This window comes from Nocardia sp. NBC_00403 (assembly GCF_036046055.1).
In the GTDB taxonomy this organism is placed as follows: domain Bacteria; phylum Actinomycetota; class Actinomycetes; order Mycobacteriales; family Mycobacteriaceae; genus Nocardia.
Window position 1 is genome coordinate 6,022,737 of record NZ_CP107939.1, and the last position, 230,686, is coordinate 6,253,422.

Annotated in this window: 183 protein-coding genes, 1 tRNA gene and 6 pseudogenes (2 of these 190 only partly in view); 96 read left to right on the forward strand and 94 right to left on the reverse strand. The window is 65.8% G+C overall.

The features are described 5' to 3' along the window. The 4 genes in view from OHQ90_RS26835 to OHQ90_RS26850 are tightly spaced (each overlapping or abutting the next) and all read right to left on the reverse strand, a layout consistent with a single transcriptional unit that may run on beyond the window. A protein-coding gene (locus tag OHQ90_RS26835; protein ID WP_328402035.1) for a serine/threonine-protein kinase crosses the window boundary here: on the reverse strand, positions 1-191 show its start. The gene continues 2,173 nt to the left of window position 1, outside the view; the window shows 191 of its 2,364 coding nt (coding positions 1-191); its start codon is at positions 189-191; the stop codon falls past the left edge of the window. Then, entirely contained in the window at positions 188-1,375 is a 1,188-nt protein-coding gene (locus OHQ90_RS26840; protein WP_328402036.1) for a hypothetical protein, read from the reverse strand. The genes OHQ90_RS26835 and OHQ90_RS26840 overlap by 4 nt, the downstream gene beginning before the upstream one ends. After that, positions 1,372-2,343, reverse strand: coding sequence for a glutamate ABC transporter substrate-binding protein (locus OHQ90_RS26845; RefSeq protein WP_328402037.1), 972 nt, complete (start codon positions 2,341-2,343; stop codon positions 1,372-1,374). Before OHQ90_RS26845 ends, OHQ90_RS26840 begins: the two co-directional genes overlap by 4 nt. Continuing rightward, positions 2,340-3,611 (reverse strand): hypothetical protein, encoded by a 1,272-nt coding sequence (locus OHQ90_RS26850; protein ID WP_328402039.1) that lies wholly within the window; start codon positions 3,609-3,611, stop codon positions 2,340-2,342. The genes OHQ90_RS26845 and OHQ90_RS26850 overlap by 4 nt, the downstream gene beginning before the upstream one ends. Positions 3,612-4,054: 443 nt before the next feature. On the opposite strand from OHQ90_RS26850, the gene OHQ90_RS26855 reads away from it, so the two are divergent. The 3 genes from OHQ90_RS26855 to OHQ90_RS26865 all read left to right on the forward strand — a co-directional run bounded on the left by OHQ90_RS26855 (position 4,055) and on the right by OHQ90_RS26865 (position 6,641). Further along, entirely contained in the window at positions 4,055-4,582 is a 528-nt protein-coding gene (locus OHQ90_RS26855; RefSeq protein WP_328402041.1) for a hypothetical protein, read from the forward strand. Beyond that, entirely contained in the window at positions 4,579-6,156 is a 1,578-nt protein-coding gene (locus OHQ90_RS26860; RefSeq protein WP_328402043.1) for a hypothetical protein, read from the forward strand. Before OHQ90_RS26855 ends, OHQ90_RS26860 begins: the two co-directional genes overlap by 4 nt. A 74-nt stretch (positions 6,157-6,230) precedes the next feature. Beyond that, on the forward strand, positions 6,231-6,641 hold the full coding sequence (locus tag OHQ90_RS26865) for a nitroreductase family deazaflavin-dependent oxidoreductase (RefSeq protein ID WP_328402045.1): 411 nt from the start codon (positions 6,231-6,233) through the stop codon (positions 6,639-6,641). Between the two features lie 4 nt (positions 6,642-6,645). Here the strand turns inward: OHQ90_RS26865 and OHQ90_RS26870 are convergent, their stop codons facing one another. Further along, entirely contained in the window at positions 6,646-8,019 is a 1,374-nt protein-coding gene (locus OHQ90_RS26870) for an FAD-dependent oxidoreductase (protein WP_328402047.1), read from the reverse strand. A gap of 34 nt (positions 8,020-8,053) precedes the next feature. Continuing rightward, complete coding sequence (locus OHQ90_RS26875; protein ID WP_328413462.1) at positions 8,054-8,323, reverse strand: hypothetical protein; 270 nt, start codon at positions 8,321-8,323, stop codon at positions 8,054-8,056. Between the two features lie 197 nt (positions 8,324-8,520). Between OHQ90_RS26875 and OHQ90_RS26880 the strand changes: the two genes are divergently transcribed. Both OHQ90_RS26880 and OHQ90_RS26885 read left to right on the forward strand, forming a co-directional pair. After that, positions 8,521-10,680 carry an MMPL family transporter gene (locus tag OHQ90_RS26880; RefSeq protein WP_328402049.1) on the forward strand — a complete coding sequence of 720 codons (2,160 nt, stop codon included), beginning with the start codon at positions 8,521-8,523 and terminating at the stop codon, positions 10,678-10,680. Between the two features lie 85 nt (positions 10,681-10,765). Continuing rightward, complete coding sequence (locus tag OHQ90_RS26885) at positions 10,766-11,035, forward strand: metal-sensitive transcriptional regulator (RefSeq protein WP_328402051.1); 270 nt, start codon at positions 10,766-10,768, stop codon at positions 11,033-11,035. A 175-nt stretch (positions 11,036-11,210) separates the two neighbouring features. On the opposite strand, the gene OHQ90_RS26890 is transcribed toward OHQ90_RS26885, so the two are convergent. Then, entirely contained in the window at positions 11,211-12,071 is an 861-nt protein-coding gene (locus tag OHQ90_RS26890; RefSeq protein ID WP_328402053.1) for an SDR family oxidoreductase, read from the reverse strand. A 400-nt stretch (positions 12,072-12,471) separates the two neighbouring features. Between OHQ90_RS26890 and OHQ90_RS26895 the strand changes: the two genes are divergently transcribed. After that, positions 12,472-13,857, forward strand: a complete 1,386-nt coding sequence (locus tag OHQ90_RS26895; RefSeq protein WP_328402055.1) for a bifunctional lysylphosphatidylglycerol flippase/synthetase MprF — start codon at positions 12,472-12,474, stop codon at positions 13,855-13,857. A 13-nt stretch (positions 13,858-13,870) separates the two neighbouring features. Here the strand turns inward: OHQ90_RS26895 and OHQ90_RS26900 are convergent, their stop codons facing one another. Further along, on the reverse strand, positions 13,871-14,305 hold the full coding sequence (locus OHQ90_RS26900) for a MarR family winged helix-turn-helix transcriptional regulator (protein ID WP_328402057.1): 435 nt from the start codon (positions 14,303-14,305) through the stop codon (positions 13,871-13,873). Positions 14,306-14,420: 115 nt separating this feature from the next. On the opposite strand from OHQ90_RS26900, the gene OHQ90_RS26905 reads away from it, so the two are divergent. Next, positions 14,421-15,287, forward strand: coding sequence for an NAD(P)H-binding protein (locus tag OHQ90_RS26905; protein ID WP_328402059.1), 867 nt, complete (start codon positions 14,421-14,423; stop codon positions 15,285-15,287). A 104-nt stretch (positions 15,288-15,391) separates the two neighbouring features. Here the strand turns inward: OHQ90_RS26905 and OHQ90_RS26910 are convergent, their stop codons facing one another. After that, positions 15,392-16,039 carry a pentapeptide repeat-containing protein gene (locus OHQ90_RS26910; protein ID WP_328402061.1) on the reverse strand — a complete coding sequence of 216 codons (648 nt, stop codon included), beginning with the start codon at positions 16,037-16,039 and terminating at the stop codon, positions 15,392-15,394. Positions 16,040-16,215: 176 nt separating this feature from the next. Then, positions 16,216-17,475: a phthiocerol/phthiodiolone dimycocerosyl transferase family protein gene (locus OHQ90_RS26915; protein ID WP_328402064.1), complete on the reverse strand. Its 1,260-nt coding sequence runs from the start codon at positions 17,473-17,475 to the stop codon at positions 16,216-16,218. 383 nt (positions 17,476-17,858) lie between these two features. On the opposite strand from OHQ90_RS26915, the gene OHQ90_RS26920 reads away from it, so the two are divergent. Both OHQ90_RS26920 and OHQ90_RS26925 read left to right on the forward strand, forming a co-directional pair. Continuing rightward, positions 17,859-19,691, forward strand: a complete 1,833-nt coding sequence (locus OHQ90_RS26920; RefSeq protein ID WP_328402066.1) for an AMP-dependent synthetase/ligase — start codon at positions 17,859-17,861, stop codon at positions 19,689-19,691. Positions 19,692-19,783: 92 nt separating this feature from the next. Then, a complete protein-coding gene (locus tag OHQ90_RS26925; protein WP_328402068.1) occupies positions 19,784-20,641 on the forward strand; it encodes an SDR family oxidoreductase in 858 nt (285 codons plus the stop codon). Here OHQ90_RS26925 and OHQ90_RS26930 read toward each other — a convergent pair whose 3' ends face one another. Next, the gene (locus OHQ90_RS26930; protein WP_328402070.1) at positions 20,642-21,142 is read right to left on the reverse strand and encodes a GtrA family protein; all 501 of its coding nucleotides are present in this window, start codon (positions 21,140-21,142) and stop codon (positions 20,642-20,644) included. It abuts the gene before it with no gap. 115 nt (positions 21,143-21,257) lie between these two features. Between OHQ90_RS26930 and OHQ90_RS26935 the strand changes: the two genes are divergently transcribed. Beyond that, positions 21,258-23,630, forward strand: a complete 2,373-nt coding sequence (locus tag OHQ90_RS26935) for a type I polyketide synthase (RefSeq protein WP_328402072.1) — start codon at positions 21,258-21,260, stop codon at positions 23,628-23,630. 12 nt (positions 23,631-23,642) lie between these two features. Here OHQ90_RS26935 and OHQ90_RS26940 read toward each other — a convergent pair whose 3' ends face one another. The 8 genes from OHQ90_RS26940 to gmd are packed head-to-tail and all read right to left on the reverse strand — an operon-like array spanning position 23,643 to position 33,582. Beyond that, positions 23,643-24,992 carry a cytochrome P450 gene (locus OHQ90_RS26940; protein ID WP_328402074.1) on the reverse strand — a complete coding sequence of 450 codons (1,350 nt, stop codon included), beginning with the start codon at positions 24,990-24,992 and terminating at the stop codon, positions 23,643-23,645. A gap of 11 nt (positions 24,993-25,003) precedes the next feature. Continuing rightward, positions 25,004-26,293: a flavin-containing monooxygenase gene (locus tag OHQ90_RS26945; RefSeq protein WP_328402076.1), complete on the reverse strand. Its 1,290-nt coding sequence runs from the start codon at positions 26,291-26,293 to the stop codon at positions 25,004-25,006. Further along, positions 26,290-27,855, reverse strand: coding sequence for a glycosyltransferase family 87 protein (locus tag OHQ90_RS26950; RefSeq protein ID WP_328402078.1), 1,566 nt, complete (start codon positions 27,853-27,855; stop codon positions 26,290-26,292). Before OHQ90_RS26950 ends, OHQ90_RS26945 begins: the two co-directional genes overlap by 4 nt. 57 nt (positions 27,856-27,912) lie before the next feature. Next, positions 27,913-29,091: a nucleotide disphospho-sugar-binding domain-containing protein gene (locus OHQ90_RS26955; protein WP_328402080.1), complete on the reverse strand. Its 1,179-nt coding sequence runs from the start codon at positions 29,089-29,091 to the stop codon at positions 27,913-27,915. 4 nt (positions 29,092-29,095) lie between these two features. Then, positions 29,096-30,289, reverse strand: a complete 1,194-nt coding sequence (locus OHQ90_RS26960) for a class I SAM-dependent methyltransferase (RefSeq protein ID WP_328402082.1) — start codon at positions 30,287-30,289, stop codon at positions 29,096-29,098. Continuing rightward, the gene (locus OHQ90_RS26965) at positions 30,282-31,235 is read right to left on the reverse strand and encodes a GDP-mannose 4,6-dehydratase (RefSeq protein WP_328402084.1); all 954 of its coding nucleotides are present in this window, start codon (positions 31,233-31,235) and stop codon (positions 30,282-30,284) included. Before OHQ90_RS26965 ends, OHQ90_RS26960 begins: the two co-directional genes overlap by 8 nt. Before the next feature lies 1 nt (position 31,236). Beyond that, on the reverse strand, positions 31,237-32,505 hold the full coding sequence (locus OHQ90_RS26970; RefSeq protein ID WP_328402086.1) for a class I SAM-dependent methyltransferase: 1,269 nt from the start codon (positions 32,503-32,505) through the stop codon (positions 31,237-31,239). A 54-nt stretch (positions 32,506-32,559) separates the two neighbouring features. Then, the gene (gmd, locus tag OHQ90_RS26975) at positions 32,560-33,582 is read right to left on the reverse strand and encodes a GDP-mannose 4,6-dehydratase (RefSeq protein ID WP_328402088.1); all 1,023 of its coding nucleotides are present in this window, start codon (positions 33,580-33,582) and stop codon (positions 32,560-32,562) included. 85 nt (positions 33,583-33,667) lie between these two features. Between gmd and OHQ90_RS26980 the strand changes: the two genes are divergently transcribed. Further along, positions 33,668-34,426 (forward strand): polyprenol monophosphomannose synthase, encoded by a 759-nt coding sequence (locus OHQ90_RS26980; RefSeq protein ID WP_328402090.1) that lies wholly within the window; start codon positions 33,668-33,670, stop codon positions 34,424-34,426. Here OHQ90_RS26980 and OHQ90_RS26985 read toward each other — a convergent pair. The 7 genes from OHQ90_RS26985 to OHQ90_RS27015 all read right to left on the reverse strand — a co-directional run bounded on the left by OHQ90_RS26985 (position 34,404) and on the right by OHQ90_RS27015 (position 73,213). After that, positions 34,404-35,129 (reverse strand): hypothetical protein, encoded by a 726-nt coding sequence (locus OHQ90_RS26985; RefSeq protein ID WP_328402092.1) that lies wholly within the window; start codon positions 35,127-35,129, stop codon positions 34,404-34,406. The two genes, OHQ90_RS26980 and OHQ90_RS26985, sit on opposite strands and share 23 nt — an antisense overlap. Next, positions 35,129-35,542 (reverse strand): cupin domain-containing protein, encoded by a 414-nt coding sequence (locus OHQ90_RS26990; RefSeq protein ID WP_328402094.1) that lies wholly within the window; start codon positions 35,540-35,542, stop codon positions 35,129-35,131. Before OHQ90_RS26990 ends, OHQ90_RS26985 begins: the two co-directional genes overlap by 1 nt. 15 nt (positions 35,543-35,557) lie before the next feature. Next, on the reverse strand, positions 35,558-37,405 hold the full coding sequence (locus OHQ90_RS26995) for a thioesterase domain-containing protein (RefSeq protein WP_328402096.1): 1,848 nt from the start codon (positions 37,403-37,405) through the stop codon (positions 35,558-35,560). A 148-nt stretch (positions 37,406-37,553) separates the two neighbouring features. After that, positions 37,554-49,409: an SDR family NAD(P)-dependent oxidoreductase gene (locus OHQ90_RS27000; RefSeq protein WP_328402098.1), complete on the reverse strand. Its 11,856-nt coding sequence runs from the start codon at positions 49,407-49,409 to the stop codon at positions 37,554-37,556. Positions 49,410-49,482: 73 nt separating this feature from the next. Beyond that, positions 49,483-71,415 carry an SDR family NAD(P)-dependent oxidoreductase gene (locus OHQ90_RS27005; RefSeq protein WP_328402100.1) on the reverse strand — a complete coding sequence of 7,311 codons (21,933 nt, stop codon included), beginning with the start codon at positions 71,413-71,415 and terminating at the stop codon, positions 49,483-49,485. 411 nt (positions 71,416-71,826) lie between these two features. Beyond that, entirely contained in the window at positions 71,827-72,648 is an 822-nt protein-coding gene (locus tag OHQ90_RS27010; RefSeq protein WP_328402102.1) for a helix-turn-helix domain-containing protein, read from the reverse strand. A 46-nt stretch (positions 72,649-72,694) separates the two neighbouring features. Then, the gene (locus OHQ90_RS27015) at positions 72,695-73,213 is read right to left on the reverse strand and encodes a DUF6879 family protein (RefSeq protein ID WP_328402104.1); all 519 of its coding nucleotides are present in this window, start codon (positions 73,211-73,213) and stop codon (positions 72,695-72,697) included. A 465-nt stretch (positions 73,214-73,678) separates the two neighbouring features. On the opposite strand from OHQ90_RS27015, the gene OHQ90_RS27020 reads away from it, so the two are divergent. After that, positions 73,679-73,975, forward strand: a complete 297-nt coding sequence (locus tag OHQ90_RS27020; RefSeq protein ID WP_328402106.1) for a hypothetical protein — start codon at positions 73,679-73,681, stop codon at positions 73,973-73,975. Here OHQ90_RS27020 and OHQ90_RS27025 read toward each other — a convergent pair. Both OHQ90_RS27025 and OHQ90_RS27030 read right to left on the reverse strand, forming a co-directional pair. Beyond that, the gene (locus OHQ90_RS27025; RefSeq protein ID WP_328402108.1) at positions 73,972-74,607 is read right to left on the reverse strand and encodes a LysE family translocator; all 636 of its coding nucleotides are present in this window, start codon (positions 74,605-74,607) and stop codon (positions 73,972-73,974) included. The two genes, OHQ90_RS27020 and OHQ90_RS27025, sit on opposite strands and share 4 nt — an antisense overlap. A 69-nt stretch (positions 74,608-74,676) precedes the next feature. Next, the gene (locus tag OHQ90_RS27030) at positions 74,677-77,910 is read right to left on the reverse strand and encodes an acetyl-CoA carboxylase family protein (RefSeq protein WP_328413128.1); all 3,234 of its coding nucleotides are present in this window, start codon (positions 77,908-77,910) and stop codon (positions 74,677-74,679) included. A 49-nt stretch (positions 77,911-77,959) separates the two neighbouring features. Here OHQ90_RS27030 and OHQ90_RS27035 point away from each other — a divergent pair, with 49 nt between their 5' ends. Then, positions 77,960-78,580: a TetR/AcrR family transcriptional regulator gene (locus OHQ90_RS27035; protein WP_328402110.1), complete on the forward strand. Its 621-nt coding sequence runs from the start codon at positions 77,960-77,962 to the stop codon at positions 78,578-78,580. Positions 78,581-78,733: 153 nt separating this feature from the next. Here the strand turns inward: OHQ90_RS27035 and OHQ90_RS27040 are convergent, their stop codons facing one another. Further along, positions 78,734-80,245 carry a flavin-containing monooxygenase gene (locus OHQ90_RS27040; protein ID WP_328402112.1) on the reverse strand — a complete coding sequence of 504 codons (1,512 nt, stop codon included), beginning with the start codon at positions 80,243-80,245 and terminating at the stop codon, positions 78,734-78,736. Between the two features lie 445 nt (positions 80,246-80,690). On the opposite strand from OHQ90_RS27040, the gene OHQ90_RS27045 reads away from it, so the two are divergent. The 4 genes from OHQ90_RS27045 to OHQ90_RS27060 all read left to right on the forward strand — a co-directional run bounded on the left by OHQ90_RS27045 (position 80,691) and on the right by OHQ90_RS27060 (position 86,149). Next, the gene (locus OHQ90_RS27045; protein WP_328402114.1) at positions 80,691-81,836 is read left to right on the forward strand and encodes an LLM class flavin-dependent oxidoreductase; all 1,146 of its coding nucleotides are present in this window, start codon (positions 80,691-80,693) and stop codon (positions 81,834-81,836) included. Positions 81,837-82,064: 228 nt separating this feature from the next. Beyond that, positions 82,065-83,495, forward strand: a complete 1,431-nt coding sequence (locus OHQ90_RS27050) for an APC family permease (protein ID WP_328402116.1) — start codon at positions 82,065-82,067, stop codon at positions 83,493-83,495. A gap of 147 nt (positions 83,496-83,642) precedes the next feature. Then, entirely contained in the window at positions 83,643-84,059 is a 417-nt protein-coding gene (locus OHQ90_RS27055; RefSeq protein WP_328402118.1) for a YybH family protein, read from the forward strand. 503 nt (positions 84,060-84,562) lie between these two features. Then, positions 84,563-86,149, forward strand: coding sequence for an alpha/beta hydrolase (locus tag OHQ90_RS27060; protein ID WP_328402121.1), 1,587 nt, complete (start codon positions 84,563-84,565; stop codon positions 86,147-86,149). 9 nt (positions 86,150-86,158) lie between these two features. Here OHQ90_RS27060 and OHQ90_RS27065 read toward each other — a convergent pair. Beyond that, positions 86,159-86,530 (reverse strand): annotated as a pseudogene (locus OHQ90_RS27065) (cation transporter); the annotation flags it as partial. A gap of 385 nt (positions 86,531-86,915) precedes the next feature. Between OHQ90_RS27065 and OHQ90_RS27070 the strand changes: the two are divergent. The 3 genes and pseudogenes from OHQ90_RS27070 to OHQ90_RS27080 all read left to right on the forward strand — a co-directional run. Next, positions 86,916-87,632: pseudogene (locus OHQ90_RS27070) on the forward strand (TetR/AcrR family transcriptional regulator); the annotation flags it as partial. Between the two features lie 266 nt (positions 87,633-87,898). Continuing rightward, the gene (locus tag OHQ90_RS27075) at positions 87,899-88,348 is read left to right on the forward strand and encodes a DUF5994 family protein (RefSeq protein WP_328402123.1); all 450 of its coding nucleotides are present in this window, start codon (positions 87,899-87,901) and stop codon (positions 88,346-88,348) included. Next, positions 88,345-88,848 (forward strand): DUF5994 family protein, encoded by a 504-nt coding sequence (locus OHQ90_RS27080; RefSeq protein ID WP_328402125.1) that lies wholly within the window; start codon positions 88,345-88,347, stop codon positions 88,846-88,848. The genes OHQ90_RS27075 and OHQ90_RS27080 overlap by 4 nt, the downstream gene beginning before the upstream one ends. Before the next feature lie 180 nt (positions 88,849-89,028). On the opposite strand, the gene OHQ90_RS27085 is transcribed toward OHQ90_RS27080, so the two are convergent. Further along, positions 89,029-89,889 (reverse strand): 3-hydroxyacyl-CoA dehydrogenase, encoded by an 861-nt coding sequence (locus OHQ90_RS27085; RefSeq protein ID WP_328402127.1) that lies wholly within the window; start codon positions 89,887-89,889, stop codon positions 89,029-89,031. A gap of 43 nt (positions 89,890-89,932) precedes the next feature. Further along, on the reverse strand, positions 89,933-90,604 hold the full coding sequence (locus OHQ90_RS27090; protein ID WP_328402129.1) for a TetR/AcrR family transcriptional regulator: 672 nt from the start codon (positions 90,602-90,604) through the stop codon (positions 89,933-89,935). A gap of 294 nt (positions 90,605-90,898) precedes the next feature. On the opposite strand from OHQ90_RS27090, the gene OHQ90_RS27095 reads away from it, so the two are divergent. After that, entirely contained in the window at positions 90,899-92,704 is a 1,806-nt protein-coding gene (locus OHQ90_RS27095) for a hypothetical protein (protein WP_328402131.1), read from the forward strand. A 50-nt stretch (positions 92,705-92,754) separates the two neighbouring features. Further along, entirely contained in the window at positions 92,755-93,429 is a 675-nt protein-coding gene (locus OHQ90_RS27100; RefSeq protein WP_328402133.1) for an HAD family hydrolase, read from the forward strand. Here the strand turns inward: OHQ90_RS27100 and OHQ90_RS27105 are convergent. Next, on the reverse strand, positions 93,383-94,030 hold the full coding sequence (locus OHQ90_RS27105; protein WP_328402135.1) for a TetR/AcrR family transcriptional regulator: 648 nt from the start codon (positions 94,028-94,030) through the stop codon (positions 93,383-93,385). The genes OHQ90_RS27100 and OHQ90_RS27105 overlap by 47 nt on opposite strands. A gap of 116 nt (positions 94,031-94,146) precedes the next feature. On the opposite strand from OHQ90_RS27105, the gene OHQ90_RS27110 reads away from it, so the two are divergent. Both OHQ90_RS27110 and fabG read left to right on the forward strand, forming a co-directional pair. Beyond that, positions 94,147-95,295 (forward strand): acyl-CoA dehydrogenase family protein, encoded by a 1,149-nt coding sequence (locus tag OHQ90_RS27110; protein ID WP_328402137.1) that lies wholly within the window; start codon positions 94,147-94,149, stop codon positions 95,293-95,295. Positions 95,296-95,338: 43 nt separating this feature from the next. Continuing rightward, positions 95,339-96,091 carry a 3-oxoacyl-ACP reductase FabG gene (fabG, locus tag OHQ90_RS27115; RefSeq protein ID WP_328402139.1) on the forward strand — a complete coding sequence of 251 codons (753 nt, stop codon included), beginning with the start codon at positions 95,339-95,341 and terminating at the stop codon, positions 96,089-96,091. A gap of 338 nt (positions 96,092-96,429) precedes the next feature. On the opposite strand, the gene OHQ90_RS27120 is transcribed toward fabG, so the two are convergent. Continuing rightward, a complete protein-coding gene (locus OHQ90_RS27120) occupies positions 96,430-96,852 on the reverse strand; it encodes a winged helix-turn-helix transcriptional regulator (protein ID WP_328402141.1) in 423 nt (140 codons plus the stop codon). A gap of 80 nt (positions 96,853-96,932) precedes the next feature. On the opposite strand from OHQ90_RS27120, the gene OHQ90_RS27125 reads away from it, so the two are divergent. Next, positions 96,933-97,841 (forward strand): NmrA family NAD(P)-binding protein, encoded by a 909-nt coding sequence (locus OHQ90_RS27125; protein WP_328402143.1) that lies wholly within the window; start codon positions 96,933-96,935, stop codon positions 97,839-97,841. A gap of 79 nt (positions 97,842-97,920) precedes the next feature. Here OHQ90_RS27125 and OHQ90_RS27130 read toward each other — a convergent pair whose 3' ends face one another. Beyond that, positions 97,921-98,652 carry an SDR family oxidoreductase gene (locus OHQ90_RS27130; RefSeq protein WP_328402145.1) on the reverse strand — a complete coding sequence of 244 codons (732 nt, stop codon included), beginning with the start codon at positions 98,650-98,652 and terminating at the stop codon, positions 97,921-97,923. A gap of 102 nt (positions 98,653-98,754) precedes the next feature. Between OHQ90_RS27130 and OHQ90_RS27135 the strand changes: the two genes are divergently transcribed. Then, positions 98,755-99,603: a helix-turn-helix transcriptional regulator gene (locus tag OHQ90_RS27135; protein ID WP_328402147.1), complete on the forward strand. Its 849-nt coding sequence runs from the start codon at positions 98,755-98,757 to the stop codon at positions 99,601-99,603. Between the two features lie 60 nt (positions 99,604-99,663). Here OHQ90_RS27135 and OHQ90_RS27140 read toward each other — a convergent pair whose 3' ends face one another. After that, positions 99,664-101,946 (reverse strand): excinuclease ABC subunit UvrA, encoded by a 2,283-nt coding sequence (locus tag OHQ90_RS27140; RefSeq protein WP_328402149.1) that lies wholly within the window; start codon positions 101,944-101,946, stop codon positions 99,664-99,666. A 513-nt stretch (positions 101,947-102,459) separates the two neighbouring features. Between OHQ90_RS27140 and OHQ90_RS27145 the strand changes: the two genes are divergently transcribed. The 3 genes and pseudogenes from OHQ90_RS27145 to OHQ90_RS27155 all read left to right on the forward strand — a co-directional run bounded on the left by OHQ90_RS27145 (position 102,460) and on the right by OHQ90_RS27155 (position 105,665). After that, positions 102,460-103,950: a WS/DGAT/MGAT family O-acyltransferase gene (locus OHQ90_RS27145; protein ID WP_328402151.1), complete on the forward strand. Its 1,491-nt coding sequence runs from the start codon at positions 102,460-102,462 to the stop codon at positions 103,948-103,950. A gap of 448 nt (positions 103,951-104,398) precedes the next feature. Further along, complete coding sequence (locus tag OHQ90_RS27150; protein WP_328402153.1) at positions 104,399-104,587, forward strand: hypothetical protein; 189 nt, start codon at positions 104,399-104,401, stop codon at positions 104,585-104,587. Positions 104,588-104,751: 164 nt separating this feature from the next. Beyond that, a pseudogene (locus OHQ90_RS27155) lies at positions 104,752-105,665 on the forward strand (IS982 family transposase). 53 nt (positions 105,666-105,718) lie between these two features. Here the strand turns inward: OHQ90_RS27155 and OHQ90_RS27160 are convergent. Together OHQ90_RS27160 and OHQ90_RS27165 are read right to left on the reverse strand one after the other, a co-directional pair. Next, positions 105,719-106,054, reverse strand: coding sequence for a hypothetical protein (locus OHQ90_RS27160; RefSeq protein ID WP_328402155.1), 336 nt, complete (start codon positions 106,052-106,054; stop codon positions 105,719-105,721). A gap of 343 nt (positions 106,055-106,397) precedes the next feature. After that, positions 106,398-107,282, reverse strand: coding sequence for an LLM class F420-dependent oxidoreductase (locus OHQ90_RS27165; RefSeq protein WP_328402157.1), 885 nt, complete (start codon positions 107,280-107,282; stop codon positions 106,398-106,400). A gap of 113 nt (positions 107,283-107,395) precedes the next feature. Here OHQ90_RS27165 and OHQ90_RS27170 point away from each other — a divergent pair, with 113 nt between their 5' ends. From OHQ90_RS27170 to OHQ90_RS27195, 6 genes are all read left to right on the forward strand, one after another. After that, entirely contained in the window at positions 107,396-107,986 is a 591-nt protein-coding gene (locus tag OHQ90_RS27170) for a hypothetical protein (protein WP_328402159.1), read from the forward strand. Between the two features lie 224 nt (positions 107,987-108,210). Beyond that, on the forward strand, positions 108,211-108,702 hold the full coding sequence (locus tag OHQ90_RS27175) for a TetR-like C-terminal domain-containing protein (protein WP_328402161.1): 492 nt from the start codon (positions 108,211-108,213) through the stop codon (positions 108,700-108,702). 107 nt (positions 108,703-108,809) lie between these two features. Further along, positions 108,810-109,124, forward strand: coding sequence for a nuclear transport factor 2 family protein (locus tag OHQ90_RS27180; protein ID WP_328402163.1), 315 nt, complete (start codon positions 108,810-108,812; stop codon positions 109,122-109,124). Positions 109,125-109,166: 42 nt separating this feature from the next. Continuing rightward, positions 109,167-110,306 (forward strand): alkaline phosphatase family protein, encoded by a 1,140-nt coding sequence (locus tag OHQ90_RS27185; protein ID WP_328402164.1) that lies wholly within the window; start codon positions 109,167-109,169, stop codon positions 110,304-110,306. A 127-nt stretch (positions 110,307-110,433) separates the two neighbouring features. Further along, the gene (locus OHQ90_RS27190) at positions 110,434-110,757 is read left to right on the forward strand and encodes a hypothetical protein (RefSeq protein ID WP_328402165.1); all 324 of its coding nucleotides are present in this window, start codon (positions 110,434-110,436) and stop codon (positions 110,755-110,757) included. A 159-nt stretch (positions 110,758-110,916) separates the two neighbouring features. Continuing rightward, the gene (locus OHQ90_RS27195; RefSeq protein WP_328402167.1) at positions 110,917-111,360 is read left to right on the forward strand and encodes a GNAT family N-acetyltransferase; all 444 of its coding nucleotides are present in this window, start codon (positions 110,917-110,919) and stop codon (positions 111,358-111,360) included. Between the two features lie 693 nt (positions 111,361-112,053). Here the strand turns inward: OHQ90_RS27195 and OHQ90_RS27200 are convergent. Continuing rightward, positions 112,054-112,938, reverse strand: coding sequence for a hypothetical protein (locus OHQ90_RS27200; protein ID WP_328402169.1), 885 nt, complete (start codon positions 112,936-112,938; stop codon positions 112,054-112,056). On the opposite strand from OHQ90_RS27200, the gene OHQ90_RS39570 reads away from it, so the two are divergent. Next, entirely contained in the window at positions 112,885-113,079 is a 195-nt protein-coding gene (locus tag OHQ90_RS39570; protein WP_442941499.1) for a hypothetical protein, read from the forward strand. The two genes, OHQ90_RS27200 and OHQ90_RS39570, sit on opposite strands and share 54 nt — an antisense overlap. Before the next feature lie 355 nt (positions 113,080-113,434). Here the strand turns inward: OHQ90_RS39570 and OHQ90_RS27205 are convergent, their stop codons facing one another. Both OHQ90_RS27205 and OHQ90_RS27210 read right to left on the reverse strand, forming a co-directional pair. Beyond that, positions 113,435-114,271, reverse strand: coding sequence for a peptidoglycan-binding domain-containing protein (locus tag OHQ90_RS27205; protein WP_328402171.1), 837 nt, complete (start codon positions 114,269-114,271; stop codon positions 113,435-113,437). A gap of 349 nt (positions 114,272-114,620) precedes the next feature. Continuing rightward, on the reverse strand, positions 114,621-114,749 hold the full coding sequence (locus OHQ90_RS27210; protein ID WP_328402173.1) for a hypothetical protein: 129 nt from the start codon (positions 114,747-114,749) through the stop codon (positions 114,621-114,623). A 163-nt stretch (positions 114,750-114,912) separates the two neighbouring features. On the opposite strand from OHQ90_RS27210, the gene OHQ90_RS27215 reads away from it, so the two are divergent. Then, positions 114,913-115,851 carry an undecaprenyl-diphosphate phosphatase gene (locus tag OHQ90_RS27215; RefSeq protein ID WP_328402175.1) on the forward strand — a complete coding sequence of 313 codons (939 nt, stop codon included), beginning with the start codon at positions 114,913-114,915 and terminating at the stop codon, positions 115,849-115,851. A 140-nt stretch (positions 115,852-115,991) separates the two neighbouring features. Here the strand turns inward: OHQ90_RS27215 and OHQ90_RS27220 are convergent, their stop codons facing one another. The 4 genes and pseudogenes from OHQ90_RS27220 to OHQ90_RS27235 form a co-directional block, all read right to left on the reverse strand. Next, positions 115,992-116,840 carry a response regulator transcription factor gene (locus OHQ90_RS27220; RefSeq protein ID WP_328402177.1) on the reverse strand — a complete coding sequence of 283 codons (849 nt, stop codon included), beginning with the start codon at positions 116,838-116,840 and terminating at the stop codon, positions 115,992-115,994. Then, positions 116,794-117,465, reverse strand: a pseudogene (locus OHQ90_RS27225) (preprotein translocase subunit SecY); the annotation flags it as partial. The gene OHQ90_RS27220 and the pseudogene OHQ90_RS27225, both read right to left, overlap by 47 nt. 547 nt (positions 117,466-118,012) lie before the next feature. Next, entirely contained in the window at positions 118,013-118,228 is a 216-nt protein-coding gene (locus OHQ90_RS27230; RefSeq protein WP_328402179.1) for a hypothetical protein, read from the reverse strand. 238 nt (positions 118,229-118,466) lie between these two features. After that, on the reverse strand, positions 118,467-120,146 hold the full coding sequence (locus OHQ90_RS27235; protein WP_328402181.1) for a bifunctional 3'-5' exonuclease/DNA polymerase: 1,680 nt from the start codon (positions 120,144-120,146) through the stop codon (positions 118,467-118,469). A gap of 387 nt (positions 120,147-120,533) precedes the next feature. Here OHQ90_RS27235 and OHQ90_RS27240 point away from each other — a divergent pair, with 387 nt between their 5' ends. Beyond that, a complete protein-coding gene (locus tag OHQ90_RS27240; protein ID WP_328402182.1) occupies positions 120,534-121,055 on the forward strand; it encodes a hypothetical protein in 522 nt (173 codons plus the stop codon). 115 nt (positions 121,056-121,170) lie between these two features. Here OHQ90_RS27240 and OHQ90_RS27245 read toward each other — a convergent pair whose 3' ends face one another. Beyond that, the gene (locus tag OHQ90_RS27245) at positions 121,171-121,797 is read right to left on the reverse strand and encodes a TetR/AcrR family transcriptional regulator (RefSeq protein ID WP_328402183.1); all 627 of its coding nucleotides are present in this window, start codon (positions 121,795-121,797) and stop codon (positions 121,171-121,173) included. Positions 121,798-121,924: 127 nt separating this feature from the next. Between OHQ90_RS27245 and OHQ90_RS27250 the strand changes: the two genes are divergently transcribed. Together OHQ90_RS27250 and OHQ90_RS27255 are read left to right on the forward strand one after the other, a co-directional pair. After that, entirely contained in the window at positions 121,925-122,320 is a 396-nt protein-coding gene (locus OHQ90_RS27250) for a nuclear transport factor 2 family protein (protein WP_328402185.1), read from the forward strand. A gap of 572 nt (positions 122,321-122,892) precedes the next feature. Further along, complete coding sequence (locus OHQ90_RS27255) at positions 122,893-123,249, forward strand: hypothetical protein (RefSeq protein WP_328402187.1); 357 nt, start codon at positions 122,893-122,895, stop codon at positions 123,247-123,249. A 274-nt stretch (positions 123,250-123,523) separates the two neighbouring features. On the opposite strand, the gene OHQ90_RS27260 is transcribed toward OHQ90_RS27255, so the two are convergent. From OHQ90_RS27260 to OHQ90_RS27270, 3 genes are all read right to left on the reverse strand, one after another. After that, complete coding sequence (locus tag OHQ90_RS27260) at positions 123,524-125,071, reverse strand: AMP-binding protein (protein WP_328402189.1); 1,548 nt, start codon at positions 125,069-125,071, stop codon at positions 123,524-123,526. Between the two features lie 82 nt (positions 125,072-125,153). Beyond that, a complete protein-coding gene (locus OHQ90_RS27265) occupies positions 125,154-126,281 on the reverse strand; it encodes a DUF5938 domain-containing protein (protein WP_328402191.1) in 1,128 nt (375 codons plus the stop codon). 35 nt (positions 126,282-126,316) lie between these two features. Beyond that, complete coding sequence (locus tag OHQ90_RS27270; protein WP_328402193.1) at positions 126,317-127,120, reverse strand: SDR family NAD(P)-dependent oxidoreductase; 804 nt, start codon at positions 127,118-127,120, stop codon at positions 126,317-126,319. Positions 127,121-127,362: 242 nt separating this feature from the next. Here OHQ90_RS27270 and OHQ90_RS27275 point away from each other — a divergent pair, with 242 nt between their 5' ends. Both OHQ90_RS27275 and tsaA read left to right on the forward strand, forming a co-directional pair. Next, complete coding sequence (locus OHQ90_RS27275; protein WP_328402195.1) at positions 127,363-127,998, forward strand: TetR/AcrR family transcriptional regulator; 636 nt, start codon at positions 127,363-127,365, stop codon at positions 127,996-127,998. A 235-nt stretch (positions 127,999-128,233) separates the two neighbouring features. Then, the gene (gene tsaA, locus OHQ90_RS27280; protein WP_328402197.1) at positions 128,234-128,665 is read left to right on the forward strand and encodes a tRNA (N6-threonylcarbamoyladenosine(37)-N6)-methyltransferase TrmO; all 432 of its coding nucleotides are present in this window, start codon (positions 128,234-128,236) and stop codon (positions 128,663-128,665) included. 210 nt (positions 128,666-128,875) lie between these two features. Here the strand turns inward: tsaA and OHQ90_RS27285 are convergent, their stop codons facing one another. Next, on the reverse strand, positions 128,876-129,661 hold the full coding sequence (locus OHQ90_RS27285; protein WP_328402200.1) for an SDR family NAD(P)-dependent oxidoreductase: 786 nt from the start codon (positions 129,659-129,661) through the stop codon (positions 128,876-128,878). A 315-nt stretch (positions 129,662-129,976) separates the two neighbouring features. On the opposite strand from OHQ90_RS27285, the gene OHQ90_RS27290 reads away from it, so the two are divergent. Further along, positions 129,977-130,918 (forward strand): class I adenylate-forming enzyme family protein, encoded by a 942-nt coding sequence (locus tag OHQ90_RS27290; protein ID WP_328402202.1) that lies wholly within the window; start codon positions 129,977-129,979, stop codon positions 130,916-130,918. Here the strand turns inward: OHQ90_RS27290 and OHQ90_RS27295 are convergent. From OHQ90_RS27295 to menE, 7 genes are all read right to left on the reverse strand, one after another. Continuing rightward, entirely contained in the window at positions 130,865-131,497 is a 633-nt protein-coding gene (locus tag OHQ90_RS27295; RefSeq protein ID WP_328402204.1) for a hypothetical protein, read from the reverse strand. The two genes, OHQ90_RS27290 and OHQ90_RS27295, sit on opposite strands and share 54 nt — an antisense overlap. Before the next feature lie 40 nt (positions 131,498-131,537). Continuing rightward, positions 131,538-131,846 carry a hypothetical protein gene (locus OHQ90_RS27300; RefSeq protein WP_328402206.1) on the reverse strand — a complete coding sequence of 103 codons (309 nt, stop codon included), beginning with the start codon at positions 131,844-131,846 and terminating at the stop codon, positions 131,538-131,540. Between the two features lie 78 nt (positions 131,847-131,924). Further along, on the reverse strand, positions 131,925-132,134 hold the full coding sequence (locus tag OHQ90_RS27305) for a hypothetical protein (protein WP_328402208.1): 210 nt from the start codon (positions 132,132-132,134) through the stop codon (positions 131,925-131,927). Then, entirely contained in the window at positions 132,134-132,967 is an 834-nt protein-coding gene (locus OHQ90_RS27310) for a 3-oxoacyl-ACP reductase family protein (RefSeq protein ID WP_328402210.1), read from the reverse strand. Before OHQ90_RS27310 ends, OHQ90_RS27305 begins: the two co-directional genes overlap by 1 nt. A gap of 55 nt (positions 132,968-133,022) precedes the next feature. Further along, positions 133,023-134,444: a phytoene desaturase family protein gene (locus tag OHQ90_RS27315; RefSeq protein WP_328402212.1), complete on the reverse strand. Its 1,422-nt coding sequence runs from the start codon at positions 134,442-134,444 to the stop codon at positions 133,023-133,025. Continuing rightward, the gene (locus OHQ90_RS27320; protein WP_328402214.1) at positions 134,441-136,252 is read right to left on the reverse strand and encodes a DUF3556 domain-containing protein; all 1,812 of its coding nucleotides are present in this window, start codon (positions 136,250-136,252) and stop codon (positions 134,441-134,443) included. Before OHQ90_RS27320 ends, OHQ90_RS27315 begins: the two co-directional genes overlap by 4 nt. A gap of 33 nt (positions 136,253-136,285) precedes the next feature. Beyond that, a complete protein-coding gene (menE, locus tag OHQ90_RS27325) occupies positions 136,286-137,752 on the reverse strand; it encodes an o-succinylbenzoate--CoA ligase (RefSeq protein WP_328402216.1) in 1,467 nt (488 codons plus the stop codon). A 162-nt stretch (positions 137,753-137,914) separates the two neighbouring features. Here menE and OHQ90_RS27330 point away from each other — a divergent pair, with 162 nt between their 5' ends. The 6 genes from OHQ90_RS27330 (at position 137,915) to OHQ90_RS27355 (ending at position 145,641) form a co-directional block, all read left to right on the forward strand. Further along, positions 137,915-139,198: a PucR family transcriptional regulator gene (locus OHQ90_RS27330; protein ID WP_328402218.1), complete on the forward strand. Its 1,284-nt coding sequence runs from the start codon at positions 137,915-137,917 to the stop codon at positions 139,196-139,198. Between the two features lie 243 nt (positions 139,199-139,441). After that, positions 139,442-141,133, forward strand: coding sequence for a PHA/PHB synthase family protein (locus OHQ90_RS27335; protein ID WP_328402220.1), 1,692 nt, complete (start codon positions 139,442-139,444; stop codon positions 141,131-141,133). 38 nt (positions 141,134-141,171) lie between these two features. Next, on the forward strand, positions 141,172-141,993 hold the full coding sequence (locus OHQ90_RS27340) for an alpha/beta fold hydrolase (RefSeq protein WP_328402222.1): 822 nt from the start codon (positions 141,172-141,174) through the stop codon (positions 141,991-141,993). A 361-nt stretch (positions 141,994-142,354) separates the two neighbouring features. Next, on the forward strand, positions 142,355-142,924 hold the full coding sequence (locus OHQ90_RS27345; RefSeq protein WP_328402224.1) for a TetR/AcrR family transcriptional regulator: 570 nt from the start codon (positions 142,355-142,357) through the stop codon (positions 142,922-142,924). A gap of 78 nt (positions 142,925-143,002) precedes the next feature. Then, complete coding sequence (locus OHQ90_RS27350) at positions 143,003-144,037, forward strand: medium chain dehydrogenase/reductase family protein (protein WP_328402226.1); 1,035 nt, start codon at positions 143,003-143,005, stop codon at positions 144,035-144,037. A gap of 254 nt (positions 144,038-144,291) precedes the next feature. After that, entirely contained in the window at positions 144,292-145,641 is a 1,350-nt protein-coding gene (locus OHQ90_RS27355) for a carotenoid oxygenase family protein (protein ID WP_328402228.1), read from the forward strand. 153 nt (positions 145,642-145,794) lie between these two features. Here OHQ90_RS27355 and OHQ90_RS27360 read toward each other — a convergent pair whose 3' ends face one another. Next, positions 145,795-147,147, reverse strand: coding sequence for an amidase family protein (locus OHQ90_RS27360; protein ID WP_328402230.1), 1,353 nt, complete (start codon positions 147,145-147,147; stop codon positions 145,795-145,797). Positions 147,148-147,300: 153 nt separating this feature from the next. Between OHQ90_RS27360 and OHQ90_RS27365 the strand changes: the two genes are divergently transcribed. Genes OHQ90_RS27365 through OHQ90_RS27375 form a run of 3 tightly spaced genes read left to right on the forward strand, consistent with a single transcriptional unit; the run spans position 147,301 to position 149,922 of the window. Then, positions 147,301-147,942, forward strand: coding sequence for an urea carboxylase-associated family protein (locus OHQ90_RS27365; protein ID WP_328402232.1), 642 nt, complete (start codon positions 147,301-147,303; stop codon positions 147,940-147,942). After that, positions 147,929-149,056 carry an NADH:flavin oxidoreductase gene (locus OHQ90_RS27370; protein ID WP_328402234.1) on the forward strand — a complete coding sequence of 376 codons (1,128 nt, stop codon included), beginning with the start codon at positions 147,929-147,931 and terminating at the stop codon, positions 149,054-149,056. Before OHQ90_RS27365 ends, OHQ90_RS27370 begins: the two co-directional genes overlap by 14 nt. Next, complete coding sequence (locus tag OHQ90_RS27375) at positions 149,053-149,922, forward strand: polysaccharide deacetylase family protein (protein ID WP_328402236.1); 870 nt, start codon at positions 149,053-149,055, stop codon at positions 149,920-149,922. The genes OHQ90_RS27370 and OHQ90_RS27375 overlap by 4 nt, the downstream gene beginning before the upstream one ends. A gap of 19 nt (positions 149,923-149,941) precedes the next feature. Here the strand turns inward: OHQ90_RS27375 and OHQ90_RS27380 are convergent, their stop codons facing one another. Continuing rightward, complete coding sequence (locus OHQ90_RS27380) at positions 149,942-151,537, reverse strand: PucR family transcriptional regulator (protein ID WP_328402238.1); 1,596 nt, start codon at positions 151,535-151,537, stop codon at positions 149,942-149,944. 106 nt (positions 151,538-151,643) lie between these two features. Between OHQ90_RS27380 and OHQ90_RS27385 the strand changes: the two genes are divergently transcribed. The 3 genes from OHQ90_RS27385 to OHQ90_RS27395 all read left to right on the forward strand — a co-directional run bounded on the left by OHQ90_RS27385 (position 151,644) and on the right by OHQ90_RS27395 (position 155,559). Further along, entirely contained in the window at positions 151,644-153,089 is a 1,446-nt protein-coding gene (locus OHQ90_RS27385; protein ID WP_328402240.1) for a purine-cytosine permease family protein, read from the forward strand. Positions 153,090-153,390: 301 nt separating this feature from the next. Continuing rightward, complete coding sequence (locus tag OHQ90_RS27390) at positions 153,391-154,959, forward strand: alpha/beta hydrolase (RefSeq protein ID WP_328402242.1); 1,569 nt, start codon at positions 153,391-153,393, stop codon at positions 154,957-154,959. Between the two features lie 159 nt (positions 154,960-155,118). Beyond that, a complete protein-coding gene (locus tag OHQ90_RS27395) occupies positions 155,119-155,559 on the forward strand; it encodes a recombinase family protein (RefSeq protein WP_328402244.1) in 441 nt (146 codons plus the stop codon). A gap of 199 nt (positions 155,560-155,758) precedes the next feature. Here OHQ90_RS27395 and OHQ90_RS27400 read toward each other — a convergent pair whose 3' ends face one another. From OHQ90_RS27400 to OHQ90_RS27415, 4 genes are all read right to left on the reverse strand, one after another. Further along, positions 155,759-156,007, reverse strand: coding sequence for a hypothetical protein (locus OHQ90_RS27400; RefSeq protein WP_328402246.1), 249 nt, complete (start codon positions 156,005-156,007; stop codon positions 155,759-155,761). 862 nt (positions 156,008-156,869) lie between these two features. After that, positions 156,870-157,541: an NAD(P)-dependent oxidoreductase gene (locus tag OHQ90_RS27405; protein WP_328402248.1), complete on the reverse strand. Its 672-nt coding sequence runs from the start codon at positions 157,539-157,541 to the stop codon at positions 156,870-156,872. Between the two features lie 117 nt (positions 157,542-157,658). Further along, the gene (locus OHQ90_RS27410; protein ID WP_328402250.1) at positions 157,659-158,366 is read right to left on the reverse strand and encodes an SDR family NAD(P)-dependent oxidoreductase; all 708 of its coding nucleotides are present in this window, start codon (positions 158,364-158,366) and stop codon (positions 157,659-157,661) included. An 8-nt stretch (positions 158,367-158,374) separates the two neighbouring features. Further along, complete coding sequence (locus OHQ90_RS27415; RefSeq protein WP_328402252.1) at positions 158,375-159,016, reverse strand: SgcJ/EcaC family oxidoreductase; 642 nt, start codon at positions 159,014-159,016, stop codon at positions 158,375-158,377. A 157-nt stretch (positions 159,017-159,173) separates the two neighbouring features. On the opposite strand from OHQ90_RS27415, the gene OHQ90_RS27420 reads away from it, so the two are divergent. Continuing rightward, complete coding sequence (locus tag OHQ90_RS27420; RefSeq protein WP_328402254.1) at positions 159,174-159,425, forward strand: MarR family transcriptional regulator; 252 nt, start codon at positions 159,174-159,176, stop codon at positions 159,423-159,425. Positions 159,426-159,452: 27 nt separating this feature from the next. On the opposite strand, the gene OHQ90_RS27425 is transcribed toward OHQ90_RS27420, so the two are convergent. Then, the gene (locus OHQ90_RS27425; RefSeq protein WP_328402256.1) at positions 159,453-159,596 is read right to left on the reverse strand and encodes a hypothetical protein; all 144 of its coding nucleotides are present in this window, start codon (positions 159,594-159,596) and stop codon (positions 159,453-159,455) included. A gap of 190 nt (positions 159,597-159,786) precedes the next feature. Between OHQ90_RS27425 and OHQ90_RS27430 the strand changes: the two genes are divergently transcribed. From OHQ90_RS27430 to OHQ90_RS27475, 11 genes are all read left to right on the forward strand, one after another. Then, positions 159,787-161,034 carry a hypothetical protein gene (locus tag OHQ90_RS27430; protein ID WP_328402258.1) on the forward strand — a complete coding sequence of 416 codons (1,248 nt, stop codon included), beginning with the start codon at positions 159,787-159,789 and terminating at the stop codon, positions 161,032-161,034. Between the two features lie 198 nt (positions 161,035-161,232). Next, positions 161,233-161,315 (forward strand) — tRNA-Pro (locus OHQ90_RS27435). Positions 161,316-161,487: 172 nt separating this feature from the next. Further along, positions 161,488-161,919: a hypothetical protein gene (locus OHQ90_RS27440; protein ID WP_328402260.1), complete on the forward strand. Its 432-nt coding sequence runs from the start codon at positions 161,488-161,490 to the stop codon at positions 161,917-161,919. Further along, complete coding sequence (locus OHQ90_RS27445; RefSeq protein WP_328402262.1) at positions 161,916-162,590, forward strand: hypothetical protein; 675 nt, start codon at positions 161,916-161,918, stop codon at positions 162,588-162,590. The genes OHQ90_RS27440 and OHQ90_RS27445 overlap by 4 nt, the downstream gene beginning before the upstream one ends. A 183-nt stretch (positions 162,591-162,773) precedes the next feature. Continuing rightward, entirely contained in the window at positions 162,774-163,202 is a 429-nt protein-coding gene (gene arfB, locus OHQ90_RS27450) for an alternative ribosome rescue aminoacyl-tRNA hydrolase ArfB (protein WP_328402264.1), read from the forward strand. 235 nt (positions 163,203-163,437) lie between these two features. Continuing rightward, positions 163,438-163,749: a hypothetical protein gene (locus OHQ90_RS39575; RefSeq protein ID WP_442941500.1), complete on the forward strand. Its 312-nt coding sequence runs from the start codon at positions 163,438-163,440 to the stop codon at positions 163,747-163,749. Positions 163,750-164,119: 370 nt separating this feature from the next. Continuing rightward, positions 164,120-164,668: an EF-hand domain-containing protein gene (locus OHQ90_RS27455; protein WP_328402266.1), complete on the forward strand. Its 549-nt coding sequence runs from the start codon at positions 164,120-164,122 to the stop codon at positions 164,666-164,668. Positions 164,669-164,685: 17 nt separating this feature from the next. Continuing rightward, complete coding sequence (locus OHQ90_RS27460) at positions 164,686-166,275, forward strand: PfaD family polyunsaturated fatty acid/polyketide biosynthesis protein (RefSeq protein ID WP_328402268.1); 1,590 nt, start codon at positions 164,686-164,688, stop codon at positions 166,273-166,275. A gap of 14 nt (positions 166,276-166,289) precedes the next feature. Beyond that, positions 166,290-171,239: a type I polyketide synthase gene (locus OHQ90_RS27465; protein WP_328402270.1), complete on the forward strand. Its 4,950-nt coding sequence runs from the start codon at positions 166,290-166,292 to the stop codon at positions 171,237-171,239. Further along, complete coding sequence (locus tag OHQ90_RS27470) at positions 171,236-172,234, forward strand: hypothetical protein (protein WP_328402272.1); 999 nt, start codon at positions 171,236-171,238, stop codon at positions 172,232-172,234. The genes OHQ90_RS27465 and OHQ90_RS27470 overlap by 4 nt, the downstream gene beginning before the upstream one ends. Further along, positions 172,231-173,268: an SDR family oxidoreductase gene (locus tag OHQ90_RS27475; RefSeq protein ID WP_328402274.1), complete on the forward strand. Its 1,038-nt coding sequence runs from the start codon at positions 172,231-172,233 to the stop codon at positions 173,266-173,268. The genes OHQ90_RS27470 and OHQ90_RS27475 overlap by 4 nt, the downstream gene beginning before the upstream one ends. A gap of 298 nt (positions 173,269-173,566) precedes the next feature. Here OHQ90_RS27475 and OHQ90_RS27480 read toward each other — a convergent pair whose 3' ends face one another. The 4 genes from OHQ90_RS27480 to OHQ90_RS27495 form a co-directional block, all read right to left on the reverse strand. After that, positions 173,567-173,812: a TolB family protein gene (locus OHQ90_RS27480; RefSeq protein WP_328402276.1), complete on the reverse strand. Its 246-nt coding sequence runs from the start codon at positions 173,810-173,812 to the stop codon at positions 173,567-173,569. A gap of 3 nt (positions 173,813-173,815) precedes the next feature. Continuing rightward, positions 173,816-174,688, reverse strand: coding sequence for a TolB family protein (locus tag OHQ90_RS27485; protein ID WP_328402278.1), 873 nt, complete (start codon positions 174,686-174,688; stop codon positions 173,816-173,818). 627 nt (positions 174,689-175,315) lie between these two features. After that, complete coding sequence (locus tag OHQ90_RS27490; protein ID WP_328399578.1) at positions 175,316-176,305, reverse strand: IS481 family transposase; 990 nt, start codon at positions 176,303-176,305, stop codon at positions 175,316-175,318. Positions 176,306-176,434: 129 nt separating this feature from the next. Continuing rightward, on the reverse strand, positions 176,435-177,403 hold the full coding sequence (locus tag OHQ90_RS27495) for a serine/threonine-protein kinase (protein ID WP_328402280.1): 969 nt from the start codon (positions 177,401-177,403) through the stop codon (positions 176,435-176,437). Positions 177,404-177,908: 505 nt separating this feature from the next. On the opposite strand from OHQ90_RS27495, the gene OHQ90_RS27500 reads away from it, so the two are divergent. The 3 genes from OHQ90_RS27500 to OHQ90_RS27510 all read left to right on the forward strand — a co-directional run bounded on the left by OHQ90_RS27500 (position 177,909) and on the right by OHQ90_RS27510 (position 181,141). Next, positions 177,909-179,132 (forward strand): transcriptional regulator, encoded by a 1,224-nt coding sequence (locus OHQ90_RS27500; protein ID WP_328402282.1) that lies wholly within the window; start codon positions 177,909-177,911, stop codon positions 179,130-179,132. 87 nt (positions 179,133-179,219) lie between these two features. Then, positions 179,220-180,737 (forward strand): acetaldehyde dehydrogenase ExaC, encoded by a 1,518-nt coding sequence (gene exaC / locus OHQ90_RS27505; protein WP_328402284.1) that lies wholly within the window; start codon positions 179,220-179,222, stop codon positions 180,735-180,737. After that, a complete protein-coding gene (locus tag OHQ90_RS27510; RefSeq protein ID WP_328402286.1) occupies positions 180,737-181,141 on the forward strand; it encodes a DUF779 domain-containing protein in 405 nt (134 codons plus the stop codon). The genes exaC and OHQ90_RS27510 overlap by 1 nt, the downstream gene beginning before the upstream one ends. A gap of 111 nt (positions 181,142-181,252) precedes the next feature. Here the strand turns inward: OHQ90_RS27510 and OHQ90_RS27515 are convergent, their stop codons facing one another. Further along, positions 181,253-182,806 (reverse strand): succinic semialdehyde dehydrogenase, encoded by a 1,554-nt coding sequence (locus OHQ90_RS27515; RefSeq protein WP_328402288.1) that lies wholly within the window; start codon positions 182,804-182,806, stop codon positions 181,253-181,255. A gap of 315 nt (positions 182,807-183,121) precedes the next feature. Here OHQ90_RS27515 and OHQ90_RS27520 point away from each other — a divergent pair, with 315 nt between their 5' ends. From OHQ90_RS27520 to OHQ90_RS27535, 4 genes are read left to right on the forward strand one after another with little or no spacing between them, the layout of a single operon-like run. Beyond that, positions 183,122-185,614, forward strand: a complete 2,493-nt coding sequence (locus OHQ90_RS27520) for a sensor histidine kinase (RefSeq protein ID WP_328402290.1) — start codon at positions 183,122-183,124, stop codon at positions 185,612-185,614. Further along, a complete protein-coding gene (locus OHQ90_RS27525; RefSeq protein WP_378674425.1) occupies positions 185,589-185,987 on the forward strand; it encodes a roadblock/LC7 domain-containing protein in 399 nt (132 codons plus the stop codon). Before OHQ90_RS27520 ends, OHQ90_RS27525 begins: the two co-directional genes overlap by 26 nt. After that, positions 185,984-186,358, forward strand: coding sequence for a DUF742 domain-containing protein (locus OHQ90_RS27530; protein WP_328402293.1), 375 nt, complete (start codon positions 185,984-185,986; stop codon positions 186,356-186,358). Before OHQ90_RS27525 ends, OHQ90_RS27530 begins: the two co-directional genes overlap by 4 nt. Then, the gene (locus tag OHQ90_RS27535) at positions 186,339-186,926 is read left to right on the forward strand and encodes a GTP-binding protein (RefSeq protein ID WP_328402295.1); all 588 of its coding nucleotides are present in this window, start codon (positions 186,339-186,341) and stop codon (positions 186,924-186,926) included. The genes OHQ90_RS27530 and OHQ90_RS27535 overlap by 20 nt, the downstream gene beginning before the upstream one ends. Positions 186,927-186,950: 24 nt before the next feature. On the opposite strand, the gene OHQ90_RS27540 is transcribed toward OHQ90_RS27535, so the two are convergent. The 3 genes from OHQ90_RS27540 to OHQ90_RS27550 all read right to left on the reverse strand — a co-directional run bounded on the left by OHQ90_RS27540 (position 186,951) and on the right by OHQ90_RS27550 (position 188,462). After that, on the reverse strand, positions 186,951-187,448 hold the full coding sequence (locus OHQ90_RS27540; protein WP_328402297.1) for a hypothetical protein: 498 nt from the start codon (positions 187,446-187,448) through the stop codon (positions 186,951-186,953). 82 nt (positions 187,449-187,530) lie between these two features. After that, on the reverse strand, positions 187,531-187,947 hold the full coding sequence (locus OHQ90_RS27545; RefSeq protein WP_328402299.1) for an NUDIX hydrolase: 417 nt from the start codon (positions 187,945-187,947) through the stop codon (positions 187,531-187,533). 38 nt (positions 187,948-187,985) lie between these two features. Continuing rightward, entirely contained in the window at positions 187,986-188,462 is a 477-nt protein-coding gene (locus OHQ90_RS27550) for a winged helix-turn-helix transcriptional regulator (RefSeq protein WP_328402301.1), read from the reverse strand. A gap of 53 nt (positions 188,463-188,515) precedes the next feature. Here OHQ90_RS27550 and OHQ90_RS27555 point away from each other — a divergent pair, with 53 nt between their 5' ends. Both OHQ90_RS27555 and OHQ90_RS27560 read left to right on the forward strand, forming a co-directional pair. Continuing rightward, positions 188,516-189,319: an acyl-CoA thioesterase gene (locus OHQ90_RS27555; protein ID WP_328402303.1), complete on the forward strand. Its 804-nt coding sequence runs from the start codon at positions 188,516-188,518 to the stop codon at positions 189,317-189,319. A 15-nt stretch (positions 189,320-189,334) separates the two neighbouring features. Next, positions 189,335-190,765 (forward strand): MFS transporter, encoded by a 1,431-nt coding sequence (locus OHQ90_RS27560; RefSeq protein ID WP_328402305.1) that lies wholly within the window; start codon positions 189,335-189,337, stop codon positions 190,763-190,765. A 58-nt stretch (positions 190,766-190,823) separates the two neighbouring features. On the opposite strand, the gene OHQ90_RS27565 is transcribed toward OHQ90_RS27560, so the two are convergent. Both OHQ90_RS27565 and OHQ90_RS27570 read right to left on the reverse strand, forming a co-directional pair. Next, positions 190,824-191,642, reverse strand: coding sequence for an ABC transporter permease (locus tag OHQ90_RS27565; RefSeq protein ID WP_328402307.1), 819 nt, complete (start codon positions 191,640-191,642; stop codon positions 190,824-190,826). Beyond that, entirely contained in the window at positions 191,642-192,604 is a 963-nt protein-coding gene (locus tag OHQ90_RS27570; protein WP_328402309.1) for an ATP-binding cassette domain-containing protein, read from the reverse strand. Before OHQ90_RS27570 ends, OHQ90_RS27565 begins: the two co-directional genes overlap by 1 nt. Positions 192,605-192,705: 101 nt before the next feature. Between OHQ90_RS27570 and OHQ90_RS27575 the strand changes: the two genes are divergently transcribed. After that, positions 192,706-193,455 (forward strand): TetR/AcrR family transcriptional regulator, encoded by a 750-nt coding sequence (locus tag OHQ90_RS27575; RefSeq protein WP_328402311.1) that lies wholly within the window; start codon positions 192,706-192,708, stop codon positions 193,453-193,455. A 342-nt stretch (positions 193,456-193,797) separates the two neighbouring features. On the opposite strand, the gene OHQ90_RS27580 is transcribed toward OHQ90_RS27575, so the two are convergent. The 3 genes from OHQ90_RS27580 to OHQ90_RS27590 form a co-directional block, all read right to left on the reverse strand. Continuing rightward, a complete protein-coding gene (locus OHQ90_RS27580; RefSeq protein WP_328402313.1) occupies positions 193,798-194,745 on the reverse strand; it encodes a M56 family metallopeptidase in 948 nt (315 codons plus the stop codon). After that, the gene (locus tag OHQ90_RS27585) at positions 194,742-195,089 is read right to left on the reverse strand and encodes a BlaI/MecI/CopY family transcriptional regulator (RefSeq protein ID WP_328413132.1); all 348 of its coding nucleotides are present in this window, start codon (positions 195,087-195,089) and stop codon (positions 194,742-194,744) included. Before OHQ90_RS27585 ends, OHQ90_RS27580 begins: the two co-directional genes overlap by 4 nt. A 121-nt stretch (positions 195,090-195,210) precedes the next feature. Continuing rightward, positions 195,211-196,461, reverse strand: a complete 1,251-nt coding sequence (locus tag OHQ90_RS27590) for an epoxide hydrolase family protein (RefSeq protein WP_328402315.1) — start codon at positions 196,459-196,461, stop codon at positions 195,211-195,213. 152 nt (positions 196,462-196,613) lie between these two features. Between OHQ90_RS27590 and dinB the strand changes: the two genes are divergently transcribed. Continuing rightward, positions 196,614-197,858 carry a DNA polymerase IV gene (gene dinB / locus OHQ90_RS27595; protein WP_328402317.1) on the forward strand — a complete coding sequence of 415 codons (1,245 nt, stop codon included), beginning with the start codon at positions 196,614-196,616 and terminating at the stop codon, positions 197,856-197,858. Positions 197,859-197,927: 69 nt separating this feature from the next. Here the strand turns inward: dinB and OHQ90_RS27600 are convergent, their stop codons facing one another. The 9 genes from OHQ90_RS27600 to OHQ90_RS27640 all read right to left on the reverse strand — a co-directional run bounded on the left by OHQ90_RS27600 (position 197,928) and on the right by OHQ90_RS27640 (position 208,094). Continuing rightward, a complete protein-coding gene (locus tag OHQ90_RS27600) occupies positions 197,928-199,094 on the reverse strand; it encodes a thiolase family protein (protein WP_328402319.1) in 1,167 nt (388 codons plus the stop codon). A 503-nt stretch (positions 199,095-199,597) separates the two neighbouring features. Next, positions 199,598-200,254, reverse strand: coding sequence for a response regulator (locus tag OHQ90_RS27605; RefSeq protein WP_442941189.1), 657 nt, complete (start codon positions 200,252-200,254; stop codon positions 199,598-199,600). After that, complete coding sequence (locus OHQ90_RS27610) at positions 200,233-201,450, reverse strand: sensor histidine kinase (protein ID WP_328402321.1); 1,218 nt, start codon at positions 201,448-201,450, stop codon at positions 200,233-200,235. Before OHQ90_RS27610 ends, OHQ90_RS27605 begins: the two co-directional genes overlap by 22 nt. A gap of 59 nt (positions 201,451-201,509) precedes the next feature. Then, positions 201,510-203,003, reverse strand: coding sequence for a nitrilase-related carbon-nitrogen hydrolase (locus OHQ90_RS27615; RefSeq protein WP_328402323.1), 1,494 nt, complete (start codon positions 203,001-203,003; stop codon positions 201,510-201,512). 100 nt (positions 203,004-203,103) lie between these two features. Next, positions 203,104-203,982: a phosphoribulokinase gene (locus tag OHQ90_RS27620; protein WP_328402325.1), complete on the reverse strand. Its 879-nt coding sequence runs from the start codon at positions 203,980-203,982 to the stop codon at positions 203,104-203,106. A 16-nt stretch (positions 203,983-203,998) separates the two neighbouring features. Beyond that, positions 203,999-205,093 (reverse strand): class 1 fructose-bisphosphatase, encoded by a 1,095-nt coding sequence (locus tag OHQ90_RS27625; protein WP_328402327.1) that lies wholly within the window; start codon positions 205,091-205,093, stop codon positions 203,999-204,001. Positions 205,094-205,108: 15 nt separating this feature from the next. After that, the gene (locus tag OHQ90_RS27630; RefSeq protein ID WP_328402329.1) at positions 205,109-206,212 is read right to left on the reverse strand and encodes an AAA family ATPase; all 1,104 of its coding nucleotides are present in this window, start codon (positions 206,210-206,212) and stop codon (positions 205,109-205,111) included. Continuing rightward, entirely contained in the window at positions 206,202-206,624 is a 423-nt protein-coding gene (locus OHQ90_RS27635; protein ID WP_328402332.1) for a ribulose bisphosphate carboxylase small subunit, read from the reverse strand. The genes OHQ90_RS27630 and OHQ90_RS27635 overlap by 11 nt, the downstream gene beginning before the upstream one ends. A gap of 24 nt (positions 206,625-206,648) precedes the next feature. Next, entirely contained in the window at positions 206,649-208,094 is a 1,446-nt protein-coding gene (locus OHQ90_RS27640) for a form I ribulose bisphosphate carboxylase large subunit (RefSeq protein WP_328402334.1), read from the reverse strand. Positions 208,095-208,220: 126 nt separating this feature from the next. On the opposite strand from OHQ90_RS27640, the gene OHQ90_RS27645 reads away from it, so the two are divergent. From OHQ90_RS27645 to OHQ90_RS27665, 6 genes and pseudogenes are all read left to right on the forward strand, one after another. Then, positions 208,221-209,090, forward strand: a complete 870-nt coding sequence (locus OHQ90_RS27645; protein WP_328402336.1) for a LysR family transcriptional regulator — start codon at positions 208,221-208,223, stop codon at positions 209,088-209,090. A 143-nt stretch (positions 209,091-209,233) separates the two neighbouring features. Continuing rightward, positions 209,234-209,560 carry a hypothetical protein gene (locus tag OHQ90_RS27650; RefSeq protein ID WP_328402338.1) on the forward strand — a complete coding sequence of 109 codons (327 nt, stop codon included), beginning with the start codon at positions 209,234-209,236 and terminating at the stop codon, positions 209,558-209,560. Further along, positions 209,449-209,682: a hypothetical protein gene (locus OHQ90_RS39580; protein WP_442941190.1), complete on the forward strand. Its 234-nt coding sequence runs from the start codon at positions 209,449-209,451 to the stop codon at positions 209,680-209,682. Before OHQ90_RS27650 ends, OHQ90_RS39580 begins: the two co-directional genes overlap by 112 nt. 565 nt (positions 209,683-210,247) lie before the next feature. Further along, positions 210,248-211,768, forward strand: coding sequence for a class I adenylate-forming enzyme family protein (locus OHQ90_RS27655; protein ID WP_328402340.1), 1,521 nt, complete (start codon positions 210,248-210,250; stop codon positions 211,766-211,768). 657 nt (positions 211,769-212,425) lie between these two features. Continuing rightward, on the forward strand, positions 212,426-212,899 hold the full coding sequence (locus OHQ90_RS27660) for a polyketide cyclase (RefSeq protein ID WP_328402342.1): 474 nt from the start codon (positions 212,426-212,428) through the stop codon (positions 212,897-212,899). A gap of 616 nt (positions 212,900-213,515) precedes the next feature. Next, positions 213,516-213,754, forward strand: a pseudogene (locus OHQ90_RS27665) (IS3-like element ISMysp3 family transposase); the annotation flags it as partial. A 17-nt stretch (positions 213,755-213,771) separates the two neighbouring features. On the opposite strand, the gene OHQ90_RS39585 reads toward OHQ90_RS27665, so the two are convergent. Continuing rightward, the gene (locus tag OHQ90_RS39585) at positions 213,772-214,518 is read right to left on the reverse strand and encodes a class I SAM-dependent methyltransferase (protein ID WP_442941191.1); all 747 of its coding nucleotides are present in this window, start codon (positions 214,516-214,518) and stop codon (positions 213,772-213,774) included. A gap of 381 nt (positions 214,519-214,899) precedes the next feature. Beyond that, a complete protein-coding gene (locus OHQ90_RS27675) occupies positions 214,900-215,259 on the reverse strand; it encodes a hypothetical protein (protein WP_328402346.1) in 360 nt (119 codons plus the stop codon). A gap of 722 nt (positions 215,260-215,981) precedes the next feature. Between OHQ90_RS27675 and OHQ90_RS27680 the strand changes: the two genes are divergently transcribed. Together OHQ90_RS27680 and OHQ90_RS27685 are read left to right on the forward strand one after the other, a co-directional pair. Then, positions 215,982-217,469, forward strand: coding sequence for an aminotransferase class V-fold PLP-dependent enzyme (locus tag OHQ90_RS27680; RefSeq protein WP_328402348.1), 1,488 nt, complete (start codon positions 215,982-215,984; stop codon positions 217,467-217,469). 266 nt (positions 217,470-217,735) lie between these two features. Continuing rightward, a complete protein-coding gene (locus OHQ90_RS27685; RefSeq protein WP_328402350.1) occupies positions 217,736-217,921 on the forward strand; it encodes a transposase in 186 nt (61 codons plus the stop codon). A 191-nt stretch (positions 217,922-218,112) separates the two neighbouring features. On the opposite strand, the gene OHQ90_RS27690 is transcribed toward OHQ90_RS27685, so the two are convergent. Beyond that, positions 218,113-219,264, reverse strand: coding sequence for a helix-turn-helix domain-containing protein (locus OHQ90_RS27690; protein WP_328402352.1), 1,152 nt, complete (start codon positions 219,262-219,264; stop codon positions 218,113-218,115). A 178-nt stretch (positions 219,265-219,442) separates the two neighbouring features. Between OHQ90_RS27690 and OHQ90_RS27695 the strand changes: the two genes are divergently transcribed. Both OHQ90_RS27695 and OHQ90_RS27700 read left to right on the forward strand, forming a co-directional pair. After that, the gene (locus OHQ90_RS27695) at positions 219,443-219,742 is read left to right on the forward strand and encodes a hypothetical protein (protein ID WP_328402354.1); all 300 of its coding nucleotides are present in this window, start codon (positions 219,443-219,445) and stop codon (positions 219,740-219,742) included. Beyond that, the gene (locus OHQ90_RS27700; protein ID WP_328402356.1) at positions 219,739-219,906 is read left to right on the forward strand and encodes a hypothetical protein; all 168 of its coding nucleotides are present in this window, start codon (positions 219,739-219,741) and stop codon (positions 219,904-219,906) included. The genes OHQ90_RS27695 and OHQ90_RS27700 overlap by 4 nt, the downstream gene beginning before the upstream one ends. A 41-nt stretch (positions 219,907-219,947) precedes the next feature. Here the strand turns inward: OHQ90_RS27700 and OHQ90_RS27705 are convergent, their stop codons facing one another. Continuing rightward, entirely contained in the window at positions 219,948-220,094 is a 147-nt protein-coding gene (locus OHQ90_RS27705) for a hypothetical protein (protein ID WP_328402358.1), read from the reverse strand. Between the two features lie 168 nt (positions 220,095-220,262). Then, positions 220,263-220,646: a hypothetical protein gene (locus OHQ90_RS27710; RefSeq protein WP_328402360.1), complete on the reverse strand. Its 384-nt coding sequence runs from the start codon at positions 220,644-220,646 to the stop codon at positions 220,263-220,265. A gap of 268 nt (positions 220,647-220,914) precedes the next feature. Between OHQ90_RS27710 and OHQ90_RS27715 the strand changes: the two genes are divergently transcribed. Next, complete coding sequence (locus tag OHQ90_RS27715; RefSeq protein ID WP_328402362.1) at positions 220,915-221,598, forward strand: isochorismatase family cysteine hydrolase; 684 nt, start codon at positions 220,915-220,917, stop codon at positions 221,596-221,598. Between the two features lie 231 nt (positions 221,599-221,829). After that, on the forward strand, positions 221,830-222,699 hold the full coding sequence (locus OHQ90_RS27720; RefSeq protein ID WP_328402364.1) for a class I SAM-dependent methyltransferase: 870 nt from the start codon (positions 221,830-221,832) through the stop codon (positions 222,697-222,699). A 101-nt stretch (positions 222,700-222,800) separates the two neighbouring features. On the opposite strand, the gene OHQ90_RS27725 is transcribed toward OHQ90_RS27720, so the two are convergent. The 3 genes and pseudogenes from OHQ90_RS27725 to OHQ90_RS27735 all read right to left on the reverse strand — a co-directional run bounded on the left by OHQ90_RS27725 (position 222,801) and on the right by OHQ90_RS27735 (position 225,998). Further along, the gene (locus OHQ90_RS27725) at positions 222,801-224,033 is read right to left on the reverse strand and encodes an FHA domain-containing protein (RefSeq protein WP_328402366.1); all 1,233 of its coding nucleotides are present in this window, start codon (positions 224,031-224,033) and stop codon (positions 222,801-222,803) included. 23 nt (positions 224,034-224,056) lie between these two features. After that, complete coding sequence (locus OHQ90_RS27730) at positions 224,057-224,398, reverse strand: hypothetical protein (RefSeq protein ID WP_328402368.1); 342 nt, start codon at positions 224,396-224,398, stop codon at positions 224,057-224,059. An 80-nt stretch (positions 224,399-224,478) separates the two neighbouring features. After that, a pseudogene (locus tag OHQ90_RS27735) lies at positions 224,479-225,998 on the reverse strand (hypothetical protein). 210 nt (positions 225,999-226,208) lie between these two features. Between OHQ90_RS27735 and OHQ90_RS27740 the strand changes: the two are divergent. From OHQ90_RS27740 to nuoE, 6 genes are all read left to right on the forward strand, one after another. Further along, a complete protein-coding gene (locus tag OHQ90_RS27740) occupies positions 226,209-226,544 on the forward strand; it encodes a hypothetical protein (RefSeq protein ID WP_328413135.1) in 336 nt (111 codons plus the stop codon). A 350-nt stretch (positions 226,545-226,894) separates the two neighbouring features. Next, positions 226,895-227,263, forward strand: a complete 369-nt coding sequence (locus OHQ90_RS27745) for an NADH-quinone oxidoreductase subunit A (protein WP_379070420.1) — start codon at positions 226,895-226,897, stop codon at positions 227,261-227,263. 60 nt (positions 227,264-227,323) lie between these two features. Beyond that, entirely contained in the window at positions 227,324-227,878 is a 555-nt protein-coding gene (locus tag OHQ90_RS27750) for a NuoB/complex I 20 kDa subunit family protein (RefSeq protein ID WP_328402372.1), read from the forward strand. Then, a complete protein-coding gene (locus OHQ90_RS27755; protein ID WP_328402374.1) occupies positions 227,875-228,648 on the forward strand; it encodes an NADH-quinone oxidoreductase subunit C in 774 nt (257 codons plus the stop codon). The genes OHQ90_RS27750 and OHQ90_RS27755 overlap by 4 nt, the downstream gene beginning before the upstream one ends. Continuing rightward, on the forward strand, positions 228,648-230,000 hold the full coding sequence (nuoD, locus tag OHQ90_RS27760) for an NADH dehydrogenase (quinone) subunit D (protein WP_328402376.1): 1,353 nt from the start codon (positions 228,648-228,650) through the stop codon (positions 229,998-230,000). Before OHQ90_RS27755 ends, nuoD begins: the two co-directional genes overlap by 1 nt. Continuing rightward, positions 229,997-230,686, forward strand: partial view of an NADH-quinone oxidoreductase subunit NuoE gene (nuoE, locus tag OHQ90_RS27765; protein WP_328402378.1) — the 5' portion only. 24 nt of this gene lie beyond the right edge of the window; 690 of the gene's 714 nt are visible here — the first part of the coding sequence; the start codon lies at positions 229,997-229,999; its stop codon lies beyond the right edge, outside the window. The genes nuoD and nuoE overlap by 4 nt, the downstream gene beginning before the upstream one ends.

A 230,686-nucleotide genomic window follows, 5' to 3' on the forward strand; every position in this document is an offset into this window, starting at 1 on the left:
CAGTAGCCGTCGACAATGGTGCCCGTACAGCCGGATTCCGCGCACGCAGCGCCCTCGGTGGACACCGGATTCGGCACGGACACTGCGTTTTCCGACGCCGCGACCGATGTCGCCTCGGCGGGCGCCGTCCCGCACACCACGCAGTATCCGTCTTCGATGGCTCCGCCGCACCCCAGCTCCTGACAGATCATGGTCGTCTCCCCGATTTCTCGCCGATGAGCTGCTGGTAATCGGCGACCGCCCGGGTGACCGCCGCCAAATCGCACGGCTTGCGGGACAGCAGTCCCGCGGCAATCTGCGAGGCGGACAACAAATCTCGATCCTCGCCGATTCCGAGCCGAGCCGCCTTGGCTTGATAGGCGGCCAGCCGCCCGCGCAGTTCGGCACGCCGGTCGAGCAGGCCTTGCGCCAGCTGTTCAGCAGTGCCCGCATCGGCGATGGCCTCGGCAATCCGGCGGCGCAGCGCCAGCAGCGTCGCAGCCGCACCGGGATGCGCCGACAATGCGTCCAGTTGTGCGCCGAGGGTCGCGGTGTTGTCGGCGGGCACCGGCAGCGATCCCGCCAGAATCGTGCGCTCGACTTCGGCCCTGGCGTGGGCGGCGCGCTCCCGGGTCGCGCGCAGTGTGTCCCACCGGCTGCGCGTCTGCGCGACGGCCGTCGGCCAATTCGCCGCCATCGCGGCGAGTTCGGCGAGGACGGTGGCGTGGTTGCGGAGCATGTCGCTCAATTCGGCGATACGCGCGTCGATCTCGGGCGTGGTCAGCGCGAGCGGGTCGGTGGCCGAGCGACTCAGCAGGTCGGCGATGCCGTGTTCGATCACACCCAGCTCGGCGATCGCCGCTCCCCCCGCCTTGTCCAACTCCTCTTGCAGCGGCGCGAGGCCGGACATGGTCCGGGTGTTCACCGCATCGACCGCGTCGAAGAATTCGGCGATCCCCGGGAAGGTGGCCCGCATGCGGTCCACGGTATCGGCGAGCCCGACGAACAGCACCTGTTCGCTGGGACCGGTCAGCGAACGTTGCGCCATCGGTATCGGCGTGCGTGACGCCTCATAGGGTCGTCCACGCAGCAGCCTGGTCACCTCGGCGCGTTCGCTGTCGTCGAGCCGGGCTCGACTGCCGCGCACGGTCCGCGCCGAATCCAGCATCGAGCGCAACCTGCCGAAGTCCTCCCACATCATTGCGAGCGCGTCGCGCACCGGTTGCCACCGCTGCTCGGTGCGCCCGGTCGGCGGGAAGCGGCGCAGCAGCATGTGTCCGGGATGCTTGTCCAGTTCCAGCAAGGTGGCGGTGATGGCGTCGAGTTCGGCTGCGCGGGCTGCCAATTCGTGATCGATCTCGGCGACGGTGAGCGGCTGCATGGTCGCCGCACTCACTCTGTGTACCGGGGCGCTGGCGGGCCGGGCGACGGGCCGAGTTCGCCGAGTCCGGCGTTGTAGAGGCGCTGCCAGGTGCCATCGGTACGGAGGCGCTCGAGGACGCCGTTGACGAAGCGGACCAGGTCGGGGTTGCCCTGCGCGATACCGACCGCGTACGCGCCGGTGCCGATCTCCGCCCCGACGACCTCCAGGTTGCGATCCTGCGCGACCAGTCCGAACAGGATCGGATCGTCGCCGCTGATGGCGTCCACGTTGCCTTGTTGCAGTGCGGCAAGGCAATCGGTCCAGTTGCCTGCGCCCATGATGGTCGGCCTCTTGGGCAGTCCGAACAGTGGACCGGGCGAGGTGGTGCCGCGGGTGACGCACACGACCTTGTCCGCGAGGTCGGCAGCGGTCCTGATCCCGGAGTTCTTGGGCACGAGAATCCGCTGCGCCGCACGGTAGTAGACCCCGGAAAAGTCGACATTCCTGCGGCGTTCGCAGGTGGCCGAGAAGGTGCGCACGACGAGGTCCACCTGTTTGTCGCGCAGTGCCGGGATGCGGTCGGCTGCCGCGACCGAACGCAGCTCGATCTTGTCCGGGTCGCCGAACAGGTCGCGGGCGATCTCCCGCGCTATATCGATGTCGAAGCCTTCCAGCTGGCCGCTGGTCGGGTTGCGGAAGCCGAACAGATAGGTGTTCTGGTCCACACCCACCCGCAGGCGGCCGGTCGCGACGATCGCGGCCATCGGCGACCCCGGCGGCATCGCGCCGGGTCTCGGTAGCGGTCCGGGACGCAGGCTCGCCTCGGGGTTACAGCTGTCGTCGGCCTCTGATCCAGGCGCCGTGGTGATCTCGGTCAGGTCCGGCCGCGGGTTCACCGCCGCCATCCTGGTCGGGTCCGGAACCTTCGCACCGGAACCGCATGCGGTCACCAGTGCGCTCATGGCGACCAGCGTCGCGGCCAGCAGCAGCCTCGTGTTCACAGGAACTCCTTCAGCCGCGACCACAATCCGACGGCGACAGCGACCGCCGCGAACACCATCAGCAGCAGAGTGCCCGACGGACTGAATGCCAGTGACCCGCCGGCGAAATCGACACCCTTGCGCAATTCTGTGCGCGCGTCGGCGAGTTCGTTGCGCAGTGCGGCGTCGAGGTCGGCGAATCGCGTTGCCGAGCTCTCGGGCGCGGAACCGATGGCCTGCGCCACCGCCGCCGGATAGTTGGCTGCCTCGTAGGCGTCCTTCTGGCGAGCGTGCCCGACCTTCCAGCTCGCCAGCGCCCCGGCGGCGGCCGAATCCGAACCGATCGTGTTCTCCAGGCGCGCACCGAGCGCGGCGGTGTGTTCGGTGAAATCCGCTTCACCGGCGGTGATATCGCCACGGGTGATCAGCTGTAGCGTCTCGTCGGTGCGGGCCTGCTGGGCCAGCATCCTGGCCTGCGCCAGCGTCTCGAATCGAGTGCTTGCCCCGGACCTGCCGATGTCCACCCCGCTCGCCGCGACAAGGACCGCGGCCACCGACCACAGCAGGACGACGGCCGTTGCTCCGGCCGCGGTGGCGAGGCCGAGGTTCATGCGCCGATTGGTCCGCTGCAGCAGCACGTATGAGCCGACGCCGCAGGCGGCCGACACCGACAGCAGTAGCGCGATGCTCGTCAGCGGCAGCGCCCCGATGTCGTTCTGGTCGCCTCGCACTGCGGCGAAACGGTTCTTGCTGAGTTGTTCGGCATTGGGCAGCAACGAGTTCTGCATCAACATCGATGCCTCGCGCAGGTAGGCGGAGCCGACCGGGAAGCCTTGCCGGTTGTTGGCGCGAGCGGTCTCGACCAGCCCCGTGTAGGCGGGCAGGTCGGCGGTGATGCGCGCGACGATCGATCGGGTCTGCGCGTCGGAGGCGCCGGTGGTCGCTTCCGCCAACGCGCCCGCCGCATCGGCGAGCGCCTGCTGATATCGCCCGCGCACCTCCGGCGATTCGATACCGCCGGACAGGAAAGCCGCCGCCGCGGAGGCGTCGGCGGCCGACAGCGCGACGTACAGACTCTGCGCCGCATAGGCCAGTGGTTCGGTCCGCTCCAGCACGATATCGCGGCGAACTATCTTGTCGCTCAGCTGATTCGCGGACACGAATCCTGAAAACACACACAGCACAACGGTGACGACCAGCACCGCGCCGATCGCGCCAGGAGTCGTCGTGGCGAAGCGCCGCAACCACCGTGCCCCGTCGTGTATGGCCTCCGGTAGGCGAACTCCCACACCGCCCCCCTTCATCCACCTGGCGGGTGCCTTCGATCGCGATAGTACGGGAGTGCTGACAGGTTCACGTTGCGAACGCCGGCCCGTTAGGGCGGCAGGAGAATCAGACGACGCGCCCATAGACCGGCGACTGCTGCTCCATCGCGATGCCCGACTGCACGCAAGCAGCTGGAACGGGCTCGCCGGGTGGCGAGCCCTACATCGCAGATCTGGCACTTCGGATCAGGGAACCGACCGCCTGTCCATCCACCTGCTCGACGCCGCACCGCCACCATACACGGCCGGCACAACGCGGTCCCTACTTCACGCCTTCTTTCCACGAACGCCACCGATAATTAAAAATAATCGAACACTCGACTTCCCAAAGATGAAGAACCACGAGGGTGCATTCCCAGTTTAAGCTGGCCTACTGGTTGAGGAGCTGGGCCATAAGGAGGATGCATATGAGCGAGGATGATCCGGGTGGCAGTTCCGATAACCAAAGCTTATGGCTGGACCCCGCAAACTTCCCGGCGGCAAGTAGAGGCGTGGTTCTTGCGTATGATGATATTGCAGAGATTCCCTCGCAAATGATCTGCATAACTCCGGGCACCGTCGATGTCTTCGGCAATGCAGAAATCCGAGCTGCATGCGCATCATTCCATGATGCATGGAAATCCGAGATTCAAGTATTGAATTCAGCGCTTCAGAAATTGGTTGGACTGCTCCCGGCGGTTGTTGAGAAATACGAAGACACCGATATCGAGGCGGGCTTATCTATATCCGGAGCCCCGCCCTTCGATTCCCCGCCTATCGGCTTCCCGCCCTTCGATTTCCCACCTGTCGTCTCCCCACCTGTCGTCTCCCCACCTGTCGTCTCCCCACCTGTCGACTCCCCACCTGTCGACTCCCCACCTGTCGACTCCCTGACTACCAGCAATCCACCAGACCACGAAGGTCGCTCAACGGACGGAAACCGAGCAAAGGAATGAGCGCAGCGGAGGCCCTGAGAATCGCATTGGACCTTATAGATAGAAATCCGGAGCTGATCTCGACTTCGCCATCCTTATTGGCGCGCGTTATCGATATCGCACTGAAACCACCCGCCCTCGGTGGATCGCCAGGAAAGATCACTGCACAGGAGGAGTCCTACGATGCGGTGCACAAGGTGCACGCTGAGGCCGCCCAGAACTTGGGCAACGTGTCCACCCGAGGCCTGCCTGCAGTGTGGCGAGGTGCGGCAGGTCAAACCGCAGTACAGGCAGTTCAAGCGCTGGTTATCGAATCCATGAAAACCGCCATGTCATTTGAAGGTGCAGCAGCGGCACTGAAGACATGGGCAACTGAATTAGCGCGCGCACACACCCTTGATGAGCACGGTCGAACATCTTTGCAACAAGCCAGAGACTATCTGATATCGGCCGGACCACATGCGACGGCGCCGGTGGCGACCCTTTCCCCGATCAAAGATCTGGCAGCATCCGGCTGTTACGACCGCCTGAATGCCAGTATGGTTTACGATCATGCAGCGGCAAACACAGTGAGCGCCCTCAAGCAGCACACCGCCACGGCGCGGGCCCGACTGATAAAAGCAGCGGACGTCGACCCACTTTCTGCCATTACGCTGGCAACCAATAATCCTGATAGGATTACTCCGACCGCGCTGACCCGAGGCTCTCAAAGAGTCAATAACATGTCGGCAGAGGATCGCAGTGCATTCGAAAAGCTGCTGGCCGACTCCAAATCCCCAGAGGAGGCCGCCTATCTCTGGAATGCCGCCGCCTCGGGGTATTCATTGCGCGATATCCAGGAATTCTCGGCCATCATACACCCACATGGCGATGACAAAGCCTGGCTGCAACAACATTTAGAACCCGAACTCAATAGTTCCGATGCCTTGTTCACACGTCGGAGCCAACCCGACTACAACGAGACCACGTCGTTGCCATGGCAATCAGACGGATACGACACCCCCATCTATAGCCAAGGCCCTATCGGCGACTGCGCCCCAGCTTCCACGGTCGTGGCGCGCGCCACCATCGACCCGGTTTTCATGTTGGGACTCTCCACTGGTCAGGGACCAGCTGCAGTTGGTGGCGCGACAGCAGGCGACAACAGCCCTGCCGCATTCCAGAAGCGACTGCAATACGCCTACACCTCCAACAACGACACCTACCTGCAGACCCTGTCGACCAGCGGTCTGGACCCCGGCTTGACTCAACTCGACAGCCACCTGCTCAGACCGGCGACCGGAGCGGAGTACGACGTTCGGGATGTGACCGACGCCGCGACACGCGAGGCAGTCTTACCCAAGATCGAGGAGGCGGTGCTCTCCGGCAAGCCGGTCCCTGTCGACGTGTTTGCCAACGAGGGCGATCGGCCGGCACATCAGCTGGTGATCATCGGCGCCAAAGACGACATGCTCGAGGTCTACAACCCATGGGGATACACCCAATGGGTGCCAAAACAGCAGTTCGTCAGTGGATCCTTCGGCGCGCCAACCGCCGACGACGCAGCACCCGTCGGCGGCATGCCGACGCCCTACATCGTTCAGTTGCCGAAATGAGTCGCCCCAGAACAGGAATTCCCGGACCTGCCATGGTGTTGGCGGAGGAAAGCAGCCGAAACGGACGGGAACACATGAACGACTTCAATGCCCAGATCATCGAGGAATTCCGAGCGAACGACGGCAAGGTCGGCGGCATGTTCGAGGGGGCGCACATGGTGCTCATCACGACCACCGGCGCCAAATCGGGACGCCAGATCCTCAACCCGCTGGTCTATCTGCCCGATGGTGAGCGGGTAGTGATCATCGCCTCCAACGGCGGCGCCGACAAGCACCCGGCCTGGTACCACAACCTGCGCGCGAACCCCGAGCTCACCGTAGAAATCGGCACCGAGAAGTACCCGGCAAAGGCGGAGTTCGTGACGGGTATCGAACGCGATGAGCTGTACGCGCGGATGGTGGAGATCCTGCCCGGTTTCGCCGAGTACGAAGCCAAAACCGAGCGGGTGATCCCGGTGGTCGCGGTGTATCGCCGAGCGGCCTGAGGCGCTATCCCCGCCGCTGGACGGCCGCGACCGCCTTGCGCGCGGCCACCAGCACAGGGTCCCAGACCGGCGAGAACGGCGGCGCGTAGCCGAGATCCAGTCCCGTCATCTGCTCGACGGTCATCCGTGCGGTGAGCGCGACCGCCGCAATATCCACGCGCTTGCCCGCCCCCTCACGGCCGACAATCTGCACGCCGAGCAGGCGGCCGGTGCGCCGCTCGGCGATCATTTTCACCGTCATCGTCGCCGCGCCCGGGTAGTAGCCCGAGCGACTGGTCGATTCGATCGTCACGGTGACGAACTGCAGCCCTGCCGCGCGAGCGTCCTTCTCACGCAAGCCGGTTCGCGCGACCTCCACGTCGCACACCTTGCTGACCGCGGTGCCGACGACACCGGGGAAGGTCGCATACCCGCCCCCGATGCCGGACCCGATGATCTGGCCGTGCTTGTTGGCGTGCGTGCCGAGTGCGATGTGGCGTTCCAGACCCGACACCAGGTCGAACACCTCCACGCAATCACCGCCCGCCCAGATGTTCTCGTGGCCGCGCACCCGCATCGCAAGATCGGTGAGCAGGCCGCCGTGCTTGCCGAGCGGCAGCCCCGCGGCCTCGGCCAGTGCGGTCTCCGGACGCACACCGATGCCGAGCACAACCACGTCGGCCGGGTACTCGCACTCCGAGGTGACCACCGCGCTCGCCCTACCGTCCGCGCCGATGCGGATCTCGGTAACCTCGGCGCTGCTGACGATCTCGACACCCATGTCGCACATCGCGATTCGGACCAGCGCGCCCATGTCCGGGTCGAGGGTGGACATCGGCTCGTCGCCGCGATTGACCATCGTGACCTCGAAGTCGCGCTTGATCAACGCCTCCGCCATCTCCACACCGATATAGCCGGCGCCGATCACCACGGCCCGCTTGCCGTCGGTCCGCTCGAGAGTTTCGATCAGCGCTTGGCCGTCGTCGAGGGTCTGCACACCGTGCACCCCGGGTGCGTCGATACCGGGCAGCGGCGGGCGGATCGGCCGGGCGCCGGTGGCGATCACCAGTTTGTCGTAGTCGGTCCATGATTCCCCGCCGGGCTCGAGATCGTGGGCACGCACCCGGCCGGCCGCGACGTCGATCTCCACGACCTCGGTACGCATCCGCAGATCGATATCGCGGGATCGATGCTCCTCGGGGGTGCGCGCGACCAGCTCGTCACGCTCGGCCACATCCCCCGCCACCCAGTACGGGATCCCGCAGGCGGAGAAGGAGGTGAAGTTGCCCCGCTCGAAGACGACTATCTCCAGCTCGTCGGGATCTTTGAGCCTGCGCGCCTGCGACGCCGCCGACATCCCTGCCGCGTCGCCGCCGATGACAACCAGTCGCTCTCTCATAGCGATCACGCTACGTCGGACCAGGCACGCAAGATCAACTGGTCAGCGCTGGACCACCTGATAGCTCAGGTAGATCGGGGTCGAGGATGATCGTGGTGACGGTCAGTTCCCCGTCGGCGCACTGACTGCGCAGGCGCTTCCCGTCGAATTTTCCGACGCTGGTCTTGGGGACTTCGGTGCGGAACGTCCACCGTTCGGGCAGTTGCCTAGCGCCGGCGGTGCCACCACCGCTGCCGACCGGGCTGACCCGAGTGCCCTTGGCACCACTGCGATTCCGGAACCGTAGCGCGTACTTGGCCGACATGGGCGCCGCACCCGGACCAGGTCGTTTTCCCGCAGGTATGACAGTTGACGGGGTAGCACATCAGCGGCTCTCCTCGCGCTCGTTGGTGATCGGGCGACCCGACCATGGTGTGCCGGATGCCACTCTTCACCTGTATACCCCCTGGGGTATCTTGGTGATGAATCCAATATACCGCAGGGGGTATGAAGGAGGCAGTAATGACCGACGTGGTTGTTTCCCCGGATCACGACACCACACGCCCGGTTAACGCCGGTGGGGCGCTGGGCAGGCTCGGGGCCATGATGGCGGGGCGCGCGCGGATCGTGTTCGGCGCTTGGCTGCTGGCGTTGACCATTCTCGGCGCGGCCGCGCCGAGTGTGTTCACATCGCTCGCGGGGGCGGGCTGGCAGGCGAATGGGGCGGAGTCGGTGCGGGTGCGCGAGCTGGCGCAGCAGCACTTCGGCGGTAACTCCTCGGCGGCGGTGCAGGTGGTGGTGCATTCCGACACCGCGAATATCGACAGCACACAAGCGCGGCAAGTACTCGGCGACATCACCGATATATTTACCAACGACGCACGCTTCGGCGAAGTGATCGCGCCGCAACCCGGGACGTCGATCAGCCCCGACGGACACACCGGCATCCTCATCGCGGGCGCGAACGCCTCCACCGACGACATGGTGAAGGCCGTCGACGACCACAAGGACACGCTGACCGCGTTGTCCGGCAACGGGATCGAGGTCTACCCCACCGGCGCCTCCGCGCTGTGGAGCGACTTCAACGAAGCCAACCACAACGCCATGATGAAGGCAGAGATGTTCTCCTGGCCAGTCACATTGGCAATCATGGTGCTGGCGTTCGGGTCGCTGGTAGCGGCCGGGCTGCCGCTGCTGCTGACCATGGCGGGACTGGTCGCCTCGGCCGGTGGACTGGTGCTGCTCAACCAGGTGACGCCGATTTCGGTGTGGGCCATGAATTTCGCGATGATGTTCGCCCTGGCACTCGGCATCGACTACGCCCTGTTCATCGTCGCCCGCTTCCGCGACGCGCTCACCAATACCCCTGGCGCCAAGGCGGCAGTCGCCGAGACGATGGATACCGCGGGCAAAGCCGTTGCGCTGTCCGGACTTACGGTCCTGGTCAGCCTGTCGGCAGTGCTGATCGTCCCCGCCCCCGCCGTGCGGACGATGGCGGTCGGGATCATGTTCGCGGTGGCCTTTGTGCTGCTGGCCACTATGACGTTGTTGCCCGCAGCGCTGGGAGCGTTGGGCAGCAAGATCAACGCCGGTTCGCTACCGCACGCCGAACACCAGCAGCATCGTTCACCGCGATTCGCGGCATGGGGCCATCTGCTGCACGACCGCCCGTGGCCGTTCGCAATCGGCGCGACCATCGTGTTGATCGCCCTGTCGACCCCAGTGTTCGGACTGAAGGTGGCCATGCCCTCCATCCAGGTCGTCCCTTCCGACGCGCCGGTGCGCCAAGGTTATGAACTCGTCCAGGCTCAGCTGGGTAACGGTGCGCCGGGCATGTTACAAATCATCACCCCGGTCGATGAATCCGCACAGGTTGCGCAGGCAGCCAAGGGGGTCGACGGGATCAGCATGCTCACCCCGCCCCAGCCCGCACTCGACCACAGCGGACTGGTGATGATGCAGGCGCTGCCGAACGTCGACCCGTCGGACTCACGGATGGGCGAAATCCTCGACCATTTGCGCGACGCTCTACCTTCCGGCGCGATGGTCGGCGGCGCACCCGCGGAGAACCTCGATCTGCAGCAAGCCCTGAACGAGTACTTCCCGATCATCGTGGGGATCATTCTGATCCTCGGCTTCATACTGCTGCTGATCTCGCTGCAGGCACCGGTGATAGCCGCCCTCGGCACTGTGGTCAGCCTGCTCTCGACGGCAGCGGCCTTCGGCGTGGCGAAACTGATCTTCCAGGACGGACACGGGGCAAGCTTGCTCGGCTTCACCCCGCAGGGCTTCCTGGATGGCTGGGGACCGGTGTTCTTCTTTGCCATGATCTTCGCGATCGCGATGGACTACACGGTATTCCTGCTGGCCACCGCCAAGGAGCACTACGAGCTCTCCGGCGACCCGAAACTCGCCCAAGTCGACGGTCTCGCACACTCCGGGCGGGTGATCTTCGCCGCCGCCGCGGTGATGGTGGCAGTGTTCTTCACCTTCGCACTCGCCGACCCGCTGCCCCCGAAGGAGATGGGCATCATCCTCGGCGTCGCGGTCCTGCTCGACGCGGCTGCCGTGCGGCTGGTGCTGCTGCCGGTACTGCTGCGCCTGGCCGGGCACAGTGCTTGGTGGTCACCGCAATGGCTGCGAAGGCTGCTCCCTTCGATCAGCTTCGCCCACCACCGATAGCACCGCCACAGGCTCGGTGCGGGCCAGGCCCGTGGATACCCCCAGGGGTATGATCGAATGAGGTATTCGACGAAAGGAATACGCCATGGTCGGCAATGAAGAGGCTATCTCCCTCGTGCTCAACCGGCTGCGCCGCGCACACGGCCAACTCGCCGGAGTGATCTCCATGATCGAACAAGGTCGCGACTGCAAGGACGTCGTCACCCAACTCGCCGCGGTCTCCCGCGCACTCGACCGCGCGGGCTTCAAGATCGTTGCCACCGGCCTGCGCGAATGCCTCACCGGCGACACAGCCGACGGATCCGAGCCCATGACCGAAGCCGAACTCGAGAAACTCTTCCTCGCCCTCGCCTGAACAACCCCGAAATCCGGGGGCACCGACATGATCGGATGACACGCATATGGCGCAACTACCACGACATCATCCATCGCGCGCATTGTTCCACTGCCGGCAGGCACCGTCGTGCTGATCAGCACGCTGCTGGGTGATGCTTCGTCGACGCGAAGCCGCTCGAATGAGCTGTGGGTTATCAACGTGCGCCGACTGCGGCTTCCTGGTCGAAGTAGCGGGTCATCGCCCAGTTCATGCCGCGCATGGCGAGGTTGTAGGAGGGCGGGAAGTATCGCTGCGCCCAGTGCCCGACCCGGATGTCGGGCGAGGTGTAGACCAGATACCGATTGCGCTCCACACCGCGCACGATGGACCGTGCGGCGGCTTCCGGGGTGACCGCGTGGCGCATGAAGAGCCCGATGGCGCGCTGCACGGTGGCGTCGGTGCGGTCGACACCGGCGATGTCCACGCTGTCGACCATCGGCGTCGACATCGCACCTGGCACAGCGAGGCTGACGCCGATGCCGTGGCGGCGCAGATCGAAACGCAGTACCTCCGAGACGCCGCGCAGGCCGAATTTGCCGGCGCTGTAGGGCGCATGCCACGGCAGGCCGAACAGTCCCGCGGCCGAGGACACATTCAGTAGGTGACCGCCGCTGCCCGCCTCGATCATGCGCGGCACGAATTCCTCGATCACGTGGATCGGGCCCATCAAATCGATATCGATCGTCCGCCGCCACTGGGTGTGGGTGAGCCGGTCCACCGCACCCCAGGTGGCGATCCCCGCTACGTTCATCACGATGTCCACGCTGCCGACCACGGCATGGGCTTCGGCCGCGAGCGCGACCACCGCGTCGTAGTCGCTGACGTCGGCGGGGGCCGCGAGATGCACGGTGCCACCGGCGGACTGCACGTCGGCCGCGGTGCGTTGCAGACCGTCGTCGTCGATATCGGTCAGGATGACCGAGGCGCCCTTGGCAGTGACCGCCAGTGCGATGCTGCGGCCCAAGCCACCTGCGGCCCCCGTGATCAGGCAGCGCTTGCCGCCGAACTTCGTCATGGATCAAGACGATAGGCGTATATGAACAGCGTTGTCTATAGATCGGCCCGTACTGTCTCGGACACAAGACCGCCACGGCAACTCGGGGCGCGCCGCAGCATGACCGCGATTTCCACCCACCAACGACCTCCTCGGCCCAGGCCCGAGTGCCCGAACAGGGACCTATTCGCCCTCGCTCGATAAGCCGGCATAGCCATCGGGTGTGCAACCGCGCATGCTGGAGCAATAGCGCCGGACAGCGTTAACACAAATCGTTTCCATAGCGAAGGAATGTTCGAGAGCCTGTCACATGTTCGGCCTAGTGTGGCTTCGGTCCAGGATCATCAGGAGGACCAAATGGGGAACCTGTTCGTGAATGTGCGGCAGACGCGGACTCGACTGGTCCGGATGGGGTACCGGCGTGGCTGAGGAGCGGCAGACAGCGGCACAGAGCCTGACCACGCTTGCCGGGTACCGGCAAGCGACCTTCACCGCGACACCTGCCGTCCGCCCCATCCTGACCGCCGCATTGCTACTGCTCAGCGCAGCACTCGTGTACGAAGCCGGGCTGGCTACGCAGGAGGGCGTCGATCACAGCTGGTTTGTCGCGGCCTCGATCGCCGGACTGTTCGTGGTCCGTGGCCTGCACCTGCGCAGGCCGATCACATTGCCGCATCTGACGATCGCGGTGTTCGTACTCGCGGCCGCCAATGCCGCCTATCGCGTCTCCCACCCCGGGGTCGGGTTCGCCTTCCTCGCCTCGACCGGTTTCATTCTGATGCTGGCGCAACCGAGCAGGCCACAGCCACAGCAGCTGTATCGGGTGGCCGAGCTGGTCGGACGGACCGAGCGCGATCCGCTGGCCGCATTCGCCCTGCATTCGTCGAAAAGCTACTTCTTCAACACGAATTCCTCCGCCGCGATCGCCTATCGCACCCGCTTCGGCATCGCTGTGGTGGCGGGCGATCCGATCGGTGAGCGCGCCACATTCGCCGAATTGATCTCGGAGTTCTCCGACTTCGCCGCCAACAACGGCTGGCGGATCGCGGTGCTCGGCGCCGGTCCCGAAATGGCGGGCATGTGGCGGCGCCGCGCCATCGAGCATCGCGGGCTGCACGCGATCCCGGTCGGGCGCGATGTGGTGATCGAGGTGGACAGTTTCGCCATGGTCGGACGAAAGTTCCGCAATCTGCGCCAAGCCGTGAGCCGCACCCACAACTTCGGCGTGACCACCGAGGTGGTCAGCGAAGCCACGCTGAGCGAGCCGCTGCGTGCCGAACTGCTCGACATCGTCGACGAATGGCAGCACGGCAGGCAGACCCGCGGCTTCTCGATGATCCTCGATCATCTCCTGGACGGCCGAAACCCCGGCATGCTCGTGGTCATCGCCCGCGACGCGGACGGGCGGGTCGCAGGTTTCCAGCGCTACGGTGTGTCCGGCCGCGGCCGAGAACTGAGCCTCGATGTCCCGTGGCGGCGCAAGGACGCCCCCAACGGCCTGGACGAACGGATGGTCCTCGATCTGGTCGAGTACGCCCGCACCCAGGGTATTCAGCGAGTCTCTTTGGCCTTCGCGCCTTTCCCCGAGTTGTTCGCCGACAAGGACCGCTCCCGCACCGCCACGCTGATCTATGCGTTCGTGCACCTGGGCGATCCACTGATTCGACTGGAATCGCTGTATCGGTTCCTGCGCAAGTTCCGCGCGCTGTCCGATCAGCGCTTTGCCCTCATCCGCTGGCGCGAGGTCCTGCTGGCCGCGGCCGCACTGCTCACGCTGGAGTTCGTTCCACACCGCAAGGAGTACTGAGCGCCAGCGTCACTCAGTCGGCCGAACCGTGCAGCAGATCGGTTGCGGCACGGTGAATTTTCGCCAGCGCGCTCAGCAGGTGCTCGCGCTCGGTCGCCGTGAGATCCGCGGTGATCACTTCCTCCAGCGATCGTCGTTCGGCCTCGACCGGCTCCCGCAGATCATGGCCGGCGTCGGTGAGCCAGAGGCGCACGAGGCGGTTGTCGTGGTCGTCGCGCTGACGGACGAGCAGCCCGGCGTCGGCCATCCTGGTGGCCATTTTGACGACGGTGGGCGTCGTGACGTGCAATGCGGCGGCCAATTCGCCCGGCGTCTGCCCATCCCGCTCCCACAGCGCTGCCAGCAGGTGGTTCTGGCCGAGGTGCAATCCGTGCCGTCGCATGCCCGCGTCGGCCACCGCGCGCAGCGCCTTTGTCGTCTTGCTGTGCAGATCCAAGAACTCGGGCATCGCGGTCTCCATGGTCGGACGAAACAGGTCGATTGACGGCTAATCATTAACCGGCTAACGTCTCTGTCGAGACAGTTGATAGTCGGCTAATGAACTGGGAGCAGCAATGATACTGATGACCGGAAGCACCGGAAATGTGGGGCGAGAACTGGTCCGGGAGCTCGATGGACGCGGCGCCGCATGCCGGATCCTGGTCCGCGATCCCGCGCGCGCCGCCGCGCTGCCCGGTCGCATCCCCCGCGTCGTCGCCAATCTCGACGACCCTGCCACCCTCGCGAGCGCTTTCGACGGCGTCGACGCACTTTTTCTGCTCGCTGCGGGCATCGGCACCGAGCAGACCGCCCACGCCATCGCGGCCGCAGTACGCGCAGGCGTCCGCCACGTCGTGCACCTGTCCTCCCTCTTTGCGCTCGGCGATCCCACGCCCGCGATGGGACGTTGGCACCACGCGCGGGAGGAAATCGTCCGGGCCAGTGGCATTCCCGCCACCATCCTGCGGCCGGGCGGCTTCATGACCAATGCGCTCGAGTGGGTACACAGCATCCGCAACGAGGGTTTCGTCCTCGACCCCGTCGGTCCAGGACGCTTCGCGCCGATCGATCCCGCCGATATCGCCGCGGTCGCAGCGCACGTCCTGACCGAAAACGGCCATGAGAACACGGAATACGCTCTCACCGGCGACGAGGCGCTCACCGTCACCGAGCAGGTGCGGATCCTCGCCGCGACGCTCGGCCGGACCATCGAAGTCCGCGCGGTGCGCACACCCGAGGAAGCTGTTCGTTCCCGCTTTCCGCACGGTGCTCCCCCGGCGCTGGCCGCCGCCATTGCGGAAGGGTTTGCGCTGCTGCGCGCCGATACGACCGGGTTTCGCACCGACACTGTCGAGCGGCTGCTCGGTCGCACGCCTCGAACCTTCGCCGAATGGTGTGCTGCGAACACTGCCGCGTTCCTCGGCGACACCGTAGACGCCTCCCACCGGTGAAAAGCATTGGGGCGCAGCTGGTCTCCGAGCACCACCCCGTCGATAGCGATGGAACTACGAACCTTCAACAGTTCAGTCTCGGCGATGACACACGTGAACCACGGTCAGCTGTCGACGACGTTGATGCCGATCGCCCGGGCGAAATCGGGGGCAAGGTCCATCAGTTGACGACTGCTGATGGTCGCGCCGCGCAACGCGTCGATACCGTCGGCGATGCCGATGCTCACCGCGTCGCGGAGGTCGAACTTCTTCAGGCGCGCCCGGTTCAGTAGCAGTCCTTGCACCACCGTGCCGGGGAAGGTCACATTGGTCAGCTCGGCGTCGCCGAAATCGGTGTGCCGCACAACGCAATCGACGAACGACACGTCGCGGAACTTGGCGCGGCGGAAGTTGACGGAGTCGAACTTGCAACCCTCGAATCGAACTCGCCGCAAATTGGCACCGCCGGCGTCCACACCGGACATGGCGCCCTCGATCAACTCCGCGTCCTGCCACGAGGTGTCGGCCAATTCCGTGCCGACCCATCGCACGTTGCGCACCCACACATCCGTGAATCGCGAGTACCGCATGCTGCCGCGATTGATCGAGAGCGAGGTGAACACCGCCTCGGAGAACCGCGCGTGACCCGCCTCGACATCGTCGATGTCCGCGCCGCTCACCTGCACGCAGTCGTAGTCGCCTTCCTGCTCGAGCGGGCCTTCCAGCGGTTTCAGGTAGCTCGCGTAGGGCAGGTCTGCCAACTCGCGGGGCATCTCGCCCACCTCCCGGGTTCAGTCGTCGACGTCGATCTCTGTCTACCAGGCGGGGCCGACACACCCTCGATACGCAGGTAGGCACGAGCTCAGCCGCACCCGGGCAAGCGGCCCGGGCGCGCATCATTCGATGGCGAGCCCGAGCCGGGTTCGCTACTCGCGCGACGACACTCGCGTCACTGCGGGGAGCGGATGTCGGCGGCCGCGTGCAGTGTCGTTGTGAGCAACTCGATGCGACGCTGCTCCTGTGCGGCGGTCTGCGGCGGATGATGGATTTCGATGCTCAGCCGGTCGTCGAAGGTGCTGATAATGCAGGTGTTGGCCGCTGGCCTGCGCCCGGTTCGGTCCGGTTTCGCGATGAAGATCGAGCGAAAGTCGTCTATCCGCAGGTCCTGCTGCGCGGGCAGTTGCGGCACTCGGCCCCAGTTCGTCGCCATCACCATCCCGGGGACCCTGGGTGGTCCCGCCGCTGCCACATCGGGGATCTGCAGGGGCGTCTGCTGCACGAAACCCGAGTCCACGGCGGCCTGCAGGGCATCGCAGACGCCGCGGGCCAGGCCGATTATCGTTGTCCCCGCGTCCGCACCGGGCACATAGTTCGTGAATCCCAGGACGTCGGTGCCGTCGGTCAGACCGATCGGGGGGCTGACCCTGGTGCGTAGATCGACGGAGTACAAATACATGAGCTCGGTCAGCGGCAGTGCCCGAATCTCGGCCTCCATCAGTAGGATCGCCGCGGACACCAGCCCGTGCACCGTTACCTGTTCGCGGTGCCCGAGATCGACCAGCTGCGCGGTCACTGCCTTACTCAGCCGGCATCGCGTCGTCTGGGACATCTGGTATCCGGGGTCGATGGTGTCCGGTGCGGGCGTTGAGATCACCGCGAGCCCCGGCGCCGGTGCGGCGGCCGCCGGATTCGGAAACTTCTCGATGCCGCGGGCGGCCAGCAGTGCCTCCACGGGCTCCGGATAGGGATGGATCTCCGGTTCGGGCAGGCGGCCTTCGGTCGCTGCACGATAGAAGAACCATTGATCGCCGAGGATGGCAAGGGCATGGTACGCATCTGCCACGCTGTGATGGATCACGAGCGTGACGCTCGCGGAGTCGCCGTCGCGGACCACGCACAGCGCACCGACCGCTACGCTCTGGTCGAACTTCGCTCCGGTGAGCAGTTGCTCCGGATCACCGTCGACCACCGAGATTCCCGGCGCCGCCCCCGCCCCCGCCGCAGCCACCAGGACATGCCCGCCGGTCTCGACGGCCTCGAGACGAGCGCCCAGGATGGGATAGGCGCGAACAATGGCGTCGAACGCCGTCGACAACGCATTCAGGTCCAATCGACCGGACACGCGAACCGAGTACCCGACGAAGACCTCACCGAAGGCGAACATCTGTTCGCTCGGCGCCAACGGACGGATGACGCTCGCTGTGGACATGTAGTTCCCTTCAGATGTTGCGTATCGCCCCGGAGATCGAGCCACCATCCACATGTCCGAACCTGCGGCCGCTCCCGACGTCGCTACCCTGAATCCCCGGGCGCTGCCGAGTCTTTCAGGTCTCGGCGCTCGCCGTTGCCACAATTCACGCATCTCATGGGATGCTCCGAGATTTCCCCGATGCGCGAAATCAGGTTCGCACGTATGCCGCCTCATGACCCGCGGACCTGACTACCATGAGTGAGCCGCGCCACTCTTGGCGCGCCGACTCGCGCGAAGTTGACAGAAGCACCGTTGCGTTCTGCCGACATCGGGTCTCGGACCGGACCCGTGCGGACGCCGCGAGATTCGGTTCATGCCAGAGAAAATCGGGAAACAGGGATATGACGACAACACTCATCGGATATGCGCACGAATCGGGCAAAACGGTCTACACCGTGCCGGAGGCGTTTCAGGAGACCCTGACGTTGCGGCCCGAGCAGGTCGCGTTGCGGACGGTCGGCGGCACCCAGGAGATCACGTGGCGTGAGTACGGCGAACGTGTGAAGTCGATCGCCGCGGGCCTGGCCCGGCTCGGCGTCGGGCACGGCGACACCGTCGGCATCATGCTCACCAACCGCCCCGAGTTCAATCTGGTCGACACCGCAGCGCTGCATCTCGGCGCGACTCCGTTCTCGGTCTACAACACCAGTTCGTCCGACCAGATCGCGCACGTGTTCACCAACGCGGCCAACAAGGTCGTTGTGACAGAACAGGTTTTCCTCGGTGCGGTGACCGGCGCGGGCGTGGACCTCGCGCACACCATCGTGGTCGACGGTCCGGCCACCGGCGCCATCACGCTCGAGGAGGTCGAGGCCAACCCCCTCGACGACTTCGATTTCGACGCGGCGTGGCGCGCGGTTGCCGCCGACGATCTCGCCACCCTGATCTACACCTCGGGCACCACCGGCCCGTCCAAGGGCGTGGAGATCACCCACCTCAACGTGCTCGCCCAGATCATCGCGCTGGTCAACGGCCCGCTGCAGGTGGGCATGGACCACCGTACGGTGTCCTACCTGCCCGCCGCGCATGTGGCCGACCGCATCTCCGCACATGCCCTCAGCCTGACCACCGGCATCCAGATCACCACCGTCACCGACCCGCGCGAGGTGGCGGCCGCGCTGCCCGACGCCCGCCCGACCACGTTCTTCGGCGTGCCACGGGTGTGGCAGAAGATCAAGACCGGCATCGAGAACAAGCTCGCCACCGAACCGAGCGCGGCCAAGAAGGCACTTGCCAACTGGGCCATCGGCACCGGAATCGCCGCTGCCCGAGCCGATCTCGCGGGGCAGGGCCGCGGCCCGATGCTCTCCGTACAGCACAAAGTGGCCGAGACGCTGGTGTTGTCGAAGCTACGGCACGCCCTCGGCCTGGACGAGCTGAAGGTGGCGGCTTCCGGCGCCGCACCCGTGCCGCCGGAGACCCTCGAGTACTTCCTCGGCCTCGGCTTCGCCGTGACCGAGGTGTGGGGCATGTCGGAGACCACCGGCGTCGGCACCTACACCGAGTTGGACAAGCCGCGCCCCGGCTCGGTGGGCCGCACCGTCGAGGGCATGGAATTGCGCCTGGACGCCGACGGGGAAGTCCTGGTGCGTGGCCCCATCGTCACCCGCGGCTACCGCAACATGCCAGAGAAAACGGCCGAAGCGATCGATGCGGACGGCTGGCTGCACACCGGTGACGTCGGAACCATCGACCCCGACGGCTACCTCCGCATTGTCGACCGCAAGAAGGAACTCATCATCAACGAGGGGGGCAAGAACATCGCCCCGAGCAATATCGAGAACGCGATGAAGGCCGCCTCCTCGCTGATCGGTCAAGCCATCGCGATCGGCGATGCCAAGCCCTACATCACCGCGCTCATCGTGCTCGACCCCGATGTCGCGACCCTGCGTGCCAAGGAATTCGGCGCCACCGACGCCGACCTGGCCACACTCGCCACCCGCCAGGAGATCGTGGACGAAGTGCGCGCCGCTGTGCAGGCGGGTAACAGCAAGCTGTCACGAGTGGAGCAGATCAAGCGCTTCACCATCCTCGGCGCGGTATGGGAACCGGGCGGCGACGAGCTGACCCCGAAGATGTCGCTCAAGCGCGCCCCGATCGCCAGCAAGTACGCGGACGGGATCACGGCTCTGTACGCAAAGGAGCCCTCGGACAAAGTAATCAGCGTCAAGTAGCAGCCAACGCGCCGGCCGAAGGCGACCTCCGTGCGGGATGGAGGTCACCTTCGGCACGCGGGGACGGCCACCGGAGCAGGAGCACGAAGACCATGACGAAACCGGGATCGAAGTCACTGGCAGGCAAGACCATGGTCGTGACGGGCGGCAGCCGCGGCATCGGTCGGGCCATCGCACTGCGCGCCGCCGCCGACGGCGCGAACATCACGCTGCTCGCCAGAACCGATCAGCCGCATCCGAAGCTGCCCGGCACCATCCACACCGCGGCCGCGGAAATCGAAGCCGCAGGCGGTCGGGTGCTCCCGTTCGTCGGCGATGTCCGCGACGACGATACCGTGGCGGCGGTGGTGCAGGAGACGGTCGACCGGTTCGGTGGCATCGACATCGTGGTGAACAACGCCTCGGCGATCGACCTGACGCCCACCGACTCCATGACGATGAAGAAGTACGACCAGATGCAAAGCGTGAACACGCGTGCCGCGTACCTGCTGTCCAAACTCGCGATTCCACACCTGCGGGTGGCGTCGGCCGCCGGGCGCAACCCGCACATCCTCACGCTCTCCCCACCGCTCAACCTCAACCCGGCATGGACGGGCTCGTCGTTGGCCTACCTGGTCTCCAAGTACGGGATGAGCCTGACCACGCTCGGGCTCGCCGAGGAATTGCGCGAGGACGGCATCGCCGCCAACTCGCTGTGGCCGCGTACCACCGTCGCCACCGCCGCTGTGCGTAATCTGCTCGGCGGCGAGGCGGCGATCGCGAGGTCACGCACGCCCGAAATCTGTGCCGACGCAGCACATCTCGTGTTCTGTTCGCCTGCGGCCGACGTGACCGGTAATTTGTTCCTCGACGACGAAGTACTCACCGCGCACGGCGTCACCGAACTGGACCGGTACCGCGTCATCCCAGGCGGCGGGCCGCTCGAACTCGATATCTTCGTGGACGCCTGACTACTCGGGTGCGCGTTCCACCTGATTCGGGAACACCACCCGCACGAAGGCCCAGAACCGAAACACCATGCCGAGCGCGGTACCGATGAGCTGCGCGGCCACGAAATCGGCTACGTTCTGGGTGAGCCGGGAGACCTCGGGCACCTCGAGGTGGAGCATGTAGCGCGACACCCACAGCGGTGCGGTGTTGATCGCGACGGCGAGGAAGCTGACCGAATAGAACAGCGCTGCCTCGTGGTGCCCGCGCCGTCCGCCACGCGCGGCGAAGGACCACTGCTTGTTCAGGATGTAGGACAGCGTGATCGCCGCGAGCACCGCCAGCACCTTCGCGATGATCGGCTGCGTCTCGAGCACTGTGCTCTTCAGAGTCAGAAAAACGGCGGTGTCCAGTGTGAACGCGGCCACCCCCACGGAGGCGAAGCGAATCAGTTCACGACGTCGTGCCTCGCCTCCGAGCACAGAAGTCACCCGAGTGAAAACGGGGCGATCGGAAAACAGCACAGGTAGAGTCTCGTCCGTATCTCTTTACCTCACAACAAGATCAGCGGAATTGCCGAAAGGCACCTGTCCGCCGGACACCTGGTCGGACGGAATCCCGGTAGGTGAGTAGGCGTTTGTGAAACGGAAGAAGCCGCAGCGGCGCACCAACCGCGACCAGGCGACGACCACACCGAGCGCGCAGCCGATTGCCGTGGTCGGCATGAGCTGCCGATTCGCCGGCGGCGCGGATTCGCCGGAAGCCCTGTGGCGCTTGCTGATCGGCGAGGTCGACGCAGTCGCGGACGCGCCGCCGGCAGGTCGGTGGCCGGCAGGGAGTTACCACGACACCGAGCGCAACGCTCCCGGCAAAACCGTCTCGATCGCGGGCGCCTACCTGCCCGATGTCGAGCTGTTCGATGCCGAGTTCTTCGGGATCACCCCGCGCGAGGCCGCCGATATGGACCCGCAGCAGCGGCTCGCCTTGGAATTGTCCTGGGAAGCGTTCGAGGACGCGGGAATTCGACCCGACGCGGTCCCCGACACCGGCGTGTACTTCGCCAACAAGTTCAACGACTACCGGGCGGTGAAGTTGCGGCGCGGCCCCGCCGCTACAACACCCTTCACCAGCACCGGCGATGTGGAGGGCATCATCGCGAACCGGGTGTCGTATTTCCTCGGTTTCGACGGGCCGAGCATGACGGTCAACGCATCCTGTGCGGGTTCGTTGGTCGCGGTTCACCTGGCCTGCCAGTCGCTGCGCGCGGGCGAAAGCGCGGTGGCGGTAGCAGGCGGCGTCCAGCTGAATCTCATCCCGGACACCGCGATCGGCCTGTCCAAGCTCGGTGTACTCGCCCCTGGCGGCCGCTCCCGCGCCTTCGACGCCACCGCCGACGGTTATGTGCGCGGCGAAGGCGGCGCGGTGGTCGTGCTCAAGCCGCTGTCGGCGGCATTGCGCGACAGTGACCGCGTCTACTGCACCGTGCTCGGCAGCGCCACCAACAACAACGGCCACCACCATCGGGGGACGGCATCCGACAGGGCGGGTAAACACAGCATGCCCGCCAGTAGCGCTGCCGGGCAGGAACAACTGTTGCGCCGCGCCTGTGCCCGCGCGGGCGTGGACCCGTCGACCGTCGACTATGTCGAAGCCCACGGCACCGGCACCGCCATCGGCGACCGCGCCGAGTTGACCGCTCTGGGTACCGTCTATGGAGCGGCCGAGCGGGGTGGCACCGCACTGACCGTCGGTTCCGTCAAGACGAACATCGGGCACACCGAGGCGGCCGCCGGGATGGCCGGACTGCTCAAGGTCGCGCTCGCGCTGCGGCATCGCCAGATACCGCGCAGCCTGCATTTCGACCACGCCGCAGCGGATCTCGATCTCGCGGCGGCCGGCATCCGGGTCGCGAATACCCTACTGCCATGGCCCGAACGGGAGGGACCGGCCCGCGCCGGGGTGAGTGCGTTCGGCTTCGGCGGATCAAACGCGCACGTGATCGTTGAAGAAGTCGCGACAGAGATCGCGGATGGTCCGCCACCGAATGTGCGCGCGACCTCGAGTGAGACGGAGCTACGCTACCCAGAGCGTTTGATCGTATTGTCCGCACGCACCGAACCCGCACTGCGCGAGCAGGTTCGCCGGCTGCGCGACCACCTGTCGAGCCACCCCGGCATCACGCTCGACGACCTCGCGCACACGCTCTGCCGCACGAGAAAGCCTTTCGAACAACGCCTTTCGCTGGTGGCGACCACCATGGCAGAGGTGAACAACTTTCTGAACCAGAGACTCGGCGACACTGTGCCGATCGGTGCGTCGACCGAGACGGCCGATGCATCCCAAGCCTCGGCCTTGGTGGTTGCTGCAGCCCTGCGACCGGGTACAGTGCCGCGCCACAGGCTGCTGCAGGCGGTCGGCGCGCTGTTCGAACGCGGCGTCGACCCGGAATGGTCGGCCCTCGCCCCACCGGGCCGTGTGGTGTCGTTGCCAACGTATCCGTTTCAGCGGCAACGCCATTGGGCCATCCCCGCAGAGACCGAACCGATGCGGGACCAACGCTCCGAAAGCACTGTGGTAGCAGGTAATTCGACGCAGGATCACGGGCGAGGCCACCGTGTCGGCCGCGCCGCGCTGAGCGACACGGTGGCCAAGGAACTGGCCGAGGTCGTCGGTGTCACGCCGGACCGCATCGGCCGCACCCGGAACTTCGATCAGCTGGGTGTCGGTTCGGTGCACGCCGTCGAACTCAGCTCCCGTCTCGCCGCCCGCCTCGGCATCACCGTCCCCGCGGCGATCATCTGGGGCCACCCCACCGTCGAACTCCTCACCGCCGAACTGTCCACCCGCCTCGAAGCGACGAACCACCCCGCAGCACCACCGACAATCGGGGCACGTGAGCTCCCGGACGGCATCGAGCCCGCGCTCCTCACCCGCCCGCCGCGGACATCGGCGGACGAGGAGGTTCTCTCCACAGCCGAACTACTGGCGCTCGGCCACGAACTGCTCGGCTGATCGCGACCGCCGTCAGGTCAGTGCCGGCTGGGTGGCCCTGCGCACGGGTCGGATCCGAATGCCGAACTCCGGGCGCAGGTTCACCGACGCCAGCGGCACAACCGGGTGCGCGCTGTCCAGCTCGAGCCGGAAGCGTTGCACGGTCATGGCCAGGATCAGCACCATCTCGGTCATCGACATGTCCTTGCCGAGGCAGATCCGCGGGCCGCCGGAGAACGGAAAGAACGCGAACTTGTGCCGTTCGGCCACTTCCTTGTCGGCGAAGCGCTCGGGCCGGAACTCCGCCGGGTCGTCCCACAGCCGCTTGTCGCGGTGAATGTAATACATGCACAACGTGACCCGGGCGCCCGCCGGGACGTGATACCCGCCGATCTCGTCGTCGGCGATCGGCGTGCGCTCGACGATCCACGCGGGCGGGTACAACCGCATCGTCTCCTCGATGACCATCCGGCAGTAGCCGAGCTGCCCGAGGTCGGCGAAAGCCGGGGTACGGTCGCCGAGCGCGTCGCGAACCTCGCTTGCGAGGCGTTCCTGGATCTGCGGGTGCGTGGCCAGCAGATAACACGCCCACGAGAGCGCATTGGCCGGTGATTCGTGACCCGCCACGAGCAGCGTCTTGATCTCGTTGAGCAGGTCTTCCTCCCGCATGCCCTGCCCGCCCTCGTCGCGGGCGCGGACCAGCGTGGTGAGTACGTCCGAGGTGTCGCCGCCGCCCCTACGTTCCTCGATGAGCTGCCGTACGACGTCGTCGAGTTCGCCCACCTTGTGGGCGACCCGCCGCGCCGCCGGCGTCGGGAACGACTGCGGCAGCTTCACCGGGGCGTTGACCCGCTTCATGATGAACGCGAAGGCGGCTCGCATCGCATCGGTGACTTGCGTTGTGTCCGTGGACAAGTCGATGCTGAACAGGATCCGCCCGGTGACCGCGAGCAGCAGCTCGACGTAGTCGTCGTAGATGTCGCGATACTCGCCCGCCGCGGCATCCCAGCGATCCAGCATTGCCGTTGTGCTGCCGGTGATGTCGTCGGCGAATCCCTTGACGTGCGTATGGGAGAACGCCGGGCTGATCAGCTTGCGCTGCTTGCGCCAGTAGTCCATGTTGTTGGTGGTCAGCTGGCCGTCGCCGAGCAGGATGCTGAACTCGTCGTAGATCGGGCTCTTACGATAGTTGGTGTAGTTGTCCTTGAGCACGTATTCGGTCAGCATTGGATCCGCGACCAGGTAGACCAGCATCGGCCCGGCCTTCACCCGGACCACGTCGCCGTAGCCGTCGAGCAGACTGCCCACGGTGGCCAGTGGGTTCTTCGCCAGTTTCGGCAGCATACGGCCGGTTTCGACCAGTCCTGGACCAGGGGCTTTCATGGTGGGACCTTTCACTTCAACAGCTTCGCGTGCTTGCGCAGCTGGTTCACGTAATCCTGTTTCTCCACCACGAGCGGGTACTGCTCGGCGTGGTAAAGACGCAGTCCGGCATACAGATCGGGCTGCGCACCGTGGGTCGCGCGGACGAAGCGCTCGATCCGTTGCGGCCCGGCCGCTTTCGCCTGCACATAGTCGGCGACGAGTTCGGCCTGGTGGGTGTAGACATCCCAGTGGGAGCCGATCGGGCGCACCATCCCGACGACGAACAAGCCGAGCGCACCGGGCGGAAAGATGTTGAGGTACAGCCCCGGTCGCAGCGCCCCCTCTGCCCAGTTGAGGTGCGCACGGTCGACCACCGGATAGTTCGGCACGAAACCCGTTGCCAGGATGACCATGTCGACCTTCTCCTCGCTGCCGTCGGTGAAGGTCGCTCGGTCGTCCTCGATCGCGGCGACATCGGGTTTCGGCGTGATGTCGCCGTGCGTGTAGTAGTGGTGCAGCTGATCGCCGAGCATCGGAATGACGATGCCCTTGTCGAAGTCGGGCACCGGCAGTCCGAACGATCGGGATCGGCGGCGCAGGTAGGAGAACAGCGTTTGGAACGCTCGCTTGCGCATCGGCCGCCACATGCGTCCCTGCAGCATGCTGTCCGTTGGCTGCCCGAGCAGATACTTCGGCATGCAGTAGAATCCACGCCGACTGCTGTGCAGAGTCAGTGCCGCGTTCACCGCGCAGTCGGACAGGATGTCCGCCGCCGACTGCCCGGCGCCCACCACCAGGACGCGCTTGCCGATGATCTGTTCGGGATGTCGGTACTCGCTCGAATGCAGCACGGGCACTGTGCTATTGCCCGGGATGTCGATGCGGCGCGGGGTCCGGTCGTGCCCGGTGGCGATGACCACGCCTGCGTACGACTTCCTGGTGCCGTCACCGAGGGTCACGTCCCATCCGGCCTCCGGTCCGTCCGTGACGGGCCCGATCCGCCGCACCTCGGTGTTCAGCCGGATATGCGGTGCGAGTTCGTTGGCGTCGACGTAGTTCTGCAGGTAGCGCAGGATCAACTCATGACCGGGATAGTCCGGATAGTCTTCCGGCATCGGAAAACCCGGAAACGCCTGCACGCCTTTCGAAGCGATCACATGAGTATTGCGACTGACCGGCGAATCCGATCTGCGCGCGTCCCAGATCCCGCCGATCCCGTCGGTCGCCTCCAGCACCTCGAACGCGATCCCGCGCGCGGCGAACGCCTGGGCGGTCACCAATCCGGCCGCACCGGCGCCGATCACACAGTAGGTGTTCATGCCGCACCGACCGGTTCGGGTTCCGACGCCGCGACGCCGCGGGCTTCCCCTGCCTCCGTACCGCCGCTCGCCCGCCAGGACACCGCGAAGCAGGTGACGTAGATGATCGTCTGCGCAACCAGGGTGAAGTACACGTTCTCGTTGTAGACCGCGACAAGAAGCCAGGCCACGGTCAGCAGCGCGATGTTGCGCTTGCTCCCCCGCATCAGGCCCGCGTATACCGCGAACATCCACACCGCGCCGACCGCAATGTACACCCACGGCCCGAACGGCGCCCGGAACGAGGCCAGCGTGAGCACCGCCAGCCAGATAGCGAGGTTCTCGGCCCGGAACCTCGCGCCTTCCGCTCCGGCGCGCAGCCGCCGGTGGATCCGCACCGCGGTGACTGCGACCAGGATTACCAGCAGCAGCGTATAGATATTGGTGATGAGCCGGGCCGGTCCGGTGGGATCGCCGATGTCCCAGCCCATGATGTTGGCCTTGTACGGCAGCCCGTAGGGCGAATAGTTGACGAGCTGATTGGCCCGTTCGACGAGCACGAACTGATGGAACTCGCCGCTGGCCAGCTTCTGCCAGGTGCCGTCGGACAGGAACAGTCGCCACGGCTCACGTCCGAAGATAACCAGCGTTGCGAGCGAATAGATTCCGCAGAATGCGGCGGTCCATGCCGCGGGTCGCCAACGTCGTTGTACGAGCAGATACACCAGCAGGATCGCCGGTGATACCTTGGCGATGATCGCGAACGCCAGTGCCGCGCCACCGAATATGTTGCGACGCAAGTGGAACAGCACCATGGCGCCCGCACCGCCGACATACAGGATCAGCACGTGGATATTGCCGATCTGCAAGGTCGCAAGGGTGGGTAGGCTGAGCCACACGACCGGCGTCAACGCGGCGAGCACGCCGCCCTGCTTACCGCCCACCCAGCGGGCGATCCCCAGCATGCCGATCAGCACGATAGCGACGTACAACGAGTAATACAGCGCCCGCAGTGTGCCGAAATCGTGACTGAACACCAGCAGCAGCCGTGGCAGCAGCAAGAACGGCGGCGGGTATAGATAGGCGTCCCGGTCCTGCGGCAGTACGCTCGGCAGCACCGAATCCGCCTGCGGGGACTCGTACCGATGCCGGTTGTACAGGTTGGCCGGGTCGTCCTCGGCGACCAGAGCACCGCTGACATAGCCGGTCAGATGGGACTTCTTCACCAGGAAGTCGTCCTCGGCCGACAGCGAACTGTCCACGTTGTTCGCGTCGAGAATGAACTGCGTCAGCCGGGCGAGCACCAGCACCACGGCGAGGATGACCACACTCCACAGCACCCGCACCACGATCGGCTTACTGCGCACCACGTCCCGCCATTCGACGGGCACCGACGGTACGAAAAGGACGAACAGTACTGCCGCGCAGAGGATTCCGAGCAGCGCGGTAACCGCACCCGGTAGTCCGGTGAGCGACAGTGTAATCATCACGATGGGGACGAGAATGCCGACGACGAACACCGCGTACATCGCAGCGTAGTAGTCGAGTGCGCCACGGAACCTCGTCCAGGTCCTGGATATCATGTACAACCTGCGCTTTCCAACTTCAGCATGGTCCTGCCCGAGGACGTCGCGGTGGTCTTATCTGATCCGCGCGCCGATGCGATCGGCGAGCTCCGGGACGATCTGCGCCACTACCTCGTTGGGCGTCGGCGCGTCACGGATATCGGCCCCGACCTGTTCGGCGGCGGCGCGGAACCCGGGTTCACGCAGCAGCGTCCCGATGGACTCGGCCAGCCCGTTCGTATCGGCTTGCGCGGCCGAATCTTCGGCTCCCTGCCCCGCGCCCGCGCGCACCATGCCGCGGGCATAGTCGAACTGGTCGAACATCTGCGGCAGCACCAGTTGCGGCAGGCCGTACCAGCCGGCCGTGAGGCCGGTCGTCGAACCGCCGTGGTGCACCAGGAGATCGCATCCCGGCAGGAACAGTTGCAACGGCACCTCTTCGACAACGCGGATGCGATCGGGCAACTCACCGACGAGCGCCCGATCGGTGGCGGAGAGCGCGACCACGATCTCGGCGTCCGCGACCGCGGACAGCGACTCGACAATCGCACGCAGTGGGCGCGGCCCGGTCAGGCTCAGCGTGCTGCCGCCCAGACAGACCGCGATCCGTTTGCGCCCCTCGTCGTTTCGGTGCCAGTCGGGTAGCACGCCGGTCCCGTTGAACGGGATGAATCGGATCGGCGTGCCGGGCGGCGCGTCCGGCGCCTGCACACTCGCCGGGCAGATGTCCAGCACGGCGACGGGGTCGGCCAGCTCACCACCCGCCTGCGCGACCAATGCCGCGGTACGTTCCATGAACGGCCCGCCGGTCGGATCGATGCCCCACCGGTGCACCAGCACAGGCAGATCCAGGACGGCTCCGAGTGCGCGACCGACGGTCGCCAGCGGGTCGGTGAGGACGACGTCGGCACCCCAGTCCCTGGCCACGTCGGCGAATACGTCGAGGTGCCGGGTCGCGTGGTTGCACCAGTTCTGCGCGGCGATATGCCACAGACCCTGACCTGAGGCCTGATCCCGGTCGGCGAACAGCGGTAGCGGGAACATACTTGGGTTCACCTGGGTACGCAGCTCGTCCATCGGCACGTTCAGTGCCGCCAACTCGACTGCGTTCAACCCGGAACGCCGCGCGGTGGCCGTGACGTCGCTGCGCGAGGCGACGAGCACATCGTGACCGGCCAGCCGCAGCGCCCAGCAGAACGGCACCATCGCCAACAGGTGCCCGGACGACGGTACCGGGACGACGAGGAATCTCATACCCTCACTCCTTCGGCTTCATCCACTCCATCGGATTGGTATGCCGCGGCACCCATGATGGAGCGGATTGCTCGCTGTTGCGGCGCTTTTCGATGACGACGATGTTGTGGTAGAAGTGCACCGCGCCGATCCACTCGTCGTGCGGGCGAGGCTGCCGCCCCGCATCCTTCTCGAATTCCTGATGGTGCAGCGCGTCGACAAGGGTCTTGAGATAGCCGACTGTGGTCGCCGGACTGTCGAGTTCGGTGCTGCTGCCGCCCCAGCCGGTCCAATACGAGGTCTGAGTGTCCTCCACCACATACAACCCACCCGGACGCACATGGGCGAACAGTGCCTCGAACGAGGCGATCACATCGCCGCTGATATGGCTGCCGTCATCGATGATGATGTCGAACAGACCGAGCGAGCCACCGAGTTCGGCAAGCAACGCCGGATCCCCCTGGTCGCCTTGCAGCGGCTGCAACCGTGGTTCGGCGATGCCGGACTTGTCGAAGTAGTCCAGTCCATACACCATGCCACGACGGAAGTACTGTTTCCACATGCGCAACGAGGCGCCACCGACGTTCGGTGCCTGATAGCCGCCGATACCCAGCTCCAGCAGCCGCACGCGACTGTTGCGCAGCGGTGCGAAATGCCGCTCGTAGTGCTCGGTGTACCAGTGGCCGCCCCACTTGTCCGAGCCGAATCGCAGCGACAGCGCGCCGAGGTCGTAATGATGTGTGGCGCAGGCGGTCACGATGCCGTCAGCGGCGCGCGCCGCGGCGTCGCGGGCCATCCGCCACGGATCGTCCGGCACGAAACTGCCCGGCCCCGGCTCGTCCTTCAGCGCGATCGAGCGGGTACCGACCTCGGCGTCGGGCGGCCCGTACACCGCGCGCAGCAACTCCACCAGATCCTGCCGCACCACCAGCCACGGATCCTCCAGAGTGCCGGGGGCGACGGCCGGGTCCTCGGCACCGAAGGTGACCAGGTAATCCAGTTGCTTACCCTCGTGGGTCAACTCGAATACCGCGGTGACCGGCCGACTCGGCGGCACGCCATCGTGGGCCCGCCAGGCGATTTCCTTCAGCACCGCGTCGATCACCGTTTCGGTGCCGATCTCGCCGAGTCGCGCCGCCGTCTCCTCGTAAACCCCGTCCGCGATGGAGATCAGTTGCGCGGCAGAGAGATTCTCGTCGTTCAGGTTCACATCAGCCATCCGTTCCGCCGGTGACCACCGGCCTCGCTTCGTCGACCAGGCACACCCCTTCGGCCGCGAGCATGGCTCGAACCAGGCCGCGGAAATCCACCGAGGGCCGCCATCCCGTCCGCTCGCGCAACCTGCGCGCGTCGCCCACCAGTGGCTGCTGGTGGCGGGTCAGCATGGCGGGGCGTTCGCGAACATGTTCTCGCCAGTCCAGTCCGGCCATACCGAACGCGACCGCGCAAAATTCCGCGACCGTGTGATATTCACCGGTCGCGACCACGAAGTCGGCAGGTTCGTCGAGGGCGAGGATCCGGGTCATCGCCTCGACGTAGTCCGGCGCATATCCCCAGTCCGCGCCCGCGTCGAGCCGGCCGAGTACCAACTCCTCCGCTGCGCCCTGCTGGATCCGGGCGACCGCCCGCACGATCTTGCGACTGACGAATTTCTCGGCCCGCAAGGGTGATTCGTGGTTGAACATGATCCCGGTCGACACGAACACGCCACGGGCCCGATAGGCCCGGCAGGCCAATAGGCCTGCGGCCTTGCTCACCCCGTAGATCGACTGTGGCCGCAACCCGCTGTCCTCGTCCCGGTCGGCGCCGTCGCCGTCGCCGGGACCGAACATATGTGAGGAGGCCGCATAGAACAGCCGGGTGCCGGTCTCATAGCGATCGATCGCCTCGGCAAAGTGCTGCACCGACAGCGTGTTCACCCGGTGCGAGTCGCGGGCCAGCTCGCGCGGATCCACCGGCGGATCCTGCGAGGAATGCTGGACTGCCGCAAGCAGATACACCTGCAGCGGTCGCTCGGCCGCAATCAACCTCGCGACCGATTCGGCGTCGGTGATGTCGACCGGCCCAGCGCGGCTGAGCGGGACCACCTGATGGCCACGCGCGCCGAGCAGGTTGGTCAGCAGCGTGCCGTCCTGTCCCGATGCGCCCGTGACGACGATGGTCATCTCATACCACCTCCAGCTCGGGCAGTGGGAATACGAGATGCCCACCGGTGGAACGGAACTCGTGCTCCCGCTCGACCATCATCGAGCGGAAGTGCCAGGGCAGCACGAAGTACTGGTCCGGCGCTTGCTCACGCGCCTGCGCCTCGGACACGATCGGGATGCCGGTGCCCGGCGTGTACTTGCCGAACTTGTCGTCGTTGACCTCCGCTATGCACGGCAGATCCGATGGCCCGATCCCGCAGTGTTGCAACAGCACATTGCCCTTGGTGGAGGCGCCGTAGCCGAGCGTGCGCAGGCCGGCCCGCTTGGACCGGTCGAAGAACGTCCTGACCTGCTCCCGATGCTGATCGACCCGCTTCGCGAAGTCGGCGTAGATCTCCGGTGTATGCAGGCCGAGACCGGCCTCCTCGGTGCGCATCCGCGCCAACTCGGCCGCATCAGCGGCGGTCGGGGCGCCCCGCTTGCCGAGCGTCAGCGCGAAACTGCCACCGTTGATGGTGTTGCGTTCCACCTCCAGCACCACGAAGCCACACCGCTGCGCCATCCACTCGATCTGGTCGAGGGTGTAGTACTCGAGGTGCTCGTGACAGATGGTGTCGTAGGACGTGGTGGCCAGCATGGCGGGCAGATAGCTCTGCTCCAGTACCCAGATGCCGTCATCGGTCAAGCTGTCGTGCACGTCGCGCATGAACTCCAGCGGGCTCGGCACGTCGTAGAACATGGCAATCGACGTGATCACCTTGGCGCGCCGGCCGTTCAGCAGCGAGGCAACCAACTCGCGGGAGAAGTATCCGGTCGCCAACCGCACATGCGGGGGGTAGAACTCCCGGAACTTCTCCCCCAGCGGATCGATGCCCACCACGGTGGCGGCGTCGGCCGGGTACCACTTCAGCAATGTCGCGTCATTGCTGCCGATGTCGATCACCACATCGTCGGGTCCGAGGTCGACCCTGGCCCGGATCCGCGCCACCCGACGACCCAGATGGTCGATCATCGAGCGATTCAGGCCGGAGCGGTATCCGTAACCAGCGGAATACATTTCGTCGAAGTTCGCAGTATGCCGCAGCTGCACCAGCCCGCACTCCTCGGCTCCGGTGCGCACACAGCGCACCAGCTCCAGTGGATAGCGCGGCACCTCGAGCGGGTCGGTAGCCGGGAACACCCCGGTCAACGCCATCGTGCCGAGATCGACGACCGTTTCCAGCCGGGTGTTCTCGCACACCCGGCAGCGTTCAATCTGGCATGATCGGGGCCCTACGTGGTTACGCATGCTGCCTCCTCCGGGCCTGACCTCTCATGCGGCGGTGCACCGCCAACGCCTCCGTCACGCGTTCTCCATATCGTGGGCAACCATCAACTCCACCAACTCCGTGAAACTCGTCTTCGGCTCCCACCCGAGCTTCTCCTTGGCCTTGCGCGGATCGCCGGTCAAATGGTGTACCTCGGCGGGCCGGAAGTAGGTGGGATCCACCTCGACGAGCACCCGCGAGGTGCGCCGGTCGATCCCCTTTTCCTCGAGTCCTGTTGCCTCCCAAACCAATTCGATACCAGTTGCCGAGAACGCTACCTCGCACAGCTCGCGAACGCTGTGCGTTTCTCCGGTCGCAATGACGTAGTCGTCCGGCTCCGGCTGCTGCAGCATCAACCACATCGCCTCGACGTACTCCTTGGCGTAACCCCAGTCCCGTCGCGCGTCGAGGTTGCCGATGAAAAGCCGATCCTGTTTCCCCTGCGCGATTCGCACCGCACCGCGAGTCACCTTCCTGGTGACGAAAACCTCTCCACGCCTGGGTGATTCGTGGTTGAACAAGGTCCCGTTGACCGTGTACATCCCGTAGGCCTCGCGATGGTTCACGGTGATCCAGTATGCGTAGAGCTTCGCCACGGCGTACGGCGAGCGCGGGTGGAACGGCGTGTCCTCACTGAGTGCGACATCGTGCAAGCCGCCGTACAACTCCGACGACGACGCTTGGTAAAACCTGGTCGCGATGCCGGTCTTGCGGATCGCGTCCAGGATCCGCAGCGTGCCGATCGCATTGGTCTCCGCGGTGAATTCCGGTATCTGGAACGAGATGTGCACATGCGACTGCGCGCCGAGGTTGTAGATCTCGCTCGGCCGCACCACTTCCAGTATCCGGTTGAGGCTGCTGGAGTCCATGAGATCGCCGTAATGGAGAAACAACCGGCGTTGCGAGTGCCTTTCGGAATAAAGGTGGTCGATACGATCGGTATTGAAATTCGACGCACGCCTGACTATTCCGTGGACCTCATATCCCTGTTGCAACAGGAATTCGGTCAGATATGACCCGTCCTGGCCGGTGATGCCGGTTATCAAAGCCTTCCTCATCAAACCTCCAACCAGAGACTAACGGTTGTAGAAATCATGGGCAATACCTATATTTCGGTCGCCGGACATACTAAAATTGGTCCGCATGAGCACGGCCTCCGAAAGAACTCTGATATTGATTCCGACGTACAACGAGCGTCGCAACGTCGGGCCGTTGCTCGGTCAAATACTCGACCAGGGCACCGATTTCGATGTGCTCTTCGTCGACGACAACTCGCCGGACGGCACCGGCGAGTTGCTGGAGGATCTGGCGATGGAGCACGCTCCGCGGATTCACGTGCTGCACAGGCCGGGTCGCAAAGGCGTCGGCTCTGCGCACCAGGACGGTATCCGATGGGCCTATTCCGAGGGATACGACAACATCATCACGATGGATTCGGATTTCGCACATCCGCCGTCGTATCTGCCGGCGCTGCGAGCCGCCTCGGTCGGCTTCGATATCGTGGTCGGATCGCGGTACCTCAAAGAGGACAGCCTGGCCGACTGGACTCCCTTCCGTAAGATCCTCACCCGGGTCGGGCATTTCCTCACAACGACACTGTTGCGGATGCCCTACGACGCCACCGGCGCTTTCCGATTCTACCGGCTCGACGCCGTTCCGGTCGGCGCTTTCGACCGGGTGCGGTCCACCGGATACTCGTTCTTCTTCGAAAGCCTCTACATCATGAACGCCAACGGTTTCCGCATCCAGCAGATACCCATTCACGTGCTCAACCGCACGGCGGGCGCGTCGAAGATGCGCACCCGCGACGTGGCGACCAGCGTTCGATTTCTGCTCGTGTTGTGCGCGGAGAAGTACCTCCGGCCGAGTAGGCACCGCCTCAGTTCGCCGGCCCACCATTGATCCGCCTCCTCGAAAGCCAGTCGATCACCGTCGCCGCGTCCGGCCAATCGGACTCGGTGACGGTGGCCGGGAATTGGTCGTCGACGTAGTCCTTGGCGAACTCCGACCGCGACCCCACCGCATCCCGCACCTCGGCCAGCGTCACCGTGTTGCGCGCGCCCACCTCACGCAGACCGCTGCTGCCCGAGTGGCGGGCGATCCATTCGGCGCACCACTCCACCGGGGCGAAGCTCTGCCGGGATCGCCCGTTGGCGAACACCGGACGGTCGGCCGCCATGTCTGCCAGCACGCCTTTGCGGTAGTCACCGCCGTACATCGGGCCGAGCCGGACGATGAAAGTGTCTGTGCCGGTGCATAACTGCTCGGCGGCGGCGCGATTGCGACCGTACACGGTGTCGAGTTGGGTGCGGGACGAGATGCTGCTGATCTGGACGAACTTGTCCCACCTCCACGCATCCCGCAGCCACTCGGTCCTGGTCACCGTCTCGTCCCGGTCGGCGGCCGGATTATGCTCGGCCCAAAAGCGTTTCGACGGGCACGCCGCATTGACCAGCACGGCGTAGCCGCCCGCGGTGCGCAGCCGCTCGTGGTGCGCGCGGACCACGGGCACCACCTCGTAGTCGGGGTGCTTGCCGAAAGCCTCGACCAGCGCCGCGCCCACGTAACCCGTGGCGCCGACGACGGCCACCCGTAGCCGGGACATCACCCATTGCCTTCCAAGGTGTGTGGCAGTGGCGCCACCTGGACGATCGGCGGATCGCACTCGTCCCACGGCTTGGTCAGCATCGCGATGAACGTCAGCGGCGTGATCGAGTACACCGTGTGCATCACCCCGATCGGCGTGCGCGTGCAGATCCCCTTGGACACGTGGATGAATTCCTCCGGGCAGTCCGGATCCTCGTGGTCATCCTTGGTGACCAGCACGCCATTGCCCTCGACGAACAGCAGATACTCGACGAAATGCGGGTGATAATGCAGGCCGCGCACCTTGCCCGGATGCATATAGATCAGATTGAACTCCAGCAGCGGTTCCGGAGGCACCCAGGTGAATATGCCGCCGCGGCCGTCGCGGACCGTGTCGAGATTGCAGGACGGAGTGAGGACTTCGACCTTCATGGAGTGATCCCTTCATCAGGCGGGTACCGCGTTCGGATAGACGGTGCGCAGCTTGTCGGCGATGGAGTGGACCAGCGCGTCGCGCTGGTCCAGGAGGAAGAAGTGACCGCCCGGCAGCAGCTCGATGGAGCGAACCCCCGGCAGCACATCGCGCCAAGCCTCGAGTTGTGTGGCCGCCACCTGGCGATCGTCCCGTCCGCCGTAGAGGTGGACCGGGCAGGTCGGTGGCGGGTGCGGGACGAACCGATAGTCGTCGAAGATCTCGAAGTCGCTGCGCAATGCGGGCAGGAACAATGCCATCACCTCCGGGGTATCCAGGACCTCGGGTGGGATGCCGCCGTAATGCCCTACCGCGGAGAGGAATTGATCATCCGACAGGCTCGACAGACGTCCCGGTCGCGGCAGGTGCGGTGCCACCGACGCGGCGAGGAACAGCACCTCCGGAGTGACCCCCGCAGGGAGTCGACGCGCGACCTCGAAGGCGGTCAGCGCGCCGAGGCTGTGGCCGAAGAAGGCAAACGGCAACTCGGTGAGCGAAACCACCTGCGCCACTGCGGCATCCACTAATTCCCCGAATCCGCGCATCGGTGTTTGCCCGAGATGATGGTGCCTGGCCGGCAATTCGACGGCGCACAACTCCACCCAGTCGGGCAACCGGGTCCGCCACGGCGTGTAGGCCGCGGCCTTCCCACCCGCGAACGGCCAGCAGAACAGGCGCAACCGCGCAGGTGTGGTCTGCCGCCGTTGCAACACCAGCCGATCCGCGGTGTCGCCCGCACCGAATGTGATTGATACGACCGGCTGTTCGGGTGATGGTGTGGGCCGTCCACTCGGCGTGGGCGGCGGGGCCTGCGTCGCCGGCATGCTCGCCGCTGGTGGCACCGGCCGCGCACTCGGCATTCGCGCTGGGGTCGGCTCCGTGCGCACAGCCGCCTGCGGTGGCCCGGAATGGAACATCGCGAGATCCCCAACGGTCACCAGTCGCGACACCTCCACCCCGACTGCCGCGAAGAACTTCGACAGGGGCGCCGAAGGGCCGATTTCGACGATCGCCGTTCCGGTGCGACCGAGTGCTCGCATATTGTCCTGCCAGCGCACCGGCGCGCTGATCTGGCGGACGAGATGATCGGCGAGTGTCTCGGGCCGGTGGAACTCGCCGGTGAAGTTCGAGGTCACCGTGGTCGCACGGTCCGCACGCAGCCGCGGCGCGCAGTCGGCGACGTACCCGGCGAATTCCGATTCGATCGACCGCATCAACCGGGAGTGGAAGGGCGCACTCACCCGCAGTGGAACGAACCGCAGCTCCGGAAGACGCTCGGCGAGCAGCACTCTGGCGGCCGCGACGGCCTCGGTGGCGCCGCTGATGACGAGCTGCTCCGGCGAGTTGTCGTTGGCGACCTCGGCGCCGACGCCGGCGACGAGTTCGGCCACTCCGTGCGCGGCGATGTCCGGCAAGATGAGCGCCGCCATCGCGCCACGGCCCTGCGCCACCGCCCGCTGCATGAGCGCACCGCGGGCTCGGACCAGTCGGACCCCATCGGCGAACTCGAGGACGTCGGCCGCGACCAACGCGCTGTACTCGCCGAGACTGTGTCCGCCGAATGCGACCGACCGCACACCGCATTCGGCCGTCAGCACCCGATGTGCCGCGATCTCCATGGTGAGCACGCAGGGCTGGGTGTACTCGGTGCGATGCAGCCGCTGATCCCGTTCGACGCAGATCCGCAGCAGATCCTCCCCTACGGCCTCGGCCGCCTCGTCGAAAACCGCACGTGCGACCGGGAATTCGGCGCAAAAGTCCGCGCCCATTCCGACCCGCTGCGCGCCTTGACCAGGAAAGACCAGGGTGCACTCGGCATTCATCGCCCTACCTCCGCGGACCCCATCGGCAAGACGAACGCCGAATATGTGGGTCTCATCAGCCCCGTCCCTCCATCCGCGACTCCCCCTCGTCGGGGACCGACCTGTGGACTGCTCGAGACAGGTGGACTCGGGACGGCGTAATGCCCACTCATCGCGCCGCCTCGACAGTCGATTCGGCCGTCTTCGGCGCCGGGATGTAGCCGACCTCCGCGCAGTGGGCCAGATAGACCTGGACCAGCCGCTCGGTCGGCGGACAGTCGATGCCCGCCGCGCCGAGCACCCGCCGGGTGTACGCGCCATCGGCGTAGGAGCTCTCCTCGTAGTGGATGAAGCCGAAGAGCTCGATGCCATACTTGAACATCTCCAGGGTTTGGCTGTCGTAGACCTCGTCGGTGCCGCGGCGATAGATCTGCCGTTCGCTGGCCCGGCGATGGAATTCCTCGAGCGGCACGAGATCTACGTCGTACCCGGCCCGTTGGACGTAGCGCACGACGTCGTAGTAGCGCCGGATGTCCGGGTTGGTCAGGTGGTAGGTCTCGCGATAGGTCGGTCTGCGCAACCCGATGTGCACGATGGCCGCGCTGACATAGTCGACCGGGGTGATGTCCCAGTGCACCGGCGTCAGCATCGTCTCGCCGGTCTCGATCATCGTCTTGAGGATGTCGTAGTAGGCACCCTTGACGCTCACCTCGGAGAACGGGTATCGCCCGGTGACGCTGTCGCCCATGATGTTTCCCGGACGCACGATGTCCCACAGCAGGCCACTCTCGCCGGCCGCCCTGATGAGTTTCTCGGACTCGTATTTCGTCTGCTGGTACGGCAGATGGTCGTAGCCCTGGCCCAATTCGAGGTCGCGCTCGCTGAACGGCGGGTTGTTGAAGTTGAGCCGGTCACCCAACGCACTGAAGCTCGAGATGTACACGAGGTACTTACCACGCGACTGCAGCGCGAAATCGACGGCGTGCCTTGTGCCTTCGACGTTGATCGGTGCGAGCGCGTCGTAGAAGGTGACAAGCGTGGTGCGGCCCGCGGCATGGATAGTCAGGTCGACCTCTTGCGCGATGCGGCGCCAGGTCACCTCGTCCAGGCCGAATCGGTCGTTCGATACATCACCGAGCACTGGCGTGACCCTGGCCGCGAAGGCGTCGTCGAGGGCGCCGTCCGGGTCGTAGGTGGCAAGGAAGTGCTTGATCCGTTTCTCGGCCGCGGCCAACGAGGTGCCACGCACCAGGCAGGTCACCCGAACGTCGGTGTGCACCAGCAGATCGTGCAGCACCTTGCCGCCGAGCACACCGGTGACGCCGGTGATGAAGACCGACTCCACTGCGATCGGTGCGTCCACAGTGACGACGGTGATGTCGTCCTGCGCAGCGGCCGCGCGTGCGGTAGCCGTGCTCTGCGGAGCGCCGATCGGCGGGGTCGAGGAAGCGATGATCCCTTCGGCAACAAGGTAGTCGGCCAGTGACCTGATCGTCGGATACAGCTCGATCGACTCCGCAGGAATCTTGACCTCGTGCAGCTTCATGAGTCGGTTGAGCATCCGCACCGTGGCCACGGAGTCGAAGCCGAAGTCGACGAAATCCGCGTCCAGCTCGAGTTCTGCCGGATCCGTTTTGGTGAGATCGGCGAAGATATCGCGGATCTGCTCCTGCAGTAGGGCGCGCAGCTCTTCGTCGGGTTCCGCAGGCGCTGCGGGTTCCGGGTCGGCCGCAATCGGGAAGGCAGCCACCGCAACGCCGTTGCCATCCTCGGTATCGGTGTTCGCCTCGCCCGACTCCGGGATACTCTGCGCGGCAGCACTATTGGGTCGGTGGCGGTTACGCGGGCCGGAGTCGGCCAGCTCGGGGCTCTGCGCAACAACCGTCTTCGCCACCAGTTGCGGCGTCCCGGTGGGCTCGGTGCGGCGACGGTAGTCCTCGGGCACGATCCAATGCCTGCGCCGCGCGAAAGGGTAGGTGGGCAAGCTGACGATGCGGCCGAAGGGGCGCTCGTAGACCCGTTCCCACTCCACTGTCCACCCGGCGGTCCACAATTCGGCCGCTCGCGGCAGGTTGCCGGAACGCAGCAGGCCGCGCAGCTCGGTGCGGTCCGCCTCGGATTCACCGGGCAACTCGTCGAGCTCACGATGGGTGCGGGCCACGCCTCGGAACACCAGCAGCCCCGCCGCGGGCACCCGCGCGGCGGGATCGGCCGCACTCTCCAGCAGCGCGACCAGTTCCGCCGTCGAGGTGGCCACCACGGCGAGCCGATGCTCGAACGGCGCACGGCCGACGGCCAGTGTCCAGGCCACATCAGCGAGTGGCAGCGGGTTCGCCCGCAGCCGACGAGTCAATCGGCTGACTGCATCGGTCAGGCGATCGGCATCGCGCGCCGACAGCACCACAAGCCGTGGCCGGTCATCCGGCTCGAATGGTGGGAGCTGGTCAGCGTCGGTGAGAATCACATGGGCATTGGCCCCGCCCGCACCGAACGAGCTGACCGAGGTGATCCGCGGTGTGCCGTCATCCGGCCGCGGCCATGCGGTAGGTGTGTCGATGATACGGAACGGGGTCGCGGCGAAATCGATCGCCGGGTTGGACGGGTCGCTGTGCAGGTTCGGCGCCATCGTGTGGTGGCGCAGTTGCAGCAGCGCCTTCACCACGCCCGCGGCGCCCGCGGCCGCCTCCAGGTGCCCGACACTCGATTTGGCCGAGCCGATGCCGCAGTACCCCTGCGCGGTCGTAGACCGGCGGTAGGCCCTCGTCAGCGCCGCGATCTCGATCGGATCGCCGAGCGCGGTACCGGTGCCGTGCGCCTCGACGTAGCCGATGTCGCGGGCATCCACCCCGGCCGTGGTCAGTGCGCGGCCGATGAGATCGGCCTGGGCCGTCGGATTCGGCACCGTGAACCCATTGGTGCGGCCGCCGTGGTTGACGGCGCTGCCGCGGATCACGCCGTAGACCCGGTCCCCATCGGCGCGGGCATGTCGTAAAGGCTTGAGCACCAGGGTGACCACGCCCTCGCCCGGCACGTAGCCGTCGCCGCCTGCGCCGAACGAGCGGCAGCGGCCATCTGTGGAGGCCCACCGTCCGTAGCCGAGCAACAGGTACTTCCCCGGGTGAATCGACACATTCACACCGCCTGCGAGGGCATACGCGGATTCACCGCGGCGCAGACTCTCGCACGCGAGGTGCAGGGCGGTCAGCGAGGCGGAGCACGCCGTGTCCACCGCCATGCTCGGGCCGCTGAAACCGAGGTGATACGAGACTCGGTTGGGGATGGCGAAATAGCCAGAGATCGGCACACCGACGAAGGCTTGGTACTCGGCGTACCCGACACCGGCGAAGACGCCGGCGTCGACCAGTCCGCGTGCCCGCGCTCCGGCCCGCACCCGATCCGGCGAGTAACCGGCGTCTTCCAATGCAGCCCAGGATGTTTCGAGGAACAGCCGCTGCTGCGGGTCCATCTCCTCGGCATCTTTGGGGGTGATACCGAAGAATCGTGCGTCGAACTTGTCGACATCATCGATGAAGCCGCCCCAGCGCGCATAGGTGGTGCCGGGCTCGTCGGGGTCTTCGGAGTGGAAAGCGCGATGATCCCACCGGTCCGGCGGCACCTCGATGATGCAGTCGCGGCCGGAAACCAGGTTGGCCCAGAATTCTTCGATGTCCTGCGCCATCGGGAATCTGCCCGCCATACCGATGACGGCGATTTCGTCGTCCACGTCGGGTGCGGGGCTGGTGGCCACTGCATCGACAGTGGCTGTGGCGGCGGAGGCCATGCCGGTCCCGTAGCCGGTCGGGCCGGATGACGGGGTAGCGGTGGCGGAGGCCGGTGCGTCGGGCGCTACCGGCCGCGCGGCCGCGATGTGCAGCGTCGCCAACCGTTCAGGGTGTTCCTCGGTGAGATAGCCCGCCAGCTCCCGGACGGTCTGGTACTCGAAGAACAGGGTGCTCGGCAGTGCACCGAAGTCCGACTCGAGCCGATCGTTCATCCTGCTGATGAGTACCGAATCGATCCCGTAGTCCTGCAACGGAATACGTGTGCGAATCCGGTCGGCATCCAGTCGGCAATACACGGCGAGAAGACCCTTGAGATACTCCTGCGCGCTCTGCTGGAGGGGAGCATCGTCGGTGGACGCCCCGGGCCGAGGCGCCGGTTCCGCAGTGGGTGCCGGTGTATCGACGTGCGTCGGTCGAATCGCCGGCTCCGCAACTGTTGGCGCCGCGGTGGTGATCTCGGATGCGGCGCCTGCGTCGGGCACCCAGCACCGTTCCCGCTCGAACTGGTATCCCGGTAGGTGCACCCGCTGTGCGAATTCCGATGACCAGCCTGCGAATTCGACTCGTTCTCCTGCGACCCATCGCCGCGCGGCCGCGTTCGGATCAGCGACCACCGTCGCGGATTGCTCCGCAATGATGGTGTCGGGGATCAGACCGGTGAAAACACGTATCGGAGTGTCGCCTTCGATATAGTCCGCCAGGCGGGCCGCGAGGCCGTCGACGGAATCCGCGACGATCGCCAGGCGGTACTCGAAGGCCGCTCGGCCGAAGGCGAGGGTACGCGCGATATCCGGGAGCGCGACCTCAGGGTGCGCGGCCAGATGCCTGCGCAGCGCCCGCGCCGCGCGACCGAGGCTGTCCGCAGAGCGTGCCGATAGCACCACCACTTGCGCTCCACCGCTGCCGGTGTCCCGATGGGGTGCCCGAACCGGCGGGTGGCCGTCTACGACGAGATGGGCGTTGGTGCCGCTGAATCCGAAGGAGCTGACGGCGGCTCGCCGCGGCCCGTCCGGCCACGCGCGCAGGTCGGTATTGACGAAGAACGGCGAATTCGCCAGATCCAGTAGCGGGTTCACCGAATCGACGTGCAACGAGGGTGGAATCTGCCCGGCACGCATCGCCAGCAGCACCTTGAACAGGCTCGCCATCCCCGCCGCGTGCGACGCGTGCCCGATGTTCGACTTCACCGAGCCGACCGGGATGGTGCCTACCGTGTCGGTGTAGTGGCGGAATGCCGAGGTGAGTGCCGCAATCTCGATCGGGTCGCCCAACCGTGTTCCGGTGCCGTGCGTTTCGATGTAGCCGATGCTCGCCGGGTCGATTCCGTTGGCCCGATAGACATCGAGTTCCAGCTCGGTCTGGGAGCGGGTACTCGGTGCGGTGATGCCGTTGGTGCGACCGTCGTGGTTCACTCCGATGCCACGAATCACCCCCTGGATCGGGTCGCCGTCGCGTTCGGCAGCGGCCAGGGGCTTCAATACCACCACCCCGACGCCTTCTGCGATAACGAACCCGTCGGCGGAAGCGTCGAAGCTCGCGCAGCGGCCGTGTGGCGACAGCATCCCCATCGATGCGGCCAACAGGTGGTACTCGGGCGTCACGAAGACCGCCACCCCACCCGCCAACGCAAGCTCGGATTCACCGGTGGCGAGGCTGCGGCAGGCCTGATGCACCGCGACCAACGCCGACGAGCATGCGGTGTCGAGCCCGAGACACGGTCCGGTGAGATCGAGGTGGTAGGCCACCCTGGCGGGCAGGATTGCCGGGCTGTTGCCGGTGAACATATGGTGCGAACCGAACTCGGCGCGGCTGCGCAGCAGGGTCGCGTAATCGGATCCAGGCGACCCGGCGAATACGCCACATCGGCTGCGCCGCAAAGACTTGGGATCGATCGCGGCGTCTTCCAGCGCCAGCCAGCTGTGTTCGAGGAACAACCGCTGCTGCGGGTCCATGTAGTCGGCCTCGGCGGGCACCAGATCGAAGAACATCGGATCGAAGCGGTCGACGTTGTCGAGGAAGCCGCCCCATTTCGAGTAGGTCTTGCCCGGCGTCACCGGTCCCGGCCGGAAATAGTCGGTGATCGGCCAGCGCGACGGCGGAACCTCGGTCACCGCATCCCGTCCGGCGGCAAGATTTCGCCAGAATTCTTCGAGGTTCGCGGCGCCGGGGAACCGCCCCGACATTCCGATGACAGCGATATCCATCGACTGCGGAGCCGTCCTTCTCGCAGGAATCGACGGTGCGATCGCGGGGCGGGCGGATGCCGGCGTACGGGGTGTTGTGGCGACCGGTGCGGCGGTGTCGGGCGCCGAGGCCGCGGCCGCTGACGACGCTTCGGTGGGTGCCGCGGCGGCGATTGCGCCGTCGTCGGCGATCCGTCGGGTCAGTTGCCGCACCGACGGGTGATCGAAGACCGCTGTCGGCCGCAGTGACAATCGGTAGCGGGCATTGACCCGGTCGATGATCTTGACCGCGAGAATCGAGTCGACGCCGTACTCGGACAGCGGTAGCTCCGGATGCACGTCGGCGCCCGACACCCCGAGCCCCTCTGCAACCATGCCGGTGATCTCGGCTTCGAGGCTCGAAATGTCCACCGAGTTCACAGGATCAGCCGACGCGGGCGGCGTCACGATGCCAACCGCATCCTGCTGCGGGAAGGCGGCCACGAGCGCGGGCACGGCGTCGCTCACCCCCGCCAGCAGGCGGAAGCTCGGCTCCGTGTCGGCGAACAACCCGGGACCCCAAGCCCGCACACCGGTGAAGCCTGCGTTCGTCAGCGCGACGCGCCACTGATCCTCCGAAAGCAACGGCGAGTGCGCGATCCGCAGTTCGGGATCCCGATACCCGTGCCAGCCTTCGAGCAATCCGAATGTCAGCGCGAGTACCTCCAGATCGGTGGTCGCCTCGGTGAACGCCAGCACCCCCGCGGGCGCGAGCAGACGGCGGACATGATGCAGGGCGGGTCCGATCGCCGGCACCGCGTGTAAGACGTTGGCGCACACCACGAGATCGGCACCCTCGACCGGAAACCCCTGCCGCTCCGGATCGACCTCGATATCGAGCACCCCGAAACGCATTCCGGCCTGGCCGGCGAAGGTACGCCGGCCGTGTGCGACAAAGCTCTGCGCCACGTCGGTGTAGTGGTACTCGAACGGCACTCCGGAAGCCACCAGCGCGGCTACCGCGGCGTGTGTCGAGCCGCCGGTGCCCGCGCCGACTTCCACCACCCGCAGCGGCAGTGCATCGCCTGTCCGTTCCTGCTTGTCGGCCCGCTGCCGCGCGACCGCCGCCACCAGATCTGCGAGCAGACCGTTGGCGAAGTCATAGGCCGCGTTCCCTCGGTAGATCGCGCCGACCAGCTCGAGTTCGCCGCGCGGGAACAGCACCTCGGTCGCCGCCAGCTCGCCGCGCAGCACCTGTGGGTAGGCGGTCAGGCAGGCGTCGAGCAGCGTCACATACGGTTCGGTCTCGGGGAATCGGGCCAGCAGATCCGTGCGCATCCAAGTCGTTCCCGGCGGTGGCCCGGTGACCACGATCCCGGCACCCGCGTCCCGCACCAATCCGTGCCGCAGCAGGATGTCGAGGCAACTGGTGAGCAGTCGCTCGAAGCGGGCCAGCACACCGAGGCGCCCACGCATCGATTCGACCGACCACTCCCCTGCCGCAAGTCCGAGGTCGGTCAACACGCCGAACAGGCGTATCGCCGCGTAACGCGCCAGCTCCGCTTGTCCGGGCTCGCCGATCCCGCCCTGGCGCGGGCTGGACTCGAATCGTGCCACGGCCGCGTCGAATCCGGACTTCGGTGGCGCGCTGATCCAGTAGTCCCGTTGATCGAAGGGGTATCCCGGCAACGGTATCCGTCGGGCTGGTTCGGTCCAGTCGACGGCGGTTCCCGCGACCCACTGCCGTGCCGTCTGCTCGGGGGAGGTCACCGGCCCGAGTTCTGCCGACCGCGCACCGGCGCCCAGTGTTCCGGTCACCACGGGGCTCGCCTGGTCGCAGAGGTACTGCTCGAGCGCGATTGCCACCGCATCGGGGCCGGTCGCGACGACCGCGAGCCGATGCGCGAGTGCGGGCCTGCCGACCTGCAGAGTGCGCACCGCATCGGCGAAATCGCCCGGATCCAGTGCGCGGAAATGCCGCGCCATCGTCTCGGCGTAGCGCCGGAGTCGGTCGGGCGACCGCGCCGAGAGGACGAAAACCTCCGGCTCGCCGGTCACCGCGGGCCGCGCCCGCTGGTCGATGAACTCCGCGAGCACCACATGGGCGTTCGCACCGCCCGCACCGAAGGCGCTGAGCCCCGCACGGCGCGGCCGCGCAGCGCCCTCGACGATGGCGCGCGGCCAGTCTTCGAGCTGCTGTGGCAGATGGAACGGCACCGTGTCGAACGCGATCGCCGGATTCACCTGTGCGGCATGCAAGGTCGGTGCGATACGGCCGTGCCGGAACTGCAGCAGCACCTTGGTGAGGCCCGCTATACCCGCGGCCGCCTCCAGATGCCCGATATTCGACTTCGCGGAGCCGAGTGCACGCTGAAGCCCCTCGCCGATGGGCGGCCCGAATGCCACTGCCAGGCCGGCGATTTCGATCGGATCACCGAGCGCGGTTCCAGTACCGTGCGCCTCGATGTAGTCGATCGACCCCGGTTCGACTCCGGCCGCGCGTAGCGCCTCGGTGATCACCTCGGCCTGCGCGCCGGGATGGGGCACGCTGTATCCGGCGGTCTGCCCTCCGTGATTCACGGCGCTGCCCAGCACCAGGCCGTGGATGGTGTCGCCGTCGGCGAGGGCGGTACGCAGCGGTTTGAGATAGATCGCACCAACCCCTTCGCCTGGCACATAACCGTCGGCCCCCGCACCGAACGGCCTGCATCTGCCGGTGTCCGACATCATGCCCAAACTGCTCAGCAGTAGAAACTTGTCCTGGTGCAGCAGCAAGTTCACGCCACCGACGATCGCCGCGTCGCACTCGCCCTCCAGCAGACTGCGCCGGGCAAGATGCAACGCGGTCAGCGATGCCGAACATGCCGTGTCCACGGTGAGGCTCGGCCCGCGCAGGCCGAGGGTGTACGACGTCCGGTTGGCGATGGACGACGGAATCGATGCCACCGCAACGGGATCGCCGGTGCGTGTGGCTTCCACTCCGAGTAGCCGGTAGTCGCTCCAGGTCGCGCCGACGAATACGCCGACCCGCCGATCCCGGACGGCCGGATCCTCGTGGTGGTAGCCGGCGTGTTCGAGCGCCGCATACGCCTGCTGGAGGAACAGTCGCTCCTGTGGATCCATCAGTGGGGCGTGCGCGGGCGGGATGCGGAAGAATTGCGGATCGAAACCGGCCACGCCCCGCAGGAACCCACCCGTCATCGGTGGGAAGCCTGCCGAGCGATCGGCGGCGGTGAGCCACCACCGTTGGGCCGGGACGGGTCCGACCGCGTCGTGCCCGTCGCGCAGGTTGTGCCAGAACTCGTCGAGGGTGTCGGCATCCGGATATCGACCGCTGATGCCGACAATGGCGATGGCGGTGTCGTTCTCGGCGCCGCTACGCTGCTGTGCGGGTTCGGGTTCGGCGGGGTGCACGGAGGGAATCTCGGTCGGTGTAGCCGCAGGGGAGGTCGGACCCGGGCGTAGTCGTGCACGCACGGCTTCCGCGTCGCCCCAGACACAGGCCACTTGGGCACGATCGGCCGACGCGGCCGACATCAGCAGATCCAGCCCGATGTCGGTGGGCAGCAAACCGATTCCCGCCCGCGCCAACGCCTCGATCTGCTCGGCGGGCGGGCGCATCCCGCCCTCGGCCCACAGCGGCCAATTGATGCTGATCACCCGCGGTGATCCCGCGGTGTTGTCGTGCAGTTCGGCGAAGGCATCGAGATACCGGTTCGCCGCCGCGTAATCCGCTTGTCCCGGATTGCCCAAGACCGCGGAGACCGACGAGAACAGCACCATCAGGCGCGCCTCCGGGACCGCCCGGATCAGCCACTGGGCACCGCAGAGTTTCGGGGCGAGAACCGATCTCGCCGCATCACCGGTCGTGCTGGTCAGCAGACCGTCGTGTAGCTCTCCGGCGCCGTGGTACAGCGCATCGACACGCCCGAAGGTGGCGCGTGCGATAGTCGCGACCCGTTCGACTTCGGCGGCGACAGCGATATCGGCCCGCACATGAACGGCTTCGCCGCCGAGGCCGGTGATCTCGGCGAGCAACCTTGCCCCCGACTCGTCGAGCGGACTGCGCGACACCAGTAGCAGCCGGGCCCGGTACTCGCGCGCGAGCTTTCGGGCGAGTTGCTGACCGATGCCGCCGAAGCCGCCGGTCACGATCGCCACCGGGTGCTGTTCGAGCAGCGGGGCGGCCGTTCTCGCTGCGGCAAGGGAGATTTCCTGTGGTGTGCGGACCTCGCGGCGGCCCTCGCGATAGCGGATCTCGGTCGCCGCGTCGTGGTCGTCGATGGCGAGTTCGGCAGTGATCGCGGCATCGAGATCGGCGGCGGTGTCACACAGCACGGCCCGGACGATCGGCCGCGGCAGCTCGAGCCGGACGGTGCGCGCGAAGCCACCGATCAGCGCGCTGCTGAGCTTTCCCGGTGTGGACGCTGTGGAAAGGACCAGGATCCGTCGCACGGGCGCGTCCGGAACATCCGCCACGGCCCGCACCAACTCGCGTAACGGGAGATACACCTGCTCCGCGATCCGGTGCGGGTCGACCTCGGTTCCCGTGTGGCGCTCACTCCACAGATACACCGCCGCGTCGAAGGTTCGACCGCGGGTGGACAGCTCGGTGAGCAGTAACCGCAGATGCCGCGGGTCGGCCGGATCGACAATGAATTCGGAGGAACCTGAGACAAATTCACCACCGGGCCGAACGTGGACGACCGTTGCCCGCCCCTGGTGCCGATACGGCTGATCCGCGGTGTCGAAGACGAGCAGGCTGTCGGGCTCCTGTCGCCGGTACGGCGTATCCGCCGGCTGCCAATCGAATCCGAAGGTGACCAAACTGTCTCGGCGCAGTGCGACCGGCGCTGCCGCCACCGGCGCCGTCGCGGCTGCACGGTACCGCGCGCCGACCGTGTCGGCCAGATACCCGGCGAGCGCATCGATGGTCTGGTACTCGAACAGCAGGGTCGGATACAGCGGTTCACCGACCCGGGCTTCCAACTCCGCGGTCAAACGCAGTAGTCGGCTCGAATCGAGGCCGAGCTCATAGAAACCCACATCGGTCGCGACCCCGGTGGAGTCGATGGCCGTCTCGGAGGCGACAAGCACCACCAGGTCCGCGGTGATCACCGCGCGCGGATCCCGCGTATCCGCCTGCTGGCTCGGCGCGAACCCGGTCTCGGCCGGTGCTGGTCCGCTCGGACCGGTCGAGGCCGGCGCCGCCGGGGGTGCCGCGTAGGACTCGGTCAGTAACCGATGGATATCTGTGCTGCCCCGAACGCGTTTGGAGGTCAGCCGATAGTCCGCGACCGGTCGGCCCGCCTCGTCGTATAGCCGCACCTCGGCTCGCAATAGATCCTGTGCGTGGCCGGGGCCGCGAACCGCGGCATGCACCAATACCCGCTCCGGCGTCGGGCGCCACGCCCGAACCTCGCTGAAGTGGATCGGAATGAACGCGCTGTCGTCATCGATGCCCAGTCGACGCGGATCGACGAACGGCACGATCGTCGACGCATCCAAGAACGTCGGATGCAGCAGGAACCCGGGCAGGTGTGCCGCCCCTTCGGCGCCCAGCGTCAGCTCCGCGGTCACCACATCCTCATGACGACCGAAAATGCCTGCGGCGCGCATAAAATCGCGATGCTCGATGCCGCGGCTACCGCTCTGTTGATACATCTCGTCCAGGCCACGGGCCGCGACCAGCGCCGCCCGAACTGCACGCAGGTCCATGGGTTCCGGATCCGCGACCGAATCCGACCGTGCGACAACGCATTCCGCAACCAACTCGATCGGCCCGGTCGGTTCGCCCGAGTCGAGCCGCTGCACATCGATCCGAACGCGACCGCTGCTCGCGTCCACTCGGAATGCGATGCGCACCGCGCCGCCGGAGTCCAAGGCGACCGGCCGGTGAAAGAACACCTCCCGGATCACCAGGTCCGCCGGCGCGTAGCCGGCTGCCATCGCGGCACGCAGAATCATGTCGAGATACACCACACCGGGCAGAATCCGCACCCCGTGCACCCGATGGTCCCGCACCACCGGATCGTCTGCGAGAACAGTGGTGGCGAAACTGTCCAGCTCGATCCCACTCATGCCCGCGCCTCGCTGACGCTCGGCTGCGACATGCGCGCAGCACACCGGCACACGACTCCCTCACTTCGCTCGTTCATACCAGTGGCTCCACGCGTAGGAACGACGCGGTGGGCACTGTCGGCGCGGCCGTGGTGGGCACCGACGAAAGCGCGAACCGGGGCCCAGGATCGGTCGGTGTGCTCGGAACCGATTTCGGCAGCATGAAGCTCCTCTTGCGGAAGACGGGGGGCGACAGCGGGTTACGCACCGGACGGTGCGCCCCAGGTGCCTCTTCGACGATCAGGTGGGCATTGGTGCCACCGAACCCGAACGAGCTGACGCCCGCGGCACGGGGCCTGCCGTCGTCGGTGCGCCACTGGCGCAACTCGCGGTTGATGTACAGCGGCGACCGGGCGAACGCGAAACGCGGGTTGAGGTTTTCGCAGTGCAGCGAAGGCGGCAGCGCACCATGGTGCACCGCGAGAATCGTTTTCACCGCGCCGGCAATACCGGCCGCCGAAAGTAGATGGCCGATATTGGTTTTCACGCTGCCGACCGCACATGGTCGGGGTCCGCGTGAACGGTCGCCGAGTACGGTCGCCAAGGCCTTCAGTTCGATCGGGTCGCCGATCATGGTCCCGGTGCCGTGCGCTTCGATATACGACAGCGCGTCGGGCGACATGCCCGCCGTGTCGAGGGCGGCGGTGATGACCTCGATCTGCGCGCGCATATTGGGTGTGGTGATGCCCATCGTGTGCCCGTCGTTGCCGATCGCCGAGCCGCGCAGCACCGCGTAGATCCGGTCTCCGTCGCGGACCGCGTCGTCCAGACGCTTGAGCAACAGCAATGCCGCGCCCTCCCCCGGCACGAAGCCGTCGGCGTGCTCGGAGAAGGTGGCGCAACGGCCGTTCGGCGACAGCACACCGGCTGCGGCCAGGGTCACGAACGGTGCCTCGTCCAACAGCACCTCGACGCCACCGGCCAGTGCCGCGTCGAGTTCGCCCGCGCGCAGCGCCTGGCAGGCCAGGTGCACCGATACCAGCGACGACGAGCAGGCGCTGTCCAGTATGAGATTGCCCGCATGCCAATCGAAGTAGTCGGAGATACGGGCGGCGATGAAGTTCTGCCCGATGCCGACGATGGTGTGCCGGTCGGCGACCGGAATGCGGTCGAAGTAGTTGGCCGCACGACTACCCGCGTACACCCCGATCCGGCGGCCCGCGAGCTCGTCGCGGTGATAGCCGGCATCCGCGGTCGCCAGCACGGATGCTTCCAGCAGCAGCCGCTGCAGGGGGTCCATCTGCCAGGCGAGCGCGTCACTGATCCCGAAGAACCCGGGATCGAACAGGTCGACGCCGTCGACGAAGCCGCCCCATTTGCTGTTGGTCGATCCCGGACCTCCGGTCGGGTGGTAGTACCGCGCGGGATCCCAGCGTGCCGGGTCGACCTCGCGGATACCGGATTCGCCTGCCGCGAGCATGCGCCAGAACGCGTTCGGGTCGTCACCGCCCGGCAGGCGGCAGCCGATTCCGACGACGGCGATCGGCGCGACCGAGCCATTACGCTGCTTGCCCGATCCCGGCAGTGCGCCGGTGCGATGCGGGCCCACGCCGTTGGTCGCGCCACCGTCGACTGCGCCCCGCGGATCTGGATCGCCTTGGGGTTGCGCCCGCTTCGGATGTGATGGGGTGGCGAACAGATCCGGATGCTGGTCGGTCAGTAGATCGGCCAGTGCGTCCAGGGTTGGGTACTCCAGCACCAGTGCGGGATCGAAAGGTTGTCCGGTCACCTTCTCGATGCGGCGTACCGCGGAAGCGATGAGTACGGAGTCGGCGCCGTACTCGTCGAAGCGCTTGTGCCCCTCGAAGCGGGCGGGCGCGAGCTTCAGCTCATCGGAGAAGATTCGCAACAACTCCCGATAGGCCCGACTCGATCCGCCGTGTGCGCCCGCATCGACGGCAGGCGTAGCCACGGCCGGACCGGAGACCGCGTCGCGGTTCGACGGGTGAAGCGAGAGCTGCAGTGGCACACCGTGATAGGGCAGGACGACCGGCGTCTCGGGCAGGCCGAGGATGCCGTCCAGGAGATCGAAGCCCTCCGCTGCCGTCATCGTCGGCAATTCGGTCGACCGATAGGCCGACGTCGTCACCGCACCGAACCCGGTGCCGCGGAAAGACGGCCACTCGATCGAACGGAACCACGTGCGGCCGTTGGCGTGCTGGGCCTCGGCAAAGCGGTCCAGGTGTGCGTTGGCCATCGCGTAGTCGGACAACCCGACCGCGAGACCGGGCAGGACGGCCGAGACCGAGGAGAACAGCACGAAGAAGTCCGGTCGATCAGCGGCGAGCACCGCGGCGAGCACCGCCGTTCCGGCGATCTTCGGCGCCAGAACGTCTGCCACCGCGGGCGCGGTCTTTCGGACGAAGGCGGGACTCTCCACGGAAACAGCTCCCGCGCAGTGCAATACGCCGCCGATCGGGCCGAGCTCACGCCGGACCTCGGCGAAGAAATGGGTCAATGCCGCCTCGTCGGTGAGGTCGCCGAAATAGGTGCGTATCGCGACACCTCGGTCGCGCAGCGCGGACAGCCGCCGCACCTTGGCCGCGTGCGGCCCGTCCGAGTCGGCCAGTCCTGGCCATTCGGATTCGGGCGGCAGCGCCTCCCGTCCGAGAATGGCCAGCCGGCGCGCGCCACGCTCCATGAGCATGGCCGCGAATTCCGCACCGAGGCCGCGGGTTCCGCCGGTCACGACATAGGTGCGGGCGGGATCGACGACGAGTCCGCTGCGCGGTGCCACCGGTTCGAGCCCGACGGTCGAACGTCGCCCGCCCTGGTACCGCACGCGCGGGGCATCGTCACCCACGGACGCGCACTCCGCGCCGAGGATCTCGATCAGCGAGTGCGGATCCGCGCAGACGGCGCCGCGGTGGGCGACCAGATGCACACTGCGGGTGTGTACATCGCCGATCTCATCGGAAAGAGCCGCGACCAGTCCGGCGAGCGGCGTGCACTCCGGCCCGTCTGTGCCCGGGGTGCCCGCCGCCACATGCAGCAGTAACAGGGCGCGCGAACGGCCGTCGATCACGCCCTGGTACAAGCCCATTCGGCCGAGATCAGCAGTCGGTCGGTGACCGGAGGGCAACGGGGCGAGATCGCAGAGATCGATCACGCTGTCGGTGTCCGAGTACCGAGCCAGCAGTGCACGACCGAGTTGGGCGCCCGCTGCGAAGTCGGTACGGTCGAGGTCACCATCTCGTGGGGCATCGGTGACCCGGATCAGGCGCGGCTCCCCGAGTGTTGCCCGCAGTGTCTCGACGAAGGATGCGGGTGTCCGGGCGTCGTACAAGACCAGCGGCAGGCGGTCGCGTATATCACCGCGGCCGGGTTCCGTGGGCCGCCACACGGGAACGAGTGCACGCCGTTCCGCGCGCACGGCAACCGCTTCCGCCCCGGTGGCGATGGTTTCGAACGTGGCGCTGCGGGCCTGCCCATTCCTGGCACGCGTTCCGGCATCGACGGTGGTTCCGAGATCGGCAACGCTTGCTGCCGGCGCCGCGGAGGGTGTTGCGTCGTCCGCTGTCGGACCATCGTTTCGGTCCACAACGTCGGGAATCCAGTAGCGTTCGCGGGCGAACGGATAGGTCGGTAGCGGGATCCGGCGATGGGATTCGTTGTTACACACGGTCTCCCAATCGATCTCGGCACCGTTGAGCCAGTTCGCGATGCGCTGATCGGCGGCCGCTCGCGCTGAACCGCGTGCGCCGGGCGCGTCTTCGACCCAGGTACGAACCGCTGCCCGGAGTTCGTCCAGATCGCGCGCTATGAACGCGGTTCGCGCGCTGCCCGCAAGCCTGCCGACCTGCATTGTGTGCGCGAGATCGGCCAGGTTCGGCCGTTGGGTGGTGAGGAAATGATCCAGTGCCGCAACGTATTCGGTGAGACGATCCGTATCCCGCGCCGACACGGGCACGATCTGATCGTCGACCCATCGGGTGACCGGGCGCTGGTCCACGTATTCTTCGAGCACGACATTCGCATTGGATCCTCCGGCGCCGAATGAGCTGATCGTCGCCCGGCGCGGCTGCCCGGGACCACCGGACGGCCACGGCAGCGGTCGCTCGGGAATCCGGAACGGAGTGCTCGCGAAGTCGATGTTCGGGTTGGCCGGCGTCGCGTGCAGTGAGGGCACGATGGTCTCGTGGCGCAGTTGGAGCAGCACCTTGGTCAGTGCCGCCATACCTGCCGCGGCCTCCAGATGCCCGACGTTGGACTTCACCGAGCCGATGGGCAGCTCGGCCCGCCCGGTTCCGCCGAATACCTTGGACAGGCCGGCAATTTCGATGGGGTCGCCGAGTGCGGTTCCGGTGCCGTGTGCCTCGATGTAGGACACCGAATCCGGATCGACGCCGCCGGTGCGTAGCGCCGAACGGATCACCGCCGCCTGCACCGTCGGGTTGGGCACCGTGAAGCCGTTCACCCGGCCGCCATGGTTCACCGCGGTGCCCTTGATGACCGCGTGGATGGTGTCGCCGTCCGCCTCGGCGTCGGCCAGCGGCCGCAGCACGAGCGCGCCGACCCCCTCTCCTGCCACATATCCGTCGCCGCCCGCCCCGAAGGATCGGCAGCGCCCGTCGGTGGAGGCGAACTGCCCCTGGCTCAACGCCACGAACTTGTACGGGTGCAGCGACAGGTTGACCCCGCCGACCACGGCCATCCGGCACTCCCCGGTCCGCAAGCTCTGACAGGCCAGATGCAGCGCGGTCAGCGAGGAGGAACACGCCGTGTCCACCGCCATGCTCGGCCCCTGGAAATCGAGCGCGTGTGACACCCGATTGGCGACACTCCAGAAAGTCGAAGCGGGCAACGTGCCGCGTCCCAGCCGCGACTCCTCCGCACCGAACATCTGGTAAGTGCCCCACATGATGCCGACGAATACCCCGGCCTCTTCGGGGCGCAATCCACGCCGCGCCAGATCGGCCCTCGTATGTCCCGCGTCTTCCAAAGCGGCCCAAGCTGTCTGTAGAAAGAGTCGTTCCTGCGGATCCATCACCTCCGCCTCACGCGGCGAGATCGCGAAGAACAGCGGATCGAAACAATCGACATCGTCGAGAAACCCGCCCCACTTGGTGTAGGAGGTATACGGGTTGTGCCGATCCGGAACGAAGTATCGCGAGTGATCCCACCGCTCCCGCGGAATCTCGGTAATGCAGTCGCGCCCCTCCAGCAGGACCCGCCAGTATTCTTCCAATCCGTCCGCTCCCGGATACCGACCGCTCACACCCACAATTGCGATGTCCCCGACGCCCTCGCCCGAGCGCTCCCGCCTGGCCGGCGCGAGACCGGTGATCCGTAGCGCCTCCGTATCGGCCGGGCTCGGCGCGGAGACCTCATGCTGTCGCGACACCGCTTCATGAGCTGGCGCGTTCACAGATCCGGGCCAACTGCGAACGAACCCGCTCGCGGACAACTCACCCCGCAGCGCAACCGAGGTGCGCCCTGGCTCATCCTGGGCTGCGGACGAGTAATGGGCGGCACGTTCCGCGGACACTTCGTACTGCTGCACAACCGAATCCCGTGCCGACACACCCACCGGCGCGATCGCGTATACGGCAGATACTCCGTCCCGCCGCGAAACCGGCTCTTGCACAGTCGTTCCCAGCTGTACGAGCAGGTCGATGACCGCACGCGGGGTCGGATATTCGAAAGCCAGCGTGGCGGGCAGGCGGTGCCCGACGGCGCGAGACAGCTCGTCCCGGATCTCGATGGCCGCGACCGAATCCAGGCCGAGTTCGTGCAGTGGACGATCGAGGTCGGCGTCGGGAGCCAGGCCGATACAGTGCCGGACCAGCGCCGCCATCTCGGCGTCGAATCCGGTCCGATCGTGGATGACTCTGCGCTCCACCGCGACGGAAGTCGGGGCCGGCGGCGGTGTGCCGCCGGCGGCGAGGCCCGCCAGCACGTCGGGCACCTCGACACCCGACCGGCGCAGGGCGGGCAGGTCGAGCGGCAGTGCCATCAGGGCGCCACTCTCCGAATCCATAGTGTGCGAGAGGATTTCGAGTGCACGGCGCTCGGAGAGCAGGTAGTAGCCGCGGCGGGCGAGGCGTCGCACATCGCCGGCGCCGAGCCGGTCCACCATGCCTGTTCCGGCCCAGGGTCCCCAGGCGATCGACAGTGCGGGTAGGCCAGCGGCGCGGCGCAGCTCGGCCAATCCGTCCAGGAACGCGTTGGCCGCACTGTAGCTCGACTGGCCGGGCAGGCCGACCACCGCGGACGCCGAGGAGAACAGCAGGAAAAACCGCAGTGCGCGCGGTGTGGTCAGCTCGTGCAGATGCCAGGCGCCGTGCGATTTCGGCGCGAGAACGCGGCCCAGTCGGGTCGCGGACTGCTCGACGATCACCCCGTCATCGAGGACACCCGCCAGGTGAACAACCCCGGCCAGCGGTGCGAGTTCACGGTCGATCCAGTCCAGGGTGGCCGCTACCGCAGCACGATCGGCCACGTCGAGAGTGCGGATCTCGATATGCGCGCCACGTTCTCTGAGCTCGGTGATCAGCTGGAGTGCCGTGGCGTCCGGGGCGTTGCGCCCGGCCAAGACCAAGCTTCGGGTGCCGCGGTCGACGAACCAGCGGGCCAGGGTCCGGCCGATTCCGCCGAGCCCCCCGGTGATCAGCACCGTCCCCTCGGTGCTCAGTACCGTCTGTGTGGTGGCCGCGCTGTCGAAACCGTTCCGCACCGGCTCCGGCTCCGTCCGGGATCGCTGGGCGGGAACAAGTCGCGGCAGCAGCCGCCTTCCGCCGCGCAGCGCGAGTTGTCGACGAGGTGTGGTCGAGAGTAGCTCGGCAACAACAGCTTCCGCATCTGCTGCCGATCGATCATCGAGATCTATTATTCGGCAACCGATTTCGCGCTGCTCGAGGTGAGCGCTGCGGGCAAAGCCCCACAGTGCGGACTGTTCCGGCGTGACCCGATCGGCTGCATCCACCTGCTGGCCATTGCGGGTGAGCAGCCACAGTGCGGGTTCACCGCTCACGGCCGCGGCCTGCACCAGGTGCAGTGCGCCGAGGACCGCCTGCTGAGCCCGGTCCGGCGTCATGCCATCGGCGGCCGACACCGGCGTCGTGTAGACAATGCCGCGCAGCGGCGTTCGCCCGTCGCTTGCCGCGCCGAGCAAGGCCCGCACCGCCGCCGGGATGCCGAGGTCCACTTCGAACTCGTCGTCCGCGAGGAACCCGAATCCGGGGCCGGGCCGCGCTACCGCGCAGTGTGCGCCCGATGCCCGCAGACCGGCCGCGACCGCGTCGCCGGGGCCGCCCACGGTTCCGACGACGAGCCAGCGGCCCGCAGCAGCGACTTCTGTGACCGGCCCGGCATCCTGCCAAGCCATGCGGTAGACATCCTGAAGGGCTGCTTCGCCGTGGGTGGTCGGCGACAGCCGGACTGCGAGTCGGGCGTCAGAGCGGTCGGTGGCCGTCCGCACCACTCGCAGACCGTCGGCGATCAGCACGGGAGCACCCTCCTCGTCGAGCAGCAGAACGTCGGCGACACACAGCTGCGGCGTCTGCTCGAGAACACGCACATGGCCGTATCGGATTCGCCCGCCGGCGGCCGGAACGCTCACCCGGTCGATGGCTATGGGCACCCAGGTGTGCGTCCCCGCCTGCGGCGCCATCGCGGCATAGGTTGCCTGGAAGGCCGCATCGAGTAGGACTGGTTGCAGCAGGTCGGCGTCGGGGTCGGCGTCGGGGTCGGCGTCGGGATCCGACATCCTGACCACAGCTTCTCGATCACCGGTCCGAACCTCGACGACACGCTGGAACGCCGGACCGTAGTGCAGACCGGCGACGGCGAGCATCCGGTAGAAGTCGTCGGCGGATTGCGTTGCGGTGCAACGATTCACCAGATCGGTGACGGTGAACTCGACAGCGTTTCGGATAGCGCCCGTGGACACCCGCGCACGAGCGTGGGTGTGCCAGCCGTCCCCCACGCGGCTCGCGACCTCCACGATGAAACCGGCGACCTGCGGCGCGAAACGTAGCTGAACCAGATGGTCCGCCGTCAGCATCAGACCGTTGGCGATCACGAGATCTTCGATCGTGACGACCTCGGCACCGGTCACCTCCCGTGTCGTCGCCACGATGGTCGCGACGAACCACGCGGCGGGAACCACCACGTCATGATCGACCACGTGATCGGACAGATAGCGTGGTGCGGCCGGCGCAAGGGTCATAGCGAAATGCGTGACGTCGCCGGGCAAGTCGAGACGGCGCGGAAGGTACGGAAGCGGCGTGTGTACTGCTGCAGTAGACGTGGTGGCGGCCGGTCGATGAAGATCATCTCCGAGTCGGTGCGCGGCCGCGTCCGGCCCGTTCGGACTCGGCGCCATGGGCTTGCGGGGCTGGTCGACCCAGTACCGCTGCCGCTGGAAGGGGTAGGTCGGGGCGAGGACCCGTCGTGGCGTATGCGGCCGGTGCACGCGTTCCCAATCGATGGCGACGCCGCCGACGTACATCTGCGCCAGCGCATCCGCTGTCATCTCTCGGTCGTCGCGGCCGCGCCGCAATGCCGCGACAAACCTCGCGGGACCCTCGATCGTGCGACTGCCGAGCGCCGAAAGCGTTGGTTGCGGCCCGATTTCGAGGAAGGTGCCGATCCCGAGTTCGGTCAGGGCCCGCATCCCCTGCACGAAGCGAACCGGCTGTCGAGCCTGTCGCGCCCAGTACTCTGCCGTGAGCTCACCGGCACGCACGGGGGCACCGGTGACATTCGAGATCATCGGGATCGCGGGATCCCGCAGCACGGTGCGCCGTGCGGCTTCGGCCAGATCATCGAGAATCGGGTCCATCAGAGGTGAATGGAACGCATGCGACACAGTCAGGGCAGTTGCGCGAATTCCTGCCGCTGCCAGATCATCCTGCAGCAATCCGAGCGTGCTGCGCGGCCCGGCGACCACGACCTGAGCCGGGCTGTTGAATCCGGCGATCGCCGCCGCGGGCGCATAGCGTTCGAGTGCTGGGGCGAGCGCCGCCGAATCGGCCTCGACCGCCAGCATTCCGCCACCATCCGGCAGGCTTTGCATCAGCCTGCCGCGTACGGCGATCAAGCGCAGCGCATCGTCTACCCGCATCGCCTCGGCCGCGCATGCGGCCACATACTCTCCGACACTGTGGCCCAGCACTGCGGCGGGCACAATCCCCCAGTCACGCCACAGCTCCCACAGCGCCCACTCCACCGCGAACAGCGCAGGCTGGGTGAATACCGTACGGGCGAGCGTGTCTGCGGACGCACGGTCACCATACAAGGCATCGAGCAGCCCCATTCCGTCGCTGATCGGCCCCAGCACGTCGTCGCAGTGCTGCAATGCCCGCCGGAACACCGGTTCGGTCTCGAACAATCCCCTGGCCATGCCCGGATACTGGGATCCCTGCCCGGTGAACAGCACTGCGATCTTCGGTGTGGCCGAGGCGCGCTCGACCCGGCCTCGCAGCACCGACCGCGCATCCGCTGCCGCAGCGCGCAATCGAGCGGCGGCGGTATCCGCCGTTGCCGCGACCACAGCCAGGCGCTCCTCGAAGTGGGTACGCCCGGTAGCGGACGTGTAGGCGAAATCGGCGAGCTCGCCGACGGTCCCACTCAAACGGTCCGCCCAGCCATTCGCCGACTCGATCAGTGCGGCGTCGTCACGCGCTGAGACGACCAGCACCTGTGGTGCCGAAGCGATGTGACGACGATCGGGCTCCGGTGCGGCCTGTTGCAGAATGAGGTGCGCATTGGTCCCACTCATGCCGAACGAGCTGACACCGACCGTACGACGGCGGCCGGTCTCGGGCCACGCTCGCGGCTCCCGCACAACCTCCAGCGGTAGCCCCGACCAATCGATGAGCGGATTGGGCGTGTGGAAATGCAGGCTCGGCGGAATCATCGCGTGCTGCACCATCAGGACGGCCTTGATCACACCGGCGACACCGGCCGCCCCTTCGGTGTGCCCGATATTCGTTTTGACGGAGCCGATGAGCAGCGGCACGGTGCGGTGCTCGCCGTAGACCTCGGCAAGTGCCGCCGCCTCGATCGGATCGCCCAACGGTGTGCCGGTGCCGTGAGCTTCCACGTAGTCGACTTCGCCGGGCCGGATTCCCGCTTGCCCCAAGGCATCCCGGATGACCCGCTGCTGGGCCGGGCCGTTGGGTGCGGTGAGCCCGTTGGACCTGCCGTCGTGATTCACCCCGATACCGCGCACCACCGCGAGCACCCGGTCGCCGTGCTCGTGGGCCGCGGATAGTCGTGTCAGTACCAGCACACCGCAACCGTCCGCGCGGACATAGCCGTCGGCGTCGGCGTCGAACGCCCGCGACCGGCCGTCCGGCGATAGCGACGCCAGACGGCAGAACCCGATCGTGGTTTCTGGTGCCAGCTGCAGATTGACCCCACCCACCAGCGCCAGATCGCAGCGCCCCGCCCGCAGGCCGTCCCACGCCGACTGCACGGCGACCAGCGACGAGGAGCATGCCGTGTCGAGCGTGACCGCGGGACCCTGCAACCCGAGCGCGTAGGCCACCCGGCCGGCCGCGACGCTCGGCGCCGAACCGATCACGGAGTAAGCGCCGATCGACGCCGGATCTGTTGCCTGCGTGGGCGTTCCGGGATACTCACTGAAACACATACCGACGAAGACTCCGGTCCGGCTGCCCGCCAAACTCCCCGGCGCCCGCCCGGACCGCTCCAACGCCTCCCAGCTCGTTTCCAATAGCAGGCGCTGCTGCGGATCCATAGCCCTTGCCTCGGCCGCGCCGATGCCGAAGAAAGCGGGATCGAATTCGTCGGCGCCGTCGACGAATCCACCCCATCGGGTGTACATCGTGCCGAGAGCGGCGGGGTCCGGGTCGTAGAAGGCGTCGATGTCCCAGCGCTGCGGCGGGACCTCGGTGATCGCGTCCCGGCCCGCCCACAGCAGCTCCCAGAACTCCTCCGGGGTACGCACGCCGCCCGGGAACCGGCAGGCCATGGCCACGATGACGATCGGATCGTCGTCCTCGCCACCGATGTGCGTGACGTTGTCGGCGTCTCGTTCGTGCCGAACGGCGGTCCCCACCCCCTCGAACCGGTGGTCGATCTCCGGTTGGTCGAGGTCCGAGTGAGCGACCTGGCTCGCACCGTTCGAATGGTCGAGTTTGACGTCAGTGCCCTTGCGCTGCAACAACTTCGCTATATCACGCACGGTCGGGTAGTCGAAGACGAGTCCGGTGGGCAGGGGTGCACCGATCTCGGTGGCCAGTGCGGCACGCAACTCCATCCCGGTCAGCGAGTCGACGCCGATGTCGTGCAACGGCAGATCCGGATCGAGTTCGGCGGTCCGATCCAGCACACGCATCGCGATGCGCTGGACGAGCGCTACCCAACGGCCCGTATCTCGCTGTGTAGCCGCACTTTCCGAAGGATGCTGCACGTTCACCTGCCCCGTAGTCGCACCGGCGTCGATAGGTCGTGTGTCCGGGATCGACTCCCGTTTCGCCTCCGCGACCGAAACGCGAGCCGGATAGGCGCTGTACCAGCGATCGGCCGAGAAATCGAAGACGCCTGCACAAGGACTGTCGACCGACAGCAATCGGTCCAGTGCCGCGGCAGCGTCCGCCACCCGCAGCGGCGGCAGCCCGCGCCGGTCCAGGCGTTGGGTGAGTTCGGGCCGCCCTGCCGCCATCCCGACATCGGCAAAAGGTCCCCACACAATGCTCAGCGCGGACAGCCCGTCGGCACGCCGCCGCCAGGCCAAGGCGTCGAGCGCCGCATTGGCGGCGGCATAGTTCGCCTGCCCGGGAGTGCCCAGCCACCCCGCGACCGACGAGTAGGTGATGAACAGATCCAGCTCCATGCCGCGCGTCAGCTCGTCCAGATGCTGGGCCGCAAGGTATTTCGGGCCGAGGACCGCCTGGAAGCGACGCCAGGACAATTCGCTGACAACGCCGTCATCGAGCACGCCCGCGCAATGGACCACACCCCGCAGCGGCGGCAACCCCGATTCCTCGAACCCGGCGAGCAATTCCGCCACCGCTGCCCGATCCGCGACGTCGACCTGACGAGTCGCCACGTGAAGACCGTCGGCCCGCAGCGAAGCCACGAGCCGATCGCCCGCGTCATCCGGTCCGCGCCTGCCGACCAACAGCACTGTGCGCGCCCCGCGTGCGGCGAGCCACCGGGCCGCTGCCGCGCCGAGTCCGCCGAATCCGCCCGTGACCAAGTAAGTGCCGGTGCCGGCGACCGTTCGGATGCCGTTCGCCGTTGCGCGAGTAGTCTTACGTTGCAACGTAATAGGACCAGAATGCTGGTGTCGCCACAAGGAACGGAACGCGGTCTGCACGTCGTCCGCCTCGTACACCGCTGGTTGGTCCCGGACAGCCAACGTACTGTTGTCGAACAGTTCCAGCACCGTGCGCAAGATCGTGCCCAGGCGTTCTGGATCGACCGAATTCGGATCGACCACTCGGTAGTCGATGCCGTGCCCGGCCTGTGCCCCGTCCTCGCGTCGGGACTGGCCCGGATCATCAATATCAATGAATCGTCCATGTGGGCCGACGATTTTTGCGGCACTTGCGGTGAACTCGCCCGCGATCGCATTGAATACGACATCGACACCTCGGCCGTCGGTGAGCGCGTAGAGTTGATCGCCCACACCGTGCGTGCGCCAGGTGTCGACCTGCGGGATATCGAGTCCGACGCCTGCCGCCCATCGGCTGAGGGCGACCGTGCCGAGCACGTGCGCCCCCGCCCACCCGGCCAACTGCACAGCGGCCATGCCGATTCCGTTCGCGGGAGCGTGCACCAGGACATGCTCACCCACCCGTACACCCGCCACCTCGAAGAGCCCGTACCACGCGGTAACGAATGCGGCCGGAATGGTGGCGCCCTCGGTGAATGTCATCCGCGCAGGCAGCGGCGCCACCAGCCGGTGGTCCACCGTGACGTAGCGCGCGAAACTGCCACTCGCCAACGCCACCACACGGTCACCGACGCGGAACTCGGTGACGCCCGCGCCCAGCGCGGTCACGCGACCCGAGCATTCCAGGCCGAGCGGCGCGGGAGCGTCCGGGTGAGTGCCCAACGCCAGCCATAGGTCACGCGGGTTCAGACCGGTGGCCTCGACCGCGATTTCCACCTCGCCCGGCGCCGGCGCGCGACGGGCGGTCGAATCCCAGCGCAATCGGCCCAGGTCACCGGATCGGTGGGCCACCAGGTGGAAGTTGTCCGCCACATCCGAATCCAGCACTCCGTCCGTCAGGTGAGCGGCATGCCACCGGCCGTCGCGGACGGCGAGTTCACGGTCTTCGATCCCGGCGACGAAGCCGGCTGTCACCAGCGCCGTGTCGACCGCGCCTGCTTCCTCCAAATCGACTAGGCGACAACCGAATTCAGGATGCTCGGTGGCAAGAGTTCGGCCCAGCCCCCACATCATGGCCTGCTCCGGGTCGGGCCGATCGGCGCCGGAGACGCGTTGAGCACCCACCGTGAGCAGCCACAGCGTGGACGGCACGCGGTCGGCACCGTCCAGCGCGCGGGCGAGCCGCAGTACTGTGCCGACCCGGTCCGCCGCGGAACCGGTGGTCCACGCGTAGACGATGCCGCCCAACGGTGTGCCGGAGAGGAGCGCCGCGAAGTTCCCCTCGCCGGGCTCGATCGACAACCTCTCGCCGAGAACATCTTCCGGACGCACCACGCTGATCTCGATATTTCGCGCCGACAGCCCGGCGGCGACTGCGTCCCCCGTCGGTCCGTCACTGAACACCAGCCATCGATCTGCGGCGCCCTTGCCGACGGGGAGTTGTTCGCCGATAGCGATCGGTGTCCACTCGAGACGATGCAACAGCCGCTCGATGCGGGCTGCCGCATGCTCGGGAGCAGCGGTTTCTACGCGCAGGGCTGGAGTTCGCGCACCCCAAGGGGCTGTTGCATACTCGGGACCAGCGGTCTCTCCGCGCAGGACTGTTGGCGCGCCCCTTGGGGTTGTCGCGTTCCGCAGGGCTTCGGCATCTCCTGGGCCTTCGGTATCCCTCAGGCTTTCGGCGTGCCCTAGGGCTGCAGTACCCCTCAGGGCTTCAGCATCCCGTGGACCTACGGCATCCCGTGGACCTACGGCATCCTGTGGGGCTTCGGCATCCCGTGCTGCCGCGGCGCTCCCCGCCGCAATGAGGCACGCTCCGCCGATTGTCGCAATCGTGCCTCCGTCGCTGTCGATCAGCGTCGCGTCACCGACGATCACTCGTGCACCGCGATCGGTTACACGAACACGGCAGCGCACCAGGTCACCGGCCGCACATTCACTGTCGGACAATGCAATTCGATCGATCGAAACAGGCAGATATAGCGTGTCCGGATCGGCGGTCAGCACGATGCTGTGCAAACAGGCGTCGAGCAGAACCGGATCCAACGACACCGACTCACTCGCAGAGGCCCACAGCGAGGTTTCCGATTCGGCCGCGCTGATCCGCCGAAACTCGGCAGCACACCGGTAGTCCTCGCTCAACCACAGCCCCCACTCCGCCACCCGGCCGTAATACGCAGCCCATGCCGCGCCATCCCCGGCGTCCCGGTCGTCGAGTGGGACATGGTGGAGGGGTCTTCTGGCCGCTTGCCGCAGCCATGACCCACTCGGAGCCGGTTCCCGATGGCGGGCAGCCGCACGTAGCGCCGCCCGAGCGAAAGGATTCGACTCGGGTTCGATGCCGGAGGTACTGACGAAGTGCGCCTCGTATCCGGCTGCCACAGCCTCGATTCGGATCTCGACCGTGCCAACGGACGGGACCGTGAGCGGCGATGTCAGCCGCACGTGGGTGATCTCCCAGCGATCGGCCCCGGGCAACTCGGCCGCGATCCGGGCGAGTTGCGCGACCATCCACGCTGCTGGCACCGTGGGCGCGCCGTGCAGCTGGTGCCCGCTGAACATCTCCGGCTCGACCGCGAGCACGCTGGTCGACAACTCGCCGACCGGCTGCTCATGCGGATCGTCGCCGACCGGCCGTGTGGGCGTGAGGTCGAGCCAATGACGCTTGCGCTGGAACGGATAGGTCGGCAGTTCGATTCGTCGCCATGTTCGGTCGGAATGCACTGCATGCCAGTCGATATCGGCACCCTCGACGTACCGGCGAGCCATTGTCGACAGTTCGCCGGAGCCGGTGGCTCGGTCCGCAACTGTGCCTGCGGCGCTGCTCCCGGTAGCCACCGACTCGAGAGCCGCACGCAGTTGTGCGGTGGTGTCGACAATGATCGCCACTCGCGCGGCGAAATGCGTGCGGCCGGTATTCGCGCAGGCACAGAGGTCGTGGAGTCTCGTATCGGGATCTGCGGTCAGCAGATCCCGATATCGACCGGCCAGTTCACGCAATCCGTCCGCACTCTTCGCGGACAGGGCCAGCAGGTGCCCGCGGGTGTGGTCGGGGGTGTCGGTGTGTGGCGAAACGGGGGCCTCTTCGAGGACGACATGCGCATTCGTGCCGCTGATGCCGAACGCGCTCACTCCCGCCCGACGTGGCCGTGCCGAACGCGGCCATGCCCGCTCCTTCGCGACGACTCGCACACCGATGTCGTCCCAGTCGATGTGCGGATTCCCGGATCGGAAATGCAGGGACGGGGGGATCCGGTCGTGCCGCATGGACTCGACCACCTTGATGATGTTGGCGATCCCGGCCGCGGCCTGCGTGTGCCCGATATTCGATTTCACCGAGCCGATCAACAGCGGTGTGCTGTCGGGCCGTTCGCTGGTCAGTGCCGAGGCGAGTGCGTTCACTTCGATCGGATCGCCGAGCGCCGTTCCCGTCCCGTGCGTCTCGACATAGTCGATGTCGGATGCCGTCAGCCTCGCGTCCGCGAGCGCCGCCCGGATCACCTTTTCCTGTGCGGGACCGTTCGGCGCGCTCAAACCCTGGCTGCGGCCATCGGAATTGACCGCCGAACCCCGTACCAGGGCAAGTACTCGATCCCCATCGCGGCGGGCGTCCGACAATCGTTTGAGCACCAGCGTTCCCGCACCATCGCTCCACACCACACCGTCGGCGCGGGCGTCGAAGCTCTTACACCGACCGTCCGCGGCCAGCCCGCGCGCCCGCGCAAAATAGATGTCCAGCGAGGGTGTCAGAACCACGGTCGCGCCGCAGGCGAGTGCCAGATCGGATTCCCCGCGCCGCAGGCTCTGCATCGCCAAATGCACCGTCACCAACGACGAGGAGCACGCGGTGTCAATGGTCAGGCTCGGACCATTGACACCGAGGAAATACGACAACCGACCCGAAGCGATACTCGCCAGATTCCCCGTGCCGAACCACGCATTCGGCGCCACGCCGGCCCGCGCCATCCGTTCGGCATAGTCGGTCGACATCACGCCGACGAAGACACCGGTGCGGCTCCCGGTCAGCCGGTCCGCCGAATACCCCGCGTGTTCCAATGCCTCCCACGATGTTTCGAGCAGCAACCGCTGTTGCGGATCGAGCATCCGTGCCTCGCCGATCGAAATATCGAAGAACCCCGCATCGAACTCTTCGACACCGTCGACGAAACCGCCCCACCGGGTATACGTCTTCCCCTCGACATCCGGATCCGCATCGAAGTACGCCTCGACGTCCCACCGATCCCCGGGAACCTCGGTAACGGCATCGGTTTCCTCCGACACCAGCCGCCATAGATCGCCAGGGCCCCGGACCCCACCTGGGTACCGGCATCCCATCCCGATAATCGCGATCGCATCGTCGTACTCACTCGATCCGGCGGCATCCTGAACCTGCCGACCCTCGACCTCGGGCCGCCCAGCCTCTTCTGGCCGAGCAGAGGCAGTGACCCGTTCGGCTCCGGCGAAGGTCGGGGCCGTAGCGCGGTCGGGTTCATGTGTCGACGCGGCGAGCACGGCTTCATCGGTTGCGGCAAAGGTCGTCTGGTGGTCGGGTTCGCGCACTGCTTTGCCCGCTGCGCGTGGCACGGTCTGTTCGGCTGCGAGTCGGGCGATCTCGTCTGCCACGGCCGCAACGGTCGGGTGGTCGAAGAGCAGCGTGGCGGGTAGCCGGACCCCGAGTTCCGATGACAACGTGTTCCGAAGTTCCACTGCGATCATCGAATCCAGTCCGAACTCACGGAGTGGGGTGCGGTCGGCGACCGGAGTCTTGCGGCCCAGCGCGGTGGTGGCGTGGGCGCGGACCGTGGCCAGGAAGTCCGTCACCGGGGGGTGCGCGGCAGAAGTCGGTTGCGTGGCCACAATTGATCGGGTGGCAAGGGCAGGCGGGTAGACGGCGACGACGCCGTCAACAGCCAACAGCGACTTCAGGGTTCGGACCCCGTCCTCGACGTCGAGCTGTGCGACGCCGTGGCGCTCCCAGGCGCGGCGGGCCGCCGCGTTCAGGCCGCGCGCCATGCCGGTGTCTGCCCATGGTCCCCATTGGATGCTCAGGGCGGCCAGGCCACCGGCAATCCGAACGCGGGCGAGTGCATCGAGGTACGCGTTCGCGGCCGCGTAGTTTCCTTGACCTGCGACGCCAACGGTGGCGCTGGCCGAGGAGAACAGCACGAAAAGGTCGAGCGCATGGGCAGCGGTCAGCTCGTGCAGATTCCAGGCACCGTCCGCCTTGCCCGCGAACACCCGACGCACCCGCTCAGGGGACTGCTCGATCAACAACGCGTCGTCCAGTGCTCCAGCGCAGTGCACAACCCCGGCCAATCGAGGCAGCCGGCCACCGAATCGGGAGATCAATGTGGACAGTGCATCTCGATCGGCGACGTCGACCTGCACGGTCTCGACCCGAGTTCCGAGCACCGAGATGCCCGCAATCGCCGCTGCAGCTTGCGCATTCGGACCATGTCTGCCGGCCAGCACCACCGTTCCGGCGCCGGCCTCGGCAAGTGCGCGCGCCGCGAGCAGACCCAACGCCCCCAACCCGCCGGTGATCAAATAGGCTGCGGCCCTGTCGAGTTCCATCGCACCGCTGAACTCCGGCAGGCGTGGCGCATAAAGCCCGTCAGCGCGGTGCGTGGTGTCAGGATCGTTCAACCCCGCTGCGTCGGCGGGCGCCACCGAACGTGGGGCATAACGATCTCGTCCCCGCAGTGCAATCGTGGGATCGACGGCAGCGGTGCGGAGTTCCGCGACGAGCCTGCGGTCATCGGATCGAGCGCGATCCGGCAGATCGATCAGACGGCAACGCAGCTCCGGAAGTTCGGTGCGCACCACCGCCCCGAATGCGCACAGCGCGGCGGCCGCCGGACGCACTCGCTCGCCCGGCGTTACGGCGACGCCAGCAGTAGTGACCAGGTACAGGGGGCCGTCGTGCGCAATACGGGCCAGGGACTGCACAACTTCGACAGCGAGCTCGGTTTCGACACGCGCCGTAATCGCGCTGTCGTCTGCCTCGGCGTCACCGAGATAGACAACCGCCCGACCCGCCTCGCCGAGCATTCCGGCGATGACGGTCCGGTCGGCCGTCCGGTCGATCCGGACAGCCGGGTGACCCGCCTTGCGAAGTGCCTCGGCCAACCGATCGGGCTGCTCACCGATCCCGATGACCAGCCACGAATTCGGCGCGACCACACCGGGTTCGGCCACCGCCCGCTCCCAGGCCGAGAGGTGAACCAGGTCCGGCATGACGACCTGTTCGTACGCCGGTCGGCCGAATCCCGCCTTCGCGTACCACACATCTTCGATATCGCAGATGAGGTCGCCGTCGTCATCGAAGACCCGGATTCGATTCGTTCGGCCGGTGCGCGTCGCCAGCGCCCACGCCCTCTCGACCTCGTCCGTGCGGTGCACGCGCAATCTGCCGATCCCGACCGGCAATTGCCTGGTGTCCCCCTGCCGGGTCACCAACGCGAGCCCGGTTTGCACGGCAGCGTCGAGCAGGCACGGCAGCAGCGCCTGCGGTTCATCGGCCAGCTCTGCGGGGCGAGACAGCTTGGCCAGCATGAAGTCACCACCAGCACGCAGCTGTTCGATCCACCGAAACCGGGGGCCGAACGTCAGGCCTGCCTCGGTGCAGTTCCGATAGAACTCGGCGACATCCCATTCCGCGGCGTCGCTGTGCTCGGCCGCGGCGAGGTCGGTCGTGTCCCCTGGCCGGGTCCGTTCCCAGCGCACCGCCGACGCGGAAACAGCAGCCGCCCTTCCGGCTTCGACGCAGAACCTGATATCGATGCGATCATCAGCCGCGTCGACCACCGGCGCGGCGAGCTGGTCCAACGGAACCGGTTGTGCGACAACGAAATCGACAAGTTCACGATCCGCGCCGGCGGCTCGCAGTGCTGCCCATGCCAGATATGCCGCAGGTACCACCGGCCGATCCTGGAACCGATGTTCGGCAAGGTACCCGGTGTCCACCGGCGCATCAGCACTCAGCGGCGGCGCTTGACGCTCCCGCGCGAACGGGTAGGTCGGCAGTCCGTTGCGTCGCCGTGCCGGCACCGGCACCACCGCTGTCCAGTTGACATCCGCTCCAGCACAGTAGATCTCGCCGAGGCTCGTAAGGATCGTCGTGTCGTCGGACGAGGAGCGGCGCAGGCTCGGCAGCCACATCGCCTCGGGATCCACTTGTCGCCCGAAGTCCAGCAGCACCGGATGCGGCCCCACTTCGAGATACGCGTCCACGTCGAAGTCCGCTACCGTCCGCATCCCCTCCGCGAAACGCACTGTCCCACGGGAATGTTCGCGCCAATACCCGGCATTCATCGCCGCGGCCTCGAGCAACTGCCCGGTCACATTCGACACCAGCGGTATCGAGGTGATCCGGGATCGCTCTGCCACCAGCTCGGCGGCCTTCGCTTCGAAGTCGTCGAGAATCGGGTCCAGCAATGGCGAATGGAACGCTGTCGTGCCGGGCAACGAGACGGCACGAATGGCACGCTCGGCAGCCAAGTCTCGGACCCGCCGCACCGCGGCCTCCGTGCCGGAGACAACGAACTGCCGCGGCCCGTTGACGGCCGCCACCGCCAGGCTCGGTGCGAGTTCAGCGAGCAGATCCGCGAACTCGGCCTGCGCGCCGAACACTGCGGCCATTGCGCCCTGTTGCGACACGGCCTGCATCAGCCGTCCCCGCTCGGCCGCCAACCGCAACCCTTCCTCGGGGTCGAGTACTCCGGCGACCGTCGCCGCCACCAGCTCGCCGAGACTGTGCCCGAGCACCACATCCGGGCGGACCCCCCACGCGGCCCACAGTTCGACGCACGCCCACTCGATCGCGAACAGCGCCGGTTGGGCGTATTCGGTGCGCGTGAGCACCTCGTCGCTCACGTCGAATAGCAGCGCCCGCAGCCGCAGACCACCGGGCAGCACACCGAGGATGTCGTCACAGCGATCCAGTGCCGCCCGGAATACCGGGTGACGCTCGTACAGCGCCGCTCCCATGCCCGCGTACTGCGCGCCCTGGCCCGTGAACAGCATGGCGACCCGCGGATTCCGCTCTTGCGGCAACCCCACACGGTGATGCGGCGTCGCGAGCCGGCTCGCCGCCTCGGCCGAGGTCGATGCGACGATCGCACGCCGGTGCGCGAAGTGTGTTCGCCCGAGCGCCGCGGTGGCGCCGATGTCGGCGAGCGGCAGCTTCGTGCGCGCCAATGCCGAGCCGTACCGCGCGGAGAGCGCCTCGAGGGCCGCTTCGGACCGCGCCGAAAGGGCCAGCACCGCAGGCATTTCAGGGACCGTTACGCTTTCGGTGGACGCGGCGGCCGCCTCGAGCACCACGTGCGCGTTGGTCCCAGCGAACCCGAACGAACTCACTCCGGCCAACCGCGGCCGGTCCGCCTCCGGCCATTCGACATCGCGCGTCGGCACCGCCAATGCCGTGCCGTCGAGCGCGATTCGCGGATTCATCGTGTCGAATTCGTGCTGGCGCAGGATCTGTCCCCGCTGCAACAGCAGCACCGTCTTGATCAGTCCCGCGATCCCCGCGGCCGCTTCCAGATGCCCGATCTGCGACTTCACCGAGCCGAGCAAGCACACCGACTCGTCGGACCGCGGCACACCCAGAACCTCGGACAACGCTTCGATTTCGATCGGATCTCCGAGTGCGGTTCCCGTTCCATGGGTCTCCACATAGCCGATCTGCGCCGCGTCACAACCCGCGTCGGCGAGTGCCACGCGCAGCAACTCCCGCTGTGCCACGGGATTCGGCGCGGTCAGCCCCATCGACCGACCATCGTGGTTCACGCTCGAGCCTCGAACGAGCGCACGAATCTCGTCGCCGTCCGCGATCGCGCGCGACAACCGTTTGAGCACGATCACGCCCGCGCCTTCGCCGCGCACATACCCGTTCGCTCGTGCGTCGAACGGTCGGCACCGGCCGTCGGCCGACAACGCGCCCATCCGCGACAACGCCGCCGAAGTCAGCTCGGACTGCAGCAGATTCACCCCACCGGCCAACGCGACGTCGCACTCCCCCGACCGCAGGCTGCGACACGCTTGGTGCACGGCGACCAGGGACGACGAGCAGGCAGTGTCGAGAGCGACGACGGGACCGCGCAAGCCGAGCAGATAAGCCACCCGTCCCGCGACGACGCTCGACATCGTTCCGGTGAGCGTGTGTGCGTCGACAGACCGCACCCAATCCGGCGTGATGGTCCGCTGATACTCCTGCCAACTGACGCCCAAGAAGACGCCGGTTCTCGTCGAGGCCGCACTTTCGGGCAGTAGCGCTGCGTCTTCCATTGCCTCCCAGGCAACTTCGAGCACAAGACGTTGCTGCGGATCCATCGCGGCGGCCTCCCGCGGCGCGATTCCGAAGAATTCGGTGTCGATCGCGTCGATCGGCGCGTCGAGCAAACCGGCCCGGCGCAGTCCGCTCTGCGGTGCCGGATCGGTGATCGGCCACCGGTCCGCCGGGACCTCGACGATGGCGTCGCGCCCCGAGATCAGCAGGTCCCAGTAGTTGTCCGGATTGTCTGCACCGGCGGGAAACCGGCAGCCGATCCCCACGACGGCGATCGGTTCGTGCGTGTGCCGCTGCGCCTCCAACTCCTGAATCCGGCGTAGTGCCCGCGTCAGCAAGACCCGTAGGCCATACCCGTCATCCACCATTTGTGCCGCCAACCACAATCACACCGGGAGCTGTGACGAGGAACATACGACGACCCCGGATTGGCGTCAATCACTAGGAGTGTGCACAAAAGTAGCTCAAGTTACCAACGGGTAGCTTGTTGCTAAGCAAATGATGTTTGCTGGGTTGAAAGATTCGTGGTTGAAGGATTGCATGAGAGTGGTGCTGCGAGCACATCTTTCGCTCGGTCGTCGAGTCCGACCCGCGGCTCTCGTCGCCGAGCTACTGCCGTGCAGTCGAAGTGTCAGGGACAGTGGGAGGTTCGGATCAACTGATAGGGACCGGGCAAACCATGCGGCAAGGCGGCCGTAATCAACGTGACGCCCTCGGTGATGGCGTCGGAATTCCAGCAGGCGCGATCCTGTTCTTGCATCAATCGCCGCATCGAGCGCCTAGCGCAGTTCATGCTCTTCGGGCGGCGGAATACTCGAATCGAGCTCGTTCAATATCCCGACAATGAGCCCGCGGGCGGCCCGCCCATAGACGGCAGAGCCTTTGAGCACCTGGAACATTCGCGCGTACATGGTGCACTCTTGCGGTTGGGTGACCTGAATACTCGCGGTCGGCGTTTCGAGTGCGACCAGTGTGTCGTCGAAGATCCAGAATCCGGTCGAGCCGACCGCCGTGCGTTCGGTCATCAGCGGGATGATGCCCAGCGAGATATTCGGCCGTGATAGCAGTTCGAGGAGTCGACCGAGCTGCCCCGCCTGGGTTTCTGCGGTGCCGAACCAGGTCCGCAGGGCCTGCTCCTCCAGCACGACGACGAATCGCTTGCCGCCGCGGCGGATGACGCGCTGCCGCTCCATGCGGCCGGCCACCGCTTCCTCGATATCGTTCGGCGCGCCGAGGAATGTGGTCCAGAACGACAGCATGGCGGTCGAGTATTCCGCCGTCTGGAAGAGGCCGGGTATGACGTTGTGCTCGTAGATGCGAAACACCTTCGTCTGCTCGTACTGCTGGAGAGTGTGCGCGCCGAGTACCCGCTTCATTCCGGCACGGGCCTGCCTACGGAACTCCAGATAGGACGAATCGACCGAACGCAAGGTCGCGATCAGATCGGGCACCTGATCGTCGGCGGCGCATGCGGCACACCATCGGCGGATGTCGTGATCGGTGGGCGCTTGCGCGCCGTTCTCGATTTTGCTCACTCGCGTGGGATGCTGGCCGGTCTCGGCCGCCAACTCCCGCCCGCTCAGACCCGCGTCCTTGCGCATGTCGCGCAGCCTCCCGCCCAGTGCGCGGCGCGCCTCCTGAGCAGAACTAGACGGGTTGGTAGTCACGGTGCGGTATCGCCAGTTCCCACAGCGCATCGAAGGCGGTGCGGCACAGTCGAACGTCGTGCGGTTCGGTCGACGCCAACTTATCGATGGCGAGCCCGTTACCCGCATAGATCAGGAACACAACCAGACGATCGTCGAAGAGGTAGAAGTCATTGCCGGGGATCGCGATCGAGGACACCAATCGGCGAGGTGCCCACCGGATGTCCTCCCCGGCCTCGACCATCGGCAAGGCGATGCTGTGCGACCAGCGCTGGTAGTCACTGAACGGTTCGGAAACGATCCGGATCCGACGGACCGACCGCCCGGCCGAGCTGTGCAGACGCACTGTTGCGCACCATTCTCGAAGCCATGCCAGATCGTCCGGCTGACCTGCCGCCCACTTCGCCATGTGCGGAAGTTCGACCGCCGTCCCATACGCATCGCGTGCCTCGAGGTGCACGGCCTCGCGCTCGAAATGCGTTAGTAGCCGGTCGAACTCATCATCCGATATCGACGCCACGGTCTCCCTGCCCGAAGAACCGCGGCATTCTGTCCGGGATTTCCACGCACGTTTCACCCGCGGGTATATCCATCTGAGCAAGAGCCTCCGAATCGGTAACCACCCAACCCTGCACCACCCACGAATCTCGATCGGTTCGGTAGACCGTTGGCGAACCGGCCGGGTTCGAACCAGGATCCTTGCCGATGAACGTCAGCCGCATGATGCCCCCTGGCTTCGACGGTTGCGAAGAATTGCGTCGCGCATCCATCCTGAACCGCGTCATCGCCGCACGTCAAGGGGTGTGCCGCCAGGACAGCAACAATTCGCAACTATGTTCCCCCCAGCGCGGATGGCGCATAGATTTTGCTCGGCACCCGGCCCGGGGTCGCAGCACCGGGCACATCGACTTGCAGTGAGCCGCGGCCGGAAGGTCCGATGCGCCGGGTGCCACCGAACTCCACACTCGCATACAGGAGAGCACCGATGAGGCCGAAGGCGATCGGATTTCTGCGCCGCGACATTTCCGGTATCAGGCGGGAACGCCATGAAATGGAAATCCGTTCGCGGGCACGTGAACTCGGCTACGACCTGGCTCGCATGGTGATGCTGGGCCCGTCGGCGGATGCCATCGATCGACTGGTTGTGATGCTGAACCGACTCGGCGCCACCGCAGTGATAGCGCCCAGTGCCGAGCATGTCGTCGAAGCGCGGGACCAGTTGTGCGCCGTGTGCGATCTGGTCATCGTCACGCCGCAGGAAAGATGGCCGCTCGACCGCTAGTGATTGCCGCTCAGCGCGACGCTCGCGCCGACGCCGATGATCATGAGCCCGCCGGTGCTGCCCACTGCCTCGAGACGACGCGGGGAGCGGACGAACCACGAACGGGCCGTACCGGCCAGCAGCGCCCAACTGCTGTCCGAAACAACCTGGATGGCCAGGCAGACCGCGCCCAGGAGCAAGAATTGCATGGGCAGGGCGCCTGCCTCGGGGACCGCGAACTGGGGTAGCACTGCGCCGAGGAATACGTATGCCTTCGGGTTGGTCGCTCCGACGACGAATCCTTGACGCACGATCCGGCCCAGGGCCGGTTTTTCCGCGGCCGATTCCAGCGCGGCGGCCATCTGTTTGCGATCGCGAATCGCCATGACGCCCAGATAGATCAGATAGGCCGCGCCCGCGATCTTGATGAGGGTGAACAGCATTGCCGATGCCGCCAGAATCGTGCCCAGACCCAGGACAACGGCCGTCAAAGGCACAGTCGATCCCAGCGTCGCACCGAGCACCGACAGTAATGCCGGACGGCGGCCCAGTGTCAAGGCCCGTCCGATGGCGAACAGCACATTCGGGCCGGGGATCACGACGATGACCAGTGCGGCGAGAGCGAAGGCTGCGAGGTGGGAAGCGGGCACCATCGGAGCAGCTTATGCCGATGTCGGCCGGTGATGTCGCGAAGAGACTTCGCTCTGCTGGGGAGTGCTTCCTCAGTGCAGGGTGCGGATCCAGCGACGGGTGTCGGCAGGATCGATGACGGCATCGAGCTCGAGCACGGTGGCGGCGGTCAGGGCTTTGCCATTGGCGTAGGCGAGTTGGACGAGGTTGTCGAAGGCCTCGCGTTGTTTGCCGGGGTCTTCGATAGCGGCCAACTCTTTGGCGAAGCCGAGGCGAACGGCGCCTTCCAGACCCATGCCACCGATCTCGCCGGTGGGCCAGGCGATGACGAAGCGTGGCGCGCGGAAGGAGCCTGCGGCCATGGCTTGCGCACCGAGGCCGTAACCCTTGCGCAGGATGACAGTACCGAACGGGACCGACAGGGCGGCGGAGTCGATGAACAGCTTGCTGAACTTGGTGACCGTTGCTTGTTTCTCGGCGTCGGGGCCGACCATGAAACCCGGTGTGTCGCAGAGGGAGACGATCGGCAACCCATGGGCGTCGCACAGCTGCAGAAAGGCGCTCAGTTTGTCGGCGGCCGGTGCATCGATCGCGCCGCCCAGGTGGTGGCAGTTGTTGGCAATCAGGCCGAACGGATGGCCTTCCACTCGAATCAGCGCCGTGACGACGCCGACGCCCCAGTCGCGCCGCAGCTCCAGGACTGAGTCGACATCGGCGACGGATTCGATGGCGGCCCGAATATCGAAGGCGCGCAAGCGGTTGTCGGGCACAAGGTGCCGGGAGACGCGCGGATCCGGCGCTTCCCAGTCCCCCACCGCCCCTTGGAAGTACGCCAGGTAGCGGCGCGCGAGCGCGACCGCCTCGGCTTCGTCGCGCGCGACCACATGGACGACGCCATTGCGGCGCTGCACGTCGATGGGCCCAATGTCCTCCGGCGCGTAGACGCCGAGACCGCCGCCCTCGATCATCGCAGGGCCACCCATACCGATATTCGCGTCGGGCGTGGCGATGACGACATCGCAGATGCCGAGCAGTGCGGCGTTGCCCGCGAAACAGCGCCCGGACACGATGCCGATCAAGGGAACTCGGCCCGACAGCGCGCCCATCGCACGAAATGTGGTGACATCGAGACCCGAGATGCCCGCATAGTCGGTGTCGCCCGGTCGCCCGCCACCGCCTTCGGTGAAGAACACCACCGGCAGCCGCTGCTCGTGCGCCAGCGCGAGCATCCGGTCGGTCTTGGCGTGATTGCGCATGCCTTGGGTGCCCGCCAGCACGGTGTAGTCGTAGGACATCACCAACGCGCGAGCCGATTGCGCACCGTAGCGGTCGGCATTGATGGTGGCGATGCCCGCGATCAAGCCGTCTGCGGGCGTGTTCGCGATCAGGTCCTCCTGGCTACGGCGCAGCCGCTGCGCGGCCACCGCGAGCGCGCCGTATTCGATGAAGCTGTCGTCGTCGACCAGCTCGGCGATGTTTTCCCGTGCTGTGCGTCGACCCAGCCGACGGCGTTTGGCCACCGCATCCGGACGCCCCTCGTCCAGCCCGATCCGGTGCCGCTGCCGCACCTGCGCCAAATCCGCGCGCTCAGCGTCCAGGTCCACTGCGGCCATGTCGGCGGCAGGACCGTCGTGGTCGGCGTCGGTCCAGGTCACCAGTAGGGCGTGCGGGTCGACGACCGCTCCCGGTTCGACGACATGACGCAGCACTCGCAGCGGCTGTTGGGCCCGCAGCACGTGCTGCATCTTCATCGCCTCGAGCACGGCCACTTCCGCACCTGCGGGGAGGGTGACACCAGGCGGGGCGAGTGCGACGACGGTGCCGCCCATCGGGGATCGAAGCGCCTGCTCGTCGTCGTGCAATATCTCCTGCGGCCCGCGGGCCGCGGCCGAGTTTTGCTGGGCCGTATCTGCGCCGGGCGACCTGTCCTGCCCCACCTCGGCGGCATTGGCATGCGCCATCCATGGTGCGTAATCCGCTGCGCGACCGGAGAGTTCGTTCATGTTGTCTTCGAACCACGAGGTCGTCACAGTGACCCCGCCGGCGAGCCGGTCGAGGGCTGCGCGCAGCAGACTCGTGTTGGTGTCCACACCGACTATCACCGTCTCCGCCAAAGCATCCGAACATCGCCGCAGCGCAGCCGAGTACGTCGGTCCGTGGGCGATCACCTTCGCCAGCAAGGAGTCGAACTGCGCGCTCTGTCCGATACCCGCGTGCGCGGCGGTGTCGACCCGAACGCCGCCCCCTGTTGGTGGGGCGAAGCGCGTGATGGAGCCCGTGCTCGGCACTATTTCCCCACCCGCGGTCACGAGTTCGGCATTGATCCGCGCCTGCACGGCGAATCCGCGCGCTGCTACGTCGGACAGCTCGAGATCCGCGAGAGCGCATCCCTGCGCGAGATCGAATTGAACCGCCACCAGATCCACACCGGTCACCTCCTCGGTCACCGTGTGCTCGACTTGCAGCCTCGGGTTTACCTCGAGGAACCACGCGTCATCACCGCCGACCAGGAATTCGACGGTGATCACGCCACGGCAGCCCACCGACTCGGCGATCCGGACGGCAGCGCTGTGCAGTCGTTCCCGCAGCGCCGCAGCGAGATTCGGTGCCGGAGCAATTTCGATGAGCTTCTGGTGCCGCCGCTGGACGCTGCAGTCCCGGTCGCCGATCGCGATCGCCCGCGCGCCGTCCGCGACGACCTGGACCTCGATGTGCCGTGCGTCCGGCGCGAGCACTTCGGCATAGACGGTGCCATCACCGAAGCCCGCAAGCGCCTCGGCCACACAGCGCTCGTATGCCTCGGCGATCCGAGATGCTTCGTGCACCACACGCATTCCCCGCCCGCCTCCCCCGGCCGCGGCCTTGACCATCACGCCGCTCGGATGATCCGCGAGCAGTGCCGCGATCTCGGACAGATCGGCACCGGCGGACGTCGCGCGCAGCACCGCGACCCCCGCCCGCTGCGCGGCCTCCCGGGCGGCGAGCTTGTTACCGAAGATCCGCAACACCTCCGGCGCGGGTCCGACGAACACCAACCCCGCTTCCGCACAGGCGGCCGCGAAATCCGCACTCTCACTGAGGAACCCGTAACCCGGATGCACTAGCGCGCCGGAACCTGCCTTGCGCGCTGCGGCAACGACAGCGGCCACATCGAGATACGCCGCCGCCCCGACGCCCGGCAGTTGGACCGCGTCCTCGGCCAGCCGCACCGGCAGCGCTCCCACCTCGTCTGCGGTGTGCATCGCAAGGACCGAGTACGCCCGCTCGCGAGCCGTCCGGATCACCCGGACCGCGACCTCACCTCTGTTCGCCACCGCTATGCGCATGCCGACAGTCTGCGTTGACATTGACGTCAATGTCAACGACGATGATCCCATGACAGAGGCAGGCTGGTCGGTGCGCGCGGCGCGGGAAAGATCGCACACCTCCCGCCATCGCGCGCTACTGGACGCCGCAGCACAGGTCTTCGCTCTCCGCGGCTACGACAAGACCACCGTCGCCGACATCACCACGGCCGCCGGAGTCTCCCGAGCCACCCTGTACGTCTACTTCGCCTCCAAAGAGGAAATCTTCCTCGCCCTCGCCACCCAGGTCCGCGACGATTTCCTCGCTGCCCAGGAACCGGACATCGACTACGCCGATCCGCGAAACATACTGGCCGCCACTATCGAATCCTTCGCCGCCGCCGTCCTCGCCGCAGGCCCGATGCTGCGCCTCATCGACGAACGCGGCGCCGTCGACGACCGCATTGCCGCACTCGCCGAGGAAATCGCCGAACGGCCCATCCGCCGCTTCACCCGCTACCTGGAGCGCCTGCATGCCGCGGATCGGATCGCACCCGCCGTCCCGCCCCGCATCATCGCCGAAACCATCGGCTATACCCTCACCCGCGGCACCTTGGCCCGCGCCACCGCCACCCCCGCCGACCACGGCGAATACCTCGCCCACATCAACACGGTCGCCGACACCCTCCTCAACCCGACCGACCTCCCCTGAGACAACCGACTCCATACCAACCTCGCCCCACCGCAATTTCTCGGGGTGTGCACGCTTTGCGGTGCCTCACATCCGGACCGGATCCCGAAGAATGGTGCGACCAAGGGGCGACCGCCGGGACGCTCGAATGGGGCGAGCTACGGCTGGACTTGGTCAGGCGGTGCGGGAGTCGGCGAGTGAGCGATCGCTGGAGCTGGTTACGACCTGGGCGGGGGTGAAGGCCAGCACGCCGTCTTCGATTGGGCCCTTGCGGAGCATGGTGCGGTCGCGGAAGTAGTTGTTGATCACCTGCCATGGGCCGCGGGTGCCCTGGCGCGGCATCACAGCGTCGCCGCGCTGGATGTAGCCGGAGGTGAGCGCGCCGCCCATCAGCGAGTCTTCGGAGCGGTCGCCGTCCTCGGCCACGGCGACCACCTTGTCGAAGCCGTTGGTCCGCATATGGTTGAGCAGGCGGCAGAAGTATTCCGCTGCCAGATCGGCCTTCAGCGTCCACGATGCGTTCGTGTAGCCGAGCACCACCATGGCGTTGGGAATGCCGCTGAGCAGCGCGCCCTTGTAGGCCACGCGGTCGCGGGTCACCACAGGTTCGCCGTCCACCTCGAGTGTCGCGCCCCCGAGCATCTGCACCGTCAGGCCGGTCGCGCTGATGACGATGTCGGCGGGCAGCTCTGCACCGGACTCGAGCCGGATGCCGGTCTCGGTGAAGGTCGCGATGCGGTCGGTGACGATCGAGGCGCGGCCGCTGCGCAGGACCTTGAAGAGGTCACCGTTGGGGACCACACACAGGCGCTGATCCCACGGGTTGTAGGACGGTGTGAAGTGTCGCATGTCGATGTCCTTGCCGACCTGCATCCGGACCGCGCCGAGCAGCAGCTTCTTGGCCATCTCGGGGTTGGTGCGCGAGAGCTGGAAACTAGCGCGCTGCAGGGCGATATTGCGGGCGCGGCCCAGCTTGTAGGCCACCTTGGCGGGCACGCGGGTGAGCTTCATACCGACTGCGACGGGATCGTCGGCGGGCAGTGCCGTGATGTAGGTCGGCGAGCGCTGCAGCATGGTGACATGCGCGGCATCGTCGCTCATGGCGGGGATCAACGTGATCGCGGTCGCGCCGCTGCCGATCACGACGACGCGTTTGCCTCGGTAGTCGAGATCCGCGGGCCAGTGCTGGGGATGCACGATCTGCCCGCCGAAGTCGGCTTCGCCGGGGAACTCGGGGCGGTACCCGTTGTCGTAGTCGTAGTAGCCGGTGCAGCCGACGAGAAAATTGCTCGTGTACACCTCGGTGGCGCCGCTCTGCTCGTCGACCGCCTCGACCGTCCACAGCCCGGCTTCGGTGGACCAGCGCGCAGTAGTTACCTTCCGCCCGAAACGGATGTGGTCGGTGACGCCGTACTCCGCCGCCGTGTCCTCGATGTACTGCCGGATGTGTGGTCCGTCGGCGAGGACCTTGGTACCGATCCAGGGCCGGAAGCCGTAGCCGAAGGTGTACATATCCGAGTCCGAGCGAATGCCCGGGTAGCGGAAGAGATCCCAGGTGCCACCGATCGCGGTCCTGCGCTCCAGGATCGCGTAGCTGCGCCCGGTCTGCTCGCGGGTCAGATGGCAGGCCATGCCGATTCCGGACAGGCCCGCGCCGATGATCAGTACGTCGACATGCCGCGTCATTGAGGTACTCGTTTCGTCTGGTCTCGCCCGGGCACCCTCGGCCGCGCGTTCCCACGAGATTACGTGTTATCGACAGTTACGTCTAGTGGTGGAGGTCGGCGCGCCCGGGTCTACCATTAGAACCGGGGTGGTTACAAAGGGTGACCCCTGGCCATAACGCGCACATCATGAACGACTGCGGCGCTCACGGCGCGCGGCGTACTGTCCCCAACCCGAGGTGTCGCATGTGTCGCGGAGCTGACCGGACTGCTCGAGGAGTCACCCGCGTCGCGGTCGAGTGCAGTCCGTACCGCGACCGATCCGGCGACCATCACCGCCGAGCGGCGCAGCGCCGACGGCTTTGCCGGCGCCAGGCTCATTCCGCACAAGGTGTCCATCACCGACTTCACCGACACGCGCTTCAACGACCTATTCCCCCGGAACTCCTGAAGGGAGATCGGCTCCGATGAGTCTGTCGTTCCACTGGTTCCTCCCCACCTACGGCGATTCCCGCAGTCTGGTCGCGGGCGGGCACGGCACCTTCATGTCCGGCGATCGCCCCGCGACACTGCGTTACCTCAACCAGATCAGCGCCGCCGCCGAGGACAACGGTTTCGAGGCCGTCCTCACCCCGACCGGCACCTGGTGCGAGGACGCCTGGCTGACCACCGCCATGCTCGTCGAGACCACCGAAACCCTGAAGTTCCTGGTGGCGTTGCGGCCCGGTCTGATCAGCCCCACCCTCGCCGCACAGATGGGCGCGACCTTCCAGCGGCATTCGCGCGGCCGGTTGCTGCTGAATGTGGTGACCGGCGGCGAACCGCACGAGCAGCAGGCCTACGGCGACTTCCTGGACAAGGAGCAGCGCTACGCACGCACCGGCGAATTCCTGCACGTGGTGCGGGAACTGTGGAAATCGGCCGATCCGGTGACCTTGGACGGCGAGCACATCCAGGTGCGCGGCGCCCAGCTGGCCAATCGGCCCGACCCGATCCCGCCGGTGTTCTTCGGCGGTTCGTCCGCGCCGGCGGGCCCGGTGGCCGCTCGGTACGCCGACACTTACCTCACGTGGGGTGAGCCGGTGCTCGCGGTGAGCAGGAAGCTCGACTGGATCCGTGGACTCGCCGTCGATCAGGGCCGCGTCCTGGACTACGGCCTGCGCATCCACGTGATCACCCGCGACACCGCCGAGGAAGCGTGGGCCGAGGCCGACCGTCTGCTGAAGGGCATCGACCCCGCCGATATCGAACGGGTGCAGGCCAGCCTGTCCCGCAGCGAGTCCGAGGGACAGCGTCGCATGTCCGAACTGCACGGCGGCAGCACCGACCGATTGGAGATCGCGCCGAACCTGTGGGCGGGCGTCGGCCTGGTCCGCGGCGGCGCGGGCACCGCACTGGTCGGCTCGCACGAGGAAGTGGCCGAGCGCCTCATCGAGTACTCGAAGGTCGGCGTCAGCCATTTCATCCTCTCCGGCTATCCGCATCTGGAAGAGGCCTACTGGTTCGGTGAGGGCGTGCTGCCCATCCTCGAGCGCAAAGGCCTGTGGCGGAATCCGGTCAACGGAGCGGGCACCCCCGGCACCACCCCGTTCGCGGCGTCCTCCAACAGCTGACGACCGCCCTCGCCGCCCCCGGAAGATGCCGGAATCCATGGCGCGATGGGCACCGCCGTCCGCCGTCGCAGCGAAAAACAGCAGGTGGTGCACCGACGCACGCACTGCGTCGATGCAGGCAGTGCGGCACCCCCAGTCATGGGTACCCGTGTCCCACCGACGAGAATGGTCTGTCGAGTCCGGCCGAGCCGGCGGACTCGGCAGACCATTTTCGTCCAAAGGGAGTACATGACAAGCGCACCAGCGCGGCGGTGGCGCCGCCGCTTCCCCGAAGAAGCGAGCACGCCAGACGCCGGTACCGCCACGCTGAAGCGCAGCCTCGGCCGCGTCGATCTCACTGCGATGGGCGTCGGCACCATCGTCGGTGCGGGCATCTTCGTGATCACTGGAGTGGCCGCGGCGGAGAAGGCCGGTCCGTCTATCGTGCTGTCGTTCGTGCTCGCAGGCACAGTCTGTGTGCTCGTCGCGCTCTGCTACAGCGAGCTCGCCGCAATGGTTCCGGTCTCCGGCAGCGCCTACACCTATACGTACGCGACCCTCGGCGAGGGACCTGCGTTCCTGGTCGGGTGGAATCTGCTGTTGGAATTCGTCATCGCCGGTGCTGCCGTCGCCATCGGCTGGTCCGGCACGGTGGTGTCCGCACTGGACTCGATGTTCGGAATCACGCTGCCGAAGGCCATCACGGCAAGCCCTACCGAGGGTGGTGTCCTCAACCTGCCCGCGGTGCTGATCATCGGGGTGATCGTCGCGGTGCTCGTCGGTGAGGTCTCGCTGACCGCACGCATCACCAAGGCACTGGTCGGCGTGACCATCGGCGTGCTGGTGCTGGTCGTTGCCGTCGGCGCCCCGCATATCGATGTGGGAAACTGGACGCCGTTCGCGCCCTTCGGCCTCGGCGGCGTCGTCGGTGGCGCCGCCATCGCGTTCTTCGCCTTCCTCGGCTTCGATGTGGTCGCGGCCTCGGCGGAGGAAGCTCGCAACCCGCGCCGCGATGTGCCGTTCGCGATCATCGGCACGGTTCTCATCGCCACCCTGCTGTACGCACTCGTCAGCGCGGTACTGACCGGAATCGCCCCCTTCGCGACACTGAACAACGCCTCGCCGATCGCGACCGCCTTCGGCGGACTGCACATCGGCTGGATCGGCAATGTCATCGTGATCGCCTCGATCATCGCGCTCACCAAGGGTCTGCTGCTGATCGTGTACGCACAGGTGCGCCTGATGTTCGCCATGTGTCGTGACCGACTGTTGCCGAACACCCTCGCCACCACCGGCAAGCGCTCCACCCCGGTCCGGCTGACGCTGCTGCTCGGCACCGTCTGCGCAGCGATCGCCGGACTGCTGCCGATCGACATCGTCGTCGAACTGGTGAACATCGGCGCGCTCTCGGCCTTCGCGGTGGTGTGCGTCGGGGTGCTGGTGCTGCGCAAACTGGAACCGAGCCGCGAGCGTCCGTTCCGCACGCCGCTGGTTCCCGTGGTCCCGATCCTCGCGCTGGTCGGCTGCATCTTGCTGGCAACCACACTGGACGCGCTGACCTGGGTCCGTTTCGCGGTCTGGGTGGCCATCGGTATCGCCGTCTACCTGGGCTACGGCCGCAAACGCTCGGTCATGGCCGCACCGGAACCCGCCGCGGAGGCGGTTCGGGCCGAGCGGTAGCGGGCGACTTTTCCGCAATTGGGATCTTGCACGAATTCGACCGAGAGCATTCCCGATTCATTGCGGATAACCAGGGATTTCGGCACGCTCTCTGGCAAGAGTCGCGGCACCCCGCCGTCAACGGCCGCGCGGAAAGGACAAAACCCTATGTCCGATGACGAGAAGCAGATCCGGATCCTGATCGAACGATGGGCCGCCGCGGTGCATGTCGGCGACCTCGCCGGTGTCCTCACCGACCATGCGCCCGACATCGTGATGTTCGATGTGCCGCCGCCGAACGAGGGGATCCGCGGCATCGACGCCTACCGTGACGTCTGGCCCGGCTTCTTCGAATGGCAGGCCAAGGGCGCAACGTTCGACATCGTCTCACTCGAGGTCGCCGCCTCCGGTGACGTGGCCTTCGCCTACGCCCTACTGCTGTGCGGCACCGCGGAGGATTTCGCCACCGATCCGGCGAAACGGCTGCGCCTCACCTTCGGTCTACGCAAGCAGGAAAGGCGCTGGGTCATCGTGCACGAGCACCATTCTTTCCCCGACACCAGTGTCGAATCGGACAACGGCTAGCCCGAGGCCGGCCCTGCGGCTGCACCCGATGCAATCTTGCAGCAGACGTCACTCCGGACATCGCGGCGCAGAACGGAATCGCGCACGGGGCCACGCCAGTCGATCGACAGCCGCGACAACGCTCTGAGCTTTCCTTTTCTCCTTCCAGAACTCCAGCGGCACCTGAAATTTCATCGAATGCCATTGTGCGCACAACGCAGTGCCGCCCTCCTGTTCGGGCGGTAGCAGTGGGTGCGCAATACCGCATCGCGTGCACCGGGAGTTCCACGTGAATCAGCCAGGCGACGAGAAGCATTCGGGCACCCGACCCTCCGCCCGGTAAGAGAATCGGACGGAGGGTCCCGATCCGCCCGGCAGCATCGGACCGATGCTCAACAGTGAGCGCAAGTTCGCTGCGCGGAGTAGTCGATACCGCCTCGGTTTCATTCCTGCGAAGAAAGCCGCGCGCAGCGTCGGGCCCGTGCTCTACTCGAAGGCATTCGTCGGTGATCGGGGGTCTACCCATGCGACGTCGTTTTGGGCTGCTCGGCATCGTGGCGGCTGTACTACTGGTCGCGGGGTCCGGCTGTTCCCCCAACGGACCCGTGCCAGGCAAGGCCATCGCGTCGCCGCAGCCATTTCCGACGCACGAGGCCTATCTGGCGCAACGGGTCGAATGGCAGCCGTGTCGGGAGGAGCCCGACCTGGACTGCGGATCAATTCGCGTTCCGGTCGACTACGAACGCCCGGCTGCCCTAGCCATCACAATGCCGCTGGTCCGGCTGCGCGCGACCGATCCGGCGCATCGACTCGGCGTGCTCACCACCAATCCCGGCGGGCCGGGCGAATCCGGTTACGAGCAAGTGGTATCCGCACGCAACCCGCACGACACCAGCCTGCGCAAGTTCCTTGCCCGCTACGACCTCGTCGGCTTCGACCCGCGCGGTGCCGGCCGCACGGCGGGCGTCAAGTGTCTCGGCGACCGCGAGATGGACGAGTATCTCGCCACCGACTTCACCCCGACCGACGCCGCTGGACTGCACGCAGTCGCGGCGGCGCACAAGCGTTACGCCTCGGCGTGCCTGCGTCAGACCGGCACGTTGCTCGGCTTCGTCGGCACCGAATTCGTCGCTCGCGACATGGACATCATGCGATCGGCCCTCGGCGAGGACACACTCAACTTCATCGGCTTCTCCTACGGCACTCGAATCGGCCAGCAGTATGCCGAGCAGTTTCCACATCGAGTCGGCCGCATGCTGCTGGATTCCGTCGACGATCCGAGCGTCCGGACCGAGCGCTGGGATTTCTCCGGCGCGGAACCCGCGTCGAGCACAGGCCCCGTCGACCTAGCTCCGCGCGACCGTGTCGTACGCGACATGCTCGCCTCGTGCGCGGCCCGGCCGGATTGTCCGGTGGGGACCGATGCCGAAGCGGCGATGCGCGCCCTGCGCGAACTCATCGACCGCATCGACGCGCACCCGATCCCCGCCGCCGACGGCAGGAAGGTGGGCTCGAACCTGGCGCTGATCGGCATCTTCCAGGCGACCTATGACGAAAGATATTGGCCCAGCTTCGAAAAGGCCTTCGCGCAAGCACTGGACGGCGACGGCACCGGATTCGCCCAGCTCGCCGACAGCTATGTCGGTCGCGGCGATTCGGGCGCCTACTCGACCTCCGATTCGGCCTTCTGGGCGGTCCAGTGCGTCAACGACGATCCGGCGACCTACCAGTCGAAGTCCGAGGACGAGATACTGGCGGAGTTGGCGCGGATCGCACGAAGTCGCGCGGTGGCTGCGCCGATTTTCGGCGCCAATCGAGTGTTCAGCACCCCGCTGTGCCTGTTCTGGCCGGTGCCGCCGACACAGCAGTCCAGAGCGGTCGATGCCGCGGGTGCGCCGACCATCGTGCTGCTGAACAACACCGAGGACCCGGCCACGAAACTGGAAGGCGCACAGAACGTCGCGCGCAACCTCGCCGACGCGGTCTTGGTGGTGAACGAACACGAAGGCCACATCGCCTTCGACAACGGCTCGAAATGCATCGACGCGATCGTCGTCGGCTTCTTCCTCGACGGCATCGTCCCCGAGAAGGGGACGCGCTGCCAGGGCTGACCTGCCACGTCAGCCCTGGCAGGCACCGGCGGCGCAGTACGCCGCACCGCGTCGCCCGGCCAGCCCTTCTTTGACGGCAATCGCGGCAATACCCAGTCCCGCGAGGGGATCGGCCCACCGCCATCCGAACAGGCTGTTGAGCACCAATCCGACCAGCAGCACCACCGACAAGTAGGTGCACAGCAGCATCTACTTGGAATCGGCCACCGCAGAACGCGATCCCAGCTCTAGCCCTGCACGCCGCTGCGCGGCCGACAGCACCGGCATGACCAACAGGCTCAACCCCGCCAGCCCGATGCCCACCGCGGAATGCCGCGGTTCGTCGATCCTGAACAGCGAGCGCCCCGCCAGCACCGCTACATAAGCGACCAGCGCGAAGAACATGCCCGACGGGACAGTGCCTCATCCTGCTTGGTGGTAGTCCGCACGCCCATACGATATATAGAATCCTGTATTCAGAAAATCCTGTACCAAATCGGGTTACGGGCTGGATTGGAGGATCGCCGTGTCGCGTCCCGCGCCCGATCAGGTTGCCGCTCCAGCGAATCGCGACACAGTCCACGCCGACCGACAATGCGCCGGCCAGAAGTTGTGACGTGGGCCGCCGATCGAAGGGCCTATGCGAACCAGCCTCGCCATCAGTGATCAACAATGTAGACATCAATCGTAGACCTACAACGTTGACACCGCGTAGATATGGGCGTGTACTGGAGGTCTAGACGCAGGAGGGCCTGACACCGACTCCGGCCGAGAGGTGCTGAATTCGATGAACGCAACCAGAGATGGACCAACCGGACGCCCGAAAGGTCATGGCGGCAGGAAACGCGCTAGGCACAGCCCGCTGACCCGGGCCGCAATGCTCGCGGCCGCGCTCGAGATCATCGACCGCGACAGCGTCGACCAACTGTCCATGCGGCACCTCGGCGACGCGCTCGGCCGAGACCCGATGGCGCTCTACCGACACGCGGCCAACAAGGCGGCGGTCCTCGACGGAGTCGCCGAGATGGTGCTCGAACAACTGACCGTCGACATCGACGACCCCGACTGGCGCCACCAGCTGCGTGTCGTGGCACGCGAGTTCCGCGAGCTGGCGGTGGCGCACCCGAACGTCGTTCCCCTGCTGGTCACCCACCCGCTGGCCACGCCGCTCGGACTGCGGCCGCTGGGCACCCTGCGCCCACTGGAAAACACGCTGGATCTGCTCACCCGCGCCGACTTCAGCGGCGCGGACGCCCTGCACATTTACCGCGCCCTGTTCGGTTTCCTCAACGGCCACGTTCTCAACGAGCTCCAGGAAATCGTCGAACGCCCCGAAGAAACCACCGACCTATTGCGCCTCGGCCTCAATCGCCTGCCGATCGGTGAATTCCCTTTGCTGCGCGGCCTCGCCCCGGACCTGGCCGCCTACGACGGCGTGACCGAACTCGAGCGCGGCCTGGACATCCTGCTGTCCGGCCTCACCATGACGATGACCCCAAGCCGGTCCACAGTCGAGACAGGAGCCCCAATCATGACACCTTCACCGATCCGAACCGATCCGAACAACCGCATTCCGTCCGCAGATCGGCTCCGGCTGCGGTGCACACCACAAGCAGCCGACGTCGACGACCCCGAAACTATTGCCGCACAGCAGCGTTGGGATTCCGAAGGCGGAGCCGAAAGCCGCTGGAACGCGACTGTCATCACCGGGACAAGGCAGCACCTCGCTGTCGACAGGCCCGAATTCGCAGCCGAGACGGGAGCCGCACCATGACCTCAGTACAGATTCGACGGCACGCTGCGCGCCACCGCGTGCCACCCGACTACACGCCTCGGCTGAGATTGAAGCCGAAAGCCGAAAGCATCGGGTATCTCGACGGCGCGTGGTGGCCCCGATCCGACGACCTCACCGCCGAACTGCCAGATCTGCTGGCAGTCTTGGCAATTCGACTAGGCCCCGTCTGGCGAGTCGTCTACGACCCCGCGGGATGGTCATCGCCGCCCCCGCAGATGACCGCCAACGGTCGTGTAGTTCGACTCGACGCCTACCCGTTCGAGCTGTGGAACACGATGTATGTGTTCGGCAGCGACAGCACCTTCATCGTGCTGCAGGTAATCCCGTCCGCAACGAATCAACTCACCGCGCATTCGGCCCTGATGGCCGCCGCCACCCCCGAACCGGCGGCCACTATCTCCAGACGAAAGGAAACCAGACCATGATCCCTATTCAAGCGCAACGCCCCATTACCAATCACCGCGACATGACGAGGAATACCGGTCCACCCCAACGTGACCGGCAACCCTTCCGCACACCCACCCGCACACCACGCCTGCTATTGCGCGAAGACGGCACGCGGTCCAGCAACGTCGACGGCGCGTGGTGGCCGTGGACGGCTAATCTCACAGCCGAGCTGCACGACCTCATCAGCGTGCTCACCCCACGCCTCGGACCGACTGTGCGTATCGGTTTCGATTGGAACGCCGTCAGTCTCACCCAACGACGTATCGATCACGACGACGGCATACAGATACACGGCCCGGGCAAAAACCAACCACCCGACGTCATGCACCTCATCGGAGCCCAGGGCGCCCGCCTCACCTTGCTCGTCATCCCTGCCGATACCTCGCCCCTCCAGGCCGACCGGCAGATGCGGCGAGCATCAGGAAAGCCGCTGTCGCCGACTGCGACAGCACCCGGCCCCGAGACCAAGTCCTACTGAAGGACGATCGCGATACCAGGGCCCGGTTCAGAAGTACCGGGCCCTCGCGGTGGAGTTGTGTCGGGGAGCTAGTGCATGTCGGTGACCAACCCGAATTCCCTGAGCAATTCACCGCACTCGGTCGAGCCCAATTTCTTGATCAAACCCGCTGCGCGTTCGAAGTGCTTATCACGCCCGCGGTCAGGCGGCATAGCGGTAGAACCCCTCTCCGCTGGCGAGGCCGAGCTTGCCCTTGTCGATGTAGTTCACCTTCAACCACGCCGCGAGTTGCTGCGCGTCCTCGCCGCCGTTGGCAAGGACGTTGTAGGGGGTGGTGAGGCCGATGACGTCGAGGATCTGGAACGGACCGTGCGGGGAACCGGTCGCGATCCGCCAGGTCGTGTCGACAGCCTCTGGTTCGGCGTATCCACCGGCACCGAGCGCCATGGCGGCGTTGAGCAGCGGCACGAGCAACGAGTTGAGCACGTAGCCGGCCTTTTCCTTGTGCAACTCGATCGGCACCATGCCGATCGCGGCCGCGAAATCGACGACCGCCTGGAACACCTCGGGGTCGGTCTCGGGCGTGCCCATGATTTCGGCAGTGTTGTACTTCCACACCTGGTTCGCGAAGTGCAGAGCGAGGAATTTGTCCGGTCGGCCGGTGAAGTCCTTGATGTCGCTGGGCAACAGTGTGGAGGAGTTGGTGGCGAAGATGGTGCGATCGGGCGCGAGCCCGCCCAATTGCTTGTAGATCTCCTGCTTGATGGTGAGAACCTCCGGCACCGCCTCGACGACCAGGTCGGCGTCCCGCACCGCGGCGGCGAGATCGGCGGTCAGCACGATTTCGGCCGCCGTCTGCTCCGCCTTCCCATCCGCGGCTCCGGCAACCTCTTCGTCATAGGTTGCCGCCAGCTTGTCGAAACGACCGCGGGCGCCGGTCAGGGCATCATCGCTGATGTCGTAGGCGGTGACGTCGAACCCTTTGAACGCGGTCTGGAACGCGATCTGCGAACCGAGCACCCCCGTCCCGAGGACTGTCACCTTGCGAATCTCGATGGTCATTGCTGTCTCCTTTCTTCACGGGGCGAAGTCCGCCCCTCGATGTTCACTCGTCGTCTTCGGTGTCGGCACGGTCGAGCGACGCGAAGAATCCGGCGACGATCTGCGTGATCTGGTCACGCAAGTCGCCGATCGCGCCATCGCCGGGATGCACGCCGGTCGATGGCCGGGCAAGGATCAGGTGCAGCACCGCGAACACGCTGCGGCCTGCCAGCAGTGCCTGCTTGTCCAGGCGGCGCGATTCGCGGCCGCCCTGCCTGGCGGCAGCCGCCAAACGCGCGGCGATCATCGCCTCGAGCTGTGCGACAAGGGCAAGGCCCTCGGCGCGGTACTTCTCGGTCGGCGAGCCGAATAACAGTTCACGCTGGTAGGCCACGGTGTTCTCGACATGCCGGTCGGCCGCCTCCACGATCGGCCGCACCATGCCGAGCACCGCGTCCACCGGCTCACTCTGCGAGCGCGACTGCGCGTCGCCGAGTTCGAGTGCCAGCCGGAGGTCCTCGTTGTAGACCATCAGCAGCAACTCACCCTTGGACGACACGTACCGGAACAGCGTTCCCGCGGCGACATCGGCGCGGTCGGAGAGCTGCTGCGTGGTGACGCTCTCGAAGCCCCGCTCGGCAAACAGCGCGGCCGCCGCTTCGAAGATGCGCGACTGTTTGTCGCGCATCTTCCGTTGGCGGCGACCCGCGGGCGCCGGGTCGGGCGAGATCGTCATCCGACACCCTCAGATAATGAGTAGACTCATTAATGAGCGTACTCCTTGTTGTCTGATGGGCAACCCCCAAGACCGCGACCGACGCGCGGACCGAAGCCATCGGCGCAGACCGACACGTCGACGCGAACCCGCGCTCAACTCGTTTGCCGCAGTACGGAATACGCGACACCATCCGATCTCGCCATCCATCAGCTCGGCCTCCCATAGACGGCAACAACCACGCCGACCACGCGCGCGGGGGTGGGTAACCTAGGGTCTTTTCGATGCCGATCTCGGGGAGAAACAGTGCCGAATGTGCCTTCGCACACGCTGACCTCGCTGGTGACCGTGGCAGCCCAGCAACTGGGTTACATGTGCCGGGCGACCAACGCCGACGAGGTGGCGGAGTTCATCGGCCCGCGTGGCGACGGCCCGCACTACCTGCGGTTGGGCAACCTGCGCCGTAGCCTGAACGAACACCCAGCCGACCAGTGGCCAACGCTCGTCACGGACTACGTCGGCACATTCCTCGCCGAAGTGGACATGGAGTACACCGATCCGCTGGACACCAACGACTTTGCCACAGTGCGGGGCCTGCTCAGGACGCACTTCGCTCCGGCAGGCGCCGACACAGGCATCGATGTCCTCCGCCGGGACGTTGCGCCGGGAATCGTGCAAGTGGCGGTGCTGGGTCAACTCCACACCGCCGTGCCCGTCACCCCCGAGATGCTCGCCCGCTGGGATATCGGTCTCGACGAACTCTTCGACCTCGCCGAGGCGAACACGCGCGCCGACAGTCGCCTCGAGGTCGAGTGGAAGGGCTACAACGACGCGTACTTCGCCTTGCTGAGCGGCTCGGACTTCGCCAGCGCCCACGCAAGGTGGCTCGGCGACTACCCGGTAATCGGAATGTACGGTGCGCTTTTCGTCACCTCTCACGAGGGAAATGTGTATGTGCACCCCATCACCGGACCGGACGCGATGACGGCCATGATCCTGCTCGGCAAGGTAGCGGCCAACACCTATCGCAGCGAACCGCGACCGGTCAGTCCGGCGGTCTACTGGTGGAAGGACTCGGAGATCAGCCTCGCGGCCGGCACCGAGATCGACAAGGACGGCAACGTCGCTGTACACCAGACGCCGGAATTCGACTCGCTGCTGACCAGCTTGGCGGTGACGTGCGATTTCGGAGTGGTCCCGGCCGGCGAAGTCGATACCGCCCTCGACGCGCTTGCGCTGTATGAGCAGATGTGCGCCAAATCGGACAACAGCGCGGCACCGCCCGCCGTCCTCGACCTCCTGGCCGAAATAGCGAGCAGGGGCGCGGCCGTCGGATTCGTCACGGCTGTCGCGGATGTCCGCGGAGCCGTGTTGCGCACCTGGGGACCGAGCCGGGGCCAGCATCTGCTTGCCGTCCTGAAGCTGACCAAGGACCGCGACCTCGCCGTGCTCGACGTCGCGACCGGGCACCTCTACGACCCGCGCGACCGCGTCGATATCCGCGTCACTGTCGGCGCACACGACCACGACATGAGGACACTGCCCTATCTCACCGCCGCGCTGCTCGAGGACTTCGTGGTCGGCGCCGCCGACCCCGACGATCCGTTCTTGTTCGTCGAGCGCGACAATGAGAACTACATCCGCACGCGCCGCCACGAGTGGGTCTATGAGATCGAACATCGGGCCGGATCCGCCTCGGAGCATTTCCGCGTGTACACCATGCTGCACACTGTGGTCCGCGCCGTCATCTGGGCGTGGGCCTGCGGCGACCCATCGTGGACGCTCGCCGTGCAATGGCGGCGGGTCGATCCCGAAACGCCAGGAATCGAGGCGGCGCAGGGGCAGGAAATCCTGCAGGACGAGCTGTCGTCCATGGCGTCCGGCATGACCGTCGACGGATTGGCCATCCTCGAGACGTTTCTGACCGTACGAGACACGCCGCTGCCCGCACCTGAGTCCCTCGATCTTGCGGTCGATCCGTCCGTGCTGCGCGAGCTGGGGTCGGCGCCCGCCGAGTTCGTCACGCCCAGCGCCGAGACAGACGGAACCGCAGCGTTGACCGAGGGGCTCGACGACGACCAGGAACCTCCGGAGCAGCACTTCCCGAATCGCAACGAGTAACCATCACAGGCCATCTGTGCGGCCGATCGACGGGCCGATACAGTCGGTTGGTGACCTGGACCATCGGCTTCGACCTGGACATGACCTTGATCGACTCCCGTCCCGGCGTCGCACGGGCGATCGACACCATCGCTACCGAGTTCGATCTCCCGCTGCGTGGCGTCGAGCTCGCCGACCGGCTCGGCCCCCCGCTCGACCAGCTATTGGGCGACGCGGGTGTCCCCGCCGATCTCATTCCGGCCCTGGTGGCCCGTTATCGCGCGCTCTATCCGACCGTGGTGCCGCACATTCCGGCCATGCCCGGCGCCGATGCGGCGTTGGCCGCTGTGGCCGAGCGCGGCGGGCGAGTAGTGATCATCACCGGCAAGCACGAGCCGTTGGCACGGCTGCATCTGGTCGAACTCGGTTGGCAGATAGATCATTTGGCAGGTGATCTCTGGTCGGCGGGCAAGGCCGGTGTGCTGCGCGAACAGCGCGCCGATGTCTTCGTCGGCGATCACGCCGGTGATATGCGCGGCGCGCGGGCCGCGGAGGTGGCGGCTGTCGGCGTCACCACCGGACCGTGCGACGCCGACGAACTCCGCGCGGCGGGCGCGGACGTCGTGCTGGAGAACCTCACCGAGTTTCCGGACTGGCTCGGCGAATTCGGAGCCCGCGCGGTGCGTCGACCACCGGCGGTCAGTGGCCGGGCGCGGCCGAGGGCAATGCCTGGAATCGCAGGGTGAGACCATCCAGTAGCGCGCGCAGGCCGGTTTCGAAAGCGGCGTCGTCGATTTCGCGTTGCCGCCCCGACAGCAGGTGGGCTTCGTCGAGGTGTGGGTAGTTGCCGCGATACACCGCCGCGTCCTCGGGGAAGCCACCCGCGAACGACCCCAGGGTGGAACCGGTGACGAAGAACCGCATGAGCGCGCCCACCTGAGTTGCTTCACGTCGCGGCCAGCCCGCCACTACCAGCCCACCGAAGACGGCGTCTGCCTGGCGTAGTGCGTTCGGCCGCCTGCCCATCCCCTGATGCAGGGCAGGCACCAGGTTCGGATGGTCTGCCAATGCCGCGCGATACGACCGGGCCCAGGCTTCGAGCGCGCCGCGCCAGTCGGTGTTGCCGCTGAACATCGACAGATCCACCTTGCCGAGCACCGCATCGACCATCGCGTCGAGCAGGTCGTCCTTGGTGGCGAGGTGGTTGTACAGCGACGGCCCCTGCACCCCGAGTTCGGTGGCCAGCCTGCGGATGGATACAGCTTCGAGGCCTTCGGCATCGACCAGGGCCAACGCGGCGGACACTATGCGCTCGCGGCTCAGCAATGGTCGGCGCGGTCTTCCCACGAAAACCTCCTGGTCGATCGGCCCTCAGTGTCGCATGGGGGCAGTAAACTTGCGTTGTTAGTTTATGCAGAGCTAGCCTACAAGAAACTTTCAGCGTTAGTTTTCTTGGAGTTGCGGTGAACCTGGAACTGTCCGATGAACAGGCAGCGGCACAGCGCATGGCCGCCGACTTCGTCGACCGCGAGATCGCCCCGCACGCAACGGAATGGGATCGCGCCGAATCGGTCGATCCAGCGATTGTGCCGCGGCTCGGCGAGCTCGGATTTCTCGGTCTCACCATTCCGGAGGAATACGGCGGCAGCGGCGGCGATCATCTCACTTACTGCCTCGTGCTGGAGGAGCTGGGCCGCGGCGACTCCGCCGTGCGCGGCATCGTCTCGGTCTCCCTCGGCCTCGTCAGCAAATCCATCCACCACTACGGGACCGACGAACAGAAGCGCACCTGGCTACCCCGGCTCACCACGGGTGAAGCGCTCGGCTGTTTCGCGCTCACTGAACCCGGAACTGGTTCGGACGCAGCACAATTGAGCACCCGCGCGGTCCGCGACGGCGACGGCTGGGCGATCTCGGGCAACAAGATGTTCATCACCAACGGGACCTGGGCCGAAGTCGCGCTCGTCTTCGCACGCACCGGCGGCGCCGGGCACCGCGGTATTACGGCCTTCCTCGTTCCGGCCGACTCCCCAGGCTTCGCCGCCCGCCCCGTGCACGGCAAGCTCGGGCTACGCGGGCAGGCGACCGCGGAACTCGTGCTCGACAACGTTCGCATCCCCGACAGCGCGCGACTGCACACCGAGGGCAAAGGTTTCACCGTCGCAATGGCAGCACTTGCCAAGGGCCGGATGTCGGTGGCCGCGGGTTGTGTGGGCATCGCACAGGCGTGCCTCGACGCCGCGGTCGGATACGCCACGCAGCGGACACAATTCGGCAAGCCGATCGCCGGACACCAACTGGTCCAGGAACTGCTCGCCGACATCGCGCTCGACGTGGACGCGGCACGGCTGCTGGTGTGGCGGGTGGCCGATCTGATCGACCGTGGCTCCGAGTTCGCCATCGCATCGTCCAAGGCGAAGCTGTTCGCGAGCGAGGCCGCGGTGCGCGCCGCCGATCGCGCGCTGCAGGTGTTCGGCGGTTACGGCTATATCGATGAGTTCCCGGTCGGCAAGTATCTGCGCGACGCCAAGGTGATGACGCTCTACGAGGGCACCAGCCAGATCCAGAAACTGCTGATCGGCCGAGACCTGACCGGAATCAGTGCATTCTGACGACGTCGGATCCGGCCTCGTCGAAGAACAGAAAGGACCATCGATGAACAGGTTCACCGACAAGATCGCCGTCGTGACCGGTGCGGCACAGGGCATCGGCGCGGCCACCGCGGTGCGGCTGGCCGCCGAGGGCGCCGCGGTGGCGGTGCTCGACCGCAATGCTCCGGACAAGACCACCGAGCAGATCACCGCGGCAGGCGGCACCGCACGCGGCTACGTCTGCGATGTCACCGATCGCACCTCGGTGCAGTCCGTATTCGACCAGGTGGCAATGGATCTCGGGCAACCGCACATCCTGATCAACAATGCCGGGATCACCCGCGACGACATGTTCTTCCGACTTTCCGAGGACGATTGGAACGCGGTCCTCTCGGTCAACCTGACCGGGGCCTACCACTGCGCGCAGGTCGCACAGAAGTTCATGGTCGCGCAGCGCTACGGCAAGATCGTCTCGCTCTCCAGCCGCTCCGCCCTCGGCAACCGGGGCCAGGCGAACTACGCCGCCGCCAAGGCCGGCATCCAGGGCTTGACCGCGACGCTGGCCATCGAACTCGGCCCCTACAACATCAACGTCAACGCGGTCGCCCCCGGCTACATCGCCACCGCAATGACCGCCGCGACCGCCAACCGAGTAGGGCTCACCGCCGAGGAGCACCAGCAGTCCGTTGCCGGGCGCACCCCGCTCGGCCGCGTCGGACAGCCCGAGGAGGTCGCCGCTGTCATTGCGTTCCTGGCCAGCGACGAGGCCTCCTACGTCAGTGGCCAAACGCTCTACGTCAACGGTGGGGCCCGCTGAGCCGGCCCGAGTGCCGCTATAGCGACCGCCCGGTATGACGGAGGATAATGAGTACTTCGATCGACCACGTCGATAGGAAGGAGCCACGGCAATGAGAGCTATGCCGAATCGCTCACTCACAATCCTCCTCGCGGGTCTGGCAACCGTCGGCAGCCTGGGGCTGTCGGGTACCGCGGCAGCTGCCGTAAGACAGCAGGACCCACAGTCACAGCCGCAGTGCACAGTAGGCGAGAGATCGGACCAGGGTCCCTTCCGCTGCGAGTGCGGACCCGATGGCAAGTGGATCTGCGTCAGACGAAGGTGATACGCGTAGCGGCACGTCAGCCGCACAGTTCCATTCAAGCCTGATTCGCGGATGCGTGCTCGGCATCCCACTGCTGCCGGGCGGCGCCGATGACGCCTCTGTGCTCTCGCGACCAGTCGGCGAGCACCAGCACCGTCTCCGCGAGACTCCGGCCGGTCGCGGTGAGCCGGTACTCGACCTGCGGCGGGATGGTCGGGTAGGCGATCCGTTCGATGATCCCGTCCCGCCACAACCGTTTGGTGGTCAAGGTCAGCATGCGCTGGGAAATACCAGGAATTGCTCGCTCCAGTTCGCGGAAGCGACGCACTCCCTTGCTCAGCTCCACGATCACCAGCACCGTCCACCGGTCCCCCAGCCTGTCGAGGACATCGCGAATCCCGCAGTCGTCATCGCCACACGGTCCATCGGGAATAGAGCCCGCCGCCTGCAGGCTAACCGCCGTGTTCGTGACTGACATCAGAGTGCCTCCTTATGCTGCCGCCCGCGATTGCGGATGCTGGGTCATGTTCAGCAACTGCAACATTCGGGAGTGCACCAATGATCCTCGTCACCGGTATTTCCGGTTCACTCGGCAGCCTCGTCTTCAGCGGGTTGTCCGCGCTCGACGACATCACCGTCACGGCGGGCAGCCGTTCCGGTGACGGTGCCGGCGTCCGGCACATCGATTTCGACGACCCCGCCACCCTGGTCGAAGGGTTTCGGGAGGTGGACGTGCTGGTGTTCATCTCGGCTGGATACGCGGAAGACGACGTGGTGCTGGCCAGGCACGACGCAGTAGTCGCCGCCGCGACGACGGCAGGCGTCCGGCACGTCATCTACACCAGCCTCGCGGGCTCCGGTGATCTGATGACCATCGCGCTCCCGCACCGATGGACCGAGACACGGCTGGCTTCGGCGCCGCTCGATGTGACGATTCTGCGCAACGGACTCTATGCCGAGGTGCCGATCGGATTGGCGGCCGCAGGTGCTGCCTCGGCCGCCGAAACAGGTTTCTACACAGCCGCATTCGGCAATGGACGGGTGTCGGTTGTCGCTCGCGAGGACCTCGCCGACGTGGCGGTGCTGGTGGCCGCCGAAACCAGCCGAGACCTCACGGCAGGCGGTCGTAGCAGGCATGCGGGCAAGGTCTACGAACTCGAAGGCGTCGCGACGATCGGCGGGTCCGACATCGCAGCGGTGCTGGCCGAATCGCTCGGCCGGCCGGTGAGCTACCGATCCATGCCATTGTCCGACACCCGAATCGCACTGCAGGACATAGGAATGGAGCCCTACCAAGTCACGAATGCCGTCTCCCTGTTCGCCAATATAGGCGCGGGTGTGCTCGAGGCAAGCCGGACCGACCTGCTCGAACTACTGCCCGCCGAGCCCCGCGATGTCCGGGCACTGCTCACCGCGGCCGTGCGAACCGGCGGGTACCAGTCCGTTTCGATCACTACGACCCGTTGAGCGCCGCTGCCATGACGGTCACCGCACCGCCGAGCCGGACGAACTCCCGCTCGCGCGGTTGGTCACCGCTCGAACGCGGTCACCAGGGCACCGGACCGAAGCGATCGAAGAATCCACCGGTCGGTCCGTCCGGTCCGATCGACGCCAGGCGGACGATCGCGTCGGTACCCTCGGTGACCGTTTGGTGGCCTGAGTTGTTGTTCAGATCCGTTGCGGTGTAGCCGGGGTCGGCGGCGTTGATTTGGATGTCGGGCAGCGCGCGAGAGTACATCGAGGTGATCATGTTGAGGGCGGTCTTCGAGGACGGATAGGGCAGGCCGAGAAGGGTGGACTCGATGCGGGTCGGGTCGGAGGTTCGGGCCAGCGAGCCGATGCCGCTCGACACCATCACGATTCGAGGTTGGGTGGCCGCGCGTAGCAGCGGCAGGAACGCGTTGGTCACCTGAACCGCGCCGAAGACGTTGGTCTCGAATACTTCTCGGAAGTCTGCCGCTTCGGTGTCGGGCGGAAGTCTGCGTGTGCCGCCGACGCCGGCGTTGTTCACCAGCACATCCAGCTTCCGCGTCCGTTGCCCGACCGCCTCGACGGCCGCGGTGATCGAGTCGGCTGAGGTGACCTCCAGCTGGATGAACTCGACGTCGAGGCCTGCCGCGGTGAGGGCGGCCACCGCCGACTTGCCGCGATCGGCGTCGCGTGCGGCCAGGAACACCTGCCAGCCGAGGCTCGCCAGCCTACGGACGGTCTCGCGACCAAGTCCTTTGTTCGCTCCGGTAACCAGAACCGTCGTCGCGGAGTTCGTGGGGTTGTTCATCATCCGAGCATCGCCCACCGCAGTCGCGGCACTCCAGGACCGGCGGCTCCTGGGACCCGCAGTACCACCCCGCCGTGCGAGTGGTACGGCATGATCGACGGCATGGACCGCACGGAACTGGCCGAACTGCTTCGGCGGGCCCGTGCGCGCATCCAGCCCCGCGATGTCGGCATCCCCGCGGGCTTCCGCAGACAGGTGCCTGGACTGCGCCGCGAAGAGGTCGCACAACTGGCCGGTGTCAGCGTCGATTACGTGGTTCGGCTGGAACAGGGCCGCGGCCCCCGACCCTCGATCGCCGTACTCGCGGCGCTGGCCCGGGCCCTGCGCCTCAACGACGAAGACCGCGATCTGCTGTTCCAGTTCGCCGGATCCACACCCCCGCAAGCCGGCCGGATCGCCATGGTGGTCCGGCCGAGCGTGCTGCGACTGCTCGACCGGATGGCCGACCTGCCCGCACTAGTTCTTTCCGCGAAAGGCGATGTGCTGGCTTGGAATTCGATGGCAGCCGCACTGCTCGGCGACTTCACCGAGTGGCCGCCCGCGCAACGCAACATCATCTGGCAGCAGTTCCTCGGCACCGGACCACGCCGGGTCGCGGCGACCCCCGCCGAGACACAGACGGCTGCCGTCTTCTCGGTGAGCAGCCTGCGCAGCGCCCGAGCTCATTACCCCGATGATCCCGACCTGCTGCTCCTGATCAGCGAACTCCGTACGCGCAGCACACGATTCGAACAGTTATGGAACGAACGGCCATCCGAACCATGGCGCAGCGCCAGCAAGTCGGTCGACCATCCAGAACTCGGTCTCCTGGTCCTGGAGTGCGACACTCTCCTCGTCCCCGACTCCGACCAGACCGTCATCGTCTACTCCGCAGCACCCGGCACCCCCGCCGCCTCGGCTCTCGACCTGCTCCGCATCACCGGCACCCAACAGTTCACCGGCCATAGCTGATTCGCCCCGAGGTCGGGGGCACTGTGACCGGAGGTCGCCCCCCGGCCACAGCGCAGCCGCTTACGCCGCCTTGTACTTGCGCAAGTACTCGCCGGTCAGCGAGGTCGGATGCTCGAGAAGTGCCGCCGGCGTGCCGGTGAAGACCACTTCACCACCATCCTTGCCACCGTCCGGCCCGAGATCGATCACCCAGTCCGAGTGCGCGACCACATCGAGGTTGTGCTCGATCACCACCACCGTGTTGCCTCGCTCGACCAGCCCGTCCATCAGCGCGAGCAGGGTGTCTACATCCGACATGTGCAGCCCGGTGGTCGGCTCGTCGAGAACATAGACGCTGCCGGTGTTCTGCAGTTGGGTGGCCAGTTTGATGCGTTGGCGCTCGCCGCCCGAAAGCGTGCTCATCGCCTGGCCGAGGCTCAAGTAATCCAGACCGACCTCGTTCATGGTGCGCAGCTTCGTATGCAGCGCCTTCTCGGGGAAGAACTGCACCGCCTCTTCGGCCGACATCTCCAGCACGTCCGCGATCGAATTGCCGCGGAAGGTATGTGCAAGCACCTCATCGGAGAATCGCCGTCCATCGCAGGCGTCGCAATGGGTGGTCACCGGATCCATATAGGCGACCTCGGTGATGATCACGCCGCGCCCCTCGCACTGCTTGCATGCGCCCGCGGAATTGAAGCTGAACAGCCCCGGCGATTCACCGGTGGCCTTGGCGAACAGCTTGCGAATAGGGTCCATGAGCCCCAGATAGGTGGCGGGTGTGGAGCGCGAGGAGGCCGCGATCGCGGATTGGTCCACGAAGATGGCCTCGGGATGGTTGCGCACGAACACATCTCGAATGAGGCTGCTCTTGCCGGACCCGGCGACGCCGGTGATCGAGGTGAGCACGCCGGTGGGGATCGCGACAGTGACATCTTTGAGGTTGTGCACGGTTGCGTGCTCGATCAGCAACGCACCGTTCGACTTCCGGAACATCTCCTTCACCGTGAACGGCCTGCGCAGCCCGGCGCCGGTCGGGGTGTTGGCCGCACGCAGCTCGGCGAAGCTGCCCTCGAACACGACCTGTCCGCCGTGCGCCCCGGCGCGCGGCCCGACATCCACAATATGGTCGGCGATCTGGATGACATCCGGATCGTGCTCGACGACCAGCACAGTATTGCCCTTGTCCCGCAACGCCTTCAGCAGATTGTTCAACCGCCCGACATCGCGCGGGTGCAGGCCGACGCTCGGCTCGTCGAAGATGTACGTCATGCCGATCAGCGTGCTGGCCAGATGCTTGATCATCTTCAGCCGCTGCCCCTCACCGCCGGACAGGCTCGAGGTCGCCCGGTCCAGGCTCAGATAGCCGAGACCGATATCGGCCACCCGCTGCAGTGCGGTGCGAATCGCGGCGGCCAGCCCGAGTGCGGCCGGATCGGCGATCTCGTCGAGCACCGCCATCAGATCGGTGATCTGCAAGCCCGACCAGTCCGCGATATTGCGTCCGTTGATCTTCGTCGCGAGCGCCTCGGCATTGAGCCGTGCGCCGTTGCACGTCGGACACACCCCCTCGGTGAGGAACTTCTGCATCTGCTCGCGAGTCTTCTCGCTGAGCGTGGAGGTGTCGCGCTGCAACCGGGTGCGGGTGAACTTCGCCGCCACCCCTTCGTAATTCGCCTTCCATGTGCCTTTACTGAAGGTCAGCTCCACCTTGCCGCCGGTGCCGTACAGCAGATCCTGGAATTCCTCGGCGCTGTAGTCGGCGAGCTTCTTGTCCGGATCGAACCGACCGGAGTTGCCGTACAGCTGCCAGTCACCGCTGCCCACCCCATAGCCGGGTAGCAGGATCGCGCCCTCGTTGAGCGACTTGCTCCGATCCACCAGCCGGTCGGGATCGGCGCGCACCGTCTGACCGAGCCCGTCACAATCCGGGCACATGCCCTGCGGCACGTTGAAGGAGTAGTTGTAGACGAATCCGGCCGAGGGCGAACCGAATCGGGCGAACATGGCGCGCACCATCGAGTAGATATCCGTCATGGTGCCGACGGTGGAGCGCGGCCCGCCGCCGACCGGCTGCTGGTCGATGATCACCGGCGCGGTCAGGTTTTCGATCGCCTCGGCGTGCGGGCGCTCGTAGCGGGGCAGAAAGTTCAGGATGAACGCGGGAAACGTTGCGTAGAGCTGGCGCTGGGATTCCACGGCGATGGTGTCGAAGACGATGGAGGACTTTCCGGAACCGGAGACACCGGTGAACACCGTGATCTTGTTCTTCGGGATCTCCAGCGACACATTGCGCAGGTTGTGCTCGCTGGCCCCCAACACTCGGATGACATCGGTGGCGGCAACGGAATTGGTCAATGGCATACCGACCACCATGCCATCTGACACCGACGATTTGTGCGGGCTTATGTGATTCAAATCACATCAATGCATTACATGCATTACCGATGCAGGGCTTCCCTACGCCGTCCGCGAGCGTGGTGGGCCGAACTGCCGAAAAGCCCGGCGACCTCGCGCATCACCCCAGGCCTTAGTCCGGAATGTCTTGCCTCGATAGCGATTTCATCTTCGTGCCGCACCCGGGCGCAGCTGCGAGCGCGGTCCGGAATCGACGAGCGGTCGCCGGAGTTACACGCCCCCTATCCAGGGTTTGCGCAGAATTAACCTGCCGAGCACGCGATCACGACCGGTCGACAACTAGAATCAATGACGCGTCTTCGACACGGACACTGGCGTCGCCGGACGAGCGGAGCGGCTCGAACGGTTCTCAGCCCCTGCAGATACCGACAGACCGTCAATGCGTCGCGGCACCATCATGCCGCCGCCCCTGAACCGAGTCGGCAGTCTGTCCCGCCCCAGCGACACCGCGGAGCCCTCATGATCCACGCCGACCTGAAACCCGCCCGCCACTTGGACGTCCGCATCACGACGCCTGGCCAACTCGCCGGCGGCCTACCCGCCAAGCCGGCAGCACCGCCACAAAGGATTCCGCTATCGAGCAATCGCGGGCCGTCTCGGCAGCTCAGCTCGCTCGACGTCCTGCTGCTCAATGCCGAAGCATCCACCATGCTGCTGCACGTCGGATCGGTCACGCTGCTGGAGCCGACCGCCGAAGGCAGTGTGTTGACCGTCACTGCATTGCGGAAGTTGATCGCGAGCCGCCTTCACCTGATCGCACCGCTGCGATGGCGATTGCGCACCGTCCCCTGGGGTCTAGATCTCCCCTATTGGGACGACTGCGACACCATCGACCTCGGATATCACGTGCGCGATACACGCCTGCCCGAAGGCTCGACCGACGTGGCGCTGGCGGATCTCGCGGCCCGCCTGCACGCGCAGCCGCTGGACCGAAGCCGACCGCTGTGGGAATGCCACCTGATCTCGGGACTGGCCGGAGATCGCCAAGCCATCTACACCAAGGTGCACCACGCACTGATCGATGGTGTGTCCGGTGCCGAAGTGATGGCCGCGGTCTTCGACGTCGTCCCGGAGTCGCAGCCGGTGCCGCCACCGGCCGACGGGGTCGAGCTGGGCCGAACTCCCAACCCTGCCGAAATGCTCGGCCGCGGCATCGCGAACACGATGACCCGCCAGGGCGACCGTCTGCGCCTGCCGTTGCGCCTTGGACCGATGCTGCCGAGCGCGCTCAACGATATGCGCAGGGTGAATCCCAGGTTGCCCGGGACCAGCCCCAACAGCACCGACCGCTCCTTTGCGTTCGTGTCCCTGCCCCTCGATACCGTCAAGCAGGTCAAGAACAGCTTCGGCGGCACCGTCAACGACGTCGTGATGACGTTGTGCGCCTCCGCATTTCGCCGCTGGCTGCTCGACCACGACGTACCCGCCGACGACCCCGCCGTTGCCGCGATACCCGTATCGGTCCGCACCCCCGAGCAGTGCGGCACCGCGGGCAACCAGTTCTCCATCATGCTGTGCGAACTTCCGATCGGTGAAGTGAACCCGCAGCACCGGATGAAACTCACCCACGCCGCCATGCTCGCCGCCAAGGAGCGCTTCCACGCCACCCCACCGTCCCTGCTGCACTACGCCACCGCGGTCCTCCCCCAGATCCTGCACGGCCTGGCAACCCGAATGCTGCTCCGCGCCGCCGCACCCGCACTCCCCCTGGCCAATATGGTTGTCTCCAACGTGCCCGGCCCCCAGATACCGTTGTACGCCGGAGGAATTCGCGTCGCAGGCAGCTATCCCATCTCCGTGCTCACCGACCTGTCGGGCCCACTCAACATCACCGTGATGTCCTACAACGGCCACCTCGACTTCGGCATCCTCGCCTGCACCGACACCATTCCGGATGTGTGGAAATTCGCCACTTACTTGAAAGACGCTCTCGCCGAACTAGTTCCGTAGCTTCGCCGAACCGTTCAGTACCTACGCACACGTTTGCATCGTCAGCAGCGCCGAGACGTCATGAAACGCAGCGGATTTGACTGAATGCTCGAGTCATCTGCGGAAATGGGTGGGTTCAAATCCACTATCCTCCGCTGAAACAGCAGGTCAGGACACACTTTTCGGTGCCTTACCTGCTGTTGTTTGTTGACCGACAACGCCGACCGCTCACGAAATAGTTCAGAGCCCGCAGGTCAGCAGCGCTTTCGGCATCCGACCCTCAGGGGATCTACTCCGCTGTCCGCTACCGCTGACGCACTGAGACGGGGACAGCGTGCACCTGGAAGCTGCTCTCGCCGACCCAGACGGGATCTTGATCGCCACTGCCACTCCCCGCGTGATCCCGCTCGGCATCTCCGCCCCTAGATGAGTGATTCCAAGGGTTGTGGTGCGCCGTTAGAATCCGAGTATGGCTCGACGACGGCATGTGGCACGCGGCGTGCCAGGCGGATACCGCGTGTGGGACAGCAAGGCTTGCCGTTGGTGGGGCGACCTGTATGAGTTGTGCCCCGACGAGTTGGTGGCCGAGCTCAACAATCCTCACCGCCCCGACCGGATCACTGAACTCACCAGACAGGCGCGAGCCCTCAAGCGTTGAATGTTGTATGCCGGAGCTGGTAGGTCGCTGAAGTCATGGGCCCCTGCGCGGGTCAGCCGCGCAGCGGTCGGGTTCCGTCGTTGCCTCGCGGATGCCGCTGTTGTGAAAGTGATTGTCAGGAAGTGGATTTGAGAAGTTGGGCGAGGGCGTCGTAAGTCAAGGTTGTGAGCAATGACATCGACACCCTCGCCACCGCACTCGATGTCACCACCGACGACCTGTTGAAGCTGCGCCCGGATCTGGCGCCCCGGCGTCCGGCAGTCGGGTTCGCGCCCCGGTTGACCGACGCCGAACTGGTGACGTCGGCGGTAATGCAGGCGCTGCTCGGGTTCACCTCCGAGGCCCGCTGGCTGCGGTATGCCCGCACGCATCTGCGTCCCCTGTTTCCATACCTGCCGAAACAACCCGGCTACAACAAGCGGCTACGCAATGCCGCCGCCATGATCATCGCGGTGATCCGGGTCTTGGCTTCCGACACGAGTCTGTGGACCGACGACGTGTGGGTGGTCGATTCCACACCAATCGAATGCGGCCGCTCCCGCGAAACCGTGAAACGCTCCGACCTGGCCGGATGGGCCGAATACGGGTACTGCGCCTCGCATTCGCGCTATTTCTGGGGCCTGCGCCTGCATCTGGTCGCCACGCTGGGCGGGCTGCCGATCGGATTCGCCCTGACCGGCGCGAAAGCCGACGAACGCGAGACTCTGATCGGCATTTTGCACGCCGACTCCACACTGGTCGTGCAGCGGCCAGGACAAAACCTGATCTGCGATAAAACTACTTCGGGGCCGGGTTCGAATCCGGCCTGGCCGATGCTGGGCTGCGCCTGCTGCGTCCTGCGCGCAAAGGCGAACCCGAACGCCCGGGAAGTGCCCTGTTCAGCCCCCTGCGCCAATCCGTCGAGTCGATCAACCGAACTCTCAAAGCCCAACTGGACCTGGAACGCCATGGCTGTCGCACCCCAGCTGGAGTCATCGTCCGCATCCTGCAACGCGTCCTCGCGCTCACCGCCGCGATCTGGCACAACGACATCACCGGCGCACCGATCCACCGCTCGCTGACCGCCTATGATCACTGACCTCTCCCAAGCCAAGGGAGGACCGCAAAGCCGGTCCCCTTGGAATCACTCATCTAGGGAGTCTTGTCGAAGCGCACTGCGAGTGCCTGCACGTCTGCCGGGGCCTTCCAGATGAGCTCGACTTTCTCGAGGTCATATCCTCCACTGCACGACGAATCGCTGAACAGGGAGGCCGAGTCGGAGGTGCCGTTCTCGAACCTCATCGCGCCACCCTGAAGCTGCAGACAGGTGCCGCTCGCCGGGTCATCGACATGGATGAGCTGCCCGGCTGCGGTGAGGTACGAGAATCTGCCGACTGCCGCATGCGCACCGCCGGGCGTCAACGCAAGTAACGCAAGCGCCGCCGCGCCCGCAAGGACAATTTTCCTGAGCTCACTCGGCGATCCCATGATCCTCCCTCTCCCGGCCGCCACCCGACGAAGTCGACACTTTCCTCGTTCCCCGCAGAGTCTTCCATCACGCCCGATTTCAGATCAGCCCTTTGCTCGAAAGCACTACCCGATCAAGCGAACCTTGGCATGGTGGAACGTGTGTCGTCGAACGCGGCACGGGCGACAAGCCCACCCTCGAGACTGCCCTCGCCACTCCCTCGACCACCGGCACGACCGCCATACTTCACCACTACGTAAGCCAAATCTATTGGGATACAAGGAAAATGAAGAATCGGCGCCGCTCGCTCGAAGACATCGTCGATGTCATCACGAATACAGGGGCCGGAAACGCCGAAGCACGCTAACGCAGGAGCGGAATCACCGGCGCAAAGTTCTCCATGCTGTCCTCGAGCACGGTGATGTAGCTGATGCCGTACCGCTCGCGGCGATCGCGTAACCGCTGCGCCATCTCCTCTGGCGTCCCGATCAGTAGGATCGGCAGCTCTTCCGGACTCTCCGCGACATCCGGCGGCAGTGCGGGACCGAATACTTCCAGTACAGCCGCCAATTCATGCGGCGGAACGACGCGCTGGATCAGGATATTCAGCTCCACCTGATCTACTCGCGCGCCGAGCAGATTCCGCACGTAGTCGATCCGCTCCGCGGTTTCTTCGAGCCCCGCCATCTGCAGCGGCCCACCGTTGCGTGCCGCCGCAGCGCCGGTGAACCCGATGATGTCGGCGTGCTTCGCCGCAACGCCGAGCAGCCGATCACCCCAGCCCGCAATGAGCATCGGCGGCCCGGACGGCTGTGCGGGGCGCGGCTGATATTCCGGATCGGAGAAGAGGGCACGCAGCGTGGTGACCGTCTTCTCCAGGTGCTCGACACGCTTACCGCCACTGGCGAACGGGATGCCCGCCGCCTCGAATTCGGACTGCACATAGCCCGCACCCAACCCGAGCTCCACTCGACCATCGGTGAACTGGTCCGCACCCGCCACATCGCGAGCAAGCAACACCGGGTTGTAGAACGGCGTGTTCAGCACGAAGGTGTTCAGCCGGACTCGCTCGGTCGCCTCGGCCGCCAGAATCATCGCGGGAAACGGCGCAGGCATCCCGAGATGATCGGCAACTCCGATCACGTCGTAGCCGAATTCCTCTGCTCTACGGCACTTTTCGATCCAATTCACGCGGGATTCGGGAACCACCATGTTGACGCCGAACCGGAACGGACGTTGCACAGTCATCTGGTCTGTCTACCATCACGATTCGACCGGCAGGGCACCGGCGGTATGCCGAATCGCTGTCGGACCGTGCTGGCAGAGTGTGCACCACTGCTCAAGGAGGTGCTCGACAAATCATGGGTGACTACTTCGAACGGATCGTCGACATCGAGGTGACCGCTACCGAGGCGGACGCGGTGGCGGCCCGGATGCTGGACTGGATGATATCCCGGCGGCTGCTCACGCGGGAGATGTCCGGTGAGGCGATGTACAGCCTCGGGGTGGACAAAGGTTATATGCCAGGACCGGATTGGGCGCAGGTCACCCAGGAATGGGGCGACTGGATCCCCGGGCCGGTAGCCGTGATCGTCGGGCGCGCCGCTCACTTCGGCGGGCAGGGCGGGATCGAGCCGGAGTCGGCGGTGTGCCCGCACTGCCACGCCAAGACCGTGGTTATCGATTACCCGCAGCAGTGGGAACCCGATCCCGAGATCTGGCGGCCGTTCCGGGACGGCATCGACGCATGGGAGCAGACCGGGGTCGGCACTGCCGCCTGCAATTCCTGCGGTGACGCCATCCCGATCACCGATTGGGAATGGCCGTGGGGGTTCGCTCTCGGCGCACTCGCCTTCGACTTCTGGGGTTGGCCACCACTCGCCGACACCTTCATCACCGAGTTCGGCGCACAACTGGGACACCGCATCGAGCATCACACGGGCAAATTCTGACGCATCCGGGCCCTTCCACGGCATGTTCAGCACGCCGCGACCAGCCGGTCAGCTCACCGATGAATTCCCAGGCGGCACGCTCGGCGAGGTCTTGCTTTTCTGGTAAGCCGCGCTGCGCTCGACCACCGACCAGTCCGCCTCGGTGCGTACCGCCTCGGGGTCGTCGTGATCGAACCGAGGGCATCGGCGCGGTGAGTCTGCGCCGCGTGGCCAGGGAGGCGGGTGTGAGCACCGACGCGCCCTATCATCACTTCGCCGACCGCGCCGCACTGCTCGCCGCACTGTCCACCCAGGGCTTCCAACTCCTCGGCAACGAAGTGACGGCCGCACGCGCGGCCGCGGACACCCCACTGCGAGCGCTGACCGCACGCGCCGAGACCTACGTGCGGTTCTCGCGCGAACATCCCGGACACTTCCGGCTGATGTTTCGCCCCGAACTCTCGCAACCCGACAAGCATTCCGACGCCATGGACGCGGGCGACGCCGCGTTCGCGGTACTGGTCGACACCGTCGCCGACTGTGTCGCCGCGGGCTTGCTGCCCGGCGACAAAGCCGACACCATCGCCGTCGCCTGGTGGGGACTCGCGCACGGTCTCGCCTCACTGTGGCTCGACGGACAATTGGAAAAGCGCTCGGCCCAGCTCGGCACCGAGGCCCCCGCACTGGTAGACGACATCATGCGCACCTTCACCGCACTCATCGCGCCCAGCGCATAACGCGCACCGCAACGTCACACGTCCGAGGACAGAACTGCCCTAGAGTGAGTGCCGGATATTTGCTGTTTCGCCCCACGCTCCCCACCTGATTCGAGAGGGAAGACCGGATGACCGCACCGCAGCTCGATCCAGTGGTTCAAGAATTCGTGGACGCGCTCAATGACAACGACCAGGACCGGTTGTTCGCGGTCCTGACCGATGACGCGTCGATGTCCGACGACGGTGTCGAACGCAACCTCGGGCAGTGGACCGACTCCGAGATCTTCGGCAGCAGCGGTCGGATGGAGATCGAATCGATCGGCGACGGCGGCACCGAGCTGGTGGCCAACTACACCAACTCGCGCTGGGGATCGATGCGCACCAATTGGCGCTTCATCCTTCGCGACGGCAAGGTCAGCCGATTCGAGACCGGGCAGGCCTGAAACTCTTGCGGACACAGCCCTGATATTGACAGGCTGACGCACGTGTTCGTCGCGCCCCGTTACGGTACGGGCTCACTCGCAGATCTGTTTCCTTCGCTCCTCGCCGGGCTCGGTGTGCCCGGCGAGGTCGACCGGCTCAGCCTCGGCTGCACCGCCGACCGCATCTGCGTGCTCTTGGTGGACGGCCTCGGCGCCGAGGCGCTCGCGGCGAATGCCGATGTGGCGCCGTTCCTGTCGAGTCTCGTCCCGGCCGAGCTCGCGGCGGGCTTCCCCAGTACCACCGCGACCAGCCTGAGCTCTCTCGGCGTCGGTGTCCCACCCGGCGAGCACGGGATCGTCGGCTACCTGATCAACGTTCCCGGCTACGACCGGTTGGTGAATTCACTGCGCTGGCGCCTGCACGGCGAAGGACCGAAGGTCGACCTGCTGCGCGAGCTCATCCCGGAGAAAATCCAGCCCAACGCAACGGTTTTCGAACGCGCTGCAGCCGATGGCATCGCCGTCACACAGGTCGCCCCGCACTATCAGGCCGGCTCCGGGCTCACCCGAGCGGTGCTGCGCGGCTGCGAGTTTCGCCCCAACGTCTCGACCGGCGACCTCGTCGCCGGCGTCGCCGAAGCACTGCGCGCGGGCGACCGCGCACTGATATACGCCTACCACGGCGACCTCGACACCACCGGCCACGTGCGCGGGCCGTCCTCGGACGCATGGCTGCTGGAATTGGCGCACGTCGACCGCCTCGCCGCCACCATCGCCGAACACCTACCCCCGAACGCCGCACTGGTCGTGACCGCCGACCACGGCATGGTGGAACTCGACGCCCGCATAGACTTCGACAACACTCCACCCCTCCAGGACGGTGTCGCCCGCCTCGGCGGCGAACCCCGTGCCCGCCACGTCTACACCACCGGAGGCGCCGCCGCCGTCGCCGCGACCTGGCAGGAATTCCTCGGCGCCGACTTCCACGTGCTGTCGCGCGCCGACATCATCGCCCGCGGCTGGTTCGGCCCCACCGTCTCCCCCCACGTCGCCGACCGCATAGGCGATCTGGTCGTGGTCGCCGCCGGTTCCCGCGGCATCATCCGCACCGGCGCCGAGCCACTGCAAGCGATGCTGATCGGCCATCACGGATCCCTCACACCTGCGGAAATGAATGTGCCGCTGCGCGTCTATCGCACGTGATCGTGCGGTACGGCGCGGTGTACGGCGAACTCGCGCGCAGACCATAGCGAACGACCAGCCTGATTGGCCCTACGCTGGGGGCGATCGTCGCGGACAATGCCGCGCGACCAGCTGCCAGGAGGAATAGATGAATGCCACGCTGTCACGGACCGGCCGGACCGGCCTCGGGGTCGCGGCGGTCGTGTTACTGCTGGCGGGGTGCAGTGATATCGAGCGAGTGCTCAATCGCGGTGGTGACACGCCCTGCAGCGAATACGTCAAGCAGGACCAGGACACCAAGCGGGTGACGATCACCAAGTTCATCAAGGAGCAGACCAAGGATGATCACGAGCCTGCGGGCACCGTGGTCGATGCGACGATCATCTCCGTGGACCTGCTGTGCGGCACGCAGCGCAATGCGGATACGCCGATCAAGAAAGCCGATGTGGCAGGCATTTTCATCACGAAGTGAGTTCGGGACGAACAGCGTTGCGCCCGGTGACGGATGGGCGCAACGCCGCCGGCGGCTCGACCGAGGCACCGCGTTCCGGCGGGTAGAGGCCACTCGACGAGTCCTGTTGTGACAAGCCGGAAAGGATTCGACGCAAGCGTTCTCCAAGCGCATCAAGCGATGACCGACCAAGACGACTTCGGTTTCGCACTTGGCCTGACACCGACTATGACCTGGCCGCAGTACCTCTCGGCGTTGGACGACTACCGACGCGGAATCAACCTGCCCGAGGGCATCGTCGCAGCCACTTTCCTGGCTGCCACCCTCGATCATCAACTCGTCGGGCGTGCAGCGATCCGACACACCCTCAACGCGGCCTTGCGACGTCGAGGCGGCCACATCGGATACGCCGTCCTCGCTCAGCATCGGCGCCGCGGATACGGGACCACCATCCTTGCACAAAGCATCACCATCGCCCGCGCGCTCGGCATCGAGCGCATCCTCATCACCTGCGACGACACGAACGCCGGCTCACGGCGGATCATCGAATCCTGCGGCGGGGTCCTGGAATCGGTCGAGCCGTGGACTGATGGCACTTTGATCCGGCGGTACTGGATCGACTGAGCAGCGATCGGACGGTGCGTTCCACAGTGATTCTAGAAGTGGTCTGATCTGAGGGCGCCGCTGTGCGGCGCCCTCAGCTAGTGAGTCGGAAGATGTTGCCTGCGTTGGCGTGTCGGCGCCCCGACGCAAGCGAGGTCTCCGGTAGATGGTTCAGCGATGAAGAAGAACCTGAATACCGGAGACCTCGTGACCAGCGTATCGGTGGCTGGTGTGCGAACAGGGCCGCAAAGTGTTGTCGCTGGTGATCACCGCTGGTCAACGCGGTGACAGTCCTCAGTTCACGATGGTGCTCGACGCTATCGCGGTGCCTCGACTCGGCAACGGCAGGCCCCGCACCCGCCTGCAGCAGGTGCGCGCTGACAAGCACATACAGCTCCCGCGCCAACCGTGCGTACCTGCGTGAACGCCGAATCAAGGCCACCATCCCGATCAAGGCCGACCAAGCCGCCCACCTCCAGAAGAAGGGTTCGACCGGTGGACGGCAACCGGTGTTCGACGCCGAGAACTACAAAGCAATATCACGCTGTGGAGTGCGGAATCGGTCAACTCGAGGAAAACCCTGCTGTGGCGCCACGATTCGACAAACTCGCCGTCCGATACCTGGCCACCGTCAGCATCGCCGCCATCAACCAATGGCTACGACACGGGTGAGAGCGGGCACACGCCCGCCCTCACCCACATTCAAAAGACGAGCTAAGACGTCCACAGCTCAACGACAGAGTCAGCGGGTATGAACTGGTGGCCGTTTTCCGTACACGTGCCGCGGCCGAACAGGTAGGTGAGCTGTCGAGCAAGTGTGTGCTGTCGTGCGGCGGCGGCGAGTCGATGGAGTCTGTGGCCGAGACCGGTCAATTCGTCAGGATGACTCGCAACCAGGGGCCGCCGGGTGACCGTCTCGGGCGGGTAGCCGCCCGTGCAGGTGAAAAACCCGCGTTCGCCGAGGTATAGGTCCATCGCTGCCCAGCATGCGGGACAGATGATCTCGAATTCCTCGTCGAGCAGCCCTATCAGTTGTTCCGACCAGATCGTGGCATCCTCGAATGCCAACACCGCTTGCACACGGAGGACGAAGGAAGTCGGATCGTGATTGTCTTCGGGACTGTTCTCGGCCAGTTCGACCTGTGCTTCCCGAAGCAAGGTGGCGATGTGGCCAGCGTATCGCTCGCGTATCTCGGCGGTGTACGGATCGGCTTTCGCGAGGAGAGCACCCGCGAGCTGCACGGCTTCGAAACGGTCACTCGGGGCGCCGTCGGCGGCGATAGCAGCAAGCTCGGGCACTGCCGCGCAGGCGACATCGCTTGGATACTGGTGATAAAGCTCATCCCACAACTCTTTCCACACCATGGCATCCGAACCTCGAGAGGACAGCCTCGCCAGAAGAGCCATCACGTGCTCATCGAAAGCATTCGACACCGCGTCATCCAAGCATGTCGGATGTAATGAGGCCCAGAGCTGGCCGACACACGGATCGCCCGACCGACCGGCGAGAGCCTCCAGCAATTGACCGATCGCGCCACCAGAACCTTGACAGCGCTGGCGAAAGCACACCCCGGCCAGACCGTGATCGTCGGCAGCCACGGAACTTTCATCTCCCGGGCACTGGTCGGGTTCGGTTGCTCTGGTGCGGACCAGGCGTTCAGTGCAGCGATGCCGATGCCTGCGATCTACCGACTCGACTTCACCGGTCACCAGATCCACACTGCCGGGCCAGGTCTCTGACTACCCGGCTCGCAACAACTGCCATGGACGACCGAAACAGGCATCGACGTCAGCTGGACGCTCGATGACATCGTCGACCGCATTCACAGTGACGTGCCGGCGCAATGACGTTGGATTGCACGGCTTCCGACAACCTCACGTACCAGAACGAGTACAGGTCGCCACCACGCGACGCGAAGCCACGATCGTGCGAGCCATCCCCGGCCAGCGCGCCGGGCGAGTTATGGCGAAATCCGTTGGCACAACACGGGGCCGGCCCCGACAGGAACGGCGCGGAAACCGCCGGGACAGCATGTGGAGACTGTCCGGTTGGGCTCACCCGCACCTCAAACCTCGGTGGTTGGCCGCTGGCCGGTCAGAACATGTCGACAACCCACACCTCCAGGTCGGCCAGGGGATTATTCGGCTCCGTGGGACTGGCGATGCGATGCTGCTGGATTACCGTGCCCAGGCTGAGGATGTCGGCGCGGGGCGTCTTGAACTTTTCCTGGTTCGAGGCGTAGGTGAAGCGGCATCCACCGACCAAAGCCGACTGGGCGATCCGCCGGATCTCGTTCAAAGTCACCGCGCTCAGCGGTGAACTGCGCACGCAGATATCGCTGGCGCATCCGTCGACCAACGTTGAGGTCATCGGTCGGCCGCTGGCGTGCTGGGGTTCGGTCGCGAAGTCGGCGAAGCCGATGTAGTCGGTCTCTCCCTCGCCGTAGATGTTGATCTTCATTGCGTTGCCGATGGGATTGATCGGGGTGCCTCGATGCTCGGCGCGCCCATCAGGCCCTGGGTTGGCCACTCGCGGCGGGGTCGGACACAATTGGTGAGTATGCGGCAGACCCGCCTCCGTCGGCGAGACGAAGCTGGTGGACAGTGGGGTCGACCTCTCCAGGACGTCGATTTCGTCGTCGAGACTCTTGATCGTGCCCTTGCCGACAATGCGATCAGCTGCGTCCTGGCCTGGGGCCAGAATGCCGCGCGCGTTCTTGTAGTCCTCGACCGCGTCGCCGGTGTCTGTTCCGTAACGGCCGTCGACCTCGAGACCCGCATCGTCGATCTCGTTGAGCGCGATCTGAATCCGCCGCACGTGCTCGCCGACACCGTTGATCCCCTCGCCGATATGCGCAGGATCGGAAACCAGGCAGTTCTCCAGCTGTTGGTCGCGGTCCGGCGAGGTGAACAGCATGCTTTTCAGGCCCATGGTTCGTTATCCTTTCGATGCGCTGTTCGGCACGTGAACCCGCGGTGTTGGCGAGGATCGTCGCGGATTGGTCATGGCAAAAAGTCTGGTCGCCTGATCTGGTGCGGAGGCGGGTTCATGATGGTTCACGATCATCAGACCTCCCAACTGGCGTGCGGCGAGGACGGATGCGACCAAACGCTAGCGCGCTCAGCCCGCTAGGACCCGAGTAGTCCACTACGCGGATTCAGGTCCATCGGCCTCGCGCACCCGCCCCCGACTCCCCGCCGAAATGGCAACCTGTCACGCTCTCTTCCTCGCTCATGTGTCACTGATGACATCGGGGCCTTTGGTCATCGAAGAGGGTCGATCATCGCTCGGCCAACTCGCCTGGTGGCTTGAAGTCGCAGCCGAAGGCAGGTCTGATCGGGACGGTGGTCGGCTCTGCGGCATGTTCGAAGAACGGCCAGCCGCGGTGGCCGAGCTCATCGACCGTCACACAACGAATTGGTAGCCCGGCAGGCGAATGCGGGCGAGGTCGGCCGCGGTAACAGGCGGGCTCGAATGAGACGAAAGCCGCTGAGGGAAGCGGCATTCGGCCATATCGGTCCGTGCGCAGGGCCCTGCGGCGTTGCCGTTGTGCGCATGCGAGACTCGTCGCGATGCTCACCTATTTTCAAGCGACTGTCATCGGTGCGGTGCAAGGTGTCACCGAACTGTTCCCGATCTCGAGCCTCGGGCATTCCGTGCTGGTTGCCGCATGGCTCGGAGGTGATTGGCAGAAATTGGTCGGCCCGGGCGAGTCGGCCACGGGCACACCGTATCTGGCGTTCGTGGTGGCCTTGCACGTGGCGACGGCGGTGGCGCTGATCGGCTACTACTGGCGGGACTGGTGTGCCATCGTCGCCGGTTTCATCACCACGCTGCGGACCGGGCGCCGCGACACCGTCGCGCAGCGGTTGGCGTTGCTGATCGTGATCGCCACCATTCCTGTCGGTGTCCTCGGGCCGTTGCTGGAACATCCACTGCACGCGCTGTTCGCGGCGCCGCTCTGCGCCGGCGTCTTTCTGATGCTGAATGGTGTCGTGCTGATCGTCGGTGAGGGATTGCGCCGGCGCAATGAGCCTTCGCTGGCGGAATATGGGCGACGGTTCGCCCGACAGGAGGCCCTCACTGGGGTTCTCACCGCCGAAGCGCAAACCCGCCGCCAATCCGACCGCCCACTGGCCGCCCTCGGGATCCGGGATGCCGTCGGTATCGGCTTCGCTCAAGTCGGCGCGCTGCTGACCGGGTTCAGTCGGGCGGGCCTGACCATGGTCGGCGGCCTGTGGCGCGGTCTCGAATACAAGCATGCGGCCAAATTCGCTTTTCTGCTTGCGACTCCGGCGATCCTGGGCGCGGGGATACTGGAAATACCGGAACTGGTCGGACCGGAGACCGAGGGCATCCGAGGACCGGTGCTGGTCGGCGCCATCGTATCCGGACTGTCGTCGTGGCTGGCCGTACGGTTCCTCGAGCGGTACTTTCAGACCCGCACTCTGCTACCGTTCGCGGTTTACTGCGTGGTCGCCGGGGTGCTCTCGATCGTCCGATTCAGCTGAAGTCTCGGCCTCGAGCTCCGCCCGATCCCATCCAGACCTATCGCTGTGGCACCACCGAGATGACGTCAGCCACGCGGCTTCGAGAGGCAGTCCGACCCCCAGAATCTTGCGTCAACCGAGCCAGGTTGCCTCAGCGGGTGTCAGGAGCGAGGAACCAGGCGATGGGTATGGGCATAGACGACGGCGTGCACACGATCGCGAACACCGAGTTTGGCGAGCATGTTGGAGACGTGGGTCTTGACCGTCTGCTCGCCCACGCCGAGGGCGCGGGCGATCTCGGGGTTCGTGTACGCCTTGGTGATCAGAAGCAGGACCTCGTGTTCGCGGGCGGTGAGTGTCTCGACTTCCGGTGCGGCGGGGAATGGTTCGATTCCGTCGGTCAGCCGCGCGATCAGACGGCGCGTCAGGCGTGGATCGATCAGGGCAGCGCCGCGTGCCGCAATCCGGATGGCGGAGATCAGATCCTGGGACGGCAGCGCTTTGGTGAGGAACCCGCTCGTGCCGAGACGCAGTGCGCGGTAAAGGTTCTCATCGGTGTCAGAGGTGGCGAGGGTGAGGATCCGAGTCCTACTACCGAGTGCTGCGATCGTCTCGATGGCGGCCGTGTCGTCGAGACCGGGCATGTCGAGGTCGAGAATGGTGACGTCGGGTTGTAACCGCTCCATTTCCCTTATGGCGGTGACAGTGTCGGGGACCTCCGCGATGCAGTAGATGTCCGGCTGGGTGCCGACCACCGCCCGCAGGCCCGAACGAAACAGTGCGTGATCGTTGGCCAGCAACACTGAAATCGTCGAATGCTGTGCAGCGGTAAGGATGTCGACCGGCGGTGCGCCTGCCGATCCGCACGGGTCGAACTCCACCGTCTCGCCACGCCTGGCGATCGGGGTGTCGGCGTGCGCGTAACTCACCGACAGCATCGTGGCGGTGATCGCGAGCAAGAGCGACGACACCACCCGAAGCAGGGGGCGTGTCGAGGTAGTCGTGGCCATGATCTACGACTTGACTCGGGATTCGAGCCGCGATACCGGCGAAGATCAGCAGCGACATACCGTTGCCGATACCGCGTTCGGTCACCAGTTCGCCGATCCACATGACCACCGCCGCGCCCGCGGTCATCACCAGCACCGTGACCACCATGCCGAACGGCGATCTGTCCGCCAGGATGTTCGCGGGGCAGCCGCGCAGTAGCTGCCCATGCGCAGCCAGCGCTACCAAGGCCGACGCCTGCAGGACGGCCAATGTCATTGCGAGATAACGGGTGTACTGCGTGACCTTGGCTTGACCGGACTGGCCTTCCTTACGCAGCTCCTCGAACCGCGGGATCACGACGGTCAGCAGCTGAGTGATGATGCCAGCGGTGATGTACGGCACGATACCGATCGCGAACACCGACAGTTGCAGCATCGCGCCACCCGAGAAGAGATTGATGAGCTGATAAATCCCGGCGGAGTCTCCGCCGGAGACGAATGCGGTACAGATGCGAATCGACTTGTAGTCGACACCGGGCGACGGAAGCATCGCTCCGAGGCGGTACAGCGCGAGCAGGCCCAGTGTGAAAAGGAGCTTCCGCCGTAGGTCCGGTGTCCGGGAAGCCGATACGAGGGCGGGAAGCACATATCCTCCTGACAAACGACGCGTGTGATGGACAGGCGCTCACTCTGTGAAAGGAGGAGCCGAACCTGCCGCGCGACTTGGACAGTACGGAAATTCATGCCTTGGCCACGTCGGCCGCGGGTCGGATTTCGATCTCCCCCGACAGCGGGAGTCATCGGCTCCGGAAGTCTCGGCAGCGCACGTTATTCGGCATGCGTGTGTTGAGTTGTCGTGTGCCCGACGCTATGTCGGCGGCGAGGATGTGCGCTACGAGCGCGGAGTCGAACAGGTTCGTTGAATCGCGCGCCGCGTGAGCAGGCTTCGAACTGTAGGTGCGAAAGTCATAGTGTCGGTGGCTCGTTCGGTCCATGACGCAGGTGGGGTAGAACCCTGTTACACCGTCTCCGACACCGACGGAATCCGATGGTCACCGGAATCACCGCAGCGAATCACAGAGGAAGCCCCGGAGCCGATGCTCCGGGGCTTCCTCTCTTCTCTGGAATGCTCGGCTATCGGCGGCACCGGCCGCACGGCCGGACGAGCGGAATGACGAGCTTCAAGGTGCGAGTCAGAACGAGCAGTCTGTTGGACGGCCTGCCCAGCCGCCCTTCAGGAACCGGATCACGGCGCAGAATATGTCCTCCGACAACGATCCGATGGGCGTCGCGGTCGACGTCGCGGTCGACGTCGCGGCGTTCGGTGCGGCAGCGGGTTCCGCGGTTGCCAGCCCGGCGGGTGTGAGCAGGCCGGCCGTCACGGCGGCGACAACGATGAGCTTCTTCATCTGGTGTCCTGTTCGTAGGGGTTGTGGATCGCGAGCCATGATTTCACATTCGACCGATCACAGCGGGCGTCGCAACTGCCTCGGATGACGTCCGACACTCACGCGTCCTAGTCGGTGGCGCGGGCCGGCGGTCCAGGTCGGGGTGTGCTGGCGGCGATGCAAGAGCGACGAGAAGGCATCTCCCGCACCGGCATTCGCCTGGGCGTGCCTCCACTCACCGGGGCGGCACTGCGCATCCTCACTTGGCGTCCCAGTAGCACTCCACCACCGCTGTCGTGAACGGGAACCGCACGGGTGTCGGCCCGAAGGCGATCCGGCCTGCGGCCTCTGCCGCGGTTGCGATCGTTTCGGCGACCGTCGTGGCCTCCTCTGCCGGGCAGTGCACGATTACCTCGTCGTGCTGGAAGAAGACCAGTTCGGCGCGGAGCCCGGCGCGAGTCATCGCATGACGCACGCCCGCCAGTACCAGCAGGGCCCAGTCGGCGGCGCTGCCCTGCACCACGAAGTTACGTGTGAAGCGGCCACGAGCGCGCGCTGCGGAGGTGCCGCCGTACCCGCTGAACTGCTCCTCCTCCCGGGTCAGGTCCGACTGGTCGGGCGACGCGACCAACAGCGGCGGGCAGGTGCGACCCAGCCAAGTGCGCACCAGGCGGCCTTCCTCACCGGCGCGAGCCGCGTCGTCGACATACGCCACTGCGGCCGGATAACGCCGACGGAGTCCGGCCATGTGGGTGAGGGCATCGCCGGAGGTCTGGCCGTAAATCGCTCCCAGTAGGGCGATTTTGGCCTGGGCACGGTCGCCGCCGAAGGCTCGGACCGCCAGATCCGCGTACAGATCTTCGCCGCGTCCGGCCACCTCCATCAGACCTGGGTCGCGGGAGACTGCAGCAAGTACTCGCGGCTCCATTTGGTCGGCGTCGGCGACCACCAGACACCATCCCGGGTCCGCACGTATCGCTTGACGGATCACCTTGGGGATCTGCAGCGCACCACCGCCGTTGGTAGTCCACCGGCCCGAAACCGTACCGCCGGGCAAGTACTCGGGACGAAAGCGGCCGCCGTGCACCCACTGCTCGAGCCAGGACCAGCCGTGAGCGGTGTACAAGCGGTAGAGCGATTTGTAGGCCAGCAGTGGCGCTACCGCAGGATGATCGATCTGCTGGAGCTCCCATTTTCGAGTGGAAGACAACGAGATCCCGGCGCGGGCGAAAGCTCTGATGATGTCGTTGGGCAGGTCTGGTCGAACCCGGACGCCTTCCCCGAAGGCCCGCGAAACTTCGTCGGCCAACTCCACCATCCGGCGCGGTTCCAGCCCGCCAGGAAAGCGCTCACCCAGCAGCTCGTCCAGCAACTCGCGGTGGACGTCCGCGCGCCACGGGATCCCCGATCGCGACATCTCGGTGGCAACCAGCATGCCCGCCGATTCGGCGGCAAGGAGCAGCCGCATTCGCTCCGGATGTTCGGTCTTCGCGGTACGGGCCAGCTGTCCCCCGTAGACCTCCAGTAGGGCGTTGAACTCGTCCGTGCCGGGTGGCAGCGGTACCGGGCCCGACTCGAACAGCGACGGCTGGGTCTCGGCGGCCCGTGCTGGCGCATCCGGCGGGACGGGCAGGTTATGCAGTCGCGCCCAGGCGGCCGCCAGCGAGCGGGCCTGGCCCGACTGGCCCTCCTCGTGGCCGATCAGCAGAGCCTCCGCGGCCTGCACGTCGTAGCAGCGCTCGACCCGCACTCCGGCCGCAAGCAAGGGTCGGTATATCTCGGCCGTGGATCGCCAGACCCACCGCTCGACCTCGGGGCGTGAGCGCACCGCCTCGGCGATCGAGGGCTCGCGTATCACTGGTCCCGCGGGCCGACCGTCCTGATCGAGTGGACACAGACGCGCACCTCCGTCGCCTGTTTCCGCCACCGCCCATCTCACGTCCCCGAGTCTTGCACCAGGGACATCGGCTTCCGACATCCACCTCGGTGGCGGCATCGAACCGACTGAACAATTGGACAATCCCTTTGGTCACCCTGAGCCGGCGGGCGCGGCGAACGACACCGATGACGCGTAGCCGATCCGAAGCTCGAGACCCCGCATAAGTGTTGGCTTACACAGCTTTACGCCGCAGCAGTCAGCGACTATGCAACGAATACAGCGACGTTCTCACCGCGCGATCAGCAGCAAGACATGATGTTCGCCTGTGAGCTCTCACGAACTTCGGCCCGGACCGGCCAGTCCTCGGTGTTCGGTCACCATCGGACTCACCAACTTTCCGTGTAGCGTCTGGAATGTACCCAATTCAGAGCCATACGGGGGCGACACATGATGGTTCGCACATCACATCCGATTGTGGACGCCGTGCTCGATCGGCATTCCCAAAAGCTGGGCGATGCGTTGCCGGTCTATCGCAATCATGTATTCCGCAGTCTGAACTATCAGCAGTTACTGTTGGGCGAGCCGGTGCCCGACACAGCGGCACTGGCGTGGGCCGTACATGACCTGGGCATCTGGACCGCCGGAACCTTCGACTACCTGAAGCCCTCGGCGGATCTGGTCACCGAACACGCCGCCGAGTTCGGAATCGACGACATCGACAGTGCGCGACGGATGGTCCTCGACCATCATCGACTGCGCCGCAACGACGACCGATTGACCGAAACGTTCCGTATCGCCGACCGCATCGACGCAAGCCGTGGTCTGTTCCGCCGACCGGTGACTCGCGCAGATGTCAAAGCTGTTGTCGCACAGTTGCCCTACCTCGGCTTTCATCGGTTCCTCGCAAACCAAGTCACCACCTACGCGCTGACCCACCCCACCCGCCCGCTGCCCATGGTCCGCTGGTAGGTCGACCGGAGCCGCGTCGGGATTCATTCAGCAACGTAGCCAACTCGATTCTCCGAGGATGTGCTGCGGTTGCTGGACGCCCGCTGCATCGCGTACTTCCCGCCGCCGATGCGCCCTACCCGCGCGACTCGGGTTCCGAGTCGACCGCGAGACCGGAAATGAGCTGCTCGATCACCGAGCCGATGGCCGCGGCGTCCTCGGCGTCGCCTTCGGAGTGCGCGAGGCATTGGGCGGCCTCGTCCAGCGCGCCCACGATGACCAGCGCGAGCGGCCGCACAGGTTGGGTTCTGATGCGTCCCGCGGCGATGGCCCCGGCCAAGGCGTTCTCCACCAGACCGATCGTGTGTCGCAATTCGATCTCCCGCCAGAGGCTCCAACCGAGCACCGCAGGCCCGTCCAGGAGCGCGATCCGTCGCACTTCCGAACTGGTCGAGGCCTGCAGCCACGCCAGACAGCCCACGATCAGGTTGGCGATCGGATCATCGGAATGCGACTCGGCGACCGCGGCACCGATCACCTCGACCAGACTGCGTTCGAGGTCCTCGAACACCGCCACGAACAGATCCCGCTTTTCGCTGAACTGGTGATAAAGCGCACCACGACTGACACCGGCGGCCTCGGCGACCGCGACCGTGCTCACCGCGCCATATCCATACTGGCCGAACAGTTCTCGCGCCGCACGGATCACCGCACCGCGCGTCGACGCCGAGCGTTCGGCTTGGGTTCGGCGATCAGCGTTCATAGCGACGTTGAAGTCTAGGGCAGCACCGAATCCGTCGTCGATCCGAGCTACTTCGACCCTTGACCAGTGATATCGCCATCCGGGAACATACAGTCATCCTGTTTGTATCTTAGAAGGATTTCTGATTATGCCCGCTTCCACCAAAGATCTGTTCGAGCGCTACCACGCCTGCTGGGCTGACCGCGACCTCGACCGCATCGCAGCCCTGCACGCCCTCGACTCGTTATTCCACTTGCACTCCGGTAGCAAACCCGCTCGCGGGCGCGCCGAGATCCGCGCCGCCGCCGCGGAGACCTTCGCCCTGGTCCCAGACCTGACCTTCCACCTGGTCAACCTGCGGGTCGGCGACGACTTCTGGGTGGTCCAGTGGAGGCTGTCAGGCACCTCGGTCACCGGCGGCACCGTCGATGTGGACCTCGCAGATGTGGTTCTGATCGAGGATGGCGCGGTGCGAGAGAAGCACTCCTACGTCGACGGGGTGGCGATGCAAGCCGCGCTGGCCGCCACCGCCGATATCGCCTGAGCCAGCAGAGCTCGGGGGCGCACTCCGCACACCACCCAGGTCTCGAAAGCTCAGGCCGAGGGGCACCGGTCAGGTGGCCGAGCGCGATCTGCTGCAGATAATGCTGCGGAGCCACCTACCCAAAACGGTGCGGTTCGCCCAAATCAGCACCGTCGCTACGACCGGTGCACCTGCCTGCGGCTACTTCGTTTCGCACTTCGTCTCGAAAGTGCGCCCACGTGCCGGAATTCCGCGCCCGATCGTACGGATTCTGCCGCACCGGCGTAACGGTTCCATAAATCACAACCAGGGTATTTATTCTCTTCACTCGGCCGACAGCAAGTGTGAACGATCACATTTCCCCCGGTTGAGTATCACTGGCACATGTTGGTCACGAATCGGCATCGCCTACGTGTTCGATTTTCTGTGATGCGATCGAGGTTTCCCCGAGGCCATACCTCTGGCAAGCTTTCCGCAACTGGAGTTATCTATAACTATCGCTAACGGCTGTGATGCCGACCACAGCGACACGTGAACAACGATGCCCGCAGATCCACCCTCGGCCGACCGGGGCGGCCCGCTTGGAGAACATCATGGTCACCAGAGCTTCCATGCATTCACTCGATGCCTTTACCGTCATCGGCGACCGGAGCCGGGCCAGCGCCCGCAGTCGACTGCCGCAGCAGCGCAGTATCGATGACGAACTCGCGCCACTGGGAATACCAGCTCTGGCGCTGGGAATGATGCTGATCGGCACCGGGTTGGCCTTCCTGCCGCTGATGCGAGCGTGGGCCGGCGACTACGGCCCGCTGATGGTCTGCACCGCCTACATCCTGTACCTGAGCCTCGCAATAGCGCTGAGCATGTGGGGTGTGCGCCGGATCCGCGACCACCGCAGATTCGTGTCCCGCGCGGGCGATGCAGCGCAGAGCGCCCTCAATCGAAGATGAAAAGGCTCTGAGACTGGCAGCATCGCTACCACTCGCTACCACCGGCGGCACGGCCGCGGCGGACAACCTCGTCGATCGACACGATCAACGTCCAGCACCTAACGCTCGGTCCGCCCTCGCTCGGCACGCTTCAGGCAGGCTTGAAATCACCTCTCACCAGCGCGATTGCGCGAAACCCTCCGAATATTCCGTCGCAGCTCACAGCTGTGGATCCCGCGTCGAGCATCTACTGCGTGCTACCACCGATTCGGCCACCACTCCGCCGAGCCCGACGTCAGTCGTCGATCTCGCGGTCGTGCAGCAGGTGGCGCTTGACCTCGTTCTTGAGAACTTTGCCGAGCTTCGAACGGGGTAGATTTGGCCAAACCTCCACCTGTTTAGGAGCTTTCACGCTACCCAACAGATTGCGTACGAAGGCAACTACTTCGGGGCCCGTCACATGTTGGCTGTCGTGTAGCTCCAGTACTGCGGTCACCCGCTCGCCCCACTTGTCGTCCGGCAGGCCGATCACCGCACAGTCCCGAATCGCAGGATGGGTCATCAGCGCCTGCTCGACCTCGGTCGAGTACACATTGAAGCCTCCTGTGATGATCATGTCCTTGGCACGGTCGACGATGAACAGATAGTTCTCCTCGTCGAGGTAGCCGATGTCCCCGGTGTGATGCCAGCCGTATTTCCCGGCCGCCTCCGACGCCGCCGGATCTTTGTAGTAGCCGGCCATGACGAGGGGGCTACGAATGACGATCTCGCCACGCTCACCGGCACCGAGTAGCCGACCCTCGCCATCCATGATCGCCGTCAGCACCAGTGGCGTCGGCCGTCCCGCCGAGGAAAGGCGGCCGCGAGCAAGGGTGCCGTCGGCATGGAAGTGGTCCTTCGGCGCCATGGTCGAGATCATCATGGGCGCTTCGGTCTGACCGAACAATTGAGCAAGCACCGGGCCGATCTTCTCGATCGCCTCTTCCAGCCGCGCCGCCGACATCGGAGCCGCCCCGTACCAAAGGCACTCCAAGGATTTCAGTTCAGCGGATGCGAGGCCTGGATGGTCCAGCAGCATGTAGATCAGGGTCGGCGGCAAGAACGTATGGGTGACCTGGTGCCTCTCGATCAGTGATAGGAACTCGGCCAGCTCGGGTTTCCGCATGACAACAATCTCGCCACCGAGTGCCATTACCGGAAAGCAGAGCACACCCGCGGCATGCGTCAACGGTGCGAGCGCCAGATATCTCGGCCGTTGGTGGAACGGATAGCTCATCAGTGTCAGAGCTGACATCGTGGCAATGTTGCTGCCGGTCAGCATCACCCCTTTCGGGCGCCCGGTGGTGCCCCCGGTGCCGACAATCATGATCACGTCGTCGACCGGTTCCGCCTGCCAGGGCTCGGCGGCCATCCCGTCGAGCCACTGCTCGAATGGTATTGCCGCCGGAATCTGCCCCTCGAGAGACACCAACGTAGTCAGCTTCGGTAGGTCCGGAAGGATCTTTGTGACGAGTTCGGCGAACGCCTCCTGAACGATCAGGCAAGTGCAGTCGAAAAGATCGAGCAGATCCCGGTTTTCCGCCGCTTCATTGCGTGGATTGATCGGGCACCACACCGCGCCGGCTCGCGCAATACCGAAAACGCACGCGAACGCGACCGGGTCGTTTCCGGAGAGGATCGCCACTTTGTCACCCGGCCGCACACCGGACCGCGCCAACGCGCGAGCCACCTGCCACGACAGTCGTTGTACCGCTTCGTAGCTCAGTGATTCACCGTCCGTCGTGAGACACGGCGACGACGGCCCAATGGAGGCCCCCTTGTCGAGGTATTCGGTCAGACGCACAATGCCGTCCTTTGTTCAGGTGCGGACTCGGATCCGATATGGCGTGGGCCCCGGCAGGTGGTGAGCCGGGAGCCCGACGCGATCAGCTATAGACAGAATGGATCGGCTCGAGCACCAGCCCGAAACTTCGCAGCACACCCAACAGTTCACGATGTCCGAACGCCTGGCATGCGGAGGCGAAGCCGACGCGCTTCGGTGCCTGCTGAAGCAGCGAGTACGCCGAAAATGCTTGCAGCAGACCGGTTTGCTTGTAGTTGGAATTGCCGTGGATCACGCAGTGAGCGCGGCCGAGTGGGCCCGACGCGTGCACAGAGTCCATCGAGGTATTGATGCGCGGATTCTCCCGCGGAGGCATCTCGCTACGCACAGCGGCGGCCTGCTCGTCGAGGATCTTGTATTTCTCCGAATCCGGAAGTCCTTGTATCTGTTCGACAACGGCTTTCACGATCAGCGGCACACCCTGCATGAGTTGGCGATCGAAGACTCCGCCGAGCGCCTTGACATTGGCCACTCGCGGATCGCGCTTGAACCACACCGGGTGCGATGTGCCGCCCCACGGCAGCGCGAGACCCGCTTCATGTTGCCCGGGCACCGTGACGTCGTAAAGGCCGGCGTCGGCAGGCCATTCGAGGTACCGATTCTGTTCCAGGTAGTGCGCTTTCGACAGCGCGGCGTTGACGAGGATCGTCCTGGTCGATGCGACCGTCGGGAAGCCCTTCCAGAAGACCAGGATGTCGAGGGTGTCCAGGCCGGGCGTCTCCAAGCAGATGTTCGCCGCGATCTCACCTGTGGTGTACATCTGCGCGACACCTGGTGCGAGCAACAGCCCGTGCTCCCCCATCCGCTCACCGTAGGTTTCGTCGCACTCGATCAACCAGTCCTGCTCACCGGTGGTGTCGAGGTAGTGCGTGCCTGCTCGGATACACGCCTCGACGACCTCGTGGCCGTACTTGGAGAACGGTCCGACGGTGTTGCAGACGACCTCGGCGCTGCTGAACAATTCGGTCAGCGATTCGACCTCGTGGGAAACCTCGACGACCTCGTACTCCGCGGTCTCGATGCCGGGAACCTTGTCGATCGCTTCTTGGATGCGCCGCTTATCACGTCCGGCCGCGATGAAGGGCACGCTGTACTCGCGAAGGTATTCGCAAATCAATCGACCGGTGTACCCGGAGGCCCCGTACACAACAACGGGTTTGGCAATAGTCATGGATCAGCCTTTCGGAAGTTGGTGGAGTGCTCGGGTCACATGCCCATGCCGCCGTCGACCGGAAGGCCTGCGCCGGTGATGAAGCGAGCGGAGTCCGACGCCAGGAACACCACAGCGTCAGCCATCTCGGACGCGACGCCGAGGCGGCCGAGCGGAGTCAAGCCGACGACTGCACCGACGGCCTCCTCGGCGCTCGGGAACAGGCCAAGGGCAACAACATCATTGGCGAGCTTGATGCCCATCTCATTGGCCACCAAGCCGGGATAGACGCAGTTGACCCGCACGCCGTAGCCGAGCTTGCCGGACTCCATGGCCGCGACCCTCGTGAGTCGATCGAGACCAGATTTCGTCGCCGAGTAGCACGCGATTCCCGGGAACGCGATGGTCGCGGCGACCGAGGAGATGTTCACCACGGCGCCACCTGCGCCTGCCGGACCGCCCGGACGCATCGCCCGGAATGCGTGCTTGATGCCGAGCGCGGGACCGAGCAGGTTGACTTCGAGCATCCGACGGGCTTCGTCCGGGTCCAAGTCGGCCAGTAACGCGGTGACTTCCAGCCCGGCATTGTTGACCACGATGTCCAAGCCACCCAGTTCCGCAATCGTCGCGGCAACGGCGGCTTCCCAACTCGCGTCGTCGGTGACATCGAGGGAGACGAATGCCGCCTTGGCACCGGACTGCTTCAACGCGTCAGCGGTTGCCCTTCCGGCATCCTCCTTGATGTCTCCGATTGCGACGGCCGCACCTGCACGAGCGAGTGCCTCGGCCATCTCGGCTCCGAGGCCGCCCGCACCACCGGTCACCAGCGCTGTTCGTCCGGTCAGGTCATAAGCACCCATGTAAATCTCCTCTTCGAGATGAGCCTTTGGCGGTGTCGTCGCCAGTTACGCCGAATGCCAGTTGCTGTGACGTACGCCATACCTTATCAATCTCTTGACAGTCGTCAAGCTTTTTCTTGACAGTCGTCAAGTTTTTTTGTGACACTTGTCAAGACCTCGAACGGCTCATCCGAGCCGCACGGCGATAGACTCGATCGGTGCTCGCACGGTGCGGGTAGCGAGAGCCGACAGGGAGGTTCACCGTGACTGACGTGACGGAACGCAACCGCGAACGGATCTCGCGCCGGCAGGTGGACAAGTTCACCGAACGGCGGGCACAGTTGGCCGCGTCCGCGCTACAGACCCTCGCCGAACTCGGATACGCCCGGACGAGCCTGCGCGAGATCGCACAGAACTCGGAGTTCTCCCACGGTGTGCTCCACTATTACTTCAGCGACAAGGTGGACCTGCTCACCCAGTCCGTCCAGCAGTACGAAGCAGCGTGTGTGACTCGCTACGACGAGGTCGTCGCCGCCGCGACCTCGGCCGAAGAGCTCCAGAAAGGTTTTGCCGCCGCGATGGCGACCACGCTGCGAACGGACGCCCCGATGCACCGGCTTTGGTATGACCTGCGCAACCAGAGCCTCTTCGAAGAAGGGTTCCGAGCCGACGTACTGGATATCGACCAACGACGTGAACAGATGATCTGGCGAGTGGTCGAGAAGTACGCCGACCTCACCGGACTACCTCTCGCTGTCACGCCACCAGTGGCCTACGCCATTTTCGACGGACTGTTCCAGCAGGCCCTGTTGAGGTATCTCGCGGGTCGCGACGATGTGATCGACGAACTCGACGCGAATGCCCAACAGGCGTTGGAGCGCTCGGTCAACCGTGGCTGAACCTTCGGGCACCTGATCTCCACAACGGATCAACGTCTATCAAACCGCTACAACCAACTCGAATTCCAATGCCGCAATAGGCAATCTCTGAACTCGAGACCGATCGGCGCGTAGCGTACACGCCGGTCGAACGGTGCTACCCGTTTCGGGCACAAAATGGAAACCGTCCGGCAGCAGCTGCATCTACGGTCGGCGGCAGCTGCCGGTCCGGCAACTGTGGAGGATGGAGATGGAAATGTCATCGGACTTCAGCAGTCCTGAGCATTTTGCGGTGCGTACGGTCGGCCGGGTGCGCTCGTCACTCACCGATCGGGCCACCGCACCGCGCCAAGCCGACGAGGGTGCGCCGTCCGCGGAATTGGTGATCGACGACGAGTTCGCTACAGCTGCCACCGATCTGAGCCCGGGCATGCGAGTAATTCTGATTACCTGGCTCGACCGAGCAGATCGCGACGTGCAAATGGTTCAGCCGCGCGGAGACAAAACTCGCACGGCGACCGGCGTTTTCGCCACCCGCTCTCCGGACCGGCCCAATCCGATCGGCCTGCACGAGGTAACCGTCACCGCTGTTGATGGAACCATCGTGACCGTCGACAAACTGGAGGCGCTCGACGCGACACCGATCCTCGATATCAAACCGGTGCTGGGCCGTATCGACATACGCTGACCCAAGCCACCGGTCGCGTTCGCCGCCCGGCGCCTGCTGGAATTCGAACCCCATGAGCTGGTCTCCGCGGTCATGGGTGGCAACCGCGCCCAGGCGGTGAAGCATGCTTGGCCCCGCAGTTCGCGCTCTCATCCCGCCCGGGGCGCCTCCCGTGGATTTGTCAGCCGATCCCGCTTACCGCCGAACGACGCATGCGACTGGTCGGCTACCTCAAATGGTGGTGACGAATCCGCCGTCGATCCTCAGGTCGGATCCGGTGATGTTGGCGGACCGGTCGCCGGCCAGGAAAACGACCAGGTCGGCAACCTGCTCCGGAGTGGTGAACCTGCCCATCGAGGTGGCACCAGCTGTCGCGGACCTGACCTCTTCGGGGGTCCGACCGCTGGCGGCGGCGATCGTGTCGGCCACTGCGCCTTCGTCCAGCCACAGCCCGGTCGTCACCGGTCCGGGACTTATGGAGTTGACGCGAATATTCTTCGGCCCCAATTCTTTTGACAAAGCCTTGCCGAAGTTGGTGACGGCGGCCTTGGTGGCACAGTAGTCGTAGATCCCGGGGTCGGGATAGTAAGCATTGACGGATCCGATGATGACGATCGACCCGCCGCCACGGCGGTACATCTGTGGCAGAGCGGCCCGGGTCGGCCGCACCGTCCCCATCACGTTGAGATCCCAGGATGCCTGCCACTGGTCGTCGGTAACGCTCGCGAGGCCGCCCGGTTGCACAGTGAGCGCACCCACGTTGTTCACCAGCACATCGATGCCGCCGCGGTCCGCCGCAGCCGCAACCAGGTCATCGGCGCCGCCGGGCTGCGCCAGATCGGCGGACACGAATGTCACTTTCCCTGCTTCCTCCAGCGCCCCGAGATCGGGCCCACGGGTGCGTGATCCGGCTACGACGTGGGCATCAGCGTTCACCAGCGCCTGGGTGATCGCGAGCCCGATTCCCTTGCTCGCGCCGGTCACGACGGCGGTCTTGCCCGAGAGATGCAGATCCATGCTGTTGCTCCCTTCGCCGGCTCGGTTTGTGACCCCGAACACGCTACGCCCGGCTCAGCTCCGCCATGCCCAGTCGGCGGCCTCGGGAGTGTCGGAACCGGCGACATAGCCGCGAACATCAGAATTACCGTCGCGACGAAAATTCGTCACCTTCCATTAATTACATCCCGGTTACCGCGGCGGCGCATTGCGCGGTCGGGATTGTCCTTTGGTGACAATGCCTGCGGCGAATTTCATTCATGCACGACGGTGTCCGGCGGCGGCGGGATTTCTACTGTTGTCGTCATTCCCTGTACCCCCTCCTGAGGACCGCTTATGAATCTTTCGACTCTCCCGGACCATCGCGCCGCCGCCGCACCGGACGCAGCCGCCGTCGCCGACGACAGCACCGACCTGAACAACACAGGATTCCTGGACGCTGTGCGGCGCGCCGCCGCTACCCTGCGCGGCGCGGAAGTCTCGAGTGGCGACGTGGTTGCGATCATGTTGCCCAACACTGCCGCCTTTGTCGTCTCTCTATTCGCTACCTGGCGGGTGGGTGCCACGGTCACACCTATCGACCCGTCGCTGACCGCCGCGGAAGCGAACAGCCAAATGACCGACACAGGCGCCAAGGTACTGATCACCGCACGGCCGCCCGCCGCCGACGCCCCGGTCCACGCCGTCATAACCGCCGACGATCTCACCACCGCAGACGCCGATGCCGCCGAACCCGCACGGCTTCGCGACGACACGCTGGCGCTGCTCATCTGTACCACCGGCATCACAGGCGAACCCAGCAGGGTGACGATCGACCACGCCAATCTCACTGCCATGTGCCGCATGGTGATCGAGGCATTCGAACTCACCGGAGCCGACCACAGCCTGCTGAACCTGCCGCTGTTCCACGTCAACAGCATCGTGGTCGGCGCCTTGTCACCACTGCTGGCCGGTGGCCGCGCCACCATGGCCTTCAGCCCGAAGACGTTCTTCGACCGGATCGAACGCAGCCGTGCCACATACATTTCTGCAGTCCCGACCATGTATGCACTGCTGTCGGATCTGCCCGCCGAAATCCGGCCGAACACCTCATCGGTACGTTTCGCCATCTGCGGCGCGGCCCCAGCCGGCATCGAACTGCTGACCAAATTCCAACGCCGCTACGGAATACCGATCATCGACGGCTACGTCTCCGAAGTTCCCACGCGCGCACGCTCATGCTGCTCACCAGCACCCGCGAGACGGACACGGTCGGAATACTCTCGCCAGGCCAGCTGATTCGGACCGCTGATCCGGAGGGGGTCGGTGCCCGTCGCCTATCGAGCACGAGTACAGATAGTTGATCGCTCGGTTGTACTCCTCATCGGTGAGGTGGTAGTACATCTGCTTGATTTCCACGATCCATAGTTCGCCTGCATCATGTAGCAACACGAAATCGGGTTCGCGCTTCTCGCTGCCGATCGCGGTGGTCACCAGGATGGTGCCGAATTTCTGCCGATACCAACGCTCGAAACTGGCTCGTACCCGCTTCAGCGATTCATTCATGCCCAGCGGCGTCCACTCCGGCGCGAGCAGCCACGGGGCCCGCTCGATCAACTCCTGGAAGGGACGCTCCAGCGAACGACGGTCATCGATCAGGCTCCGCAACCGGTTGACGACGGCGACCCGCTCCGAGGCGATCTGACCGAGCGAATACACCTCGGCCACCCGCGCGGTTTCGAACAGCGCCACAACAACGTCGAGTTGATTGTCACCATCCTCGGCAACTTCCTTCAGTGTTTCCAAGAGGCTGCGCTGCGGAGCCAGCGAGAGAGCGAGGCGCACAATGCTGTCGAGATGGGGCGGATCATCCAGCACAGCACAGTCCTTGTTGTTCACCAGGATCGCGTGGCATCCATCACCGACTTACGAAACAGTCGGTCCTGCGGTGCGATTTCCTGCGGAGTGGCTGAATACCGGACCTCTCGACGAATTCCTCCCACACCCTGATATTCGCCACCGGCCAACCCTGTGGCGTGCGCTCCGCCTCTGCGCCTCCCACCGACACCACCTCGATGGTCCGGCAGATCCCGAAGGCGGCGAGCTTACCGATCCCCCTGCGGCCCATGACCGGTCGTTCCAGACGGCGCGACAGATCCGAACCGATCCGCACCCGGCGATCCGAACCGACCATCAGATAGTGGGCGTTGATCTCCTCGGCTGTCATCCCATGACCGTTGTCCCGCACTATGATTCGGTACGGTTCATGTTCGACGGCATGGATCGTGCCCGCCAACGTCACCCCTCACAGCAGCGTGACCTCAACCTTGGTGGCGTCGGCGTCGTAGGAATTGGCGACGAGTTCGGCGAGCACGGCCGAAACTCGGTCGTACAACCGGATCCCGAGTTTGTCGATCGTCAACCGACTGATCCGCATCGTGTACTTGTGCGACTGGTCGCCGTTGTCCATGGCCGAGCCCCCGATCACCCCTCGATGCGGTAACTGCGCGTCCATTACATATCCATGCCGCCGTTGACACTCCACACCTGGCCAGTGATGTAGGAGGAGGCGTCGGCGGCCAGGAAATGGACGACCCTGGCGATCTCCTCTGGACTACCCACCCGGCCGACCGGGATCTGGGCGGTGAGTCTGGCCATGACCTTGTCGGGGATGGCCGCCGTCATCTCCGTGCCGATCAACCCGGGCGTCACCGTATTGACGGTGATGCCGATGCTGTCGTCGGAGCGCTTGCCGGATTTCGCGACCTGGTAGGCGGCCTCCTTGGCGAGGGTCTTGGTCAGTCCGAACAGGCCGGACTTCGACGCGGCGTAGTTGGCCTGACCGATATTGCCGGTCTCGCCGACCACCGAGGACACGTTGACGATGCGCCCGGTGCCGCGCTCCACCATATGTGCCAATGCGGCCTGGGAGAGGAAGAAGGCGCCGGAGAGGTTGACCGCGAGGACGGTGGACCACTGCTCCTCGGTCATCTCGGCGACGGTGCAGTCCATGGTGATTCCGGCGTTGTTCACCAAAATGTCCAGGCGGCCATGGGTTTCGATGACTTCAGCGATGGTACTGCGGCAGTCGGCGGCGGAGCCGACATTACCGCGATGCGCCGAGGCGGCCGCGCCGTGCGGTTCGGTGGCCCGCCGCAGATCGGCGACGAAATGCTCGGCGCTGGCCGGATTGCGGCTGTAGCCGACCGCGACGGACGCACCCTGGTTGGCCAGGCTGTGTGCGATGGCTGCGCCGATGCCGCGGGTGCCACCGGTGACGAAGGCGACACGGCCTGCCAGTTTGTCGGTGGCGGGTGCGGTCGACTGGAGGGTTTCGAGCGTGCTCATGAGAGATCCCTTTTGTTTCGAAAGTTGTTGAATGTACGTCTATTTGGGTAAGCAGCTAGGCAGTGCGCCTGAGGTAGGCGAGCGCCGCGTCGGCGGCATTGGCACCGCACATACCGTGCGCGCCGGGGCCCGGTGGCGTCGCGGCCGAGCAGATGTACATACCCCGCACCCCGATGCTGTACGGCGACAACGTGATTCGCGGACCGAACACCAGCTGGCGGACATCCTTCGAGCCGGTCATGATGTCGCCGCCGACATAGTTTGCGTTGTACGCGGCCATCTGCGTTGTGTCGCGGACCGTTTGGCCCACCATCCGATCCCGGAAGCCGGGCGCGAATCGTTCGATCTGGGCGATGATTGCCGCGGTGGCGTCACCGGTGTAGCCGTTGGGCACGTGCGCGTAGGTCCACAGCGGGTGCACCTTGCCGACCGAGCGCTGCGGATCGGCCAGATACTGCTGACCGACCAACACGAACGGACGCTGCGGCATCCGCCCGGCGTGGATCTCGCGCTCCGTGGCGGCGAGTTCACCGTAGCTGCCCGCAAGATGTACCGTGCCTGCCCGGCGCGCGTCGGGGTTGGTCCACGGCACCCCGCCCTCGATCGCGAAGTCCACCTTGAACGCGCCGGGTCCCTGCCGAAAATGCCGGTAGGCGCGGGCAATTCGAGACGGTAGGTGGTCACCGAGGATACCGGCCACGGCATCCGGGGCAAGATCGAACATGGTCACATCGCTGGTGGGCAATTGTGCGGCGGCCTCGATCCGGATATCGGTCTCGATCTTGCCGCCGAGATCGGTCAGCAGCGCAGCCAACGCAGTGGTGATGGACTGGGAGCCGCCCGCCGCCACCGGCCAGCCGTGCCGGTGCCCGGCAGTGAGGATGCCGAGCCCTATGGCCGAGGTCAGCGGGTAGTGCAGCGGCCGAAATGCGTGCGCCGCAACACCTCCGAACAATGCCCTGGCCTCGTCGGTGCGGAACAACCGCGCCAGCGTGGAACCGGGAAGCACGGTCGGCAGGCCGAACCTGGCCAGTGTCAACGGATGATGCGGGAACCGCAGCAGCGGCCGCATAATGTCTTCGGAGAGTGCGTCGAACCGCGCGGACGGCGCACCGAACAACAGCCGCCACCGCTCGTCGTCTCGCCCCAGCCCCGCCGCGGTCCGCTCCACCGACCGGTAGAGCGTCGCGCCCCGGCCGCCGTCCAGCGGGTGCACGCAGTCGATTTCCGGTGTGCACCAATATAATCCGTAGCGCTCTAAGTCGAGACTGTTGAGGAATGCCGAGCCAACGGCCATCGGGTGGGTGGCCGAGCACTGGTCGTGCAGCAGGCCGGGCAGCAGTGCCTCGCCGGTGCGGGTGCCGCCGCCGATCTCGCCGGCGGCCTCCAGCACGGTCACCTGCACGCCCGCCTCGGCGAGGGCAACGGCGGCGGCGAGTCCATTGGGCCCGCCGCCGACAACGGTCGCTGTGGTCATGCCAGCGCTCCGTGTCCGTGTTCCTGCTCGTCGCGGGCGGCGGGTCGGGCGGACAGCGCCAGTGACCAGGTGACCTCCAACGGGATCGGCCCGTTGGGCAGCCACGGCTGCTCCTCGACCGCCTCCGCTACCTTCCAGGTGCCTCGCTCGATAACGCCGAGCGCGGCGTCGATCACTTTGTAGTGCTGCACCTTGCTGCCCCAGGCTTGCGACTCCACCCAGACGATCACCAGTTCGCCGGGTTCGAAGCCAACCTCCTGCTGCACGGCCCTGATCAGATCCTCGTTGTGCAGGTGTCCGTCACCGAAGTTGAAGCCGATCAGCGAGTTGCAGATGAATTCGGCCTCGCGCACCGTCCGGCTATCGATATCTGGCAGGTTTTTCAGCAGCACCGAAAACAGGCCGCGGCCCTGGCTGTGCATGGTGCGCCAGGCGATGGTCTGCTGCATGGTGATCTCGGCCCACTGCGGTTCGTAGCCGAATTCGACGAACTGGTCGATCTGATTCTTCGCGCTGCGGGTCACCCTGTTCAGTTTGCTCTCCGCGCCCGGTGCGAAGGCCCAGACCGCCGAGGCCCAGTTGCCCGCGTACTGGCGCATCGACGGCAGGAACGAGACCTTATCCGGCCTGAAGTTGCCCAGGATCGGGAAGAACAGCAGTCCGGCGATGAGCGTGGCGGCCAGCCACGGCGAGGAGATATCGGTGAGTCCGTAGCCGTCCCAGTTCGGGAAGCCGAGGAACAGAAAGACGGTCGCGTAGGCGAACAGCACATTCCATTCGAGTGGCACCGCGAGCGGGAAGGTGGAGACGATGAACAGGTGGAAGATGACCATCACCGTCGCCGCGGCCACGGTCAGCCAGATATTGGTGGAGAAGAACAGCACCAGTGGGGTGATCACTTCTACCGTTGTACCGCCGACGTGCGCCATCACATCCGCGATCCGAGACGGGCGCAGGTCTCGCGGGAAGTCACGGTAGTGCGCCCGCTTGAGCCACTTGAACGGAACCGACGGGCTATTGCTCACCATCGGCGGTACCACCTGCGAGAAGTGCTTGCCGAGTTTCGAGACGCCCGCACCGACCCACACGACCAGGATCAGCAGCTTCAGCGCGATGATCATGTCGACGAACGGCAGCACCGCGAAGAAGAACAGTGCCGGCAGATACTGCTCGCCGCGCGCGCCGAGGAAAACTGTCTTGTCGCGCAGACCGTTGATGATCAGCAGCACGATCGGCGCGATGAGCAGCACTGGGCGCACCAGCCCTGAGGTGTTCTCCGGCTCCGCCGCCGACAGCGAATCACTGTGCACGCCAGGGGCCAGCAGCGACGCGGCAAGGCTGATCAGCAGCGCAGCGTATAGCGCGACGTCGAACCGGGTGCGCCGGTCGCCCGCGGTGCCGGGCACCCACTTCCACGGCCGCAGCCGGATGGTGCCCGGCCGGGCCCAGAAGAGAATGCCGCCGGTCATCGGCTTCACCTTGCCGGCGAGCGGTCCCCACGAACCGGCGACGCCGATGGTCTCCAGCAGCACCGTCCACAGCACGAACTTTTGATAGACAATCGGCTGGTCCCACCATTGCGAGACATGCCAGAACGCCGGGAGATCGGAGGTCACCGTGGCCACGACGATGCCGCCGAGTGCGTAGAGGACCAGCAATTTGAGAATGTAGATGGTGTGCACCATCCGCGGCGACCCGAAGCCGTGCTCGGCCCAGTTGGCGGCGAGGATGCGCATACGCTCCATCAACGGTTTCCGCAGAAAGGTGTCGGGATCTACCTGCGGCAGATCCGGTTTCGTGAATCCCATTGTTCTGCTCCTATTTCTGACCGAGGGTGGATATCAACAGTTTTCGATGGCGAGTCGCCGCAGCTTCGGCTTGTCGAGTTTGCCGACGTCGTTCTTGGGAAGGTCGTCGAGAATCGTGATAGCGACGGGCAGTTTGTATTTCGACAGTGCGCCGCGAACGTGCTCGTGGATCTTCTCGGTCGCCAATCCGGTGCCCGAGTTCAGCGAGACATAGAGCACCGGCTCCTCGCCGTAGACCTCGTGCGCGCGACCGACGACCGCGGCCTCGGCGATCTCCGGCAGTTGGTAGACCACGGTTTCGATCTCTTTGGGGTAGATGTTCTCGCCGCCGCGGATGATCATGTCCTTGGTGCGGTCGACCAGGACCAGGTACCCGTCCTCGTCCAGGCGGCCGATATCGCCGGTGTGCAACCAGCCGTTGACCAGGGTTCGCGCCGTCTCCTCGCGGCGATTCAGATAGCCGCGCATGACATTCGGGCCGGAGATCAGCACCTCGCCGATCTCGCCGTCGGGTACCTGATTGCCGTCCGTATCCGCGATCCGAATCGACTGGCCGGGCAGCGGCAGCCCGACGGTGCCGGCCTTGCGCTTGCCGACGAGCGGGTTGACAGTGCTCGCGCAGGCACCCTCGGACAGGCCGTATCCCTCGATAATCGGTATGCCGTAACGATTTTCGAACCTCGCCAGCAGTTCCACGCTGGCCGGGGCCGCGCCGCAGATGGCAAAGCGTACCGAAGAGGTGTCGGGGCGGACCTCGGCGGGCAAATCGCTCAGCATCGTGTATATCGTTGGCACGGCGGAGAAATACGTCGCGCGACTGCGTTCGATCCGGTCGAAGAAGGTGCGCGGGCTGAACTTGCCTGCCACTGTGGCGCGGCCGCGGGCGAGCAGTGGCGAGAGAGTACTCGCCACGATCCCGTTGACGTGGAACAGCGGCAGGATGAGCAGGCTGTGGTCGGCCGCGGTGAGGGCGAAGGTCTCGATCACCATGCGGCACATCGCATTCAGATTGGCGTGGTCGAGCATCACGCCCTTCGGGCGACCGGTGGTGCCGCTGGTGTAGATGAGCAGCGCCAGTGCGTCGTTGCCGAGCTGGGCCGGAACGAGGGCGGTGTCGGGGTCCACCGCGGTGAGCTCGGCGGCCGGGACAACGGCCCGCACCAGAACGTCGAAGGTGAGCCGCTCGGGCACGATCAGCACCTTAACGCCCGCATCCGCGATCTGATAGGCGGCCTCGGTCGCCGTCAGCGCTGGATTGAGCGGGGTGGCCGCCGCGCCGAGACGCCAGGTGGCGAACAGCGATATGACCAGGGCCGCGGTATTCGGCAGCATGATCGCGACCACGTCGCCCGACGAAACGCCCGCGGCGCGCAGTGCCGTGGCGGCGCGCTGCACCGCGTCGAGAAACCCGGCGTTGCTGAGGTCGATGGTGTCGTCGGCGAGGGCGGGTGCGTCCGGATCGGCGGCGGCGCGACGGTCCGGCAGTGTCGAGAGGTTCATGAGCGGTCCTGGTAAATAGAGTATGCGGTATGGCTATAACTGTAGAAATCGGGCAGCCCTGTGACACCGTCGTGCGTCGACGAAGTACGCCGCCGGTGTTGTCCCCGGAGAACAACCCTGCAATTTCCCACGCGGTTACCGCCAAGTAGCTACCGTTGGGGAGTGACGAATCTTCGTCGCGACAGTGATGTCGATGTCAGCCGGTATGTCGCGGGGATCGCCGCCCGCATGAACGAGCGGGTGACCGATATCAGCGCGCTCCTCCGGCGCGGCCTCGAGGACGAGATCCCCGAATTGCGGGGCGACGCCCGCACCGTCGAACTGCTCGGCGCCAGCGTAGAAGGCAATGTCGACACCATCCTGCATGCGCTGCAGCACGACATTCCGGTGGCTCGGATCAACGCTCCCACTGCTGCCATCGAATACGCCAGACGCCTTGCCCAGCACGGAGTTTCGGTCAAGGCCCTGGTGCGCGCCTATCGGGTCGGCCACCGGCGGATGACCGAGCTGGTCTTCGCCGAACTACGGGCCACCGATATCGCGCCCGCCGATGGTGTCACGGTCGTGGAGGCGATCACCAGCACACTGTTCGACTACATCGACTGGATCACCGAGCAGGTCGTCGCGGTGTACGAGACCGAGCGTGAGCAGTGGCTGGAAAGCCGCAACAGCGCCCGCGCACTGCGCGTGCGTGAGGTGCTGGCCGGGAAGAAGCCGGTCGATATCGATGCCGCGACCGAATCCATCCGCTACCCCCTGCATTGGCACCATTTGGCGTTGATCATCTGGTATCCGGACACCGGCGCGAGCGGCGACGAGTTGACCCGGCTGCAACGCTTTGTCCGTGAGCTGGCCGCGGCGGTCGGTACCGCGGCTGCGCCGCTGTTCGCGGCCGCCGACCGGATGAGCGGATGGGCCTGGCTGCCATATCGGTCCGAGCAGTCCGATGCGGTGGCCAAGGTCCGGGATTTCGCGAGCAAGCGGGCCGATGCACCGCGGCTGACGATCGGCATCATGGGCCAGGGGGTGCCGGGCTTCCGCCGGTCCCATCAGTATGCGCTGCTCGCGCGCTCGGTCGCGCTTACACGCGGGGATGTGGAACCGAGGATCATGGCGGCGAGCGATCCAGGACTGTCGGCCGCGGCGCTGCTCGGCGGCAGCGCGGAGGTCGCCGAATGGGTGGGTGAGGTGCTCGGCGAATTGGCCACCGACGACGAGAACGATGCCCGGCTGCGCGAGACGCTGCGGATGTTCTTGCACACCGGATCCAGCTACAAGGCGGCCGCCGCGGAGCTCGATCTGCATTTCAACTCGGTGAAATACCGGGTCGGGCGGGCGGTTGCGCGGCGCGGGCGGCCGATCACCGACGACCGGTTGGACGTCGAGCTGGCGCTGCTGATCTGCCACTGGTACGGCGCGGCGGTGCTGCGGCCGAATACGGACTGACCGCAGCGACAAACCCACGCGCACACTTCGTTCTTTCCGGACAATGGCGCGCCCGCCGATCGGATCTACCGTTCTTGCATCAAATCCTGATGCGGTGCATCAGCAACGGAGCAGGCGCTACACCGACGATCCGATGCCTGCGGACAGCATGGTCCGTGGCATCGAAGGCCTAACCGCCCGTCGACGACGCCGCGCACCGGCCCGTTATCGAGGCCAGCCGACCATGTTTCGAGGAGTTCCACAATGACAACAACCACCGACGCCGCTGACGAACTCGCGGCCCCGCTGGATCTGCTGATGACCAGTTCGGCGATCGGCGTCGGCCGACGTATGTTGCCCAATACTTCCTGGACCAGACTGGCGTTGAGTCTGGCCAAACAGCCGCGGACGGTCGCGGACCGGGTCGGCGCGTTCGGTCAGGAGCTGGTGACGATCGCCCGCGGGCATTCGGATCGACTACCGGTGAAGGGCGACCGGCGCTTCGACGATCCGGGATGGCAGGGCAATCCGCTGTTCAAGCGGTCCATGCAGGCATATCTGGCCGCCACCGTCACCGTCGACGCACTGTTCGCCGACGCGGACCTGGATTGGCGCGATGCCGAATGGATGCGATTCGTCCTGGATAACGTGATGGATGGCGTCTCGCCGAGCAATAACCCGCTCCTGAGCCCGGTCGCGTGGAAAGCATTGGTGGACAGCGGCGGTGCGAGCGCGGTGCGCGGATTACGGCACTTCCTCTCCGATATGGCCGCCGCGCCGCGGGTGCCGTCGATGGTCGATTCGGATGCCTTCACCCTCGGCGATACCGTCGCGACCACATCGGGTTCGGTGGTGCTGCGCACCGAGATGTTCGAGCTGATCCAGTACGCGCCGCAGACCGAGCAGGTGCGAACGGTACCGCTGCTGATGGTGCCGCCGGTGATCAACAAGTTCTACATCATGGATATCGCCCCGGACCGCAGCATGGTCGAGTATTTCGTCCGTCAGGGCCAACAGGTATTCGCCATATCCTGGCGCAATCCGACTGACCGCCACCGAAATTGGGGCTTCGACGAGTACGGGCAGGCGATCATCGACGCGCTGGATGTCGTGGAGCGGATCACCGGCTCCGAGCGCACCCATTTGCAGGCCTCCTGTTCCGGCGGCATCATCGCCGCGATGACGGCTGCCCATCTGACCGCGATCGATCAGGCCCATCGACTGGCGAGTCTGACGCTCATGGTGACGGTGCTCGATCAGAGTCACGCGGGCTTCGCCGCGGCCGCGATCGACGAGGAGTCGGCGAATATCGCGATCGCGCTCTCGGCCAAGAAGGGCTACCTCGACGGGCGGGCGCTGGCCGAGATATTCGCCTGGCTGCGGCCCAACGATCTGGTCTGGCGCTACTGGGTCAACAACTATCTGCAGGGCCGCGCGCCCGCACCGTTCGACGTGCTGTTCTGGAATGCCGACACCACCCGGATGACGGCAGCGCTGCACCGCGACATGGTCTCGATGGGTGTGCACAATTCACTGACCACGCCGAATCAGGTGAGCATGCTCGGCACTCCCGTCGACCTGTCCCAGGTCACCGTCGACACCTATGTGGTGGCCGGTATCGCCGACCATATCTCGCCGTGGCAGGCCTGCTACCGCAGCGCCCGGCTGCTCGGCAGCAAGGATCTGCGGTTCGTGCTCTCCACCAGCGGGCATATCGCCGCGCTGGTCAACCCCCCGGGAAATCCCAAGGCCTCCTATCGGATCGGTGCGGTCGACGACGCCGACCCGGGAGCGTGGCTGGATACGACCGCCGAGAATCCAGGCTCCTGGTGGCCGAATTTCGTCGAATGGCTGGCCGAACGCGGCGGTCCCGAGCGGGACGCGCCGCAATCGCTGGGTACGGCTGATCTGGCGCCGGTGGATTCCGCGCCGGGAACTTATGTGCTCGAACACTGAAAGGTGATCATGACAAAGCATCTCGAAGTGTGGCCGCGATGAGTGCGCCGGAGGCTGCCACCTATGTCGAGGATCGCCTCATCGCTGTGCTCGGTCAGCAGATCCGGGTGCATGTGCGCTGGGGAACCGGGAGGCCGCTGGTGCTGTGCAACGGTATCGGCGCAAGCCTCGAGGTGCTCGATCCGCTTGTCACACAGCTGAATCCGGCTACAACTGTGGTTCGGTTCGATGTGCCGGGCAGCGGCGCATCGCCGGATTCGCCACTGCCGTACGGGTTTCCGTATCTGGCCGCCGTGCTCGGGCAGCTACTACGCAAACTCGACATCCGCGGGCGCGTCGATATCCTCGGACTGTCCTGGGGCGGTGCGCTGGCCCAACAGTTCGCCTTCCAGCATCCGCGGCGGTGCCGCACGCTGATCCTGGTGTCCACCGGTACCGGCGTGATCATGGTTCCCGGTCGGCCCACCGTGCTGCTGAAAATGCTGACACCGCGGCGATTTCTGGACCATCACTATGCTGCATCCATCGCCGGTGAGCTCTACGGCGGCTCTGTCCGCACCGATCCGGCCATCATCGAGCAGCTGTTCGATCGGCAGCTGATGGCTGGGTCCCGGGTCGGCTATCTGCACCAACTGCTAGCCGGTTCGGTATGGACGAGCATCTTCGCGCTGCCGCTCATCCGGCAGCCCACGCTGATCATCGCGGGCACCGACGATCCGATCATCCCGATCGCCAATGCCCGCATCATGCACCGACTGCTCCCGCATTCGACCGTCCATCTGCACGGTGGCGGGCACGTCGACCTCATCACGAATGCCACCGAATTAGCGCCCGTCATAGAGAGATTCAGGACGGAGTAGTCATGAGCACATCGGTATCCCTCGGCGGGGCCGACTTCAACGGGCGATTCAGAGCGGGCGTTTCGCCCCGGTCGTCGCGAGCACCAGCGGCGAAGTCTCACGTGGTCCACGGCAGCCGGGGCGGTCGCTGTCGCCGGGCCGATACCGCTCGTTCCGCCGGTGACCAATACTGTTCGACTGTCCATCGAATCCCCCTTTCCCAGTGGCGATTTCAACTTCCACACCGGCAGGACGCTCGAGTGCTCACATCGGCGAGATTCGCCTACTGGCGCGGCCGGAGGTTTGCGAAAATCGGATTCGATCGGAAAGGCCGGAGCGAAGGTGTTGACGCCCACAATATAGTGAGTGTACAGTCACTCACATGAGCAAGAGCGGAGTGACCCTCTCCCGATCGGACGTCCGCCGCGACGCCGTCGTAGACGCCGCGATTATCGAGTTCGCCCGGACCGGCTATCACGGCACACCGATCAGCACAGTCGCGGCGACAGCGCAGATCTCACCGGCATACGTCTTCAAACTGTTCCCCGGCAAGGTCGCACTGTTCGTCGCCGCGCTCGAGCGCTGCTTCGATTCGATCGAGCGAGCACTGTCGTCCGGCGCTGCCCGCGCCAACGGCGCGAGCCCCGAACAGATCCTGTACGAAATGGGCGGGGCCTACGCCGAACTCATCAGCGACAAGAGCCTGCTCATGCTGCAAGTGCACGCCCAGTCCGTCGCGGACGTCCCGGAAATCGGCGAGGCACTGCGCAGCGGTTTTGGCCGGGTGACCGACTTCGCCAAACAGCGGTCGGGCGCCGAAGACGAGCAGGTGCAGCGATTCATCGCCTTCGGCCAGCTCTGCCACCTGATCACCACCCTCGGCCTGGACGGTGACGACAGCCCCTGGGCCGCCATCCTCACCGCAGGCATTCGCCACCCGAACGCCCACTGACTTCAACCAACTGCCCCCTCGTGGGGCATTTATTCAACACACCGAGTGATTGACCAGTCACACACCAGGAGAAGAAGCATGTCCACCACCGCCACCGAAATCGTCCTGCCCGGCCGAGTCGAGCCCCAGGGCCTGCTGGTCACCCGGCGCGACCTGCCGGCACCCGCAGCCGGCCAAGCCCTCGTTCGGATCGAGGCGAGCGGTGTCTCCTTCGCCGAGCAGCAGATGCGGCGCGGCAAGTACTACGACCAGCCGGCCTTCCCGTTCGTGCCCGGATACGACTTGGTCGGGACCGTCACCGCAATCGGTGCCGGTGTCGATCCGGCCTTGGTCGGCAGGCGCGTGGCCGCACTGACCAAGATCGGCGGCTGGTCCAGCCACGCCCTGCTCGACGCCGCGGACCTGGTGCGGGTGCCCGTCGCACTCGATGCCGCCGAGGCGGAAACCTTTGTCGTCAACGGGATCACGGCCTGGCAGATGCTCTACCGGACCGCGCACGTGCGGCCCGGGCAGACCATTCTGGTCCACGGCGCGAACGGCGGCGTCGGCTCGACGCTCGTTCAGTTGGCCCGCGCCAATGGAATTCGCGTCATCGGCACCGCTTCGGCCCGCAATGCCGAAGCCGTCGAAGCACTAGGTGCGACCTGGATCGACTATCGCGGCGACGTGCCGCAACAGGTTCGAGCGCTCGCACCCGAGGGCGTGGACGCCGTATTCGACCATATCGGCGGGCCCGGCATCAACGACTCGTTCGAACTGCTCGCGCCGAACGGCACGCTGGTCTCCTACGGCACCGCAGCCACCAAGAACGACGAGGGCAATTCACGACTGCCCGTGCTCAAGCTGTTCGCCCAGCTACTGCTGTGGAATGCGCTGCCCAACAAACGAAACGCGCATTTCTTCAACCTGTGGGCAGGCAAGCGCAATCTCACACGCTTCCGCAACCGCATCAGCGAGGACCTCGACAAGGTGTTCGACCTCGCCGCCCACGGCGCACTGCGCGCCCAGGTCGCCGCCCGCATCCCGCTGACCGAAGCCGCCCGGGCCCTCGAGCTCGCCGAGTCCAGCACCGTCGTCGGCAAGGTCGTCATCATCGCGGACGCCCCAGCCTGAACCACTCCGCCAGAGGTTCCCGGCACCCGCGAACACCTCCCCGATTCGGCGCCTGGCTCGCTCTCACCTCGTCGGCCGCACTCTTCTTCGACGGCGCGAGCCTCTACTGGGTGCTGGCCCTCGCGGGCGGCGGCAGCTACCTGGTCGCCGCAACCCTCGAACCCCGCCGCCGTGCGGCCGATCCAGCCGTCTGAAAATTCCTCTTCCCCACTGCTTTCCATCGTCGCCATCTGAAAGATGAACAAGGAATAGTCATGAGCACAGAACGCCCGGTGCCGTACCTCAGCGGCCATTACGAACCGGTGGCCGATGAGATCACCGGCCACGAGCTGACCATCAACGGCACGCTGCCGCCGGAACTCAACGGACGCTACTTCCGCAACGGACACAATCCCAAGCCCGGCATCACCCCGAGCCACTGGTTCCGCGGCGAAGGCATGATCCACGGTGTGCGGCTGCACAACGGCCGCGCCGAGTGGTACCGCAACCGCTGGGTGAAAACACCTTTCCTGGAGGGGGTTCCGTTCACCGGCGTCGAACTCGAGGTCAGCGCCGCCGCCACCAACATCATCTTCCACGCCGGGAAGTACCTGGCGCTGCAGGAGGCCAACCTGCCGTGGCAGGTCAGCTCCGAACTGGAGACCATCGGCATCTACGACTTCGACGGCAAGCTCACCACCTCGATGACCGCGCACCCCAAGGAGGATCCGGTCACCGGTGGACTGCACTTCTTCTCCTACAGCCCGTACCCGCCGCACCTGACCTACTACGTGGCCTCCGCGGCGGGTGAGATCATCCGCGCCGAGCAGATCGAGGGCGCGGGGCCCTCGCTCATGCACGACTTCGCGCTCACCGGCGAGCATGCGGTGTTCCTCGACTTCCCGGTCGTGTTCAACCAACAGGAGCACTCGGGCATCCCCTATCGGTGGGATGCCGACTATCAAGCCCGCATCGGTGTGCTGCCGCGCAACGGGCATGCGGGCATCACGTGGTTCCAGGTGGATCAGGCCGCGCTGCTACACGTCACCAACGCCTACATCGACCGGCAGAGCCGGGTGGTCGTGGAAGGCCCGCGTTACGACCAGGCCGCATGGGAGACCTCGTGGAAGTGGTGGGTCGGCGCACCCGGCTACGGGGGCAGCCCCGACGCCGGTTCCACCTTCCACCGGTGGATTCTGGACCCCGCCACCGGCCGTGCCACCAACGAACCGCTCGACGATCTCGCCACCGAATTCCCCAGCATCAACGACGATTTCACCGGGGCGATCAACAAGTACAGCTACTCCATCGCCTTCCCCGGCGCGGGCCATGAGGGCTACTCCACCATCAAGTTCGACACCGACACCGGCGAACGGCAACTGTTCCACCACGGTGCCGGCCGCATGCCCGGCGAGGCGGTGTTCGTGCCTGCCGTGGGCGGTACCCGCGAGGACGACGGCTACCTACTGACCATCGTCAGCGACACCCAAGCCAATGCCTCCCAGCTGCTCGTTCTCGACGCCGGCGACCTGCGCAAGGATCCGGTCGCCAGCGTCGAACTGCCCCGCCGGGTCCCGGCAGGTATCCACGGCCATTGGATCGCCGATCAGGAAGGCTCCCTGTGATCACCGGAATCGAGACCAGCGCACCGGTTGTCGTGTGCCGCGACATCCTCGAGAGCCAGTGCCCCATGAAGGGGGGCGACGTCGTTGACGATGAAAGCCCTGCACTTGCGTTCTCGACCCGCTCAGATAATCAACATAGGAGTGCAGCCACTGTCACGGGCGTGGTGGTGGTGTCGGACTTTTCCTGATAGTCGGGTTGGTGACGCGCTGCACCCAGGCCGCACAGTCCAAAAGGGCCATGTCGTCGTCAGACGGTCGGGAAAGCAGGATACCGGTGCGGGGCCCGGGCCGCGCGGCGGGTGCGGGCAGGGTGATGCCGCAACTGCCAAGGTAGCTGAGCACCATGGTCGTGCGCAGTACGGCGGCGTTGGCGCGGTCGTACCAATCCGCGTCGGACTGCAGGTCGGCTGCGGGGGGTGGAATGCGGCGCACGGTAGGGCACAGGAGCGTGGCATCATCGAGGTCGGCGGCGAACTCAGCGCGCAAGGCAGACATCGCAGCATAGACGGGGCCGATGGAATCGGCTGTATGCGTGTTGCTTTCGAGTCTGCGCCGGGTGGCGGGTTCGATCGGCATCGTCGAGTCGAGCCGGTGGCGATGCAGTCGGTATGCCTCGGCGCCGACGATCGTTCCGATGTCATCCATCAGGCTCTGGGCAGTCGAGAGCGACGGTAGATGACGAAATTGAACGTCGGCGCCTGCGGCCCGGAGTTCGGCGACGGCGACGTCGATGTCGTCGGCTATCTCCGCTGCGGTGTCCTGCGACCATTCGCCCGTGGGTACGACGAATCGCAGCGGTAGCGGGCGACGACGAGGTCGGGTAGGCAGGAGTACACGGTCCAGCGCGGCGAGATCCTCGACCGTGGTCGCGAAGACGCCGACGCTGTCGAGTGTCGCCGACAGCGGTGCGAAGTCGTGGGGGCCGTATCTACCTGGGCTGGCACGGTATCCGACGATGCCGCACAGGGCGGCGGGCACGCGCACGGATCCGGAGGTGTCCGTGCCGACCGCCAGTGCGACGATGCCGCGCGCGACCGCGACCGCGGATCCGGAGGAGGATCCGCCCGTGACGAGCTCCGGGTCGAGGGGGTTGGCGGGAGTGCCGAAACAGAGGTTGATCCCGAGTCCTGAGAAGGCGAACTCGCTGAGATTGGTTTTGCCGATGGTGACCAGACCGCTGTTGTGCACCCGCCGCACGAGGTGGCTGTCCACAACGGCGGGTTCATCGTGGAGGTGGCTGGCCGAACCGCAGGTCGTGACGGTGCCTTGGACGTCGAACACGTCCTTCCATGCGATGGGGACTCCGTCGAGTCGGCTGCGGCGTGCGCCGCGCGAGGCACGGAGATCGCTCGCCTGGGCCTGATAGCGGGCGCGTTCGGTGGTGACGGTGATCATCACCGCAGCCGAATCAGGTTGCCGGGCACGGTCGATGGCGGCGGTTACCAGCTGCGCCGACGTAGCTTCGCCGCTCGCGAGGGCCTGCGCCATTGCGGTGGCGGTAGTCATGGTAGGTACTCCCGATGCTCGGGTCCGGAACGAATACAGCACACGCTATCGCGCAGACATCCGCGCGGGTATGTATAAACATCTATTCAATTGCCCAAATAGTGTGTACATATCCATTCCCGTTGGCCACCGCGGTTCTGTTGACTGACCAACATGACAGCGTTGAGCTACCCGGAGCCGGTAACCATTCCGGCCAGGCAGGCCCGGTCGGTCACCTTGCGTACCGGCGAGCGATTGCAGATCACCGACGTCGCCGGTGGCCAGGTGGGCGATGTGTTCGCCTACAACGTCGACGACATCACCGAGCATCACAGCGCCTCGCACACCCGCACCCAGGTCAGCCGCCTGTTCCCCGAGCTGGGCGAATCCTTCGTGACCAACCGGCGACGCCCTATCCTCACCTATCTGGCCGACACCTCCCCGGGTCGGCACGACATGTTGATCGCCGCCTGCGACCCGGAACGGTATGCGGCATACGGGGATCCCAACCACGCCAGCTGCGCGGACAATCTGCGGCAGGCGATGGCCGACCTCGGCCACCCGGCGCTGCCGTTCATTCCGCAGCCGATCAACGTATTCATGCGCATCCCCGTCGCCGCGGACGGGGAGCTGTCCTGGCTCGAAGCCGCTACCGCGCCCGGAGATTCGATCATCTTCCGCGCAGAGATGGCCTGCATCGTCGTCGTCTCGTCCTGTCCGCAGGACCACAACGTCATAAACGGCGCCGGCCCCACCCCGCTGGCTCTGACCATCCTTCCCCCAACCACCGAGGAGAACACCGATGACCACCGCTGACCTCGAACTGGCCCATCCGGCGCTCGAGCCGTTCGGCCTCGACTCCCTGAAGCTGCGCAACCGGTTCGCCGTCGCGCCCATGACGCGTATATCCGCCGAACCGGACGGCACGCCGACCGCGCAGATGGCCGAGTACTACCGCGAGTATGCGACGGGTGGATTCGGCTTGATCATCACCGAGGGCATCTACCCGGACGCCACCCACAGCCAAGGCTATTTCAATCAGCCCGGCCTGGTCACCGACAGGCACATCGCCGGGTGGCGCGCGGTGGTGGACGCCGTGCACGGCGCCGGGGCCCCGATCATCGCGCAGTTGATGCACGCCGGAGCGATCTCGCAGGGCAACGCCTACGGGTTCGAGACCATCGGACCGTCGACCGTTCAGCCGCGTGGGCAGATGATGGCCGATTACGGCGGCGTCGGCGGACCGTGGAACGCGCCCCGGGAAATGACGGCTCGCCATATCGACGACGTCATCGCCGGATACGCCGCCGCCGCCGAGAACGCCCGGGCGGCGGGTTTCGACGGCGTCGAGATCCACGCGGCCAACGGCTATCTGCTCGACCAATTCCTCACCGACTACACCAACCAGCGCACCGATGATTACGGCGGATCTGTGGAGAATCGGATCCGCCTTACCGCGCGCGTGCTGCGGGCCGTGCGTGACGCGCTCGGCGATCTCCCCGTCGGTGTGCGGCTGTCACAGACCAAGGTCAACGACTTCACCTACCGGTGGCCCGGTGCCGAGGCCGACGCGCGGGTCGTCTTCGCGGCCCTGGCCGACGCGACCTATCTGCACATCGCCAGCGAGGGCAGGAATTTCCTCGAGACCGCGCGCTTCTCCAGCGGCACAACCATCACTCAGCTGGCCCGCGAGGTGTCCGGCCGCCCGGTCATCGCCAATGGCGGCATGCATGCCCTCCCCCAGGCCGCCGATGTACTGACCGGCGGCCATGCCGATGTGCTGTCACTCGGTCAGGGTGCGCTGGCGAATCCGGATCTGCCGCGTCGGGTCGAGACCGGGGCAGAGCTCGCTCCGTTCAACCATGAGATGCTCCATCCCATGGCCACCCTGGACTGCGCCGCGGCATGGCGCGCACGAACCGACAAATGAGCGAGCACACCTGGACCCGCGGCGCGGCGGCCGTGGCGACGCTGACATTCGATGTCGATGCGGAGACGCCCATCCTCGCGGAAGGACGCCGCTTCGCCGATCACCCCATGGTGATGTCACACCAGTCGTACGGACCGGATGTCGGCGTGCCGCGGATCCTCGATCTGCTCGATGAGATGGTCGTTCCCGCAACGTTCTTCGTGCCCGGCTGGGTAGCCGAGCAGCGTCCTGGCCTGGCCCGCTCGATCGTCGATCGCGGGCACGAGGTTGCACACCACTCTTACAGTCACCGTGCGCCCACCTCACTGCCGGCAGGAGCCGAACGCGCGGATTTCGTCCGCGCACTGGACGTTTTCGCCGCACAGGGCATCGACATCGCCGGACATCGGGCGGCGATGTGGAGCGCCAGCCGCGAAACGATCGGCCTGGTCGCCGAATACGGTCTGGCCTACGACTCGTCGCTGATGGGTGACGACCGGCCGTACCTCGTCGACGGCACCCATGCGCCGGTGGTGGAGCTGCCGGTGCACTGGTCGCTGGACGACTGGGAGCAGTATGCGTATCTGCCCGAACCGCGCATCGGTGCGGTCATCGAATCGCCGGTCAAGGTCGAGGGAATGTGGCGCGCCGAACTCGACGGAATGCGGCACTACGGCTGCCTGTTCAACGTGTGCATGCACCCGTTCCTCACCGGGCGGCCGGGCCGGATGATGGCCCTGCGCCGCCTCATCGGGTACGCACAGGAGTGCGGGGACGTGACCTTCGTCCGCTGCCGGGATGTGGCTGCCTGGGCACGCGAGGACGCCGGGACGCCGCGTCGCGCACTGCCGAGCTACGACGTGGATCCGGCGGTGTATCCGAACTGACGTCGCGTCGGCCCGGTCATTACGTCGCCGCGTGCGATGCGGTGCCCGGGCCGACGGCCTCGGCGGCCAACGCCAGGAACAGGTCGACGGTGTCCTCGAGTCGGTTGACGTTTCGGCCGGTCAGCTCGGTGATCCGGGCCATGCGGTTGCGCAGGGTGTTGACGTGCACATGCAGGGCGGCGGCGGTCACGCCCCACTGGCCGTCGTTGGCCAGGAAGGTCCGCACGGTGTGTTCCAGTTCGGTGTGCGCGCGGGCGTCGTGCTCGCGAATGATGCCGAGCACCTGTTCGGAGAACCGTTGCAGCACCTGCTCGTCGAGCAGACCAAGCAGCATCCGGAAGTTCGCGACATCGGCGAAGGTGGCGGTGTCCGGGCCGTCCTGCGCGCGCAGCACCTGGCAGACTTCCCGAGCACGCACCAGCGGTTCCCGCAGTGCGCCGACACCGGCGGCGATCTCACCCAGCCCGATGACGATCCGTGAAGCGGCCACTCTTCTGCCGACTTCCACGGACAGCTCTCGGGCGAAACGCGTCAGCTCCTCCGTCGTACTCTCCCACGGGCACACGGCCACCGCGTCGCGGCTTCCCGCCACGGTGAACACCGGGATGCCGTGCGCGGCGAAGAACGCACCGGCGGCATCGGCGATATCGTCCAGCGGTGTGTCGAGGCCGCCGGGCGTGAGCACCGGGGCGAGCGCGAACACGCCCAGCGACCGGTCCGACGGCACACCGTACGCACGCAGCCGATGGCTCACCTCACCGCTGCGCCGCGGCCCGGACAGGACCATCTCCAGGAGCTCGGCCGCGAAACGCGCCTCAATGGCATGCACCGCTTGTTGTTTGGTCACCTCCAGGCTCAGGAATCGAGCGGCCTGGGCGAGCGCCTCCCGATCCGCCGCGGCGAGTTTCGCGGCCGGTTCCAGGCAGTACAGCCCGGCATCGATTTCTCCCATCGCGCCCTCGACGAGGTAGAGCGCCGACGGCCCGGAGCCCAGTAGATCCACCTCGATCGGCGGTGGCGTGCGGTTGAGCGCCGCAGCGGCGAGGCGGATCTGTTCATCGGTAGGTTCGCAGCCGATGCTGGCCAGGCAGCGCCCCTTGCGATCAATGACCAACAGCGGCAATTCCGTTTCGCCACGCAGGATTTCGAGCACGCCCGCAGCACCGCTGCCGCGTGAGAGGGCGGTCGCCAGGGCGTCGCCACGGTGCACGGTCGCGGTCAGTTCCGTCTGGAGGACCTCGTTCTGAATCCGGGCGGCGGCCCGGGTGAGCGCGGCGAACGGCACCCCGATACACAGTTCGACCAGTGGCAGACCACGCGAGACGCACAGTGCGACAAGCCCTTCCGGTAGGTCCGGAGTCTGCGCCGTTAGCCCGAACACCAGCCCTGTCGCACCTGCCCGCGCGACAGCGTCGACGAAGCGCTCCGCCGAGACATGCGGTAGCCACAGACCGTTGGTCAACACCAGTTCGCCGGGCCGGACATATCGCGACGGGTCAGGAAGCTCGGTGGTGTGCAGCCAGCGGATCTCCGCCACCAGGCGTTCGGTGAATTCCGGCGTCATGACACGCAGGCCCAGCGCGGGATCGGCGACAAGTCGGCTAATGGTCAACACATATCGAAATGTACACAGCAACCCGCAATCGATGGATGAATACACATCGACCTATCGCACAGTGCGGTGCTGTTATGAGGTGAATCACAACCGAAAGAGGGAAGTCATGTCATCCCCCCAATTGCCTCGCACCACGAGCACTGCAAACACCACACCGGCCAGCGGTGACACCGGCGTCCGATTCGACGATCACGGTGTACTACCCATTCCCGACAGCAAACGCGACTGTTCCCCCTGGGAACTGTTCTGGATCTGGTGCGGTGCGAATATCGCGCCCATCAACTGGGTGCTCGGCGCGCTCGGAATCGCCCTCGGGCTCAGCCTGATCGAAACGCTGATCGTCATCTCGGTCGGAAATGTGTTCGGCTGCGCGGTATTCGGGCTGTTCAATGTCATCGGCCACCGCACCGCTGTCAATCAGATGGTGCTCGGACGCTCGGCGTTCGGCATCGCTGGAGCAGTGCTGCCCGCCCTTGTCCAGGGTCTGCTGACCATGGCGTGGGTGGGTGTGAACACCTGGGTCGTGCTCGATCTCGTGCTCGCGGTGCTCGAGGAGATCGGCATCCAGGGCGGCATGGAGCTGAAAGTTGTCGTCGCGACGGCCATCATGGTGATTCAACTCGCGCTCGCGCTGTACGGCTTCTATGCGATCCGAACGTTCGAGAAGTACACCGTCCCCCTCACCATCGCCGTCATGGTGGCGATGACCGTGGTCGCACTCGCCCGCACCCACCTGGACTGGACCGCCGCCGCGGCCCCGACTCCCGGCCAGAAGCTCACCGCGGTAACACAACTCATCACGGCCATCGGTGTCGGCTGGGGCCTGACCTGGATTCCCTACGCCGCGGACTACAGCCGATTCGCCCGGCCGACGCTGCGCGCCAGGACCGTGTTCTGGGCATCGGCGGCCGGAATGTACCTGCCCACAGTCTGGCTCGCTGCCCTCGGCGCCTGCCTGGCAAGCGCTGGTGGTGGCGCCGACCCGTCCACTCTCGTCGTCAGCACCTTCGGCGCGCTCGCCGTCCCGGTACTGGTGCTGATCATGCACGGCCCGATCGCCACCAACATCCTGAACCTGTACTCGTGCTCGCTGGCCGCGCTGACCGTCGGCATCCGCATTGCCCGCTGGAAGATCACTCTCTTCGCTGGTGCGGTGGCCTCCGCGGTACTGGCCGTGTTCATCAACTCGTCGAATTTCGCGCATGCCTTCGACAACTGGATGGTGTCGATCCTGATGTGGATCAGCCCGTGGATGTCCATCCTGCTCGTTGACTATTTCCTGGTGCGCCGCCAGACCTTCTCGATCCCGGACCTCTACCGCGACGGCACGACGTCGATCTACGGGAAGTTCAATGCGCGCGGCCTGGTGAGCCTCGCTGCCGGATTGCTCGCCGGCTGGTCCTGGCAGTACGGCGTGGTCCCCGCGATGCAGGGGCCGGTGGCGAAAGCCTTGGGTAACACCGACTTCTCCTGGTTGTCCGGCAGCCTTGTCGCCGGCGGCATCTACGGCATCCTGTCCACCCTGGCCTCCGCGCGCCGCACCGGCGCATGAAACGGGTGTCGCTGATGAAGGGGTGTGATCCGTCGTCTGCAAGTCGGAGTCGGATGGATTGCGTCCGGGTTCGTCGGGCAGTCCCGGGCGACCGTACCAGCCGGGCGCCAGGCGTGTGGGCCCGTTACCGGATGGCGTGCCGTATCGAGTAATGCCACGCCGGTTTATCGGCGTAACCAGGCGTTTGTCGCGTGATCGACTACGGTTCGGGTCGGGGTCTCCGTGCAGAACAGCCACGCATTTTCCACCGTGATGATAGCGAGGATCCGTGTCGAACCGCGCTCGTTTCACCCGCTGCGTAGTGACATCCATAACGGTGGCCGCAGCCGTGGCCTGCAGCGCGGCGCCCGCCACGGCCGATCCGCCGGATGCGGCGCCTGTGGGAATACCGGCTCCGGTCTGGACCGCGTGCCCCGACGACCCGGATTTCGAATGCGCCACCGTGCCGGCACCGTTGGACTACCAGCATCCCGAAGGGCGCACGATCGAGCTGGCGGTCATCCGGGCCCGAGCGACCGACCCGGCGCACCGGATCGGCAGCCTGCTGTTCAACCCTGGCGGGCCGGCAGGAGCCGGCACCGAAGACCTTCCGCTCGAGTATCCGTTCTTCCCGCAGGAGATCCGGGAACGGTTCGACATCGTCAGCTGGGACCCGCGCGGGGCCGGTAAGTCGACCTCCGTCCAATGTTTCGCCAACGCGGCGGAGTCCGCCGCCTGGTTCGCGCAGTTGCCGGTGGGGTTTCCGGTCGGCCCGGAGCAGGAGCAGCGGTGGATCGAGCTGTATGACGAGCTGGGCCGGCAGTGCCAGCAGCGTGACCCGGACCTGTTGCGGTTCGTCTCCACCACCGACTCGGCGCACGATGTGGATCTGCTGCGCACGGTCTTGGGTGAGCAGCGGCTGAACTACATGGGGATCTCCTACGGGACGCTGCTGGGTGCAACCTACGCCAATCTCTTCCCCGACCGGGTGCGGGCGATGGTGCTCGACGGCAATGTCGATCCCTCCGCCTGGTACGACCACAACCCGTTGCTGTCGACCTTCCTGCGGGAGGGCTCCGGTCTGGGGTCGGCCGGGACGCTGGCCCAGTTCCTCGACCAGTGCGCCCGAGCCGGGCGCAGCCGCTGTCCCTTCGCAGCCGACAACACCTGGCTGACGCACGCGAAGTACGAGGTACTGCTGAAGCGCCTGCTCGTACACCCGCAGGGCGCCAACACATACGCGGCCACTGCCAGCATCGTTGGCCGGTTCCTGCGCATCGTTCGGAGCTGGCCGGAGCTGGCCCGACTGCTGCAGGACCTATGGCTGGGCCAGACGCCGCAGGCGCTCAGCACGGGCGGAAATCCCCCGGTGGATGTGTTCGCGACGATGCGGAGCGATGTCCTTCCGCTCCCCCGCGGCGACTCGTCGCCGGCCGCCCCGAGCCAGGAGAAGTACGCGGGTGTCGAGCAGCCCCTTGCGGTGATATGCGGCGAGAGCCCCAACCCACGTGATCCGCATTTCTACGGAGCCCTGGCCAAGTTCAGTGCTGCTCGGGCCGGGACGGTCGGGCCCTGGTGGGCATGGACGACCGAACCGTGCTCCACCTGGCCGGGTCGGGCGGCCCACCGCTACACCGGCCCGTGGAACCGGTCGGCGACACCGATCCTGACGGTCAACAACACCTACGATCCCGCCACCCCCTACTTCGACGCCAAGGCCATGACCGCGCAACTGGGCAACGCCCGGCTGCTCACCGTCGCCGGATACGGACATACAACTCTGGTCAACCCGAGCAGTTGCGCGAATGCCTACGAAAGCGCCTACGTCATCAGTGGCGTGCTGCCGCCGCCCGGCACGATCTGCCGGCAGGACACTCCACCGTTCACCTGAACCGCCTCCATCGATACATTCCGGGGCATAAGAATCAGCTACGGACGGGTCTCCACCCGCGACCAGCATCCCGAAGCCCAACACGACCCGCTCACCGCCGCCGGGTGTGAGTAGGTCTATATCGACAAGGCTTCCGGCAAGCTCGCCTCCCGCCCGGAGTTGGACAAAACGCTGCTGGTTGCCAACCAGCCGAAAGACCAACTGGTGGTGACCAAACTCGACCGGCTCGGCCGCTCCCTCGAGCACCTGATCGAGCTGTCGAAGACACTCCAGGACCGCGGCGGCGACCTGGTAGTCCTGGACCGGGGCAGCGACACGTCCACCGCGGTTGGGTGCATGTTCTTCCAAATCCTCAGCGCCACCGCCGAATTCGAGCACGCCTTGCTGTCCGAGCGCACCCGCGTGACCTTGCCGCCGCCCGCGCCCGTGGACGCACCGGCGGTCAGAAACCCGAACTCGGGCACCCGGAGCGAGCGACATGGATACCACGATCGGCATGAACGGACCTGGCGATACCCGCGTCATTCGCATCACCCACAACGTTTCGACGAGAGGGAGATAGAAAATGAGCCTGCCAGATCAAATAAAAGTGCCCTGTGAGATTCAACCGCAGCCACCTGGGATGCTCCGGAGCCGGCACTGATCGGAGAAGTCACGGAGCGAGTGGGTGGTGGCCTTCTGATGATTTGTCATTGGAAATACATTCTGCGCCTCAAAGGCGCCGAACCAGGACGGATGGCGATAGATATAGAGCACAGTAAAGCGCCCGCGCTTATCAGCGCACAGCCGACATGCGAGTTCAGCCCGCCTTTTTGCTGCAGATCATATCCTTGCTGAATCCCAAACCAGATGGATCCATGAAGGATTCCCCTGTGCGGCATATCGAATCAGCGAAGTCTTGACTATTGAGACTATCGATCAAATTCGGCACACCACCGTCCGGATTGGGTTTGTCGAGCGCATCGCCAATGCAGCCCGCTATCAGCAAGGTGGTGCCGCCCCACAGAGGCAGACCGATCAGTCTTCTAAGGACGAGGCTCAGCGTCACTTCTGCACCCCCGGCGGGATGATGTCAGCCATTGCCGCACGGGCGTTGCCGCATGTCCGACTTGCCTTATCTGTGTCCTAAGGTTCCGATTTCTGAGGCACCGGCTGCGGTTCAGCGAGTCCCCGACTGTCGATGACGGCATATACCGGCTGCGTAATATGGGCAGATCCGCAGTCGGCTTGAAAGGTAACGTCCATTGGGCAGTGGTTGCGACTGCACTGTTGCACGTCCGGCGAGGTCGAAGCTGAACGGAATCCACTGAACTTCTCCCTCGCCACCCACTAGCAAATTACAGGAAGCACCTGCGGCACTCAATTTCAGAATTATTTGCATCACGACAATGCCACCCGGTCGCGTGGTCACCTGAGTGATGCTGCCGTCCGAACCAAGGGGTGAGATTACATTCGGGCCAACTGGCTCCCCCCGGTCCGCTGTCGCCGCCGGTGTGGCCGCCAGGCCGAAATCGGCTCGGCCTGCTGCGGCAACTGCGCCGTGACCGAATGCGGTTGAATCCAGCCCGGGCTTCATCGAATTCTGCACTGGCAGAGTGATTTTCATCGCTCGCATCTGTTATGGCCGAGGGGTGTCCGTAGGTTCCGCGCGGAACCTACGGAAACCCCGGACCCGTCACCTGTGGTTCTGCGTCGACGCCGGGGGCATTCGGTGCGCACGGCGTCGATCGCTCGGACTGCCGGGGGCAGGGTGTCGTCTACTGGTGGGCTCGCGTAATCAACTGTCGAGTTGGCGGTGCCCAACCGGACGGTGTCCGTAGCCGAGGTGCGGTGGTTTAGCGGCTCCAGGTGGCTGCCGCATCCGTGGCGAGTTTGGTCGTGGATCAGGGCGGTGGGTAGATCAGCACCTCTCATCGACTCGCTGATCTGCAGACCGCCGTAGCGTTTCGGAGGACTCGCCCCGACGAGACCGAAACCGCAACGTGGTGGGTGTGTGGGTCGTCGACGGCATCGAGCAAGTAGGCGGCGAGGTCGGCGCGCGAGATCTGCGGACCGACCTTCGACGTGGCGCCCAACGAGACTCGGGGGATTGTGGCGCCGGGTTTGTCGGTGAGCCGGGTCGGGCGTACAGCGGTCCAGCGCAGCGCACTTTCGGTGAGGAATTGCTCCATCCGCGCCATGTCGGTGTAGGTATGGCACATGATCCGGTGCAGTGCGGCGGCCAGCACTCTGCTCGCCGGCCCGGCATCGGCCGGAACATCCAGTCCTGCAGAGGAGACGACGAGGAGTCGACCGCCGGGCGGCATGGCGGCGATGATCTCGGCGGTACTCGCGGAGTAGACGATGGTGGGGGCGCGGTCGGCGGCGCCGAGTGTGGAGATCACCGCATCATGTCCGACGAGCAGTCCGTGCAGGGACCCCGGGATTGTCGGATCGGCGATGACCTCACGCAATCCCGGTGCGGGTGAGAAACTTCCGGGCCGTCGGACGATCGCGGTCACCCGATGCCCGCAGGCCAGGGCCTGCTCGACGACGATCCGGCCGGTGCGCCCGTTCGCGCCGACCACGGCGATGCTGGTCATCAGCGGACGGCGGGACGGGTTGCGGCCTGGAATTCACACCGCAGACACCGACATCGGTCGCTGCGGGGGCGTGACATCTCCATTGAGATTCCTTCGGAGTCAGTGGTGGTGGGGAATTCAGTGCGCGAGGACGGACAGTGCCACCCGGCGCGGCAGCAGGCACAGCACGGCAACGAACATTCGGTTGGTCCGGTTGGTGAAGGTGACCGGACCGGCCGTGCCGGACAGGGCTTTCCGGGCAGCGTGCACGACCTGCTCGGGCGACTGGACCAGCCAGGACGGCACATCCTCGACGGCCTTCGCGCCGGTCGTGGTGACACCGGGGCACAGGGCAAGCACCTTCACGTCGCGCGATTTCTGTTCGTGCCACAGTGTTTCGGAGAAGGTGGTGACGAAAGCTTTCGATGCGCTGTAGACGCTCATGCCCGGTTTCGCGGTGTGTCCGAGGGTCGAGGAGACATTCACCAGCGCGCTGCCGGGCGCCGCGTCGGCGAGGAAGGCGTGGGCCAGCACTACTACTGCTCGGCAGTTGAGATCCAGTATGGTCAGCGCTGATTCGAGGGGAATGTCGGCGAAGCTGCCATGTGTGGCAGTGCCCGCGTTGTTCACCAGCAGTGTGTATTCGCCGGCACGTAGTGCCGCCGCGACCACCCGCAGCCCGTCCTCGGTCGCGAGGTCCGCGACCAGGTAGTCGTGTCCGTCGCCGAGTTCGGTCATCAGCTCCTCGAGCGCATCCTTCCCGCGCGCCACGCCCGTCACCGAGTACCCCGCGGCGGCCAGCGTGGTCGCGAATGCCCGCCCGATGCCTGCGCTCGCGCCGGTCACCAGCGCTTTCACTGCTCGGCCAGCGGCTTGGTCGCCGGGTCGAAGAGGAAGGAGACACGTTCCATCACCGGGTTGCGCTGGGTGTTCTGGAACGCCGCGATCCGCCATTGACCATCCTGTTCACGCACCAACGTGTAGGTCTGGGTCTTGGACAACTCGGCGGGTTTGTCGTCGGAGTATCGGTCGCCTCGGCTGGTGACGATGGCGACGGTGCCGCCGTAGAACCGGGCGTCGAGGTAGGAGTCCGCGAGATTGGTGCCCTTGAGGAAACCGTCGAACAGTGCGCGGTGCGCCTCTGTCAGATCGCGGCGGCCCTGGTAGTGGGTGCCGAGAAAGGTTGTGTAGGTGGCGTTCTCGGTGAAGGTTGCGCCGTAGGCGTCGGCGTCGTTGCGGCCCCAGGCCGCAGTCATCGTGCTCAGCGTGGTGCAGACCGCCCGCAGGTCGGTGTCGGAGCCGCCGTCGGGGACGACGCTGGTGCACTCGGCGACGCCGGTGTTGTGCACCTCGGAGGTGCGGTCCAGCCAAAGGTAGCCACCCGCGGCGATCACCCCGAGCGTGAGGGTGGTGGCGCCCAGTGCTCGCACGATGGTGCGGCGCCGGGACTTGGTCGGGGCTGTTGGGGTGGCTGGGTTGGTATCGATGATGGTCATAGCGTGAGCCTCTCGCGCATTCTTCTGCCTAGAAGATGTATCTTCTGTGAAGATGTTTCTTCGTTGAAGCAGAGATTACGAGAACGTCTGCCCCTTGTCAACACCCCGGCATGGAGGCGATCCCGGTACGACTTTCCGCCGGTATCCGAGTTCCGTTGTGCTGCATGCTCGAGCGGGCGCCAAAGCCCTCGACCTCGGCGCGACCGACCTCTATGCGCTCAACATCCTCGAGCTGACCGGGCCGATGACGCCTGGCGAACTCGGTGCACGCACCGGCCTCACCACCGGCCCGACCACGCGGCTCATCGACCGCCTCGAACACGCCGGCTACGTGCGCCGCAGCGCCGATCCCGGCGCAAAGTCATCGTCGAACCCATCGATCAGCCCGCCGACCTGGACGCGGTGCTGACTCCGGCCCGGCGTCGGATCGACGACATCATCGCGAGCTGGCGGCGCCGACGTCGGTGCTGCCGATCAGGTCACGGACCGGCGCACAGGGCTGCCGGTTCGCTGCTGCCTGGATGAGGTGGGCCGCGGCAACGTCGGGCCCGGATCCCGGGATGTTATTCACGAAGGACATGGGACATACCGTGACCCATCGATGTGCAGCGTGGCGACTGTTGAGTTCCGGTGAGCCGAACTCGACCACAGGTCGCCCGACGCGCAGTCGACGAAGTCGTTCCTGATTTCCGCAACGAGGTCCTCGACGAGGCGCCTCGTGGTTGAACCAGCAAACCTGCTCGGATTGAACTCGGGATTAGGGTCGGTGTGTGATCTCCTTTCGGACCATCTTGGGGGCGATGTATGTCGCCGTCGCGGCTCTGCTCACGCTGCTGATCCTCGTCCCGCAGGTTCGGCTGTATCGGGATGAGCAGCCACCCACCGATGTTGTCGCCCAATTACGTTTTCTCCGTGCGAAATTGGTATCGGGGGCCGGGGAGGAGATGCAGGGCATGTTCCCCGAGGGGTACTTCTTTTCGCACGCCTTGTACGGATTGGCGTGGACTGACGTCGCGCGCGGCGACCCAACGTATCGGGACGCGGCGCTGCGGGAGGCGCGCTGGGCGCTACAGCGTTTGGGATCCCCTTCGGGGCGAGCGGTTTTCGATGCGCGACTGCGCCCGGCATACGGGGTCTTCTACGTCGGATGGTCCAGCCGGTTGCGCGGGGCCGTGATCGAACTCGCCGGTGCCGACGCACCGGAGACGGCGCAATTCACCGCCGATTGCGAGGCACTCGCGGCGGCGTTCGATACCGACGGGCCGTTCCTTGCAGCGTATCCGGGCCAGGCCTGGCCCGTCGACAATGTGGTGGCTGTGGCCGCGCTGAGGTTGCACGATCGCATCGTCGGTTCGCGTTTCGAGCCGGTGATCGCCCAATGGCTCACCTCGGCTCGCGCGCACCTGGACCCAGCCACTGGTCTACTACCGCACCAAACGACACCTGTGAAGGAAGGTGCGCGCGGCTCGTCACAAGCAATGATCCAGCGGTTCCTGCCCGAGATAGATGCCCTGTGGGCCAGACAGCAGTACAGCGCATTCCGCCGATTATTCGTCGATACCCCGCTCGGCCTGCCAGGAGTGCGCGAGTATCCGCACGGCCGCAACGGCGCAGGCGATGTGGATTCCGGGCCACTCATTCTCGGTGTCAGCGTCTCGGCCACGGTGGTCACCATCGGCGCGGCCCGAGTGCACGGCGATCAATCCCTCGCCGGTCCAATCACCAGCCTCGGTGAAAGCCTCGGCATACCAGTCACTCTCGGCAACTCCAAACGATATTCCTTCGGCGCCCTCCCCATCGGCGATGCCTTCTTGGCCTGGTCCTTCCCCGCACCGCTCGCCACCACCGCGACATCGTTTCCACCCGTGGCCCCTTGGTGGTGGCGGATACCCTGGCACGCGCTCGCGCTAACGCTCCTCACCCTGCTCTGGTTCCCGATAGTCCGCGAACTCGTTCAACGACGGCGCGCGGGTCAGCGCATTATCCCGGCCAGCCCACCATGTGCTTCCACCGAGTGACAACGCAATAGGTTGCATACGTGGCTCTTTCACCAAATGGCAAGGTAACCCAGCAGCATCGCCCGGAGACCCATCGAGCACCCCGCTGCCTGACCGCGACCTGATCATCGCCCGCCGCGAACATGCGCCAGTCGCCCGCATGCGCACAGTCTCGGCGATCATCCGCGCACCCTCGGTATCGGTCGACCGGAGGTCGGCGCCGCGAGCGTCGAAATTGACAGACGCGGCAGATTTGGGTTCTGATGCGCACGCGCGTAGAGGTTCAAGTCCCCTCTCGCGCACAGATTTGTGGCCTACGTGCCACTTTCGGGGCTCCAGCGTTTTCGAGTGCACTCGCACACGAAGGAGAACTACCTTGCACGTCTCTGACCTGCATGAACGCAAATCACAGGTGGCAGCTGTGCCACTTTTCAGCTCGATCGGCGCCCTCGGTGCAGGGTGCGGTGAACGCCGGTGATCGAGCCGGTCATCCCTCCGCAGACCCCACTTCAGGAACGCATCCACGGCCCGCTGCCGGTGCGCTTCATCCCCCGCGCAACCGACCCGGAGATCATCTACGGCATCGCTGTCGTGGGCGATGCGGGCCGTGTCGCCGACCGCGCGGTGCTCTCAGCGCTGGACTGGTTACCGGGCACCCGGCTAACGGTGTCGTGTTCGGAGGACCGGCTGATTCTCGTGCGCGCCACGACCGATGGCTCTGTCCAGGTGACTCGTGCCGGGTTCTTCCGTGTTCCGGTCCGTAAACGTCGTCGGGTCGGTCTGCTCGAAGGCGACCGGGTGCTGTTGGTGGCGCATTGCGGTCGCAAGCGCCTACTGATTCATCCCCCGGCTGTGCTCGACGGGCTGACCAGTCAGATCCGACGAATCCTGGAGGAATCGCTATGACGATCCAGAGTGCTGCTCAGACTGCGGTCACCGCAGATACCTTGGCTGCGGCACGGTTGCTGTTGGCCCAGATGGGCATCACCGCCGCCGACCTCGTCGACACCGCACCGGCGGCCCCGACGTTCGCCGAGGTTATCCCGCGTGTGCGGGCACGTCTGTCGGCGGGTACCGCGCGCACCTACGGGACCCATTTTGATCTGCTCGAATCTCGTTGGCCGGACCGGTCGTTGACCGAGCCCACCCGCCACGAGCTCGACGAACTCGCGTACACGGTGCAGACAACTGCCCGTTCCAACCGAGCGTCTCGGGGCGGGACCAGCGCGCTCGAGCATGTCGTGTCAGCAGCGCGCTGCGTCTACCGCTACGCCGAGGAAGCCGGATGGGTTCGGCCGCAAGATAATCCGGCACGGCGATTGCCGATTCCGTCCCGTCGGGCATCGCATCGGTATGCGATCCCGTCGGGTCAGGTCGCCGAGATCCGCCAGGTTGCAGCCACCTCCGGTGACGACCCCGAACTCGACGCGCTGATCCTGCGGTTCACCTCGAGACCGCGTGCCGTCGCGGTGGCGCGCTGGCGTTACGTCCGCAGGATCTCGATCGTGACCAGTGCTTGGTGTTCCTGCGGGAAAAGGGTGGCTCGGATCGCTGGCAGCCGGTGTCGCCGACACTGATGCGGCACCTGAACGACCATGGCACCGAGCGCGGGGCGCCTTTCACCGACCAGTTGCTGCGTTACCGGCACTGTTACACGTCGACAAGGTCATCGCTATCGTGAACGACAAGGTCACCATTCAGTCGCGACTAGACCGACGTGGCCAAGGCGACTCGTTGATCGGAAAGAGCGGCGTCGGATCATGGCAGAAGACCTGACCGTGACTCGGGTGCTGGTGATACCCGCGTCCGAGTTACGCGAGCGGTTCTCACGGTCGTCAGGTCCGGGAGGGCAGCACGTCAACACCACCGACAGCCGGGTAGAGCTGTCGTTCGACCTCGCCAACTCGCCCTCGGTGCCGGAGTGGCTGCGCACCCGGATGCTCGACCGCCTGGCCACCCGCCTGGTCAACGGGGTTCTCACGATCGCCGCATCGGAGCAACGCGCACAGCTACAGAACCGCGCCGCCGCCCGCGAACGCCTGGCCTCATTACTGCGTGACGCCGCTGCCGCCCCGCCACCTGTTCGCCGCGCCACCAAGCCCTCACGCGGAGCAAAGGAACGTCGCATCTCCGCGAAGAAGCGGCGCGGCGTCACCAAACGCAACCGCCGCGCCTCCCCCGACGACTAGCCGACGGCAGCGCCACAGATCAGGCATCGGCGGCACAATCGTTGCCGAACGGGCCCGCGCTCCCAAGTACCCGTCTGCATCCTCTCGTCGCTGGCAGCAGCCTAGGCGCAGGCACAGCGACACACGCTATATCTACCAGGTACAAGCGGCCAAGAATCCCGGTAACTATCCTTACCTGCCCGTTCTGCTCACCGAGCTGGAAACGCTTGCACTGGAAGAGGATTGGGCACATCTTCTGCGCTGGCAGTTTCTCGGGCCGATCGGACTCAACCTGCGCAACGAGTACGCGCACGGATTCATCGACGATGTCGGTCCGATACGGGCGGCGATGCTGCTGCGCGCTGCGGTCGTCCTCATCACCGCCGCGCCCATTACCGACAATTCGGGACGGTGCATCGAGGTCGCGGCCACGACCGCTCTGCCGCCAGGACGCGACCGAATCCTCGACGCCATACTCGCGAGAACCAGTCGGACCGCATCTCGAATCTTCGTCGCAGCGGAAGGCATCCGCCGAAAACTGCGGGCACGGCACCTGCCGAAAAAGTAACCGATGTAGTCCGCGACCGCGATAGCGACGTGTCCTGGGTCGATGATGCGTGCGCCGAGACAACGGTCCTGCGTTCGCCTGAACGCCGTCGGAAATCGGCATTTCCGGATCCTCACGGCAGTCGGGCGGTCGCGGTCGGCGTTCTGCTCGCCTCGGGTGACAAGAGCAACTTTCGGCAAGCTACTCCATCGTGCTGACAGGCTATCGCGGCTGGTCGCAGTATAGCGAGCGCACGGCCACTCGATGCGGGATTCACACATTCGAAAAAGACTGTCGTAATAGCGACGTCGGTGCAGCCCGGGCGGTAGGCTCTGGGCAGCACGGATTCGATTGACGCAACCTAATTCCGAGGGGTTCGACAATGGCTGAAATGCTCGACGACGTACGTAGTCAGAAGCTGGCGAAGCTGTTCAAGATTTTGGATGTCGATGGTGACGGTGCCGTGTCGGTTGCCGACTACGAGGCGCTCGGCTCGCGTCTGGCCACAGTTTCCGGTCAACGCGATCCCGGGAAGGTCGCAGAGATGCAGGAGACGCTGAAGCAGATCTGGGAAGAATTCCAGCTGAATGTCGCCGGCGCCGAGGGTAGGCAGGTGACCGAATCACAGTTCGTCCATTCGCTGGTGGCGCCGCAGGCCTCCGACCCGGTCAGATTCTCGCAGTTCATCGGGCTGACCTGCAATCTGCTGTTCGGCGTCGCCGATACCGACGGCGACAACCGGATCAGCAGGGCCGAGCACATGCTACTCGGCAAGGAAGCGTTCGGCCTGAGCGATATGGAGACGGCCGAATCCTTCGACAAGCTGGATTACTGGAACCGCGGCTACGCGACGATGGATCAATACGCCATCGCGTATACCGAGTTCCTCACCAGTACCGAACCGAAAGCGAACGGTAACTCGCTGCTCGGGAACTACTGAGTTCCTTCAGGAATCCTGTGACGACATCGGTCGGCCGGGCGAATTCAGCTGCCCCGGTGTTCGGCGGTCAACAGCTGATGGCCTTGGTGAATAATGTGCGGCAACGAATTCACGTCGTCGAGCGTAAAGTCGACGGATTGCGGGGCGTCCTCGCCGAGGACGCCGATGTGTCCCGCGCCGATTTCACCGTTCTCGGTACGTTGCCGGAAATGTTTCCGGAATGGCTAGGGGATCGGACCTTCGCCGAAACGCACGACGTCCGATTCCCTTACATCGCCGGTGAAATGGCGTTCGGTATCTCCTCGGCCCGCTTGGTCGTGGCGATGGCGCAGGCGCGCATGCTGAGTTTCTTCGGGGCGGGCGGCGTCGAGACGGGCACCCTCGACCGCGCGCTGAGCGAGCTGACCAGCACGCTGGGCGACCGGCGGAACTGGGGTGTGAACCTCATCCACGCACCTGGCGAAGACCGGATCGCCGACCTGCTGCTGGCCCGGCGGGTGCCGGCTATCTCGTTGTCGGCCTTCACCGATGTGACCCCGGCGGTCGCGCGATGCGCCGCGGTGGGGCTGCGGCAGGACCGCACCGGTGCGATCGTGCGCCCGATTGCCGTGTTCGCCAAGGTTTCCCGTCCCGATGTCGCCGAACGGTTCATGTCCCCGACACCGGTCGCGCTGCTGCGGGCACTGGTCGCGCAGGGCCTGCTCACCGAAGAAGAGGCCCGCCTGGCCGCACGGGTACCGGTGGCGCAAGACATCACCATCGAGGCCGACAGCGCCGGGCACACCGACAACCAATCGCTGGTGGCTGTACTGCCCGCCGTGCTCGCTGCACGGAATACACTGCAGCACACCAATACTGACTGGTCTACATCGATCCGGATCGGTGCGGCCGGTGGCCTCGGTGATCCGGCGGCGGTCGCGGCGGCGTTCGCCATGGGTGCCGCGTACGTGCTCACGGGTTCGGTAAACCAGATGTCGGTGGAGGCCGGCGTCTCCGAGCGGGCCAAGGCCATGCTCGCGGCGGCCGACATCTCCGATGTCGCCATGGCGCCGTCGCCGGGCCAGTTCGAGAAGGGCATCCGAACCCAGGTATTGCGGCGCGGCACGCTGTTTGCCGCCCGCGCCGCGCAGCTGTACCGCGTGTACGCGGCGCACGACAGCATCGCCAGCATCCCTGTGGGCGAGCGGGCACGGTTGGAACGTGAGGTGTTCGGCGCGACCCTCGACGAGGTGTGGCGTGACACCGAAACACATTGGCAGCAGCGCGATCCGGCTACCGCGGAGCGGGCATTGTCGGATCCGAAGCTGCGGATGGAGCTGGTGTTCCGCTGGTACATGTCCCAGTCGGTGCGGTGGGCGGTGTCCGGTGCGCCGGAAAGGATCGCAGACTATCAACTGTGGTGCGGCCCCGCCACGGGAAGTTTCAACCGGTGGACGGCGGGGACTTTCCTCGCCGATCCCGCACAGCGCGGTGTTGTGCAGATCGCGCTGAACCTGATGGAAGGCGCCGCCGTCCTGACCCGCGCGCACCAATTTCGCAGTTTCGGTATTGCCTTGCCGGACAACGCTTGTGCCTACGTCCCGCGGCGATTGCGGCCGCCACGCTGATCTCGGAGGAACCAGTGACGACAGACCAGCCACGCATGCCTCCGATCGCGATCGTCGGCCTCGGCGCGATCCTGCCAGGCGCTGCCGATGTGGACGCATTCTGGAGCAACGTTCTCGAGGGGCGCGACCTGATCACCGATGTGCCCGCGGACCGGTGGCTCATCGACGACCATTACGATCCCGATCCCGAGGCCCTCGACAAGACCTATTGCCGGCGTGGCGGTTTCGTGCCCGATATTGCATTCGACCCGATGCGATACGGGATACCGCCGAAGAATCTATCGTCGACCGACACCACGCAACTGCTGGCACTGGTGGTCGCCGATCAGGTGCTCTCCGACGTCACCGGTGGGGTGGACCGGATCGACGGCGAGCGGGCAGCGGTCATCATGGGCAGTGGGATGCTCAAGCTGGGTGGTGAAATCGGCGCCCGGCTGAGCCGCCCGATCCTGCGGAAAGTCTTGCGCGAGAACGACCTTGCCGACGCGGAGGTGCAGTCGATCTGCGATGCCGTCACCTGCCATACGGCCGGGTTCGACGAGGCTGTACTGCCCGGGATCCTCTCGAATGTCGTCGCGGGCCGCATCGCTGCCGTCTTCGACCTGCACGGCACCAACTGCACCGTCGACGCGGCGTGCGCCAGTTCGCTGGCCGCGCTGGCCGCTGCCTGCGACGAACTCGCGCTGGGCAGAGCAGATCTGGTGCTCACCGGCGGTGTGGACACGATGAACGACCCGATGATGTTCGTGTCGTTCAGCAAGACCACCGCGCTGTCGAGGGCCGGTGTGAGCCGGCCGTTCTCGGCCGATGCCGACGGGATTCTGCTGGGCGAGGGACTGGCAATGTGCGCACTGAAGCGACTCGCCGACGCCGAACGGGACGCGGATCAGATCTATGCGGTGATCACCGGCGTCGGGTCGTCGTCGGACGGCCGCGGCAGCTCCATTTACCACCCGCAGGCCAGTGGCCAGGAGCGGGCGATCCGAAGGGCGTACGTGGCAGCGGGATACGGACCGGAAACAGTCGGGCTGGTCGAGGCGCACGGCACCGGGACACCGGCCGGGGACAAGGCGGAAGTAGCGGCGTTACATGCGGTGTTCGGTGCGGCCGCGCCCGAAGCGCACGGGTGGTGCGCACTCGGGTCGGTCAAATCGCAGATCGGTCACACCAAGACGGCGGCGGGCGCGGTGGGTGTACTCAAAGCCGCACTGGCCCTGCATCATCGGGTGCTGCCGCCGACCATCAACGTCACCGTGCCCGACCCCGCGCTCGGGCTGCACGAGGGGCCGTTCTATCTGAATACCGAGACCAGACCCTGGGTGCATCGGGCCGCACATCCGCGCCGAGCCGCGGTATCCAGCTTCGGGTTCGGCGGCACCAACTTCCACCTCACCCTCGAGGAGTACGTGCCCAGGACCGGCGCGATGCGGGCGCCACGCGCGCAGGCGCGCCCGAGCGAGTTGTTGCTGGTGTCGGCCGGTTCGGCAAACGAACTTCTCGCCCGCTGCACGGATCTGGCCGAGGAACTGGCGCGGTCGGCGACGGCCGAGCCGGTGCGTCGAGCTCAGCAACAGTTCAGGTCCGACGATCAGGTTCGGCTCGCGATCTGCGCGGGTCCCGCGGAATTGGCCGACCAGATCGCCGGGGCGATGAACCACATACGGGCACAACCGGATACGGCATTCGGTACGCCGTCGGGAACCTCCTACGCCGTGGGCACACCCGAAGCCGGTCGGCTCGCCTTCCTGTTCCCCGGCCAGGGTTCGCAATACCCGGGCATGGGTGCGGAGGTGGCGGTGCACCTGCCCGCCGCGCACGAGGTATGGGATCGACTGGCCGGCCCGGAGCTGGCGGCGGCCGTCTTCCCACGTCCGGTGTTCAGCGATGCGGAGCGGGACGCGCAACGCAGGCGCCTCGCCACCACGGAAGCGGCGCAACCTGCTTTGGCCGCAGCAAGTCTCGCCTTGCTGGCGGTGCTCGAAGTCTTCGGCGTGCGGCCGGATTGCGTCGCCGGGCACAGTCTCGGTGAGCTGACCGCCCTGCATGCCGCGGGCGTCCTCGACGCGCAGAGCCTGATGCGGCTGGCCGCTCGGCGCGGCGAATTGATGCGCGACGCGGACTCCGACGGTGGCGCGATGCTGGCTATCGGCATGGCGTATGGCGAGGTGGCCGCGCTGATCACGGACCACGATATGCGCGATCTGTGGATCGCCAACGACAACGCACCCGCCCAGGTAGTTGTCGCCGGATCCCGGGAGTCCATCGACAAATTGGAGATCGGGCTGCGTGGTGCGGTATCCACCACGCGCCTCGCGACGCCAGGGGCGTTCCACTGTCCACGTATGGCCTCGGCCAGCGCCCCGATGCGCGAATTCCTGCGCGAGATACCGCTGCGGGCGCCGCTGCTCGACGTGTACCGCAATGTCGACGGCGAGCCGGCGCCCATCGAGCCGGACCGGCTGCGTGATTCGCTGGTCGATCATGTGACCGATCCGGTCCGCTTCGTCACAATGATCTCCACCATGTATGACGACGGTGTCCGCACCTTTGTCGAGGTCGGACCGGGATCGGTCTTGATGGGCCTGGTCGGCACCATCCTGGCCGACCGCCCGCATCAGCGAATCGCGCTGGATCGCAAGGGCGGCAGCGGGATCGCAACGCTCAGCGCAGCCCTTGGCCGGCTGGCAACACTCGGCGTACCGATCACCTGTGATGCGCTGTGGGACGAGCCTCGGCCGGGCCCGATCGACGAGACCGGCATGCGGATCACCGTCAACGGCGGCAGCTTCGGCCGGCCATACCCTCCGGCCAACGGTGCGGCAGGCCTGCCCGCGCCGAACCTCCACCACCCCGCCCAGCCAGCGACGCACCCGCGCGCAGTTCGCGACAACGCCGAACCCACATCGTTCGACGCGGATCCCACGCTGGTGCGGTCACTGCTCGAAATCCAACGCCAGACCGCGCAAGCGCACGCCACATACCTCGCCACGGCGGAGAAAATACTTGCGGCACTGATGGTTACCGCAACCTCGGAGCCGGGCGTGCCCACGCCAGCGGTAGGCCCCATCCCGCCCGCGGCGTCCCAGGCGCCGGTGGTCGGCGCACCGGCGGTGATCCACACCCAGACCGCTGCGCCGCTGCCGTCCACCATGATTACCCCGGCACCGGAGCTGGATCTGCCGCAAGCATCAGGTGCCTCGACCCCGACAACGTCCGAGGACCTGACGGCTGTGGTGCTGGGGGTGGTCGCCGACAAGACTGGTTACCCGGTGGACATGCTTGCCCCGCACATGGAGTTGGAAGGTGACCTCGGGCTCGATTCCATCACTCGGGCCCAGGTAGCCGCCGCGCTGGCGGCGCGATTTCCGATCCTGGAGCAGCGCGCTCAGCCAATGGACCTCGGCGCACTCCAGACGGTGCACGACATTGCGGCAGCACTGCGGGACCTCACCGCGCCACAGCCGCCGGTCGGTGCCGGGCCGGCGCTGCGCCGATGGCAAACCATCACAGTTCCCACCGCGGCCTCCGGTACGCCGATGGCCGGACTGGACTCCGGTCTGCTGATCGTCACCGACGACGGTAAAGGGATCGCGGCTCGGGTGGTCGCAGCGCTCACCGGACGCGGCTGCAGGGCGCGAATGAGCAATACCGTGCCCGAGAACGCAACCGGCGTGGTGTTCCTCGGTGGCCTCGCCGATATCACCACAGTGGACGACGCACTGGCGGTGCAACGGAATGCGTTCCGCGCGGCCCGCGCGCTGGCGCGCAATATTCGCCGGGGCGGAGCGGAAAACGCTACCGACACAACATTGTTCGTCACCGTCCAGGACACGGGCGGATCTTTCGGACCGTCTCGGGCTGATCCGGTGCGGGCCTGGCTGGGCGGAATCGCCGCTGCGGCGCGCACAGCGGCGGCGGAATGGACCTCCGCAGGTGTGAAGGCGATCGACTGCGCACGAGGCAGCTGTGACGCCGAGTCCATCGCGCAGGCGATCGTGACCGAATTATGGTGTGGTGGTGGCGAGCTCGAGGTGGGTCTGGCCGCCGACGGCGCGCGCCATACCCTCGATCTGACCGAAACCTCCTGGCAGCCGGGGCCAGAACTCGATCTCGGGCCGGATGACGTGGTCGTGGTCAGCGGTGGCGGTCGCGGGATGACCGCACTGGCGGTTCGCGCGCTGGCGCACACCTACCGGTCCAAGTTCGTCCTGATCGGGCGCACGCCGCTGCGGGAGGATCCCGCTCTGGCACACGCACGGACCGAGGACGAGTTGCTGCGCGTACTTGCCGGAGCGGGTACGCCACTCGCCGAAGCGCGGGCGCGAGCGCTCACAGTGATTGCCGCACGGGAGATCCGCGAAACACTGGCCGCGCTGGATCAGGTGGACGCACCGGCCCGCTATATCGAGATCGACATCCGTGATCGCCCAGGCGTGGCAGCTGCGCTGGAGCCGATCCGCGCCGAATGGGGCCCTATCACCGGTGTGCTGCACGGGGCGGGAATCCTTGCGGGCGAACAGCTCCCCGACAAGTCCGACACCCAGTTCGAGCTGCGTTTCGGGACGAAGGTCGACGGGCTGCGCACGCTGCTCGACGCGACGAGCGGCGACCCGCTCCGGCTGCTGTGCGCGTTCTCGTCGGTGGCCGGGCGCTTCGGTTACGCGGGCCAATGCGATTACGCCATGGGCAACGAAACTCTGGACCAGGTGCTGGCGACCGAACAGGTGGCCCGGCCCGGTTGCCTGGCGCGTTCGATCCAGTGGGGGCCGTGGCAGCGCGGGATGGTCACGCCGTCGCTGCGCGATGGTTTACTTGCCGCAGGGATCGCATTGATCGATCCGGCGGCCGGTACCGAGGCCTTTGTCGCCGAATTAGGTTATCCAGCAGCGGATCCCCGAGCATTGATCGTCGCGGACCCGGCGATTCTCGGCGTGCGATCCGCGGCCGAGGTGGTGCTGCGGTGAACGGCGAACCCGATGACGGTGAGTTCGCCGAGATGGCCCCTGCCCCGCGCCTACCATCGGCATCCCGCGTCGGCACCACCCCGCACGAGAAGGTGCGGGCGGGACCGAACGGCACACTCGCCGATGCGATCGTGGAGTCGCACGCCACCACGACCGCCCTGCACGAGCGCTTCCTGCACAACCAGGCGGACTTTCACGACACCCTGTGCCGCTGGCTGGAGCGCCCGCGGGCCCGTCCGCCGATCACCGAGCGGATCCTCGACCCCGCGGCGCTGCCCTGGCTGGCCGACCACTGCCCGGACGGGCGGGTCCCGGTGCTGCCCGGTACCGCGATCGCCGATCTCATGGCCGGCGCTGCGGCGGCCCGAACTGGCTGCGCGGTAACAGGATTGCGTGCGGTCACCTTCCGGGATCGGATCACCGTCGCCGAGCCGGTCGGACTGCGCACCGAAGTGGGCGGGCAGCAACGCGAACCCTTTGTCACATTGTCGGTCCGCCGCGCATCGCGGTACACCCCGGTCGCCACTGGATACGTGCTCTTCGACGCACACCTCCGTCCCGTCAGATTTGCCCCACTCGCGGATGCCCGCCCCGCCCCCGACCCCTACACGGCGGGGACGCTGTTCCACGGACCCTGCATGCGGTATCTGGAGTCGGTGCGCGCCAACGCACTCGGCGCCTCTGGCGCTCTCGACTGCGGGCGTGGCAACGTCCCGCCCGGCACGCTGCACCACGGACTGCTCGATGCCGCGATGCACACCATCGCCGCACTGCCCGCAGCGGGAAACGGGTTCCTGTTTCCGTATCGGATGGACTCCTTGGCACTGTTCGAGGAACTGCCGACCACCGGCATCGTCGAGGTCGAGGCCCGTGCCGCCGGACTGCACGACCAACTGGATCTTCCGGTCTTCGACCTTCAGTTATGCTGCGGGCCAACAGTTCTCGCCGCTTTGCGGATGGTTTTCACCGGCGCTGGCCCAAGGGGCCGGGAATGACCGGGCGGACGATTCTGGTCACCGGCGGGTCCGGTGTCGTGGGCTCGCCGTTGCTGCGCACGCTGGACGTGCGCGGGCACCGGGTCATCGCGCTGGTGCACCACAAACCAGCCGGGTCCGAATCGGTCCGGGGCGATATCACGCGGCCCTGGCTCGGGCTCGATCCGCGCGAGTACCGCGACCTCGCGGCGTGCGTCGAGGTCGTCGTGCACTGCGCGGCCTCGGTGAACTTCGGGGCTGCGGCGAAGACGCTGCACAAATTGAATGTTTCTGGTGTCGGCCATGTTTTACGATTCGTCTCAGACTCCGGTGCCCGATTGGTGCACACATCAACCGCCTATATCGGCCACGCGGACGACGAGTCGGTCGCCCTCGGCGCCTACGCGGCCTCCAAACGCCGCGGTGAGATTCTGGTTCGCGAGTCCGGGCTGCCTGCGGCGATCGCCAGGATCTCGACGGTGATCGGAGATTCCGCAACCGGAAACATCGCCCGGCTGCAGGCCTTTCACCACATCCTCGGCGCGGCAATGGCGGGCCTGGTGCCCTTCGTGCCCAGCACGCCGGGCATGCGGGCCGATCTGATGCCCGCCGATCTCGCCGCCGCCGCCCTCGCCGCGCTGGCCGACGAGCCACCAGCCGACGACATCTACTGGATCACCGCGGGTCCCGCGGCACCGACCTTCGAACGGATCATCGACCTCGTCTTCGATGTCGCGGCGCGGCGCTATCGTGCCGACGACACCAAACCGAAGGTCTACCTGAAGGCGTTCAAACCCCGCATAGTCGCGCCCGACACCTACCGGCAGCTGCTGGCCATGCTGCGCGCCAACGCCAACCCAAAGGTCAACATGGGCAGCCTGGCCGATCTGGACCGCCTGATCGCCGCCCACCAGACCGAACGCCTCCTCCCAACCTCACTCGCCGAAATCGCCGGAACCCACTCTCCCCCAACGGCATCCGACATCGAAAAGGCCCTGATCTCCACCTGCAACCATCTGGCCGGCTTTCCGTCCGACTACTGGAACGACCACTGACCGGGCACTAGCGCGCACCATCATCCCGCGCCTGCGCCGAGGAGCAAGATCGTCAGCCTCCTACGTGATCGAAGGTCAATGTCTCTCGGACATCCTGTTGGGCCGATGATCGTTCGGCACGATCCCGCTGTCCGTTCCGCACAAACATGGCGAGCGCTCCCGCTGGCGAGCTGCGGTTCGCCAAGTAAGTCCGGACGCGCTGAGCTCCGACTGTCCAGAGATAGGTGGCGGCTTCGGTGGCTTGATTGCTATGCCGGTGCTCTATGACCGCCTGCCGGTGAATTTCCGTCCTCCTCGGTCACGAATCGGTTTCTCTGCCCCAACTGCCGCAATCAGCGTGCTGCACAGATTGTTTCGGATCGGTCAGGCGGTGGGGGTTGCTGCCGTCGCTGTTCATCACCCAGATCTCCGAGAACATGGCTCCTTGCGCGGATGCTGGATCACAGGTGAAACGGGTGTAGACGATCTGCGTGCCGTCCGGCGAGAACGACGGGTGTGCCGCGTCGTCGGTGAGCAGTCGAATGTTCTGACCATCGACATCCATCCCTTAGATCCCGGTCCGGCCATTCCGGCCGCGGTTGCTGGCAAAGACGATCCCGGCTCCGTCCGGGGTGAAGACTGGCGCGATATTGACATACGGATCGTCCGGCAGCAGCGGCCGTGCGCCGGTTCCGTCGGATGCCATCACCCAGATAATTCCGGAGGGTCTGGCGAACAGGATCTTCGAACCGTCCGGTGAGAATGCGGGACGGTCCGTCGATGCCTCGCCGTCAGGGTCCTCGACGGGGAAGCGACCGGACGGAACGGGGATGACGGCGCCAGGGATGACGATGCCGGAGACTTGGCCGGACGGATAGGGGTTGACGATGAGTTGCTTCAACTCGCCGCCATCGGCATTCATCACGTAGACGGCACGGCCGCGAGTGAACGCGATCCGGGTGCCGTCGGGAGAAAACGTGGGATACCCATACCCGCCGTGGGTGAGTTTCCTGACATTGCTGCCGTCGGGATCCATTACCGCGATGGAATACCCACCGACGACGATTTTCGAGCCATCAGGGGCAACGCTCGGACAATCGCCGTCGCCGATCCGGCTGACCCCGGTGCCGTCGGGATTCATCACGAAGATCGAGTACTGGTCGCCGTCGAACACGATCTTCTCCGAACGCGGCGACTCCTCGAGATCCGCACCGCAGCCGACGATCACCCCCGACAAAGCAACGGTGACGGCGACGGCCCGCACCAATCTTCTTGTCCCGACGATACTGCTCACCCAGTCCGCATCAGGTGTATGTGCCGATGGATACGGATGTTCTTCCCGGTCCCGCCCGATTCCGCCCGCCTTCACCGTGCGGCCGATGAGCATGCCGGTCCGGTGGACGATGCCGGCCCAGCGTGTGGGGGTGCGGATGTTCGACATGTCGAGCATCGTCCCCGGACTCACCTCGTATGCCTTACCGATCCTGGGAATCTGGCGGCCGAGCTTGTCGAGGGCTGCTCGGCTCGAGGTTTTGGATTGTTGTCTCCTGCGGCGAGGCGCCGCCATTCGGGTGCGGCGCTCATGGGTGCGAGGGCGATGGCCTCGGGGTAGAGGCAGGCGAGCAACTTCGACGTGGTGAACGATGTTTCTTCGCGTCCCGCGGGGATAAGAACGAGGCTGCGCGCCACCCGGACGGCTTGCTGCCATTTCAGTCCGAGGGTCGGGTCCCTGATCCCATCGGTGTGCGCAGGTCATCAACGCGGTCAAGACCCCGTCGTAGGTAGCGTCCCACCCGAAACGCTGGACCAGGCGCAGGTGCTGCCGCTGTGCGGCGACAATCTCGGGGCAGCGCCGCAGCATCGGGCCGTAGCGCTCGGTATCGGGTGGGCCGATCCAATACTGGTGGCGGCCGCAGACGTAGCGGTGGTGCGGCAGGATCCGCCACACCTCTCCGCCTTGGTCGCGGGCGTCGCAGCACGGCCAGCTTCGTTGCGGAATATGCCGGAGAGCGGCCAGTGCGCTGTCGAGGCCCGCAGTTCCGGCAGTGCGCCTGCCAGGTTGGGCTAGCTAGCTGTACTGACCTGAGAGGTTAGTAACGCGGCTAGCGGGCGGGTGGCCTGCGAGTGCGGTGTGGCCGCGGTGGTGATTGTAGGTGTGGAGCCAGGTGGTGAAGGCTGCGCATCGTTCAACATCGCTGCGGTAGAGCCGCGCATAGGCCCACTCGTCGGCCAGGGTGCGGTGGAAGCGTTCGACCTTGCCGTTGGTTTGGGGCCGGTAGGGACGGGTGCGTTTGTGGACCACCGGCCCTAGGGCCTCGGCGAAGGTGCGGGATCGGTAGCAGGACCCGTTGTCGGTCAACACCTTTCGGGTGATGATGCCGTTGGCGGTGAACCAGGCGTTGGCGCGTGCCCAGAACGCGGCGGCGGTTTCCTTGCGCTCGTCACCGAGGAGTTCGGTATAGGCCAGCCGGGAATGATCATCGAGGGCAGTGTGCAGGTAGTGGTAGCCGTGCATCGGGTTGCCGTGAACATTGTTGACCCTGGTTAGCTTGTGCGCCTGGGAATTTCGGTTGCCAGCGGAACGGCCGAGCTTGCGCCAGCCACCGCCGTCGGGGATCTTGCCGAGTTTCTTGACGTCGATGTGGATCAGATCGCCCGGGGCATCGTGTTCATAGCGGCGTACCGGTTGGCTGGTGGCGCGGTCGAGCCAGCGCAGCCGTGCCAGCCGGTAGCGGGTCAGGACCCGGTGCACCGTCGAGGGATGCAAGCCCAGTAGGTAGGCGATGCGGGCCGGTCCCCATCGGCGCAGCACACGAACTTTGATGATGCGGCGTTCGGTGCGAGTCGGTGTCCGGCGCGGGCTGTGATGTGGTCGCGAGGACCGATCGACCATGCCCGCCGGGCCCTGCAGGCGATAGCGACCCGCCCACCTCGACGCGGTGGTGGCCGAGACCTGGAACCGTTCGGCCGCCCGGCGGAGCGGCCAACCTTCATCGACGACACAACGAGCAAGACGCAACCGGCCCAACTCCGTGAGCGGGGCATTACGGTGAGACACGAAGACCTCCGACAGGTGAATGCGTTCCTAGACAGCTCGCACTTCACTCGGAGGTCTTCGCCATGTCAGCTCGCCACGCCGTCACCAACGTCCATGGTCAGTACAGCTAGCTCGACGGCGGTTCTCCGGTCACGTGTCGGAACCCACCCGTGCATCATTTGTCTCCCCTTGTTTCCGTCTGAATGTGATATTCAGCAGAGGCGATCTGGTGAATGCCCCATTGAGACGGTTCAGTAAGGGAAGGCGAGGGCGTGGATCGATGTCGTGGAGTGCCTCGGTGAGCAAGCGGATGGGTTCGCTGCAGACGGCGTAGCGCGCATCAGGGTCTTTTGCGAGGGACCGGTGCAGGATCGCGTCGACCTCGGGCGGCATCCAGCGTTGGCGCTTGGAGATTTCGGGAGGTGGGTCGTGTAGGTGAGCCTCTGCGGTGGCCATGAGGTTCGCGCGGGGGAACGGCGGGCGGCCGGTGAGCAGCTCGATGGCCGAGCAGGCCAGCGCGTACTGGTCCGTCGCGGGGGACACAGTGCCCGCCCGCAGCAGTTCCGGCGCGGCATACGGTACCGATACGACCACGAAACCGTTGGTGGCCAAGGGTGGCTCGGGCCGGTGCAGCCACCGGGCCTGATCGAAGTCCGAGATCTTCACCCTCGCGGGCTCGTCCACGCCGACCAACACGTTCGCCGGCTTGATGTCGAGATGGACTGTCTCGTTGCCGTGCGCGAAATCCAATCCTGCCGCGACATGGGAGAGCACGTGCAGCACGCGCCGCAGATCAGGCTGTTGGTGCGGCATCCGCACCAACAGCGACGCCGTCGCGCCTGCCACGTACTCTCGCGCCGACCAGAGCCTACCGTCGGATTCACCGTGTGTGTACAGCCGCACGATGTTGGGGTGCCGCAGCGCGGACAAGATGTCGAACTCGTGCACAAATCGCGCACGTGCTTCGGGTGACCGGCTGTCGTCCCGCCCCAGAATCTTCAGTGATACGGGTCGTGATCGTTCCGGATCCTCGGCCAGGTACACCTCGCTGCTGCCGCCATGGCCAAGCCTGGCCTTCACGACGAATCTCGCAAACTGGTCGCCTGGCTCGAGTGCCACCGCCTCACCATAGTTCGCTGACGTCCGCCATCGACAGGAGCTACCACCCTCTCTGTTGGGAAGGCAGCCCCGGGGCCCGATGCGTCCGGGAGTGAAGTCGACACCAAGTCGGTTGTACGTAAAAGGGAAAGGACGTGCGCGATGGCGTGCACTGCGTCATCGTGTCGTCGCCGATGAACGACGGCAACGACGGTGGCTCGCTCGACACCGATAGCCATCGCTGATCCGCACGCCAAGGCCGTCGCCTCCAGGCTGGGCCCGTAGCGGGCGGCTCGAGTTCCGATGGATGGACTCCACTCGCTGCTGGCCTGGGGCCGTCCCGAACGCCGACGATCGCCATCAACCTCGTCATTCGACCCCCAAGAGTGTTCTATATAGGGAACTTTCGCCGCAGCACCGATCATCAGCAGACAGCCTGTTGCGCACCGAACTCTCCCGTATCCGCAATGCATACGCCATGATGAGAGAGCGAATGTGAGCTCTCAATCGACGGCGGGGTTTCGAGGTGGCACTGTTGCGCACTCTCACCCAGCAGCGGGCAGAACTGGAAAAGGAATGGACCCGCTGGGCGACGGCGCCGACCGTGGCGGCGGCTGACATCTCCGCGGAAACCAGCCTGCTCCGCGCTGAAGTCGCGCAATCCTGGCAGCGCTCGTTACATACCGTCGACCCGGGCCGCACAGGCGCGCCCGGCCTCGACGATGTCGGCGACCGCTGGTCGAAATCCGCCTTGCGCGCACCGATCACCGAATTGTCAGGCCAACTGCGCAGCATCACCGAGGAAGCGGGCTACGTTGCGGCGGTCACCGACGAATCGTGCACCGTCCTGTGGTCCTGCGGTGACCGCACGGTCCGGCGGCAAGCCGAACAGGTGAACTTTGCCCCCGGCGGTGCCTGGGACGAAAGCCATATGGGCACCAACGGTTTATCGCTCGCCCTCCACCACGACCGCCCCACCGCCGTGTTCTCGGCCGAACACCTGGTCGCCGCGCTGCACGGCTGGGTCTGTTACGCCGCGCCGATCCACGCGCCCGACGGCAGACAGGTCGGCGCGCTCGACCTCGCCAGCTCGTGGAGCCGCTCGCATCCTGCGGTCATGACCTCGGTGCGGGCCCTCGTCACCGCCGTGGAGACCATGCTGCGCGCGGCCGCGCCCACCCCGACACCGGGTGTTCGTCTCGAATGCCTCGGCGCCGCAAAGCTTTTACGCGAGGGCAGACCGGTCCCGCTACCGCCACGCCAACTGGAAATCCTGGCTCTACTCGCACTGGAGCCCGACGGTTTCACCCCCGAGCAACTGCACGCCGCGGTCTACGGCGACCGCCAGGTCTCCGCCAACACGCTCAAAGCCGATGTCTCGCACCTGCGCCGGACCACCGGTGGCGAGATCACCAACCGCAGGTACATGCTCACCGGCGCGGTGTCCTGCGACGCGGTCGAGCTGCTCGCGGCCATCGCGGCGGGGGATGCCCCCTCGGCGCTGTGGCTCTATCGCGGACCGCTGCTGCCCGGCTCGGACACACCGGGCGTGGTGGAGTGGCGCACGTATCTGGACGTAGGTGTGCGCACGGTGGTGCTGGCAAGCGATCGCGCCGAGCATGCGGTGGCGCTCGGAGAACGCGTCCCCGACGACATCGAAGTGCACGAGCACGCGCTGCGGCTGCTGTCTGCCGACGACGTACGGCGTGCCGTGGTTACCGCGCGCCTTCACACCGCATTGCACACCTAGCGTCCGCGGTTCGACGCCACCAACCTCGCACCAACCTTCGCGGGTCATAGTGGCCTCTCAGAGGAAGATTCCGCGAGGAGCACTGAAATGATCTACGCCAAACCTGGGTCCGGTACCAGCATCGTCAGTTACGCCGTCCGCTATGACAACTTCATCGGTGGCGACTGGGCTGCTCCCATCGAGGGACGGTATTTCGACAATCCCTCCCCCGTCGACGGCGAGATCTTCTGCACGGTGGCCCGGTCGACCGCCGCCGATATCGATTTGGCCCTGGAAGCCGCACACCACGCTGCCGAAGGCTGGGCCGCCACCTCCGTCACCGAGCGCGCCAATATTCTCAACCGGATCGCCGACCGGATCGAGAACAGCATCGAACCGCTCGCGGTCGCCGAATCCTGGGACAACGGCAAGCCGGTCCGCGAAACCCTTGCCGCCGACCTACCTTTGGCGGTCGACCACTTCCGCTACTTCGCGGGTGCCATTCGCGCACAAGAGGGCAGCATCGCCGAGATCGACGCCGACACCATCGCCTATCACTTCCACGAGCCGCTCGGGGTGGTCGGGCAGATCATTCCGTGGAACTTTCCGATCCTGATGGCGGCATGGAAGCTGGCGCCCGCTCTGGCCGCGGGCAACTGTGTGGTGCTCAAACCGGCCGAACAGACACCGGCGTCGCTGCTCTTGGTGGTCGAGCTCATCGCCGATCTGTTGCCGCCCGGTGTGCTCAACGTGGTCAACGGTTTCGGCGTGGAGGCGGGCAAGCCGCTCGCCTCGAGCCCGCGGGTGGCGAAGGTTGCCTTCACCGGCGAAACCACCACCGGCAGGCTGATCATGCAGTACGCCAGCGAGAACATCATTCCGGTCAGTCTGGAGCTGGGTGGCAAGAGCCCCAACATCTTTCTGCCCGATGTGATGGCCGCCGACGACGAATTCCTCGACAAGGCCGTCGAAGGCTTCGTGATGTTCGCGCTCAACCAGGGCGAAGTGTGCACGTGCCCGTCCCGAGCGCTGATCCACTCCTCGATCTACGACGAATTCCTGGCCCGCTGCATCGAGCGCACCCAAGCCATCCAGGGCGGCAACCCACTCGACGACACCACCATGATCGGAGCCCAAGCCAGCAACGACCAATACGAAAAGATCCTGTCCTACATCGACATCGGCAGGCAGGAAGGCGCCCGCGTGCTCACCGGAGGGGAAGCACGTAAGGTGGACGGACTGCCCGGCGGGTACTACATCCAGCCGACGATCTTCGAGGGCAACAACACCATGCGGATCTTCCAGGAGGAGATCTTCGGACCGGTGGTCTCGGTGACCTGGTTCGACACCGTCGAGGAAGCAGTGCGCATCGCCAACGACACCCTCTATGGACTCGGCGCCGGTGTATGGACCAGGGACATCACTACCGCATACCGGATGGGCCGAGCGATAAAGGCAGGACGAGTATGGACCAACTGCTTCCACGCATACCCAGCGCACGCCGCGTTCGGCGGCTACAAAAAGTCCGGAATCGGACGCGAGAACCACAAAATGATGCTCGATCATTACCAGCAGACCAAGAACTTGCTGGTCAGTTATACGCCGACCAAGCTCGGGCTCTTCTGATGCAAGGCCGGATCCATCGCGTCGCCATCACCGATCGGGCACGAATCGTGTTGCGGCGGTTGATCGAACGGAACGGCCCGGTGCTGTTCCATCAGTCGGGCGGTTGCTGCGACGGCAGCTCACCGATGTGCTTCCCCGTCCGCGAATTCCGCATCGGCGGCGCCGACGTCCTGCTCGGCCGACTACCGTGGCACACCGAATTCTGGATCAGCGGTGACCAATACGAGCTGTGGAAGCACACCCATCTCACCGTGGACGTGGTCAGCGGCCGCGGCAGCGGGTTCTCCCTCGAAGCGCCGGACGGCGTGCGCTTCATCGTCCGATCCCGGCTGCTCACCGACAAAGAATCCGCTGTGCTGGCCGCCGGGCCGCCGCCGCATTCCGGAGCCGACCGCATGACCTGACACTACAGAGACGGGTGACGGTCCGGGGATCCGCAGCCCTTGGCCGGCACCGCACGGCCTCGTCGTCCCGGTGTGCACCGGGACGACGAGGTGCGGTCCCCTACGACCTCGCTAGCGGCCCGGCAGGAACCGGAAGCTGCGCGCGAGCGTCATCAGCAATCGCTGCCACTTGTCCTGCGAGATCACCGGGGGCGCATCCAGGTTCATGAACCGGGTGACGACCACGGTCTGCGCCTCGGTGAACTTCAGCAGCCCGTCCGGGCCGTGCCTGCGACCGACTCCCGAGATGCCCATGCCACCCATCGGCGCCGCGGTGGTGCCCCAGGCAGGCGCGTATCCCTCGTCGACGCACACGGTGCCCGCATGCAGTTGCCGGGCGATCTGCTCGCCGTCGCTCTTGCTCGCCGCCCACACGCTCGCGTTGAGGCCGTACTCGGTGTCGTTGGCCAGTCGGACGGCCTCGTCGACGGTGTCGACCGGGTATATCGAGACCAGCGGGCCGAAAGTTTCGTCGCGGCCGCATTCCATCTCGTCTGTCACCTCGGTGAGCACCGTCGGTTCGAAGAACAGCGGGCCGATATCCGGACGTGCTTTGCCGCCGGCGAGCACCTTCGCCCCTTTGGAGGTGGCATCTGCGACGTGCTTGGTCACGGTCTCCAGCTGCGCTTCGGAGATCAGGCTGCCGATATCGGCCGAATAGTCGTAGGCGGCACCGAGTTCGGCGGCCTGCACCGCAGCGACGAATTTCGCGGTGAACTCCGTGGCGACCGAGCGCTCGACATATAGTCGCTCGATCGAGATGCACAGCTGTCCGGCGTTGGAGAAGCAGGCCCGCACCGCCGCCTTGGCGGCTTTGTCCAGCTTCGCGCCCTTGGTGACGATCATCGGGTTCTTGCCGCCCAGTTCCGCGGAGAAACCGATCAGCCTGCGCCCGCACTGCTCGGCGAGTGAACGGCCGGTCGCCGAGGAGCCGGTGAACATCAGATAGTCGCAGGCCTCGACGATCGCGGTGCCGACAACGGTGCCCGGACCGGTCACCACCGCGAGCAGATCGCGTGGCAGCCCGGCCTGATACAGCAATTCCGCGCTTGCCAAGGACGAGAACGGCGTTTGGCTGTCTGGCTTCACAACAACGGCGTTACCGGCGAGCAGCGCGGGGATCGAGTCGCCGATGGACAGCAGCATCGGGTAGTTCCACGGCGCGATCACACCGACAACGCCTTTGGGCTGGGTATGCACCGATGCCCGATTGAGCACGGGGAAAGCGCCGGGCACCGAGTGTGGTTCGAGTAGCCCCGGCGCCGCCTTCGCGAAGTACCGCGCGGCGAACATCAGACCCATGATCTCTTCTTGAGCAGCCCACCGCGCCTTACCGGTCTCGGCCTGCACCACGTCCATGAGGAACTCGCGGTGCTCGACCACCAATTCCCGATACCGCTCCAGCACGGCGGCGCGTTCGTCGGCCGATCGTGCGGCCCACCGTGCCTGCGCCGCTCGTGCCCGGTCGAATGCGGCGGTCACGTCCTCAGCGGTGCCCACCGGCACCGTGCCGAGCGGCTTACCGGTGAAGGTCTCGACGATCGTCTCGGTCGAACGGGCCTCGGGGCTATCGATCGCCGCCAGGGCGCTCAGACGAGCGAAGACTTCAGCTTCCGGCGCGGGCATCGCTGCCTCCTACTTGTGAGTAACCGAAGATTACACACAATCTACGCCGCCGCCCGCCCACGCCGCACACACTCGACCCGGTTCGGCCGCTGATCTCGCCGACTCGGCGGAATGCACAGGCGCCACACCTGCATCGCGACCGGTCCGAACTCTCGCAGGCTCCGAATAGCCGACGAGCGCCGCAGAAGCCAAGGCATCCACTGGAATTCATCACCTCGAGGTTGATCGATCAGACCAGAGCTTCGATGTCAAATCGAGTCTCGTTCACCGGGACCCGATCGCCGTACGGGTCGGCATTTCGATTACGTTGTGCCGATGTTCAGAGCGAGGCTCGGTGTCCGAACACGGATACTGGCGATCGCGCTCATCCCGAGCCTGACTCTGCTCGTGGTCGGCGTGGGTGCAGCGGGATACCTGGTAGCCCAGGGAAACAAGGCCCAGGATTGGGCGTCGCAAAATCAGCAGGCAATCCCGTCGACCAGGGAACTACTCGAGGCCGTCCAGCAAGAACGTCACCTGACGATTGCCGCCCTGGCCGGCGACGATTCGGTCATCCCGACGCTCGGCGCGGCCCGAATGCGGCTCGACAGCGCATTGCGCGGACTGATCGAGGCATCCATCGGCCTGCGCGAGATCGACGATTCGAAGATCGGCGACAACGCCGCGAACTTTCTGACACTGGGCACCCAGATGACCCAGGTGCGGACCGCTACCGATGCGGGCCAGCTGCCTGTGCCCGATGCGTACATGTTCTACAACCGTCTGCTCGACGTCATCACCTTCGGCACCGAGATCGCCGAGCAGACGGCGCCGAACGCCGAGATCGGCGTGCGCATCGCCGACGGAATGCGCATTTTCCTTGCCACGGAAGCGATGTCGCGCAGCAACGCACTGGCAGACATGATTGCCAACGCGAACGGCCCCACGCCCGTTCCGATGGAGGAGTTCCTTCGGCAGATCGGCTTCTATCACACCGAAGTCGCGAACCTGGCCGCCGAACTCGACCAATCCCAACGCGAGCGTTTGCAGGCGCTGATGAACAGCACCGCATGGCAGCAGCTGACAGCCATGGAAAATGCCATCGCCCAACGAAATACGACCAGCACCGCGAACTCCTCCGGCTCGTCGAACTCCTCGAGTTCCGCCAGCTCTTCGAGTTCCTCCAGCAAGCCATCGACCACTCCGCCGCTGCCGTTGAGCACACCCGAATGGCACAACGCCGCCGCCGAGGTGAACCGCGAGCTGATCGATATCTGGATCGCACAGAACAAGCAGGCGCAGAAACTGGCCGAGGACACGGCCGCCGAATCCGCGGATACCTCCGCGTGGGCAGGTGGCGGGGTCTTGGCGGTCAGCGTGCTGGCGTTCGTGATCGCGCTGTTGCTCGCCAACCGCATTATCCGCAGGCTCAAGCGCCTGCGTGGCGAGACCCTCGCGCTCGCCGACGAGCGCCTGCCCGAGACGATGCGGCGGCTGAGCGAGGGCGAAATCATCGATCCGGCCACCGAATCGCCGACCCTCGACTACGGCCACGACGAAATCGGCCAGGTGGCCAAGGCATTCGAGCACGCGCACTCCGCTGCCATTGCCGCGGCGGTAAACGAGGCCCGCACCCGGGAGGGTGTGAAGGCCGTCTTCCTCAATATCGCCCACCGCAGCCAGATCGTGGTGCATCGGCAGCTGGAGATTCTCGACGAGGCCGAGTCCAAGCAGGAGGATCCGGCCTTGCTCGACACGCTCTTCCGGCTCGACCATCTGGCCACCCGCGAACGCCGCAACGCCGAGAACCTCACCATCCTCGGCGGCGGGCAGCCCGGCAGGCAATGGCGCAACCCGGTGCCGCTGATCGACGTGGTGCGCAGCGCGGTCGGCGAAACCCTCGACTACGCACGCGTCCGGGTCGCCCGACTGCCCGAGACCCACGTCATGGGCACCGTCGTCGCCGACCTCATCCACCTGCTCGCAGAGCTGGTCGACAACGCGACCGCCTTCTCACCGCCGCAGTCCCGAGTCGAGGTGACCGGCAATGTGGTCGGCAAGGGCATCGTCGCCGAGATCAGCGATCAGGGCATGGGAATGTCGGATACCGACATGGCCAAGATGAACGACATGCTGCGCGACCCACCGGATTTCGGAGTCGCGGCGCTGTCCGCCGATTCCCGCCTCGGGCTGTTCGTCGTGGCCCAGCTCGCCGTCCGGCACGGTATCTCGGTCCGGCTCGCGGAGTCCGACTACGGCGGGATCCGGGCCATCGTGCTCATCCCGTCCGCGTTGATCGCCAGCGAAAACTCCCTGCCCGCGTCGGGATCCGAGACGACCGATGCCGGACGAAGGCGCCGCCACCCGGTGCCGTATGTCGAATCCGCGACACACGAGTTCGCCGAAACCGAATCCGCGGTACTGACCGCGCCACCGGAAGCGCCGTCGGTGGTGGAACCGCCGCGGTCGACGCCCGCGGACGGGCCGCGGCCGAGCGCGCCGACACCGCACGCGGGCCCCGACGGCAGGCCCGCCCTGCCGCGCAGACACCGGCAGGCCAGCATCGCCCCACAATTGGCGCAACCCGCTCCGGTCGAGCCGGTCGCCGAGCCCGGCACCGAGCGCGCACGCAGCGCCGAGCAGGCCCGAGATCTCATGTCCGCCATCGAGAACGGCACCAGGCAGGGCCGCCGGGCTGTGCCCGACCAGCTGCCGAGGACCGGGCCCGACGAGCTGCCGAGGGCTGTGCCCGAGGAGTTCTCCGCTACCGCGGCCGCCATGCCCGCGGACGAACAGGAAGGCAATGGTGACTTCTTCCAACACCGGTGATCTGAACTGGCTGCTCGACGATCTGGTCGACCGGTTGGCGGGCGTACGTCACGCGGTGGTGCTGTCCACCGATGGCCTGCTGCTCGGCAGATCGACCGCCATGACCCGCGAGGACGCCGAACACTTCGCCGCGATGTCCTCGACCCTCTACGGTTTGGCGCGCAGCGCGGGCAGTCGTTTCGACGGCGGCGGGGTCCGGCAGGCGGTGATCGAACTCGATCGCGCCGTGCTGTTCGTGACCTCGGCAGGCGATAACGCCTGCCTCGCACTGCAAGCGGCCGAGACCGCGAATCTCGGTATGGTGGCCTACGAAATGAATGTCACCGTCCAACGTGTCGGCACCTACCTGTCCACCCCCGCACGACTGCCATGACACGCAAGGGTGAGCCGTGGTTCGACGAGGCCGCCGGTCCGCTGGTCCGGCCTTACGCGGTGACCCGTGGCCGCACCATCGGTGCGGGTCATGATCTGGACATGCTCACGGTGGTTGTCACCGCTGATCGCGCGCCCACCCTGCGGCGGGCCGAGCCCGAGTACACCGACATCGTTCGGCTCTGCCGCGTCCCGCAGTCGGTCGCCGAGGTGGCGGCCCATGTGAAACTTCCCTTGGCGGTGACCAAGATCCTCGTCGGCGATCTGATCGGCGAGGGACATCTGATCTTCCGGGCTCCGGTGCAGCCGGAGGCCGGCCCGGGCGATCTCAACATATTGCGAGCGGTACTCGATGGCATCCGAAAAATCTGACCCGCATTTGGCCGCCTCGGTCAAGATTCTCATCGCCGGTGGATTCGGCGTCGGCAAGACCACCATGGTCTCGGCAATCAGCGAAATCACGCCACTGCGCACCGAGGAGCTGATCACCGAGGTCAGCACCGGGGTCGACGACCTGTCCGGCGTCGAGCAGAAGACCACTACCACGGTGGCGCTGGACTTCGGACGCATCACCATCGATCGGGATCTGGTGCTGTATCTGTTCGGAACGCCGGGGCAGGACCGGTTCTGGTTCCTGTGGGACGAGCTGGCCCGCGGCGCGCTCGGCGCCGTCGTGCTCGCCGATACCCGCCGTCTCGGCAATTCCTTTGCCGCCGTCGACTTCTTCGAACGCCGGGGCCTCGCGTTCACGGTCGCGGTGAACTGCTTCGACGGTGCGCCCGTCTACACCGTCGACGAGGTGCGCGACGCCCTCGACCTCGACGACCATATTCCGGTGCTGCTGTGCGACGCCCGCAGCCGCGAATCCTGCAAGGAAGTGCTGGTGAATCTCGTGCAGCACCTCATCGAGCGCGCGGGCAGACCGACGGTCGCCAGCTGATCACCGCTCGCAGACCCGTCGGCTTCATATCTGGTGTAGCCAGGAAATACAGAGCAGGGCGCCCGCGGCGCCGAGCGCAAGGGATACCGGGATCGGCCACCACGGCCCGGTGCGCCCGAGTAATTGGTGACTCAATCGCACCTGCACCGCACCGAGCCCGGCCAGCAAAACCAGCCACGCGGGCAATAACCCGACTCCGAGCAGCGCATGCACCACCCACGCACCGGCCAGTGTCGGGCCGCCCCAGGAATGTTCGAGGTCGTTATTCGCGATCAGCGGATAGGCGATGCCGCGCACCGCGGCCACCACAGCAAGAAACGCCAGAAACCACGTCAGGACACAGACCGCGATCGCAAGCACCGTGTGCACCGCAGCGCGCAGACCGGACCGAGTGCCCATCGGGAACGACGCACCGAACAGCCGGCGCGGCACCCGCAATCTGACCGCCACCGGCCGGCAGGCGAGCGGACCCGCCACCAATGCGTAACCGGCCCAGCGCAACAACAAGCACACCGATCTCATATAGGCGACCGTATCGCGGTGTACGGTCGCCGCGACAGCGCATCGGCGGACGACGCCAGGAACCGCAACTGATCCGGGGCGCTCACGCCAATTGCCCGGCGTCGACGAGATCGTCGAACAGCAGCTGGTCCACCGGCGGCACCAGAGCGCGATCGGCGTAGTTGAACCACGCGACCTCTTCGATCTCGCTACTCGCCGCGAGCGTGCCGCGGTAGTCGGCTGTGTAGCAGCTCATCCGCACCACCACACCGCTGTCGGGTCCATGCACTGCCGCCTCGTAGGTACCGACGTGCGCGACCGTCTCCGGCAGCAGCGCGACGGTCAGCTCTTCCTCGATCTCACGCAGCAGCGTTTGCAGATCCGTCTCGGCACCCTCGCGTTTGCCGCCGGGAATGTAGAAGATGTCCTTCCCGCGCGGGCGCGCACACAGGATGCGCCCGTCTTCGATGCGCACCCACGCGACCGTATCGATCAGCTGTCCCACTCGCCCGTCCGCCACCGCCGCAGCTTAATCCAGTGCGGCCCTGCAAATGGATGTCAGCGGACGGCAGGGATCATCGAAGCGTCGCGGACTCCGGGACCGTCGACCGGCTGTAGGTCACGGCCGTGCACCCGTTCCCCGCATGCCGAGCACACCGGCTCGAGCACCGTGACGTGACCGCAGGTCTTGTGCAAGGACTGCACCGGGGGGCCGTCCGGGGCCGCCCACTGGTCACCCCACTGACGCATCGCGGTGAGCACGAGCCAGAGCGACCGCCCCTTGGCGGTGAGCCGGTAGTCGTGGCGGACCGGGTTCGCCTGGTACGGCACTTTCGCCATGATGTCTTGTGCGACAAGGTGTTCCAGGCGCTGGGTAAGCACATTACGTGCGATGCCGAGACGTTCGCGGAAGTCGTCGAAGCGCGTCACCCCCATCAGCGCGTCGCGCACGATCAGCAGGGTCCACCACTCGCCGACCACCTCCAGGCACTGGGCAATCGAGCAGTTCATGTCCTCGAAGCTCGTCCTCCGCATCCCCACAGCATAGTCGGTTGCTTCAAAGAACTCACTCGCTTATGGTTCGTTGCATGATGCAACTCACTCAACGGCTCGGCGACGAGTTCGCACTCGCCGAACTCGACTACCGCGTCTGGCGGGCACACGTCGACGACAGCTGGCGCGGCTGGACCGGGCCGCACGGTGGCGTCGTCGGTGGACTGCTGATCGAGGTCGCGCGCCGCGCAGCAGCAGGCGACCTGCCGGTGCGGGCGGTCGACGTGCGCTTCCTCGGCCGACCGACCGAGGGGACGTTCACGTTCCGGGCGACCGCGCATCCGGTGGGTCGCAGCACCACCGTCATCGATGTGGTCGCCGATCAGGAAGGCGTGCTGGTCGCCTCGGCGGCCGTCACTTTCGGGCGGACCGCACCGACACAGCTGCCCGAGCGGCCTGCGGTGCCCGCCCCGCAGGTCCCGCCGCCCGCCGACTGCTGGACATTCCGCCTGCCACCAGAAATCGTGCCCGTCGGCACTCATTTCGAAATCCGCCCCGCCGCGGGCCCGCTGCCGCTGAGCGGGTCGGACGAGGCGTGGATGTGCGCGTGGATCGCACTGATCCCCGAGCTGCCGACCGACGCCGCGGTTTTGGCGGTGCTCGCCGATGCGCTGCCGCCTGGCCTCTTCCCCACTCTGACCACACCGGTCGCAGTGCCCACGGTCACGTTCTCGATGCACCTGCACACCGATTTCGCCCGGCCGGTATCACACCAGGTGCTCGTCCGTGCAACCAATGCCAGCACCGCCGGCGGCTGGTCGGTCGACGACATCGAGATCTGGGACCGCGGCGGCCTGCTGCTGGCGACGGCCCGCCAAACCCGTCGAGTGCTCGGCTGAATCGGAGAAACGATCGTGAATACCGTTGTGCCAACCACAGATCGACCCGCTGTCGATTCGCGAGTCGTCCTGGCCATCGTGTCGGTCGGCGTGCTGCTGTCGAGTCTGGATCTGTTCATCGTCAATGTGGCCCTGCCGGATATGGGCAAGGATTTCGGCGACACCCAACTATCCGGGCTGTCGTGGGTGCTCAATGCCTACGCAATCGTGTTCGCGGCGCTACTGGTGCCCGCAGGGCGGCTCGGCGATCGCGGCAGTAACCGGACGACCTTCCTGATCGGTCTCGCCGTGTTCGTGCTCGGTTCGGGGCTGTGTTCGGCCGCATGGAATGTCGAGTCGCTGGTGGCCTTTCGGGTGTTGCAGGCGGTGGGCGGCGCCATGCTGACCCCGTCCTCACTCGGCTTGGTGCTGGCCGCGACTCCAGCTGAGCGCCGCCCGATGGCCGTTCGGCTGTGGGTGGCCTTCGGCGGCCTCGGCGCCGCACTCGGTCCGGTGATCGGCGGCCTACTCGTCGAGATCGATTGGCGCTGGGTGTTCCTCGTGAACGTGCCGATCGGACTTGCCGCGTTGACCTTCGGCGTGCGGCTGCTGCCCTGCCCGCGCGGCGACGGCGGGCCACTGCCCGATCTGTTCGGTGCGATCATGCTGATCGGCGCCATCGGCGCGTTCATCCTCGCCCTGGTGAAAGGGGAGGACTGGGGCTGGACTTCGGCGGGCGTGCTCACATCCTTCGCCGTCGCGGCGGTGCTCGCGGGTGCCTTCGCGATCTCCTCGGCCCGCCACCACAGTCCCGTCGTCGACCCCGCGCTGCTCCGCGCACCCAACTTCGCACTGATGGCGGGCAATTCCCTGTTCTTCCAGATCGCATTCGCCGGCATGCTGCTGTCGGTGGTGCTCTGGGCGCAGAACATCTGGGAGTGGTCGGCCCTGCGCACCGGATTGGCGATCGCGCCGGGCCCCTTGGTCGTGCCGGTCGTGGCGATCCTCGCCGGTCGACTCATCAGCCGCATCGGTGCCGGGCCGGTCATCGCCGCTGGTGGCGTCGCCTTCGCCGCGGGCATGGTGTGGTGGGCCACCGCCATCACCCTCGAACCCGACTACCTGGGTGGTCTACTGGGCGGCATGGTCGTCAGCGGGCTCGGCGTCGGGCTCACCCTGCCCACCGCGTTCGCCGCGGGCAGCGCAGGCCTGCCACCCCAGCGATTCGCCACCGGATCGGCCGTGCTGAGCATGTCCAGGCAGATCGGCCTCGCCGTCGGTGTCGCCGTCGTCGTGGCAACCCTCGGCTCCCCCACCGGACCGCAGGAAACCCTCGACGCCTTCCACCGCAGCTGGTACGTCACAGCGGCCGTCGCGCTGGTCGCAGGGCTAATCGGATTGGCGGCCAGAATGCCGCGACCCGCTGCCGCACAACCGAATCCGGCGAGCGACCACGCCGCCGTCTGACTCGACATGCGGGCACGGTGCCCGGCATCCCTCGGGATGGCCGGGCACCGTTTCCGTGTCAGCGACTCAGGCGTTGGAATCGCCGCACCGCCAGCGGCAGGAAGATCGCCGTGAGGATCGCCGGCCACACCATCGCCATGAGCAGTGCGTGCTGTTCGATCCACGAATCACCGCTGCCCACCGGAGTTCCGAACAGCTCACGGGTTGCGGCGACCGTGGACGAGATCGGATTCCACGCGGCGATCCCGCCGAGCCAACTCGGCATCAGCTGCGGTGCGACGAAGATGCTCGAGATCATGGTCAGCGGGAAGGCCACCGCGAACAGCCCACCTGCCGCCTCCGGATTCGGCACCAGCAGTCCGAGCCAGACACCGACCCAGATCAGGGCGAACCGCAGCAACAGCAGGAGCCCGAAAGCCGCAAGGCCGTTGGCGATTCCACCGTCAGGCCGCCAGCCGATGGCCAGCGCGGTGAGCATGAGGATCGCCAACTCCGCACAGGCCACGATCAGGTCGGTGACTCCGCGCCCGGACACCACCGCCGAGGACGCCATCGGCATGGAACGGAATCGGTCGATCACGCCGTTGGTCGCGTCGTACACGACCACCGTCGCGGTATTGATGAACCCGAACGCCATCGTCATCGCGAACATGCCCGGCATCAGAAAGCTCCGGTAGTCGCCGCCGCCCGGCACGCTCATCGCACTGCCGAACACATATCCGTACAGCAGCACCGACAGAATCGGGAACCCGAGCTGCCAGGCGATGTTCACCGGTTGGCGCTGATAGTGGGTCAGCCCGCGCCGCACCACATTCCAGCAATCGGCAACGGCCCAGAATGCCCGCGAGCGGGTCGGCGACACAGTCGCGGTGGTCATTACGCGGCCTCCTCGGCAACAGTGCGGTGTCCGGTCAACTGCAGAAAGACGTCGTCGAGGCTCGGCCTGCGCAATCCGATGTCCTCGATGCCGATCCCCTCGTCCTGCAGCACGCGTGCCACCTCGGTGAGCGCGGCGACGCGGTCGGCGACGGGCGCGTGCACCCTGCGTTCGAGATCGTCGGTCTCGGGCTCCCCAGCACACACCCTCGCGACCACCTTGGCGACCACCGGCAGATCGGCGACCTCAGCGGCAACGACCTCGATGAGATCGGCTCCGACGGTGTTCTTCAGCCCGTCCGGGGTGTCGTCGGCGATGGCCCTGCCCTGATCGATCACCGTGATGCGGGAAGCGAGTTTGTCCGCCTCCTCCAGATATTGGGTAGTGAGCAGGACGGTGGTGCCGTCGGCGACCAACGCCCGCACCGATTCCCACACCTCACCTCGGCTGCGCGGGTCGAGACCCGTGGTCGGCTCGTCGAGGAAGAGGACCTCCGGCGACAGGATCATCGACGCCGCGAGGTCGAGCCTGCGCCGCATACCGCCGCTGTATTTGCCGACACCTTTGTCGGCGGCAGCGGTGAGATCGAAGCGCTCGAGCAATTCGGTCGCGCGCTGCCGGGCCCGGCGCCCACCGAGATGAAAGAGCCTGCCGAACATTTCGAGGTTCTGACGCCCGGTGAGCACCTCGTCCACCGCGGCGTACTGCCCGGTGAGCCCGATGCGCGAGCGCACCAGCCGGGGCTCGCGTGCCACATCGAGCCCCGCCACCTCGGCCCGGCCGCGGTCGAGCCGGACCAGCGTCGACAAGATCCGCACGGCCGTGGTCTTGCCCGCGCCGTTCGGGCCGAGCAGTCCATGCACCGTCCCGCGCCGGACGGTCAGATCGAAGCCGTCCAAGGCCCGCTTGTCCCCATATCTCTTGTCGAGCCCCTCGGCTCGGACCGCAAATTCGTCGCTCACTCTCGCCCTCCGCATCACACATCGAACAATAACTGGGTACAACGTACCCTAATTAGGGTACGTTGTACCCAGTTTTTCGCCAAGCAGTTAAGCTGGCTCTCATGACGAGCACGGAGTCCAGCGGCAGCGGCGACATCGCCCGCACTCTCGACCTGCTCTGGGACACCGGCGCCCGGCCGAGTCGCGGACCCAAACCCGCACTCACACTGGACCGCATCGTCGAAGCGGCAATCGTGGTGGCCGACACCGAGGGCTTGGAAGCACTCACCATGCGCCGCGTCGCCACCGAGCTCGGCACCGGAACCATGTCGCTGTATCGCTATCTGCCGGGCAAGGCCGAGCTACTCGACGTCATGCTGGATCGGGTGCAGCGGCCTGCCGCCGACGCCTACCGCGGCGCGGGCTGGCGCGGTGCGCTGGAGGCCTTGGCCCGCGAATCCCTTGCCCTCTTTCGCCGCCACCCCTGGCTGCTCCAGGTCAACCAGTCCCGGCCGGTGATGGGCCCCAGTGCCGTGGAAGGCATGGAGCTGGTGGTCTCACGCATCAAACCTATGGGTCTGACCGACCCCGAGCTCGTCTCCGCGGTCATCCTGGTCAGCGACTATGTCGCGGGCGCCGCGCGCACCCAGCTGTATCTGCAAGAGGCAGAACGCAAATCGGGCCTGACCGACGCAGAGTTCTGGCAGGCCCAGGTCCCGGTGCTGGAACGCGCCATGGCCAGCGGCCGCTACCCGACGATGGCGGCACTGTCCAACAATGCGTTCGATCCCGGCTTCGACCACTTCGGATTCGGCCTTGCCCGCATCCTCGACGGCCTCGAAGTCCTGGTCGCCGCCCGCGCCGCCGAGTAGCCGCTACTCGACCCGCACGGACGCGAGGTCCCGCCCGAGAACGGCGGCCACCGTGCCCGAATTCAGCTCGCACACCACCGCATCCGGCTCGGCTGCGCGACGCCGCAACGCGACCGCCAGATCCGCCAACGAGGTGGCCTGGGCCTACACCCCACACAGCCGATCGACGACCTCGGGAACGGGTGGCTCGGTCGGTGGCGCGACAAACTGCTGACCCAACCGCCACGCGAAGACCTGATCCCAGGTGAGCTGCACCGACCGCCTCCTACTTCACCGAATGCGTGGTTGCCTGATCTGCTGTGCGCCCGGTCACCGCGCGCCGACCCATCGGCGGCGTCCTGCTCAGCCGAAAATCCAGCTGCAGATCAACAATCCGGCGGCCACCTCGAGCATTCCCATCATGGTCGCGATGATCACACCGAGCAATGCCGTGCGGTTGGTCGCCCTGCGCATCCCGCTGGCCGGTGACACCAGCCGCTCGGCCCTGGCCACCACCGCGGTGGCCGCAGCGTTCATGGCATGCGCCGGGGTCGCCGTCGCGGCACCGACCAGCGCGATCAATCCACCGAGCAGAGGTTCGGCACCATGCCTGCGCGCCGCCTCGTCATCGGCGCACATTTCGAGCAGCCGGTTGATCTCCTCGGCACCGACCGCCAGCAGCCGCACGCGCGGCAGGATTGTCGCCAACCCACGCACGAACGCCGTCAGTGCCGCATGCCTGCCACGCAGGTGCGCGCGCTCGTGCGCGAGCACCGCGGTCAGCTGATCGGGAGCAAGCGCGTCCAATGCGGCACTGGTGACGACGATCGCGTCCGGCCGCCCTGCGACGCAATACGCCTGCGGTTGCGGCGAATCCAACACGACCACACCGAGATCGGAGCGCGAACGTCCGACGAGCAATACTGCCCGCGCGTGTTCCAGCGTGCGTCGACGCATGCGCAGCAGAATCCGCACCGACCGCCACAGCACCACCCCGGTCCCCGTGATCACCGCTGCCGCCACTGCGAACGACACCGCGCGCAGCGTCGGGCTCGCCGCCTCGTTCACCGGTGTCGAGAGTGCGTCGACGCACACGCGCACTGCCACATCCGCGTGCCAGTACGTGGCGAATTCGACGAACAGCATGCCGGCCGCCAGCAACCACGATCCGAGCGCACCGACGATAGCCACCAGCCAGGCGACAACACCCAGCCGCGGCGCAGCGCCGCTATGGGTCAGCCGTTGCAGCACCGACGGCCCGAACAGCGCAACCACGCCGCCGTACACCAGTAGGCAGAGGGCTACATTCACGGCGCTTCGGGCGGCTTATGGGAGGTCAGCCTGCGTAGCGCCGCGCGCAGGCCTGCCGATTCGTCGGCGCTGATCCGGTCGACGAAATGGCTGAGTACCAGATCCGAACGGCCGCCGGAACCGAGCGCCTCCAGCATCAGCCGCGCGCTGTGCTCCTCGCGGGTGAGGGTCGGCCAGTAGCGGTAGGCCTTGCCCGCGCGTTCGCGCGCCAGCCAGCCTTTGCGGTGCAGGTTGTCCATGGTCGACATGACCGTGGTGTAGGCGATGCCGCGTTCGGCCGCCAGTTCGTCGAAGATTTCGCGGACCGTCGTGGTCTCCGCGTCCCGATCCCAGATGCGGTCCATGATCACCGCCTCCAGGTCCCCGAATCCACGCACCGTGCCGACTCCCTCATCGTTTCTCGTCCGACTGACGCCCCAGGATACCGGCTTCGCGGGATTCCTACGTAGGTAGGCCGTAGATTTGTCAGCGTCGGCCGCGGAAGGTTCTGCGCAGATCGTCGACCCACAGATCGGGGATTTCCCACGGAATGAAGTGACCACCGTGGTCGTGGACGGTGAGGTTGACGTGGTTGTACCAGTCGGCGCGGTCGCTGTCGAGGAAGCTCTGCACGCGCCGATCGGTGTCGACACCCGGTGGGTTCTCGTAGCCGACGAAGGTGATGCCGGTCGGCGCTTCGATCACCGGCTGCCGGTCGTGCGAGGGCGTCCACGGATAGCGATTATTGTTGGCATAGGTGCGAATCGAGGTGCCGATCGAGTTCGTCACCCAGAAGATCATGGCGTGGGTGAGCAGCTCGTCCTTGGTGAAGACGGTCTCGATGTCGCCGCCGTTGTCACTCCATTTCACCCAGCGTTGCAGTATCCAGGCGAGCATTCCGGCAGGCGAGTCGGACAGCCCGACGGCAAGCGTGCTCGGTTCCAGCACATGCGCGGCGAGGTGGACGGCGAAGCGCCGCTCCATTTCGATGATCCGGTCGTGGACATCGTCGGGCAGCCCCTCGGGGATGGGCCGGCCGCCGCTGACGTCCCAGGCCCGCTCGCCCTCGAACAGACTGAGTTTCTGGCCGGACCCGATATGGATCGCAATCAGCTCGTCCGCGTACTTGTGCCCGAGTTGACCGGTGACCAGCGCGCCGACGTCACAGCCCGCTGCCGCATATTCGAGGTGGCCGAGAGTCTCGGTCATGAGGGTGTGCCAGAGGTCGGCGACCTTCCAGAAGTTCATGTCCGGGTTGTTCGGCAGCGGCGCGGAAAAGCCGAAGCCCGGGAACGACGGAACAATCACGTCGAACGCCTCCGCCGGATCACCGCCGTGCGCACCCGGATCGGCCAACTGGTCGATGACCTTGGACCAGTGCCAGAACGTCCACGGCCAGCCGTGGGTGAGGATCAACGGCGTCGGGTTGGGACCGACGCCCGCCTTGCGCAGAAAATGCACCGGCACGCCGTCGACCTCGACCCGGTAGTGCTCGTAGGCGTTGATCGCGGCTTCGGCCTTGCGCCAGTCGTAGCCGTCGCGCCAGTACTCGACGAGTTCCTGCAGGTAGCGACGATCGATGCCGTAGGACCAGTCGTCATTGCCCGCGTCGACCGGCCACCGCGTCAGAGCCAGGCGCTGCCGAAGATCGGCGAGCACGTCGTCGGGCACGTGGATCGGCGTCTGCGGCAGCGGGAACGCGGCCGCGCTGTGCGCCGCAGTGGGTTCGTTGCTCAATTGCCTTCTCCCACAGTCGCTTCACCAGAATTTCGCCGAGTTCGACACACCAATTCGACCAACACACCGTCATCGTAGTACCGCACCCCGGCCACATCGGTGATGGCGGCAGCGGACCCACGCTTCATCTTTTCGAACATGTGTGCGAACATATGTTCGTGTCCGACTCCGCGCCCGCCGCACGATCCGGTAGACCCCGGATCGAAGCCCGCGCGGAAGCGTCGATCCTGCATGCCGACCTCGATTCCTTCTACGCCTCGGTCGAACAGCGCGACGACCCGAGATTGCGGGGACGTCCGGTCATCGTCGGCAGCGCCGTCGTGCTCGCCGCCAGTTACGAGGCGAAGGCCCGCGGTGTGCGCACCCCGATGAACGGCGCCGCCGCCCTGCGACTGTGCCCGGACGCCATCGTGGTGCAACCACGCATGTCCGCCTATGCGCAGGCCAGCAAGGCGGTGTTCGAAGTCTTCCGCAACACCACACCGGTCGTCGAAGGCATCTCCATCGACGAAGCGTTTCTGGATGTCGGCGGTCTGCGCCGGATCGCGGGCGAGCCCATCGACATCGCACACCAGCTCCGCGCCGATGTCCGAGACCAGGTCGGCCTGCCGATCTCCGTGGGCATCGCGCGCACCAAGTTCCTCGCGAAAGTAGCAAGCGCGGTGTCCAAACCGGACGGCCTACGCCTCGTCCCGCCGGACGGCGAACTCGACTTCCTGCACCCGCTGCCTGTTGAAAGACTGTGGGGCGTAGGCGAAGTCACTGCACGCACGCTGCACGACCATGGCATCACCCGGGTCGGGCACCTCGCGGAGCTCGGCGAACCCGTGCTGCGCTCGATTCTCGGGCCGGGCGCGGGCCGGCACCTGTTCGCCCTCTCATGGGCCCGCGACCCGCGTCGCGTCGAGACCGGACGCCGCCGCCGCTCGATCGGCGCCCAACGCGCCCTCGGCCGCCGCCCGCGCCCGCCCGACGAAATCGAGGCTTACCTGCACGGCCTCACCGACCGCCTCGGCCGCCGCCTGCGCACCGCCGACCGCGTGTGCCGAACTGTGGTGCTACGCATGCGTTTCGGCGATTTCACCCGAGCCACCCGCTCCCACACCCTCGCCGAAGCAACCGATCACACCGAAACGCTCCTGCGCACCGCCCGCACCCTGCTCACCACCGCCATGCCGATGATCCAGGAACGCGGACTCACCCTCGTCGGCCTCGCCCTCACCAATCTCGAGGACGCCGACGCGGTGCAATTGACCCTCCCGCTGGAGCCACGCGCCACCAACACCCTCGACTCCACCCTCGACGATCTCCGGCAGCGCTTCGGCTCCAGTGCCGTCACCCGCGCCGCCCTCATCGGCCGCGGCGAGGGCATCTCGGTTCCCCTGCTCCCCGACTGATCTCCGCGCCGATCCGCGGCCCCCCACCACGTCGCTGCCGTCGGCGATCCGATCAGCCGTGTAGTCGCATTACAACCGTTCGATAATGGTGGCGTTGGCGAGACCGCCTGCCTCGCACATGGTTTGCAGAGCGTAGCGACCGCCGGTTTGTTCGAGGTGATTGAGCATGGTGGCGAGGATGCGCGTGCCGGAGGCGCCGAGGGGGTGACCGAGGGCGATCGCACCGCCGCGGGGGTTGAGTTTGGCGGGGTCGGCGTGCAGGTCGTGCTGCCAGACCAGCGGGACGGGGGCAAAGGCTTCGTTCACTTCGTAGACGTCGATGTCGTCGATCGTCAGGCCGGCCCTGGCGAGCACCTTGCGGGTGGCCGGGATGACGGCGGTGAGCATGAGCAGCGGGTCGTCGCCGGTCACCGCGAAGGAATGGAAGCGGGCGCGCGGGCGCAGGCCGAGGGCGTCGGCCTTTTCCTCGCTCATTATCAGCGCGGCCGAGGCGCCGTCGGTGAGCGGCGAGGAATTGCCGGGCGTGATCGACCATTCGATCTCCGGAAACCGCGCCTGGAACTCGTCGGCGGCGAACGCGGGACGCAAACCGGCGAGCCCCGCCACCGTGGTGTCTGCGCGAATCGTCTCGTCCGCGGTCAACGCCCCGGCCGCGACGAGCTCGTTGTCGAAACCGCCTGCCGCGGCGGTCTGAGCCGCCAGCCGATGTGAACGCGCGGCGAACGCGTCCAGGGTCTCCCTATCGAGCTTCCATCGCTGAGTGATGATCTCCGCCGCAATGCCTTGTCCGATAAGACCTTCCGGAAAACGATGCGCCAGCGGACCGCGGTTCGCGTCCTTGCCCTGCGCATTGGAGAACATCGGCACCCGGCTCATCGACTCCACACCACACGCGATCGCGATGTCATAGGCCCCCGCAATCACCCCCTGCGCCGCGAAGTGCGCCGCTTGCTGACTGGACCCGCACTGCCGATCCACCGTCGTGGCGGGCACGGTCTCGGGAAACCCGGCAGCCAACACCGCGGTCCGGGAAATATTGAACGCCTGCTCACCACTCTGCGTGACACAACCACCGATCACATCGTCGACCAGCGCCGGATCCAGATCATTCCGCTCCACCAGCGTCCGCAACACATCGGCCAACAGCGTAGCCGGGTGAAATTTCGACAGCCCACCACCCGATTTACCCTTCCCCGAGGGGGTACGCACTACGTCGACAATGACTGCGGAAGTCATGACCACTCCTTGCTCATATCGGCAACCATCATGTGAATGATCATTCACTTATGGCACTGTACGCCGATCCGTCACGACTCCGCACCCCAGGTCTCAGCACACCAGCGAACAGGACATGACTGCAGCGTCGACCACCGGACACCACGGGACAGCCGGGCCAGGTTCATCCCAGGGGCCGTCCTGGGATCTGCCGGTGCGTGAGCGCAACCACGGTTTACACCCGCCGGATTCGAGCCAGCCATGCGGTAACAGAAGGCCCGCGCCTGCTGCTGCGCAGCGCTTGTTGGCGTGGATTCAGCCTTATTCAATTCATGGAGGGCAACCATCGTCAGGTCGCGATGCTGATGGAGCAGGCCGAGAACTGTGCGCTCCAAGCTGTCAGTGAGCCAGGCGGTTCCGAACTTCTGGCCGTCCTGGAGAACTTGACTGCCGTTCTGGAAACGCAAGCCCGAGCGGCATGGGCCGCCGGCGACCTTACTTCCGCTGAAAACTATATTCGACGGTTACTGGTTGAGATAGGCGAGCACCGCCAGGACACGGCGATTGTCGTCCTCGGACTCCGGCAGGTGGAGCTTGCCGAAGATGCTCGCGATGTGTTTGGTGACCGCGCTGGCGGAGATCGTCAATTGGCGGGCGATGGCCGCGTTGGAGCGGCCGACGGCGATGAGGCTCAACACTTCTCGTTCGCGGGGGCTCAATTCGGTTGTGCGGCCGCGGGCGTCGCCTCGGGTCAGGAGTTTGGCGACCACATGCGGATCCATCGCGGTGCCGCCGTGCGCGACCGATTCGACTGCGCTGATGAACTGTTCGGTGTTGGAGACCCTGTCCTTCAGTAGGTAGCCGACGGCCCCGATGCCGTCGGCGAGCAGTTCACGAGCGTAGAGCTGCTCGACGTACTGGGACAGCACCAGCACTGGAAAGCCGGGCCGCTGCCGGCGTGCGTGGATCGCGGCCTGCAGTCCCTCATCGGTGAACGACGGCGGCAGCCGCACGTCGACGACCGCTATGTCGGGCTGCTCGTCGGCCAATGCCTTGTGCAATGACGGGCCGTTGTCTACGGCGGCGACGACCGTGAAGCCGTGCTCGGTGAGCATGCGAACCAGCGCTTCGCGGATGAGGAACAGATCCTCGGCCACGACTACTCGGATCGAATCGCGCACGGCACCTCCAGATGGACACGGGTCGGGCCGCCGAGTGGGCTGTCGATGGCGATCGTGCCGTCGAAGACGGCCAGTCGGCTTCGGATGCCCTGCAGCCCAGTGCCGTTGGCCGGATCCGCGCCACCGCTGCCGTCATCGGTGACATCGCAAATCAGTAGACCAGCCTCATGGTGGAGCGTGACCCGCGCGGTCGCCGTGCCCGCGTGTTTGCCTGTGTTGGTGAGCAATTCGCTGACGGCGAAGTAGACGGCGGACTCGATCGGCGGCGTCGGCCGACCGGCCAGATCGGACGACACCTCGACATCGAGCAGGGAATCCAGCGCCACGGCGCGGATCGCGTCGGCGAGGCCACGGTCGGCCAGGACCGGCGGATGAACCCCCCGCACCAGATCACGCAACTCGGCCAGGGCCTTCGACGACGCTTCCCGGGCGGCGACCACCCGCTGACGGGCCGTCTCCGGATCCATGTCGAACAGCCGCTCCGCGTCCCCGAGACTCATGCCCAGCGCGACCAGCCGGGCCTGCGCTCCGTCGTGCAGGTCACGTTCGATCCTGCGGAGTTCCGCGGCTTGCGCGTCGACACTGTCCGCGCGCGTCTCCACGAGTGTCTCCACCCGTTGCTCCAACCGGGTCGCCCGTGACGGCCCGAGCAGTGCGCGCGTCCAGCGGGCGCGCAACCGCAGCACCACCGGTCCGATGTAGAGGCCGAGCGCGATCACCGCGAGCCCGGCCGGAATCGCGGCCAGCGCGGCGGCTGTCGAGGTCACGTGAATAACGCCGTAGGCGTTGCTGCCGCCCGCCCGCGCGTTGGCCCGCCATACGAACGGCTGCACCACCGCGCCGTACAACCCGAACAGCGGCATGCCGAGCGCCAGCACGGCCGCCCAGGTGCCGATGATCGGTTCGAGGACGGCCCAGATCACGTCCCGCCGGGTGGTGCGCGCCTTCAGCAGCGCAATCGCATCGGTCTCGGGACCGTAGGGACGCTCGATGTCCACGCCCACCTGGCGAGCCAGCCGACGCGCCGTGTCCGCGGCCCGCCGCAGCAGCGAAACCGCTGCGGGGAACACGGACCGGCCGAGGCCGACCACCAGCAATGCCGCGCTGGCGACGACCAGGGCTGCCGCGCCGATCCCAGCGACCGACAGGCAGAGCATGGCCAGCGCGCGAACCGGTGTCGCAAGCCTCGCCCTCATCGATGTCTCCCTGTTCCGTGGCGATGGCATCATCGCACTGTCATCCGGACATATCATGATCAGCTCCGGTGTCCGATCCGCCGGACTGCGGCCATCGCTGTCAAACCGGCGACACCCGTAATGCACAGCCACGCGAAGAGGTCACCGATCAATCCGTACACCGTCCAGGTGCCGCGCGTCGGTACGGACACGACCATGCTCTGCTGCGTGGTGCTGAAGTAGTCGGTCCTGGCGAGGGTCGTGCCGTAGGCGTCGACGGTGATCGCGATGCCGTTGCTGGTCTCGCGGACGAGGTTGTATCCGTTCTCGACGGCGCGGAACACCGCGGTCGCGGCGTGCATGCGCTCGATGCCTTTCCAATCGTTGGCGGGGACGAACATGATGTCGGCGCGGGTGCGCATGGTGCGAGGGAAGTCGGCGTCGAAGCAGACGACACTGGCGATGCGGCCGTACGGTGTCGCGGACACCGACACGATTCCGTCGCCCGGTCGCAGGCTTTCCAGGCCAGGCACCGGGTGGGCCTTGTCGAAGGTAGACAACACCTGGCCGTCGGGCGCCACGAGTACGGCGATGTCGCGGGATCGCGGCTGCCCGTCGAGGATCACGGCTATCCCCATGTCGAGATAGATTGCCTTGTCTTTGGCCAGGTCTCGAGCTTGCCGCAGAAAATCATCGAAGTCTTCGCCGAGCACGACCGCGGCGGCCTCCGGCCACGCGACGATGCGCGCCCCGGCGTCGGCCTCGGTCCGGCTGCGAGCGAACAGATCATCATTGAGCACCGCGAACGCCCTGCGCAGCACCGGTTTCTGTTCGGGCAGCACCTCGGGTGCATGGAAGTTATCGATCTCCCGCATCCGCTCCTCGGCCGCGCGCGAGACGCTGACGCCTGCGACGCGCACCAAGCTCGGTGCGGTCGGCGCGAGGGCCAGCCGCAGGCCACCGCCGAGGAGCACGAGACCGAGCACCGAGACATAGGCCAGCGTGACGGTCCGGATAGACGGCCAATCCCACCGGTGTTCCAGCGCATCGTTGACGACCGGCGCTACCCAAGCCATCAAAAAGCTGATTCCGTACAAACCGGTGACCGAAACAACTTGCAGCAATGGCAGATTCGCCGACTGTGTCGTGGCCAACGGCCCGAAAATCGTGCCCAGCGGACTGATCGCCGCGACCAGGAACTCGACCGCTGCCCGGGCCGCGGGGAAGACCAAGGTAGCCGCGAACGGAGCCAACCGCTCGAACAGCAGCCGGTCGACCAGCAGCGGAATACTCAGGAGCAGGCTCAATACCAGACAGCCGAGCAGGATCGGCCCGCCCGCCAACCCGCCCGCCACCGTGACGAGGACGATCGTCACCGCAGTCGATGACAGGGCGACACACGCGAATCCGGTGAGCGCACTACAGCTTCGGGTGAACCGCATCAGGGCGATGGAGAATAGCCACCCGGCGACCGGTACCGACCACGCGCTGTTCGTGGCGAACAGCGCGGCCACGATTCCAGCCGCCAACCAGACGTACTTCCGCCACCCGGACGCGAAGGACAGATTTCCCATGCACCAGAGCCTGCTCGATCACCTGCCAGCCGTCATTGCGGTTGACTTCCCACTCTCGCTGTAGATTCCTCCACCTCCCAGGGTTGGCAGATACTGGCAGTCATCGACTTCGTTTGGGGCGCTTGTCCATCAGCCGCAGGATCAAGGGGGTGAAGATCAGTTGCATGGCCAGTTCCATCTTGCCGCCGGGGACGACGATGCAGTTCGGCCGGGACATGAAGGAGTCGTGCAGCATGGATAGGAGGTAGGGGAAGTCGATGACCTTGGGGTCAGCGAAGCGGATCACTACGAAGCTCTCGTCGGCCGTGGGGATGGTGCGGGCGATGAAGGGGTTCGAGGTATCGACGGTGGGCACCCGCTGGAAGTTGACGTAGGTGTGGGAGAACTGGGGGCAGATGTACTTCACGTAGTCGGGCATGCGGCGCAGGATCGTGTCGATGACAGCTTCGCTCGAGTAGCCGCGTTCGGTCTTGTCGCGGATGACTTTCTGGGTCCACTCGAGGTTCACGATCGGTACCACGCCGACCAGCAGATCCGCATGCTGAGCGACGTTCACGGAGTCGGTGACGGCGGCGCCGTGCAGACCCTCGTAGAACAGCAGGTCGCTGCCGGGAGACAGGTCCTCCCACGGTGTGAAGGTGCCCGCCGGCTGGTCGTAGGGTTTCGCTTCTGCGTCATCGTGCAGGTACTTGCGAACCGAGCCGACCCCGGTCTCGCCGTAGTCACGGAAGAGTGTCTCCAACTCCTTCAGCAGATTCGCCTCCTCGCCGAAATGGGAGAAGGTGAGGTTGCCGCTTTGTTCGGCCTCCACCATCGCGAGCTTCATCTCGTTGCGGTCGTAGCGGTGGAAGGAGTCCCCCTCCACGATCACCGCATTGACGCCCTCGCGGCGGAAGATCTCCTGGAAAGTCCGTGTGACGCTGGTCGTTCCCGCACCGGATGATCCGGTGATCGCGACAACGGGATGCTTCACCGACATGGCATCGCCTCAATTCTCAATGGGGGGCAGGCCGGAACAGCGACCGGGAGCCGAACAACGAGCTGTCGAAGCTCGGCCCTTCGTCGGGCTCACTGTGATAGCGCTCGATCCGCTCCACCTCGTTGCGCGATCCGAAGATCAACGGCACCTGGTGGTGCACGTGCTCCGGCGACACCTCGAGCACGCGCTCGCCACCTGTGGTGGCCCAGCCACCCGCCTGCTCGACGATGAAGGCGATCGGGTTGGCCCCATACAGCAACGACACTCGACCCGGCCGCAGCGGCGGCCTGGCGTCGTGCGGGTACAGGTAAACGCCACCGCGAGTGAGAATGTGGAACGTGTCGGCGACCAGCGAAGCCACCCAGCGCATATTGAAATCCCGCCCGCGCGGCCCGTCCACTCCGTCGAGGCATTCGTGCACGTATCTGCGCACCGGCCGTTCCCAGAACCGCTCGTTCGCGGCATTGATCGCGAAACCCGATGTGTCCTCGGGGATTCGCATCCGCGGATGGGTCAGCACGAACGCACCGATCTCCCGGTCGAGGGTGAAGCCGTCGACACCGCTGCCGGTGGTGATCACCAGCATCGTCGCCGGACCGTAGAGGGTGAACCCGGCGCAGACCTGCCGCACGCCCGGCTGCAGGAAGTCATCGGCGATCGGCGCCGCACCGCCGTCGGAAGCCCGCGCCCGATCCGGCGCCCGCAGCACACTGAATATCGTTCCGACGGGCAGATTTACGTCGATATTGGAGGAGCCGTCCAACGGGTCGAAGGCCAGCAGATACTTACCGCGCCGGTGGATGTCCGGCACCGGATGAATCTGCGTCATCTGCTCCGACAACAGTGCCGACAGATGCCCCGTCCACTGGGTCTGCGCCACCATGATGTCGTTGGCGATCGCATCCAGTTTGCGGTGCACCGTCGGCGGCAGATTATCGGGATCCGCCGCGCCGAGCGAGCCGACAATGGCTCCCCGCATCACCTGGTTGGCAATGATCTTCGTAGCTGTCGCAACAACATTCACCAGGGCGGAGAACTCACCGGACGAGCCGGGGTGCCGGTGCTCCTCTTCGATGGTGTAACGGGTGAGGGTCTTCAGTCCTTCTGGCATGGTGACTCGATCTCGTCAGGCGGGGGCCCTTGCGGTCGGCCCGTCCGGCAGCTCGGTTGTGCTCGATTTGCGGTGCTCCGGGGGCCTTTCGTGGTCATGCAAGACACCGCCACCGGGCCCGTTACTCGCACCGCTGCCACCGAACACGCTGCTGCCATGGACATCCTGGGCGGTCAGCGTGATCAGGTCGGTCTTGGTGAGCGGTAGCCGCAGCTCGACCAGGCGTTTGGCCTGGCGCAGCCGGCACCGATCGAGGGCATTGCGGACGCTGCGCGCATTGGAGAATCGCGGCCCGCGCATCCGCAACTCGACATACTCGGCGAACGCGGATCGCGCGGCATCATCGAAGCGAAAGTTTTCCCGCGCCACCATGATCTCGGCGATCTCCAGCAACTCGCCATGGGTGTAGTCGCTGAATTCCAGATGGTGCGCCACGCGCGAGGACAGTCCGGGATTGGCGGAGAAGAATCGGTCCATCCGATCCGCGTAACCAGCGAAGATCACCACCGAACTCGCGCGCTCGTCCTCCATCTCCTGCAAGAGGATCTCGATGACCTCCTGCCCATAGTCCCGCTCGTTCTCGGGGCGGAACAGGTAGTAGGCCTCGTCGATGAACAGCACTCCTCCTGCCGCCCTGGCCAGCGCCTCTTTCGTCTTCGGCGCGGTGTGTCCGATGAATTGACCGACCAGGTCGTCGCGGGTGACGGTGTGCACCTTCGGTTTCCGGATATAGCCGAGGGCATGCAGCATTTCCGCCATGCGCAGGGCGACGGTGGTCTTGCCGGTGCCCGGCCCACCGGTGAAACTCATATGCATGGTCGGCCGGGACGCCCGAAGCCCGAAGCGTTGACGCGCCCGATCGATCAGTAGCAGCGCCGCGATCTCCCGGACACGCAGCTTCACATTCGCCAAGCCGACCAGCTCCGCATCGAGTCTGGCCAGCACGTCCCCGACGTCGTTGCCCGCGATATCGGTCGACAGGTCGAGCACCGCGGCGTCGTCGAGGATCTCGGCATCGGACGTCGCGTCGGGGGGCACCGCCCGCACCGGCCGGGGATCATCGGCCCCGGGCCGGTGCAGCCGGAAACCACCGGCCGCTCCGGAGCGCTCAACCGCCATACCGCGTCCCCGGACGGTCGTTCGTGGCGTAGGAATGCAGCCCGTAGATCTGCCGCCGATCGGGCCCCTCGCTGCGGGTGAGCAGGAACCCGGGTTCGTCGGCGGGCCGCTGCACGAGGAAGCTCAGCGCCGTGGTCTGTCTGCCGTAGCGTGCGTCATAGGCGAGTATCCGAATGTAGTGTCGCGGAAAGGTTTTCCGGCAGGCATCGATCTCGGCGAGCACACCGTCGGGCTCGTCGAGATCGAACAGCGGCAGCCCCCACATTTCCCAATAGGCATTGCGAGGATGCGGATCGTCGGTGTATTCGATGGACACCGGCCAGTTGTTCAGCAGCGCGTAGCGCACCTGCGCGGCGATCTCCGCATCGGTGAGTTCGGGCAGGTACGAGAAGGTTCCCTGACGCAGATACATGGCACGTCCTTCGGAAATTCGGCCTCAGTGGCTTGCCGTCGGCACGGCGTCGGGTGCATCGGTGGAGGTGTAGTCGAAGGTGACATCACCCCAGGTCGCCAGCGCGACATCCAGGGGGCGACAGGACTCGGCCGCCTTCCGCAGCACGTCCGGTCCTTCCTTCAACAGATCGCGGCCTTCGTTGCGCGCCTTCACGATTGCCTCCAGCGCGACCCGGTTGGCTTCCGCCCCCGCCGCGATCCCGAGCGGGTGACCGATGGTGCCGCCGCCGAACTGCAACACCACATCGTCACCGAACAGGTCGACCAGTTGATGCATCTGGCCCGCGTGGATGCCACCGGAAGCCACCGGCATGACCCCCGGCAAGCTTGCCCAGTCCTGATCGAAGAAGATCCCGTTGCCCGGGTTCGCCGGAATGTGGTTCTCCCGCAACGTGTCATAGAAGCCGCGAGTGGTGGCCGGATCGCCCTCGAGCTTTCCGACCACCGTCCCCGCATGCAGATGGTCGACTCCGATCAGCCTGCACCACTTGGCCAGCACCCGGAAGCTGACACCGTGCGTCTTCTGCCGTGTGAAGGTCGAATGGCCTGCCCGGTGCAGGTGCAGCAGCAGACCGTTGCGCCGCGCCCAATGCGACATGGACTGCATGGCGGTGTAGCCGACCGTCAGGTCCATCATGATCACGATGCTGCCCAGTTCCTTAGCGAACTCGGCGCGTTCGTACATGTCCTCCATCGTCGCCGCGGTGACATTGAGGTAGTGGCCCTTGATTTCGCCGGTCTCGGCCATGGCGCGATTGACGCCCTCCATGGCGAACAGATAGCGATCGCGCCACCGCATGAACGGTTGTGAGTTGATGTTCTCGTCGTCCTTGGTGAAATCGAGACCGCCCTTGCACGCCTCGTAGATCACCCGGCCGTAATTGCGCGCGGACAGACCCAGTTTCGGTTTCACCGTTGCACCGAGCAGCGCCCTGCCGTATTTGTTCAGATACTCCCGTTCCATGACAGTCCCGTGCGGCGGACCCTGGAAGGTCTTGACATAGGCGACCGGAATGCGCATATCCTCCAGCCGCAGCGCCAGCAGCGGTTTGAAGCCGAAGACATTGCCGATGATGGACGAGGTGAGGTTGGTGATCGAACCTTCCTCGAACAGGTCGAGGTCGTAGGCGATGTAGGCGAAGTACTCCCCCGGCCGGCCGGGGACCTCATCGATCCGATAGCACTTGGCCTGGTAGCGCGAGTGCGCAGTCAGCCGGTCGGTCCACACCACAGTCCAGGTGGCCGTGGATGATTCGCCTGCCACCGCGGCGGCGGCCTCGATCGGGTCGACACCCTGTTGGGGGGTAACCCGAAAGACTGCAAGGACATCCGTGTCCTTGGGCTCATAGTCCGGCGCGTAATACCCCATCGATGCATACGATTGGACACCCGGATCCCAGCGGTCCCGTTCGGTTTCCTCGGCCATCATTCCTCCAGATCCTGAGGGTGTGCGCCTTGCGATTTCCAGGATGACGGGGTCGGCGACGACAAACAATTTGATTGTTTCTCCGAATACTCAACGGTTTCCTCGAGTTTGGTACCGTGGAATATGGGTATGGTGAGCGCATCTCGGATGGAAACATTCCTGGCTGTGTCCCGCCAGAGCAGCATCCGTCGCGCGGCGAGCCAACTGCACATCACCGAGGCCGCCGTCTCCGCGGCGGTCGCGCACATCGAGAAGCAACTCGGCGCGAAGCTCATCACCAAATCCGGTCGCGGCATCGTGCTCACCGAGGCCGGGCGGGTCTACGCCGAGTACTGCCGCACCATCCTGGGACTCATGAAGGAAGCACATGCGGCGGTCCGGCGCGCCGAGACAGGGCGGCTACGCATCGGAGTCGTCGCGACCGCCGGCGAATACGTGCTGCTGCGACTGCTCGTGTCCTTCCGCAACCGCTACCCCGACATCGAGCTGAGTCTGTCGGTCCATCCCCGCGATGTCCTCTTCCTCGAATTGCACCACCACGAAACAGATCTCGTCATCGCGGGCCGCCCGCCACGCGACACCGGCCTGGTCATCCGCGGCCGCCGAGCCTGCCAGCTCGTCGTGGTCGGCGCCCCCGAACACTGCCCCGACCCACTCCGCAGCACCTGGCTGCTGCGCGGCCGCGGCTCCGGCACCAGGGACGCCACACTGAACCTGCTCGACCGACTAGAAATCACACCGCCCACTCTCACCCTCGGCAGCCACGGCGCAGTCCTTGCCGCGGCCCGCGAGGGCCTCGGCGTCACCCTGATGCACAGCGACGCGCTCGTCGGTGACCTCGAAGCCGGTCTGCTGCAAGCACTTCCGGTAGACGGCACCCCACTCGATCGTCCGTGGCACGCCATCACCACCCGAACCCCCACGCCCACCACTCGACTGTTCCTGGCCCACATCCTCGACCCGGCAGAGGTCGGTGCGGCCGTCTTCCAGCCAGGGTGAGTCGCGACATCGTTGCGCCCTCCGGTCCTCGGACGACATCCCTGTATTCTCCGCACCGGAAGGCCGCACAGGTGCCGCATGTGAGCATGAATCCATGAGCAACCGGGCGAACCTCGGTCAGCGAACAGACAGCGGAGCTGGCGATGGACTATGGCCAGTTCCTCATCAGCGGCGGCGCGGGTGACGAGGACGACCGATCGGACTACTACGAAGTAGAACTGCTCGACCAAGCGATGGCGTCTCGACCATGTGCGGCTGACGGCATCACAGTCTTGGTGCTCAGCCCACACCAGAATAATTTCGCCATGCCGGTGACAGTGCAGGTCTGGGACGCCCGCCCACCGGCCGACCACAACTCATGGCAGCAAGTGTGCGAATCGCGACTGCAGATCGGCGAGGTAGCAACCCGAGTTGGAACCCAACCAGTGGGGCAGGTCAACCTGATTCGTATACCGCCGATACTCCGCTGATCTGCTTCGAGCGTGCGGACGCCGCGTACCAGCATCCGGATAGCGTGGCCGTGGCATCGAGTGGCGATGTGCTGGTCACAGACCCGAGCAACAGTACAGTCTGGCGACTGCCACCACCGTAGACGATGTGTTGCTCATCCCGAACCTTCCACGACCGTCCGCGCCGAACGACTCTACGCGTGTTGTCCACGACCTCGTGTCCTCGGCGTCGTCGTCGACCATGTTATCGGCAGGGTGCTCGACGAGCTCAATAACGTTGCGCGACAATGCGTCTTGATCGACAAGTGACTGCACGACCATGCCCAATGTGGTCAGCCTGGATCGCACCGTGACCGGTCGGCCGCGACGGCATGCGGGCTGTCGCCCGCGATCGAGACCATCGCGTGGGTTCCGAGAACCCAAGGAACAAGCGTCCTTTCGATTCGCGTGACAACTCGAATGTGTCCTGGATACGATCCCGACAGCATCTTCGGGACCCGCGACTGATCGCGGGACGGTGGGCACCTGTGCGGTGGGCACCTTTTCCGGAGCCCGAGCATCAGTGCCTGCACGGTTACGACCAGCGAGAGATATGAATGCAGAAGAGATCGAACCGCTGGCCCCGTGATCTGGCACGCATGGGGACATCGACCATCCGGTACGCCGGGCAGATGGCTGCGGTCGCGGCCAGGATCTAGGGAGACGCCGATGACCATCCCTCACCCCCCGACGCTGGCCGGCCTTTTGGTCGGGCACGCCCGGGACCGCGCCGGATGCCGCGCGATCAGCGCGCCTGCGGGGTCGCAGACCTATGCGGAGTTCGCCCGGGACGTGGCGCGAATCGCGGACCGGCTGCACGCTGCCGGTCTACGCCGGGGAGACCGGATGGCGGTGCTCGCGCACAACGACTTGGCCTACGTTCAGCTCGTCTACGCCGCCTCCTGGGCCGGCATTGTGCTGGTCGGTCTGAACTGGCGGCTGACGGCGGCCGAGCTCCGGGCCGTTCTGGCGGACTGCAACCCGTCCCTGCTCTTCGCCGATCGGGAGTTGGCATCGGGGTTGGACCCACGGTGCCCGGTGGTCCGGCTGGATGGACCCGAAGGCTCCGACTTCGAGCGCTGGTATGCCGCAGGGGATTCCGGCTACGCGCCGGATGCCGATCAATCCGACGAGTCCCTCGTGCTGCTGGCCTACACGACCGGCACCACCGGCGAGCCCAAGGGCATTCAGCTGGTCGAGCGAAATCTGCGGGAGATGGCCCAGCAGGCCGCGGCAGCCTGGGCGCTGCACCCGGAGATGAGGTATATGGCCTGCCTGCCGATGTTCCGTATGAGCGGGATGAGCTCGGTGACGTGTTGCGTGCACCTGGGCGGCGAGGTGGTCATCCCGTCGGGGTCCTCGGTCGCCGCGATCGCCGGCGCCGTCGAGGACCGAGGTGTCACCCACACCAGCCTGGTGCCGACCCTGCTGGCCAGTCTGGTTGCCGAGAACGCCGCCGCGACCTTCGACCTGTCCAGTCTCGAGGTGGTCATCTACGGCTCCGCGCCCTCGAGCAGCTCGCTGATCGACGAGGCGATGGAGATGCTGCCGCAGACCGGCTTTTCGCAGGGTTACGGCTTGACCGAAACCTGTGCCGGGGTGGCGGTCGCGCCGGTCTTGCGCCGGGGGGAGGTCGACCGGCATCCGGGTAGCGTGGGCCGCATCCACCCCAGCTGCGAGTGCCGGATCGTCGATGTTTCCACCGGTCGCGACGTCGGCACTGGTGAGGACGGCGAGATCTGGCTGCGGACGCCGCAACTGACCACAGGATATTGGAACAAACCCGCGGAGACCGCGGCCGCGATATCCGCCGACGGCTGGTTCCGCACCGGCGATATCGGGATGATCGACAACGACGGATTCCTCTACGTCCACGACCGGCTCAAGGACGTCATCATCTTGGGCGGAGAGAACGTCTACTCGGTCGAGGTCGAGAACGCGATCGGCGCGCACCCTGCGGTGCTCGAGGCCGCCGTCGTCGGCGTACCCCACCCGCACTGGGGTGAGACCGTGAAAGCGGTCGTGGTGCTGCGCCACGGTCAGGAGCTCGGCGAGACGGAACTGCTCGGCTGGCTCGAGGGTCGGCTTGCCGGTTACAAGCGCCCGCGGATCGTCGAGTTCGTCGGTGGTCTCCCCAAGGCGGGCAGCGGCGAGATCCTGAAACGTGAACTCAGATACGGCAAGGGCTGACATGCCCGAAGTGGCCGCCGCAGCTTCAGTGGAGGTCCGCGCGACAGCCCGGAGCCGACAACGGAATACCCGGCATTGCGCCGACTCGGGGACCCGAATTCCGGGGGCGCGCATCGCAAGAGCCTGCACGGTTCGGTGAAAGCCACTCTCCGGCAGCTGAATACGGACCACATCGATATGCTCCAGCGGCAGGTATGGGACTTCACGACCTCGGTCGAGGAAATCCTGTGTGGCATTCCGGCGGTCGGTCGCCACTGGTCCGCTGCAAATCGTCCGGCTCGGAGATCCGGCCGGAAGCGGCAGTGGAGATATGAACGAGTGTCTCCGGCGGCTCCCCAGGGGAATGCCCCTGCGCGGCTATGATATTCGAGCATGAACGAGTGTCGACAGCAGCTTGGCAGGGGAATGTCCCTGCGCGGCTAGGACATTGGCTGCCAAGTTCTCCGCATCACGCCACAGCGGGTTATCCGCCGTTGTGCGGGAATGATATCCGAACGACGGGGCCGAGAGGCGGTGATGTTCATCGAAATACGTTGTACCGAGGTATATTTCGGTCCAGGCGGCACGCCGCGGGCATCCGTGGCCTTTCGTCGGTGGCGATCACCGAACCGCGTTTTGGATCAGCGTCCGATCGACGATTGTGCGAGGATGGATCCCATGACTGAAGAACGGTTCGAGGTCCGACGGGAGATCGCGGCACAGCCGGCCGAGATCTTCGCCCTGCTGTGCTCACCCGAAGGGCATGTGTCGATCGACAGCACGGGCATGCTGCAATCCGCAGAAGGCGAAGCCATCACTGCCGTCGGAGATGAATTCGTCGTGCAGATGGATCGTGAATCGCTCAATGACTTTCCCGAGATGGGAAAGTACGACGTCACGGTGACCATCACCGCATTCGAACAGGACGCCCATATCGCGTGGACAGTCTCCCGAGAGGGCCAGGTGCCGATGATCGAACACCGCTACGGCTACCACGTGGAACCCAGCGAGATCGGCACCTCGGTGACGTCGTACTACGACTGGAGTCAGATCCCAGCGACGTACCGCGACATGGGAATCTTCCCGATTCTTCCTGAGTCCGCGCTGCGGGCCTCGCTCGGCCTGCTCGCCAGGACCGTGGAGAAGAAGTAGGCGATCAGCCAGGCTGGTGGGCATCGTCAGCAGGTGCCCACCGCACCCACCAGCAGTGGACGCTCAGTAGCTGAATAGTTTGATCCCGGTGATACGCATGGGAGTACATCACGGTGTCTTCAGGGGTGGACGGCGGGGCCGAGTAGATACGAAAGTCTGGTCGGTGTCCGGCACCAGCAAGGTGTCACACTCGAGGAATCCGTCTGCGCTTGCGGCGATGCTGCGACCCGGTCGCGGCCGTCACCGAGGAATTGCTGCCAGATGAGGTTCCTGCGGTCGGCGATAATTCGGAGAAGTCTCCGAACAGTGCGGCGGCAAGTGGGTTGCACACCAGCACATTCGATTCGGTCGACAGCGCCGATACCGGACAGTCAGAAATCCGGTCCGTTGTCCGGAGCAGGCTGGAGCTCGCCAGCACAGGGACATATCCTTCGTGCGGCGGTTCGCAGCCAGTGAGCCGGGCGGAAGCGAAAGATCGCCGAGCTGGAACGGACGATCGAAATCGTCTCGGCAGCAACGTCTTTCTTCGCATGGGCGAGCGACCCGCGACAGAGGTGATCTGTGGATTCATCGCCGAGCATCGGGCTCGGTTCGCGGTCGAACCGATCTGCCGGGCTATTCCGCGTTCGTCATCGGCGCCTACGCCGGGCGTATCCGGGGTGGAAATGCTCGACCAGCAAATAGGCCGACTTCGTGGAATCAGCGATCCGGCAAGCAGTCGCACTGCGGGCCCCTGAAGGCCATCCGATCAGCGGTGCGATCCATCGCTCGGATGCCGGATCGCAATGCACAGCAGTGAAACGCTTTGAAACACTGAGACTTTCAGACCCACTGCCCTCGACCGGGTCGGTCGGCGTTGTGAAAGTGCCGCGCTACTTGGTTGCGACAATGACGGTTCTGCTGTCCAGGTCCACCGGACGGCCATGAAAGTCGCCCGCGAATGCCACGTGGCCGAATCCGGCTTCGTAGATTGCTGTCTCGAGTTGCGGGCGGGAATACATGTGGAGCCGACACTGTCGGGACCATCCAGGGCGCTTCCAGTGGAGGTCGAGTTCCTGGGTGGTCCAATCATATCGAGCGTGACCAACGACATCGGACCGTTGAACCAGCTGCGTACTGATCAATTCGCTGCCGTTGCGTGCACGATGCTCGAAGTATTCGAGAGTATCGATTTCCATGACGAGCTTGCCCCCGGGCACGAGAACGTCGGCCCAGGCCGCGAGGGCGGCAAGGTCTTCCTCGCGGGTGTCGAAGAAGCCGAAGCTGGTCCACAGGTTCAGAATTGCGTCGTATGGACCTGCGGGTGGCGTTCGCATATCTGTCAGGACGAAGGTGCAGTCAGGATATCGACGGCGGGCGTCGTCGAGTTGTTTCGGCGAGTTATCTATACCGACGACGTGATAGCCGCGCCGACTGAGCGGCCCGGCGTGACGGCCGAAGCCGCAAGGGACATCGAGTATTCGCGCTCCGAGGGGCAATCGGAGCAGTGCGACAATCGCCTCGATCTCGCTCTCGGTGTCATCGTATCTGCCTAGGATGGCGAATGTTTCGCGGAAGCCTTCGTCGAAGAATTCATCTGCCCAGTTCTCTCGCGTGATGTGTCCGGAATTGGTCATCATGACCGGCCGGAAAAGTCTGTGACCCGAGATGAGCCACGGCGTAACGGCGGGATCGTGCCACTGCCCTTCGGGACGATCTTCTCCACCGCCGTACCGAGAGCGTGACCCCCCACGTCGAGCGGGTCGGCCGGTTCCGATAGCGGAGCGTGACGCACGCCCGAGGTCGGGCTCGTCGGCTGCTCGATCGAAATCTTCATCGCTGGTTCCTCGAAAGCTGGACGGCCGTATTGCAATTCATGACTGTAGAAACAGTGCGGTCGGACCACGCGAGCAGTGAGCTGTCCGGCCGTCACCGGACGCACGTACGGTCGGATAGTTGCCGCCGTTCGGCGTAGGTCCCCGCTAGGGGAGCTACGCCGAACGGCTACCACGAAGCGCGGATCACTTCTTGTCGAGATCGACCAACTTGCAGACACACAGCGTTACCGTGTGGGCGAGAATGCCGCCGAAATACTGGGTGCAGAACTCCGCGTACCCGACCGGATCGCACTGGTGCGCATGCCACGCCGAGTCCACTTCCAGATCGTCGGGCAGGTAGTTGCCCTGCATGCCGCTGGCCCGGAAGCGCTCGAGCGACCGCTGGTAGCGGGCTACCCGATCGTCGATCTGCTCCTCGGTCAACGCCGCGGAGCCCGGCCAGAACAAGTGGCCCCAGCGCAGGTTCTCCTTGAGGTGTGTCGTGTCGAAATCCGCAGCAGGTACTTCGGTTCCAGCCGATACGGCCGCGATACTCGTCGTCATAACCCAAAGCCTCGATTCGCTTAGAACTCACCATGTCGGCCGACAAGTCTCCAGAAGTGCTGGAGTAATTAGAGTTTGGTGTGTGGCAGATCACTAGTCAAGGGTGGGTTCTCCCATCTCTGGGAGCGGCCATGCGTGAACCTGTTTGCGACTCAATCGATTTGACCTACCATTCAGAGCCCAGGCGGGAACTCGTAGCTCGCCGGCCCCTCCGGAGTCATCCAGCGTCTGCCGACAACCAGAACGACCTGATCGTGTGCGCTGAACCGACAGGGCGCGGAGTCGCCGGGGAAGCGCTGACCGTTGATGTAGAGGTGAACGGTCTCGAACGGGGGCAACTGGATCGGCCCCACCCGCGCCAGACGCCCCAGTGGCAGGCAACGATGAGCACTGGAGGACCTCGGCCCCCAAACCCGTGACGGTTCACCATTGTCTGGAATCGCTCGACGACTGGGTAAATGTCGGCGACACTCATGCGGATTCCGTTGCGTTAGTGCGGCATCGGAACAGCCGTGTACGACGATGCTGCCGCGTTGGGTGCTGCTTGACTCTTAGCGGAATCGGAGGTCTCGTTGTCTGGCTGGTTGGCAGCGACGAATGATCTTGCGGCCCAGGAAGGGAGACCACGTTGTCGCAGAACCACCAACGATGACAAGGACTCGCCTGATGCGGATGGGCTGACCGAGCCACCGCTGACCCACACGATAAGACAAGGACCTGCTATGAGCGGAGACGGCACGCGCACCGCCAGCGCACAGGAGTTTCTGGCCGACTATCCGGAGTACACCACGACAACAGTGCTCGATGACCTCCGGGCCACCGAGTACGCGTATCTGGATCGCAATCGGGACGTCTATCTCGACTACACCGGCGCGGGGCTGGCCGCAACCACCCAATATCAGGCACACAACGAGTGGATCTCCGCGGGCTGCCATGGCAATCCGCATTCGGACAACCCGACCTCACGGGCGGCGACGGCCGGGGTCGAGACTGCTCGGGCGTCCGTGCTCGCCCATTTCAACGCTCCAGCGCAGGACTACACCGTGATCTTCACGGCGAACGCCACGGCGGCCTGTCGATTGGTCGGCGAGGCCTATCCCTTCGGCCGCGCGACACGTTTCGTCCTGACAGCCGACAACCATAATTCGGTCAATGGCATTCGAGAATTCGCCCGCTCCAGGCGGGCTCGAACGGAATACATCCCGATCGCGGGTTCCGAACTACGAGTGACCGAGTCTGCCGTCCGCGCCGCGCTGGAGCGCCGCACGGTGCAGGAATCACTATCGATGGCTATGGTGAACGGACGAGAAAGCAGCCGTGGGTTGTTCGCCTATCCGGCGCAGAGCAATTTCACCGGTGTTCAGCATCCGCTCGACTGGGTCGATATCGCACACGAGCATGGCTTCGATGTATTGCTGGACGCCGCAGCCTATCTGCCGACGCATGAGCTCGATCTCGCCGCCGTCCGAGCCGATTTCGTTCCCGTGAGCTGGTACAAGCTTTTCGGCTATCCGACCGGAGTCGGTTGTCTGATCGCCCGCCGCGACGCATTGTCCAGACTGCGGCGGCCCTGGTTCTCCGGCGGCACCATCCAGGCCGCCAGCGTTCAGGGAGGTTGGCACGCACCGGCCGCGGGATCTGCCGAATTCGAGGACGGCACCGTGAATTTCCTCGCCATACCGGATATCGAACATGGCCTCAACTGGCTGCGCGGGGTCGGCATCGATGTGATCAATCGGCGTACCCGCTGCCTGACCGGATGGCTTCTGGATCGGCTCCTGTCGCTCGAGCACGACAACGGGGCTTCCATGGTCCGAATCTATGGGCCGCGCAATATGATCAACCGCGGCGCGACGGTCGCGCTGAATATCCTCGACCCCTTCGGGGCCATCGTCGACGAGCGTCTGGTAGCGCGAGAATCCTCGGCGGAAGGGTTTTCGTTGCGCACGGGCTGCTTCTGTAATCCCGGCGCTGGGGAGGCCGCCTTCGACATCGGTCGGCCATCCTTGCTTCGCCTGTTCAGAAAGTCGGCTCTCTCGATCGATGCGTATATCACCGAACTCGGCCTGCCCACCGGTGGTGCTCTCCGCGTCTCCTTCGGGATCGCCTCCAGTTTTCAGGACGTCCAGCGATTTGTCGAATTCGTCGACACCACATACCGCAACCGTCCGTGTGAGACGCAGGGCCTCCCGCCACGCGAGAATTGCTGAGCTGTGCGCATTTCTCACCGAATCGAAAACGCGGTGCGCCTCTGATTCGGTCGATTTCGTTGAGGTTTCCGCGGAAGCGGCGAAGCGGTGCTGGCCTGCTGCTAGCCCGTGTCTCAATAGTGGGGTGAGTGGTGGGCGCCGCTGCGCGGCGCCCACCACTCGAGAGATTCGAATGATGTTGCCTGCGTTGGTGTCGGTGAGCAGATCGAGCGAGGTCTCCGGTATCTGGATTAGCGACCATGCAACACCAGAACACCGGAGACCTCGTGACCAGCGTATCGGTGACGAGGCGAGCGGACCTGACCGACGCCCAGTGGGCGCGACTGGAACCGCTGCTGCCTCGTGGCAAGAAGACAGGACGCCCACCGAAATGGACGAAACGGCAGCTCATCGACGGGATCCGGTGGCGGACCCGTATCGGATCACCATGGCGGGACGTGTCGGCACGCTGAAAACGTAGTCCGACCTGCAAATACAGCGCACCGACGATTCTCTCCCGCCGCCTCGAATCGTTGGTGTCGAGTCGATTCGATAACTACCGGCAGTTCCGAACGGCCCCTGGCCCATGGCTGACGGCGGCCGTTCGCATTCCCGGAGTCCGTTGCTTACCAGCGGATTCCATGCCTTCTCGGGCCCCCAGTCACTACACCGGGTAGGTGTCGCGGAACGCTTCGCGCACCACGGCCGCGTCCGGTGCGCCTCGACCTTCGATCCTCGAGACCACCTCGGCCACGCGCCAGTAGTGGGAGGGCACCAAGTTGCCGGAGGTCACCACGGCCAGCGCCACGTCCGCCGCCTCATCAGGCTTGTCGGCGGCGACCAACGCCAGACCCAGATCAAGGTTCGCCATCGCGTTGCGGCGCGGCCGGACAGACGTAGCGCCCGCGAGATCAGCGAGGACATGCCGCGCGTAGGGCTCGGCCGCCGGATCACCGAGCCAGGCCAGCGTCGTGGCCACGTAGGCGTCGGACTTCGCGGGGTCGTACCGGAAGTGATGCTCTGGCCGGTCGGGAACGCTCAGCCCGGACACCAACCTGGCTACTCTGCGCAGCGCCGCATACGTGCCCTTGCTGTCTCCGAGCCGTGCCAGTGCGCGGCCCTCCTGAGCCATTGCCTGGATGAACGCCGAACTGTCCTCCGGAGCGATGGCCTGAGCGGCGCGCGACAATTCGGCCGCCGCCGTGAACGCGCCGTCCGTGAGCTGTTGCCATGCCCGTGTTTCGAGGCACCACGCCGCTATCTCCGAGTGCTGCGCTTCGCCGGCGAGCTTCCACGCCAGGTGACCGCGCGCCGCTGCGGCCTGTAGCTCCCCCAAGTCGATATGGCAGGTGCTCGCCAGCAGCGAGAGCCAACCGACCGTGACGAGCAACCGGCGGTGCTGAGTCAGAGTCTTGCGGCTGTCCATCAGGCGTCCGGCGCAGCCGAGATGCTGACGAATGCGTACGAGCAATTCACTTGGCGGAGTCGTTGGGTATGCCGCCGCCAAGTCGTCCACTGCCTGGTCCAGGCGGTCCAGGGTGTCGCCTCCGATGTCCGATGCCGCCGCCCTCTGAATCCATTCGGCCGCTGCCCGTTCGCCATCGGTTGGTTCGACAAACAGCGCTGAGCCGATCCCCAGCGCGTCGGCATAGGCGCGGACATGTTCCGGTCTGATCTGGCGCTGCCCGTTCTCCAGCATCCCCAGCAGTGCCTTGCTGTAGTGCGTGCGCGCGGCCATAGCGGACAGACTGAGCCCCGCCGCCTCCCGCGCAGCGCGCAGCCGCTCACCTGTGACGTTCTCCCCACCGGGGTTCATGAGATCAACGGTAACCGTGAGGGGTCGCGGCTGTGGACGCTTGTGGACGGCAAGACGGGGTCAATCCGAACTATGCACTCATAGCGTGGTTTTCAGCCCCGCCGCCAGGTCGAACCGGCACCGGCATCGATTCCTCGGCGGCGGGTGCATACCAACCGGACAACGGAAGGGGCGGGAGATGGACCTACCCGCGCGACGCGACGACGAAGACGCTCGGAAACTGGCGCTGGCACCGGAGGGCGGCCCCCGCTACCTCCAGCACGACGACGGGTCATGGGCTCTGGTCGGTGACGACGGGTGGCCGGTCGATCTCGAAGAACTCCGCGAACTCCATGCGTATGCCACGGCTGCGATCGCAGCCGTGGCATACACACCGATCGACGTAGACCTTCTGACCGATGTCCACCGGGGCCACCTGTCCATACCAACAGTGATCGAATTGGCACCAACCTCGGCGCAGTACAACGAGATTCGATGAGCAGCAATGGATGGATCATGCTCGGGTGGATGGTTGTGATCGGCCTACCCGTGGCGGTGCTCGTCGCGGTGATCCTGTGGCCTGAGCGCATCCCGAAAGAGCGCTCCGTGGAGGCGATCCGGCAGCGGGCAGAGGCGGAGGGCAACCCGCCGCCCGGGCCCTGACTGTTCTCCTCGATTCGAGAAGCTACTGGCGGCCGTCGCTACTACCCATCCGTGCTGTCCCGCTGAATCGCTTCGTGGGCCGGTGACCAGACGGCGGCGTCGAGTTCGGCCAGGTCATCTGGAAAGGCCGTGCCGACAGGCGCGGTGTACGCGTCGACCGGCACGTTCAGGTTCGGGTCGCCGGCCACAACGGCACGCTCGAAAACGTCTGCGTCGAGGGCTATCGGGTTGGCCTCAACGAGCGCACGAACAAGGTACAGAGTGTGGTTGACAATGGCGGTACGGCCGAATTCTGACCGATTCGAAACGCGAGGGCGGTGGCTGCGAACAGCCGCCGCCCTCAACGCTTTTCGCGCCTATTTCGCCGTCGGCGCCTCGTCGGGATCTACCAGGTTGCACACACAGAGCTGGACGTTATGAGCCAGGATGCCACCGAAGTAGGTGTTGCAGAACTCGAGGTACCCGACCGGGTCGCACTGATGCGCATGCCACGCGGAATCGACCTCGAGGTCGTCCGGGAGGTAGTTGCCCTGCATGCCACTCGCGCGGTACCGCTGCAACGACGCCTGGTAGCGCGCCACCCGATCGGCAATCTGCTCGTCGGTGAGTGCCGTGGAACCGGGCCAGAACAAATGCCCCCAGCGGAGGTTTTCCTCGAGGTTGGCTGTGTCGAAGTCCGCGGGTGGCACCTGGGTCAGATCCGTCGAATCCGCCTTGGGCGCGTTGATCATTGCAGTCATACTCGTACCTCGATTCGCAACGGACATCCGCCGGAGCCGGTCGACCCCGGCATAATGTTGTTCCTGCATCAGACTCGATCTTTTCCAAACGCGAGTCAACCAACCAATTCCCCAGTGTGGGAACCTATTTCAAACCACTCGGTAGGTATCAGATCGATCTTGACACCGAGTATCGGTGTGGTCTACGACTCATTCCGTCGCGTGCCGTTCAGTTCAGATCCGTTGCTGCGCCGACTTATACACCTGCAACAGCAATCGAAGGAGTCGATTGGATACCGAAGCTAGTGCCATGCACCATGATTGGCTGATCCAGGAGCGCGAGTACGCCCGACAGGAGGCGCACCGCGGCAGGCGGTTCGCGTTTACCCGGCTCGATCCGCGGCGTACCGCGCTGGTGGTGATCGACATGGTGCCGTTCCACGTCGACGGGTATCCGTACTGCCTCGGCATTGTGCCCAATATCAGCCTGCTGGCGCAGGAGCTGCGGGCGGCCGGTGGCACGGTTGCCTGGGTGCTGCCGACGGCGGGCAGTCCCACTCCGAGCAACCTCGAGTTCTTCGGGCCGGAACGTGCCACGATGTACAGCAACTCGGGTGGCACCGGACCACTGCCCGGCCGCCTATGGCACGAATTCACGATGCACGATGACGATCTGCTGACCGAGAAGTCGGCCGCCAGCGCTTTCTTCTCCGGCCGCTGCCCGCTGCCACAGCTGCTGGAACAGCGCGAGATCGACACGGTCCTGATCACGGGCACGGTCACCAATGTCTGCTGTGAATCCTCGGCGCGCGATGCGAGCACGCTCGGATTCCGCGTCATCATGGTGGCCGACGCCAATGCCGCGCCGCGCGACTACGAGCACAACGCCGCGCTGCAAACCATCTATCGATCATTCGGAGATGTGCGCCCGACGTCGGAGGTACTCGAGCTGATCGAAGCGGGCCACAAATGATCGGGCGGTGAGGTCCGGGGGGCGTGCACATCCCGGACCCCACCCGATTGGCGATCCAGCGACTATAAGGTCGTCGGGTTGCGAAGCCTGCTGTGACGATTGTGGACCATTGACGACCTGAGCAGCGGGGTTCGCTGTTACAAGCCGGTGAATATCCATATTGCGACATCAACGCGGGCAGTGGTGTGGCCTTCCTCTGGTCGGGCCCAGTGCTGTGCAAGACTGGCCCGCATGGTCGGCGAGGACTCGCTGATATCGAACGTGTCCGATACCGCCCGTTGGGTGGCGGCGTATCGCGCTGTCGAGAGCGCGCGACCGGATGGCCTGTTTCGTGACCCGCTTGCCGATCGACTGGCAGGAGAACGTGGACATGCCATGGCGGCGGCCGCGCCACGGATTATGCGCAATGGCTGGCCGGTGGTCACTCGGACCAAACTCATCGACGATCTCATCGCGACCTCGATCGAGCAGGGCTGTGATCGGGTGTTGAATCTCGCCGCCGGTCTCGATACCCGGCCCTATCGTCTGAACCTGCCCGAAGACTTCGTGTGGGTAGAGGCCGACCTCCCGAAGATGACCGCGGAAAAGAACACCGCGCTGGCCACCGAGACATCTCGCTGCACGCTCATTCGCCGCGGAGTGGATCTCGCCGACACCGATGCTCGCGCGAAGGTCCTCGACGAGGCGCTCGGCCCGCTCGGCCCGAAGGCAGCGCCCGCCGCCAAACCACTGGTGCTGACCGAGGGTTTGCTGATGTACCTCGATGAGGACACCGTCGCCGATCTGGCCCGCGCGTTGACTCGCCCCGAGATCGCCTGGTGGCTGGCCGACATCACCGTCGGCATGAAGCGAATGCGCAGCAACGCGGCGATGTTCGAGAACGCGCCACTGCGTTTCGAACCCGCGAACGGCATCGCGTTCTTCGAGAAACTCGGCTGGCAGCCGCTCGAGGTGGAGCATCTGCTGGTCCACTCCCGCAAGTTCCGGCGGGCGCCGTGGTTCCTGCGCCTGTTCACCTACCTGCGGCAACCGGACCCGCGGACACCCGGTCGGTTTCCGTGGTCCGGGGTCGTGCGGTTGCAGCACACCCCTCAGAACTGACTGTGCTGTGAATCGAACGTCAGTACGCGCCCGCCGAGCAGCACCTGTGCTCCGGCGACGAGGGTTGTCGGATGTCCCGGGATCGTGCGCGCCCACTCGTGTTAGCCCGGCGACTTGACGAAGGTCCCGTTGGCCGAGCCGTGATCGACCACGAAGACGTCCCAGTCGACGAGCCGGATCTCGGCATGCGCACGTGACATTCCACCCGAGCTGTCGGCCAGCCGGATCGGCCGTGCACCCCGGCTCACCGCATCGGCATGCTCCGGTTCCCGGCCGAGCACGCAATCGGCGTCGAGCACAATCGACGTGCCGTCATCGAGCAGCAGCAATCCGAGCGGCGGCCGGACACCGTCGGCCGATACGCACGTCAACTGATCCATCCGAATCCCGCAGATCGCGCAGAACGACACGCGAGGGTCGTTCAGATGATGACGAGAACACTGGAAGCCCTTGACGACAGCACCGGGCCCGACCGCATGCGCCGCGTCCGCGACAGCGCGGGCCACCACCTCCGCGGTGGGCACCAGTGTCTCCTCGAAATCCTCCTCGAACACCGGGTCCGGTCGGGCAATCGGCTCCGGCCCGCTGCCCGCGACCGCACCGACGCCGGGCACGGCAGCGCTGTCTGCCACCGCACCTCCGGCCGCGGACAGTCCTCCGGCACGCAGGTCCGCGCCCGGTGCTACAGACACCGACTCCGCTTGCGGCGTCGTAACCTCATCGGGTTCCAGCCCAATCTGCTGCCCCTTGCTCTGAGCCACAGGCCGGCCACGCTTGCGCAGCATCGGCCGAACCGGCTCCGCACCCCTCTGCGCCCCCGACCACAGCACCACCCCGCGTCCCGGCACCGTCCCCGCACCCAACTCGTAGATCCCCCGCGCCGGTAGCGACTCCCCACTCTTCCCACCCTCGTCAACGAACACTCCGACCCCGATCGCAGGCACCGGTGTCACCACCCGATCGACCGTGAACCCGGCGTCCCTGCCATGCAGCACCTCTGACTGATCCGCGTAGGCAAGCACCGCTGTCACGCCGCCGTGCAGGAAGACCGCGAGCCCGGACTCGTTCGGGGTCAACACCCCGAACTCCACCGAGTCCTCATCCTCCAGACCCATCAGCCAGTTCGTGGCGAGCCGGGCAAACACCCGTCCGGTACGTCGCTGCTCCGTGCGCGCAGCCTGGTCCACCAACCCGAGCAGCGCCGTCAATGCCTCCCCCGCAGGCGATTCCACCGTGGCGCGTACGTCGAGACGGTGCGCGACAACAACAATCACCCCGCCGCAATTCGCCACCAGGTGCGCACCGCCCGGCAGCACCTCCAGTTGCGAGGTCACAGAAATCACCCGCCCTGGAGTCGTCACCGATGGAACACCAACCGCATCGGCCCGTTCACGATGAGCCAGAACACCATCCACGTCACGATGAACTGGATGAGAAACGCCGCGAGCGAAGGATGCAGATTCCGTGGCAGCACCAGCGTCGTGGCGTGCACGAGGAACCACATCAGTGCCCCCTCATTGACAATGGTGACGAATCCGAACAACGTGGGCCAGTCCTTCTCCCACCGGAACTGCTGCAGAAAATGGTAGAGCAATTCCCACAGCACCCCGACGAGAACGGCGGCGAGCAGCACCGACAGCGTCACCCGATAGGCCTGTCCCAGCGACAGCGAACCGGTCGGTAGCACTGGCGTGATCACGAAGGCGAACGAAGAATCCGATAATGCCGAGTGCGAGAAGGCGGGTCTGGATTCGCCCGTTCAGTGTAGGAAGCATGCTGTCAAATCTTCTTGTTCGTGACCCATAACCACCACTGATGAGTCGACCGCAGCGGACCCATCCTGCGGCAGGATCCCACGGCGGCAAGATCGTCCGCAATCTCCTGCGCGGCGATCTGCAAACCGCAGGAAGGTATCCACCCCGACGAACGGCCCACCCAGCGTCGCGGAACCCGATGCACACATGCGTCCGGTGCCGCTTCGTGTGCCGATGAGCTCGAAAGTCGATCCCACATCCAGTCTGCCGACCGGATTGCGTCCTTCCCCCGCATGATCGAGCAGATCCGCAAGCACCCGATGCTCCCGGATATCGGCCTCCAACCCAGTGCAGTCGATGATGTAGTCCACCGTCGTATCGAACGGCCGAGTCGGCGGCGGGAAGGGCAGCGGAGCCTTCGGATCCGGGTCGACGGTGGTGACCACGCCCGGTCGCCCGCGCGCGGGCCGCAGGTCACGTGCCGTCCCGGCCATCACCTGGTACCAGCCTTCTTTCCGGCCGCGCCGCAACTGCTCCTGCCACGAGTCCCTGATCGGCGTATTGGTTCCGCTGAACTCCTTACGCGTTCTTCCCCCTGCAGTGTGCGCATTTTCGCCTTCAGTTGCCCGCCCCACACCGACTTCGGATAGTTGAAACCCTGATATGCCCAACCGTCGCCGCCGCGGCGGCGGTTGAAGATATTCGGGCCGTGCGCACCGGCGACATAGGTGCGGAACAAGTGCAGGATCCGAGTGTTCAACCGAAACTTGTCGCGGTCGTCGATCAGCCGCTGCAATACCCGGCTGGCCACGATGCCGCTGCCTCTGATCATCACCGAGCCGGCCTTGCGCTGCAATGCCTGATAGACATGCTCGTGCGGCTCGTAAGCATTCACCACCCGCGTCGGATCGAGATAGCTCTCCCGGTATTGCTGCAGATCCGGAAGCAGCTTCAGACCCGGATATCCCACACCCACGTGGATATAGTTGCTAAGAAAGGCAACGCGTTTGGTCGGCGTCCGACCTTCAGGCGGGGTCAAGATGGTGAAGTAACCGCCGCCATTGCGTTTGCGCACCATGCGAACATGCCCTTTATGCAAGGAGCTCGCATAGTCGATGCGATGGAATTCGCGTTCCATCGCATCGAACGCCTGCCCGGCCTTCGGCGTGTAATAGTTGGCGAAGATCGGCTCGACGAACACATTCCAGAGCGGTTTGATCGATGCGTCCGCGATGGCCTCACGGACCACTTACGAGGGAAATCCCCACATATTGTCCGGCGTCGAGCTGGAGTCGCTGCGCAGCCGTTCACCACGCGGAATCTGCGAGACACGGGTGCGGTACTCGTAGGACGACCACGGCACCTGCTGTGGGCCGAGCACGGCCATCGATGCGGCGGGCACCCCGTAGATGCGTAGCGCGTCGTAGGTGACGAACGATCCGATCCCACTGCCGATGGTTACGAACGGCACGTCGATCACCGGGATCCCGGCGGCACCGACCCCTCGTCGGTCCAGATGTCGGTATCGACGAGGGCCTGGGTGATATCTCCCCGGCATGTGTTCGGACACTACCGGCGAGAACTTATGAAACCCTTGCGATTCGCAACCTCTCACGACGCGTGAAGCAATCTGGGCGAACCTGCCACGGCGAGTGCCCTCGCGGAAGTAGCATCCCCTCCGTGGCCGATACGATTCGTTCCACCCCTCTGCGGGTCCTGGTGTACAGCAACGACGCCGATACTCGGCGCCAGGTGATGCTGGCGTTGGGCAAACACCCGCACCCGGAGCTACCCGGCCTGGAGTACCTCGAGGTCGCCACCGCACCGGTGGTGATCGACCAGATGGATGCAGGCGGCATCGACCTGGCCATCCTGGACGGCGAGGCGGCGCCCGCCGGCGGGCTCGGGATCGCCAAACAGCTCAAGGACGAGATCGACCGGTGTCCACCGGTTCTCGTGCTCACCGGCCGCCCCGACGATGCCTGGCTGGCCAGTTGGTCACGCGCCGAGGCCGCCGTCGCACACCCGATCGATCCGATCCGGCTGACCGAGGCCGTCGTCGCATTGCTGCGCAAGCGCACTGCGGCCTGACTCGAACCACATCTCCGTAGTCCCGGCGTCCGCCGGGACTTTTTTATGCATCCCACATTCCGGCGTCTGCCGAAATGACGGGTAAAGCCCGTCATTGCGGTGCCCGATTGTCACGTGACGACATCTCGATTACCCCCGTGTCAGTCATAAATAGCAGTCGCGAATTCGATCAAACAACGCTCCGAAACCGGGCTCACGCAGGTGTGCCAGTTGTAGTGTGTGCCCTAGCTCACATGGGCGCGGGCGCGGTATGAGACCCGCTTCAGCAGGTCTCCTACCCACCGAACCCGCGCTCACCCGACACGCTGACTCCAGCTCGCAGGAGGGGAAGTGCAGTAGTGAATATCGAAATGCCGACGCTTGTGCTCGGCGCGATCGGCGCTGCGTTCGCGGTCTTTTCCATAGTGATGGCCGCCCTTGTCGGCCCGAAGCGCTACAACCGGGCCAAACTCGAGGCCTATGAGTGCGGCATCGAGCCGACCCCGCACGCGGTCGCGGGCGGTCCGGGAAGCATTACCGGACAACGCTTTCCGGTGAAGTACTACCTCACCGCGATGCTATTCATCATTTTCGACATCGAGATCGTGTTCCTCTACCCGTGGGCTGTCCACTTCGATGCGCTCGGTCTCTTCGGTCTTGCCGCGATGGCGCTGTTCATCGTCAACGTCTCCGTCGCCTACGCCTACGAATGGCGTCGCGGCGGCCTCAGTTGGGACTGATACCGCGCGGTCGTACGCATGCCGTCATGTCGACACAGTGGAAGTGAGAAGTAGTCCAACATGGGTCTCGAAGAAAAACTGCCCAGCGGCTTTCTGCTGAGCACGGTCGAGGATTTCGCCGGCTATCTGCGCAAGGGTTCGCTCTGGCCCGCCACCTTCGGTCTCGCCTGCTGCGCCATCGAGATGATGGCCACCGGCGCCGGCCGTTTCGACATCGCCCGCTTCGGCATGGAAGCCTTCCGCGCCTCCCCGCGACAGGCCGATCTGATGATCGTCGCAGGACGGGTCAGCCAGAAGATGGCGCCGGTGTTGCGTCAGGTCTACGACCAGATGACCGAGCCGAAATGGGTGCTCGCGATGGGCGTCTGTGCATCCTCCGGCGGCATGTTCAACAACTACGCCATCGTGCAGGGCGTCGACCATGTCGTGCCCGTCGACATCTACCTGCCCGGCTGCCCGCCGCGGCCGGAGATGCTGCTCAACGCGATTCTGGCACTGCACGCAAAGATTCAAGAGATGCCGCTGGGCGTCAATCGCGACGAGGCGGTCCGCGCAGCCGAGCAGGCCGCGCTGGCATCGACGCCGACCATCCGGATGGAGGGTCTGCTGCGATGACGTTCGACTCCCCGGACAACACCGGAACACCTTCGTCGGAAGAACTCGCGCAGGCCACGACGGCCGGACCGGAAGGCACTGTCCCCGAAGAAGAGTCGGCTGCGGCGGGCGCCGAGGTGATCGGCGTGCGCCATGGCATGTTCGGCGTCAGCGGCACCGGCGATACCTCCGGCTACGGCAAGCTGGTCCGGCCGGTCAGCCTGCCGGGCAGCACACCGGCACCCTACGGCGGTTACTTCGACGAGGTCGTCGACGTGTTGCGCACCGCACTCACCGCCGCGGGCGTCGGCTTCGAGACCGCGATCGAGAAGGTCGTCGTGTTCCGCGGCGAGCTCACCGTGCACGTGCGCCGCGAACACCTGCCGACCGTCGCGCTCACGCTGCGCAACGACGCCGCACTGCGCTTCGAACTCTGCCTCGGCGTCAGCGGCGTGCACTACCCGGACGACGAGGGCCGCGAACTGCACGCGGTCTACCCGCTCATGTCGATCACGCACAACCGCAGGCTGCGCATCGAGGTGTCCGTGCCGGACGCCGACCCGCACATCCCGTCGCTGTACAGCGTGTACCCGACCACCGACTGGCACGAGCGGGAAACCTACGACTTCTTCGGCATCCTCTTCGACGGTCACCCCTCGCTGACCCGCATCACCATGCCAGACGACTGGCGCGGCCACCCCCAGCGCAAGGACTACCCGCTCGGCGGGATCCCGGTCGAGTACAAGGGCGCGCGTATCCCGCCGCCCGACGAGCGGAGGACGTACAGCTAATGAATGAAACAGACATTCGGCCCGACGTCGCAGATGACGCCGGGCATGAGTCGGCTGCGGGGGCAGAGCCCACCGTGGTCACGGTCGCGGGACAGGACTGGGACCAGGTCGCCGAAGCGCTCGACGGCGCGGGCGAAGAGCGCATCGTCGTCAATATGGGTCCACAGCACCCGTCCACGCACGGCGTGCTGCGCCTCATTCTCGAGATCGAGGGCGAGACGGTCACCGAGGCGCGCTGCGGAATCGGCTACCTGCACACCGGAATCGAGAAGAATCTCGAATTCCGGAACTGGACCCAGGGCGTCACCTTCGTCACCAGGATGGACTACCTGTCGCCGTTCTTCAACGAGACGGCCTACTGCCTCGGCGTAGAGAAACTGCTCGACATCACCGAGCAGATCCCCGAACGGGCCACCGTCATCCGGGTCATGCTCATGGAGCTCAACCGCATCTCCTCGCACCTGGTCGCATTGGCCACCGGTGGCATGGAATTGGGTGCGCTGACCCCGATGCTGTTCGGTTTCCGTGAACGCGAACTGATCCTGGACGTTTTCGAGACCATCACCGGCCTGCGCATGAACCACGCCTACGTCCGACCGGGGGGTCTCATCCAGGACCTGCCGGACAACGGTGTCGCGAAGGTCCGCGAACTGCTCGAGCTGATGCCGAAGCGGCTGCGGGACATGGAGAAACTGCTCACCGCCAACCCGATCTGGAAGGCACGCACCCAGAACATCGGCTACCTGGATCTCACCGGTTGCATGGCGCTCGGCATCACCGGTCCGGTGCTGCGCTCCACCGGCCTGCCGCACGATCTGCGCAAGTCGCAGCCCTACTGCGGCTACGAGACCTACGAATTCGACATTCCCACCACCACCGGCTGCGACTGCTACGGCCGCTATGTGATCCGGGTGGAGGAGATGAAGGAATCGCTCAAGATCGTCGAACAGTGCCTCGACCGGCTGCGCCCCGGTCCGGTGATGGTGGACGACAAGAAGATCGCCTGGCCCGCCGACCTCTCGATCGGCCAGGACGGACTCGGCAACTCCCCCAAGCACATCGGCAAGATCATGGGCAAGTCCATGGAGGGACTCATCCACCACTTCAAACTCGTCACCGAGGGCATCCGGGTTCCGGCGGGGCAGGTGTACACGGCCGTCGAGTCGCCACGCGGCGAACTGGGTGTACATATGGTCAGCGACGGCGGCACCCGACCCTTCCGCGTGCACTATCGCGACCCCTCGTTCACAAATTTGCAAGCAGTGGCGGCGATGTGTGAGGGCGGCATGCTCGCCGACGTCATCGCGGCCGTCGCCAGTATCGATCCCGTCATGGGCGGAGTGGACCGATGACAGAGATTCTGCTGAAGCTGACCACGCGACCAGAGCCGTATCCCGCCTATGTGCGTGAGCGTCTCGAGGTCGACGCCAAGGAAATCATCGGCCGTTACCCCCACCCCAGGTCGGCGCTGCTGCCATTGCTGCACCTGGTGCAGGCCGAAGAGGGCTATGTCACCGGCACCGGCATCGAATTCTGCGCCGACCAGCTCGGACTGACCGGCGCCGAGGTGACCGCGGTGGCCACCTTCTATTCGATGTACCGGCGCACGCCGACCGGTGACTACCACGTCGGGGTCTGCACCAACACGCTGTGCGCGGTGATGGGTGGCGACGCCATTCTCGCAACACTGCAGCGGCATCTCGGCATCCAGCACGGCGAGACCACGCAGGACGGTGCGATCACGCTCGAGCACGTCGAGTGCAATGCGGCGTGTGATTTCGCGCCGGTCGTCATGGTCAACTGGGAGTTCTTCGACAACCAGACGCCGGAATCAGCTCAGGCACTGGTGGATTCGCTACGCGCGGGCGAGCAGGTGACCCCGAGCCGCGGCGCGCCGCTGTGCACGTTCAAGCAGACCGCACGCATCCTCGCCGGATTCCCCGACCAGCGACCCGGCGTGCTGGACGGCGCGGCGGGCGAGGCCACCCTGGCCGGTCTGCGGGTCGCTCAGGAACACAACATGAATCCGCCTGCGCCG

Coding starts and splice junctions, on each gene's coding strand:
- OHQ90_RS27025 (WP_328402108.1), bottom strand. CDS start 74,607: ATGGTGCCCGCTTCCCACCTCGCAGCCTTCGCTCTCGCCGCACTGGTC.
- OHQ90_RS27055 (WP_328402118.1), top strand. CDS start 83,643: ATGTCCGATGACGAGAAGCAGATCCGGATCCTGATCGAACGATGGGCC.
- OHQ90_RS27555 (WP_328402303.1), top strand. CDS start 188,516: ATGATGCAACTCACTCAACGGCTCGGCGACGAGTTCGCACTCGCCGAA.
- OHQ90_RS27050 (WP_328402116.1), top strand. CDS start 82,065: ATGACAAGCGCACCAGCGCGGCGGTGGCGCCGCCGCTTCCCCGAAGAA.
- OHQ90_RS27530 (WP_328402293.1), top strand. CDS start 185,984: ATGACACGCAAGGGTGAGCCGTGGTTCGACGAGGCCGCCGGTCCGCTG.
- OHQ90_RS27090 (WP_328402129.1), bottom strand. CDS start 90,604: ATGACGATCTCGCCCGACCCGGCGCCCGCGGGTCGCCGCCAACGGAAG.
- OHQ90_RS27655 (WP_328402340.1), top strand. CDS start 210,248: ATGACCATCCCTCACCCCCCGACGCTGGCCGGCCTTTTGGTCGGGCAC.
- OHQ90_RS26865 (WP_328402045.1), top strand. CDS start 6,231: ATGAACGACTTCAATGCCCAGATCATCGAGGAATTCCGAGCGAACGAC.
- OHQ90_RS27520 (WP_328402290.1), top strand. CDS start 183,122: ATGTTCAGAGCGAGGCTCGGTGTCCGAACACGGATACTGGCGATCGCG.
- OHQ90_RS27695 (WP_328402354.1), top strand. CDS start 219,443: ATGGACCTACCCGCGCGACGCGACGACGAAGACGCTCGGAAACTGGCG.
- OHQ90_RS26925 (WP_328402068.1), top strand. CDS start 19,784: ATGACGAAACCGGGATCGAAGTCACTGGCAGGCAAGACCATGGTCGTG.
- OHQ90_RS27755 (WP_328402374.1), top strand. CDS start 227,875: ATGACGTTCGACTCCCCGGACAACACCGGAACACCTTCGTCGGAAGAA.
- OHQ90_RS26875 (WP_328413462.1), bottom strand. CDS start 8,323: ATGTCGGCCAAGTACGCGCTACGGTTCCGGAATCGCAGTGGTGCCAAG.
- OHQ90_RS27005 (WP_328402100.1), bottom strand. CDS start 71,415: ATGGTGGATGACGGGTATGGCCTACGGGTCTTGCTGACGCGGGCACTA.
- OHQ90_RS27375 (WP_328402236.1), top strand. CDS start 149,053: ATGAGCGAGCACACCTGGACCCGCGGCGCGGCGGCCGTGGCGACGCTG.
- OHQ90_RS27300 (WP_328402206.1), bottom strand. CDS start 131,846: ATGACAGCCGAGGAGATCAACGCCCACTATCTGATGGTCGGTTCGGAT.
- OHQ90_RS27610 (WP_328402321.1), bottom strand. CDS start 201,450: ATGAGGGCGAGGCTTGCGACACCGGTTCGCGCGCTGGCCATGCTCTGC.
- OHQ90_RS26980 (WP_328402090.1), top strand. CDS start 33,668: ATGAGCACGGCCTCCGAAAGAACTCTGATATTGATTCCGACGTACAAC.
- OHQ90_RS27000 (WP_328402098.1), bottom strand. CDS start 49,409: ATGAGTGGGATCGAGCTGGACAGTTTCGCCACCACTGTTCTCGCAGAC.
- OHQ90_RS26855 (WP_328402041.1), top strand. CDS start 4,055: ATGAGCGAGGATGATCCGGGTGGCAGTTCCGATAACCAAAGCTTATGG.
- OHQ90_RS27455 (WP_328402266.1), top strand. CDS start 164,120: ATGCTCGACGACGTACGTAGTCAGAAGCTGGCGAAGCTGTTCAAGATT.
- OHQ90_RS27215 (WP_328402175.1), top strand. CDS start 114,913: ATGCTCACCTATTTTCAAGCGACTGTCATCGGTGCGGTGCAAGGTGTC.
- OHQ90_RS27355 (WP_328402228.1), top strand. CDS start 144,292: ATGAGCACAGAACGCCCGGTGCCGTACCTCAGCGGCCATTACGAACCG.
- OHQ90_RS27030 (WP_328413128.1), bottom strand. CDS start 77,910: ATGCGCATAGCGGTGGCGAACAGAGGTGAGGTCGCGGTCCGGGTGATC.
- OHQ90_RS27650 (WP_328402338.1), top strand. CDS start 209,234: ATGGACTATGGCCAGTTCCTCATCAGCGGCGGCGCGGGTGACGAGGAC.
- exaC (WP_328402284.1), top strand. CDS start 179,220: ATGATCTACGCCAAACCTGGGTCCGGTACCAGCATCGTCAGTTACGCC.
- OHQ90_RS27060 (WP_328402121.1), top strand. CDS start 84,563: ATGCGACGTCGTTTTGGGCTGCTCGGCATCGTGGCGGCTGTACTACTG.
- gmd (WP_328402088.1), bottom strand. CDS start 33,582: ATGAGGAAGGCTTTGATAACCGGCATCACCGGCCAGGACGGGTCATAT.
- OHQ90_RS26915 (WP_328402064.1), bottom strand. CDS start 17,475: ATGTCCACAGCGAGCGTCATCCGTCCGTTGGCGCCGAGCGAACAGATG.
- OHQ90_RS27585 (WP_328413132.1), bottom strand. CDS start 195,089: ATGGACCGCATCTGGGATCGGGACGCGGAGACCACGACGGTCCGCGAA.
- OHQ90_RS26970 (WP_328402086.1), bottom strand. CDS start 32,505: ATGCGTAACCACGTAGGGCCCCGATCATGCCAGATTGAACGCTGCCGG.
- OHQ90_RS27315 (WP_328402212.1), bottom strand. CDS start 134,444: ATGACCACAGCGACCGTTGTCGGCGGCGGGCCCAATGGACTCGCCGCC.
- OHQ90_RS27680 (WP_328402348.1), top strand. CDS start 215,982: ATGAGCGGAGACGGCACGCGCACCGCCAGCGCACAGGAGTTTCTGGCC.
- OHQ90_RS26860 (WP_328402043.1), top strand. CDS start 4,579: ATGAGCGCAGCGGAGGCCCTGAGAATCGCATTGGACCTTATAGATAGA.
- OHQ90_RS27140 (WP_328402149.1), bottom strand. CDS start 101,946: ATGCCATTGACCAATTCCGTTGCCGCCACCGATGTCATCCGAGTGTTG.
- OHQ90_RS27415 (WP_328402252.1), bottom strand. CDS start 159,016: ATGACCATCATCGATACCAACCCAGCCACCCCAACAGCCCCGACCAAG.
- OHQ90_RS27230 (WP_328402179.1), bottom strand. CDS start 118,228: ATGAAGAAGCTCATCGTTGTCGCCGCCGTGACGGCCGGCCTGCTCACA.
- OHQ90_RS27635 (WP_328402332.1), bottom strand. CDS start 206,624: ATGTATCTGCGTCAGGGAACCTTCTCGTACCTGCCCGAACTCACCGAT.
- OHQ90_RS27285 (WP_328402200.1), bottom strand. CDS start 129,661: ATGGATCTGCATCTCTCGGGCAAGACCGCCGTCGTGACCGGCGCGAGC.
- OHQ90_RS27075 (WP_328402123.1), top strand. CDS start 87,899: ATGACCTCAGTACAGATTCGACGGCACGCTGCGCGCCACCGCGTGCCA.
- OHQ90_RS27370 (WP_328402234.1), top strand. CDS start 147,929: ATGACCACCGCTGACCTCGAACTGGCCCATCCGGCGCTCGAGCCGTTC.
- OHQ90_RS27240 (WP_328402182.1), top strand. CDS start 120,534: ATGATGGTTCGCACATCACATCCGATTGTGGACGCCGTGCTCGATCGG.
- OHQ90_RS26890 (WP_328402053.1), bottom strand. CDS start 12,071: ATGACGAAGTTCGGCGGCAAGCGCTGCCTGATCACGGGGGCCGCAGGT.
- OHQ90_RS27475 (WP_328402274.1), top strand. CDS start 172,231: ATGACCGGGCGGACGATTCTGGTCACCGGCGGGTCCGGTGTCGTGGGC.
- OHQ90_RS27525 (WP_378674425.1), top strand. CDS start 185,589: ATGGTGACTTCTTCCAACACCGGTGATCTGAACTGGCTGCTCGACGAT.
- OHQ90_RS27750 (WP_328402372.1), top strand. CDS start 227,324: ATGGGTCTCGAAGAAAAACTGCCCAGCGGCTTTCTGCTGAGCACGGTC.
- OHQ90_RS27190 (WP_328402165.1), top strand. CDS start 110,434: ATGAATGCCACGCTGTCACGGACCGGCCGGACCGGCCTCGGGGTCGCG.
- OHQ90_RS27250 (WP_328402185.1), top strand. CDS start 121,925: ATGCCCGCTTCCACCAAAGATCTGTTCGAGCGCTACCACGCCTGCTGG.
- OHQ90_RS26945 (WP_328402076.1), bottom strand. CDS start 26,293: ATGAACACCTACTGTGTGATCGGCGCCGGTGCGGCCGGATTGGTGACC.
- OHQ90_RS39580 (WP_442941190.1), top strand. CDS start 209,449: ATGGCAGCAAGTGTGCGAATCGCGACTGCAGATCGGCGAGGTAGCAAC.
- OHQ90_RS27270 (WP_328402193.1), bottom strand. CDS start 127,120: ATGGGTGCTTATGACCTGACCGGACGAACAGCGCTGGTGACCGGTGGT.
- OHQ90_RS27310 (WP_328402210.1), bottom strand. CDS start 132,967: ATGAGCACGCTCGAAACCCTCCAGTCGACCGCACCCGCCACCGACAAA.
- OHQ90_RS27320 (WP_328402214.1), bottom strand. CDS start 136,252: ATGGGATTCACGAAACCGGATCTGCCGCAGGTAGATCCCGACACCTTT.
- OHQ90_RS27740 (WP_328413135.1), top strand. CDS start 226,209: ATGCTGGCGTTGGGCAAACACCCGCACCCGGAGCTACCCGGCCTGGAG.
- OHQ90_RS27195 (WP_328402167.1), top strand. CDS start 110,917: ATGACCGACCAAGACGACTTCGGTTTCGCACTTGGCCTGACACCGACT.
- OHQ90_RS26965 (WP_328402084.1), bottom strand. CDS start 31,235: ATGACCATCGTCGTCACGGGCGCATCGGGACAGGACGGCACGCTGCTG.
- OHQ90_RS27170 (WP_328402159.1), top strand. CDS start 107,396: ATGGGTGACTACTTCGAACGGATCGTCGACATCGAGGTGACCGCTACC.
- OHQ90_RS27345 (WP_328402224.1), top strand. CDS start 142,355: ATGAGCAAGAGCGGAGTGACCCTCTCCCGATCGGACGTCCGCCGCGAC.
- OHQ90_RS27290 (WP_328402202.1), top strand. CDS start 129,977: ATGAATCTTTCGACTCTCCCGGACCATCGCGCCGCCGCCGCACCGGAC.
- OHQ90_RS27745 (WP_379070420.1), top strand. CDS start 226,895: ATGCCGACGCTTGTGCTCGGCGCGATCGGCGCTGCGTTCGCGGTCTTT.
- OHQ90_RS27405 (WP_328402248.1), bottom strand. CDS start 157,541: ATGACCAGCATCGCCGTGGTCGGCGCGAACGGGCGCACCGGCCGGATC.
- OHQ90_RS26995 (WP_328402096.1), bottom strand. CDS start 37,405: ATGAATGCCGAGTGCACCCTGGTCTTTCCTGGTCAAGGCGCGCAGCGG.
- OHQ90_RS27550 (WP_328402301.1), bottom strand. CDS start 188,462: ATGCGGAGGACGAGCTTCGAGGACATGAACTGCTCGATTGCCCAGTGC.
- OHQ90_RS27010 (WP_328402102.1), bottom strand. CDS start 72,648: ATGCGCAAGGACGCGGGTCTGAGCGGGCGGGAGTTGGCGGCCGAGACC.
- OHQ90_RS27360 (WP_328402230.1), bottom strand. CDS start 147,147: ATGACTACCGCCACCGCAATGGCGCAGGCCCTCGCGAGCGGCGAAGCT.
- OHQ90_RS27630 (WP_328402329.1), bottom strand. CDS start 206,212: ATGGCGGTTGAGCGCTCCGGAGCGGCCGGTGGTTTCCGGCTGCACCGG.
- OHQ90_RS27660 (WP_328402342.1), top strand. CDS start 212,426: ATGACTGAAGAACGGTTCGAGGTCCGACGGGAGATCGCGGCACAGCCG.
- OHQ90_RS27615 (WP_328402323.1), bottom strand. CDS start 203,003: ATGGGAAATCTGTCCTTCGCGTCCGGGTGGCGGAAGTACGTCTGGTTG.
- OHQ90_RS27515 (WP_328402288.1), bottom strand. CDS start 182,806: ATGCCCGCGCCGGAAGCTGAAGTCTTCGCTCGTCTGAGCGCCCTGGCG.
- OHQ90_RS27540 (WP_328402297.1), bottom strand. CDS start 187,448: ATGAGATCGGTGTGCTTGTTGTTGCGCTGGGCCGGTTACGCATTGGTG.
- OHQ90_RS27445 (WP_328402262.1), top strand. CDS start 161,916: ATGACGATCCAGAGTGCTGCTCAGACTGCGGTCACCGCAGATACCTTG.
- OHQ90_RS27035 (WP_328402110.1), top strand. CDS start 77,960: ATGACAGAGGCAGGCTGGTCGGTGCGCGCGGCGCGGGAAAGATCGCAC.
- OHQ90_RS27620 (WP_328402325.1), bottom strand. CDS start 203,982: ATGTCGGTGAAGCATCCCGTTGTCGCGATCACCGGATCATCCGGTGCG.
- OHQ90_RS27125 (WP_328402143.1), top strand. CDS start 96,933: ATGATCCTCGTCACCGGTATTTCCGGTTCACTCGGCAGCCTCGTCTTC.
- OHQ90_RS26900 (WP_328402057.1), bottom strand. CDS start 14,305: ATGCCCGAGTTCTTGGATCTGCACAGCAAGACGACAAAGGCGCTGCGC.
- nuoD (WP_328402376.1), top strand. CDS start 228,648: ATGAATGAAACAGACATTCGGCCCGACGTCGCAGATGACGCCGGGCAT.
- OHQ90_RS26870 (WP_328402047.1), bottom strand. CDS start 8,019: ATGAGAGAGCGACTGGTTGTCATCGGCGGCGACGCGGCAGGGATGTCG.
- OHQ90_RS27145 (WP_328402151.1), top strand. CDS start 102,460: ATGATCCACGCCGACCTGAAACCCGCCCGCCACTTGGACGTCCGCATC.
- OHQ90_RS26910 (WP_328402061.1), bottom strand. CDS start 16,039: ATGCCCCGCGAGTTGGCAGACCTGCCCTACGCGAGCTACCTGAAACCG.
- OHQ90_RS26985 (WP_328402092.1), bottom strand. CDS start 35,129: ATGTCCCGGCTACGGGTGGCCGTCGTCGGCGCCACGGGTTACGTGGGC.
- OHQ90_RS27160 (WP_328402155.1), bottom strand. CDS start 106,054: ATGGGATCGCCGAGTGAGCTCAGGAAAATTGTCCTTGCGGGCGCGGCG.
- OHQ90_RS27575 (WP_328402311.1), top strand. CDS start 192,706: ATGACGAGCACGGAGTCCAGCGGCAGCGGCGACATCGCCCGCACTCTC.
- OHQ90_RS26920 (WP_328402066.1), top strand. CDS start 17,859: ATGACGACAACACTCATCGGATATGCGCACGAATCGGGCAAAACGGTC.
- OHQ90_RS27080 (WP_328402125.1), top strand. CDS start 88,345: ATGATCCCTATTCAAGCGCAACGCCCCATTACCAATCACCGCGACATG.
- OHQ90_RS27565 (WP_328402307.1), bottom strand. CDS start 191,642: ATGACCACCGCGACTGTGTCGCCGACCCGCTCGCGGGCATTCTGGGCC.
- OHQ90_RS27040 (WP_328402112.1), bottom strand. CDS start 80,245: ATGACGCGGCATGTCGACGTACTGATCATCGGCGCGGGCCTGTCCGGA.
- OHQ90_RS27365 (WP_328402232.1), top strand. CDS start 147,301: ATGACAGCGTTGAGCTACCCGGAGCCGGTAACCATTCCGGCCAGGCAG.
- OHQ90_RS26880 (WP_328402049.1), top strand. CDS start 8,521: ATGACCGACGTGGTTGTTTCCCCGGATCACGACACCACACGCCCGGTT.
- fabG (WP_328402139.1), top strand. CDS start 95,339: ATGAACAGGTTCACCGACAAGATCGCCGTCGTGACCGGTGCGGCACAG.
- arfB (WP_328402264.1), top strand. CDS start 162,774: ATGGCAGAAGACCTGACCGTGACTCGGGTGCTGGTGATACCCGCGTCC.
- OHQ90_RS27085 (WP_328402127.1), bottom strand. CDS start 89,889: ATGACCATCGAGATTCGCAAGGTGACAGTCCTCGGGACGGGGGTGCTC.
- OHQ90_RS27130 (WP_328402145.1), bottom strand. CDS start 98,652: ATGAACAACCCCACGAACTCCGCGACGACGGTTCTGGTTACCGGAGCG.
- tsaA (WP_328402197.1), top strand. CDS start 128,234: ATGTCATCGGACTTCAGCAGTCCTGAGCATTTTGCGGTGCGTACGGTC.
- OHQ90_RS39585 (WP_442941191.1), bottom strand. CDS start 214,518: ATGATGACCAATTCCGGACACATCACGCGAGAGAACTGGGCAGATGAA.
- OHQ90_RS27340 (WP_328402222.1), top strand. CDS start 141,172: ATGAGTGCGCCGGAGGCTGCCACCTATGTCGAGGATCGCCTCATCGCT.
- OHQ90_RS27335 (WP_328402220.1), top strand. CDS start 139,442: ATGACAACAACCACCGACGCCGCTGACGAACTCGCGGCCCCGCTGGAT.
- OHQ90_RS27135 (WP_328402147.1), top strand. CDS start 98,755: ATGGACCGCACGGAACTGGCCGAACTGCTTCGGCGGGCCCGTGCGCGC.
- OHQ90_RS27255 (WP_328402187.1), top strand. CDS start 122,893: ATGGTCACCAGAGCTTCCATGCATTCACTCGATGCCTTTACCGTCATC.
- OHQ90_RS27385 (WP_328402240.1), top strand. CDS start 151,644: ATGTCATCCCCCCAATTGCCTCGCACCACGAGCACTGCAAACACCACA.
- OHQ90_RS27305 (WP_328402208.1), bottom strand. CDS start 132,134: ATGGACGCGCAGTTACCGCATCGAGGGGTGATCGGGGGCTCGGCCATG.
- OHQ90_RS26990 (WP_328402094.1), bottom strand. CDS start 35,542: ATGAAGGTCGAAGTCCTCACTCCGTCCTGCAATCTCGACACGGTCCGC.
- menE (WP_328402216.1), bottom strand. CDS start 137,752: ATGAACCTCTCGACACTGCCGGACCGTCGCGCCGCCGCCGATCCGGAC.
- OHQ90_RS27485 (WP_328402278.1), bottom strand. CDS start 174,688: ATGTCGAACATCCGCACCCCCACACGCTGGGCCGGCATCGTCCACCGG.
- OHQ90_RS27220 (WP_328402177.1), bottom strand. CDS start 116,840: ATGGCCACGACTACCTCGACACGCCCCCTGCTTCGGGTGGTGTCGTCG.
- OHQ90_RS27600 (WP_328402319.1), bottom strand. CDS start 199,094: ATGACTTCCGCAGTCATTGTCGACGTAGTGCGTACCCCCTCGGGGAAG.
- OHQ90_RS27205 (WP_328402171.1), bottom strand. CDS start 114,271: ATGGGCCTGAAAAGCATGCTGTTCACCTCGCCGGACCGCGACCAACAG.
- OHQ90_RS27675 (WP_328402346.1), bottom strand. CDS start 215,259: ATGACGACGAGTATCGCGGCCGTATCGGCTGGAACCGAAGTACCTGCT.
- OHQ90_RS27700 (WP_328402356.1), top strand. CDS start 219,739: ATGAGCAGCAATGGATGGATCATGCTCGGGTGGATGGTTGTGATCGGC.
- OHQ90_RS27535 (WP_328402295.1), top strand. CDS start 186,339: ATGGCATCCGAAAAATCTGACCCGCATTTGGCCGCCTCGGTCAAGATT.
- OHQ90_RS27245 (WP_328402183.1), bottom strand. CDS start 121,797: ATGAACGCTGATCGCCGAACCCAAGCCGAACGCTCGGCGTCGACGCGC.
- OHQ90_RS27690 (WP_328402352.1), bottom strand. CDS start 219,264: ATGAACCCCGGTGGGGAGAACGTCACAGGTGAGCGGCTGCGCGCTGCG.
- OHQ90_RS27350 (WP_328402226.1), top strand. CDS start 143,003: ATGTCCACCACCGCCACCGAAATCGTCCTGCCCGGCCGAGTCGAGCCC.
- OHQ90_RS27720 (WP_328402364.1), top strand. CDS start 221,830: ATGGTCGGCGAGGACTCGCTGATATCGAACGTGTCCGATACCGCCCGT.
- OHQ90_RS26885 (WP_328402051.1), top strand. CDS start 10,766: ATGGTCGGCAATGAAGAGGCTATCTCCCTCGTGCTCAACCGGCTGCGC.
- OHQ90_RS27120 (WP_328402141.1), bottom strand. CDS start 96,852: ATGTCAGTCACGAACACGGCGGTTAGCCTGCAGGCGGCGGGCTCTATT.
- OHQ90_RS27045 (WP_328402114.1), top strand. CDS start 80,691: ATGAGTCTGTCGTTCCACTGGTTCCTCCCCACCTACGGCGATTCCCGC.
- OHQ90_RS27510 (WP_328402286.1), top strand. CDS start 180,737: ATGCAAGGCCGGATCCATCGCGTCGCCATCACCGATCGGGCACGAATC.
- OHQ90_RS27265 (WP_328402191.1), bottom strand. CDS start 126,281: ATGACTATTGCCAAACCCGTTGTTGTGTACGGGGCCTCCGGGTACACC.
- OHQ90_RS27020 (WP_328402106.1), top strand. CDS start 73,679: ATGAGGCCGAAGGCGATCGGATTTCTGCGCCGCGACATTTCCGGTATC.
- OHQ90_RS26955 (WP_328402080.1), bottom strand. CDS start 29,091: ATGAGATTCCTCGTCGTCCCGGTACCGTCGTCCGGGCACCTGTTGGCG.
- OHQ90_RS26960 (WP_328402082.1), bottom strand. CDS start 30,289: ATGGCTGATGTGAACCTGAACGACGAGAATCTCTCTGCCGCGCAACTG.
- OHQ90_RS26905 (WP_328402059.1), top strand. CDS start 14,421: ATGACCGGAAGCACCGGAAATGTGGGGCGAGAACTGGTCCGGGAGCTC.
- OHQ90_RS27710 (WP_328402360.1), bottom strand. CDS start 220,646: ATGACTGCAATGATCAACGCGCCCAAGGCGGATTCGACGGATCTGACC.
- OHQ90_RS27165 (WP_328402157.1), bottom strand. CDS start 107,282: ATGACTGTGCAACGTCCGTTCCGGTTCGGCGTCAACATGGTGGTTCCC.
- OHQ90_RS27625 (WP_328402327.1), bottom strand. CDS start 205,093: ATGCCAGAAGGACTGAAGACCCTCACCCGTTACACCATCGAAGAGGAG.
- OHQ90_RS27425 (WP_328402256.1), bottom strand. CDS start 159,596: ATGTCCTTCGTGAATAACATCCCGGGATCCGGGCCCGACGTTGCCGCG.
- OHQ90_RS27480 (WP_328402276.1), bottom strand. CDS start 173,812: ATGGATGTCGATGGTCAGAACATTCGACTGCTCACCGACGACGCGGCA.
- OHQ90_RS27150 (WP_328402153.1), top strand. CDS start 104,399: ATGGCTCGACGACGGCATGTGGCACGCGGCGTGCCAGGCGGATACCGC.
- OHQ90_RS26940 (WP_328402074.1), bottom strand. CDS start 24,992: ATGAAAGCCCCTGGTCCAGGACTGGTCGAAACCGGCCGTATGCTGCCG.
- dinB (WP_328402317.1), top strand. CDS start 196,614: ATGTTCGTGTCCGACTCCGCGCCCGCCGCACGATCCGGTAGACCCCGG.
- OHQ90_RS27640 (WP_328402334.1), bottom strand. CDS start 208,094: ATGATGGCCGAGGAAACCGAACGGGACCGCTGGGATCCGGGTGTCCAA.
- OHQ90_RS27180 (WP_328402163.1), top strand. CDS start 108,810: ATGACCGCACCGCAGCTCGATCCAGTGGTTCAAGAATTCGTGGACGCG.
- OHQ90_RS26950 (WP_328402078.1), bottom strand. CDS start 27,855: ATGATATCCAGGACCTGGACGAGGTTCCGTGGCGCACTCGACTACTAC.
- OHQ90_RS27645 (WP_328402336.1), top strand. CDS start 208,221: ATGGTGAGCGCATCTCGGATGGAAACATTCCTGGCTGTGTCCCGCCAG.